Source organism: Citrobacter sp. LUTT5, assembly GCF_009905315.1.
Lineage (GTDB): Bacteria > Pseudomonadota > Gammaproteobacteria > Enterobacterales > Enterobacteriaceae > Citrobacter > Citrobacter freundii.
This window is the reverse complement of record NZ_CP047606.1, coordinates 4822538-5034577: the sequence shown is the minus strand read 5'-3', so window position 1 is coordinate 5034577 and position 212040 is coordinate 4822538. Positions and strand designations below refer to the sequence as shown.

The following is a 212040-nucleotide window of genomic DNA, read 5'->3' as shown; positions in this document are numbered from 1 at the left end:
GGCGGACTCCACTCGAACAAAAGTCGATAAATGACAAAGGCTGAAACATTCATGATTGTTGACGCACATCGACAAGACCCTATGCAAAGGGTGACGTGCGAATTGCTATCTGCAATTTTTACCCGATCAGGATCCATTGAAACGATCAGGACCGCGGATCATAGCGTAAACTGAGAAAGAGATCTTCTGTTTCTCACAGATTCTTCCCGATTTATCCACAGGATGATCCAGAATCGGCTAAGTGTAAACGATCCTGGAGAAGTGCTGCAGGTTTTAGCGCGCATATTGAAAAAATTAATGAGTAAAGATGCTTTACTGCTTAAACGATCTAATAAAGATCCCGAGCGATCCTTGCGCTTTATCCACCAGCCCGTATAATTCTTACCCCCAGCGAGTAACGGTCGCCTTACGGCGTCAACGCTGCCTGTTTTTTACGCGAAACCATGCGGAAAAAAGCGGGAAATAAGGAAAGAGAATTGACTCTGGAGTGTACAATTATTACAATCCGGCCTCTTTAATCACCCACACTGTGGCGTAAGTCGTTCGAAATTCGTTCGGGTATACGCAAAAGTCAGTGAATTTATTCAAGTTTAGGTAGAAATCGCCATGAAACGCACTTTTCAACCGTCTGTACTGAAGCGCAACCGTTCTCACGGCTTCCGTGCTCGTATGGCTAATAAAAATGGTCGTCAGGTTCTGGCACGTCGTCGTGCTAAAGGCCGTTCTCGTCTGACCGTTTCTAAGTAATAAAAGCTAGCCCCTGAGTGGTTAAGCTCGCATTTCCCAGGGAGTTACGTTTGTTAACTCCCACTCATTTCACATTCGTCTTCCAGCAGCCACAACGGGCTGGCACGCCGCAAATCACCATCCTCGGCCGCCTGAATTCGCTGGGGCATCCCCGTATCGGTCTTACAGTCGCCAAGAAAAATGTTAAACGTGCGCATGAACGCAATCGGATTAAACGTCTGACGCGTGAAAGCTTCCGTTTACGTCAGCACGAGCTTCCAGCAATGGATTTCGTGGTGGTGGCGAAAAAAGGGGTTGCTGACCTCGATAACCGTGCTCTCTCGGAAGCGTTGGAAAAATTATGGCGTCGCCATTGTCGCCTGGCTCGCGGGTCCTGATAGCCCTCATTCGGGTCTATCAACGCCTGATCAGTCCGCTGCTTGGGCCGCATTGCCGTTTCACTCCAACCTGTTCGAGCTACGGAATTGAGGCATTGCGCAGGTTTGGAGTGATAAAAGGCAGTTGGTTGACGGTGAAACGCGTATTAAAATGCCACCCTTTACACCCTGGTGGTGACGATCCCGTCCCGCCCGGACCATTTGATACCAGAGAACACTAACGATGGATTCGCAACGCAATCTTTTAGTCATCGCTTTGCTGTTCGTGTCTTTCATGATCTGGCAAGCCTGGGAGCAGGATAAAAACCCGCAACCTCAGGCCCAACAGACCACGCAGACAACGACCACCGCAGCGGGTAGCGCCGCAGACCAGGGCGTACCGGCCAGTGGCCAGGGGAAACTGATTACGGTTAAAACTGACGTGCTTGATCTGACCATCAACACCCGTGGTGGTGATGTGGAACAGGCTTCACTGCCAGCTTACCCGAAAGAACTCGGTTCTACCGAACCGTTCCAGTTACTGGAAACCACGCCACAGTTCATCTACCAGGCACAGAGTGGCCTGACAGGTCGTGACGGCCCGGATAACCCGGCTAACGGCCCGCGTCCGCTGTACAACGTCGAAAAAGACGCGTTTGTACTGGCTGACGGTCAGAACGAACTGCAGATCCCGATGACCTATACTGACGCAGCGGGTAACACATTCACTAAAACGTTTGTACTCAAGCGTGGTGAATATGCTGTCAACGTTAACTACAGCGTGCAGAACGCCGGCGAAAAACCGCTGGAAGTCTCCACCTTTGGTCAGCTGAAGCAATCCATCAATCTGCCATCTCATCGCGATACCGGAAGCAGCAACTTTGCGCTGCACACCTTCCGCGGCGCGGCGTACTCCACGCCGGATGAGAAGTATGAGAAATACAAATTCGACACCATTGCTGAAAACGAAAACCTGAACGTCAATGCTAAAGACGGCTGGGTCGCAATGCTGCAACAGTATTTCGCAACGGCATGGGTTCCGCGTAACGACGGCACCAACAACTTCTATACCGCTAACCTGGGTAACGGCATTGCCGCTATCGGCTATAAGTCACAGCCGGTACTGGTACAGCCTGGCCAGACTGGTGCGATGACCAGTACCCTGTGGGTCGGCCCGGAAATTCAGGATAAAATGGCGGCCGTTGCACCGCACCTGGATCTGACCGTGGATTACGGCTGGTTGTGGTTCATTTCTCAGCCGCTGTTTAAACTGCTGAAGTGGATCCATAGCTTCCTGGGTAACTGGGGCTTCTCCATCATCGTTATCACCTTTATCGTTCGTGGCATCATGTACCCGCTGACCAAAGCGCAGTACACCTCCATGGCGAAGATGCGTATGCTGCAGCCGAAGATTCAGGCAATGCGTGAGCGTCTGGGCGATGACAAACAGCGTCAGAGCCAGGAAATGATGGCCCTGTACAAAGCTGAGAAGGTTAACCCGCTGGGCGGCTGCTTCCCGCTGATCATCCAGATGCCAATCTTCCTGGCGTTGTACTACATGCTGATGGGCTCCATTGAACTGCGTCATGCGCCGTTCGCTCTGTGGATCCATGACCTGTCTGCACAGGACCCGTACTACATTCTGCCGATTCTGATGGGCGTGACGATGTTCTTCATTCAGAAGATGTCTCCGACCACTGTAACCGACCCGATGCAGCAGAAGATCATGACCTTTATGCCGGTCATCTTCACCGTGTTCTTCCTGTGGTTCCCGTCAGGTCTGGTGCTGTACTATATCGTCAGCAACCTGGTAACCATTATTCAGCAGCAGCTGATTTACCGTGGTCTGGAGAAGCGTGGCCTGCATAGCCGCGAGAAGAAAAACTCCTGATTCGGTGTAGGCCGGATTAGGCGAAGCCGCCATCCGGCAAACGGAACATAAAGTAAAGGGCGGTCATTAGACCGCCTTTTTTATTGCATTAAGAAGAGACAAACCATGAGCCATAACGACACCATCGTCGCTCAGGCCACCCCACCGGGACGTGGTGGCGTGGGTATCCTGCGTATCTCCGGCCTGAAGGCGCGTGAGGTCGCCGAAACCGTACTGGGGAAACTACCCAAACCGCGTTACGCCGATTATCTGCCGTTTAAAGACGCGGATGGCAGCACGCTGGATCAGGGGATTGCCCTGTGGTTCCCCGGCCCGAACTCCTTTACCGGCGAAGACGTTTTAGAGCTTCAGGGCCACGGAGGTCCGGTGATTCTTGACCTGCTGCTCAAACGTATTTTGACGATTCCCGGGCTGCGCATTGCCAGACCCGGTGAATTCTCCGAGCGCGCGTTTCTCAATGATAAGCTCGATTTAGCCCAGGCAGAGGCGATTGCCGACCTGATCGATGCCAGCTCGGAGCAAGCCGCTCGCTCGGCGCTGAACTCGTTGCAGGGCGCATTTTCCGCACGGGTAAATCATCTTGTGGAAGCACTCACTCACCTGCGCATCTATGTCGAAGCGGCGATCGACTTCCCGGATGAAGAAATTGACTTCCTGTCTGACGGCAAGATTGAAGCGCAGCTCAATAGCGTTATCAGCGATCTTGATGCCGTACGTGCCGAAGCGCGTCAGGGTAGCCTGCTGCGCGAAGGGATGAAGGTAGTCATTGCCGGTCGCCCTAACGCCGGGAAATCGAGCCTGCTGAACGCGCTGGCAGGCCATGAGGCGGCTATTGTGACCGACATTGCGGGGACGACTCGCGACGTACTGCGTGAGCATATTCATATCGACGGTATGCCGCTGCACATCATCGATACTGCCGGTTTGCGCGATGCCAGCGATGAAGTTGAACGCATTGGTATCGAACGTGCCTGGCAGGAAATCGAACAAGCCGACCGTGTGCTGTTTATGGTGGATGGCACCACCACCGACGCCGTGGACCCAGCTGACATCTGGCCAGACTTTATTGCCCGTCTGCCAGCCAAACTGCCGATTACCGTGGTGCGTAACAAAGCGGATATTACCGGTGAGACGCTGGGCCTTAGCGAAGTAAATGGCCACTCACTGGTTCGTCTCTCCGCACGTACCGGTGAAGGTGTTGACGTACTGCGTAACCATCTCAAACAGAGCATGGGCTTTGAAACCAATATGGAAGGTGGCTTCCTGGCGCGTCGTCGTCACCTGCAGGCACTGGCAGAAGCGGCGGAGCATCTTGAGCAGGGTAAAGCCCAACTTCTCGGCGCTTGGGCCGGAGAATTGCTGGCAGAGGAGCTACGTCTGGCGCAGCAGAACCTCAGTGAGATCACCGGGGAATTTACCTCCGACGACCTGCTAGGACGAATTTTCTCCAGTTTCTGTATTGGTAAGTAACGTTGTGTTGCCCGGTGGCGCGATGCTTGCCGGGCCTACAGGCCCTATAGGCCGGATAAGGCGTTTACACCGCCATCCGGCAACAACAATTTCCCATGCGGAAATCACTGTTGTCCAAATGGCAACTCGTGCAGTTGACTCTCTGACCGTATGCTTAGCGCCACATTTCTCATGAGGTCGCTATGACACGCTTTCTAATCTGCAGTTTCGCCCTGGTTCTTCTTTATCCTGCCGGTATTGATATGTATCTGGTGGGGCTGCCCCGTATTGCGGCCGATCTACAGGCCAGCGAGGCGCAACTGCATATCGCGTTTTCGGTTTATCTGGCGGGAATGGCGACGGCGATGCTTTTCGCCGGAAAAGTTGCCGACCAGTCAGGACGTAAACCAGTCGCTATTGTCGGTGCACTCATCTTTATTTTCGCCTCTGCGCTGTGTTCATTTGCCGAGAGCGGTACGCCGTTCCTGGTAGGCCGCTTTATTCAGGGTGTGGGCGCCGGCTGCTGCTATGTGGTGGCTTTCGCTATTCTGCGCGATACGCTCGACGATCGTCGCCGGGCGAAGGTACTGTCGTTGTTGAACGGTATTACCTGTATCGTGCCGGTGCTGGCTCCGGTGATGGGGCATCTGATCATGCTCAAATACCCGTGGCAGAGCCTGTTCTACACGATGATGGGAATGGGTGTGGCTGTTTGCCTGCTGTCGGTATTTGTCCTGCGAGAATCGCGCCCAGCAACGTTTATGGCGACGATGGAAAAGAACCACACTACCGAATCACTGGTAAACCGCTTTTTCTTAAGCCGTCTGGCCATTACTACCCTTAGCGTGTCGGTGATCCTGACCTTCGTGAATACGTCTCCGGTGCTGCTGATGGAAGTGATGGGCTTCGACCGCGGCGAGTACGCCACTACCATGGCCATGACCGCTGGCATCAGTATGGCGGTCTCTTTCTCTACGCCATTCGCCCTGAGCGTGTTTAAGCCTCGCGTTATGATGCTAACCTCGCAGGTGCTGTTTCTGTGTGCTGGCGTGGTGTTAACCCTTGCTACTTCACACGCGGTAACGTTGTTCGGGCTAACCTTAATCTGCGCCGGATTCTCGGTCGGTTTCGGTGTTGCGATGAGCCAGGCGCTGGGACCGTTCTCGCTGCGCGCGGGCGTCGCCAGCTCGGCATTAGGTATTGCACAGGTTTGCGGTTCCTCGCTGTGGATTTGGCTGGCGGCTGTTCTTGGCCTTGATGCGCTGAATATGCTGATCGGGATTCTGATTGGCTGTAGCATAGTGAGTATCATGCTGATTATCACTGTTGCACCTAACCGGTCCGCGCCAACTCATGAAGAAATCCCTCAGCAGTCTCGATCTTAATTTATTGCTCTGCCTGCAGCTGTTGATGCAGGAACGCAGCGTCACTAAAACCGCTAAACGGATGAACGTCACTCCGTCGGCGGTCAGTAAGTCGCTGTCGAAGCTGCGGGCCTGGTTTGACGATCCCTTGTTTGTGAACACCCCGCTGGGGCTATCGCCGACGCCGCTGATGGTCAGCATGGAGCAGAGCCTGGCTGAATGGATGCAGATGGGCAATCAGCTGCTCGATAAGCCGCACCATGAATCGCCGCGCGGGCTGAAGTTTGATCTGGTGGCCGAAACGCCGCTGGTGATGATCATGTTCAACGCGCTCTCCCGGCAGATTTACCAGCGCTATCCTCAGGCGACGATCAAAATACGCAACTGGGACTATGATTCGCTGGATGCCATTATTCGCGGTGAAGTGGATATTGGCTTTACCGGACGCGAAAGTCATCCGCGTTCGCGAGAACTGCTGAGTTTGTTGCCATTGTCGATCGACCATGAAGTGCTGTTTTCCGATCTGCCCTGCGTCTGGCTACGTGAAGATCATCCCGCACTGCAGGAAGAGTGGAATCTGGACACCTTTCTGCGTTATCCGCACATCAGCATTAGCTGGGAGCAAAGCGATACCTGGGCGCTGGATGAAGTCCTGCAAGAAATGGGGCGCGCACGCAATATCGCGTTATGTCTGCCTGGTTTTGAACAATCGCTGTTTATGGCTGCGCAGCCGGATCACGCGCTGATTGCCACCGCACCGGTTTATTGCCAGCGTTATAACCAACTCCACCAGCTTCCACTCGTTGCGCGGCCGATGCCATTTGATACGGCGCAACTGGAAAAAATGCGCGTACCGTTTACTCTTCTTTGGCATAAACGCAACAGCCACAATCCTAAGATCGTCTGGCTAAAAGACACGATCAAGGCGCTTTATCGCGATATATCCTGACGATCCGTCATTTTGGTGTTTCAAAATCGACCATTCTGGCAACAGAAATGTAAATATCGCGTAATGTATCCCATTTCCGCTTACTTTTTGGGCAGCAAAGCCTGCCCGGAAGCCGTGTAAATGTTACTCTGGTGATAATCACGGACCATTAATCACGGAGCGAAAAATGGCGACACATTTTGCCAGAGGGATTCTTACGGAGGGACACCTGGTATCAGCTCGCCTCCCTTCTCCATGCCATATCGAAGCAAGAGATCTGCCCGCTCATCGCCGAACACGCTTCCTGGCCTCCCGAAGTCTTCTCGCCGAACTGATGTTCATGCTTTACGGCACCAGCACGTTGCCTGAGATTGTTACTGAGGCGAAAGGTAAGCCCGTTTTTCGCGATAAGAATCTGCCGGGATTTTCGATCTCTTATGCCGGGAATATCGTCGGCGTTGTGCTAACGACTGAAGGAACGTGCGGCCTGGATATGGAACTTCAGCGGGCAACCCGCGGGTTTAACAATCCAAATTCAGCGGAAACGTGGCGCTTCTCCAGTAACGAAAACCTGTGGATCAATAATCAAAACGACCCCAATGAAGCACGCGCGCAGCTCATTACATTGCGCCAGAGCGTACTCAAACTCACTGGCGATGTATGCAATGACGATCCGCGCGAGCTCCAGCTTTTACCCGGCGCAGGACGTCTGAAATGTGCCCATGTGGCGCAGGTTGAAGCCATTTGCGATGCGGAAGATGTACTGGTGTGGTCAGTTGCGGTTACGCCAACCATTGAAAAACTCAAGGTTTGGGAGTTTGATGGTAAACAGGACTGGAAAAGTTTGCCTGATATCCAGACTCGCGCCAATGAGCCAACGGGTCGTCTGATCCGGTTCTCTCAATTATGCGCAGCGAAAAGCCATACGCTTTGATTTAACCTTCATGATGAAACAGGAGTCACCATGTCTGAAACATTGAATGTTGTTACGTTACTGGGAAGTCTGCGCAAAGGTTCGTTTAATGGAATGGTTGCCCGTACACTGCCCAAGATTGCTCCCGCAGGGATGGAAGTGAGCGCGTTACCGTCGATTGGTGATATCCCACTGTACGATGCCGATCTCCAGCAGGAAGAAGGTTTTCCGGCCAGCGTAGAAGCACTGGCTGAGCAAATCAGAAAGGCTGACGGTGTCGTCATCGTCACACCTGAATATAACTATTCTGTTCCGGGCGGACTGAAGAACGCCATCGACTGGCTGTCTCGCCTGCCCGATCAGCCATTATCCGGCAAACCGGTGCTGATCCAGACCAGCTCCATGGGTGCCATTGGCGGCGCGCGCTGCCAGTACCATCTGCGTCAAATCCTGGTGTTCCTCGACGCCATGGTAATGAACAAGCCGGAATTTATGGGCGGGGTCATTCAAAACAAGGTGGATCCGCAGACGGGTGAAGTGATTGACCAAAGCACGCTGGACCATCTGACCGGCCAGTTGACCGCATTTGGCGACTACATCCAACGCGTGAAAGCCTAAAAGAAAAAGCCCGCCAGCAACGATGCCTGGCGGGCAGTTGTCCAGACCGATATTTTAGTGCGCGTCGATAAACACAATCTTCAGCACAAACAGCAGCGCGACAACGATGACGCACGGGCTGAGATCGCGGAAACGTCCAGTACCGATTTTCATCACGCAGTAAGAGATAAAGCCCAGCGCAATACCTTCGGTAATTGAGAAGCTAAACGGCATCATCACGGCGGTAATAAACGCCGGAACCGCTTCAGTCAGGTCTTCCCACTTCACGCGCGACAGGCTTGATGTCATCAGGACACCAACGTAAATCAGCGCACCTGCAGCTGCATAGCCCGGTACCATTCCCGCCAGCGGCGACAGGAAGATAACCAGCAGGAACAGCAGGCCAACGACGACTGCAGTCAGGCCGGTACGGCCACCAACCGACACCCCGGAAGAGGATTCAATATAGGCGGTAACGGAAGAAGTCCCGATAAACGCCCCGGTAACCGACGACACGCTATCCACATACAGCGCCTGCTTCATGCGTGGGAACTTGCCCTTCGCGTCCGCCAGACCGGCTTTATCCGTCACGCCAATCAGCGTACCGGAGGAGTCAAACAGGTTGACCAGCATGAACGAGAAAATCACACCCGCCAGGCCAATGTTAAACGAACCGGCCAGATCGACATGTCCGATAACTGACATCACGCTCGGCGGCGCAGAAACGATACCGTTGTAATGGACATCGCCCAGCATCCAGCCCAGCAGCGTGGTTACAATGATGGAAATCAGCACCGCCGCATGAATATTACGTGACGCCAGAATCGCGATGATAAAGAAGCCCAGAATACCGAGAAGAACGCTGTGGGACGTCAGGTTACCGATAGACACCAGCGTGTCTTTGTTGGCGACGATAACACCTGCGTTTTTCAGCCCCATCATGCCGATGAACAGACCGATACCACTGGTGATCCCCACTCGCAGGCTCACCGGGATATTGGCAATCATCCAGTAACGTACGCGGAAAATGGTCAGCAGCAGCAGACCTACCGCGCCCCAGAAGATAGCCCCCATACCGATCTGCCATGACAGGCCCATCGCGCCGACGACCACGAAAGCGAAAAATGCATTCAGGCCCATAGCAGGCGCAAGTGCGACCGGCAGGTTAGCAAATAGCCCCATCAGGATGCTACCAAAGGCAGCAATAAGGCAGGTGGTAACAAAGACGGCGCTGGTATCCATGCCAGCCACGCCAAGAATTTGCGGGTTAACAAAAACGATATACACCATCGTCAGGAAGGTGGTTAAACCGGCGATCACTTCGGTCCGTGCCGTCGTGCCATGTTCGCGCAGTTTGAACACGCGTTCCAGCATCCCCTGGCCAGAAGCCTGGGTTGTGTGTTGTTGACTCATTATCAATTTCCGAACAAGGAGGGAAAATTCGTCGCTATCCTATACCAAAATGCGACAATAGGGTTGGGTTATGAGCAACTTTTTTCATTGATTTTGCTTATACGGCAACGATTGCGTCGCCCAATAATGCATTACGAAAACGTTAAACTTGTTAAAACGGAAATGACATGTCCCAGATAGAAGCCGTATTTTTTGACTGTGACGGTACCCTTGTCGACAGTGAAGTGATTTGTTCTCGCGCGTATGTCAGCATGTTCCAGGCGTTTGGCATTACGCTCGATCTTGAAGAAATTTTCAAACGCTTCAAGGGGGTAAAGCTGTACGAGATCATCGACATTATCAACGAAGAGCACGGTGTCGAACTGGCAAAAGCCGATTTAGAACCGGTTTACCGCGCTGAGGTCGCACGTCTGTTCGATACCGAGCTGGAAGTCATTGCTGGTGCGAACACGCTGCTGGACAGCATGGCTGTGCCAATGTGCGTGGTGTCTAACGGTCCGGTCAGCAAAATGCAGCATTCGCTGGGTAAGCTGGGCATGCTGCACCATTTTCCTGATTTACTGTTCAGCGGCTACGATATCCAACGCTGGAAGCCCGATCCGGCCCTAATGTTCCATGCGGCAAAAGCAATGGACGTTAATGTTGAGAACTGCATTCTGGTTGATGATTCCAGCGCAGGCGCGCAGGCGGGGATTGCGGCGGGGATGGAAGTGTTCTACTTCTGCGCCGATCCGCATAACAAACCGATCGATCATCCAAAAGTCACGACCTTTACCGATCTGACACAGTTGCCGGAATTGTGGAAGGCACGGGGTTGGGATATTACTCGGTAATTTTTTGTAGGCCCGGTAAGCTTGCGCCACCGGGCAATTGCCGGATGGCGCTAACGCTTATCCGGCCTACTTTCTACGTTTTTATCACTCTTTAGGATCTTTGCCCGCCAGCAGCTTATCCAGCTCATCGCCGCCCACGTGACGGAAGTCTTGTCCCTTCACGAAATAGAAGATGTATTCGCAGATATTCTGGCAGCGGTCACCGATACGTTCGATGGAACGTGCGCAGAACAGCGCGGTCAGCACGCTTGGAATGGTACGTGGGTCTTCCATCATATAAGTCATCAGCTGACGCACGATGCCTTCATACTCCTGGTCGACTTTCTTATCTTCGCGATAAATACGTACCGCTTCGTCGAGATCCATACGCGCAAACGCATCCAACACGTCGTGCAGCATCTGCACGGTGTGACGACCCAGCGACTCCAGACTTACCAGCAGCGGCTGGTGTTGTTGCGAGAACTTCTCCAGCGCGGTGCGGCAAATTTTATCTGCCACGTCGCCAATACGTTCCAGCTCAGCGATGGTTTTGATAATCGCCATCACCAGACGCAGGTCGCTCGCTGTCGGTTGACGCTTGGCGATGATGCGTACGCAGGCTTCGTCGATCGCCACCTCCATCATGTTGACGTTCTTATCGCCTTCAATGACGCGCTTCGCCAGCTCGCTGTCCTGGTTGTGCATCGCCGTGATTGCATCAGAAAGCTGCTGCTCGACCATGCCGCCCATGGTCATCACCTGGGTACGGATGCTTTCCAGCTCTGCATTGAACTGGCCGGAAATATGTTTATTAAGGTTAAGGTTATCCACAACAAGCTCCTGAATCAGCCGTAACGACCGGTGATGTAATCTTCAGTTTGTTTCTTCGCGGGCTTGGTGAACAGATCGTCCGTGTTACTGAACTCAATCAACTCGCCCAGGTACATAAATGCCGTGTGATCGGAACAACGCGCAGCCTGCTGCATGTTGTGGGTAACGATAACGACGGTGTAATCCTCTTTCAGCTCAGTGATCAGCTCTTCGATACGCCCGGTAGAAATAGGGTCGAGCGCTGAACATGGCTCATCAAGCAGAAGCACTTCCGGGCGAATGGCGATGCCACGCGCAATACACAGTCGCTGCTGCTGACCACCCGAGAGAGAGTACCCGCTCTGGTGTAATTTATCTTTGGTTTCATTCCACAATGCGGCCTTGGTCAATGCCCACTGCACGCGTTCGTCCATATCCGCACGCGAGAGTTTCTCAAACAGACGTACGCCAAAAGCGATGTTGTCGTAGATGGACATCGGGAACGGCGTGGGCTTCTGGAATACCATGCCCACTTTGGCACGCAGCAGAGCGATATCCTGGGTATTGGTGAGAATATTGTCGCCATCCAGCAGAATTTCACCTTCCGCACGTTGCTCCGGGTACAGTTCAAACATTTTGTTGAACGTACGCAGCAGCGTCGATTTACCACAGCCAGAAGGCCCGATAAACGCCGTTACCTGGTTTTTAGCAATATCCAGGTTGATGTTCTTCAGGGCATGGAATTTGCCATAGTAGAAGTTCAAATCACGAACCTGAATTTTACCTGGGGCAGTATCAACCATACTCATTTCAATCTTTTCCTCATCCGGCGCCGCATCAGCCACGCCGTAAAAATTAACCGTGTTTCTTCTTCGCGAAAATGACGCGCGCCAGAATGTTCAGCAGCAGTACGCACAGAGTAATAATCAGTACCCCGGCCCAGGCCAGTTGCTGCCACTCAGCAAACGGGCTCATCGCAAACTTAAAGATAGTGACCGGCAGGTTGGCGATAGGCTGCATCATGTCAGTGCTCCAGAACTGGTTGGAGAGCGACGTAAACAGCAGCGGAGCCGTTTCACCTGCGATACGAGCAATTGCTAACAGAACACCTGTAATGATCCCCGAGACAGATGCCTTCAGGGTGATCGCAGAAATCATCTTCCATTTCGGCGTACCCAGTGCATAGGCGGCTTCACGCAGGCTATCTGGCACCAGCTTGAGCATGTTCTCTGTGGTACGAATAACAATGGGCACCTGCAGCAGCGCCAGCGCGATCACGCCCGCCCAGCCGGAGAAATGCTCCATTTTTGCTACCACGATGGTGTAAACGAACAGACCGACCACGATGGATGGCGCAGAAAGCAGAATGTCATTGATAAAGCGGATGACCTCAGCCAGCCAGGACTTACGCCCATACTCCGCCAGGTAGATACCCGCCATAATGCCGAGCGGGGTACCAAACACGGTCGCCCACAGAATCAACAGACCGCTACCGGCCAGGGCGTTCGCCAGACCACCCCCCGCCGTATTCGGCGGCGGCGTCATTTCGGTGAACAGCGCCAGCGACATACCGTCAATACCGCGGGTGATCGTGGACATCAGGATCCAAATGAGCCAGAACAGACCGAACGCCATGGTCGCCATAGAGAGCGTCAGCGCGATGCGGTTTTTCAGACGACGACGCGCCTGCATTTTACGGCGGGATTCCGCAAGCTGAGCGGTGTTTTGCATTTCAAGCGTAGCCATTAGCGTGCCCCCTCGTTCTTCGCAAGGCGCATGATCATGAACTTAGACGCAGCCAGCACGATGAAGGTGATCACAAACAGAATCAGACCCAGCTCCATCAACGCGGCAACGTGCAGCCCAGATTCCGCTTCGGCAAATTCATTCGCCAGCGCAGAGGTAATACTGTTGCCCGGCATGTACAGCGAGGCACTGTCGAGCTGGTAGGTGTTACCGATGATAAAGGTCACCGCCATGGTTTCACCCAGTGCGCGGCCCAGCCCCAACATCACGCCGCCGATCACGCCATTTTTGGTGAACGGCAGGACGATGCGCCAGATAACTTCCCAGGTGGTACAGCCGATGCCGTAGGCTGACTCTTTCATCAGTACCGGCGTTTGTTCGAACACATCACGCATAACCGCCGCAATGTACGGGATGATCATGATGGCGAGGATCACGCCAGCCGCCAGAATACCGATACCAAAAGCCGGGCCGGAGAACAGTGCGCCAACAAACGGAATGTTGGAAAGGATGTTTCCGACCGGCTCCTGGAAATAAGTCGCAAACAGCGGGGCAAAGATAAACAGCCCCCACATGCCGTACACGATACTCGGAATTGCCGCCAGCAGTTCAATAGCGATGCCCAGCGGGCGACGCAGCCAGCCAGGTGCAAGTTCAGTCAGGAACAGCGCAATGCCGAAACTCACCGGAACGGCAATCAGTAGTGCAATAAGTGAGGTAACCAGCGTACCGTAAATCGGTACTAAAGCACCGTAGATATCGTTCGGCGCATCCCAGTCTTTGGTCCACAGAAAGGAGAAACCAAATTTCTGAATGCTTGGCCAGGAGGAGATAACCAGAGAGACAATAATGCCACCCAACATCAATAGCACAATCAGCGCAGCCAGTCTTACCAGCGCGCTGAAGATCATGTCACCCTTTTTACCCGGTGGGTTAAAAGCAGGCTTGGTTGCAGCCATAAATCACTCTTTAAGTTAAACGCGTTTACGAAGTTGCCCATGCCGGATGGCGCTACGCTTATCCGGCCTACAAAGCGGGCCTACAGTCGAAACCGTAGGGCGGATAAGCGTAGCGCCATCCGCCAACTCGTTAAAGATATTCTATTAGTACAGCGCTTTACCGCTGCTGTCTTTCACGTTGGTCTTCCATGCAGCACGAACCTGCTCAACCACGCTGTCCGGCAGGCTGGCGTAATCCAGGTCGTTAGCCTGTTTGCCGCCATTTTTGTACGCCCAGTCGAAGAACTTCAGCACTTCTGCGCTCTGCTCTGGTTTCTTCGACTCTTTATGGACCAGGATGAAGGTGGTGGAGGTGATTGGCCACGCGTCGTCACCTTTCTGGTTAGTCAGATCCTGAGCGAAAGTTTTGCTCCAGTCAGCGCCTTTTGCGGCGTTAGCAAAGCTCTCTTCTGTCGGGCTTACCGGTTTGCCATCAGCAGAGACCAGCTTGGTGTACGCCAGGTTGTTCTGCTTAGCGTAAGCGTACTCAACGTAACCGATAGAACCCGGCAGACGCTGTACGAACGCAGCGATACCGTCGTTACCTTTACCGCCCAGACCGGTCGGCCAGTTCACAGTAGAGCCGGAGCCAATTTTAGATTTCCACTCTTCGTTTACTTTTGCCAGGTAGCTGGTGAAAACGAAGGAAGTACCGGAACCGTCAGCGCGACGCACAACGGCGATATTCTGTGAAGGCAGCTTCAGACCCGGGTTCAGTTTGGTGATGGCTTCATCATCCCACTTCTTAATTTTACCGAGGTAGATGTCACCCAGCGTTTTACCGTCCAGCACCAGCTCGCCGGATTTCAGGCCCGGGATATTCACAGCCAGCACTACGCCACCGATCACGGTCGGGAACTGGAACAGACCTTCTTGCGCCAGTTTTTCGTCAGACAGCGGTGCATCAGAAGCGCCGAAATCAACGGTATTGGCCGTAATTTGTTTTACACCACCGGAGGAGCCGATACCCTGGTAGTTTACTTTGCTACCGGTCTCTTTCTGATAGGTATCTGCCCATTTGGCATACACTGGCGCAGGGAAGGTTGCACCTGCACCTGTCAGGCTCGCTGCTGCAAACGCAGAGAACGCGCTCATGGATAAGGTCGCGGCGACAACAGTTGCGACAGTGGTACGCATAACTTTCATAATGTCTCCTGCACGGTTTTCGTAAATCGTTGTTTGAGTTGCTACTGTGAGCAAAATAGGACAAACAGGTGACAGTTAAATGTACGAAATATGACAGTTTTATGACAGCAACAACATAAAATATAACGCATTGAAAAATAACAAAAATAAATCAATTAGCTTTCATTTTTTTGTCATAAAATTTTTGATGCGTTGGGATTCGGATGGTAAATATGACAACGGCTGTCATAAACAGCCGTTGCCTGAGGAGGATTAGTTTTTAATTTCCATGATGATCGTAGCATTGGCGCTAAAGGTACCGGGCTTTGGCCTGGCACCGGTGGCGCTACCGGGTGCGGCAGAGAAATTGAACTCGCCATCTTCTTCACCCAAACGCGAACGTTTTCCCATATCTGTTTCCATGCGCCCGCCGTTCACATCAACTTCTTTATCGTATTCATCATAAATCTTGATTCCAACATCGTCGTTTGATGTCTGTAACATTGTGGGCGATGTCGCCGTCTGCGTCGCATGTAGCGAAACTTCAACATCTTGCCCAGCCGCCATTCCCGTACATTTAACCGATGCCTTTATCGGAATTTTACGGCTGGTAATCGCCGCACCCGGCGTCGATGAAAATTCGGAGGCGGGTATTTTTTCAAAATTGACTTCAATCACTTGCCCTCCATTAACTTCACACTCCTGTGGAGCGGTAATATCCCCCTGGATATAGACATCGGCTAACGGAGTGGGACTATCTGCACCAGTGGCGTTCGTTTTACCATACAAAGAAGCCATCAACATAGTTGGAATAATCATTTTGCCAATAAATGGTTCCTTGACATAAAAATAAACAATCGCATCTGATCCACTATCAAAATTCGCTATTTTTTTATTATTGGTACATGTATTTTTACCATCAGGATTGTTAGGTTGATTGGAAAAAGGAACATTAATATAACCTCTACCAAGAATAGCTATGGAGATCCCTACATCCAAATACTCATTAAGATTATAATATTGTATATTACTCCGAACCCCTGATTTATCTAACGAGGGATTTTCCACTGCAGTATAATAAACATAGTTGAAATTGTTGGTACAGTAGCAAAACCCATGATATTTATCATCATTATCAACATGCTGCTCAAATGTTTGCCCACTTTTATTTTGAGTTGCACTAATTGTTTTATTTGGGAATGTTAATATACTATGATGCGTCCCACCATCAGCCTCACAATAAAAATCGGCGGCTAATAGATTTTTGCAAAAAATAGCGGACGTTATAAATATAAAACAGATAACCAGTCTCAAATTAATATCCTTTTTATTTGCAGCCAACTTTAACCTGAATCAGTTCATTATTTTTCGGTTCAGGAAAATGGTAATGTGCAGAACAGGTGCCCAGATTACCCGTAATCGTAAAATGACCTTCTGCCGGCATTCCGGATAAATAAAGCTCACCATTATCACCCACAATCCCAGTTACCGTGCCGGACTCCAAATCCGCCGAGGCCATAGCGCCAAATGGCGCGGGTTTACCATCTGGCATCGCTACCGTAAACAGCACACGATAGCCGACATGGGTGACAAACGTCGCCTTCACCACTGCGCCGCGCGTCGGTACCAGGTTAACCACGGTATTTTCCAGTTCGACATTAGCGCGCGAGAAATAATTACTGTTGATCGCCACCCTGTTTTCATCATACGGATTCATTTGCGTTTTTACCGTATAGCCTCGCCAGTCGGTGGATACGCCGGTGGCGTTCTCCACAGAGAGGCCATCTGCCCCCGGCGCTTCAACCAGCGCCACCGTTTCTCCTAGCTCTTGCGAAAAAGTAATGCCGCCGCTGTGAACCAAAATACCGCCCCTAACTCCGTAGTTAAGGCGCTGTGAATCCTGACTATAGGCATAGCTGCCGTTGACAGATCCATAAGTACCGTCGTAATTCAGGCTGGCATTACTGCTATAGCTGTCTTCTGGATTGCTAACCCATGACTCCTGGACGTTATAGGCAAGGTTATGTCCTTCCAGTGCGGTACCGCCCAATCCAACCTGCATCGTGCTGTCATTATGGTTATTTTGCGTCAGCGAATAGTTGACGTAGCTGTTTTCCAGCCAACCAGAGAGCGGAACCGAAACCGACAGCATAAAAATATGCTCATGATCGTTCTCATCATCATAAGACTGACTGCTTCCATAACGATTGACAGAATCGGTGTAGTTCCAGGAAACGTTCCACGAAATACGCCGCCAGGTGTTGGCATAACCAAACTGAACCAATTTCTCGACGTCATCCGTTTTCCAGTACTGCTGTCGACTCAACGTCAGATAAATATTACCGTAGCCCCGGGCAAAAGATTGCGACCACGTCCCTTCAATACGGCTACGTCGGTTACCAGTCATCCAGAAATCTTCATCATTATTCTGCCGGGATGCCCATTCATTGAGCGTGTAGTACCCCTCAGTGGAATAACGGTATCCAACCAGACGGAAATTCGTATCGGTTTCATCGAACCGCTTAGAATAGAGAAAGCGATAAGATTGCCCGGTTTCATCGTCACCATCGTCAAAGTTGGCATGCGCGTGAGTCACATCCAATGACAGCGCGCCGAGCGAGCCCATATCCTTACCCATCCCCATCGCCGCAGATGCATAATCATCCGTGACCTGTGTACCGCCATACAGCGTCAGCCCCCACGGCAAACCATGGAGAACCTGAGCCTGTAGCACATTGGGCGTAAAGCCGCTCTCATCGCGTATTTCACCGACGCTAATGTCCACATCGGTTTGCCCTTCACGTTTCAGAATGGCAAGCGAGGCATACGGCTGGGTAAAGCGCTGCTCGCTGCCATCCTCCTCTTTGATGATCACATCCAGATCGCCGCCGCCGCTGGTGGTGTTAAGATCGGTGATCTCAAAAGCCCCTTGCGGTACAGCAGACTGATAAATAACGTAATTATTCTGCCGGATAATCACCGTCGCGTTGCTTTTAGCGATACCACGAACTATTGGCGCAAAGCCATTCTGGCTGGATGGCAACATATCGTCGTCGGTATACAACCGTGCCCCACGGATTTGCGTGCTGTCAAAAACATCACTCGCCGTCCAGGTATCACCCAGCATAATCTGGCTACGAAGCGCAGCAATATCTCGCTGAACGTAGCTACTGATAGAGTGATATTCAGTACTAGTTTCCGTCGAGTTTAGCGTACTGTAGTTACGCAACCGCCAGGCACCTATGTTCAGGCCATTACGTAAATTCAGGTAATAACTGTCCTCATCAGAGGAATCATAATTGGATTTTAGCGTGTGCGAACCAGAGAAATCATAGTTGATCATCAGCGCATTAATCCCCTGATCCCAACGGGACGGACTAATATAATCATACGCCGAACTATCCAGATAAATTTGTGGTATGGATATATTTAACGCCAATTTATTAGCATCGAAAAACCAGGAAGATCCCTCAATTAATGGAACAGGATTTATGCAAGCACTATCATCAATATTATTAAGTGCCTTAACCGCATCAACTTTTATGCCATAGGAAGACAAAACATCTTTTACGGTAATAAAGCAAGGATGAAGTTCACCCTCTGGTGAATCCTGAATAAATTTAATATCCTGCCGTTCAAAAAAACGACCGTTAATCACCACATCAACTTTATAATTACCAGGAGGAAGAGTATTGGAACGGTTAAACTGGCGGATATCAATATTGACAGGATGATCGATTTCCAGAAGGTTCGGGTTAAATAAAGTATCCTGTGCCCTGCTCTGAAAAGCAGCGCTCAGGAATACACCAGAAACCAATACGATACAGTAACGCGAATCAATCATCGTGACATCCTTATCGGGTAACTAAAGCGCCTGTTTGATAGGATCGCTGATCGCACCGTAATCGTTAATGAATTTCCATACCAACGAACGCCCAGCAGCCCCTTCAGGAATGTCCAGGGCTATCGTTTCAAACGGCTTAATCATATTTAAGGTGATATCTTTTCCGTCAACAATTACGCTCATCACATTGATATGAATAGGCGTTGGATTATTCACCATCAGTTTATTTCCCTGACGCTGCCAGGATACTTTGGCTACTGCCTTTTCCGGCGTAATGGTTATCGACGCGGGACGCCAGAAAAGCTTAATTCGTGTTTTAATAGCAATTTCAAGAGAGCTCCCCTCTTTTTTATTCGTTGACGGGGGAATATTTTTAACATTAAACCAAAAAACAGATTCACGATCGGTAGGAAGATTACCCTCTGTTTTAATAATACGTAATATTTTTTCTTGCCCAGCCTCGAGTCGCGACACAGGAGGAATCGTCGTAAAGGGCGGTTTGCTCTTATCATTTTTGTCAAATGGGTCGACCCACGACTGAATTAAATAAGGGAGTTTAGATTCTTTATTATAAATAGATATCGTTGCATCGGGTGCATTACCTGGAAAAATAACTCGTGTGCCTCCAACAACGATACCTGAAAAAGACACCGATGAATAAAATGAAAAGACCATAAACAGAACCATTTTAAAATAATGACCAGGCATACATGTATCCAGAAATAAAAAGACGCTCGCTATAACAAAGAAAAAGGAATAGCACAATAACGAGCGCCATTTAATTAGCAATGAATATTCAATTGAAACGAATGACTCTTTGTATTACTTCACATATTCAACGGTGAACTGGGAATCGGCGTTAGCGGTACCGGCAGTCACTGTCGCAGAAGTGGCAATATAACGAGCAACAAACTGCATAGACGCTTTAGTCGCAACAATCGGGGTTTCAGCTGATTTTGTATACAGCTTAACCTGAGAGTTATCAGCTTTGTTATAGATACGGATCGCAACACCTGTTGCGGTAATCGGTGCAGGTTCAGTTCCTGTATAATCACCCGGAGTCGTCGTATTCAGCGGATCGCCAATAGCCAGGTCGCCATTACCGTCGGCAGCTTCTGTGCCATCGAAGCGAACGCCCGCTTTGGTATATGTATCCGGGCATTTCTCCAGGTCAATATGGAAAGCCGTCGGCGCGGCGGTAGAACCTGCACCGGTGAATGCAGTACGGTTTACTTTACCTAAGTCGACACTCTGATCTTTGGTATCTGCGGTCACTTCACACGTACTGTCAATCACTTCACCACGAAAGTGGACGGTACCATCAGAAGCAAATACCTGGCTTGCCATAATCGTAGAAGAAAGCACCAACGCACCCGTAATTAAATTTAGTTTCATTTTATCCCTTTATATATTAAATTATCTTAACGTTTTATTTTCACAGATAAAAAATAAAACAAATATCCTTTACATCGGGATAGATAATACTCCTTAAAATATATAAACAGCAAATTACAAAATCTGTAAAACAGAAATAACCGGGTTTACAGATTTCATTAACTAATAATACAAGCATATACATTAATTATTAATATAACAATTACCTCACATTTTATATATCAGAATTTAAATTTTCAGAATTCACCCATAAAAAAGTGCAAAAAAAACACAATCAGCTCAATCTACAAGCTAACATCATTATTATTTATATGATTTAAATATAATTACAAACAGGTGATTAATCTATAATTAAAATACTATTTAGAATATTTGTAAATGCAAATAAAAAAGGTTGCTGTATTGCTACAGCAACCCTTAATAGCTTTGTACTAAGTATTACTCTACGGTAACTGACTTCGCCAGGTTACGCGGCTGATCGACGTCGGTGCCTTTAATCAGTGCCACATGATACGCCAGCAGCTGCAGCGGAACGGTGTAGAAGATCGGTGCAATCACCTCTTCCACATGCGGCATCTCAATGATGTGCATGTTTTCGCTGCTGGTAAAGCCAGCATCCTGGTCAGCAAAGACGTACAGCTGACCGCCACGGGCGCGAACTTCTTCAATGTTGGATTTCAGTTTTTCCAACAATTCGTTGTTCGGCGCAACCACGATAACTGGCATATCGGCATCAATCAGCGCCAGCGGACCGTGTTTCAGTTCACCTGCGGCATAAGCTTCAGCGTGAATATAAGAGATCTCTTTCAGCTTCAGCGCGCCTTCCAGCGCAATTGGATACTGATCGCCACGGCCAAGGAACAGCGCATGATGTTTGTCAGAGAAACCTTCTGCCAGAGCGGCAATGCGTTTGTCCTGAGACAACATCTGCTCAATACGACTCGGCAGCGCCTGCAGACCGTGAACGATCTCCTGCTCAATAGACGCATCAAGGCCTTTCAGACGGGACAGTTTCGCCACCAGCATCAGCAGAACGGTCAGCTGAGTGGTAAATGCCTTCGTGGAGGCCACACCGATTTCGGTACCGGCATTGGTCATCATCGCCAGGTCAGATTCACGCACCAGAGAGGAGCCAGGAACGTTACAGATAGCCAGCGATCCCAGATAGCCCAGCTCTTTAGATAAGCGCAGGCCCGCCAGGGTATCCGCCGTTTCACCAGACTGAGAAAGGGTAATCATCAGGCTGTTACGACGCACGGCGGATTTGCGATAGCGGAATTCGGAAGCGATTTCGACATCACAAGGAATACCCGCCAGCGATTCAAACCAGTAGCGGGACACCATACCGGAGTTGTAAGACGTACCGCAGGCGATAATCTGGATATGCTCAACCTGAGACAGCAGCTCGTTGGCACGCGACCCCAGCTCGCTTAAATCCACTTCACCGTGGCTAATGCGCCCGGTCAGCGTATTTTTAATCGCGTTCGGCTGTTCGTAGATCTCTTTCTGCATGTAGTGGCGATAAATACCTTTTTCGCCCGCGTCATACTGCAGATTCGATTCGATATCCTGACGTTTCACTTCTGCGCCAGACTTGTCGAAAATAGAGACAGAACGACGAGTCACTTCCGCGATGTCACCCTCTTCCAGGAAGATGAAGCGACGGGTTACCGGCAGCAGCGCCAGCTGATCGGAAGCGATGAAGTTTTCGCCCATACCCAGACCAATCACCAGCGGGCTACCAGAACGGGCCGCCAGCAGGGTTTCCGGATTACGGGTATCCATGATCACCGTGCCGTAGGCACCACGTAGTTGGGGAATAGTACGCAGCACGGCTTCACGCAGCGTACCACCCTGTTCCAGTTCCCAGTGCACCAGGTGAGCAATCACTTCGGTGTCGGTTTCAGAAACAAAGGTATAGCCACGCGTTTTCAACAGCTCACGCAGTGGTTCATGGTTTTCAATGATGCCGTTATGCACCACAACAATGTGTTCAGAAACATGAGGATGCGCGTTCGCTTCTGAAGGTTCACCGTGTGTCGCCCAACGGGTATGAGCGATACCTGTACCACCATGCAACGGATGTTCTTCCGCAGCAGCAGTCAGCATCTGCACTTTACCCAGACGACGCAGACGGGTCATGTTACCTTCAGCATCGACGACGGCCAGACCAGCAGAGTCATAACCACGATATTCCAGACGACGTAAACCTTCGAGAAGGATTTCAGCTACATCACGCTGCGCGATAGCGCCAACAATTCCACACATATTTTTTGATTCCGAATTTAGGCATTATGCCTGTCGTTGTCGCTGACCTGTATTTGCCCATTTCGGGCGCCCCGAGCCTTGTAGAGAGTGGGGTTATTTTTATGGTACTGCTTGTTGAGCGGAGGATTATGTTATCCCCTCATCTCTTGTGTGCCTGATGGCGCTTACGCTTGTAAGGCCTACAGAACGTCACCGCACGTAGGCCGCCATCCGGCAAAAATCACTTACTTCTTCTTCACCGGACGCTGCCAGCCCTGTTTATGGACCTGAGGTACACGGCTTAATACCAGTTCGTTATCGGCGACATTACGCGTTACGGTGGTTCCGGCGGCAATCGTCGCACCTTTACCCACGGTGACAGGCGCCACCAGCTGAGTATCAGACCCCACAAACACATCATCACCAATAATGGTTTTAAACTTATTGGCGCCATCGTAGTTGCAGGTAATCGTACCCGCGCCGATATTCACGTTATCGCCAATTTCCGCATCACCCAGGTAGGTCAAATGACCGGCTTTGGAGCCTTTACCCAGACGCGCTTTTTTCATTTCGACAAAGTTACCCACGTGCGCGCCTTCCTGCAGCTCAGCACCCGGGCGCAGACGTGCGAATGGACCAATGGTGCAAGCGGCTTCCAGATGCGCATCTTCCACCACACTGTATGGGCTAAGCTCGCAACCCTCACCAATCACGCTGTTTTTGATGATGCAACCGGCGCCAATCTTGACGCGATCCTCAACGGTTACGTTACCTTCAATGATAACGTTAGTATCAATTTCAACATCGCGCCCGTGAATAAGCGTACCGCGAAGATCAAAACGTGCCGGATCGCGCAGCATCACGCCTGCCAGCAGCAGTTTTTCTGCCTGCTCGGACTGATAAACACGTTCCAGACGGGATAGCTGAAGACGGTTATTCACCCCTTCAGTTTCGCTAATGCGTGCCGGATGTACTGCAGCAATTTCACGTCCTTCCTTATACGCCATCGCGATGATATCGGTGATGTAGTATTCACCCTGCACGTTGTTGTTGGTCAGTTTAGACAGCCAACGCTTCATGTCAGCGCCGTTGGCAATCAGGATACCAGTGTTTATTTCCTGGATTTGACGCTGCTCGTCGGTGGCATCTTTATGCTCAACGATACCCGTGACATTGCCGTTATCGCGGGTAATTCGGCCATAACCGGTTGGGTCATCAAGTTTTACCGTTAGCAAGCCAATGCCGCCCTGCGGTTTGGCTTCACGCAGGCGACGTAAGGTATCGGTAGAGATCAGCGGCACATCGCCATAGAGCATTAAAATGTCTTCATCATCACCAAAGAATGGCGCCGCCTGCTGCATTGCATGGCCGGTACCCAACTGTTCCGCCTGCAGAACCCAGTTAAGATTGCCATCTTTCAGCGTCTGCTTGAGCAAATCACCACCGTGCCCGTAGACCAGATGTACGTGAGTCGCACCTAATTCATTAGCAGCATCAATGACATGCTGAACCATCGGTTTTCCTGCGAGGGTATGCAGCACTTTAGGGAGATCGGAATACATACGCGTGCCTTTGCCTGCGGCAAGGATCACGACGCTCATAGCATTATTCAACATACACATCCTGACTGTAATTTGAGAACGAATTTATACCGTTTCACATTGAAAATACTACATTTTTTTCAGCGTGAAATGGACCGAAGATAAAACGTTCAACAGGGGTAATTCCCCATCTGATAACTCACTATTTTCGTCTAAATCAGTATCTTTTGTCTGCCAAAAACCTGGGGACTGCTCTTATTAAAGCCTTAGGTTAATGTTTTTGCTATTTTTTTACCGCATGAATAAAGAGTTACACATGCAAAGCCCGATTTTTTTTATGTGATTCAGTGAGAAACCGAACATGTGTACGCGAAATAAAAAGTTGAGGGAGAAGAGTAGGGGGAGGGGATTTATAACAACAAGTGGCGCTGACTGATAAACCATATCAAGCATCGCGCCACAGGACAGGCAGGTAAAGTCTAAAAGCTCATATTGCTGAACATGGCGATGATTTTATTGAGTAATTTCATGTTGGCATCTCTTTTATCTGATTTTATTATGTGACACACATCACATAAAAAGAGTCTACGCCGCATTTTTTAGCCAATCAATATTTTTATGATCTAAATCACAAAACAGCTTTCAATTTAAATGTTCTTGCAGCAAAAGCAAAAAAAAGCCAGCCTGGAAACCAGACTGGCCTTTATGCTTTTCAAGCCGGTGTTACATCGCTTTTTTGGTCAACTCGATAACGCGCAGTTTCGCGATCGCTTTGGCCAGTTCCGCAGATGCCTGAGCGTAATCCACGTCACCATGAGAGCTCTTGATGTGCTCTTCAGCCTTACGCTTCGCTTCCAGGGCTCTCGCTTCATCGAGATCCTGTCCGCGAATCGCGGTATCAGCCAGAACGGTCACGCTGCCAGGCTGCACTTCGAGAATGCCGCCGGACAGGTAGATAAACTCTTCATGACCGAACTGTTTAACGATGCGGATCATACCAGGCTTAATGGCGGTGAGCAGCGGTGCGTGACCCGGGAAAATACCCAGTTCACCTTCACTACCCGTTACCTGGATTTTCTCGACCAGACCAGAGAACATTTGTTGCTCTGCGCTGACGACGTCCAGGTGGTAAGTCATTGCCATATCACCCTCCGATTAAGGCGTTAAAGTTTTTTGGCTTTTTCCACGGCTTCGTCGATAGAACCAACCATGTAGAACGCCTGCTCTGGCAGGTGGTCGTATTCGCCTTCCATGATGCCTTTAAAGCCACGGATGGTGTCTTTCAGGGAAACGTATTTGCCCGGAGAACCGGTGAATACTTCCGCAACGAAGAACGGCTGGGACAGGAAGCGCTGAATCTTACGTGCGCGAGCTACCACCAGTTTATCTTCTTCAGACAGTTCATCCATACCCAGGATGGCGATGATGTCTTTCAGTTCCTGATAACGCTGCAGCAGGGACTGTACGCCACGCGCGGTGTCGTAGTGTTCCTGACCAACAACCAGCGGATCCAGCTGACGGCTGGTGGAGTCCAGCGGGTCAACTGCCGGGTAGATACCCAGAGATGCGATCTGACGGCTCAGTACCACGGTTGCATCCAAGTGAGCAAAGGTGGTTGCTGGGGATGGGTCAGTCAAGTCATCCGCTGGTACGTATACCGCCTGAACGGAGGTGATAGAACCGGTTTTGGTGGAGGTGATACGTTCCTGCAGAACACCCATCTCTTCCGCCAGGGTCGGCTGGTAGCCTACCGCTGATGGCATACGACCCAGCAGTGCAGATACTTCTGTACCGGCCAGGGTGTAACGATAGATGTTATCAACGAACAGCAGAACGTCACGACCTTCGTCACGGAACTTCTCAGCCATGGTCAGACCGGTCAGCGCAACACGCAGACGGTTTCCCGGCGGCTCGTTCATCTGGCCATATACCAGGGATACTTTGTCCAGAACGTTGGAGTCGGTCATTTCGTGATAGAAGTCGTTACCCTCACGAGTACGTTCACCTACGCCCGCAAACACGGAGTAACCGGAGTGTTCGATCGCGATGTTACGGATCAGCTCCATCATGTTTACGGTTTTACCTACACCCGCACCACCGAACAGACCAACTTTACCGCCCTTAGCGAACGGACACATCAGGTCGATAACTTTGATACCGGTTTCCAGCAGTTCCTGAGAGCTTGACAGCTCTTCGTAGGAAGGTGCTGCACGGTGGATAGCCCAACGCTCTTCTTCACCGATATCACCTTTCATGTCGATCGGGTGACCCAGAACGTTCATGATACGACCCAGCGTTGCTTTACCTACCGGGACTTCGATCGGGTGCTCGAGGTCTTTAACTTCCAGACCACGACGCAGACCGTCAGAAGAACCCATGGCGATGGTACGTACGATACCGCCGCCGAGCTGCTGCTGAACTTCCAGCACCAGACTCTCTTTACCATTCATAACCTCAAGAGCATCGTACACGCGCGGTACGGCATCCTGAGGGAATTCGACGTCAACCACGGCGCCGATTACCTGGACAATTTTTCCAGTAGCCATCTTGAATCCTCTACGAATTAACCTGGTTATACCGCGGATGCACCACCGACGATTTCGGTGAGTTCCTGAGTAATGCTGGCCTGACGAGCTTTGTTGTATACCAACTGCAGCTCTTTAATCAGGCTGCCGCCATTGTCGGTCGCGGCTTTCATCGCCACCATACGTGCGGCCTGCTCGCTGGCCAGGTTTTCTACCACGCCCTGATAAACCTGAGACTCGACATAACGACGCAGCAGGGTATCCAGCAGCGCTTTCGGGTCTGGCTCATACAGGTAATCCCAGGATTTACGCTTCAATTCATCATCATCTGATGCCGGCAGAGGCAGCAGTTGGGTGATGGTTGGCGTCTGAGACATGGTGTTAATAAATTTGTTGCTGACAACGTACAGTCTGTCCAGGCGACCTTCATCGTAGGCCTGCAGCATCACTTTAACCGGACCGATCAGTTCGGACAGGGAAGGGTTATCCCCCATACCGGTTACCTGAGCAATCACATTACCGCCAACGGAGTTAAAGAAAGACACGCCCTTAGAGCCGATCATTGCGATATCGCACTGAACGCCTTTATCGGACCATGTTTTCATATCCGCCAGCAGCTTTTTGAACAGGTTAATGTTCAAGCCACCGCACAGACCACGGTCGGTCGACACCACCAGGTAGCCCACGCGTTTAACGTCGCGTTCTTCCAGGTAAGGGTGCTTATATTCCAGATTACCATTCGCAAGGTGACCAATCACTTTGCGCATGGTCTCTGCATAAGGACGGCTGGCCGCCATGCGATCCTGCGATTTACGCATTTTGGAAGCGGCGACCATCTCCATCGCTTTAGTGATCTTCTGCGTGTTCTGGACGCTTGCGATCTTACTACGTATCTCTTTTGCGCCGGCCATGAGCTTCTCCTCAATGCCTTGCGGTCCACCCTAAAGCAGACCGCCAGACGTTACCAGGACTGGGTTGCCTTGAAGGAATCGAGGATAGCTTTCAGCTTGCCTTCGATTTCATCGTTATAGCCACCGGACTGGTTGATCTCTTGCATCAGCGGAGCGTGGTCACGGTCAACGTAAGCCAGCAGAGCGGCTTCGAAGCTACCGATTTTCGCCAGTTCCACATCTTCGAGGTAACCGCGTTCAGCCGCGAACAGCACCACACCCTGCTGTGCAACAGACATTGGCGCATACTGTTTCTGCTTCAGCAGTTCAGTTACTTTCTGACCGTGGCTCAGCTGCTTACGAGTAGCTTCATCCAGGTCGGAAGCGAACTGAGAAAACGCTGCCAGTTCACGATACTGCGCCAGCGCGGTACGAATACCACCGGACAGTTTCTTGATGATCTTGGTCTGCGCTGCACCACCAACACGAGATACGGAGATACCCGGGTTAACTGCCGGACGAATACCGGAGTTAAACAGGTTGGTTTCCAGGAAGATCTGACCATCGGTAATAGAAATTACGTTGGTCGGAACGAACGCAGAAACGTCACCCGCCTGGGTTTCGATAATCGGCAGAGCGGTCAGGGAGCCGGTTTTACCTTTAACTTCACCATTGGTGAACTTCTCAACGTATTCCGCGTTTACGCGGGATGCGCGTTCCAGCAGACGGGAGTGGAGGTAAAATACGTCGCCCGGGAATGCTTCACGTCCTGGTGGACGACGCAGCAGCAGGGAAACCTGACGGTAAGCAACAGCCTGTTTAGACAGGTCATCGTAAACGATCAGTGCATCTTCACCGCGGTCACGGAAGTATTCGCCCATTGCGCAACCGGCATATGGTGCCAGGTATTGCAGTGCAGCAGATTCAGACGCGGTCGCCACAACAACGATGGTGTTGGACAGTGCGCCGTGTTCTTCCAGTTTACGAACCACGTTAGAAATGGTGGACGCTTTCTGGCCGATAGCCACGTACACACATTTGATGCCGGAATCACGCTGGTTGATGATGGCATCGATTGCCATCGCGGTTTTACCTGTCTGACGGTCACCGATGATCAGCTCACGCTGGCCACGACCGATTGGGATCATGGCATCAACAGATTTATAACCGGTCTGTACTGGCTGGTCGACGGACTGACGTTCGATTACGCCCGGTGCGATAACTTCGATTGGCGAGAAGCCATCGTTATCAACCGGACCTTTACCGTCAATCGGGGAACCCAGAGTGTTCACCACACGACCCAGCAGGCCACGGCCAACCGGAACTTCCAGAATACGACCCGTACACTTAACCTTCATGCCTTCGGCGAGGTCAGCGTATGGACCCATCACAACTGCACCTACGGAGTCGCGCTCCAGGTTCAGTGCGATAGCGTAACGGTTACCCGGCAGGGAAATCATCTCACCCTGCATACAATCGGCCAGGCCGTGAATGCGGATAACACCGTCACTTACAGAAACAATAGTACCTTCGTTGTGAGCTTCGCTCACAACATTGAACTGAGCAATGCGCTGCTTGATCAGTTCGCTGATTTCGGTGGAATTCAGTTGCATGCTCCAGTCCCCTTAAGACTGCAAGACGTCTGCAAGGCGTTCAAGACGGCCGCGTACGCTGCCATCAATGACCATATCACCCGCTCGGATGATTACGCCTGCCATTACAGACTTATCGATTTTGCAATTCAGCTTAACTTTGCGTGACAGACGTTTTTCCATCGCTGCGCTAATCTTCTTAAGCTGTTCATCACTCAGTGCATTGGCAGAAGTAACTTCTACCTCAGAGATAGCCTCACTGGCTGCACGCAGGTGAATAAACTGCTCAAGAACATCCGGGAGCGCATTCAGACGGTTATTTTCAGCCATTACCCGAATCAGGTTTTGGCCACTTTCGTCCAGTTGCTCACCGCATACGGCGATAAACGACTCAGCGAGCGTTTCCGGCGCCAGCGCGCCAGAGAGAAGCTCTGCCATTTGTTCGTTTTTTGTCACCTCAGCGGCAAACATCAGCATATCCTGCCAACGGTCAACGCTTTGGTGCTCAACGGCAAAGTCAAAAGCTGCTTTGGCGTAGGGGCGAGCTACCGTAACAAATTCAGACATCAGCCCCTCCCTCCTTACAGTTCAGCGACAAGTTTGTCCACGATGTCGCTATTAGCAGCTTCATCCACGGAACGTTCGATGATCTTCTCGGCGCCAGCAACAGCCAGGATAGCAACTTGCTTACGCAGCTCTTCGCGAGCACGTTTACGCTCGGCTTCAATTTCCGCCTGCGCCTGTGCCACGATTTTAGTACGTTCCTGCTCTGCTTCAGTTTTAGCTTCGTCCAGGATCTGAGCACGGCGTTTGTTCGCCTGCTCGATGATTACCTGAGCTTCCGCCTTCGCTTTTTTCAGCTGGTCGGTCGCGCTGGCCTTTGCAAGGTCAAGATCCTTATGTGCTCGTTCTGCAGAAGCAAGGCCGTCAGCAATTTCTTTTTGACGTTTTTCGATGGCAGCCATTAAAGGCGGCCATACGTACTTCATGCAGAACAGAACGAACAGGACAAACGCGATGGCCTGGCCGAGGATTGTTGCGTTAAGATTCACAGCACAATGCCTCTATCTAGTTAACGTTCTGATATTGCTCTTAATTCAAGCAACGCTTACTACGCGACAGCAAACATCACGTACAGACCCAGACCTACAGCGATCATTGGGATTGCATCCACCAGACCCATAACGATAAAGAACTGAGTACGCAGCAGAGGAATCAGATCCGGTTGACGCGCTGCGCCTTCCAGGAATTTACCCCCGAGGATGCCGATACCGATCGCAGCACCGATTGCCGCCAGACCCATCATCACAGCGGCAGCAATGTACAGCAGATCCATATTCAGGTTTTCCATGACAGTCTCCAGTTTGTTTCAGTTAAAACGTAGTAGTGTTGGTAAATTAATGCTCTTCAGATGCCATCGACAGATAGACAATCGTCAGAACCATAAATATGAAGGCTTGCAGCGTGATAATCAGTATGTGGAAAATGGCCCACGGCACATTCAGGATCCACTGTGACCACCACGGCAACAGACCAGCAATCAGAATGAAAATCAGCTCACCAGCGTACATGTTACCGAACAGTCGCAGACCAAGTGAGATTGGTTTGGACAGCAGGCTTACCCCTTCAAGGATTAAGTTGACAGGGATGAACGCCCAGTGATTGAACGGCTGCAGCGTCAACTCTTTCGCGAAGCCACCGATGCCTTTCATTTTGATGCTGTAGAACAGAATGAGGATAAATACGCCCAGCGCCATCGACAGGGTGATGTTCACGTCAGCAGACGGAACCACACGCAGAGCCGGTAGGCCAAAGATATGCTCACCGATGTACGGCAGCAGGTCGATAGGCAGCAAATCCATCAAGTTCATCAGGAATACCCAGACGAAAATCGTCAGGGCCAGCGGAGCAATCAGCTTGCTTTTGCCATGGTACATGTCTTTCACGCTACCATGCACAAAGCCGATTACCAGCTCAATCGCAGTCTGAAATTTACCTGGTACGCCGCTGGTCGCCTTTTTGGCTACGCTACGGAACATAAGCAGGAACAACAGACCCAGAACCACCGAGAAGAAAATGGAGTCAATATTGAGCGTCCAGAAGGTGGCTGGGGGGTTGTGCGGATCCACCAGCGAGAATGTACGTAGGTCCAACTGAAGGTTATTCAGATGGTGTCCTATGTAATCCTGCGGCGTCATATTTTCTGAAGCCATGATGCCTTTACCCTTTGTTGTTAATTACAGCCGGCGCCAGTATCTGAACCACCAGCACCAAAACCCACGTAACGATCAGCGGCATGAATACCGCTTTCAAAACAGCCAACGCCACCACCAACAACACCAGCATAGCTAATACCTTGAAGGCTTCGCCGAAAGCGAACGTCCAGGCTACTCGGCCTTTAGCTGGTGTATGTGCCTGGTGACGCCAGGCAAATATCATAAACAACACATTAGGCAGTAACACTGCCAATCCACCGCACAATGCGGAGATGCCCCAGAAAGGGTCTTTGAGGCTAAATAGCAGTCCACTTGCTATTACCGCCAGAAACTGTGTGAGCAAAAGCTTACGAGCAACGTTTCGACTCAAGAGCGACATAGACATCACGTTTTTACTCCTGCTCCCTTCGAGGTATGCCGCGTGTCGTATAAAACGTTCTTTATGGCTTAGAGTCAAGCATCAAAAAGCGGTCAAATTATACGGTGCGCCTTCTCGATTTCAAACAATAAGTAGCTAAAAAGTGAATAAATGTTTAAATATTTTTCGCTACGCCACATTTATCACTTTTATGCAAACTGTGAACGATCATGCAAAACTGCAAAAGCCGCGTAAACACTGGCTGCAAAGCGTGCACCAGATCACATATTAAGCATATTCGCCCCGGCACTATTTATTTACTTGGCAAATGATGCCATTTCAACTTTTTGATATTTAAGCCTAAAATTCGTTACTGTTTTAAAAATAGCGAATAACAACAAAAAAACCACCCATTGACATTTATAATAAAAAATTAACACGGGCGGTGATTCTTTGATTCTATTTTTAGCAGGCTGATATTTTCACAGCTGACTTGTTTCACTTTTAACAAAAAACGGTACGTTATAGTTATGATGCAAAACCGTAAGGCATTAGTGAAATGTAACGACATTTAACCACACTATTCCTTATGACTTTTAACACCCGAAGAACCGTTTTTTTTCTATTTTTTTTGATAAAAATTAAATTTTGTTTGGCTTAATAACCACCAGATGACGTTCACCATCCAGTTGCGGAACGCGTAATTTTTCGACCGACTCGACGCTGAATTCTGCAGGCAACGAGGCAATTTCATCTTCAGGCAACTGCCCTTTTAGCGCATAAAAACGCCCTTCCTGACCAGGCAAATGATGGCACCAGCTCACCATATCATTGAGTGACGCGAAAGCACGGCTAATCACCCCATCAAACGGCGGCTCCGAAGGGAATTCTTCAACGCGACTTTGCACTGGAGTGATGTTAGTAAGCGCAAGCTCATGCTGCACCTGGCGCAAGAAACGAACGCGTTTTCCCAGGCTATCCAGCAGTGTGAAATGCGCTTCAGGACGTACGATGGAGAGAGGGATTCCCGGTAGGCCCGGACCAGTGCCGACATCGATAAAACGCTCGCCCTTCAGGTACGGCGCGACGACAATGCTGTCCAAAATATGGCGCACCAGCATTTCGTTGGGATCACGCACCGACGTCAGGTTGTACGCTTTGTTCCATTTATGCAGCATATCGACATACGCAATCAGCTGATTTTTCTGGTGATCGGTAAGAGAAATACCGGCATCAGCCAGCAGACGAGAGAGTTTGTTGAGCACGGTCGTTACCTGTAAATAATCTATTGCCCGACGCGCTGTCGCTTATCGGGCCGACAAATTTGTAGGGCGGGCAAACGAAGCGCTCCCGCCAAAAAGTGATATCAAGCGCTGCGACGCAGCATACCTTGTTTTTTCAGCCATACCAGCAGAATGGAGATGGCGGCAGGTGTTACGCCGGAAATACGCGATGCCTGACCGATCGATACCGGTTTGTGATCGTTCAGTTTGGCAATGACCTCATTCGACAAGCCGGAGACCTGACGATAATCCAGCGTTGCAGGCAACAGGGTGTTCTCATTACGCTGTTGTCTCTCGATCTCTTCCTGCTGACGGGCGATATATCCTTCGTATTTCACCTGAATTTCAACCTGTTCTGCGGCCTGAGCATCATCAAGCGCAGGTGCAAACGCAGATAAAGAGGTCAACTGAGCATAGGTCATATCCGGGCGACGCAGCAGATCTTCACCGCTCGCTTCACGTGACAGAGGTGTCGCCAGGTGAGCATTCACTTCTGCAGCGGACTCCGCTAACGGATTCACCCAGGTTGATTTGAGACGCTGGCGTTCTTGTTCAATACGCTCCAGCTTCTCGTTGAAGCGAGCCCAACGCTCATCGTCCACCAGTCCCAGCTCACGGCCAATTTCGGTCAGACGCAGGTCGGCGTTATCTTCGCGCAGCATCAAACGGTATTCCGCGCGTGAGGTGAACATGCGGTACGGTTCTTTGGTGCCCAGCGTACACAGATCGTCCACCAGCACACCAAGATAAGCCTGATCGCGGCGCGGCGCCCAGCCGTCTTTGTCAGCAGACAAGCGTGCGGCGTTCAGACCAGCCAGCATCCCTTGCGCGGCAGCTTCTTCATAACCGGTCGTACCGTTGATCTGACCAGCAAAGAACAGACCCTGGATGAATTTGCTTTCCAGAGTAGGTTTCAGGTCGCGCGGATCGAAGAAATCATACTCAATCGCGTAGCCAGGACGGACGATTCTGGCATTTTCCATCCCCTGCATGGAACGGACAATTTGCATCTGCACATCGAACGGCAGGCTGGTGGAGATGCCGTTCGGGTAAATTTCGTTAGACGTCAGTCCTTCCGGTTCGAGGAAGATCTGATGTTTGTTACGATCGGCAAAGCGCATCACTTTGTCTTCGATCGACGGGCAATAGCGTGGGCCGATACCTTCGATCACGCCTGCGTACATCGGGCTACGATCGAGGTTATTACGGATCACATCATGGGTTTTTTCATTGGTATGCGTGATGTAACACGGCATCTGGCGCGGATGTTGAGATGCATCGCCCAGGAATGAGAAGACCGGCATCGGGTTATCGCTGTTTTGCTGGCCGAGCACGCTGAAATCAATCGTGCGCGCATCGATTCGCGGCGGTGTACCTGTTTTCAGGCGACTGACGCGCAGCGGCAGTTCACGCAGACGACGTGACAGCGGAATAGACGGCGGATCGCCAGCGCGGCCACCGCTGTAGTTGTCCAGACCAATATGAATTTTGCCGTCGAGGAAAGTCCCCACGGTTAACACGACCGCTTTGGCACGGAACTTCAGTCCCATTTGGGTTACCGCGCCCACGACACGATCGTTTTCAACAATCAGATCTTCAACCGCCTGTTGGAAGATCATCAGGTTGGGTTGATTCTCCAGTGCGGTACGTACCGCCTGGCGATAGAGCACACGATCGGCCTGAGCGCGAGTAGCACGAACGGCAGGCCCTTTGCTGGCGTTTAGTATCCTAAACTGGATACCCGCATGGTCGATCGCTTTTGCCATCAACCCACCAAGCGCATCCACTTCTTTTACCAGGTGTCCCTTCCCAATACCGCCGATCGCCGGGTTGCAGCTCATCTGCCCCAGAGTGTCGATATTGTGTGTCAAAAGCAGAGTCTGTTGACCCATTCGCGCCGCGGCCATTGCGGCCTCGGTGCCTGCATGACCCCCGCCAATGATGATGACGTCAAAAGGATCCTGATAAAACATGGTGATTGCCTCGCATAACGCGGTGTGAAAATGGATTGAAGCCCGGGCCGTGGATTCTACTCAACTTTAGTCGATGGAGAAAGACCTGGGATCCTGGGTATTAAAAAGAAGATCTTTTTATTTAGAGATCTGTTTTATTGTGATCTCTTATTAGGATCGCACCTTTCTGTGGATAAGGGCGATCCTTTAAGTAAGATCAACAGGTTGCTGAGGATCATTAGCTGTGAATGATCGGTGATCCTGGTCCGTATAAGCTGGGATCAGAATGAAGGGTTATACACAACTCAAAAACTGAACAACAGTTGTTCTTGGGATAACTACCGGTTAATCCAAGCTTTTAACCAGAGTTATCCACATAAAAAAGTACGATATTTACAAATCTCTGAGCAACGGATGCCACGATCCCAGCCAAATTTCAGCCGGATCTTCCGGAATTTCATGCTCCAGTACGTTGATCCTGAGCGTTTCGCCGATCTGTTTTGCCCCACAGGCCTTCAATTCGGCTTCCAGCTTGTCGATTGCGCCGCAAAAGGTGTCATATTCACGACTGCCGATCCCGATTGCACCAAAGTGCACTTGTGACAGGTTCGGTTTCTGCTCGCGTAAGGCATCATATAAAGGCTGCAGGTTGTCAGGAATGTCTCCTGCTCCGTGTGTGGAGCTGATAATCAGCCAGATCCCGTCAGTCGGAACCTCTTCAAGCATTGGCCCATGCAGTATTTCGCTGGAAAAACCGGCGTCGTCCAGCTTTTCAGCCAGATGCTCTGCTACATATTCCGCACTGCCAAGCGTACTACCGCTGATAAGAGTGATGTCTACCATGATCGCCCACCTTTATAAAGAGGGCGTATTGTACGCTGTGTGCGAGCTGGGATCTACCTGTGGAAAAATAGGGGATTAAAAAACCCGATCACGGCTTGATGGTACGCATAATCGGGTTCTGCAAGACGATCAGGGTTTCAGTGGACTGAATTTCGTCAATTGTTTGGATCTTGTTGATAAGTACCTGCTGCAACGCGTCGATCGATTTGCACATTACTTTAATAAAGATGCTGTAGTGCCCGGTGGTGTAATACGCTTCGGTCACTTCATCGAGGCTTTCCAGTCTTGCAAGTGCTGACGGATAGTCTTTCGCACTTTTCAGAATGATGCCGATAAAGCAGCCGACGTCGTAACCCAATTGTTTGGGACTAACATCAATCCGCGCGCCGGTAATGATCCCGGCCTGCTTCATCTTTTCTACGCGAACGTGAATTGTTCCTGGGCTGACGCCGAACTGTTTGGCTAATTCTGCGTAGGCTGTACGGGCATTTTCCATCAGGGCATCAAGAATGCCGCGGTCCAGATTGTCGATCTGATAATTTTCCATAGGTTTTTCTTATGTAGATTAATGATTCCCTCTATTTTAGACGTTAATTTTAACGAATCAAAATCGAAGTCGGCTTTTTGTTTGTTGATTATTGAATATTACCTCCATTCTGTTGCTTAATCATAGGCAACAGGACACAGGAGTACACATAATGAAAACCGCTTACATTGCCAAACAACGTCAAATTAGCTTCGTAAAATCTCATTTTTCTCGCCAGCTGGAAGAGCGTTTAGGTCTGATCGAAGTTCAGGCTCCGATCCTCAGCCGCGTTGGAGATGGTACGCAGGATAACTTGTCGGGCTGTGAAAAAGCGGTGCAGGTGAAGGTTAAAGCATTGCCAGACGCTCAATTCGAAGTGGTTCATTCACTGGCGAAGTGGAAGCGTCAAACGTTAGGACAACACGACTTTAGCGCAGGCGAGGGGCTGTACACGCATATGAAAGCCCTGCGTCCCGATGAAGATCGCCTCTCCCCGCTGCACTCAGTGTACGTTGACCAGTGGGACTGGGAGCGCGTGATGGGCGACGGTGAGCGTCAATTCTCAACTCTGAAAAGCACGGTAGAGGCTATCTGGGCGGGAATTAAGGCCACCGAAGCTGCGGTTAGCAAAGAGTTTGGTCTGGCACCGTTCCTGCCAGAGCAGATCCACTTTGTTCATAGCCAGGAGCTGTTATCTCGTTATCCGGATCTTGACGCAAAAGGTCGTGAACGTGCGATCGCTAAAGAGCTGGGCGCGGTATTCCTGGTGGGGATCGGCGGTAAACTCAGTGACGGTCACCGTCATGATGTACGCGCGCCGGATTATGATGACTGGAGTTCAGCGTCTGAGCTGGGTCATGCCGGTCTGAACGGTGATATTCTGGTCTGGAACCCGGTTCTGGAAGATGCGTTTGAGCTGTCTTCTATGGGGATCCGTGTGGATGCTGACGCTCTGAAACACCAGCTGTCTTTGACCGGTGATGAAGATCGCCTGAGTCTGGAATGGCACCAGGCGCTGCTGCGTGGTGAAATGCCGCAGACGATTGGTGGGGGGATTGGGCAGTCGCGTCTGACCATGCTGTTGCTGCAATTACCGCACATTGGCCAGGTTCAGTGTGGCGTATGGCCGGCCCAGGTACGTGAAAGCGTCGCTTCTCTGCTGTAACAATCAACGCCGCCAGCGTCTGAGCAGGCGGCTTCGCATCCCGGTATCAAAGCGCCAGATATGATCGAAAATGCGCATGATGCCGGGTTTGCCATGTGCTGACATCGCTACCGCATGAAAACGGTGCTGGTGCACCCGCTGTAATTCCCCCACTTTGCTGACGACTTCATCGGGTAATCGCTGAGCGATAAAATCTGAGATAACCACCGCATCGGCATCAAACCATTCCCGACCCTGCATGCGTTCAATAATGGCGCGAAAACAGCTGGCAATATCAGTACCGCCACGAAAGCGCTGACTTAAAAAGCGGATAGCCTGTTCGATGCCCTCCGGACCGGAAAGCTCATAGCGCACCACTTCTGTTGAAAACAGCATAATGAAACAGCGCCGGTTATCGGCAAGGGCGACGCGCATTAGCGCCAGGCAAAAGGCTTTCGCACACTGCTCATTAAACCCGCCCATCGATCCTGATGTATCAACGCAGACAATAAAAGGTCCGCGCGGTTGCTCGTCAAAATCCTGATGAACCACCGGACGTTCTGTTACCTTCTCACGCCATGCTTCGCCGTGCAGGCGGTAGGTCAGCAGTTGCTTTTCCACCAACCGTCGGTAGAACTCGTATTCCAGTTCGGTTATGCCCAACGTGGCCAGTTCTGGCGGTAGCAGGCGCAGGATATCGTCACTTTGCTGGATACCATCCACCTGCTCCGGGACGGTTGCCGGTTCGCGCACCAGGGTACGGAAGGTTTCCATTGGCGCATCTTTACGCGGCACGGATTTCGCCTCTCTGGAACGACCTAACTGCTCGGCCAGACGCTGGAGTTCGGGTTGTTGCGTCAGAAATTCGCCGTATTTCACCATCAACTGATAATCACCGCGCTTGATTTGGCCCGCGCTCATATCCCACAACCGGCCTGCAGCGTTGTCATTTTCCGCCAGAACGGGTTCCAGTTGTCCGCTAAGGGTCATCCGTTCCTGTACTTCACTGAGCAAATGCTCGCGCTCTTCTTCCAGCAGTTGCTGATTCAGCGTTGTGGTTTGCACCACCAGGCTCAGGCGCCAGCGCTGGAGAAAAAGCGTATGTAGGGCGGGCGTAAAGGTGCTGTTGTCATTGACCAGTTGCTGCGCTTGCCCAGCCCAGGGCGAATGGAGTCGGTGCAATAGCGATAATATTTGCGGTAGTTGAACGATAAACTGCGCATGAGAGAGGAGCTGGCTTTGTTGATAACAAATGACCTCTTCTGCCAACTCCGGCGGCACATGGGTATCTTTGAGGCGGCTACGCAAAGATTCGCGCCAGCGGGGAATATCGTCAGTGATCGCTTTTTTAAGGCGAGGAAATTTTTTAAAAAATACCACCATCTTTGGGGAAGCCAACAGGGCGACGATCATCTCTTCGATCATCGCCTCTTCGCTGACTGCCAGCATTATGTTGAGTGTATCAAGGGTCAGCATTGTTGCGCCTGGCGGATTTGCGCCCCGACATCCTGCAGGCTGGCCTCAATGCGGCCTAACCAGTCGCTATGAATAAACAGGCATTTTTGCTGTTCGCTGAATGCGCTGTGCTGCTGATGCCACTCGTTATCGAGCGCTTCAAGCTCCTGCTTTATCTCTGCGGGCATACTCTCTTGCGAAGCCCCCGGCAGCGCCAGGCGAGAACCCTGTAAACTGACATCGCGCACAACCAGATGCTGTGCACTATCGACTTCCATATTCAGCGTTTGGGCAAAGCCGATCCCGTTTAATTTTCCGCGGATTTCACCGCCTTTTGTTAGCCACAGTTCCAGCGCACTGCGTTCGAAAGCAATATGGATAACTTCCATATCATGCAGCTTTAATGGCTTTTGTAGCAGTAATGTCACGACTGAGGACGTAGCTTCCGGTGGTAAATCATAATGAGGACGACGACTGAACATGCCACCCTGACGGATTACCGTGAACGCCGTTTTGTCGCTTTGTTGCTGCTGGAGTTGAATGCGGCGCTGCACAATACTGCCCAGGCGCGTCAGCATGGCTTGCTGCTGCCAGGCGTGTCCGGTCATCAATATTTCAAGCTGCTGTTGCATCAGATTCAGGCTTTGCGCGTCGTACCACAGACAATCTTTCAGCAGGATCAGGTCGATAGGTACTACCGCATCACGTCCGCTAAAGAAAGCGCTGGCCTGGAGTAAGCGGATCGCTTTTTTCCAGCGACGATCGGACACGTAGGGGGCATTCGGTAGCGTGTCCAACTGCTGGCGTAGGGTGAAAATAAGCTCAAACACGCGATCGGGAAGCTTGATGGCGCCAATGTCTTTTTGCCACTGGTGATACTCTTCATCCGTCACCTGCAATGATGCCGGGACCGGGTTGTCGCTTTCATCCTGCTGACTTAGCAGCATGGAGCGGAAATTGGCCTTGTCCTGAACTTTATCCAGCCACAGACGAATCAGCATACGGTCGTACAGCGCTTCCAGGCTGCTGTCGGCTTCAGGCAGTTCGTTGGATGCGGCCACCAGCAGACGCATCGGAATTTTTTCTTCATACGCGCCGTTGCGAAAGTGACGTTCGTTAATGGCGGTCAGCAGGGTGTTAAGAATTGCCGGGCCTGCTTTCCAGATTTCATCGAGAAAAACGATTTCAGCTTCAGGAAGATAGCCCGCCGTTAAGCGTTCATAGCGACCTTCGTCTTTAAGGGCCTGAATGGACAGCGGGCCGAAAACTTCTTCCGGCGTAGAGAAGCGCGTCATCAGGTATTCAAAAGCGCGTGCATTTTGGAAGGCAAACTTCAGTCGGCGGGCAATTAAGCTCTTTGCGATCCCCGGGGGCCCTAATAAGAAAACGCTCTCGCCGCTGAGTGCTGCCAGCAGACACAGACGAATGGCGTGGCTACGTTCAAAAAGTCCCTTTTCCAGCGCATTGCTCAGACGGGAAATTCTTTCCGCTAATAAATGTGGGTGAGCCATAATGAAGTGGCGTCCTTTCGCCAAATGTACTGCATAAACTGCGAGTATAGATGCTTCACACCATTGCAGTAATAGACTGAAGGTGCGCTTATTTTTCTTTGAGCCAGATTAATCTGGTCTCATTTAGGGGTACGATTTTGTGATTAATCGTGCATACTGTGCGCCTTTTTGTGGGCCAAGGGACGACGCACACATTTCTTATATATACACCAAATCAATCAAGCTGCACCAAGGCGGCAATGGAGTTTTCTCCTGGGATGGGGGGAATAACGAATGCAGCCCACACGGAGTGGCTTGAAAGATGATGTGTATAAACGAAAGACGAGTCTATGAGCACTGATAATAAACAATCATTGTCTGCGATTACCCTTGCAGCCATTGGGGTTGTCTACGGTGATATTGGTACCAGCCCACTTTATACGCTTCGTGAATGTTTGTCCGGCCAGTTTGGTTTTGGCGTTGAACGTGATGCCGTATTTGGTTTTCTCTCGCTGATTTTCTGGCTGCTGATCTTTGTTGTCTCCATTAAATACCTGACGTTTGTCATGCGCGCAGATAACGCCGGAGAAGGCGGGATCCTGACGCTGATGTCATTGGCCGGGCGCAATACCTCGGCGCGAACAACCTCCATGCTGGTCATTATGGGATTGATAGGCGGCAGCTTCTTCTATGGTGAAGTGGTGATTACGCCAGCCATTTCGGTGATGTCTGCGATTGAAGGTCTGGAGATTATTGCCCCGCAACTGGATACCTGGATTGTTCCGCTCTCGATAATCGTACTGACCCTGCTGTTTTTGATTCAAAAACACGGTACCGGCATGGTCGGTAAGCTGTTTGCGCCGATTATGCTGCTGTGGTTCCTGACGCTGGCGGTTTTAGGCGTACGCAGTATTATTGGCAATCCGGAAGTACTGCAGGCGCTAAATCCGTATTGGGCGGTGCATTTCTTCCTCGAATTCAAAACGTTGTCTTTTATTGCGCTGGGTGCGGTGGTGTTGTCGATTACCGGTGTTGAAGCGCTGTATGCGGATATGGGCCACTTCGGTAAGTTGCCGATTCGCCTGGCATGGTTCTCTGTGGTGTTGCCTTCACTGGTACTGAACTATTTTGGTCAGGGGGCGCTACTGTTAAAGCATCCTGAAGCGATCAAAAACCCGTTCTTCCTGTTGGCACCAGACTGGGCGTTGATCCCGCTACTGATCCTCGCTGCGCTGGCGACGGTAATCGCTTCGCAGGCGGTTATCTCCGGTGTGTTCTCGCTGACGCGTCAGGCCGTGCGTTTGGGATATTTATCGCCAATGCGCATTATCCATACCTCGGAAATGGAGTCGGGCCAGATCTACATTCCTTTCGTTAACTGGATGCTCTATTTTGCGGTGGTTATTGTGATTGTGAGTTTTGAACACTCCAGTAATCTGGCCGCGGCGTACGGGATTGCGGTAACGGGGACGATGGTGCTGACCTCTATTTTGTCGACCACCGTGGCGCGCAAAAACTGGCACTGGAATAAATACTTCGTCTTCCTGATCCTGGTGGCATTCTTGTGCGTCGATGTTCCGCTGTTCTCCGCGAACCTCGATAAACTGATTTCCGGCGGTTGGCTGCCTCTGACGCTGGGTCTGGTGATGTTCACCATCATGACCACCTGGAAAAGTGAACGCTTCCGTCTGCTGCGTCGTATGCATGAGCACGGTAACTCTCTGGAGGCGATGATTGCTTCTCTGGAGAAATCGCCACCGGTACGCGTGCCGGGAACGGCTGTATATATGTCCCGCGCACTGAACGTCATCCCGTTTGCGCTTCTGCATAACCTCAAACATAACAAGGTGCTGCATGAGCGCGTTATTCTGCTGACGCTGCGCACGGAAGATGCGCCCTATGTTCACAACGTGCGTAGGGTGCAGATTGAGCAGTTATCGCCCACCTTCTGGCGCGTGGTTGCCAGCTACGGTTGGCGCGAAACGCCGAACGTGGAGGAAGTGTTCCATCGCTGCGGTCTGGAAGGCTTAAGCTGCCGGATGATGGAAACCTCCTTCTTCATGTCGCACGAGTCGCTGATTGTCGGCAAACGACCATGGTACTTGCGTCTGCGCGGTAAGCTGTATCTGCTGTTACAGCGCAATGCGCTGCGTGCGCCGGACCAGTTTGAAATCCCACCGAACCGGGTTATTGAGCTCGGTACTCAGGTCGAGATTTAATCTCATCAACGCCCTCTTTCATCGTGAAAGGGGGCGTTTTGTTTTGCCCCTCCCAGTTTTCATTTCATCTAATGATAATCCTTGCGAAACGTTTCGATGGCGATCACATTTTCGTAACGTCGCGGTGGTTTTCTGTCCACTCTTCGCACTACACTTATCTCCAGCGAAACGTTTCGCTAGTGGGGAAAGAAAATGAAGAAAGGCACGGTACTCAACTCTGAAATTTCATCGGTGATCTCCCGTCTGGGGCATACCGATACGCTGGTGGTGTGTGATGCAGGTTTACCCATCCCGAACAGCACAACGCGTATCGATATGGCATTAACCCAGGGCGTACCTTCTTTTATGCAGGTACTGGATGTGGTCACACGTGAAATGCAGGTCGAGGCAGCCATTCTCGCGTCGGAAATTAAACAACATAATCCGCAACTCCACGAAACGTTGCTCAGCCACATTGAGCAACTGCAACAACACCAGGGAAACACCATAGAAATTCGTTACACCACGCATGAACAATTCAAAAAACAAACCGCAGACAGTCAGGCGGTAATTCGCAGCGGAGAGTGTTCTCCGTATGCGAATATCATTCTCTGTGCTGGCGTCACGTTCTGAGGCCATCATGAACGCATTACTGCAACTCAAAGGGATCGATAAAGCGTTCCCGGGCGTAAAAGCGCTATCCGGCGCCGCGCTGAATGTCTACCCAGGCCGCGTAATGGCGCTGGTGGGCGAAAACGGCGCGGGTAAATCCACCATGATGAAGGTGCTGACCGGAATCTACACCCGTGATGCCGGTTCCTTATTGTGGCTGGGGAAAGAGACCACCTTTAACGGCCCGAAATCCTCCCAGGAAGCCGGAATCGGTATCATCCACCAGGAGCTGAACCTGATCCCGCAACTCACTATCGCTGAAAACATTTTTCTCGGTCGTGAGTTTGTGAATCGCTTTGGCAAAATTGACTGGAAGAAGATGTACGCCGAAGCCGATCTGCTGCTCGCCAAACTCAATCTGCGCTTTAAAAGCGACAGGCTGGTCGGTGAGCTGTCGATTGGCGATCAGCAGATGGTCGAAATTGCTAAAGTGCTGAGCTTTGAATCGAAGGTCATCATTATGGATGAACCGACGGATGCCCTCACCGACACCGAAACCGAATCCCTGTTCCGCGTCATTCGCGAACTGAAATCCCAGGGACGCGGCATTGTCTATATTTCTCACCGCATGAAAGAGATCTTCGAGATTTGCGACGACGTAACCGTCTTCCGCGATGGGCAGTTTATTGCCGAGCGTGAAGTCGCATCGCTTACCGAAGACTCGCTGATTGAAATGATGGTGGGACGTAAGCTGGAAGATCAGTACCCGCGCCTGGAAAAAGCGCCGGGTGATATTCGCCTGAAGGTCGATAATCTGTGCGGTCCTGGCGTAAACGATGTGTCATTCACGCTGCGTAAAGGCGAGATCCTTGGCGTATCGGGGCTGATGGGGGCCGGACGTACCGAGCTGATGAAAGTGTTGTACGGCGCATTGCCACGCACCAGCGGCTACGTCACGCTTGATGGCCATGAAGTGGTTACCCGTTCGCCGCAGGATGGACTGGCTAACGGCATCGTCTATATTTCTGAAGACCGTAAACGCGATGGTTTAGTGCTCGGCATGTCGGTGAAAGAGAATATGTCACTGACCGCGCTGCGTTATTTCAGCCGTGCAGGCGGAAGCCTTAAACATAAAGATGAGCAGCAGGCGGTGGGTGATTTTATTCGCCTGTTCAATGTTAAAACGCCATCGATGGAACAGGCTATCGGCCTTCTTTCCGGCGGTAACCAGCAGAAAGTGGCGATTGCGCGCGGTCTGATGACCCGGCCAAAAGTGCTGATCCTTGATGAACCAACGCGCGGCGTTGACGTTGGGGCGAAAAAAGAAATCTATCAGCTTATCAACCAGTTTAAGGCTGATGGGCTGAGTATCATTCTGGTCTCTTCTGAGATGCCAGAAGTATTGGGCATGAGCGATCGAATTATCGTTATGCATGAAGGGCATCTCGGCGGTGAGTTCACTCGCGAGCAGGCCACTCAGGAAGTATTAATGGCTGCCGCTGTGGGCAAGCTTAATCGCGTGAATCAGGAGTAAAAAAGATGACTACCCAGGCTGTTTCTGGTCGCCGTTATTTCACTAAAGCATGGCTTCTGGAGCAAAAGTCGCTCATCGCTCTGTTAGTGCTGATCGCGATTGTTTCCACCATGAGCCCTAACTTTTTTACCGTTAATAACCTGTTCAACATTCTTCAGCAAACGTCGGTGAACGCCATCATGGCGGTTGGCATGACGCTGGTTATCCTGACGTCGGGTATCGATCTGTCCGTCGGTTCCTTGCTGGCGCTGACCGGTGCGGTTGCGGCTTCGATTGTAGGGATTGAAGTCAATGCGCTGGTGGCTGTTGCTGCGGCCCTGGCGCTCGGCGCTGCCATTGGCGCGGTAACCGGGGTGATTGTCGCGAAAGGTCGCGTGCAGGCGTTTATCGCGACTCTGGTTATGATGCTGCTGCTGCGCGGTGTGACCATGGTCTACACCAACGGCAGTCCGGTAAACACCGGGTTTACTGACAATGCCGATCTGTTTGGCTGGTTCGGGATTGGTCGTCCGTTAGGCGTCCCTACGCCGGTGTGGATCATGGGGATTGTCTTCCTCGCGGCGTGGTACATGCTGCACCACACGCGTCTGGGGCGTTATATCTATGCGCTGGGCGGTAACGAAGCGGCAACGCGTCTGTCCGGTATCAGCGTCAGTAAAATCAAAATTATCGTTTACTCACTGTGCGGTCTGCTGGCATCGCTGGCGGGCATCATTGAAGTAGCACGCCTCTCCTCTGCGCAACCGACGGCAGGTACTGGCTATGAGTTAGATGCTATCGCTGCGGTGGTATTAGGCGGTACTAGCCTGGCGGGTGGTAAAGGACGAATTGTTGGGACGCTGATCGGCGCATTGATTCTTGGTTTCCTCAATAATGGGTTGAATTTGTTAGGTGTATCCTCCTATTACCAGATGATCGTCAAAGCGGTGGTGATTTTGCTGGCGGTACTGGTAGACAACAAAAAGCAGTAACAACGATTACAGGACATCTTAAATATGAACATGAAAAAACTGGCTACCCTGGTTTCTGCTGTTGCGCTGAGCGCCACCGTGAGCGCGAATGCGATGGCTAAAGATACTATTGCGCTGGTGGTCTCCACCCTCAATAACCCGTTCTTTGTTTCTCTGAAGGATGGGGCGCAAAAAGAGGCGGATAAGCTGGGTTATAACCTGGTGATTCTGGACTCGCAGAACAACCCGGCGAAAGAGCTGGCTAACGTTCAGGACTTAACGGTTCGTGGAACTAAAATTCTGCTGATCAACCCAACCGACTCTGATGCCGTTGGTAATGCTGTGAAGATGGCTAACCAGGCAAAAATTCCGGTTATTACCCTTGACCGTGTTGCCTCCAAAGGCGAAGTGGTAAGCCACATTGCGTCTGATAACGTGTTGGGCGGCAAAATTGCGGGTGATTACATCGCGAAGAAAGCAGGTGAAGGCGCGAAAGTTATCGAACTGCAGGGGATTGCCGGAACTTCAGCGGCGCGTGAGCGTGGCGAAGGTTTCCAGCAGGCCGTTGCGGCACACAAATTTAACGTACTGGCCAGCCAGCCGGCAGACTTCGACCGCACTAAAGGTTTGAACGTCATGCAGAACCTGCTGACCGCGCATCCTGATGTGCAGGCCGTATTTGCTCAGAACGATGAAATGGCGCTGGGTGCGCTGCGCGCACTGCAAACCGCGGGTAAATCTGATGTGATGGTGGTTGGATTTGACGGCACTCCAGATGGCGAAAAAGCAGTAAATGATGGCAAACTGGCTGCGACCATTGCTCAGTTGCCGGATCAGATCGGCGCGAAAGGCGTTGAGACTGCGGATAAAGTCCTGAAAGGCGAGAAGGTTCAGGCTAAATATCCGGTTGACCTGAAGCTGGTCATCAAGCAGTAATACCGATTCAGGTCGCTCGCGGCCTGATGGAGACATAAATACGCCATCCCCGTATCTGGTTTTGGGGATGAAAGCGTAAAAAGAAAAGCAGGGCACGCGCCACCCTAACCCGGTGGCGCACTTTGACTTGGAACACCAAATATGAAAACCGCAGGCAACCTCGTTGTTCTTGGCAGTATCAATGCCGATCACATCCTTAACCTTAACTCTTTCCCGACACCTGGTGAAACCGTAACCGGTAGTCATTATCAGGTCGCATTTGGCGGTAAAGGCGCGAATCAGGCTGTTGCTGCGGGTCGTAGTGGCGCGAATATCGCATTCATTGCCTGTACGGGCGATGATGATATTGGCGAAAGTGTGCGTAAACAGTTAGCCAAAGACAACATTGATATTGCGCCGATTAGCGTAATTTCGGGGGAATCGACCGGTGTTGCGTTGATTTTTGTGAATGGTGAAGGTGAGAACGTTATCGGCATTCATGCTGGAGCTAACGCAGCTCTTTCGCCAGCGCTGGTGGAAGCACAGCATGAGCGTATCGCGCAGGCGTCTGCTTTACTGATGCAGTTAGAGTCGCCGATCGAAAGCGTTCTGGCTGCGGCAAAGATTGCACATCAAAATAAGACCATGGTCGCCCTAAACCCGGCTCCGGCACGTGAACTTTCTGACGAGCTGTTGGCGCTGGTAGATATTATTACCCCGAATGAAACCGAGGCTGAAAAGCTGACGGGGATCCGGGTTGAAAATGATGAAGACGCGGCCAAAGCGGCGCAGGCATTGCATGCTAAAGGAATCCATACTGTACTGATTACCTTAGGGAGTCGCGGTGTGTGGGCCAGCGTGAATGGCGAAGGTCAGCGAGTACCCGGTTTTAAAGTGGAAGCCGTTGATACTATTGCCGCCGGAGACACCTTTAATGGCGCGTTAATTACAGCGTTACTGGAAGAGACTCCACTGCCTGAAGCGATCCGTTTTGCGCATGCCGCTGCGGCGATTGCGGTTACCCGTAAAGGCGCACAGCCTTCCGTTCCGTGGCGCGAAGAAATAGAAGCGTTTTTAAGTCAACAGAGGTAACGCTTGGCTACAATGAAGGACGTCGCCCGCCTGGCGGGTGTTTCCACGTCGACGGTTTCTCACGTCATTAATAAAGATCGCTTTGTCAGTGAGTCTGTCACTGACAAAGTAGAAGCTGCGATTAAAGCGCTTAACTACGCTCCCTCCGCGCTGGCGCGTAGCCTCAAGTTAAACCAGACCCGCACAATTGGCATGTTAATCACTGCCAGTACCAATCCCTTCTATTCTGAGCTGGTGCGCGGCGTTGAACGTAGCTGTTTTGAGCGCGGCTACAGCCTGGTGCTGTGCAATACCGAAGGCGATGAACAGCGCATGAACCGTAATCTGGAAACGCTAATGCAAAAACGTGTGGATGGCTTGCTGCTGCTCTGTACGGAAACACATCAGCCTTCCAGAGAGATAATGCAGCGTTATCCTTCTATACCGACCGTGATGATGGACTGGTCGCCCTTTGATGGTGAAAGCGATCTGATTCAGGATAACTCCCTGCTGGGCGGGGATTTAGCCACGCAACATCTTATCGAAAAAGGTTTTACGCGCATTGCCTGCATCACCGGGCCGCTGGATAAAACCCCGGCGCGTTTGCGTCTGGAAGGATATCGGGCGGCAATGAAGCGGGCGGGCTTGCCTGTCCCGGAAGGCTACGAGATTACCGGTGACTTTGAGTTTGGTGGCGGCTTTGAAGCTATGCAAACGTTGCTGTCGCATAAACAGCGACCGCAGGCCGTTTTTACCGGCAATGATGCAATGGCGGTTGGCGCGTATCAGGCTCTGTACCAGTCGGGATTGCGCATTCCGCAGGATATGGCGGTGGTGGGTTATGATGATATCGAGCTGGCGCGCTATATGACGCCTCCGCTGACGACCATACATCAACCAAAAGATGAATTGGGCGAACTGGCCATCGATGTATTAATCCATCGGATGGCCCAGCCCGCATTACAACAACAGCGTTTGCAGCTTACTCCTGTTTTGATGGAGCGGGGGTCGGTTTAGGTTTGTGCCGATCTTTGATCAGGTTACGTCCATCTTTGGCTTTTAGCAGCATGAACATCAGCGCGGATATTACCGTGATAGCGCCCATCGTCATAAAGGTGTAATGGAACTGCTCTACCGTATTGGTTCCTTCCATACCTTCATAGATACGCAGAACGGCGGCGCTGATGGCAACCCCTAAACTGATTGATAACTGCTGAGTAACGGCCAATACGCTGTTGCCGCTGCTGGCGTTTTCATCAGTCAGATCCGCCAGAGTGATAGTATTCATTGAGGTAAACTGGGTGGACATCGCCATACCTAAAATGAACAGCGGCAGGATCAGCATCCAGACCGGCATGGCAGGAGATTGCAAAGCGAACTGCGCAATCATCAGGCCGATAAAAACCGTAACACCCACCAATGTGGTCCTGTAGCCGAGTTTGCGCAGAACCTGCGTCACCATGGATTTTGCCAGAATTGAACCCAACGCCGTTGGCGCCATCATACAACCGGCTATCAGAGCCGGATATCCAAAGCCTACCTGCAACATCAGCGGCATTAAGAAGGGCACGCAGCCTGTGCCCAGGCGAGTGGCGAGGTTGCCGGCGATCCCAACAGAAAAGGTTCGAGTCTTAAATATCGGAAGAGATATAAGTGGCGTTGGGTGACGACGAGCATGGCGAATATAGGCGAGTAGTAACAACACACTGGCAAGAATAATACCGAGTGCGACCCAGGTAGCGACAAGCTTCTCACCGAACAATTCAACGCCGCTAGAAAACAACACCAGGCTCAAACCAAACAGAAAGAAACCGGTCATATCAAAACCGCGGCGTGGGGTGGTGAAGTTCGGCATATATTTGCGAGCGTAGAAGATACCGGCAATGCCAATTGGAATATTAATCAGGAAGATCCAGTGCCAACTGGCCCATGTAACCAGTACACCGCCCAATACCGGACCTAAAATAGGCCCCACAAGTCCAGGCATGGTGACGAAGTTAAGCACGGGAAGCAGTTCACTGCGAGGGTAGGCACGCAATAACGCCAGACGGGCAACGGGCATCATCATGGCGCCACCGATCCCCTGAATGACACGGAAAATCACCAGCTCGCTTAGGGAGCTGGACAGCGCACAGGCCAGCGATCCCAACGTAAACAGGCTAACAGCAATCATAAAGACGCGTCGGGTACCAAATCGGTCTGCCAACCAACCACTTACCGGGATCAGCATCGCGACCGTCAGGGTATAGCTGATAATGGCCGACTGCATGGCGAGCGGAGAGCGGTTAAGACTATGTGCTATTGCGGGTAGGGCGGTATTGAGGATAGTGGCGTCTAGTGCCTGCATAAAAAAGGCCATGGCTGCTATCCACGGTAGCCCGGCCATACTACGTGATTTCTTTTCTGACATATTATTTATCCGGTAGCACGTTCGGTGCTATCAGCAATGCCTGACAAGCAGCAAAGGCGCGATCGCCATCGTTATCATCTATTGCATCGACAATGGCCTGGTGCAAATCCAGTTTCACCACATCGTTATAGGTAATAGAGGTAAAGTAGGTCTGGTAAACCGAATGGAACAGAGATGCAAAGGAAATAAGGAACGGATTCGCACTCATTTCATAGATGTGTTCATGCCAGGCGATATCAACCTCAATCCAGCGTTCGCGTCTGAAGTTTCTTTTTAGCTCGACCATCTCTTCCATCAGCGTGTTGAGGTGCGCTTTCTGTTCAGCCGTACCAATGGTCGCCGCCAGTAAACACGCCTGAGGCTCCAGGCTGATACGCATCACCAGAAAATGTTTAATGACCTGCGGGAAATTATCTTCCGTCATCCACCAGGTGAGCAGCTCCTGGTCGAGGAAGTTCCAGTTTGCTTGCGGCATGACGCGTGTGCCGATACGTGGGCGTGGTAATACCATACCTTTTGCCGTTAACGTTTTTACCGCCTCTCTTACCGCGGTGCGACTCACACCAAACTGATCGCCCAGCTCTATTTCGCCAGGCAATATAGCGCCCGGCGCGTATTCACCTTTTAATATTCGCTGAGCCAGCTTTTCGGCCAGAACGTAGGACAAGTTTTTCTGTGCGGCTAGCTGTTGGGCATTTAACGGCATGAATGTTCTTCCTTACTCTTTTTCTTATTCATTAGTATGCCACCTGGAAGTGTGATTGCGGCTGCAAAAACGGCAATTTGCTTATTTTATGGCATGTTAATGGTTGTTTTGGTGAAAAAACACGCACTCAGAAAGTTATTTTAAATTTCCCCTTGTCAGCCTGAAATAACTCCCTATAATGCGCCTCCACTGACACGGAACAACGGATTACAAGCCGCCGGGTCAGCGGGGTTCCACTGAGAACTCCGGCGAAGAAAGCGAAATTAAATGCTTGACTTCGCAGCGGGATGGCGTAATATGCACACCCCGCGCCGCTGAGAAAAAGCGAAGCGGCACTGCTCTTTAACAATTTATCAGACAATCTGTGTGGGCACTCGAAGATACGGATTCTTAACGTCGCAAGACGAAAAATGAATACCAAGTCTCTGAGTGAACATACGTAATTCATTACGAAGTTTAATTCACGAGCATCAAACTTAAATTGAAGAGTTTGATCATGGCTCAGATTGAACGCTGGCGGCAGGCCTAACACATGCAAGTCGAACGGTAGCACAGAGGAGCTTGCTCCTTGGGTGACGAGTGGCGGACGGGTGAGTAATGTCTGGGAAACTGCCCGATGGAGGGGGATAACTACTGGAAACGGTAGCTAATACCGCATAACGTCGCAAGACCAAAGAGGGGGACCTTCGGGCCTCTTGCCATCGGATGTGCCCAGATGGGATTAGCTAGTAGGTGGGGTAACGGCTCACCTAGGCGACGATCCCTAGCTGGTCTGAGAGGATGACCAGCCACACTGGAACTGAGACACGGTCCAGACTCCTACGGGAGGCAGCAGTGGGGAATATTGCACAATGGGCGCAAGCCTGATGCAGCCATGCCGCGTGTATGAAGAAGGCCTTCGGGTTGTAAAGTACTTTCAGCGAGGAGGAAGGCGTTGTGGTTAATAACCGCAACGATTGACGTTACTCGCAGAAGAAGCACCGGCTAACTCCGTGCCAGCAGCCGCGGTAATACGGAGGGTGCAAGCGTTAATCGGAATTACTGGGCGTAAAGCGCACGCAGGCGGTCTGTCAAGTCGGATGTGAAATCCCCGGGCTCAACCTGGGAACTGCATCCGAAACTGGCAGGCTAGAGTCTTGTAGAGGGGGGTAGAATTCCAGGTGTAGCGGTGAAATGCGTAGAGATCTGGAGGAATACCGGTGGCGAAGGCGGCCCCCTGGACAAAGACTGACGCTCAGGTGCGAAAGCGTGGGGAGCAAACAGGATTAGATACCCTGGTAGTCCACGCCGTAAACGATGTCGACTTGGAGGTTGTGCCCTTGAGGCGTGGCTTCCGGAGCTAACGCGTTAAGTCGACCGCCTGGGGAGTACGGCCGCAAGGTTAAAACTCAAATGAATTGACGGGGGCCCGCACAAGCGGTGGAGCATGTGGTTTAATTCGATGCAACGCGAAGAACCTTACCTACTCTTGACATCCAGAGAACTTAGCAGAGATGCTTTGGTGCCTTCGGGAACTCTGAGACAGGTGCTGCATGGCTGTCGTCAGCTCGTGTTGTGAAATGTTGGGTTAAGTCCCGCAACGAGCGCAACCCTTATCCTTTGTTGCCAGCGATTCGGTCGGGAACTCAAAGGAGACTGCCAGTGATAAACTGGAGGAAGGTGGGGATGACGTCAAGTCATCATGGCCCTTACGAGTAGGGCTACACACGTGCTACAATGGCATATACAAAGAGAAGCGACCTCGCGAGAGCAAGCGGACCTCATAAAGTATGTCGTAGTCCGGATTGGAGTCTGCAACTCGACTCCATGAAGTCGGAATCGCTAGTAATCGTGGATCAGAATGCCACGGTGAATACGTTCCCGGGCCTTGTACACACCGCCCGTCACACCATGGGAGTGGGTTGCAAAAGAAGTAGGTAGCTTAACCTTCGGGAGGGCGCTTACCACTTTGTGATTCATGACTGGGGTGAAGTCGTAACAAGGTAACCGTAGGGGAACCTGCGGTTGGATCACCTCCTTACCTTAAAGAACCTGCCTTTGTAGTGCTCACACAGATTGTCTGATGAAAAGTAAATAGCAAGGCGTCTTGCGATTGAGACTTCAGTGTCCCCTTCGTCTAGAGGCCCAGGACACCGCCCTTTCACGGCGGTAACAGGGGTTCGAATCCCCTAGGGGACGCCACTTGCTGGTATGTGTGAGTGAAAGTCGCCGACCTTAATATCTCAAAACTTACCTTCGGGTGACGTTTGAGATATTTGCTCTTTAAAAATCTGGATCAAGCTGAAAATTGAAACGACACACTGTTTCATTTCTCCGTAATAAGAAATGAAAAGCGGTGTGTTCGAGTCTCTCAAATTTTTGCAAGTCGATGATGAATCGAAAGAAACATCTTCGGGTTGTGAGGTTAAGCGACTAAGCGTACACGGTGGATGCCCTGGCAGTCAGAGGCGATGAAGGACGTGCTAATCTGCGATAAGCGTCGGTAAGGTGATATGAACCGTTATAACCGGCGATTTCCGAATGGGGAAACCCAGTGTGATTCGTCACACTATCATTACGTGAATACATAGCGTAATGAAGCGAACCGGGGGAACTGAAACATCTAAGTACCCCGAGGAAAAGAAATCAACCGAGATTCCCCCAGTAGCGGCGAGCGAACGGGGAGCAGCCCAGAGTCTGAATCAGCTTGTGTGTTAGTGGAACGGTCTGGAAAGTCCGACGGTACAGGGTGATAGTCCCGTACACCAAAATGCACAGGTTGTGAACTCGAAGAGTAGGGCGGGACACGTGGTATCCTGTCTGAATATGGGGGGACCATCCTCCAAGGCTAAATACTCCTGACTGACCGATAGTGAACCAGTACCGTGAGGGAAAGGCGAAAAGAACCCCGGCGAGGGGAGTGAAAAAGAACCTGAAACCGTGTACGTACAAGCAGTGGGAGCCTCTTTATGGGGTGACTGCGTACCTTTTGTATAATGGGTCAGCGACTTATATTCTGTAGCAAGGTTAACCGTATAGGGGAGCCGAAGGGAAACCGAGTCTTAACTGGGCGTTAAGTTGCAGGGTATAGACCCGAAACCCGGTGATCTAGCCATGGGCAGGTTGAAGGTTGGGTAACACTAACTGGAGGACCGAACCGACTAATGTTGAAAAATTAGCGGATGACTTGTGGCTGGGGGTGAAAGGCCAATCAAACCGGGAGATAGCTGGTTCTCCCCGAAAGCTATTTAGGTAGCGCCTCGTGAATTCATCTTCGGGGGTAGAGCACTGTTTCGGCTAGGGGGTCATCCCGACTTACCAACCCGATGCAAACTGCGAATACCGAAGAATGTTATCACGGGAGACACACGGCGGGTGCTAACGTCCGTCGTGAAGAGGGAAACAACCCAGACCGCCAGCTAAGGTCCCAAAGTCATGGTTAAGTGGGAAACGATGTGGGAAGGCACAGACAGCCAGGATGTTGGCTTAGAAGCAGCCATCATTTAAAGAAAGCGTAATAGCTCACTGGTCGAGTCGGCCTGCGCGGAAGATGTAACGGGGCTAAACCATGCACCGAAGCTGCGGCAGCGACACTATGTGTTGTTGGGTAGGGGAGCGTTCTGTAAGCCGTTGAAGGTGTGCTGTGAGGCATGCTGGAGGTATCAGAAGTGCGAATGCTGACATAAGTAACGATAATGCGGGTGAAAAACCCGCACGCCGGAAGACCAAGGGTTCCTGTCCAACGTTAATCGGGGCAGGGTGAGTCGACCCCTAAGGCGAGGCCGAAAGGCGTAGTCGATGGGAAACAGGTTAATATTCCTGTACTTGGTGTTACTGCGAAGGGGGGACGGAGAAGGCTATGTTAGCCGGGCGACGGTTGTCCCGGTTTAAGCATGTAGGCGGAGGTTCCAGGTAAATCCGGTACCTTTTTAACGCTGAGGTGTGATGACGAGGCACTACGGTGCTGAAGTAACAAATGCCCTGCTTCCAGGAAAAGCCTCTAAGCATCAGGTAACACGAAATCGTACCCCAAACCGACACAGGTGGTCAGGTAGAGAATACCAAGGCGCTTGAGAGAACTCGGGTGAAGGAACTAGGCAAAATGGTGCCGTAACTTCGGGAGAAGGCACGCTGATATGTAGGTGAAGCGGTTTACCCGTGGAGCTGAAATCAGTCGAAGATACCAGCTGGCTGCAACTGTTTATTAAAAACACAGCACTGTGCAAACACGAAAGTGGACGTATACGGTGTGACGCCTGCCCGGTGCCGGAAGGTTAATTGATGGGGTTATCCGTAAGGAGAAGCTCTTGATCGAAGCCCCGGTAAACGGCGGCCGTAACTATAACGGTCCTAAGGTAGCGAAATTCCTTGTCGGGTAAGTTCCGACCTGCACGAATGGCGTAATGATGGCCAGGCTGTCTCCACCCGAGACTCAGTGAAATTGAACTCGCTGTGAAGATGCAGTGTACCCGCGGCAAGACGGAAAGACCCCGTGAACCTTTACTATAGCTTGACACTGAACACTGGTCCTTGATGTGTAGGATAGGTGGGAGGCTTTGAAGTGTGGACGCCAGTCTGCATGGAGCCATCCTTGAAATACCACCCTTTAATGGCTGGTGTTCTAACGTGGACCCGTGATCCGGGTTGCGGACAGTGTCTGGTGGGTAGTTTGACTGGGGCGGTCTCCTCCTAAAGAGTAACGGAGGAGCACGAAGGTTAGCTAATCCTGGTCGGACATCAGGAGGTTAGTGCAAAGGCATAAGCTAGCTTGACTGCGAGAGTGACGGCTCGAGCAGGTGCGAAAGCAGGTCTTAGTGATCCGGTGGTTCTGAATGGAAGGGCCATCGCTCAACGGATAAAAGGTACTCCGGGGATAACAGGCTGATACCGCCCAAGAGTTCATATCGACGGCGGTGTTTGGCACCTCGATGTCGGCTCATCACATCCTGGGGCTGAAGTAGGTCCCAAGGGTATGGCTGTTCGCCATTTAAAGTGGTACGCGAGCTGGGTTTAGAACGTCGTGAGACAGTTCGGTCCCTATCTGCCGTGGGCGCTGGAGAATTGAGGGGGGCTGCTCCTAGTACGAGAGGACCGGAGTGGACGCATCACTGGTGTTCGGGTTGTCATGCCAATGGCATTGCCCGGTAGCTAAATGCGGAAGAGATAAGTGCTGAAAGCATCTAAGCACGAAACTTGCCCCGAGATGAGTTCTCCCTGAGACTATAAGTCTCCTGAAGGAACGTTAAAGACGATGACGTTGATAGGTCGGGTGTGTAAGTGTAGCGATACATTGAGCTAACCGATACTAATGAACCGTGAGGCTTAACCTTACAACGCCGAAGATGTTTTGGCGAAGAGACGACATTCAGCTTGATACAGATAACATTAACCGGCGAAAAGCGGGTTAATAACAGAATTTGCCTGGCGGCTGTAGCGCGGTGGTCCCACCTGACCCCATGCCGAACTCAGAAGTGAAACGCCGTAGCGCCGATGGTAGTGTGGGGTCTCCCCATGCGAGAGTAGGGAACTGCCAGGCATCAAATTGCAGTAAACCGGGATGAAGAATCCGGGTAGTGACAAAGAAATTCGGTGGAGCGGTAGTTCAGTTGGTTAGAATACCTGCCTGTCACGCAGGGGGTCGCGGGTTCGAGTCCCGTCCGTTCCGCCACTTATTAGAAAATTAAGCCTGCTACTAAGCAGGCTTAATGATAAAAAAATTTAGGGGCGTAGCTCAGTTGGTAGAGCACCGGTCTCCAAAACCGGGTGTCGCGAGTTCGAGTCTCTCCGCCCCTGCCAGAAACAATCCTTAGCATTCTTGCTAAGGATTTTTTTTATCTGCAATTTGCGCTGTGCCTTCCAATTGTTTTATTCCCGGCATCCTTGCCCGTATTTTCTTTAATCTTCCAGAATATTCGTTCTCAGCAAGTCGCAAATCAGCGCATGTTTATCGCTGTTTTGCAGCCAAACTGCATATAACGGGCGCGAAAGGGTTGTACTGTCAGTAACCGTATGGAGATCGCTTTTACCTTTAGCCCAACTGACCGGAAGCCAGCTAAAGCCTCTAAGGACTGAAAGTTGCTGCCTGGCCAATTCTGCCGAACTGGTGGTGAGTACCGGCACTTCATCTCCCGCAATCAATCCCGCTTCGTGTTGCTGAAAGTCAGGTCCCCATTCCAGACGCAGATAATTCAGTTCATCCTTGGTTTGCGAAGGAGAACTGCAATAGAGCGCCAGCGTGAAATATCCCAACAGTTGGCTGCTAAATTCGTCCATTTTGGGCGTTTCGGTAGTAATCAGTAGATCAAGCTGTCGTTCATGGAGCTGTTTTACTAATGACTGTCGCTGAGCGATCCTCGCTTCAAACTGCAGGCTGGATTGCGGCTCCTGGGATTGGTACAAACGCCCCAGCCAGCCATTAAGCATGCATTCCCAGAGGGATGCGCTGGCACCAATAGAAAACTCGTTATGCCGCGAGGTATTCGCAACCTCCTTACGTGCGGCTTGCCACGTATTCATCAGCGTTTCAGCGTAAGGCAGTAATTTTTCACCTGCAGCGGTTAAACGGATATTGTTTCTGTGTCGGGTGAACAGGTTTACACCCAATTGATTTTCCAGTTGTCTGATCCGGAAACTAACCGCTGATTGGGTCAGATAGAGCGCTTCAGCAGCTCTGCCAAAGTGGCGTGTCCGGCTAACTTCCAGGAAAGTTTTTAACAATTCCGTATCCACAACTCGCTCCATAAAATTATTTGTCGTTATGATTTAAATCTTTTGTTTGACGCTCTGTCAAGCGTAACTAATACTCCGCGCCATAAATAGCTCGGCCAAAGAATTAGGAGCGTGCAGGATGGCGGAAAGCTTTACGACGACTAATCGATATTTCGATAATAAATATTATCCCCGCGGATTCTCCCGTCATGGTGATTTCACCATTAAAGAAGCACAACTGCTTGAGCGTCACGGTTATGCTTTCAACGAGCTGGATCTGGGCAAGCGTGAGCCGGTAACGGAAGAAGAAAAACTGTTTGTTGCGGTATGCCGTGGTGAGCGCGAACCGGTTACCGAAGCTGAACGTGTGTGGTCCAAATACATGACGCGCATTAAGCGTCCAAAACGCTTCCACACGCTGTCTGGCGGGAAACCTCAGGTGGAAGGTGCGGAAGACTACACCGAATCTGATGATTAATAAAAAAGGGCGAAAGCCCTTTTTTTATGCCAGTAGTTTTTGCAAATGAATGAGTAATCTGTCTATCGCCCGATACCCAACAGCCTCCTGTAAGTGCTGGCGAGAGATATGGTCAGATTGTTCTATATCCGCGATCGTTCGAGCAACCTTTATCAGGCGTAACCAGGCGCGGATGGATAATCCGAGATGCGCGAGCGTTTCTTCAAGCCACTGTGCATCATCACTGCGCAGTGGACAGTATTTATGGATATCCTGACTGTCCAGATGCGCGTTTAACTTATTTTGTCGTCGATACTGACGATCTCGCGCTGCCATAACACGTTGCTTCACCATTGCGCTATCTTCCCCTTTTACCTGGTTCTGACTGAGTATCCCGGGCGGTGGCAAAGGGATTTCGAGAGAGAGATCGAAGCGGTCAAGAAATGGACCTGATAATCGATTGAGGTAGCGTAGCGTCTGCTCTGGGGTGCAGCGGTTATGGTTCCCCTGATAATGGCCTGTTGGGCTGGGATTCATGGCGGCTATGAGTTGAAAGCGAGCGGGATAGGTGATTTTTGCTCTGGTGCGGGATAGATGTATCTGTCCGGACTCAATGGGTTCGCGCAGTGCATCCAGTGTGCGCCGCTCAAACTCGGGTAGTTCATCCAGAAATAGTATGCCGTTATGCGCCAGAGAGATCTCGCCTGGCGCAGGAATAGAGCCTCCACCGACCATGGCGGTTAATGAAGCACTATGATGCGGAGAGCGAAAAGGGCGTTGTTTCCACTGTTTCTGTAGCGTGTCGGAATTGACCAGACTAAGAATCGCGGCGCTTTCCAGTGCCTCATCGTTACTCAGTGGCGGAAGCAATCCTCTCAGGCGACTGGCCAGCATAGTCTTACCCGTACCCGGAGGGCCGATGAGTATGAGGTTATGACCGCCAGCTGCGGTAAGCTCCAGCCCGCGTTTACCCTGTTCCTGGCCGATAACATCGCTCAGATCATCTGCTAATGCGCAGGGGATAAAATCTGCTGATGATGGTTTGTCTAAATCATGCTTACCTTCGAGGAATGCGCATACTGCCTGTAGATGATCGGCTATCAGGCACCCTTCACCCTGTATTAGTCCAACTTCAGCTGCATTCTCTTTTGCGACAATAATTTTCCTGCCTGCGCGAATGGCTTCGGTTGCACTTGATATCGCACCGGGAACGCCGCGTAACGCGCCTGTAAGCGCTAATTCACCTACCAGCTCATATGTATCGAGATTATGGGTAGTAAGCTGCTCAGAAGCGGCCAGAAGCGCAACTGCGATAGGTAAATCATATCGTCCCCCTTCTTTTGGGAGATCGGCCGGAGCGAGGTTTATGGTTATCTTCTTTGCCGGGAATTCATAACCGCTATTAATTACCGCACTGCGAACCCGATCGCGGGCCTCTTTTACCGTTGTTTCGGGTAATCCCACCATGGTTAAACCAGGCAAACCATTGCTGATATGTACCTCGATGGTAATGGCTGGCGCATTCACGCCCAGCGCAGCGCGTGTGTGAACAATCGATAGTGACATAAGCCCTCCTGATGAAAGTATTATGTCGCAATACATCGCTGCAAGATTTCACATAATTACGGTTTTTAGAGGCTTATTCCCGTGTTTTTATGTAGCTCAACACTGATTACATTAAGTCTGGAATAGCGCTCGCAAACGCTTTTGCATGGCGTTTTTAGTAGGGAATGGGTAGCCGAGAATCACCTGAAACGTGAAATATTTTCACCTTTGATTTTTTGTTTAAAAAACAACGATATTTATCTAAACCGTTAACGTCGTCAGAAAAACGAATAAAAAAATATCTTGTGTCATTTGCAAATTCTATGGTAACTCTTTAGGTATTCCTTCGAACAAGATGCAAGAAAATACAAAAATGACAGCCCTTCTACGAGTGATTAGCCTGGTCGTGATTAGCGTGGTGGTGATTATTATCCCACCGTGCGGGGCTGCACTTGGACGAGGAAAGGCTTAGAAAACAAGCCTTAACGAACTAAGACCCCCGCACCGAAAGGTCCGGGGGTTTTTTTTGACCTTAAAAACATACACGAGGAGCAGAAAGTGAACGGTAGCATAAAATTCTGTTTCTCAAGATTTACGGCGGGGATGTAACTATGAATGGGGCACAGTGGGTGGTACATGCGTTGCGTGCACAAGGGGTTCAAACCGTCTTTGGTTATCCTGGTGGCGCAATTATGCCGGTTTACGATGCGTTATATGACGGCGGCGTAGAACACCTGTTGTGCCGACACGAGCAGGGCGCGGCAATGGCAGCAATTGGCTATGCCCGTGCGACCGGTAAAACCGGCGTGTGTATCGCCACTTCCGGGCCTGGTGCTACCAACCTGATCACGGGCCTTGCCGATGCGCTGTTAGATTCAGTTCCTGTGGTGGCGATCACCGGCCAGGTGGCATCATCTTTCATCGGAACGGATGCGTTCCAGGAAGTGGACGTTCTGGGTATGTCTCTGTCCTGCACCAAACACAGTTTCCTGGTGCAGTCACTGGAAGAGCTGCCGCGCATCATGGCTGAAGCTTTTGCTGTGGCGAATTCCGGTCGTCCGGGGCCGGTTCTGGTTGATATCCCGAAAGACATCCAATTGGCCAGCGGTACGCTGGAGCCGTATTTTACGACAGTCAAAAACGTAGAGGTTTTCCCGCACGCTGACGTTGAGCAGGCGCGTAAAATGCTGGCACAAGCGCAGAAACCTATCCTGTACGTAGGTGGCGGCGTTGGTATGGCGCAGGCGGTCCCGGCCCTGCGTGAATTTATCGCGGTAACCCAAATGCCGGTCGCCTGCACGTTGAAGGGGCTGGGCGCAGTAGAGGCTGACTACCCATACTATTTGGGTATGTTGGGAATGCACGGCACTAAAGCGGCAAATTTCGCGGTGCAAGAATGTGATTTACTGATTGCAGTGGGCGCGCGTTTTGATGACCGGGTAACCGGCAAGCTGAATACCTTCGCACCAAACGCCAGCGTGATCCACATGGATATCGACCCTGCGGAAATGAACAAGCTGCGCCAGGCGCACGTAGCATTGCAGGGTGATTTAAATTCTCTGCTGCCGGCATTGCAGCAATCGCTGAAGATTGACGCATGGCGTCAGCATAGTGCTGAACTGCGCACAGAGCATACCTGGCGCTATGATCATCCCGGTGAGGCTATCTACGCGCCACTGTTGTTGAAGCAGTTGTCCGATCGCAAACCCGCGGACAGCGTAGTGACAACGGATGTTGGCCAGCATCAGATGTGGTCGGCGCAGCATATGACCTACACCCGCCCGGAAAATTTTATCACCTCGAGCGGCCTGGGCACGATGGGCTTTGGCTTGCCAGCAGCGGTTGGCGCGCAGGTTGCTCGCCCGAACGATACGGTAATCTGTATCTCCGGTGACGGTTCCTTCATGATGAATGTACAGGAGCTCGGCACCGTAAAACGCAAGCAGTTGCCGCTGAAGATAGTTTTACTCGACAACCAGCGGTTAGGCATGGTGCGACAATGGCAGCAGCTGTTTTTCCAGGAACGTTATAGCGAAACCACCCTTACCGATAACCCCGATTTCCTCATGTTGGCCAGTGCCTTCGGCATCCCAGGTCAACACATCACCCGTAAAGACCAGGTTGAAGCGGCACTCGACACCATGCTGAACAGCGAGGGGCCATACCTGCTTCATGTCTCAATCGACGAACTTGAGAATGTCTGGCCTCTGGTACCGCCAGGTGCCAGTAACTCAGAAATGCTGGAGAAATTATCATGATGCAACATCAGGTCGCCGTTGAGGCTCGGTTCAATCCGGAAACGTTAGAACGTGTTTTACGCGTGGTACGCCATCGCGGTTTTCAGGTGTGCTCCATGAATATGGAAGCCGCCAGCGACGCGCAGAATATAAATATCGAATTGACCGTTGCCAGCCCCCGGTCGGTCGACTTACTGTTTAGTCAGTTAAGTAAACTGGTAGACGTTGCACATGTTGCTATCTGCCAGAGCACAACCACATCACAACAAATCCGCGCCTGAGCGCAAAAGGAAGAAAAATGACGACGAAAAAAGCTGATTACATTTGGTCTAATGGCGAGATGATTCGTTGGGAAGACGCTAAGGTTCACGTGATGTCCCACGCGCTGCACTACGGTACTTCTGTATTTGAAGGCATCCGTTGCTACGATTCTCACAAAGGGCCGGTGGTGTTCCGTCATCGCGAACATATGCAGCGTCTGCGTGATTCAGCCAAGATCTATCGTTTTCCGGTTTCTCAGAGCGTTGATGAGCTGATGGAAGCTTGCCGTGAGGTGATTCGTAAAAACAATCTGACCAGCGCCTATATCCGTCCGCTGGTGTTTGTTGGCGACGTGGGGATGGGCGTTAACCCGCCAGCGGGATACACCACTGACGTGATCATCGCTGCGTTCCCGTGGGGCGCTTACCTTGGTGCTGAAGCGCTGGAACAGGGGATCGACGCGATGGTTTCTTCCTGGAACCGCGTTGCGCCGAACACCATCCCTACAGCGGCCAAAGCGGGCGGTAACTATCTGTCTTCGCTGCTGGTGGGTAGTGAAGCGCGTCGTCATGGCTATCAGGAAGGCATTGCCCTGGATGTGAATGGTTACATCTCTGAAGGCGCGGGTGAAAACCTGTTTGAAGTAAAAGACGGCATTCTGTTTACCCCGCCGTTTACCTCTTCTGCACTGCCGGGTATCACCCGTGACGCGATCATTAAGCTGGCGAAAGATCTCGATATCGAAGTGCGTGAGCAGGTGCTGTCCCGTGAATCGCTGTACCTGGCCGACGAAGTGTTCATGTCCGGTACCGCGGCCGAAATCACCCCAGTACGCAGCGTCGATGGTATCCAGGTGGGCGAAGGCCGCTGCGGTCCGGTCACCAAACGCATCCAGCAGGCCTTCTTTGGCCTCTTCACTGGTGAAACGGAAGATAAATACGGCTGGTTGGATCAGGTTAATCAATAAACATAAATTTGGGACGGCACGCACCGTCCCAATTATTAGACAGACGGGAGTTAATCAAGCATGCCTAAGTATCGTTCTGCTACCACCACCCACGGCCGCAATATGGCGGGTGCTCGCGCACTGTGGCGCGCCACCGGGATGACCGATGATGATTTCGGTAAACCGATTATCGCTGTGGTGAACTCTTTTACCCAGTTTGTTCCGGGTCACGTCCACCTGCGCGATCTCGGTAAACTGGTTGCCGAACAAATCGAAGCCTCAGGCGGCGTGGCGAAAGAGTTCAACACCATTGCTGTGGATGATGGTATCGCCATGGGGCACGGTGGCATGCTGTATTCACTGCCGTCCCGCGAGCTGATTGCTGACTCCGTTGAGTACATGGTTAACGCCCACTGCGCCGATGCGATGGTCTGTATCTCTAACTGCGACAAAATCACCCCTGGGATGTTAATGGCCTCTTTGCGCCTGAATATTCCGGTGATCTTTGTTTCCGGCGGTCCGATGGAAGCCGGGAAAACCAAGCTCTCTGACCAAATCATCAAGCTCGACCTGGTTGATGCGATGATTCAGGGCGCTGACCCGAAAGTCTCCGACTCACAAAGCGAGCAGGTTGAACGTTCCGCCTGTCCAACCTGCGGCTCCTGCTCCGGCATGTTCACCGCCAACTCGATGAACTGCCTGACCGAAGCGCTGGGCCTGTCGCAGCCGGGTAACGGTTCGCTGTTGGCCACTCACGCCGACCGTAAAACGCTGTTCCTTAACGCGGGTAAACGCATCGTTGAGCTGACTAAACGCTACTATGAGCAGGATGATGCTTCTGCGCTGCCGCGCAACATTGCCAGCAAGGCGGCGTTTGAGAATGCCATGACGTTGGATATCGCCATGGGCGGCTCCACCAACACTGTTCTGCACCTGCTGGCGGCGGCGCAGGAAGCGGAAATTGACTTCACCATGAGTGATATCGACAAGCTGTCCCGCAAAGTCCCACAGCTGTGTAAAGTGGCGCCGAGCACGCAGAAATACCATATGGAAGACGTGCACCGCGCAGGCGGCGTACTGGGTATTTTAGGCGAACTGGATCGTGCCGGACTGCTGAACCGCGACGTGAAAAACGTGCTGGGTCTGACTCTGCCGCAAACGCTTGATCGGTATGACGTGATGTTGACCAAAGACGACGCGGTGAAAAAAATGTTCCGCGCCGGACCGGCGGGCATCCGTACCACCCAGGCGTTCTCGCAGGACTGCCGTTGGGATACGCTGGATGACGACCGCGCTGAAGGCTGCATCCGCTCGCTGGAACATGCTTACAGCAAAGACGGCGGTCTGGCAGTCCTGTACGGTAACTTTGCGGAAAACGGCTGTATCGTAAAAACTGCAGGCGTGGATGACAGTATCCTGAAATTCACCGGCCCGGCAAAAGTGTATGAAAGCCAGGACGATGCGGTTGAAGCAATCCTCGGCGGTAAAGTGGTGGCTGGCGACGTGGTTGTCATTCGCTACGAAGGGCCGAAAGGCGGGCCAGGCATGCAGGAAATGCTCTACCCAACCACCTTCCTGAAATCGATGGGCCTCGGCAAGGCTTGTGCGCTGATTACCGATGGTCGTTTCTCCGGCGGTACTTCGGGGCTTTCAATCGGTCACGTTTCTCCGGAAGCGGCCAGCGGCGGTAATATCGCGATTATCGAAGATGGTGACATGATTGCCATTGATATCCCGAATCGTGGCATTCAACTGCAACTGAGTGATGCGGAAATCGCTGCGCGCCGTGAAGCGCAGGAAGCTCGCGGTGACAAAGCCTGGACGCCAAAAGATCGTCAACGTCAGGTCTCCTTTGCACTGCGCGCCTATGCCAGCCTGGCAACCAGTGCCGACAAAGGTGCGGTGCGCGATAAGTCGAAGCTCGGGGGATAATGACCATGGCGGATTCACAACCTCTATCCGGTGCTCCTGAGGGCGCTGAGTATCTCAGAGCGGTACTGCGTGCGCCGGTATACGAAGCGGCACAGGTAACGCCGCTACAGAAAATGGAAAAGCTCTCTTCGCGCCTCGATAACGTCATTCTGGTGAAGCGCGAAGACCGTCAACCCGTTCACAGCTTCAAGCTACGCGGTGCCTATGCCATGATGGCGGGCTTGACCGAAGAGCAAAAAGCGCATGGGGTCATCACCGCATCGGCGGGTAATCATGCTCAGGGTGTCGCGTTCTCTTCTGCGCGATTAGGCGTGAAGGCGCTGATTGTCATGCCAACGGCTACCGCCGATATCAAAGTCGATGCCGTTCGCGGCTTCGGCGGAGAAGTGCTGCTGCACGGCGCGAATTTTGATGAAGCCAAAGCCAAAGCGATTGAGCTGTCGCAGCAGCAGGGTTTTACCTGGGTTCCACCGTTTGATCATCCGATGGTGATTGCCGGGCAGGGCACGCTGGCGCTGGAGCTGCTCCAGCAGGACGCTCATCTCGATCGCGTATTCGTGCCTGTTGGTGGTGGCGGATTAGCGGCAGGTGTTGCGGTGCTGATTAAACAGCTGATGCCGCAAATCAAAGTGATTGCCGTGGAAGCGGAAGATTCGGCCTGCCTGAAAGCAGCGTTGGATGCTGGTCATCCGGTGGATCTGCCGCGTGTGGGTCTCTTTGCCGAAGGTGTAGCGGTGAAACGTATTGGCGATGAAACCTTCCGTCTGTGCCAGGAATATCTCGACGATATTATCACTGTCGATAGCGATGCTATTTGTGCGGCAATGAAAGACCTGTTCGAGGATGTACGTGCGGTGGCTGAGCCTTCCGGGGCGCTGGCGCTGGCGGGGATGAAAAAATACATCGCCCAGCACAATATTCGCGGTGAACGTCTGGCGCATGTTCTTTCCGGCGCTAACGTTAACTTCCACGGCCTGCGCTACGTTTCCGAACGTTGCGAGCTGGGCGAACAGCGTGAAGCGTTGCTGGCGGTGACGATTCCGGAAGAGAAGGGCAGCTTCCTGAAGTTCTGCCAGCTGCTGGGCGGGCGTTCGGTGACCGAGTTCAATTATCGCTTTGCTGACGCCAAAGATGCCTGCATCTTCGTGGGCGTGCGGCTGAGCCGCGGCGTTGAGGAGCGTAAGGAAATCCTTAGCCTACTCAAAGATGGCGGTTACAGCGTGGTGGATCTGTCAGACGATGAAATGGCCAAGTTGCATGTGCGCTATATGGTCGGTGGCCGTCCTTCTAAGCCGTTGCAAGAGCGCCTTTATAGCTTTGAGTTCCCGGAATCGCCGGGCGCGCTGCTGAAGTTCCTCTACACCCTGGGAACGCACTGGAATATCTCGCTATTCCACTACCGTAGCCACGGTACCGACTACGGCCGTGTACTGGCGGCGTTTGAGCTGGGCGATAACGAACCGGACTTCGAAACCCGGCTCAATGAACTGGGCTATGAGTGCCACGACGAGACCCATAACCCGGCGTTCAGGTTCTTCCTGGCGGGTTAACAACAGCCATTAAAAAAGGGTTCATGTAAAAACATGAACCCTTTTTGCTACTGTATCAGCAGATTACAGCGTGATAACGTCGAATTCGACTTCGGTATTCACGTCAGCGTCGTAGTCCACGCCGTCGAGACCAAAACCGAACAGGTTCAGGAATTCCTGCTTGTAGCCTGCATAATCGGTTTCTTGCGCCAGGTTTTCGGTTGTGATCAGCGGCCACAGGTCGCGACATGCTTGCTGAATGTCATCACGCAGTTCCCAGTCATCCATACGGATACGCTGGTTGTCATCAAGCGCCACTTTGTCACCGTACAGGCTGGTGGTCATCAGACGGTTGATTTGCTCGATACAACCTTCATGAATCCCCTGTGCTTTCATCAGCTTGAAGACCATGGAGATGTACAACGGCATCACTGGAATGGCGGAAGACGCCTGAGTGATAACGGACTTCAGTACGGCAACGTTCGCGGAACCGTTCAGCGGAGCCAGCTGGTTACGCAGTTCGCCCGCGGCGCGATCGAGATCTTCTTTCGCTTTGCCCAGCGCGCCGTGCCAGTAGATTGGCCAGGTCAGGTCGGTACCGATGTAGGAGTAGGCTACGGTTTTCACGCCGTCAGCCAGCACGCCCGCTTCGCTCAGCGCGCCCATCCACAGTTCCCAGTCTTCGCCGCCCATGACGGTGACGGTGTTCTGAACTTCTTCTTCGGTTGCCGGCTCAATGCTGGCGGTGATGATCTGATCTTTGTTGGTATCGATCGCTTTAGAGGTGTAAACCTCACCGATTGGCTTCAGCGCAGAACGGACGATTTCACCGGTTTTCGGCATTTTACGCACTGGGGAAGCCAGTGAGTAAACCACCAGGTCAATCTGACCCAGGTCTTCTTTTATCAGTTTGATCACTTCATCACGGCATTCGTCAGAGAACGCATCGCCGTTGATGCTTTTGGAGTACAGACCTTCACGCTTAGCTGCTTCATCGAAGGCGGCAGAGTTATACCAGCCTGCGGAACCCGGTTTGGTATCCGTGCCCGGTTTTTCGAAAAATACGCCGATAGTGGCGGCTCCGCTGCCAAAGGCGGCAGAAATTCTGGAAGCCAGACCGTAACCGGTGGAAGCACCGATCACCAGCACGCGGGACGGGCCGTTCTCGATTTTCCCGTTCTGCTTAACATACTCGATCTGCTTTTCCACGTTGACTTTGCAGCCAGTCGGATGGGTCGTTGTACAGATGAATCCACGAATTTTTGGTTTGATTATCATAATGATGGCTAATTAAGTTTGTATTTTCGCTGTCAAGTGCGCAATGACACCGTCTGTTCTGGCCTGCTTAACGCGATGGTTAACAAGCCCCCCACTACAATGGATCACGACATTATACAGAAAAGGAGCGCCAATACTGAATCTACCACTGATTTTAGGCCTGACGCTGGCGCTACTCGGCAGATTTACGTTCCAGAACAATCTTCCAGAACGCGTCGATCAGCGGTTCATGCAGCCGCTTTTTCGGCGCGCAGACGCCGAGCTCGAACGGCGTTTTCTCGTCGCTGCGTTCTAAAATCATCACGCGGTTACGTACCGGCTCTGGGCTGTTTTCCAGCACCACTTCCGGCAGCAGCGCCACGCCGCAGCCCAGCGCCACCATTGAGACCATCGCTTCATGACCGCCTACCGTAGCGTAAATCGATGGGTTGCTGATTTTGTGACGGCGGAACCACAGCTCAATGCGGCGGCGGACCGGCCCCTGGTCGGCCATGATAAACGGCACCGTCGACCAGTCGGGTTTCTCGACGGAAACCTGATTACGCACCGGGCAGGGCAGCGCCGGGGCGATCAGCACCACCGTCAGATTCTCCAGCATCGAGAACGCTACCGCGCCGGGCAGTGTCTCGGGCTTACCGGCAATCGCCAGATCGGCTTCACCAGTGACCACTTTGTCCATCGCATCGGCGGCATCGCCGGTGGTGAGCTTGATTTCAACCGACGGGTGTTCAGCGCGGAAGCGATCAAGTATCGGTGGCAGGTGGCTGTACGCGGCGGTGACGGAGCAGAAGATATGTAACTCGCCTGACAGTGACGGTCCTTGCTGATCGAGGGTGTGGCGCAACTGCTGGTATTGCAGCAGCGTCTGCTGGGCGAATACGCGCAGCTCTTCGCCCGCTTCGGTCAGCGTGACCGTACGGTTATCGCGCACAAACAGCGGCTGGCCGAGATCTTCTTCCAGGCGCTGAATCTGGCGCGAAAGCGTGGAGGGGCTGACGTGCATTGCCCGTGCGCTGCGGCCAAAGTGGCGACTTTCAGCCAAATGCAGGAACATTTTCAGATCGCGTAAATCCACAGACGAGCCTCCGATTTTCTACGTTGCATAAATTGCAACGTGATGTTGTGAATATATCAATTTCCGCAATAAATTTCCTGTTGTAATGTGGATTCAATCTCGCAAATACAAATCTGCGAACCGAATAATAAGCACCACAACACAACATCACGGAGTACACCATCATGGCTAACTACTTTAATACACTGAACCTGCGCCAGCAGCTGGCACAGCTGGGTAAATGTCGCTTTATGGGCCGCGACGAATTCGCCGATGGTGCGAGCTACCTTCAGGGTAAAAAAGTGGTCATCGTCGGCTGTGGCGCTCAGGGTCTGAACCAGGGCCTGAACATGCGTGACTCCGGTCTGGATATCTCCTACGCACTGCGTAAAGAAGCCATTGCTGAGAAGCGTGCTTCCTGGCGTAAAGCGACCGAAAACGGCTTCAAAGTGGGTACCTACGAAGAGCTGATCCCGCAGGCTGACCTGGTGGTTAACCTGACGCCAGACAAGCAGCACTCCGACGTTGTACGTTCGGTACAACCGCTGATGAAAGATGGCGCGGCGCTGGGCTATTCACACGGCTTCAACATCGTCGAAGTGGGCGAGCAGATCCGTAAAGACATCACCGTTGTGATGGTGGCACCGAAGTGCCCGGGTACTGAAGTTCGTGAAGAGTACAAACGTGGCTTCGGTGTACCGACCCTGATCGCCGTTCACCCGGAAAACGATCCGAAAGGCGAAGGTATGGCGATTGCTAAAGCCTGGGCTGCGGCCACCGGTGGTCACCGTGCGGGCGTGCTGGAGTCCTCCTTCGTTGCGGAAGTGAAATCTGATCTGATGGGTGAGCAGACTATCCTGTGCGGTATGCTGCAGGCAGGTTCTCTGCTGTGCTTCGATAAGCTGGTGGAAGAAGGTACTGACCCGGCATATGCTGAAAAACTGATTCAGTTCGGCTGGGAAACCATCACCGAAGCGCTGAAGCAGGGCGGCATCACCCTGATGATGGACCGTCTGTCTAACCCGGCGAAACTGCGTGCTTACGCGCTGTCCGAACAGCTGAAAGAGATTATGGCGCCGCTGTTCCAGAAACACATGGACGACATCATTTCCGGCGAATTCTCTTCCGGCATGATGGCTGACTGGGCTAACGACGATAAGAAACTGCTGACCTGGCGTGAAGAGACCGGTAAAACCGCGTTCGAAACCGCCCCGCAGTTTGAAGGTAAAATCGGTGAGCAGGAGTACTTCGATAAAGGCGTTCTGATGATTGCGATGGTGAAAGCGGGCGTTGAGTTGGCGTTCGAAACCATGGTTGATTCCGGCATCATCGAAGAATCTGCGTACTACGAATCACTGCACGAACTGCCGCTGATCGCGAATACCATCGCCCGTAAACGTCTGTACGAAATGAACGTGGTTATCTCCGATACCGCAGAATACGGCAACTACCTGTTCTCTTACGCTTGCGTACCGCTGCTGAAAGAGTTCATGACCACCCTGCAGACCGGCGACCTGGGCAAAGCGATTGCCGAAGGTGCGGTAGACAACGCGCAGCTGCGCGACGTGAACGATGCGATTCGCAGCCACGCTATCGAGAAAGTGGGCCAGAAACTGCGTGGCTATATGACCGATATGAAACGCATTGCCGTTGCTGGCTAAATAGGATGTCGGGTGGCGCTTGCGCTTACCCGACCTACGCACAGCAGATGTAGGCCGGATAAGGCGTAGCCGCCATCCGGCAAAAAAAGCCCGGTGTTTAACACCGGGCTTTCTATTAGTTACGGTACAGCACTTTAATGATGTGGTAACCAAACTGAGTGTGCAGCGGGCCGGTTGGCTCCAGCACAGGGCAGGAAAAGACCACTTTGTCGAACGCCGGAACCATCTGGCCCTGACGGAATTCACCTAAATCACCGCCGCGTTTGCCTGATGGACAGATAGAGTGTTTCTTCGCCAATTTGCCGAAGTCGGCGCCGTTTTTAATCTGTTCCAGAAGATCCAGTGCCAGTTTCTCTTCTTTAACAAGGATATGCACTGCTGCTGCTGTTTTTGCCATGATCGTGCCTTGAGTGGGGTGGTTAAGGCTGGCTATACTACCACGCTGTTATTCTCCCCTCCCGACTTTCATGAGTGACCCTTTATGCGTTTGAACCCCGGACAACAACAAGCCGTCGAATTCGTCACCGGACCTTGCCTGGTGCTGGCGGGAGCGGGTTCCGGCAAGACGCGTGTTATCACCAATAAAATCGCCCATCTGATCCGTGAATGTGGTTATCAGGCACGCCATATTGCGGCCGTGACCTTTACCAATAAGGCTGCGCGCGAGATGAAAGAGCGCGTGGCGCAAACGCTGGGTCGTAAAGAGGCGCGTGGGTTGATGATCTCCACCTTCCACACCCTGGGACTGGATATCATTAAGCGTGAATATGCGGCGCTGGGGATGAAGTCGAACTTCTCGTTGTTTGACGATACTGACCAGGTGGCCTTGCTCAAGGAACTGACCGAAGGGCTAATCGAAGACGATAAGCTTATCCTCCAGCAGTTGATCTCGACGATCTCCAACTGGAAAAACGATCTGATGACTCCGGCACAGGCGGCAGCCAGCGCCAAGGGCGAGCGCGATCGTATTTTTGCCCACTGCTATGGTCTGTATGACGCGCATATGAAGGCGTGTAACGTCCTCGATTTTGACGATCTGATCCTGCTTCCCACGCTGCTGCTACAGCGCAATGAAGAAGTGCGTGAGCGCTGGCAAAACAGAATCCGCTACCTGCTGGTGGATGAATATCAGGATACCAACACCAGTCAGTACGAGCTGGTGAAGTTGCTGGTAGGTAAACGCGCGCGCTTTACCGTCGTGGGCGATGACGATCAGTCGATCTACTCCTGGCGCGGCGCCCGTCCACAGAACCTGGTACTGTTAAGCAAAGATTTTCCGGCTTTGCAGGTGGTGAAGCTGGAGCAAAACTACCGTTCATCAGGTCGCATCCTGAAGGCGGCGAACATCCTTATTGCGAACAATCCACACGTCTTTGAAAAGCGACTCTTTTCCGAGTTGGGTTACGGTGCTGAACTGAAGGTGCTGAGTGCCAATAATGAAGAGCACGAAGCGGAACGCGTGACCGGGGAATTAATAGCCCATCATTTTGTGAACAAGACGCAATATAAAGACTACGCCATCCTGTATCGCGGTAATCATCAGTCGCGCGTGTTCGAAAAGTTTCTAATGCAGAACCGTATCCCGTACAAAATTTCCGGCGGAACGTCGTTCTTCTCGCGTCCGGAGATTAAAGATCTGCTGGCTTATCTGCGCGTGCTGAGCAACCCGGATGACGATAGCGCATTTTTGCGGATCGTAAACACGCCAAAACGTGAAATCGGCCCGGCCACGCTGCAAAAGTTGGGGGAATGGGCGATGACACGTAATAAAAGCCTGTTTACCGCCAGCTTTGATATGGGGCTTAGCCAGACACTGACCGGGCGCGGGTATGATTCTCTGACTCGCTTTACGCACTGGCTGGGGGAAATTCAGCGTCTGGCGGAGCGTGAGCCGGTTGCCGCTGTGCGCGATCTTATCCACGGTATTGATTACGAATCCTGGCTGTATGAAACCTCGCCGAGCCCGAAAGCGGCTGAAATGCGTATGAAAAACGTCAATACGCTGTTCAGTTGGATGACGGAGATGCTGGAAGGCAGTGAGCTGGAAGAGCCAATGACCCTGACCCAGGTTGTTACCCGCTTTACCCTACGCGACATGATGGAACGTGGAGAGAGTGAAGAAGAGCTGGATCAGGTGCAATTGATGACACTGCATGCCTCAAAAGGGCTGGAGTTCCCATACGTGTTTATGGTGGGAATGGAAGAAGGATTTTTGCCGCACCAGAGCAGTATCGATGAAGACAATATCGATGAAGAACGTCGTCTGGCTTATGTAGGGATTACGCGTGCACAAAAAGAGCTCATCTTCACGCTATGTAAAGAGCGTCGTCAGTACGGTGAGCTGGTGCGTCCGGAACCGAGTCGTTTCCTTCTGGAGCTGCCACAGGATGACGTTATCTGGGAGCAAGAGCGAAAAGTGGTGAGCGCAGAGGAGCGGATGCAAAAAGGGCAGGCCAGCATCGCTAATATTCGGGCAATGATGGCGAAAGCTAAAGCGAAGTAGGTATTTTATGGGCCGGATATGTGTAAGCACTATCCGGCAACCAGCATCTAACGCACTTCCAGCGGCCAGTGGACATAGCTTTGCCACTGGCTTTCCTGATCGATTAACTCTTTACCCAGCGGATGATGTTCCAGCCAGCCTTCTGGTAGAGTGACCGTCAGGTGCTCGTTTCTTGCATCCAGTTGAATTTCCGGCACAAGATCGTCACGGCGACGACTGGCGAAAATGATCGCCAGGCGTAGCAAACGACAAAGATGCTCCGCGATGCGCGGCGGCACTGCGTTTTGCTGGTGGAGCGAAGAGAGATCGACGGGATTGGTCTGGTTGAGTAACAGCGTCGCTAGCAGTTTCTTTTGCGCAGGTGTAAAACCCGGAAGATCGAGATTGCGCACCAGATAAGCGGCATGCTGTGGTGCCTGTTTAAAATCAACGCTTAGGCCAATTTCATGCAACTGACAGGCACTAATCAGTAGTTCGCGGCTAATCGGTTCAAGATGCCACTTTTTTTCTACCTGATCGAGAAATTTAGTCGCTAAATTGGCAACACGATGTGCTTGCTCTGTATCGACCATAAAGCGGCGCTGGATATTGCGTAATGTGCGGCTACGAATATCCTGATCCACCGCCAGATGCAGCATACCGTAGACCAGACCTTCACGTAATGCGCCTCCGGCCAGGGTCATGCATTGAATGTTCAGTTCGGTGAAAATAGCAATCAGAATGGCCAGCCCGCTGGGGAAAACCAGCGCACGTTCCAGCGTTAACCCTTCGATCTCCAGCTCTTCCAGACGACCGCAGTGAATGGCACGCTGCTTAAGCTGCTGAAGTTTGGCCAGCGTAATGCGCTCATCCATGCCCTGCGCCATCATGATTTCCTGCAACGCCTGGACGGTGCCAGAGGCACCAACGCAAACTTTCCAGCCATGAAAACGCAGTTTGTCGGCGACCGGGCGCAGAACTTCACGAGCGGCTTTCTCGGCCTCGTCAAAGTTTTCCTGTGCCAGATTACGATCGGTAAAATAGCGTTCGAGCCAGGTGACGCAGCCCATTGACAGGCTGAACAGGGAAGTGGTTTGCGCGCCAGAACCGGTAACCAGTTCAGTGCTGGCCCCGCCAATGTCGACGACCAGACGCTGATCTGCACCGCCGGTAGTGTGGGCCACACCTTGATAAATCAGGCGCGCTTCTTCTTCACCGCTAATCACCTGGACAGGGCAGCCGAGGATCTCTTGCGCTTTAGCAATAAACACATCGGCATTTACGGCGATGCGTAATGTTGCCGTGGCGACCACGCGGATTTGTGGATGCGGGATATCCTGCAGACGTTCTGCAAACAGGCGCAAACATTGCCAGCCGCGCTCCATTGCTTCAACAGAGAGCTCGTTGTCACCGTTGAGTCCAGCAGCCAGACGCACTTTGCGTTTGATACGAGTGAGCGTCTGGATGCTTCCTGCCACCTCGCGTACAACCAGCATATGAAAACTATTTGATCCGAGATCGATTGCCGCATACAGCGAAGTAGAATTCATACACTTCATCCTTCAACCTGTATCTGTGTTGGCTGCGTTCTCTCACCCGAATCACTTACTAAAGTAGGTTCATCAGGATTCGTTTTCTTGCCGCCTTGATACAGGCTGAATGATTTTGTGTATGGCATAACTTTTCTTAACCTGAACGACGACGATTACGCGGAGCACCACCGGTACGGCGTGGGCCATTGCCTGTGCGCGGGCGCGTTAAGCGCAAAGGCTTCGGCAGATCGGTCATTAGCGCATCCGGGTTATATTTGCTGACCGGAATCGAGTGGCCGATATAGGTCTCGATTGCGGGTAAATTTAGCGCGTACTCTTCACAAGCGAGGCTGATAGAGTGACCGCTTGCGCCAGCACGACCGGTACGACCGATACGGTGAACGTAATCTTCACAGTCATCCGGCAGGTCATAGTTAAATACGTGCGTTACGGCTGGGATATGCAGACCACGAGCAGCAACATCCGTCGCAACGAGAATGTCGATATCGCCACGGGTGAATTCATCAAGGATTCGCAGACGTTTTTTCTGCGCCACGTCACCGGTCAGCAGACCGACACGATGGCCGTCTGCAGCAAGGCTGCCCCAGATATCTTCACAACGATGCTTGGTGTTAGCAAAAACAATGGCGCGATCTGGCCACTCTTCTTCAATCAGCGTTTGCAGCAAACGCATTTTCTCTTCGTTGGAGGGGTAGAAGAGCTCTTCTTTAATGCGATGGCCAGTTTTCTGTTCCGGTTCGACTTCAACGTACTCAGCGTTATTCATTTGTTCGAACGCCAGTTCGCGAACGCGGTAAGAGAGGGTTGCAGAAAACAGCATATTCAGACGTTGGGTGGTTGGCGGCATACGACGGAACAGCCAACGGATATCTTTAATAAAGCCCAGATCGTACATACGATCGGCTTCATCCAGCACCACGACCTGAATCGCGCCCAGATTAATGTGGTTCTGTTTTGCATAGTCGATGAGACGACCGGTCGTGCCGATAAGAATATCGACGCCGCTTTCCAGCACTTTCAGCTGTTTATCGTAACCGTCGCCGCCATACGCCAGGCCTAATTTCAGACCAGTGGTCTGTGCCAGCGGCTCGGCATCGGCGTGGATCTGCACGGCTAACTCACGCGTTGGCGCCATAATTAACGCACGCGGTTGGTTCACCTTGCGATCGGCAATCGCGGGATGAGAGAGAAGATAATGAAACGTTGACGTCAGGAACGCCATCGTTTTTCCGGTACCGGTTTGCGCCTGCCCGGCAACATCACGACCAGCCAGCGTTAGCGGCAGCGCGAGGGCCTGAATGGGCGTGCAGTTATGAAAGCCTTTGTTTTCAAGGGCTTCTATCACCTTTGGGTGCAGGGCGAAGTCGGAAAACTTCTGTTCTGTTAAATGTGTTTTGCTCATAGTGTGGTAGAATATCAGCTTACTATTGCTTTACGAAAGCGTATCCGGTGAAATAAAGTCAACCTTTAGTTGGTTAATGCTACATCAACACGTCGTTGATTAATGCTACACCAATGCACCAGGCTTATTCCTGTGGAGTTATTATGAGCGATAAAATTATTCACCTGACTGACGACAGTTTTGACACGGATGTACTCAAAGCGGACGGAGCAATCCTCGTTGATTTCTGGGCAGAGTGGTGCGGTCCGTGCAAAATGATCGCTCCGATTCTGGATGAAATCGCTGACGAATATCAGGGCAAACTGACGGTTGCTAAATTGAACATTGACCAAAACCCAGGCACCGCGCCGAAGTATGGTATCCGTGGCATTCCGACCCTGTTGCTGTTTAAAAACGGCGAAGTTGCGGCGACAAAAGTCGGCGCGCTGTCCAAAGGTCAGTTGAAAGAATTCCTCGACGCTAATTTAGCGTAAGGAAGTCTCATGATCGGGCGACCATACTTCGAAATGATTCGGATGACTGGACGCCCGACTTGAGTCGTGCTAAGTTAGTGTTGACTTCGTATTAAACATACCTTATTAAGTTTGAATCTAGTTATATCCAATACTTCCCGTTGTTTCTCGCGCGAGAAGTGGACAGATTCCTGGCTTGTCACTCAATCCGTCTTGTCGTTTCAGTTCTGCGTACTTTCCTGTGACCAGACAGCGAACAGACATGAGTTGATGGCCGTAAACAGGCATGGATGACCCTGCCATACCATTCACAACATTAAGTTCGAGATTTACCCCAAGTTTAAGAACTCACACCATTATGAATCTTACCGAATTAAAGAATACGCCGGTTTCTGAGCTGATCACTCTCGGCGAAAATATGGGCCTTGAAAACCTGGCTCGTATGCGCAAGCAGGACATTATTTTTGCCATCCTGAAGCAGCACGCAAAGAGTGGCGAAGATATCTTTGGTGACGGTGTGCTGGAGATATTGCAGGATGGATTTGGTTTCCTCCGCTCTGCAGACAGCTCCTACCTCGCCGGTCCTGATGACATCTACGTTTCTCCCAGCCAAATCCGCCGTTTCAACCTCCGCACTGGTGATACCATTTCTGGTAAGATTCGCCCGCCGAAAGAAGGTGAACGCTACTTTGCGCTGTTGAAAGTTAACGAAGTTAACTACGACAAACCAGAAAACGCCCGTAACAAAATCCTCTTTGAGAACTTAACGCCGCTGCACGCAAACTCTCGTCTGCGTATGGAGCGTGGTAACGGTTCTACTGAAGATTTAACGGCTCGTGTACTGGATTTGGCATCGCCGATCGGTCGTGGCCAACGTGGTCTGATTGTTGCTCCGCCGAAAGCGGGTAAAACCATGCTGCTGCAGAACATCGCGCAGAGCATTGCATACAATCATCCTGACTGCGTGTTGATGGTGCTGCTGATTGACGAACGTCCGGAAGAAGTTACCGAGATGCAGCGTCTGGTGAAAGGTGAAGTGGTTGCGTCTACCTTTGACGAACCTGCCTCCCGCCACGTTCAGGTTGCGGAAATGGTTATCGAGAAGGCGAAACGTCTGGTTGAACACAAGAAAGACGTTATCATTCTGCTTGACTCCATCACTCGTCTGGCACGTGCATATAACACCGTGGTTCCTGCTTCCGGAAAAGTACTGACCGGTGGTGTGGACGCCAACGCCCTGCATCGTCCGAAGCGTTTCTTTGGTGCTGCACGTAACGTGGAAGAGGGCGGTAGCCTGACCATCATCGCGACTGCGCTGATTGATACCGGCTCTAAAATGGATGAAGTTATCTACGAAGAGTTTAAAGGTACCGGCAACATGGAGCTGCATCTCTCCCGTAAGATTGCTGAAAAACGCGTCTTCCCGGCTATCGACTACAACCGTTCTGGTACCCGTAAAGAAGAGCTGCTCACTACCCAGGAAGAGCTGCAGAAAATGTGGATCCTGCGCAAAATCATCCATCCTATGGGTGAAATCGACGCAATGGAATTCCTCATTAACAAACTGGCGATGACCAAGACCAATGACGACTTCTTCGATATGATGAAGCGTTCCTGATTCGGGCATCATCTGAAAACGCCACGTTTTTACGTGGCGTTTTGCTTTTGTGGATGTAATCTTAACGACACAATAATAATAATCCGGTATGACATACCGCCTGGTGACGAAGGGTTGTAATTCGTATTTTGTGGTTAATAATCATACAGAACCACCTGATATGGAATCGGGTTTCTCTTCTGAATAATCGCCTGGATGGTTATACTTCATATATTGATATTCTCTGAGAGTATGTATAGTGAATTTACTGACAGCAAGTACTGATCTCATCAGTATTTTTTTATTCACAACGCTGTTTCTTTTCTTTGCCCGCAAGGTCGCGAAAAAGATTGGATTGGTGGATAAACCCAACTTCCGCAAACGTCATCAGGGACTGATTCCGCTGGTTGGGGGGATTTCGGTTTACGCAGGCATTTGCTTTACCTTCCTCATCGCCGATTATTATATCCCGCATGCGACTCTCTACCTGGCTTGTGCCGGTGTACTGGTGTTTATTGGTGCGCTGGACGACCGCTTTGATATCAGTGTAAAAATCCGCGCGACCATCCAGGCCCTTATTGGCATCATTATGATGTCAGTGGGCAAACTCTATCTGCTAAGCCTTGGCTATATTTTTGGCCCCTGGGAGATGGTGCTCGGTCCTTTTGGTTATTTCCTGACCCTGTTTGCCGTTTGGGCGGCGATTAACGCCTTCAATATGGTCGATGGGATCGATGGTCTGCTCGGTGGGCTATCCAGCGTCTCATTCGCAGCGATGGGGCTTATTCTGTGGTTCGATGGCCAGACAAGCCTGGCAATCTGGTGTTTTGCCATGATCGCCGCCATTCTGCCTTACATCCTACTGAACCTGGGGATTCTCGGACGCCGCTATAAAGTCTTTATGGGGGATGCGGGAAGTACGTTGATTGGCTTCACGGTGATTTGGATTCTGCTGGAGACTACCCAGGGGCCAACGCATCCTATTAGCCCGGTCACGGCTCTGTGGATTATTGCCATTCCGTTAATGGATATGGTGGCAATTATGTATCGCCGTTTACGTAAAGGCATGAGCCCTTTCTCCCCGGATCGCCAACATATTCACCATTTAATCATGCGCGCCGGGTTTACTTCCCGACAGGCTTTTGTCCTGATTACGCTGGCTGCTGCGATCCTGGCTTCTATCGGCGTGTTGGCTGAATATTCTCGTATTGTCCCGGAATGGGTGATGTTGGTGCTCTTTTTACTGGCGTTTGTCCTGTACGACATCTGTATAAAACGCGCCTGGAAGGTGGCGAGATTTATCAAACGCTGGAAGCGCAAGTTGCGTAGAAACCGTGACAGTAAACCAAACTTAACCAAATAAATTGAGGGTACGATGACACAACCATTACCGGGGGAACATGCCATGAGCGCTGAAAATGAACTGGACATCCGTGGGTTGTTTCGTACTTTGTGGACAGGGAAGGTGTGGATCGTCGGTATGGCTCTCGCCTTCGCGTTAGTCGCTCTCGCCTATACGTTTTTTGCTCGTCAGGAGTGGAGCGCAACGGCGATTTCAGACAGGCCAACGGTTAATATGTTGGGCGGCTATTACTCTCAGCAGCAGTTCTTACGTAACCTGGACATCAAGGCCAGTCTTGCATCAGCGGATCAGCCGTCAGTGATGGATGAAGCCTATAAAGAATTCATCATGCAACTTGCTTCCTGGGATACGCGTCGTGAATTCTGGCAGCAGACTGATTATTACAAGCAACGTATGGTGGGTAACAGCAAAGCCGATGCGGCGATGCTGGATGAACTGATCAATAACATTCAGTTTATGCCTGGCGATGCGGTTCGTAATACCAATGACAGCGTGAAGCTGATTGCCGAGACGGCACCTGATGCCAACAATCTATTGCGTCAGTACGTGGCGTTTGCCAGTCAGCGTGCTGCGCGTCATCTGAATGATGAGTTGAAGGGCGCCTGGGCTGCACGCACCGTGCAGATGAAGGCGCAGGTTAAACGCCAGGAAGAAGTGGCGAAATCGATTTTCTCTCGCCGAGTCCACAACATTGAGCAGGCACTCAAAATTGCTGAACAGCATAATATTTCGCGTACTTCCACTGACGTTCCGGCTGAAGAATTACCGGATTCTGAACTGTTTTTGCTTGGACGCCCTATGCTGCAGGCACGACTCGAAAACCTGCAATCTGTTGGTCCCGATTTCGATCTGGACTACTTCCAAAACCGAGCCATGCTTAACACACTGAACGTTGGGCCAACTCTGGATCCGCGTTTTCAGACCTATCGTTATTTGCGTACGCCGGAAGAACCGGTAAAACGTGACAGCCCTCGTCGTGCTTTCCTGATGATTATGTGGGGCATCGTTGGGGCCCTGATCGGTGCTGGTGTCGCGTTAACCCGCCGCCGCACGATTTAGCAATATCGTTGCAGTGAGGGGCTGGGCCCTCACTGCCAATCCGAAGAGAATCGATGTGAAAGTACTGACTGTATTTGGCACGCGACCAGAGGCCATAAAAATGGCACCTCTGGTTCATGCGTTGGCAAAAGATCCTGATTTTGAGGCAAAAGTTTGCGTCACGGCGCAGCATCGCGAGATGCTCGATCAGGTGTTGAACCTCTTTTCCATTGTACCTGACTACGATCTCAACATTATGCAGCCAGGTCAGGGACTAACAGAAATTACCTGCCGAATACTGGAAGGATTAAAGCCAATTCTGGCTGATTTTAAACCTGATGTGGTGTTGGTTCATGGTGATACCACAACCACCATTGCCACGAGTCTGGCTGCGTTCTATCAGCGTATTCCGGTAGGGCATGTGGAGGCGGGTTTACGTACTGGTGATCTCTACTCTCCCTGGCCGGAAGAGGCGAACCGTACGCTGACCGGGCGTCTGGCTATGTATCATTTTGCGCCAACAGAAAACTCGCGCCAAAATTTGTTACGGGAAGCTATTCCCGAAAATCGTATTTTCGTCACAGGCAATACGGTGATTGATGCGTTGATCTGGGTTCGCGACCGTGTACTGGCGAACGATGAATTGCGTGCTGAATTAGCAGAGCATTATCCTTTCCTGAGCTCAGATAAAAAGATGATACTGGTGACCGGTCATCGTCGGGAAAGCTTCGGTCGCGGTTTTGAACGCATTTGCCATGCGCTGGCGGAAATTGCTGCGGCCAATCAGAACGTGCAGATTGTTTATCCGGTGCACCTGAATCCTAACGTCAGCGAACCGGTGAATCGCATTCTGGGTCACGTTGAAAACGTCATCCTGATTGAACCGCAGGATTACATGCCGTTTGTCTGGCTGATGAATCATGCCTGGCTGATCCTGACCGACTCCGGTGGGATTCAGGAAGAAGCCCCATCTCTGGGGAAACCAGTACTGGTGATGCGCGAAACGACGGAACGTCCGGAAGCGATTACTGCAGGTACAGTACGTCTGGTAGGGACAGACCCGCAGCGTATTGTCGAAGAAGTCACGCGTTTGCTGCATGACGATAATGAATATCAGACCATGAGCCGCGCCCATAATCCGTATGGTGACGGGCAGGCATGTGGCCGCATTTTACACGCGTTAAAAAATAATCGGATATCGCTATGAGTTTTACGACCATTTCTGTCATTGGGCTGGGTTATATCGGACTGCCGACGGCGGCTGCCTTTGCTTCCCGTCAAAAGCATGTGATTGGCGTAGATGTAAATCAACACGCGGTGGATACCATTAATCGCGGTGAAATTCATATCGTTGAGCCAGATTTGGGCGCCGTGGTGAAAACGGCGGTCGAAAATGGATTTCTGCGTGCGACCACAACCCCTGTAGATGCGGATGCCTTTCTGATTGCTGTGCCTACTCCGTTTAAGGGGGAGCACGAACCCGATATGGTCTACGTTGAAGCCGCAGCCAAGTCTCTTGCACCGGTGTTGAAAAAAGGCGCGTTGGTGATCCTTGAATCGACGTCGCCTGTCGGGGCTACCGAACAGATGGCCACATGGCTGGCTGAAATGCGTCCTGATTTGACTTTCCCGCAGCAGGTCGGTGAACAGGCTGACGTCAATATTGCCTATTGCCCTGAACGCGTGCTGCCAGGTCAGGTGATGGTTGAGCTGATTAAAAACGACCGCGTGATTGGGGGCATGACCCCAGTCTGTTCCGCACGTGCCAGTGAGCTGTACAACATCTTCCTTGAAGGGGAATGTGTCGTGACCAACGCCCGCACTGCGGAAATGTGCAAGCTGACTGAAAATAGCTTCCGCGACGTCAATATCGCCTTCGCTAATGAGTTGTCGCTGATTTGCGCCGATCAGGGGATCAACGTCTGGGAGCTGATTCGCCTGGCAAATCGCCATCCGCGCGTGAATATTTTGCAGCCGGGTCCGGGTGTTGGCGGGCACTGTATCGCGGTTGATCCGTGGTTTATCGTGGCGCAGAACCCGCAGCAGGCGAAATTGATTCGCACCGCGCGTGAGGTAAACGACGGTAAGCCTCATTGGGTGGTCGATCGGGTAAAAGCTGCCGTGGCCGACTGTCTGGCGGATACCAATAAACGGGCCAGCGAAGTGAAAATTGCCTGTTTTGGTCTGGCATTTAAACCGAATATTGATGATTTACGTGAAAGCCCGGCGATGGGAATTGCGCAAAGTATCGCGCATTGGCACAAAGGCGAAACATTGGTGGTGGAACCGAATATCCATCAACTGCCGAAAAAACTGGACGGTCTGTGCCAACTGGCAACGCTGGACGATGCCCTGGAAAGCGCCGATGTACTGGTCTTGCTGGTCGACCACAATGAATTTAAAGCCATTAAAGGCGATGCGGTTCACCAGCAATATGTCGTTGATACCAAAGGGGTCTGGCGCTAATGAAACGAATTCTGGTTACCGGTGGAGCTGGATTCATCGGATCTGCGGTTGTTCGGCATATCATTCAGGAGACTCAGGATGCGGTAGTTGTGGTCGATAAGCTGACCTATGCTGGAAACCTGATGTCGCTGGAGTCGGTTGCACAGAATCCTCGTTTTGCTTTTGAGAAAGTCGATATCTGCGATCGAGCTTCGCTTGACAGGGTGTTTCAACACTATCAACCGGACTGCGTGATGCATCTGGCGGCAGAAAGCCACGTCGATCGCTCCATTGATGGTCCGGCCGCCTTTATCGAAACTAACATTGTGGGAACCTACACGCTGTTGGAAGCGGCGCGTGCTTACTGGAGTTATTTAACCAGCGAGAAAAAATCAGCGTTTCGTTTCCACCATATCTCGACTGACGAGGTGTATGGCGACCTGGAGTCTACGGATGATTTCTTCACCGAAACCACACCGTATGCGCCGAGCAGCCCTTATTCCGCGTCGAAAGCCAGCAGCGATCATCTTGTCCGTGCCTGGCTACGTACCTACGGTCTGCCAACACTGATAACCAACTGTTCTAACAACTATGGTCCGTACCATTTCCCGGAAAAACTGATTCCGCTGATGATCCTTAATGCATTGGCGGGAAAAGCGTTACCGGTATACGGCAATGGACAACAGATCCGTGACTGGTTGTATGTAGAAGATCACGCAAGGGCGCTCTATTGTGTGGTGAAAGCGGGCGCGGTGGGAGAAACTTATAATATTGGTGGCCATAACGAGCGTAAAAACCTGGAGGTTGTCGAAACAGTTTGCAGCCTGTTGGAAGAGCTGGCACCGCAAAAGCCGCAGGGTATCGCGCAGTACCGCGACTTGATCGCTTTTGTGGACGATCGCCCGGGTCATGACTTGCGTTATGCCATTGACGCGTCGAAAATTGCGCGTGAACTAGGCTGGATGCCGAAAGAAACGTTTGAAAGCGGAATGCGCAAAACCGTGCAGTGGTATCTGGCTAATCAGGCATGGTGGAAACCCGTGCAGGACGGCAGTTACCAGGGCGAACGTTTAGGTCTGAAGGGCTAACAGCCTGGTTTTGGCTCCCGGAGGAGACAACGCATGAAAGGTATCATTCTGGCGGGGGGCTCAGGTACTCGCCTGTATCCCATTACGCGTGGCGTATCAAAGCAGCTATTGCCTATTTACGATAAGCCGATGATTTACTACCCGTTATCAGTATTGATGCTGGCGGGAATTCGCGAAATCCTGATTATCACTACACCGGAAGATAAAGGCTATTTCCAGCGCTTACTGGGCGATGGATCTGAGTTCGGCATTGAATTGCACTATGCTGAGCAACCCAGTCCGGATGGATTAGCACAGGCGTTTATCATTGGTGAAACGTTCCTTAACGGTGAACCATCATGTCTGGTGTTAGGAGACAATATCTTCTTTGGTCAGGGATTTAGTCCAAAACTGCGTCATGTGGCTGCCCGAACGCAAGGCGCGACGGTGTTTGGCTATCAGGTGATGGATCCTGAACGTTTTGGTGTTGTTGAGTTTGACGAAAATTTTCGCGCAGTCTCACTGGAAGAGAAACCGAAAGAACCGAAGTCTAACTGGGCGGTGACAGGACTCTATTTCTATGACAGTAAAGTGGTGGAATATGCAAAACGCGTAAAACCGTCTGAGCGTGGAGAACTGGAGATTACGTCCATTAATCAGATGTATCTTGATGACGGACACCTGACGGTAGAGTTGCTTGGGCGTGGTTTTGCCTGGCTTGATACCGGTACGCATGACAGTTTGATCGAAGCGAGTACTTTTGTGCAGACGGTAGAGAAACGCCAGGGCTTTAAAATAGCCTGTCTGGAAGAAATCGCCTGGCGTAACGGTTGGCTGGATGACGAAGGCGTGAAGCGTGCCGCCAGTTCACTGGCCAAAACGGGATATGGCCAATATTTGTTGGAGCTGCTCCGTGCTCGTCCGCGCCAGTATTGAGCCGCTTAGCTGGGAAAATACGTTCTTTGGCGTGCATAGCGCTATTGTGCGTTTTGACCAACACGCGTCGGTTCTGACTGCGGATGCGTTGCAGCCCTGGTCGCGGGTACAGGCAAAAATACCTGCCGCCAATACCCAAGCATTAGATGCCCTGCAACAAATGGGCTTCTCACTGGTTGAAGGTGAAGTGGATTTTGTGCTGCCAGTGACGTGTGCGCATGGTGACCCCGGTGCGCAGGTCGCACAAACTACGGATATCCCTGCATTACGCCATCTGGCAGGACAGGCGTTCGCGCAAAGTCGTTTTCGCGCCCCGTGGTATGCCGCAGATGCCAGCGCGCGTTTTTATGCGCAGTGGATTGAAAACGCGGTGCTGGGGACGTTCGATCATCAATGCCTCGTTTTTCGTACACCAACAGGTGAGATTCGTGGCTATGTCTCGCTGCGTGAACTGAATGCGACCGAGGCGCGAATTGGCCTGCTAGCCGGGCGTGGGGCGGGAGCAGAACTGATGCAGGCCGCGCTTTGCTGGGCGCAGGCTCACGGTAAAACAGCACTGCGTGTGGCGACCCAAATGGGCAATACCGCCGCGCTTAAACGTTATATACACAGTGGTGCGAATGTGGAAAGCACCGCGTATTGGTTATACAGGTGACACGATGATTCCATTTAACGCACCGCCGGTGGTGGGCACTGAACTCGATTACATGCAGACTGCGATGAACAGCGGCAAACTGTGTGGCGACGGCGGTTTTACCCGTCGCTGCCAGCAGTGGCTGGAACAGCATTTTGGCAGCGAGAAAGTATTGCTGACGCCTTCCTGCACCGCATCGCTTGAGATGGCGGCATTGCTGCTGGATATCCAGCCTGGCGACGAAGTCATTATGCCAAGCTATACGTTTGTATCCACGGCCAATGCTTTCGTGCTGCGAGGCGCGAAAATTGTCTTTGTTGATATCCGCCCGGATACCATGAACATTGACGAAACGCTGATTGAAGCGGCGATCACCGACAAAACCCGCGCGATTGTGCCGGTGCATTACGCAGGCGTGGCCTGCGAAATGGATACTATTATGGCGCTGGCGACCAAACATAACCTGTTTGTGGTGGAAGATGCGGCCCAGGGCGTTATGTCGACTTACAAAGGTCGGGCGCTGGGGACGATTGGTCACATCGGTTGCTTTAGCTTTCATGAGACCAAAAACTATACCGCAGGTGGTGAAGGCGGTGCGACGCTGATTAATGATAAAAAATTAGTCGAACGTGCAGAGATCATCCGTGAAAAAGGGACAAACCGCAGCCAGTTTTTCCGTGGCCAGGTAGATAAATATACCTGGCGTGATATCGGCTCCAGCTATTTGATGTCCGATCTACAGGCCGCCTATCTGTGGGCGCAGCTGGAAGCAGCGGACCGCATTAACCAGCAGCGTCTGACGCTGTGGCAGAACTACTATGATGCTCTTGAACCGCTGGCGCGTGCTGGACGTATCGAGCTGCCTTCTGTACCAGACGGCTGCGTGCAAAACGCCCATATGTTTTACATCAAGCTGCGCGATATCGACGATCGCACGGCGTTGATTAACTTCCTGAAAGAAGCTGAAATTATGGCGGTGTTCCACTACATCCCGCTGCATGATTGCCCGGCTGGCGACAAATTCGGCGTATTTGCCGGTGTTGATCGTTACACCACCAAAGAGAGCGAGCGTTTGCTGCGTTTACCGCTGTTCTACAACCTGTCGCCGGTCAACCAGCGAACGGTAATTTCGACCTTACTCAACTACTTCGCCTGAAATGTCGCTTGCTAAAGCGTCCTTATGGACGGCAGCCAGTACGCTGGTAAAAATTGGTGCGGGTTTGCTGGTCGTGAAGCTGCTGGCGGTGTCGTTTGGCCCGGCAGGCGTGGGGCAGGCGGGTAACTTCCGCCAGATGGTCACCGTGCTTGGTGTCCTGGCGGGGGCCGGCATTTTCAACGGTGTCACGAAATATGTTGCGCAGCACCATGACGATCCGAACCAGCTCCACAAGGTCGTCGGTACATCTTCCGCGATGGTGCTGGGATTCTCTACGCTGATGGCGGTGATTTTTCTGCTGGCGGCCGCACCAATCAGTCAGGGATTGTTTGGTCATACTCATTATCAGGGGCTGGTAAGACTGGTTGCGCTGGTGCAGATGGGCATTGCCTGGGCGAATCTGCTGCTGGCGTTGATGAAGGGGTTTCGCGATGCGGCGGGTAACGCGCTGTCGCTGATTGTGGGTAGTCTGGTGGGCGTAGTGGCTTATTATGGCTGTTATCGCCTGGGAGGGTATGAAGGCGCTTTGCTGGGTCTGGCGTTAGTGCCCGCGTTGGTCGTTATCCCCGCCGCTATTATGCTGATTAAGCGTGGGGCGATTCCGCTGCATTACCTGAAACCCTCGTGGGATAACGGTCTGGCTGGACAGCTAAGCAAGTTTACGCTGATGGCGCTGATTACCTCCGTAACGTTGCCTGTGGCATACGTAATGATGCGAAACCTGTTGGCGGCGCAGTACAGTTGGGATGATGTGGGGATTTGGCAGGGGGTAAGCAGTATCTCTGATGCTTATCTGCAATTCATTACCGCTTCATTCAGCGTTTACTTGCTGCCGACGTTGTCGCGACTCACTGAAAAGCGCGACATTACGCGCGAGGTGGTTAAGTCGCTGAAGTTCGTGCTACCAGCAGTTGCCGCCGCGAGCTTTACCGTTTGGCTATTGCGTGACTTTGCAATCTGGCTGCTTTTCTCCGCAAAATTCACCGCCATGCGCGACCTGTTTGCCTGGCAACTGGTCGGCGATGTGCTGAAAGTGGGGGCGTATGTCTTTGGGTATCTGGTGATCGCGAAAGCGTCGCTGCGGTTTTATATTTTGGCTGAAATTAGCCAGTTCATGTTATTGACGATGTTTGCTCACTGGCTGATCCCTGCACATGGTGCGCTGGGAGCGGCACAGGCTTATATGGCAACGTACATCGTCTATTTTTCACTTTGTTGTGGCGTGTTTTTACTCTGGCGTAGGCGGGCATGACTGTACTGATTCACGTTCTGGGATCGGATATCCCTCACCATAACCAAACCGTGTTGCGGTTTTTCAACGACTCGCTTGCCGCGACGAGCGAGCACGCGCGCACGTTTATGGTTGCCGGTCAGGATGCGGGATTCAGTGAGAGCTGCCCGGCGTTATCGCTGAGTTTTTACAGCGGGAAAAAAGCGTTAGCCGAAGCAGTTATCGCGAAAGCAAAAGCGAATCGCCAACAGCGATTCTTCTTCCACGGTCAGTTCAACACCAGCCTGTGGTTGGCGCTGCTGGGCGGGGGAATTAAACCGACGCAGTTTTACTGGCATATCTGGGGTGCTGATTTATACGAAGTCTCCAGTGGGCTGAAATTCCGCCTGTTTTACCCGATTCGCCGCATGGCGCAGAATCGCGTGGGCTGCGTGTTTGCCACACGGGGCGATTTACGTTATTTCGCCGAGCAACATCCGCATGTACGGGGTGAGTTGCTCTATTTCCCAACGCGAATGGATCCTTCACTCAATAACATGAGCAATGATTGTCAGCGCAGCGGCAAGATGACGGTGCTGGTTGGCAACTCTGGCGATCGCAGCAATGAGCATGTTGCCGCGCTGCGTGCTGTCCATCAGCAGTTCGGCGACACGGTGAACGTGATTGTGCCGATGGGTTATCCCGCCAATAATGAGGCCTATATCGACGAGGTTCGCCAGGCCGGTATGGCATTATTTAGCGCTGATAATCTGCAAATTTTAAGTGAAAAGCTGGAATTTGATGCCTATCTAACATTATTGCGGCAATGCGATTTGGGTTACTTTATTTTTGCCCGACAGCAGGGGATCGGTACCCTGTGTTTGCTGATCCAGGCGGGTATCCCGTGCGTGCTCAACCGTGAAAATCCCTTCTGGCAGGATATGGTGGAACAGAATCTTCCAGTGTTATTTACCACGGATGATCTCAATGAAGGCGTCGTACGTGAAGCGCAGCGCCAGTTGGCATCGGTAGATAAAAACACGATTACCTTCTTTAGCCCGAATTATCTGCAGCCGTGGTATAACGCGCTGCGCATTGCTTCAGGAGAAACCGTATGAGCCTGATGCAATTCAGCGGTCTGCTGGTAGTCTGGCTGCTCTCTACCTTATTTATCGCCACGCTGACCTGGTTTGAGTTCCGCCGCGTACGTTTTAACTTCAATGTTTTCTTCTCATTGTTGTTCTTGCTGACGTTCTTCTTCGGATTCCCGTTAACCAGCATCCTGGTGTTCCGCTTTGATGTGGCAGTGGCTCCGCCGGAGATCCTGCTGCAGGCCTTGCTGTCAGCAGCCTGTTTCTATGCCGTCTACTACGTGACGTATAAAACGCGATTGCGTAAGCGAGTAGAGGGTAAGCCGCGCAGGCCGCTGTTTACCATCAATCGCGTTGAAGCCCATTTGACCTGGGTTATCCTGATGGCGATTGCGCTGGTGAGCGTGGGCGTCTTCTTTATGCACAACGGATTCCTGCTGTTCAGACTGCAATCCTATAGCCAGATTTTTTCCAGCGAAGTCTCTGGGGTCGCTCTGAAGCGTTTCTTCTACTTCTTCATTCCGGCCATGCTGGTGGTTTATTTCCTGCGTCAGGACAGCAAAGCGTGGTTGTTCTTCCTGGTGAGTACCGTCGCGTTTGGTTTGCTGACCTATATGATTGTGGGTGGGACGCGCGCCAATATCATTATCGCGTTTGCCATCTTCTTGTTTATCGGCATTATTCGCGGCTGGATTTCGCTGTGGATGTTGGTCGCAGCAGGCGTGCTGGGTATTGTCGGGATGTTCTGGCTGGCGTTGAAGCGCTACGGAATGAGCGTTAGCGGCGATGAGGCGTTCTATACGTTCCTGTACCTTACGCGCGACACCTTCTCGCCGTGGGAGAACCTGGCGCTGTTGCTGCAGAATTACCACAATATTGAGTTCCAGGGGCTGGCGCCGATCGTCCGTGACTTCTACGTCTTTATTCCTTCCTGGCTGTGGCCTGGGCGGCCGAGTATTGTACTCAACTCAGCGAACTACTTTACCTGGGAAGTGTTGAACAACCACTCAGGACTGGCGATTTCGCCGACGTTAATTGGTTCACTGGTGGTGATGGGCGGGGCGCTTTTTATACCATTAGGCGCGATTGTCGTTGGACTCATTATCAAGTGGTTCGACTGGCTGTATGAGCTAGGTAACCAAGAAACCAATCGCTATAAGGCGGCGATTTTGCACAGTTTCTGTTTTGGCGCCATTTTCAATATGATCGTGTTGGCACGTGAAGGGCTGGATTCGTTTGTCTCGCGAGTGGTCTTTTTCCTCGTGATTTTTGGCGTTTGCCTACTGATGGCAAAACTGCTGTTTTGGCTATTCGATAGCGCAGGACTCATCCATAAACGAATCAAGTCGCTGCCCCGGACACAAATTGAAGGATCGTAATGACAGATAACATAACTGCGCCGCTGTATTCGCTGCGCGGATTACAACTGATTGGCTGGCGCGATATGCAACATGCGCTGAATTACCTGTTTGCCGAAGGACACCTCAGGTCAGGAACGCTGGTGGCTATCAACGCTGAGAAAATGCTGACAGCAGAAGATAATCCTGAAGTGAGGGAGCTGATCAACGCCGCGGAGTTCAAATATGCGGATGGGATTAGCGTGGTGCGTTCGGTGCGCAAAAAATTCCCACAGGCGCAGGTTTCACGTGTGGCCGGTGCTGACCTTTGGGAAGCGCTGATGGCGCGAGCTGGGCAAAACGGAACGCCTGTTTTCCTGGTTGGTGGCAAGCCTGAAGTTCTGGCGCAAACAGAAGCAAAACTACGTGCACAGTGGCGTGTGAACATTGTGGGTAGCCAGGATGGTTATTTTACCCCAGAGCAGCGTCAGGCGTTATTTGAGCGTATTCACGCCAGCGGCGCGCAAATTGTGACGGTGGCGATGGGTTCGCCGAAACAAGAGATCTTTATGCGTGATTGCCGCAAGACTCACCCTGACGCGCTGTATATGGGCGTGGGTGGCACCTACGACGTCTTTACCGGTCACGTTAAGCGTGCGCCTAAAATCTGGCAAAATCTGGGGCTGGAGTGGCTGTATCGCTTATTGTCGCAACCGAGCCGTATTACTCGACAACTTCGCTTATTACGCTATCTCCGCTGGCACTATACCGGCAACCTCTGACGCCCTCTCTCCTCTGATAAGTAGCGTGATCTGCTAATTACGCTACTTATTTACAACATAATCGCTGCTTTCTCGCACAATGTATTCATTTTTTGAATGCTTTAATTGCCATTTAAGCGATTTTAGGAAACCATTCGCAACAATCATTTCAGTGCCGTGGAGTTTTGACGCCAATCGCTAAGCGGTCGGTGTCGTATGGCCTGTTATGACATAACAAGATGTACCCATAACGAGAACCGGTAATACCGGACAGTATGCAAACACAACAAGAGGATTTATGGCCGAGAACAAACCTGAGCTACAGCGTGGGCTGGAGGCTCGTCACATCGAATTAATTGCCCTCGGGGGCACTATTGGCGTCGGGCTGTTTATGGGGGCCGCCAGTACCCTGAAATGGGCGGGACCTTCGGTTCTGCTGGCGTATATCGTCGCTGGGCTGTTCGTATTTTTCATTATGCGTTCTATGGGGGAGATGTTATTCCTCGAGCCGGTTGCCGGTTCATTCGCTGTTTACGCTCACCGTTATATGAGCCCCTTCTTTGGCTATCTCACCGCCTGGTCATACTGGTTTATGTGGATGGCGGTGGGGATCTCAGAGATTACCGCCATCGGGGTGTACGTCCAGTTCTGGTTCCCGGAAATGGCGCAATGGATACCCGCACTGATCGCGGTCGGATTGGTTGCATTGGCGAACCTCGCCGCAGTTCGCTTGTATGGTGAAATTGAGTTCTGGTTTGCCATGATCAAAGTGACCACCATCATTGTGATGATCGTCATTGGGTTAGGGGTGATTTTCTTCGGTTTTGGTAATGGCGGTCAGGCGATCGGCTTTGGCAACCTGACCGAACACGGCGGTTTCTTTGCTGGTGGTTGGAAGGGCTTCCTGACGGCATTGTGTATTGTCGTGGCTTCTTACCAGGGCGTGGAGCTGATCGGCATTACTGCAGGTGAAGCGAAGAACCCACAGGTCACGCTGCGTAGCGCGGTAGGTAAAGTGCTGTGGCGTATCCTGATTTTCTACGTTGGCGCAATTTTTGTTATCGTCACTATTTTCCCGTGGAATGAGATTGGCAGCAACGGCAGTCCGTTTGTTCTCACCTTTGCCAAGATTGGTATTACCGCCGCGGCGGGGATTATTAACTTTGTGGTCCTGACGGCGGCGCTGTCTGGCTGTAACAGCGGTATGTACAGCTGTGGGCGTATGCTCTACGCGCTGGCCAAGAATCGCCAACTCCCCGCCGCTGTTGGGAAAGTTTCTCGCCATGGCGTACCGGTTGCCGGCGTGGCCATTTCTATCGCGATCCTGCTGATTGGTTCGTGCCTGAACTACATCATTCCCAATCCGCAGCGCGTGTTTGTTTATGTCTATAGCGCCAGCGTGTTGCCGGGGATGGTGCCGTGGTTTGTGATCCTGATAAGCCAGCTGCGTTTCCGTCAGGCGCATAAAGCGGCGATTGCCAGTCATCCATTCCGCTCCATTCTGTTCCCGTGGGCGAATTATTTGACGATGGCGTTCCTGATTTGCGTATTAATTGGCATGTACTTTAATGAAGATACCCGAATGTCGCTTTTTGTTGGCATGGGTTTCTTGTTGGCCGTGACGTTCATTTATAAGGTTTTTGGTCTGAATCGTCATGGCACAGCCCATAAATTGCGGGAATAAGCGACAAAACGCACAAACCATGACCAAACGATAATTTATTTTAAAAAAGCACTAGACAGAAGACCGAGACCTCCGTAATATCCAGCCCCGCAACGGCGCTAAGCGCCCGTAGCTCAGCTGGATAGAGCGCTGCCCTCCGGAGGCAGAGGTCTCAGGTTCGAATCCTGTCGGGCGCACCATTTAGTAGGGTGCCAGAGCTGCGGTGGTTTTAATACCGCGTAAAAGATTTGCAGTGGTGGCTATAGCTCAGTTGGTAGAGCCCTGGATTGTGATTCCAGTTGTCGTGGGTTCGAATCCCATTAGCCACCCCATTAATTTAAAGTTGTGAAATGCGAAGGTGGCGGAATTGGTAGACGCGCTAGCTTCAGGTGTTAGTGTCCTTAGGATGTGGGGGTTCGAGTCCCCCCCCTCGCACCACGACTTAAAGAATTGAACTAAAAATTCAAAAAGCAGTAAAACGGCGAGTAGCGCAGCTTGGTAGCGCAACTGGTTTGGGACCAGTGGGTCGGAGGTTCGAATCCTCTCTCGCCGACCAATTTTGAACCCCGCTTCGGCGGGGTTTTTTGTTTTCTGATTTTCCCTTCTCTGCCTTTATTCCCGCGAATTACCTGATGTCTTAAAAAGTCCGAATACCTGGTTTTTGCAGTGCAATCGTGGCATGCCTTGTGCAATAATATGCAGGTAGATGCTCATTCCATCTCTTATGTTCGCCCTCTGGCCTCATAAACTCAGGAATGATGCAGAGCCGTTTACGGTGCTTATCGTCCACAGACAGATGTCGCGTAGCCTCATCAAACACCATGGACATAACGTTGAGTGAAGCACCCATTTATGTTGTCATACAGACCTGTTTAACGCCTGCTCCTTACCGAGCGGGCGTTTTTTTATGCATACACAAAATCCTTCGAGCTGCTTCTCGAATGATTTTGTGTATACGAGATGAAAAATATGTAGGCCCGGTAAGCGAAAGCGCCACCGGGCATTCAGGAGTTACTGCGGGGGATTGTTGTTCTGCAACGTCAACATCAGGCCATCACGACGCATGGTGGCGGCTTCTTCCGGTTGATGCAGTCTGTCCAGCGCGTCAGCAAGCCAGGCGTAGTCATAGGCATCCGGGCGCTGTTTGAGAGCGGCACGGAAGGCGAGCGTGGCTTCCTGCCATTCCCCATGCTTCATTAACGACTGACCCAGCGTACTCCACAGCAACGGGCGATCGCCCACGGCTTTAATCTGCTGGCGCAACACTTTCTCTATCTGCTCCGGATTATTGGTTTTCAGACGCGGGATCGGTAGCACCAGGCGGTCATCGTACTGACGTTTCAAACCATCAATGATGACCTGCTGCGCCGTATCGTGATCGTCACACTCAATCAGATGTTCAGCCATTGCTACCTGCAAAGCAACCTGATGACGGGTTTTACGGTTCTGGTTTTTCCACCATGCACGCAGCCCCTCGCTGCCCTGATCGGCACGGACCTGATCCATCAAGCCAACCCATGCCTGTTGTTCCAGCATGGCGCGGTGCTCGTCATCACCCACTTGCGCTTTTGCCATGGATGGGATGATATCCAGCAAGGAACTCCATGCGCCGGTGCGAATGTAGGCCTGCTCAGCCAGACGCAGCACTTCCGGATGACGTGGCGTTACTTCCAGCAGTTTGTCTATGCTGTGGCGTGCGGCGTGATTTTCATTACGCGCCAGTTGCAGGCGAACGCGAGCGATTTCTACCGGGATCGTATCATTTCCCGCCAGTTCGGCAGCACGCTCAAGGTGTTGGTTGGCGCGAGCTTCGTCACCGCGCTGCTGAGCCGCTTCTGCCGCCAGCAGGTAATTCACTACTGGCTGTTCTGCATGATCGGCATTTTTCGACATCAGCTTCTCAACCTGCTGATAGTCACCTTCTGCCAGTTTGAGCAGCGCCTGTTCGGTCTGCTTACGGGCGCGACGACGTTTACGACCCACAAACCACCCACGGGTATGTGCGCCGGTGCGGAAAATTCGGCGCAACAGCCATTCAATCGCAAACAGGACGACCATGGCGACGATCAGGATGATCACCAGGCCCGTCACGCTGGTTTCGATATTGTAGTTATCCGTCTGGATCAGCACATAGCCCTGATGACCGGCTATCATCGGACCGACGACGATCCCGGCGATCAACAGCACAAAGAGCAACAATACTTTTAGCATCATTATTCTCCTTGCGGCGCGGTTGCCGGAGCGTCTGTCGAAGGCGCTGGCGCTGCTGCTACCGGTGCTGTGGCAGGTTGCGCCAGTAAATTACGTACGCGGGTCTGCATTAACTTGTCGAGAATAGCCTGACTCTGCAGCGTTTCCGGGACATCCATACTGATGCTTTGCTGGCTCAGTTGGTCTACTTCTTCAAGGAACGCTTTGGTCGCTGCATCGTCGGTGTCGTAGTAAGCACGCACCCATGTGGAGACATTTTCCAGCGCCTGGCGGTATGTCTCTTCCTGATGACGCGGCACGGCCTGTGCAGCTACTAACAGGCGGGAACGGATATTTTCACGTAAGTAAACGTCCTGGTTCGGTGCCAGCAGCGGTACGGCAGTTTCATCACGACGGCGCACGGTGATAAAGCTGTCCATAAAGTTCTGCCAGCTTTTTTGCAGATTGACGCGCCATTCGCTAATCGAGCTGGAAAGCTCGCTGCTGTCCGAGTCCATCGGTGAATCGTCGGTGTCGTTGTCGGCCAAACGCAGGTTATCGATCTGATTAGAGAGTTGATTCACTTTCAGGATAATGCCGTCATAGTCGACCTGAGTCACCGCGGAGAGGCTCGCGATATCGTCAGTAATCGCACGTCGCGCGGTAATTAAGCTCGGGTCGTTCATATCTGCCAGACTGGCATCGGCGCTTTTCAGCAGCGCCGCGGCGGTAGTGACGTCCTGATCGCTCCATAATTTGCGACCAGCCAGTTTCACCAGGAAATCAGCCTGCGCCAGCAGCCATGTTCCAGCATCGCTGCCGGAGATGGTGGCGACTTTTTGCTGGACTTCATCAAGCTGTTTGACCAGCGCGGCCTGCTGGCGAGTGGCTTCATCCAGCTGCGTTGCCTGCTGTTTAATAATACCTTCCAGCTCAGCTTTCTGGCTTTCCTGCGCTTTTTGCAGTGCCGTCAGCTGGTTCGCCAGCGCATCGCTGGTTGCCGTTTGTGTTGTTGCCTGTTGTTTCCCCCAGCCGTACAGCCCAACGCCTGCTGCCAGCGCAATAGCAATCGCCACAGCGCTCAGAATCAGCGCCGTGCTGTTCTTACTCTTTTTTTCAGTATTAACTGGCTGTGACGTGGTTTCCACGGCCTCCCTGGTCTCTTCAACCACGGCGGAGGATTTTTCTTGTTCCGTCATTATGGCATCCCATTATGAGAGTTATTGTAATGCGCGTAGTAGCGCATCGTTGTCGGCGTTATCAGCGACCTTAATATCTTGCCAGCCCAGTTCCCGGGCGAGGTGCGCCAGACGCTCACTGACGACCAGCAGCCGACAGCGTAGTAACCAGTGCTCACGATACCACTGTGGAATAAGCGTCCAGAGCTGTTGTAGCATCTCTCCGCTAGTGACGACCACCGTGGTTACGCCACGGGATTGCCAGCGCATCGCTTCTTCTGCACCATCGTAATATTTTGCACTGCGTTGATAACATTCACAAAAATCGACATCGGCTCCGCGTGCCGTCAGGGTTTCACCTATCAGCTCACGGCCACCGTTGCCGCGTAATATAAGCGCGCGTTTTCCCGCAATATTTTGTAATTCAGGTAATTGTAGCAAGACTTCGCTAATTTCCCGATCCAGAGGGTAGTGAATATTGAAGCCGCTAACAGTATGCAGCGCCAGCGCCGTTGTACGGCCAATGGCAAAATACTGCGGAAGGGATGGCCAGCTTTTCTCTTGCTGCTGAAGCTCGGCATCTGCAAAGGTAACGGCGTGCTGCGAGAGGGCGAAGACCAGATCGTTCTCCGTCAGCGCCGACAGTCGGGAAGCAAGCGTTGCCAGTTCCCGACCAGGTGAAAACTCGATGAGCGGAAAACTCCAGGCCACCTGCCCCAGTGTGCGCAGACGGCTCACTAACTCTTCCCCAGCGGGAGACGGGCGGGTGACCAGAATACTCATGCGGGTGCTTCTCCGTTATAAACTTCAGCCAGAATGGCGCGCGCACCGTTCTCCAGCAGTTCTTCTGCCAGAGAGATGCCCATCTGTTCGGCATCCTGTGTGGCGCCGCGACGTTCTCCGCATACCATCTGTGAACCGTCTGGCGCGCCGACCAGCGCACGTAGCCAAATCTCACCGTCGATGATTTCGGCATAGCTACCAATAGGTACCTGACATCCCCCTTCCAGGCGGGTGTTCATGGCGCGTTCTGCTTTGACGCGTAGCGCGGTTTCTTCATGGTTGAGCGGCGCTAACAGCGCCTGAGTGCGCATATCATCCAGTCGACATTCTATGCCTACTGCGCCTTGTCCGACAGCGGGCAGGGAGACTTCCGGCGGCAGAGCGGTACGGACTCGCGACTCAAGACCTAAACGTTTTAATCCAGCGACCGCCAGAATAATGGCGTCATAATCGCCGTTATCCAGTTTGCTGAGGCGCGTGCCTACGTTGCCGCGCAGCGAACGGATGACGAGATCCGGGCGACGCTTCGCCAACTGGCACTGGCGACGCAAACTGGATGTCCCAACGATGCTGCCTGCGGGGAGTTCATCCAACGTGTTGTACTTATTTGAGACGAAAGCATCACGCGGATCCTCTCGCTCGCAAATGGTGACCAGTCCAAGACCGTCAGGGAATTCAACCGGCACATCCTTCATGGAATGCACGGCGATATCGGCGCGTTTTTCCAGCAGCGCGACTTCCAGCTCTTTAACAAACAACCCTTTCCCTCCGACTTTCGCCAGCGGGGTATCAAGGATCACATCGCCACGGGTTACCATAGGAACCAGTTCCACGATCAGACCTGGGTGGTTTGCCATTAAGGCGTCTTTGACATAATGTGCCTGCCAGAGCGCAAGGGGGCTTTGGCGTGTGGCAATTCTCAAAACATTGTCTAACATGCTTGTTACCGTCATTATCAATCATTGACCATCCTAACATCCTTATCAAAGGGATGTCAGCGTTACGCTCAAACGTAAGTGAGAGGAAAGGCGCTGCATCATCACTGTCAGTGAATAATGACGAGAAAAACCTCCCGACCGTATGAAGGAATTTACACGTAACGAACGGTGCTACACTGGTATGTAGCGCATCTTTCTTTACGGTCAATGAGCAAGGTGTTAAATTGATCACGTTTTAGACCATTTTTTCATCTGTAACTAATAAAAGTGCAGGGGAAAAAGGTAACGGTTATTTTTGACATACGGTTTATCCGGACTGATGACGAGGGTGGTGAGCGTTTGCGCCGCTGCTATCGACGCCATGACGGATGCAACATCAGGCGATACGTCTTGTACCTCTATATTGAGACTCTGAAACAGAGACTGGATGCCATAAATCAACTGCGTGTGGATCGCGCGCTTGCTGCCATGGGACCTGCTTTCCAGCAGGTATACAGTCTGCTGCCGACATTATTGCACTACCACCATCCGCTGATGCCGGGTTACCTTGATGGTAACGTTCCCAAGGGCATATGCCTTTACACGCCTGATGAAACCCAACGCCACTACCTGAACGAGCTGGAACTGTACCGCGGTATGTCGCCGCAGGACCCGCCGAAGGGCGAACTGCCGATCACCGGCGTTTACTCAATGGGCAGTACCTCTTCGGTAGGGCAAAGCTGTTCGTCTGACCTTGATATCTGGGTCTGCCATCAATCCTGGCTGGATAGCGAAGAGCGCCAGCTGCTGCAGCGAAAATGTAGCCTGCTGGAAAGCTGGGCGGCCTCGCTGGGTGTGGAAGTCAGTTTCTTCCTGATTGATGAAAACCGTTTCCGTCACAATGAAAGCGGCAGTCTGGGTGGTGAAGACTGTGGTTCGACGCAGCATATCCTGTTGCTGGATGAATTCTATCGCACCGCTGTGCGCCTCGCGGGTAAACGTATTCTGTGGAATATGGTGCCGGGCGACGAAGAAGAGCACTACGACGATTACGTCATGACGCTCTACGCACAGGGGGTGTTAACGCCAAACGAATGGCTGGATCTCGGCGGACTCAGTTCGCTTTCCGCCGAAGAGTACTTTGGCGCCAGCCTCTGGCAGTTGTACAAGAGTATCGACTCCCCGTATAAAGCGGTGCTGAAAACGCTGTTGCTGGAAGCCTATTCCTGGGAATATCCCAACCCACGCCTGTTGGCGAAAGACATTAAACAGCGCTTGCATGATGGCGAGATCGTCTCTTTTGGTCTTGACCCTTACTGCATGATGCTGGAGCGCGTTACCGAATACCTCACGGCGATCGAAGATCCGACTCGCCTGGATTTAGTACGTCGATGTTTCTACTTAAAAGTGTGCGAGAAACTGAGCCGCGAGCGCGCCTGCGTGGGCTGGCGTCGTGAAGTATTAAGTCAGTTAGTGAAAGAGTGGGGCTGGGATGACACCCGTCTGACCATGCTGGATAACCGCGCTAACTGGAAGATTGACCAGGTACGTGAAGCGCATAACGAACTGCTCGATGCGATGATGCAGAGCTATCGTAACCTGATCCGCTTTGCGCGGCGCAATAACCTCAGCGTCAGCGCCAGTCCGCAGGATATCGGCGTGCTGACCCGTAAGCTGTATGCTGCGTTTGAAGCGTTGCCGGGTAAGGTCACGCTGGTGAACCCGCAGATATCTCCGGATCTCTCGGAACCGAATCTGACCTTTATCCATGTACCGCCGGGTCGTGCCAACCGTTCGGGTTGGTATCTCTACAACCGCGCGCCTAACATGGACTCGATCATCAGCCATCAGCCGCTGGAATATAACCGCTATCTCAACAAGCTGGTGGCGTGGGCCTGGTTCAATGGCTTGCTGACCTCGCGTACGCATTTGTTTATTAAGGGCAACGGCATTGTTGATTTGCCGAAGCTGCAGGAAATGGTCGCCGACGTGTCGCACCACTTCCCACTGCGACTACCTGCGCCAACGCCGAAAGCGCTCTATAGCCCATGCGAAATTCGCCATCTGGCGATTATCGTTAACCTCGAATATGACCCGACGGCAGCGTTTCGCAATCAGGTGGTGCATTTTGATTTCCGTAAGCTGGACGTCTTCAGTTTTGGTGAAGAGCAAAAATGCCTGGTGGGTAGCGTAGACCTGCTGTACCGCAACTCGTGGAATGAGGTGCGTACGCTGCACTTCAACGGCGAGCAGGCGATGATTGAAGCGTTAAAAACGATTCTGGGCAAAATGCACCAGGATGCCGCGCCGCCAGATAGCGTCGAGGTCTTCTGCTATAGCCAGCATCTGCGCGGTTTAATTCGCACCCGCGTTCAGCAACTGGTGTCTGAGTGCATCGAATTACGTCTGTCCAGCACCCGTCAGGAAACCGGACGCTTCAAAGCGCTGCGTGTTTCCGGCCAGACGTGGGGGCTGTTCTTCGAACGTCTGAACGTCTCGGTGCAGAAGCTGGAAAACGCGATTGAATTCTATGGCGCGATTTCACATAACAAACTGCACGGACTTTCCGTCCAGGTTGAGACCAACCATGTGAAACTGCCGTCGGTGGTAGACGGTTTTGCCAGTGAAGGGATTATTCAGTTCTTTTTCGAAGAAACGGGTGATGAGCAGGGCTTTAATATCTACATTCTGGACGAAAGCAATCGGGCTGAGGTGTATCACCACTGCGAAGGTAGTAAAGAGGAACTGGTACGCGACGTCAGCCGTTTCTACTCATCGTCGCACGATCGTTTTACCTACGGCTCCAGTTTCATCAACTTTAACCTGCCGCAGTTCTATCAGATTGTGAAAACCGACGGGCGCGCGCAGGTGATTCCGTTCCGCACCCAGCCGATTAGCGCTGTTCCGCCCGTTAATCAGGACAACGACGCGCCTCAGTTGCAGCAGTATTTCTCTTAAGCATAGTGCCGGATGGCGGTGTAAACACCTTATCCGGCCTCCAAATGCGCGAGATACCCAGGCCGGATAAGCGAAGCGCATCCGGCAATCACACTTAGCGGAAGCTCACCTCTTCACCCGCCTGCTGCGTTGCCGCCTGTTCCAGCAGATCCCAGAACGTTTCGCCGCTTCGGTCGCAGATCCACTCGTCGCCTTTCAGGTCAAAGTGGTAGCCGCCCTGTTTGGTCGCCAGCCATACCTGGTGCAGCGGCTCCTGACGGTTAATGATAATTTTGCTGCCGTTTTCGAAACTGATGGTCAGAACGCCGCCGTTGATCTCACAATCAATATCGCTGTCGCCATCCCAGTCATCCAGACGTTCTTCAATGGTCATCCACAGGGTGTCAGCAAGGCGATGAAATTCACTGTCGTTCATTTTCTTATCCTATTTTTCGTGATGCCCGCAGTATAACGTGGAATAAATCGCGATGCAGTTTTTAGCCAAACTCTTGCTTTTACGCCTTCTCCTGCGATGATAGAAAACAGAAAGCATGAACTTTACAGGCAATCGATAATGAAAAACGTGTTAAAGCCACTCGCTGTCATTTTTACTCTGTTCAGCCTGACGGGCTGTGGGCTCAAAGGCCCGCTCTATTTCCCACCAGCTGATAAAACCGCGCCGCCTCCGACCAAGAGCGTTCAGCCGCAATCGCAATCCACCACGCCTGAGAAAAACGATCGTGGGATTAGTGATGGGCCTTCTCAGGTGAATTACTAACGGCAGGAATAGATTTTACATTTCTGTACCCGCGTGAACGGAGTGAATGATGCAATTCTCTAAAATGCATGGCCTTGGCAACGATTTTATGGTCGTCGACGCGGTAACGCAGAATGTCTTTTTCTCACCAGAGCTGATCCGCCGCCTGGCCGACAGACATCTCGGCGTTGGATTTGATCAACTGCTGGTGGTTGAACCTCCGTATGATCCGGAGCTGGATTTCCACTACCGTATTTTTAATGCCGACGGCAGTGAAGTGTCACAGTGCGGCAATGGCGCCCGCTGTTTTGCCCGTTTTGTTCGCCTGAAAGGGCTGACCAATAAGCGCGATATTCGCGTCAGTACCGCGAATGGTCGTATGGTATTAACCGTAACCGACGACGAGCTGGTGCGGGTGAATATGGGCGAACCCAATTTTGAACCCTCGCAGGTTCCTTTTCGCGCTAATAAAGCAGAGAAGACCTATATTATGCGCGTGGCCGAACAGACAGTATTGTGCGGCGTGGTTTCAATGGGGAACCCGCACTGCGTGATTCAGGTTGATGATGTTGATACGGCCACGGTAGAAACACTGGGACCGGTTCTGGAAAGCCATGAACGCTTCCCTGAACGCGCCAACATCGGATTTATGCAGGTGGTAAAACGCGAGCACATCCGACTGCGCGTCTATGAGCGCGGCGCGGGTGAAACGCAGGCCTGCGGCAGCGGTGCATGCGCCGCCGTTGCAGTCGGTATCCAGCAGGGGCTGCTGGCAGAAGAAGTGAGGGTGGAATTACCGGGCGGTCGACTTGATATCGCCTGGAAAGGTCCGGGTCATCCGCTGTATATGACTGGCCCGGCGGCACATGTCTACGACGGATTTATTCACTTATGAAGCAACCAGGGGAAGAACTACAGGAAACGCTCATGGAGCTCGACGATCGGGCGGTCGTCGATTATCTGCAACGTAATCCTGAGTTTTTTATCCGTAATGCCCAGGCTGTTGAAGCGATGCGAGTTCCGCACCCAGTGCGGGGCACGGTCTCTTTAGTGGAATGGCATATGGCGCGGGCGCGTAATCATATTAACGTGCTGGAAGAGAACATGGCGCTGTTGATGGAACAGGCCAACGCCAATGAAAGCCTGTTCTATCGTCTGTTAAATCTGCAAGGACGTCTGGTGGCGGCCAGCAGCCTTGACGATATGCTGATGCGATTTCATCGCTGGGCGCGTGAGTTAGGGCTGGCAGGAGCGACGGTTCGTCTGTTCCCGGATCGCTGGCGACTAGGCGCGCCCTCAAAATTCACCCATCTGGCATTAAGCCGTCAGGCTTTTGAACCGTTGCGTATCCAGCGTTTGGGCCAGTCGCAGCACTATCTTGGGCCGCTCAATGGTCCTGAATTGCTGGTGATGATGCCGGAGGCGAAAGCCATAGGCTCAGTCGCGATGTCGATGCTCGGGCAGGATGGATCCCTTGGCGTGATGCTGTTTAGCAGTCGTGATGTTAATCATTACCAGCAGGGGCAAGGCACGCAATTGCTGCAGGAAATCTCGCTGATGTTGCCGGAGCTGCTGGAGCGCTGGATTGAACGCGTATGACCGATTCACCCCTTTCTCAGGATGTGGCGCGCTTTTTGCGCTATCTGGGCGTTGAGCGTCAGCTTAGCCCGATCACCTTGCTTAATTATCAGCGTCAGCTTGATGCCATCATTGCGTTAGCTGGAGAGACCGGTCTGCAAAGCTGGCAACAATGTGATGTGCTCATGGTCCGCAGTTTTGCTGTTCGCAGCCGTCGTAAAGGATTGGGGCCGGCGAGTCTGGCGCTGCGTCTCTCCGCGTTACGCAGTTTCTTCGACTGGCTGGTTAATCAGGGCGAACTGAAAGCCAATCCGGCAAAAAGCGTTTCCGCGCCGAAAGCACCGCGTCATCTGCCTAAAAATATCGATGTCGACGACGTTAATCGTCTGCTGGATATCGATCTCAACGACCCCCTTGCCGTGCGTGATAGAGCAATGCTGGAAGTGATGTACGGCGCGGGTCTGCGTTTATCTGAACTGGTTGGGCTGGATATTAAACATCTCGATCTCGACACCGGCGAAGTGTGGGTGATGGGTAAGGGCAGTAAAGAGCGTCGCCTGCCGATTGGCCGCAATGCGGTGGCGTGGATTGAGCACTGGCTGGATCTGCGCGGACTCTTTGGCTGCGATGACGATGCGCTATTTCTGTCCAAACTGGGCAAACGCATCTCGGCGCGTAACGTGCAGAAACGCTTTGCTGAATGGGGTATCAAGCAGGGGCTGAACAGCCACGTACATCCCCACAAATTACGCCACTCCTTTGCGACGCATATGCTGGAGTCGAGCGGCGATCTGCGCGGAGTGCAGGAGTTATTGGGTCATGCCAATCTCTCCACAACTCAAATCTATACCCATCTTGATTTTCAACACCTGGCTTCAGTGTACGATGCGGCGCATCCGCGCGCCAAACGGGGGAAATAATGCGTTTTTACCGGCCTTTGGGGCGCATTTCTGCGCTCACCTTTGACCTTGATGACACCCTTTACGATAACCGTCCCGTTATCACACGCACCGAGCAGGAAGCGCTCGCGTTTGTACAGAATTACCATCCGGCGTTGAATTCGCTGCAAAATAGCGACCTACAGCGCTTGCGTCAGGCCGTTCGTGACGCCGAGCCGGAAATCTATCACGATGTTACCCAATGGCGTCACCGGGCCGTAGAACGCGCTATGCTGGAGGCGGGTTTGTCAGCGGCAGAAGCCAGAATGGGGGCGAATGCGGCGATGATGAATTTTGCCAAATGGCGTAGCCGCATTGAAGTCCCACAGACGACGCATGACACGCTGAAAGCGCTGGCTCGCAAATGGCCGCTGGTGGCGATCACCAACGGTAACGCGCAGCCGGAACTGTTTGGCCTGGGTGATTACTTTGAGTTTGTGCTGCGCGCCGGTCCCGACGGACGATCAAAACCGTTCAGCGACATGTACACGCTGGCGGCGGAAAAACTGAAAATGCCTGTAGGTGAGATCCTGCATGTGGGTGATGACCTGACGACAGATGTCGCGGGCGCTATCCGTTGTGGTATGCAGGCCTGCTGGATCAAACCGGAAAATGCCGACCTGATGCACACCGCTGACAGCCGTTTGCTGCCGCATATCGAAATTTCACAGTTGGCATCTCTGACCTCGCTGATATAATCACCAACAACTCTGTATAAATTCCCAGGGGTCCGGCTGGGCCCTGTTGATTCCGGCGGTGCCAATGGACGTTTCTTACCTGCTCGATAGCCTCAATGACGAACAGCGCCAGGCTGTGGCCGCGCCACGCAGCAACATGTTGGTTCTGGCAGGTGCGGGGAGTGGTAAAACGCGCGTGCTGGTGCACCGTATCGCCTGGTTACTGACGGTAGAGAACAACTCGCCGTATTCGATTATGGCGGTAACCTTTACCAACAAAGCGGCGGCGGAAATGCGCCACCGTATTGGTCAGATCATGGGAACCAGCCAGGGTGGTATGTGGGTGGGGACGTTCCACGGTCTGGCGCACCGTCTGCTGCGCGCGCACCATATGGATGCCAACCTGCCGCAGGATTTCCAGATCCTCGACAGCGAAGACCAATTGCGTCTGCTTAAGCGCCTGATCAAGGCGATGAACCTGGATGAGAAGCAGTGGCCGCCGCGTCAGGCGATGTGGTTTATCAATAGTCAGAAAGACGAAGGGCTGCGCCCGCACCATCTACAGAGCTATGGCAACCCGGTTGAGCAAACCTGGCAGAAAGTGTATCAGGCTTACCAGGAAGCGTGTGACCGCGCCGGGCTGGTGGATTTCGCCGAGCTGCTGCTGCGCGCCCATGAACTGTGGCTCAACAAGCCGCATATCCTGCAGCACTATCGCGAACGCTTTACCAATATCCTGGTGGACGAATTTCAGGATACCAACAACATTCAATACGCTTGGATCCGCCTGCTGGCGGGCGATACCGGTAAAGTGATGATCGTGGGTGATGACGACCAGTCGATCTACGGCTGGCGCGGGGCGCAGGTGGAAAACATCCAGCGCTTCCTCACCGATTTCCCGGGCGCAGAAACCATTCGTCTGGAGCAGAATTACCGCTCGACCAACAATATCCTCAGCGCGGCGAACGCCCTGATTGAGAACAACAACGGGCGTCTGGGTAAAAAGCTGTGGACCGACGGTGTCGACGGTGAACCGATCTCGCTTTACTGCGCGTTCAACGAACTTGATGAAGCGCGTTTTGTGGTTAACCGCATCAAGACCTGGCAGGACAACGGCGGCGCGCTTGAACAATGCGCTATTCTGTACCGCAGCAACGCCCAGTCGCGCGTACTGGAAGAGGCGTTGTTACAGGCCAGCATGCCGTATCGGATTTATGGCGGGATGCGCTTCTTCGAACGCCAGGAAATCAAAGATGCGCTCTCTTACCTGCGCCTGATCGCTAATCGCAATGACGACGCCGCATTTGAGCGCGTGGTGAATACACCGACCCGCGGGATTGGCGATCGTACTTTAGATGTGGTGCGTCAGACCTCCCGTGACCGCCAGCTAACGTTGTGGCAGGCTTGTCGTGAGCTGTTGCAGGAAAAAGCCCTCGCGGGGCGCGCTGCCAGCGCCTTACAGCGTTTTATGGAGCTGATTGACGCACTGGCCCAGGAGACCGCCGATATGCCGCTGCACGTGCAAACTGACCGGGTGATTAAAGACTCCGGCCTGCGCATGATGTACGAGCAGGAAAAAGGCGAGAAGGGCCAGACGCGTATCGAAAACTTAGACGAACTGGTGACGGCAACGCGCCAGTTTAGCTACAACGAGGAAGATGAAGACTTAATGCCGTTGCAGGCGTTCCTGTCTCACGCCGCGCTGGAGGCGGGCGAAGGGCAGGCGGATACCTGGCAGGATGCGGTTCAGCTGATGACCCTGCACTCGGCGAAAGGTCTGGAGTTCCCGCAGGTGTTTATCGTCGGCATGGAAGAAGGCATGTTCCCCAGCCAGATGTCGCTGGACGAAGGCGGACGTCTCGAAGAGGAACGCCGCCTGGCCTACGTCGGCGTGACCCGCGCGATGCAAAAGCTGACGCTGACCTACGCCGAAACGCGTCGTCTGTACGGCAAAGAGGTTTACCATCGCCCGTCGCGCTTTATTGGTGAACTGCCGGAAGCGTGTGTTGAAGAGGTACGTCTGCGCGCCACGGTCAGCCGCCCGGTAAGCCATCAGCGAATGGGCACGCCAATGGCGGAAAACGATACCGGCTATAAGCTTGGCCAGCGCGTACGCCATGCCAAGTTTGGCGAGGGCACCATTGTCAATCTGGAAGGCAGCGGCGAGCACAGTCGTTTGCAGGTCGCGTTCCAGGGGCAGGGGATCAAATGGCTGGTGGCGGCCTATGCCCGACTGGAAACGGTATAACTTTCAGAAAAATATCATTATTTTGTAACGATCTGCTAGCCTTACTGATGAGCAGGTAATTTATCCAGGCTAGCGTTTCGTTGCGTGTTGACGTCAAAATTTTGCTGGCGTAACATGCGCGCACGATTACGCTAAGAGGACATTCGCCTTGGACACACCCAGTAGATACTGGCTCATTATCCTGTCATCCAGGATCAACTCCTAAGGCTATCCCTTTTTGCTGATAGCCTTCGCGGTTGTCAGCGACCTTCTGTTTTTCCCGTCGCGCTGAGTCAGGCTGTTTAATGGTCTGAAACCCAATTTGTTTCTGTGTGCCCTCCGAACTGTCCGATAATTTTTTGCATTGGGAGTCCCGGTCATGCTGAGCGCATTTCAACTGGAAAACAATCGTTTAACTCGCCTTGAGGCAGACGAGATCGAGCACCTGGCCAGTTCGGTTTGGGTCGATTTAGTCGAGCCGGATGACGAAGAACGAAACCGTGTGCAAAAGGACTTGGGCCAGAATCTGGCTACGCGCCCTGAGCTGGAAGACATCGAAGCATCCGCGCGTTTTTTTGAAGACGAAGACGGTCTGCACATTCACTCCTTCTTCTTTTATGAAGATGCCGACGATCACGCGGGTAACTCAACCGTCGCATTTACTATTCGCGAAGGCCGTCTGTTTACCCTGCGTGAGCGCGAATTGCCGGCCTTTCGCCTGTACCGCATGCGTGCGCGTAACCAGGCTATGGTGGATGGCAATGCCTACGAGCTGTTGCTCGACCTGTTCGAAACCAAAATTGAACAGCTGGCGGATGAGATCGAAAATATCTACAGCGACCTGGAAAAACTCAGCCGTGTGATCATGGAAGGGCGCCAGGGCGATGAATATGACGAAGCGCTGTCGACGCTGGCGGAACTGGAAGATATCGGCTGGAAGGTACGCTTGTGTCTGATGGATACCCAACGTGCACTGAACTTCCTGGTGCGTAAAGCGCGGTTGCCGGGCAGTCAGCTGGAACAGGCGCGTGAGATCCTGCGCGATATCGAATCTCTGCTGCCGCACAATGAATCGCTGTTCCAGAAGGTTAACTTCCTGATGCAGGCGGCGATGGGTTTTATCAACATCGAGCAGAACCGCATCATCAAGATCTTCTCGGTGGTTTCTGTGGTGTTCCTGCCGCCGACGCTGGTGGCGTCCAGCTATGGGATGAACTTTGAGTTCATGCCGGAACTGCACTGGAGCTTTGGTTATCCTGGGGCGATTGTCTTTATGATGCTCGCCGGTCTGGCGCCGTATCTGTACTTTAAGCGCAAGAACTGGCTGTAATGGCGGTGACTTATCCGGCCTACGGTGATGTGCTTTTGTAGGCCGGATAAGCGAAGCGCCATCCGGCAATCCCCTAGCTCCGACGAACCCGTCGTTGCGTATAAATCGCATCCATCACGAAAATCGCCAGCGCGACCCAGATAAACGCGAAAGTGACCATCTTGTCCGCACCCGGTACTTCACCGTAGAACGTTACCGCCAGCAGGAACATCAGCGTAGGGCCAATGTACTGGAAAAAACCCAGCGTCGACAGACGCAGGCGGGTTGCCGCGCCGGTAAAGCACAGCAGCGGAATGGTGGTCACGACACCCGCAGCAATCAGCAGCAGATTGAGCGACATCGGGTTTTGCCCCATATGGCTGGTTGGGCTGTCGGCAATGCCAAACAGATAGATGGCTGCAACGGGTAAAAGCCACAGGGTTTCGATCAGCATGCCGGTTTGCGCTTCGACCGCAATCTTCTTGCGCACTAGGCCATAGAACGCAAAGCTGAACGCCAGTCCCAGCGCGATGATTGGCAGCGATCCGAAGGTCCACAGCTGTACCAGCACGCCGCAGGCGGCTAACAGTACCGCCAGCCACTGCATGCGACGAAAGCGTTCGCCGAGGAAAAGCATTCCCAGCACAATATTCACCAGCGGGTTAATAAAATAGCCGAGGCTGGCTTCCAGCATATGGTGATTATTGACCGCCCAAATGAACAGCAGCCAGTTTCCGCCGATGAGCACCGCCGAGAGCGCCAGCAGGAAGATCTTCTTTGGCGTTTGGAGCAGCGTTTTGACACCCGACCATTGGCGGCTGATGCTCATCAGCACCACCATGAAGAAAAATGACCAGATGACACGGTGCGTCAAGATCTCATCCGCCGGGACATAGTAAATCAGCTTGAAGTAGGCAGGTGCGATACCCCAAATAAAATAAGCAGCAAGAGCGAGTAACACGCCCTGCCGCGTTTGTTTAGCATCCATCGGGAAAACTCATTGCAGAAATGTAACAGCAGTTTACCTTTTTTTGGCTGCTTACCCCACCATATAAGTGGCGGTTGCGCTGGCAATATAAAGCTGTTCTTCGTTATGCAGTTCCACGCGTGCCACGGCGACTTTATTACCCGCCCGCAGCAGGCTGCTGGTGGCGGTAAAGCGATTCCCTCTCCCTGGACGCAGGTAATCAACGCGCAAATCGATGGTTCCCATGCGTGACATCCGCTGACGCAGTTCGTCCTCACTGATCGTCTCATGGCGGGTTAGCGTACTGCCAACGCACACCAGTCCGGCGGCGACGTCCAGCGCCGAGGCGATCACGCCGCCATGCAAAATGCTTTGCGCCCAGTTGCCGACCATCATCGGTTGATTATTAAAGGCTAATTGAGCAAATTCTTTCTCATAGCGTTCAAGCTCCAGTCCCAGCGCCCGGTTAAACGGCATATGATAGACAAACATTTCACCCACTAACTTCAGCGCTTCCTCAGCAGTAAGTACGGCAGACATATGATCCCTACATCTTAATAGTTAATGAAATGTTGATATTATGCTTATTATTTGTTGTTTTCTACTTTAGGACGGGATAACTAACGAGGAACTCGCTAAGTATGTAGAATACTTGCCAGATAATTATACAATTCATCAATATTTTGGTTCAGGAGAACAGTACCGATGCGGGCGATTTTGGGATGGTTACTACCAGCAGTCATGCTGCCGTTGACCGCGTATGCGCAGGAAGCGACAGTGAAAGAGATTCATGATGCACCGGCGGTTCGTGGCAGTATTATCGCCAACATGCTGCAGGAACATGACAACCCTTTCACGCTTTATCCTTATGACACTAACTATCTTATCTACACCAATACCAGCGACATGAACAAAGAGGCGATCAGCAGCTATAGCTGGTCCGAAAATGCGCGCAAAGATGAGGTTAAGTTTCAGCTAAGCCTGGCGTTTCCGCTGTGGCGCGGGATATTAGGCCCAAATTCGGTACTCGGCGGCTCCTATACCCAGAAATCCTGGTGGCAGCTTTCTAACAGTGAAGAGTCTTCACCGTTTCGCGAAACCAACTACGAACCGCAATTGTTCCTCGGTTTCGCCACCGACTACCGTTTTGCCGGTTGGACGCTTCGTGATGTCGAAATGGGTTATAACCATGATTCCAACGGCCGCTCCGATCCCACTTCACGTAGCTGGAACCGTCTTTATACTCGCCTGATGGCTGAAAACGGTAACTGGCTGGTGGAAGTTAAGCCGTGGTACGTCATCGGCAGCACTGATGATAACCCGGATATCACAAAATATATGGGCTACTATCAGCTCAAACTGGGTTATCACCTCGGTGACGCCGTCTTAAGTGCGAAAGGTCAGTACAACTGGAATACCGGTTACGGCGGCGCTGAGTTGGGTGTCAGTTACCCCATTACGAAGCATGTGCGTCTTTACACCCAGGTTTACAGCGGTTACGGCGAATCGCTGATTGACTATAACTTCAATCAGACCCGTGTTGGTGTGGGCGTGATGCTCAACGATATCTTCTGATAAGTATTGAGAGTATTTTAATCATTGCAGTTTCTCTCTCAGGCGCTGAAAATAGCGCCTGTTTTTATTTCAGGCTAATGGGGTTAATGTGGCGCAGGCGGAAGTGTTGAATCTGGAAATGGGCGCTAAACAGGTTTTGCAAGAAACCTTTGGCTACCAACAGTTTCGCCCTGGTCAGGAAGAAATCATTGATACCGTGCTCTCTGGTCGCGACTGCCTGGTCGTTATGCCGACCGGCGGCGGTAAATCCCTGTGCTATCAAATTCCCGCATTATTGCTAAACGGACTCACCGTTGTTGTTTCTCCGCTGATTTCCTTGATGAAGGATCAGGTCGATCAACTGCTGGCCAACGGCGTGGCTGCGGCGTGCCTCAACTCCACTCAAAGTCGTGAGCAGCAGCTTGAGGTGATGGCAGCCTGTCGTACAGGACAGATTCGCTTACTGTACATTGCGCCCGAACGCCTGATGCTGGATAACTTCCTTGAGCATCTGGCGCACTGGAATCCGATGCTGCTGGCGGTTGATGAAGCGCACTGTATTTCGCAGTGGGGGCATGATTTCCGCCCCGAATACGCGGCGCTGGGACAGTTGCGCCAACGTTTCCCAACCCTGCCGTTTGTGGCGCTGACCGCGACCGCGGATGAGACAACCCGGCTGGATATTGTGCGTCTGCTGGGACTCAACGACCCGTTAATTCAGATCAGCAGCTTTGACCGCCCGAACATTCGCTACATGTTGATGGAGAAGTTTAAGCCGCTCGATCAGCTGATGCGCTACGTGCAAGAGCAGCGCGGTAAGTCTGGCATTATCTACTGTAACAGTCGCGCTAAAGTCGAGGACACCGCCGCGCGTCTGCAAAGCCGTGGCATCAGCGCCGGGGCTTATCATGCCGGGCTGGAAAATGCCGTACGCGCCGAGGTGCAGGAGAAATTCCAGCGCGACGACCTGCAAATCGTGGTGGCGACCGTGGCGTTCGGTATGGGGATCAACAAACCTAACGTACGCTTCGTGGTGCATTTCGACATTCCGCGCAATATCGAATCCTATTACCAGGAAACCGGCCGCGCCGGGCGTGATGGTCTACCGGCGGAAGCGATGCTGTTTTACGATCCGGCTGATATGGCATGGCTACGCCGTTGCCTCGAAGAGAAACCCGCTGGGCAACTGCTGGATATCGAACGGCATAAACTCAATGCGATGGGGGCGTTTGCCGAGGCACAAACCTGTCGTCGCCTGGTGCTGCTGAATTATTTTGGCGAAGGGCGTCAGGAGCCGTGTGGTAACTGCGACATCTGCCTCGATCCACCAAAGCAGTACGACGGACTCATGGATGCGCGTAAAGCGCTGTCGACGATTTACCGTGTTAACCAACGCTTCGGCATGGGGTACGTCGTGGAAGTGCTGCGCGGAGCGAATAACCAGCGTATTCGCGAGCTGGCCCATGACAAACTGCCGGTCTATGGCATTGGACGTGAGCAAAGCCACGAACACTGGGTGAGCGTTATTCGCCAGCTTATTCACCTGGGCCTGGTGACGCAGAATATTGCTCATCACTCCGCGTTACAGTTAACCGAAGCCGCGCGTCCGGTGCTGCGCGGTGAAGTTCCACTACAGCTTGCGGTACCGCGTATTGTGGCGCTGAAACCGCGCGCGATGCAGAAATCCTTCGGCGGCAACTATGACCGCAAACTGTTCGCCAAATTGCGTAAGCTGCGTAAAGCCATTGCTGATGAAGAGAACATCCCGCCGTACGTGGTGTTCAACGATGCTACGTTGATTGAAATGGCCGAACAAATGCCGGTTTCACCGAGTGAAATGCTGAGCGTCAACGGCGTGGGAATGCGTAAACTTGAGCGTTTCGGTAAAGAGTTTATGGCGCTTATTCGCGCACATGTTGATGGTGACGACGAAGAGTAGTCAGCCGGGCAAAAAAGTGCCAGGATGGTGACTCACTGAACTATTCCCCCGCGAGTCATTTTTATGTTAACGCTATTTTTCACCGTTGCGTTGGTGCACATCGTTGCGCTGATGAGTCCCGGTCCCGATTTCTTTTTTGTTTCTCAAACTGCGGTTAGCCGTTCGCGCAAAGAAGCGATGATGGGCGTGCTGGGTATTACCTGCGGCGTCATGGTCTGGGCTGGCGTGGCACTGCTCGGCCTGCATCTGATTATCGAAAAAATGGCCTGGCTGCACACCATTATTATGGTCGGTGGGGGTCTGTATCTGTGCTGGATGGGCTACCAGATGCTGCGCGGCGCGTTTAAAAAACAGGATGTTGCAGCTCCCACTCCGCAGGTGGAGCTGGCGCAGAGCGGACGCAGCTTCTTGAAAGGTCTGCTGACCAATCTGGCGAACCCTAAAGCCATTATCTATTTTGGCTCCGTCTTCTCGTTATTTGTTGGCGACAACGTCGGAACGGGCGCGCGTTGGGGGATTTTTGCCCTGATTATTGTGGAAACGCTGGCGTGGTTTACCGTGGTCGCCAGCCTGTTTGCGCTACCGAAGATGCGTCGTGGCTATCAGCGCCTGGCGAAGTGGATTGATGGTTTTGCCGGGGCGCTGTTCGCGGGCTTCGGTATCCACCTGATTATTTCGCGCTAAGTTTGTTACCCGCCTGGGAGTCCCGGGCGGAGTACGGTTTATTGCACAAGCTTCTGTAATTCATCCTTCGAAAGGCCGGTCATTTCCATAATCGCATCGGTATCAAGACCTCGCTTGAGCATTGCTTTTGCTATGTCCAGTATGGCAATACGTTTGCCCTCTTCGCGGCCTATCTGCTTTAGTTGATCCGCCATTGTCATCAGTTTGTCTCCATGCTGCGGCACACGCTGTGCCAGCTTATACAATAATGTCTGAACATCTTGTGTATTCCCTGCTTGCACCATGTAGTTTACCAGCACGATTATTTGTTGTCCGCTCATCTTCTCCAGCATAAACAGGCGGGTAAGCTTATCCAGCAGCTGTGCCATGTCGCGCTGGCGAATGTGTTTTTGTACTAATGTCAGCGCCGCCATACTGCGATGCTGCATGATTTCATCATCTGGAATAACCGTCACATCCACCAACGGAAACGGTGTGCTGTAAAGTTGAAGGGCGGTTCCCGAATCCTCAAAGTGATCCAGCCAGTTCATTGAGCCTTGCCATGGGCTTTGCTTACCATGGTAAAAGAGCACTGGAATCACCAGCGGTAGAGTGTCGTTTCCAGCCTCAAGATGACGCTGCATCGCTGCGATAGCGTAGCGCATCAGGCGAAATGACATATGCTTGTCAGGTGAGCTTTGATGCTCGATGAGCACATGTACATAGCCATGCCCGCTGGTGGTTTCCAGTGAGTAGAGAATATCGCTGAAATAGGGGCGCAGATCGTCCTCCACAAAACTGCCTGATTCCAGACGGAGCGTTTCCAGTTTGCAGATTTTGATTAACGAGGGAGGAAGATGAAGTTCGATAAAGTCCCGCGCGGTTTCCACGCGGGAGAGGAAGGTCTTAAATACTGCGTCATGGGGTGTCGTTGCTTCCGCCATCGTCCATCATCCGTGAGAAGTGAGAGTGGCGGCATTCTTACTCTGGTATTCAACACCTAACAGCACAGAATAAAAGACTTTTCCTCCTTTGCGGCTAAGTACGGAAAGTCATATTCAGACGCTCATACTGTTAGCATTTCTTTGCGAGTGCCGTTCCATTGGCTAGGCATGCCTTGCCGATGCCAGCAGGGCGCCTATCAGCATAAACAGCGAGCCGAACACTTTGTTCAGCGCCTTCATTTGCTTTGGCCCTTTAATCCAGCCCGCAATGCGCGTAGCCAGCGTCGCGTAACCGATCATCACAATGATATCGACTACAATGGTCGTAACGCCAAGCACCACATACTGCATCAGTTGCGGTTCCTGCGGCAGGATAAACTGCGGGAACAGGGCGGCAAGAAAAACAATGCTCTTGGGGTTGGTCAGATTCACAAAGACCGCGCGTTTGAACAGGCGGCTGCGTGATTGTGTATTCGCCATGGTGTTCAGATCGATAGCGCCCGCAGCCCGCCATTGTTGAATACCCAGCCAAATCAGATAGGCCGCTCCCGCCCACTTCAGCACCTCAAATGCGATCACCGAACGTGAAAATAGCGTTCCCAGCCCCACGCCTACCAAAACGATATGAATGCCCAGCCCGGTCTGTAAACCCGCAATCGACGCGCTGGCACCGCGATAACCATGGCTGATGGCGGTGGTCATAGTGTTGATTGCGCCAGAGCCTGGAGACAAGCTCAAAATAATAGAGGTCAGCAGGTAGGCGAACCACCATTCAAAGGTCATGAGAAACTCCCGGATTGTCTATTTTTATGCCACAATACGCTACTGCCGTTAGGTTGTATCAGCGACGGCGAAAAAAACGATTTTACTTGGTCAGCGAGGCTGGATACCCGATGTTTCAGCAGCAAAAGGACTGGGAAACAAGAGAAAACGCGTTTGCTGCTTTTTCCATGGGGCCACTGACAGATTTCTGGCGTCAGCGGGAAGAAGCGGAATTTACGGGTGTGGATGATATCCCCGTACATTTTGTGCGTTTTCATGCAGAAAAAAACGATCGCGTCATCGTCGTCTGTCCTGGACGCATTGAAAGCTATGTGAAATACGCTGAACTGGCGTATGACCTGTTTCATTCTGGTTTTGACGTGCTCATTATCGATCACCGTGGTCAGGGGCGTTCCGGGCGAATGCTTTCGGATCCACATCGCGGTCATGTCGATAACTTTAATGACTATGTCGACGATCTAACCGCCTTCTGGCAGCAGGAGGTGCAACCCGGCCCGTGGAGAAAACGCTATATCCTGGCGCATTCAATGGGCGGGGCGATTGCCACGTTATTCCTGCAGCGCCACCCGAATCAGTGTGATGCCATCGCGCTTTGTGCACCGATGTTTGGTATTGTGATGCGCTTTCCCGACTGGATGGTGCGCCACATTCTGGACTGGGCTGAAGGGCACCCGCGGATCCGCGAAGGCTATGCGATGGGAACCGGGCGCTGGCGGGCGCTGCCGTTCGGTATGAATGCGTTAACCCATAGTCGACAGCGCTATCGGCGCAATCTACGCTTCTATGCTGATGAGCCGCGGTTGCGCGTTGGCGGTCCCACCTATCACTGGGTACGCGAAGGGATTCTGGCTGGTGAACAGGTTTTGGCTGGCGCTGGGGATGATGCGACGCCGACGCTGCTGATTCAGGCTGAAGAAGAACGTGTAGTGGATAACCGCATGCACGATCGTTTTTGTGAACTCCGCGCCGCAGCGGGCCATCCTGTAGAAGGAGGTCAGCCGCTTGTCATAAAAGGCGCGTACCATGAGATCCTTTTTGAAAAGGACGCCATGCGCTCAGTCGCGCTTAACGCTATTGTCGAATTTTTCGACAAGCATAACTCATCCAGCGGAACCCGCTTTGCCTAGAGGTTGAATTTTCTTATGTATCAGGTTGTTGCGTCTGATTTAGACGGTACGCTGCTTTCCCCCGACCATACTCTGTCCCCTTATGCCAAAGAGACGCTGAAGTTATTGACCGCTCGCGGCGTTAACTTCGTGTTTGCGACTGGCCGTCATCATGTTGATGTGGGGCAAATTCGCGATAACCTCGGCATTAAAACCTACATGATCACGTCCAACGGCGCGCGGGTGCATGATTCTGACGGGAATCTGGTTTTTTCCCATAACCTGGATCGCGACATTGCCAGCGATCTGTTTGGCGTAGTGAATGCAAATCCGGACATCGTGACCAACGTTTATCGCGATGATGAATGGTTTATGAATCGCCATCGTCCGGACGAAATGCGCTTTTTCAAAGAAGCAGTGTTTAACTATTCCCTGTTTGAACCTGCATTACTGGAGCCTGAAGGTGTCAGCAAAGTGTTCTTCACCACCGACTCTCACGAAAGACTGCTACCGCTGGAGCAGGCGATTAACGCCCGCTGGGGCGATCGCGTCAACGTCAGCTTCTCTACGCTTACCTGTCTGGAAGTCATGGCGGGCGGCGTGTCGAAAGGTCATGCGCTGGAAGCGGTAGCGAAAGCGATGGGCTACAGCCTGAAAGACTGCATCGCTTTTGGCGATGGGATGAATGATGCGGAAATGCTCTCTATGGCGGGCAAAGGCTGCATCATGGGCAACGCCCACCAGCGCCTGAAGGATCTGCACCCAGAACTGGAAGTCATTGGTCTTAATGCCGACGATGCCGTACCGCACTACCTGCGCGATCTCTTTTTAAAGTGATTGTTCTTTAGTTGACCAGTTGTCAACTAAACTCTCCGCTACAATGGATGTTCCCTGTTCTAAGAGACATCCATTGTGGCGCTACTCATCATTACCACTATTTTGTGGGCCTTTTCCTTCAGCCTGTTTGGCGAGTACCTTGCCGGTCATGTCGATAGCTATTTTGCGGTGCTGGTGCGCGTTGGACTCGCGGCGTTGGTGTTCCTGCCGTTTTTACGTACCCGCGGGCACAGCGTAAAAACGATCGCGCTGTATATGCTGGTGGGGGCCATGCAGCTTGGCATTATGTATATGCTGAGTTTTCACGCCTACCTGTATCTGACGGTTTCAGAGCTGTTGCTTTTCACCGTGCTGACGCCGCTCTACATCACGCTGATTTATGACCTGATGAGCGGACGTCGTCTGCGCTGGAGTTATGCCTTTAGTGCGTTACTGGCGGTGATTGGCGCGGGGATTATTCGTTACGATCAGGTAACCAGCCACTTCTGGACTGGCCTGCTGCTGGTGCAGCTTTCCAACATTAGTTTTGCCATCGGTATGGTGGGCTACAAGCGTCTGATGGAAACCCGCCCAATGCCACAGCATAACGCTTTTGCCTGGTTTTATATGGGGGCCTTTATGGTGGCTGTCGTGGCCTGGTTCATGCTGGGCAATGCGCAGAAAATGCCTACCACTACGCTACAGTGGGGTATCCTGGTCTTTCTTGGCGTGGCAGCGTCCGGCATTGGTTACTTTATGTGGAACTACGGCGCGACCCAGGTGGATGCCGGTACGCTGGGCATCATGAACAATATGCATGTGCCGGCCGGGCTGTTGGTCAACATGGCTATCTGGCATCAACAGCCTCACTGGCCAAGCTTCATCATTGGCGCGGCTGTGATAGTGGCCTCACTGTGGGTACATCGAAAGTGGGTCGTTCCGCACTCCGCACAAACGGCAGATGATCGCAGGCGTGATTCCGCGCTGAGCGAATAAACGCTTCAGTGACCGGCTGTCGCTGCTCGCCATCACGCACGGCGGCGTACAGTCGGCTCCACAACCCATCACCCAGGGTTTTAGTCACTACTAAACCCTGGCGTTCAAAACTCTCCACCACCCAGTGCGGTAACGCCGCGATACCCATTCTGGCTGCAACCATCTGAATCAGCAGCAGGGTGTTATCCACGCTCTTCAGCGACGGACTAACACCCGCAGGCTGCAGGAAATGCCGCCATACATCCAGTCGACTCCGTTGCACTGGGTAAATGAGCAGCGTCTCGCTGGCCAAATCTTCCGGCGTGATTTGCGTTTTGCTGGCCAACGGATGGTCCGGCGCCAGTACCAGGCGGACTTCAAAATCAAACATCGGTGAGTAGTGCAATCCGCTGCGCGGCAGGATGTCGGAGGTTAATACCAGATCCAGCTCATCCTGCTGTAGCGCTGGTTGCGGATCGAACGTCACGCCGGATTTAAAGTCCATCTCCACCTGTGGCCAGTTGGCACGAAAATTCTCCAGCGCGGGCGTCAGCCATTGAATACAACTGTGACATTCAATTGCGATTCGCAGCCGGGTTTGCTGCGGTTCGTTGCAAGCCTGCAGCGCGCGACCAATTTGCGGCAACACCTGATTGGCTAACTGCAGCAGGATTTCTCCCTGCGGCGTAAAGCGCAGAGGCTGGCTTTTACGGATAAAAAGTCGAAAGCCAAGGCGCTGCTCCAGATCGCTGAACTGGTGAGAAAGAGCGGATTGGGTCTGATGCAACGTCGCCGCGGCGGCTGCCAGCGAACCACTATTCCGCAACGCCTGGAGCGTTTTCAGGTGTTTAATCTCGATCATGAAAGTCCTTCACTTCGGCATGAACAAATTGCGCTTGAGGAATATACAGTAACTGCCAAATATAGATGTGTAAACATCTGGACGGCTAAAATCCTTCGTCTTTTAAATTTATGGTGCGTTGGCTTCGTTTCCCCACCCCAGTCACTTACTTCAGTAAGCTCCTGGGGATGAGTAAACTTGCCGCCTTCCCTAAATTCAAAATCCATAGGATTTACATATAATTAGAGGAAGAAAAATGACAATATTGAATCACACCCTCGGTTTCCCTCGCGTTGGCCTGCGTCGCGAGTTGAAGAAAGCGCAAGAAAGTTACTGGGCGGGAAATTCTTCCCGTGAAGATTTGCTGACCGTTGGCCGCGAGCTGCGCGCCCGCCACTGGGATCAGCAGAAGCAGGCGGGTGTTGACCTGCTGCCGGTAGGTGATTTTGCCTGGTACGATCACGTGCTGACTACCAGCCTGCTGCTCGGCAACGTTCCGGCTCGTCATCAGAATAAAGACGGCTCGGTCGATATCGATACCTTATTCCGTATTGGCCGTGGCCGCGCACCGACCGGTGAGCCAGCGGCGGCGGCAGAAATGACCAAATGGTTTAATACCAACTATCACTACATGGTGCCAGAGTTCACCAAAGGTCAGCAGTTCAAACTGACCTGGACGCAACTGCTGGATGAAGTAGACGAAGCGCTGGCGCTCGGGCACAAGGTGAAACCTGTGCTGCTGGGGCCGGTAACTTACCTGTGGCTGGGGAAAGTGAAGGGCGAACAGTTTGACCGCCTGAGTCTGTTGAACGACATTCTGCCGGTTTACCAGCAGGTGTTGTCTGAGCTGGCAAAACGGGGTATTGAGTGGGTGCAGATTGACGAACCTGCTCTGGTGCTGGAATTACCGCAAGCGTGGCTGGACGCTTTCAAACCAGCTTATGATGCCTTGCGGGGCCAGGTGAAGCTGTTACTGACCACCTACTTCGAAGGCGTAACGCCAAACCTGGATACCATTACCGCGCTGCCGGTGCAGGGACTGCACGTTGACTTCGTGCACGGTAAAGATGATGTCGCCGAGCTGCACAAACGTCTGCCTGCCGACTGGCTGCTGTCAGCGGGCCTGGTGAACGGGCGCAACGTCTGGCGCGCCGATCTCAGCGAAAAATACGCGCAAATTAAAGATATCGTCGGGAAACGTGACCTGTGGGTGGCTTCTTCCTGCTCCCTGCTGCACAGCCCCATCGATCTCAGCGTGGAAACCCGCCTTGATGCAGAGGTGAAGAGCTGGTTTGCCTTCGCCCTGCAAAAATGCGGCGAGCTGGCGCTGCTGCGTGATGCGTTGAACAGCGGTGATACGGCGGCAATTGTCGAATGGAGCGCACCGATTCAGGCTCGTCGTCACTCTACTCGTGTCCACAACGCCGCAGTGGAAAAACGTCTGGCGGCAATCACCGCCCAGGACAGCCAGCGCGCCAACGCTTATCCGGTTCGTGCCGAGGCGCAACGTGCCCGCTTTAATCTGCCGGCATGGCCGACCACGACTATCGGCTCATTCCCGCAAACCACCGAAATTCGCGGTCTGCGTCTGGACTTCAAAAAGGGCAACCTGGATGCCGGTAACTACCGCACCGGTATCGCGGAACATATCAAACAGGCGATCGCCGAACAGGAGCGTCTGGGGCTCGACGTGCTGGTACACGGTGAAGCCGAGCGTAACGACATGGTGGAATACTTTGGTGAGCATCTGGACGGGTTCGTCTTTACCCAGAACGGTTGGGTACAGAGCTATGGCTCCCGTTGCGTGAAGCCACCGGTAGTCATTGGCGACGTCAGCCGCCCGGAAGCGATCACCGTGGAGTGGGCGAAGTATGCCCAGTCGCTGACCGACAAACCGGTAAAAGGTATGCTGACCGGTCCGGTGACCATTCTTTGCTGGTCATTCCCGCGTGAAGACGTGACGCGTGAAACCATCGCGAAGCAGATTGCGCTGGCGTTGCGTGATGAAGTTGCGGATCTGGAAGCAGCGGGGATCGGCATCATCCAGATTGATGAGCCGGCACTGCGTGAAGGTTTACCGCTGCGTCGCAGCGACTGGGCGGCGTATCTGGAATGGGGCGTGGAGGCTTTCCGCATTAACGCGGCAGTGGCGAAGGATGAAACCCAGATCCACACCCACATGTGTTACTGCGAGTTCAACGACATCATGGACTCCATTGCGGCGCTGGACGCGGACGTGATCACTATTGAGACTTCACGTTCTGATATGGAGCTGCTGGAGTCGTTCGAAGAGTTCGACTATCCGAACGAAATCGGGCCGGGCGTCTACGACATTCACTCGCCGAACGTCCCGAGCGTGGAGTGGATTGAAGCTTTGCTGAAGAAAGCCAAGCAGCGTATTCCGGCAGAGCGTCTGTGGGTGAACCCGGACTGCGGTCTGAAAACGCGCGGTTGGCCGGAAACCCGCGCCGCGCTGGCAAACATGGTTAAAGCGGCGCAGAATCTGCGTCAGGCGTAAAAACAAAACGGAGGCTGATGCCTCCGTTTTGTTTATTGGTTTGCCTGGCGGGAATTATTTCTTCCCACCGTATTGCGCGAACCACTCCAGCATTCTCTGCCAGCCGTCTTTCGCGGACTCTTCGTGATAGCTCGGGCGATAATCGGCGTTGAACGCATGTCCGGCATCGGGATAGACCACGATTTCCGCTTTCGCATTGGCGGCGCGTAGCGCCTGACGCATTGTTTCAACGGTATCTTGCGGAATGCTGGTATCCTGGCCGCCATAAAGTCCCAAAACGGGGGCGTTAAGATCGGTTGCGATATCAACGGGATGTTTCGGCGAGTTGAGGGTTTTATCACCCACCAGTTTGCCGTACCACGCTACCGCCGCTTTTAATTGCGGATTATGTGCGGCATACAGCCAGGTAATGCGTCCACCCCAGCAAAATCCGGTGATCATCAGTTGGTGCGCATCTCCCCCGTTACGGGAGGCCCAACTGGCGACGTGGTCCAGATCGGCCAGTACCTGAGAGTCAGGCACTTTGGCGACAAGGCCGCTGAGCAACGTGGGGATATCGGCAAAGTCATTGGGATCGCCTTCGCGAAAATAGAGTTCTGGTGCGATAGCCAGATACCCTTCCAGAGCCAGACGGCGGCAAACGTCACGAATGTGCTCATGAATACCAAAAATCTCCTGCACGACAATGACCACGGGAAGCAGTCCATCGGTTTGTTTTGGTCGTGCGTGATACGCTGGCATATCATCGCCTTGTGAAGGTATGGACGTTACACCGGCGATAATTTCGTTATCCGGAGTGTGAACCGTGGTAGACGTCGGTGGAGATACAGCAGGTGCAAAGCCAGATTGTCGTGTTGTCATGGTATTCTCCGTACCCTTAAATATTCAGCCAAAAAGCGCATTGTTAACTATAGACACATGCAACGAACCACATTGCCTTAAACGGGCTATCTTTTGTGCAGGGCTTCCTTACATCGCATCATTTATGTGATACGCATCACTTTTTGATGGTAATTGAATGCAATTGATTTACATCATAGTGATGACTGTCACGAAAATATGTTCATGCCTTCGGTAAAGTGTGTTTTTGCTTCTTCTGACAAAACCGATTCACAGAGGAGTTTTTATGTCTAAGTCTGATGTTTTTCATCTCGGCCTCACTAAGAGCGACTTACAAGGGGCTACGCTTGCTATCGTCCCTGGCGACCCGGAGCGTGTGGAAAAGATCGCCGCGCTGATGGATAAGCCGGTTAAGCTGGCATCTCATCGCGAGTTCACTACCTGGCGTGCTGAGCTGGATGGTAAAGCCGTGATCGTTTGCTCTACCGGTATCGGTGGCCCGTCAACCTCTATTGCCGTAGAAGAACTGGCACAGCTGGGCATTCGTACCTTCCTGCGTATTGGTACGACTGGCGCTATCCAGCCGCATATCAATGTGGGTGATGTCCTGGTCACCACGGCGTCTGTCCGTCTGGACGGCGCAAGCCTGCACTTCGCGCCAATGGAGTTCCCGGCTGTTGCGGACTTCGAGTGCACCACCGCGCTGGTGGAAGCGGCGAAATCTATCGGCGCCACTACCCACGTGGGCGTTACCGCATCTTCTGACACCTTCTACCCGGGCCAGGAACGTTACGACACCTTCTCTGGTCGCGTCGTGAGCCGTTTCAAAGGCTCGATGGAAGAGTGGCAGTCTATGGGCGTTATGAACTACGAAATGGAATCTGCCACGTTGCTGACCATGTGCGCTAGCCAGGGTCTGCGTGCCGGTATGGTCGCGGGTGTTATCGTGAACCGTACTCAGCAAGAGATCCCTAATGCGGAAACGATGAAACAAACAGAAAGCCATGCAGTAAAAATCGTGGTGGAAGCTGCGCGTCGTTTACTGTAATTCTCCCGTCTATTCAAAAAGGCCGACGCGTTCGGCCTTTTTATTTTGCGTAGTACCTCGCAGGAAATTCCTTTTAAACTGGACGTTTATACAGCACAATTCTATTTTGTGCGGGTAAGTCGTTGCTGTAAGGGGGCGTTGTGGATATTTCAATTATGATGAGTGCCGTGTTGGCGTTAGCCGCAGGGCTGCTGGTTGGGTGGCTGGCAACAAAAGCGCACGCCGACAGAATCCGTGCCGATCTCATCGAAGAACGACGTGAACTGGATATCGCGCTAAGTGCCGCCCGGCAACAACTCTCACAGGAAGCCCACTGGCGTGATGAGTGCGAACTGCTTAATAACGAATTGCGCAGCCTGCACAGTATCAACACCTCTCTGGAAGCTGATCTCCGTGAAGTCACTACCCGGCTGGAAGCAACGCAACAGCATGCGGAAGATAAAATTCGCCAGATGATCAACAGCGAACAGCGCCTGAGCGAGCAGTTTGAAAATCTGGCGAACCGTATATTCGAGCACAGCAATCGCCGCGTAGATGAGCAAAATCGCCAAAGCCTGAACAGCCTGCTGGCACCGCTTCGCGAACAATTGGACGGATTTCGACGCCAGGTTCAGGACAGCTTTGGTAAAGAGGCACAGGAACGTCATACTCTGGCGCACGAAATTCGTAATCTCCAGCAACTGAATGCGCAGATGGCACAGGAAGCGGTAAACCTGACGCGGGCATTAAAAGGCGATAACAAAACGCAGGGTAACTGGGGCGAGGTGGTACTCACGCGGGTGCTTGAGGCTTCCGGTCTGCGCGAAGGCTATGAATACGAAACCCAGGTCAGCATCGAAAACGACGCCCGTTCGCGGATGCAGCCGGATGTTATTGTCCGATTACCGCAGGGCAAAGATGTGGTGATTGATGCGAAAATGACGCTGGTCGCCTATGAACGCTATTTTAACGCTGAAGATGAATTCACCCGCGAGAGCGCGTTGCAGGAGCACATCGCCTCGGTGCGCAACCACATTCGTCTGCTGGGCCGCAAAGACTATCAGCAGCTTCCGGGGCTGCGTACGCTTGACTATGTGCTGATGTTTATCCCCGTTGAGCCCGCTTTTTTGCTGGCGCTCGACAGACAGCCCGAACTGATTACCGAAGCGCTTAGAAATAACATTATGCTGGTGAGCCCTACCACGCTGTTGGTGGCATTGCGCACGATTGCCAACCTGTGGCGCTACGAGCATCAGAGTCGTAATGCGCAACAAATTGCCGATCGGGCCAGCAAACTTTATGACAAGATGCGGTTGTTTGTGGATGATATGTCGGCAATAGGTCAAAGCCTGGACAAAGCCCAGGATAATTACCGACAGGCGATGAAAAAACTCTCTTCCGGTCGTGGAAACGTCCTGTCGCAGGCAGAAGCGTTTCGCAGTTTAGGTGTAGAAATTAAGCGCGAGATTAATCCTGAGCTGGCTGAGCAAGCCACTACGCAGGATGAAGAATACCGCTTGCGCTCGGTCCCTGAGACGCAACAAGATGCGTCTTACCCCGATGGTGAAGCGGTAAATCAGCAATCAAACTAGTCCATTTGGGGTAGTTGAACCCGGCAGAAGGGTAGGGCAAATTGGCCCAATCTGTTACACTTCTCGAACATTTTTTGGATGAGCAGGCACTGAGATGGTGGATAATTCACAAGAAACGACGCACTTTGGCTTTCAGACCGTCGCTAAAGAGCAGAAAGCTGACATGGTGGCCCACGTTTTTCATTCTGTGGCCTCTAAATATGACGTTATGAATGACTTAATGTCATTTGGCATTCATCGTTTGTGGAAGCGCTTCACCATTGACTGCAGTGGCGTGCGTCGCGGGCAAACCGTTCTCGATTTAGCAGGCGGTACCGGCGATCTGACGGCGAAATTCTCTCGCATGGTAGGCGAAACCGGCAAAGTTGTGCTGGCGGATATCAATGACTCAATGCTCAAAATGGGTCGCGAAAAGCTGCGCAATATTGGTGTGGTGGGTAACGTTGAGTACGTTCAGGCGAATGCTGAAGCACTACCTTTCCCTGACAACACGTTTGACTGCATCACCATCTCTTTCGGTCTGCGCAACGTTACGGATAAAGACAAAGCATTACGCTCCATGTACCGCGTATTGAAGCCGGGCGGACGTTTACTGGTGCTGGAATTCTCCAAGCCGATTATCGAACCGTTGAGCAAAGCCTACGACGCGTACTCTTTCCATGTTCTGCCGCGTATAGGTTCAATGGTAGCAAGCGATGCGGACAGCTATCGCTATCTGGCGGAATCCATCCGCATGCATCCCGATCAGGACACCTTAAAAGCAATGATGCAAGATGCCGGGTTCGAAAGCGTTGATTACTACAACCTGACAGCAGGTGTCGTTGCGCTGCATCGTGGATACAAGTTCTGACAGGAGAGTGGGGATGCCTTTAAAACCCTTAGTGACCGCAGGCGTTGAAAATCTGCTCAACACCTTTCTGTACCGCTCTCCTGCGCTCAAGTCAGCCAGAACGCGTTTACAGGGCAAAGTGCTACGTGTTGATCTCAAAGGATTTTCAACATCGTTAGTCCTGGTGTTTAGTGAGCGCCAGGTCGATGTGCTGGGGGCGTGGGAAGGCGAAGCCGATTGCACCGTAATCACATATGCCAGTGTGTTACCGAAATTGCGTGACAGACAGCAACTCACCACGCTTATCCGCAGCGGTGAACTGGAAGTCCAGGGTGATATCCAGGTAGTACAGAACTTTGTTGCGCTGGCCGATCTGGCCGAGTTGGATCCTGCAGAACTGTTAGCACCCTATACCGGCGATATCGTCGCGGAAGGGGTCAGCAAAGTCTTGCGTGGTGGAGCGAAGTTCCTGTGCCATAACTTTCAGCGCCAGCAGCGCTATGTCGCCGAAGCGATCACCGAAGAGTGGCGCATGGCTCCTGGCCCACTAGAGGTTGCATGGTTTGCTGAAGAAACGGCAGCCGTTGAGCGCGCGGTTGAATCTCTGGCCAAACGGCTGGAAAAACTGGAGGCCAAATGACGCCAGGTGAAGTACGGCGCCTTTATTTCATCATTCGCACTTTTTTAAGCTACGGTCTTGATGAACTCATCCCCAAAATGCGAATCACGCTGCCGCTTAGGTTGTGGCGATACTCGTTGTTCTGGATGCCCAACCGACATAAAGACAAACCGCTGGGAGAAAGGCTGAGACTGGCTTTACAGGAACTCGGCCCGGTGTGGATCAAGTTTGGGCAGATGCTCTCCACCCGTCGTGACCTTTTCCCTCCGCACATCGCCGATCAGCTTGCGCTATTGCAGGATCGTGTTGCCCCGTTTGATGGGCTTAGAGCGAAAAAACAAATCGAAGAGGCCATGGGCGGGCTGCCCGTCGAGGAATGGTTTGATGATTTTGAAATCACGCCGCTGGCATCTGCGTCTGTTGCTCAGGTTCACACTGCGCGATTGAAATCGAATGGCAAAGAGGTGGTGATCAAAGTTATTCGCCCGGACATACTGCCGGTCATCAAAGCGGATTTAAAACTGATCTACCGCCTGGCTCGTTGGGTTCCTCGTCTGCTGCCAGATGGGCGTCGCCTGCGACCAACAGAAGTCGTCCGTGAATATGAAAAAACGTTGATTGATGAGCTAAATCTGCTGCGCGAATCGGCGAACGCCATTCAGCTACGACGTAATTTTGAAGATAGCCCGATGCTGTACATCCCGGAAGTGTATTCCGACTATTGCAGTCAGAACATGATGGTGATGGAGCGCATTTACGGTATCCCGGTTTCAGATGTCACCACGCTTGAGAAGAACGGCACCAATATGAAGTTGCTGGCTGAACGTGGTGTTCAGGTCTTCTTTACTCAGGTTTTCCGCGACAGCTTTTTCCATGCGGACATGCACCCCGGGAACATTTTCGTCAGTTACGAGCACCCTGAAAACCCTAAATACATTGGTATTGATTGTGGGATTGTGGGCTCTTTAAACAAAGAAGATAAGCGTTACCTGGCTGAAAACTTCATTGCGTTCTTTAACCGCGATTACCGCAAAGTTGCTGAACTGCACGTGGATTCTGGTTGGGTTCCACCGGATACCAACGTAGAAGAGTTTGAATTTGCTATTCGTACCGTGTGCGAGCCGATTTTTGAAAAACCGCTGGCGGAGATTTCCTTTGGTCATGTGCTGTTGAATTTGTTCAACACTGCGCGCCGCTTCAATATGGAAGTCCAGCCTCAACTGGTATTGCTACAGAAGACGCTGCTGTACGTTGAGGGTGTCGGACGACAGCTCTACCCGCAGTTAGATTTGTGGAAAACGGCTAAGCCATTCCTCGAATCCTGGATTAAAGATCAGGTCGGTATTCCGGCGCTCGTTAGGGCATTTAAAGAAAAAGCACCGTTCTGGGTCGAAAAAATGCCAGAAATACCTGAACTGGTGTATGACAGTTTGCGCCAGGGCAAATATTTACAGCACAGTGTTGATAAGATTGCCCGCGAGCTTCACGCGAATCATGTACGCCAGGGACAATCCCGTTATTTATTGGGCATTGGCGCAACATTGTTGCTAAGTGGAACATTCCTGCTGGTAAGCCGCCCTGAGTGGGGGCTTATGCCGGGCTGGTTGATGGTAGGCGGTGTTTTAGCCTGGTTAATCGGCTGGCGCAAAATGCGCTGAATTTTTCATCGCCCAAGGCAGGCCGTGTAACGTATACTACGGCCTTATTAATTCATCATCTATGACAGAGGAACATGTATGGGTGGTATCAGTATTTGGCAGTTGTTGATCATTGCCGTCATCGTTGTACTGCTATTTGGCACCAAGAAACTCGGCTCCATCGGTTCCGATCTTGGTGCATCGATTAAAGGCTTCAAAAAAGCGATGGGTGATGATGAGCCTAAGCAAGATAAAACCAGCCAGGACGCTGATTTTACAGCTAAATCCATCACCGATAAGCAGGGCGAAGTGAAAAAGGAAGACGCCAAAAGCCAAGATAAAGAGCAGGTATAATCCGTGTTTGATATCGGTTTTAGCGAACTGTTATTGGTGTTCGTGATCGGCCTCATCGTCCTGGGGCCGCAACGATTACCCGTAGCGGTAAAAACGGTTGCTGGCTGGGTTCGCGCTTTGCGTTCCCTTGCAACTACTGTTCAGAATGAACTGACCCAGGAGCTTAAGCTTCAGGAGTTTCAGGACAGCCTGAAGAAAGTAGAGAAAGCGAGCCTGACAAATCTAACCCCGGAGCTGAAAGCGTCAATGGATGAGCTGCGTGAAGCGGCGGAATCGATGAAGCGTTCTTACAGCGTGCACGATCCTGAGAAAGCGAGCGATGAAGCGCACACTATCCATAATCCGGTGGTGAAAGAAGTTGAAGCGCAGCGAGAAGGGGTCACCCCTGCCGCCGCTGAAAATCAGGCCAGTTCGCCGGAGCAAAAACCGGAATCCACGGGTGCTAAAACGCCAGAGCCGACGGAAAACACTTCCGCTACGTTGATGGATGCAGAAAAGAAAGCTGCCGCACCTGTTGTCGAATCCTCACCCTCGTCGAGTGATAAACCGTAAACATGTCTGTAGAAGATACCCAACCGCTCATCACGCATCTTATTGAGCTGCGTAAGCGACTCCTGAACTGCATTATTGCGGTAATCGTGATCTTTCTGGCGTTGGTTTATTTTGCCAACGACATTTACCATATGGTTGCGGCACCGCTGATTAAACAGATGCCGCAGGGTGCAACGATGATCGCCACCGATGTGGCTTCGCCGTTCTTTACGCCAATCAAGTTGACCTTCATGGTGTCGCTGATCCTGTCAGCGCCAGTGATCCTCTACCAGGTATGGGCATTCATTGCGCCTGCTTTGTACAAACATGAACGTCGCCTGGTTGTGCCGCTGCTGGTCTCCAGTTCGTTGCTGTTCTACATCGGCATGGCATTCGCCTATTTTGTTGTCTTCCCGTTGGCGTTTGGTTTTCTGGCCAACACGGCTCCGCAAGGCGTACAGGTATCAACGGACATTGCCAGCTATCTCAGTTTCGTCATGGCGCTGTTTATGGCTTTCGGGGTCTCTTTTGAGGTCCCTGTCGCCATTGTGCTGCTATGCTGGATGGGCATTACGACGCCAGACGATTTACGCAAGAAGCGTCCTTACGTTGTGGTTGGGGCATTTGTCGTCGGGATGTTACTGACCCCGCCAGATGTCTTCTCGCAAACGTTGTTGGCGATACCGATGTACTGCCTGTTTGAAGTGGGCGTTTTCTTCTCTCGTTTCTATGTCGGCAAGCGACGTACGAGAGATGAGGACAACGAGGCTGAAGAAGCAAAAGAAGCCGAAGCCACCGAGAAAACAGAAGAGTAAATTCAACCGCCCGTCAGGGCGGTTGTCATATGGGAGGTAGCATGTTTGACATTGGCGTTAATTTAACCAGTTCACAATTTGCAAAAGACAGGGATGATGTTGTGGCGCGCGCCTTTGCTGCGGGCGTAAACGGTATGCTTCTGACCGGAACAAACCTGCACGAAAGCCAGCAGGCGCTAAAGTTGGCACAGCATTATCCGCATTGCTGGTCCACGGCTGGCGTGCACCCGCATGACAGCAGCCAATGGCAGTCCTCAACGGAAGACGAGATTATCGCGCTGGCAAACCAGTCTGAGGTGGTCGCTATTGGCGAGTGCGGTCTGGATTTCAATCGCAATTTCTCCACGCCGCAGGAGCAGGAACGTGCTTTTGAGGCGCAACTGCGCATTGCTGCTGAACTGCAGATGCCGATTTTCATGCATTGTCGGGATGCCCATGAGCGTTTTCTGACGTTGCTGGAGCCGTGGCTGGATAGCCTCCCAGGCGCGGTGCTGCACTGTTTTACCGGAACGCGGCAGGAGATGCAGGACTGCGTGGACCGGGGACTCTATATCGGTATCACCGGCTGGGTCTGTGATGAGCGCCGGGGGATGGAACTGCGGGAACTGCTGCCGTTTATTCCGGTGGAAAGGCTGCTGATTGAAACCGATGCGCCTTACCTACTCCCTCGCGACTTAACGCCTAAACCGACGTCACGGCGCAATGAACCGGCGCACCTGCCACATATTCTTGAGCGTATTGCCCACTGGCGCGGGGAAAATCCTCAATGGCTGTCAGCAACCATTGATGCTAACGTCCGAACACTGTTCGAAGTGACCTTCTAAACGGCTTAAATTTTACGAAAGCCGGTATTTTTCACGCTCTGCTTAACCTCTTTATTCAACAGGTTAAGCAGTAGCATGGAACGTGCTTCGCCATCCGGTTCGGTGAAGATCGCTTTTAGCCCCTCAAACGCCCCTTCAGTAATAATCACGCTGTCCCCTGGCTGAGGAGTTTGCGGGTCAACAATTCCTTCAGGCTTGTAGATAGAAAGCTGGTGAATAACGGGGGAAGGAACTGTCGCAGGCGTCGCGCCAAAACGGACGAAATGGCTGACACCACGCGTGGCATTGATAGTGGTGGTGTGGATCACTTCCGGGTCGAACTCGACAAACATGTAATTAGGGAATAGTGGTTCACTGACTGTGGTACGTTTACCGCGCACTATTTTTTCCAGGGTGATCATAGGCGTCAGGCAGTTCACCGCCTGCCTTTCCAGGTGTTCCTGGGCTCGCTGAAGTTGCCCACGTTTGCAGTACAGTAAATACCAGGATTGCATAATAACTCTTATCCGCTTGTTCTGAGCGCCAGCATAGCAAAAGCCATGCGTTAAGTTAATTATACCCGCCTCAACGCAGGCTGAAACCCAATGGGTATATACTCCCAAGGCTTATATGTATCGCCAGAGTTCACGCTAATTTAACAAAAATACAGCATCACAATGATGAACGCCGTATAATGAAGCGCTTACGAAGAGGCCACAATGGACGCCATGAAATATCACGATTTACGCGACTTCCTGACGCTGCTTGAACAGCAGGGCGAACTCAAACGCATTTCGCTTGAGGTGGATCCCCACCTGGAAATTACTGAAATTGCCGATCGCACTCTGCGTGCCGGTGGGCCTGCGTTACTGTTTGAGAATCCGAAAGGCTATTCAATGCCGGTGCTGTGTAACCTGTTTGGCACACCAAAGCGTGTTGCGATGGGAATGGGACAAGAAGATGTCTCGGCGCTACGAGAAGTCGGTAAACTGTTGGCGTTTTTGAAAGAGCCAGAGCCACCGAAAGGATTCCGCGATCTGTTTGATAAGCTGCCGCAGTTTAAGCAGGTGTTGAACATGCCGACTAAGCGGTTGCGCGGTGCGCCTTGTCAGCAAAAAATCTACTCCGGCGATGACGTTGATTTAAACCGCATTCCGATTATGACCTGCTGGCCGGAAGATGCCGCGCCGCTGATTACCTGGGGACTCACCGTCACGCGTGGTCCGCATAAAGAGCGGCAGAATCTGGGCATCTATCGCCAGCAGCTGATTGGTAAAAACAAACTTATTATGCGCTGGTTGTCCCATCGCGGCGGCGCGCTTGATTATCAGGAGTGGTGCGCGGCGCATCCTGGTGAACGTTTCCCGGTTTCAGTGGCGTTGGGGGCCGATCCTGCGACCATTCTGGGGGCTGTGACACCCGTTCCTGATACATTATCCGAGTACGCATTTGCCGGGCTGTTGCGCGGTACCAAGACCGAAGTGGTCAAATGTATTTCCAACGACCTGGAAGTGCCTGCCAGCGCAGAAATCGTACTGGAAGGGTACATCGAACCGGGCGAGCTGGCTCCAGAAGGGCCCTATGGCGATCATACCGGCTACTACAACGAAGTAGATAATTTCCCGGTCTTTACCGTCACCCACATTACCCAGCGTGAAGATGCTATTTATCACTCTACCTATACCGGACGTCCGCCTGATGAGCCAGCAGTGCTCGGCGTGGCGCTGAACGAAGTATTCGTTCCTATTCTGCAAAAGCAGTTCCCGGAAATCGTCGATTTTTACCTGCCTCCGGAAGGCTGTTCATATCGTCTGGCCGTGGTGACGATGAAAAAACAGTACGCAGGCCATGCCAAACGCGTCATGATGGGTGTTTGGTCGTTTTTGCGCCAGTTCATGTACACCAAATTTGTTATTGTCTGCGATGATGACGTTAACGCGCGCGACTGGAATGATGTAATTTGGGCTATTACTACCCGTATGGACCCCGCCCGGGATACGGTACTGGTAGAGAATACGCCAATTGATTACCTGGACTTTGCCTCGCCGGTTTCCGGCCTTGGTTCAAAAATGGGGCTGGATGCCACAAATAAATGGCCGGGCGAAACCCAACGCGAATGGGGACGTCCGATTAAAAAAGATCCTGAAGTGATTGCGCGTATTGACGCAATTTGGGATGAACTGGCCATCTTTAATGACGGCAAAAGCGCCTGAGGCGCGATCGTTTTGCCTATTGATCCGACAGAGAGAGCGCATGACAACCTTAAGCTGTAAAGTGACCTCGGTAGAAGCTATAACTGACACCGTATATCGCGTTCGTTTAGTGCCAGACGCGGCGTTTTCCTTTCGTGCTGGCCAGTATTTAATGGTCGTGATGGACGAAAGGGATAAGCGTCCGTTCTCCATGGCATCAACGCCGGACGAGCAAGGATTCATTGAGCTGCACGTTGGCGCCTCTGAGCTAAATCTTTACGCCATGGCCGTGATGGACCGTATTCTGAAAGACCGGGAAATCAAGGTCGATATTCCGCATGGCGAAGCCTGGCTGCGTGATGAAGACGAGCGCCCGCTGATCCTGATTGCCGGAGGTACAGGGTTCTCTTACGTGCGTTCTATTCTGCTTACCGCGCTGGCACGCAATCCCAACCGCGATATCACTATTTACTGGGGCGGGCGCGAAGAGAAGCATCTCTACGATCTCTCAGAGCTGGAAGCATTGTCGGTGAATCACCCGAACCTGCGTGTTGAGCCGGTGGTAGAGCAGCCTGAAGACGGCTGGCGTGGTCGTACGGGAACCGTGTTAACGGCAGTATTGCAGGATTACGGTACTCTGGCGGAACACGATATCTACATTGCCGGTCGTTTTGAGATGGCAAAAATCGCGCGCGACCTGTTCTGTAATGAGCGTCAGGCACGTGAAGATCGCCTGTTTGGCGACGCGTTCGCGTTCATTTAAGCGCTGTGCGCCGGAGTCCTTCCGGCGCATCCATCACCAACCTTACTTCTTCTAACAGGGTGCAAGCCCGGTCTCACTGCTCCTCTTTTCAGCACATTTTTAGTAAACATGCTTTTCCTGTCTATTAACCATAAAACTGATTTTTTGTGACGGGTCTCATTTTGTTTAGTAAACAAAATGGGCAAGCTGTATCGCATCACATTGCTGGACATCAACGAGGGAAAACCATGAGGCTCGGACTGGATATCGGCGGGACTAAAATTGAAGCGGTGGTGATTGATAACGCGGGTGAAATTGTTTACCGCGAGCGATGTGCGACACCAAAGCAGAGTTACGGTGATTTTTTCCAGGCCGTGACGGAGATGATTTCTAAGGCCAGACTGGCCGTTAATCAGTCTTTATCGGTTGGTGTTGGAGTGCCTGGCGCGGTGGATAGCGAAGGTTTGATTAAGAATTCGAACATCCTGGTGTTGAATCAGCAGGCTTTTGCTCAAGACCTTGAGCGAGCGTTAGGAATACCTGTGCCTGTTACTAATGATGCCAACTGCTTTACCCTGTCGGAAGCGATGGACGGTAGCGGACACGGGCATAGCGTGGTATTTGGCGTGATCCTCGGTACCGGTTGCGGCGGTGGACTATGCATCGATAACCGTTTGATCTCTGGGCCTAACGCCTGTGCAGGAGAGTGGGGACATAATGCATTGCCGCGCTACCACGAATCTCGGGATGGGGCTGAAGTGACATGCTATTGCGGACAGGTGAACTGTATTGAGAGCTTTATTTCCGGCAGCGGCCTGGAGCGTCAGTATATGAATCACACCGCGCAACATGCAGGTGTGCCACATATTATGCAGCGGGTAGAATCGGGTGATGTAGATGCCTGTTTGTTATGGGAACGCTATTGCGATCAGCTGGCGCGCGCGTTGGCGGGGGTGGTGAATACGCTCGATCCCGATGTTATCGTGCTGGGCGGTGGGGTATCCAATATCACTTTACTGTACTCAGGCTTGCAGGCGCGAGTGGCGCAGTACGTATTTGGTAAACAGTGCCGTACGCCGATCGTTCAGGCCCGACACGGTGACAGCAGCGGCGTACGCGGCGCGGCCTGGCTGGGGGCACAAAAGGCCAGCGTAAATCAATGAGAGTGACATGACGAAACCTGTACGTATCAGGGACATTGCCGAAGCTTGTGGTGTCTCGGTTGGCGCGGTTTCCCGCGCCCTGAAAGGGCAGCCAGGGCTACGTGAAGATACCCGGCTGCGCATTATTTCTGTGGCGCAGCAGCAGGGTTATGATTTTTCTCGCCTGCGCGCAGACAAGATCAAACGCATCCTGTTTTTGCTGCACCGCCAGCACAATATCAGCCGGGCATTGCCGTTTTATTCTCAACTGCTGCTGGGGATAGAAGATAACTGTCGTGACCATGGTATTGCGCTGAGCTTTCTCTCCATTGGTCCAGGCGATGCAGTGAGTGAGCAGGTGATGTTGCACCAGCCTGATGCGCTGATCTGCGCGGGATTTTTTGAGCCTGAATTACTTGGCTTGCTGCAACAGATGAAACTTCCGTTGGTGCTGGTGGATCTCTGGGCGCCGGGCCTGCCTTGCGTGAACCCGGACAATACCCAGGGCGGTTATCTGGCCACGCAACATCTGATTGCGCAAGGGCGCAGCCGTATCGCTTTTCTTGCCAGTTCGCTTGCGCACTACAGCATCCGTCAGCGCGAGAAGGGCTACCGTCAGGCATTGTATGAAGCCCGTTTGCTGATGCCGCCAGAGTATGAAGCCATTGCGCCGCCACTGCTGGATACCGAGCAATCTTTGGTGGAGGCGGTTAATGAATTGCTCAGTCTGCCAGAGCCGCCCGACGCCATTTTTGCCTATAACGACGCGGCAGCGCTGGTTGTTCAACGGGTGTGTACGCAGCAGGGTATACGTATCCCGGAAGATCTTGCGTTGGTGGGGTTTGATGATATTGATGCTGCGGCCTGGTCACATCCACCACTCACCACCATTGCGGTTGATAAACAACAATTGGGGCGTGAAGCGCTGCGTTTATTGCTGGAAGAAAATCAGGAAGAGAATCTGCTGTTGCCGGTGCAGTTAGTGGTGCGTGGTAGTTCAGGGAAATAAAAAACCCGCCCCTGACAGGCGGGAAGAACGGCAACTAAACCTTTCCCCGTCATAATTCACTCTGCCTCTTTGTTGGCTGCCTTTGCTCACCCCGGTCACATAGTTATCTATGCTCCCGGGGATTCGCTCAGTTGCCGCCGCGATGCAGCGCGAATTATTTAGGGGAATTTATCTTTGATTAAACTCGCTCAAATACCGTTGCGATGCCCTGGCCTAACCCGATACACATCGTCGCCAGGCCAAACTGTACGTCTTTGCGTTCCATCAGATTGAGCAGGGTGGTGCTGATACGCGCCCCGGAGCATCCCAGTGGGTGGCCCAGAGCGATCGCGCCGCCGTTGAGGTTGATCTTCTCGTCTATCTGCTCCATCAGTCCCAGATCTTTAATGCACGGCAGGATCTGAGCGGCAAAGGCTTCGTTCATTTCAAACAAGCCGATGTCGCTGGTGGAGAGTCCCGCTTTTTTCAGCGCCAGCTTTGAGGCCGGAACCGGACCGTAACCCATGATGGAAGGGTCGCAGCCGACTACCGCCATCGAACGAATACGGGCACGCGGCGTCAGACCCAGTTCACGGGCGCGACTTTCACTCATGACCAGCATCGCCGCTGCGCCGTCGGAGAGCGCGGAGGAGGTACCGGCAGTGACCGTTCCACTAACCGGATCGAACGCTGGGCGCAGGGTGGAGAGCGCTTCAACGGTTGTCTCCGGGCGGATAACCTCATCGTAGTTAAACTGCTTCAGCACGCCGTCGGCATCATGACCGCCGGTCGGGATGATTTCGTTTTTAAATGCGCCAGACTGTGTTGCAGCCCAGGCGCGAGCATGTGAACGCGCGGCGAAAGCATCCTGCATTTCACGGCTGATGCCGTGCATGCGGGAGAGCATTTCTGCGGTCAGACCCATCATCCCCGCCGCTTTTGCTACGTTGCGGCTCATGCCCGGATGGAAATCAACGCCGTGGCTCATTGGTACATGGCCCATATGCTCCACGCCACCAATCAGGCACGCCTGAGCATCGCCGGTCATGATCATACGTGCCGCGTCGTGCAGCGCCTGCATTGATGAACCGCACAGGCGGTTCACGGTGACCGCCGGAACGGAGTGCGGGATTTCCGCCAGCAGCGCGGCGTTACGGGCGATGTTGAAACCCTGCTCCAGCGTTTGCTGCACACAGCCCCAGTAAATGTCATCCAGCGCGGTTGGATCCAGCGCCGGATTACGCGCCAGCAGGCTACGCATTAAGTGTGCGGAGAGATCTTCTGCCCGCACGTTACGAAACGCCCCCCCTTTTGAACGGCCCATCGGGGTACGGATCGCATCAACAATTACAACCTGTTCCATTGTGACTCCTTAAGCCGTTTTCAGGCTGCCAACCGGGCGGGCAGGCTCAACCTGGGGATAATACGGTTCGTTATGGCGCGCCTTATCACGCAGACCAGCCGGAACTTCATACAGCGCTCCGAGGTGCTGATACTGCTGGGCCATATCGAGATACTTTGCGCTGCCGAGCGTATCCAGCCAGCGGAACGCGCCGCCGTGGAACGGAGGGAAGCCCAGGCCATACACCAGCGCCATATCGGCTTCTGCCGGGCTGGCGATAATGCCTTCTTCCAGGCACCGTACCACTTCGTTGACCATCGGGATCATCATGCGAGCGATAATCTCTTCATCACTGAATTCGCGTTTCGGCTGGCTGACTTCTGCCAGCAGATCATCAACGGTGGCATCCTCTTCTTTTTTCGGCTTGCCCTTGTTGTCTTCTTTATAACGCCAGAATCCAAGACCGTTTTTCTGTCCGAAACGGTTTGCATCAAACAGGGCGTCTATCGCGTCGCGATAATCTTTCTGCATACGCTGAGGGAAGCCTGCGGACATCACTGCCTGCGCGTGATGTGCGGTATCAATTCCCACCACGTCCAGCAGATAAGCCGGGCCCATCGGCCAGCCAAACTGTTTTTCCATGACTTTATCGACTTTGCGGAAATCCGCCCCATCGCGCAGCAGCTGGCTAAAACCGGCAAAATACGGGAACAGCACGCGGTTCACGAAGAAACCGGGGCAGTCGTTGACCACAATTGGCGTTTTGCCCATCTGGCTTGCCCATGCGACAACTTTGGCGATGGTTTCATCCGAGCTTTTCTCGCCGCGAATGATCTCAACCAGTGGCATGCGGTGTACTGGGTTAAAGAAGTGCATCCCACAGAAGTTTTCCGGGCGCTTGAGCGCGCTAGCCAGCTCGTTGATTGGGATGGTAGAGGTATTCGACGCCAGTACGGTGTCCGGGCGAACCTGATCTTCGGTTTCCGCCAGTACCGCTTTTTTCACTTTCGGGTTTTCCACGACCGCTTCAACCACCACGTCCACACGCTCAAAACCGCTATAGTCGAGGGTTGGATGAATAGTGGAAATCACGCCCGCCATTTTCAGACCGTCAATTTTGCCGCGCTCAAGCTGTTTGTTCAGCAGTTTGGCCGCTTCGGTCATGCCCAGCGTTAATGATTTGTCGTTGATATCTTTCATGACAACCGGCACGCCTTTCCAGGCTGACTGGTAAGCGATGCCGCCGCCCATAATGCCTGCACCCAGCACTGCCGCTTGCTTTGGTGCTTCAATATTTTTGGTGAGCTTTTTGGCTTTGGCTTTCACGAACTGATCGTTAAGGAAGATCCCAACCAGCGCGCGAGCTTCACTGGTGTGCGCCAGTGGCACAAAGCTTTTATTTTCCAGATTCAGCGCTTCTTCACGGCCAAAACGAGCCGCTGCTTCAATGGTTTTTACCGCGGTAATCGGTGCGGGATAATGCTTACCTGCCGTCTGCGCCACCATGCCTTTGGCGATGGTAAAGCTCATAGCAGCTTCAATTTTGCTGAGTTTCAACGGCTCCAGCTTAGGCTGACGTTTGGCTTTCCAGTCGAGGTCGCCGTTAATCGCCTGACGTAATACCGCGATCGCGCCATCAAGCAGTTTGTCTTGCTTCACTACGCCATCGACCAGACCGATTTTTAGCGCCTGCTCAGCACCAACGTCTTTACCTGCCGCAATAATTTCCAGCGCGCTGTCCGCACCCAGCATACGTGGCATACGCACAGAGCCGCCAAAGCCCGGCATAATGCCCAGCTTGGTTTCTGGCAGGCCAATGCGCAGGTCCGGCGTTGCCAGACGATAATCGGTTGCCAGGACACACTCGCAGCCACCGCCCAACGCATAGCCATTTACCGCTGAGAGGGTCGGAACAGGTAGATCTTCGAGGCGGTTAAAGACGCTGTTGGCAAAATGCAGCCACTGGCTCAGTTGCTCTTCAGGCACGAGGAACAGTGAAAGGAATTCGGTGATATCGGCACCAACAATAAAGGCTGCTTTGTTAGAGCGCAGCAGCAGCCCTTTTAAATTCGGTTGTTTTTCCAGCACATCAAGCGCATGGCCCAGGCTGGCAACGGTGGCCGTGTCGAGTTTATTGACCGAACCAGGGGCATCGAACACCAGTTCGGCGATGCCATCTTCCAGCCAGTCGAGGTACAGGGTGTCGCCTTTGTAAAGCATGTCAGTCTCCTGAATCCGCAAGGTGATCTGGTCATACCAGATGAATCGAAGTGTGTGTTTTATGTTAATAAAATGCAAATGAATGATTAAAGAAATGACGATTCGATCACGCTCGGCAGAAATCACGCACTCACAAAGCGATGTGCTAAGATGCGGAGACTTGAGGTCAAAAAAACAGAAGGATAGAAAATGGAATCACTGGCCGCACTCTATAAAAATCATATCGTTACCTTACAAGAACGGACGCGCGACGCGCTGGAGCGCTTCAAGCTGGATGCGTTACTTATTCACTCAGGCGAACTTGTTAACGTCTTTCTCGACGATCATCCGTACCCGTTTAAGGTCAATCCGCAATTCAAAGCCTGGGTGCCTGTCACGCAGGTTCCTAACTGCTGGTTGCTGGTGGATGGCGTAAACAAGCCGAAACTGTGGTTCTACCTGCCGGTCGATTACTGGCACAACGTTGAGCCGCTGCCGACCTCTTTCTGGACGGAAGAAATCGAGATCATCGCGCTGCCGAAAGCGGATGGTATCGGTAGCCAACTGCCTGCTGCTCGCGGCAATATCGGTTACATTGGCCCGGTTCCGGAACGTGCCCTGCAACTGGACATCGCGGCCAGCAACATCAACCCGAAAGGGGTGATTGACTACCTGCATTATTACCGTGCCTATAAAACGGACTACGAACTGGCCTGTATGCGCGAAGCGCAGAAAATGGCGGTAAATGGACACCGTGCAGCAGAAGAAGCGTTCCGTTCCGGAATGAGCGAGTTTGACATCAACCTCGCTTACCTGACTGCCACCGGTCACCGCGACACCGACGTGCCATACAGCAACATCGTGGCGCTTAACGAGCATGCTTCGGTTCTTCATTACACCAAGCTGGATCATCAGGCGCCGTCTGAAATCCGCAGCTTCTTGCTCGACGCTGGCGCGGAATACAACGGCTATGCGGCAGACCTGACGCGTACCTGGTCGGCGAAAAGCGACAACGACTATGCGCATCTGGTGAAAGACGTTAACGACGAAGAGCTGGCGCTGATTGCCACCATGAAAGCAGGTGCCAGCTACGTGGATTACCACATTCAGTTCCATCAGCGCATCGCGAAGCTGCTGCGTAAGCATCAAATCATCACCGATATGAGTGAAGAGGCGATGGTAGAAAATGATCTTACTGGGCCGTTTATGCCACACGGCATTGGTCACCAGTTGGGCCTGCAGGTACATGATGTCGCTGGCTTTATGCAGGATGACAGTGGTACCCATCTGGCCGCGCCGTCGAAGTATCCTTACCTGCGTTGCACCCGCGTATTGCAACCGGGCATGGTTCTGACCATCGAACCGGGCATTTACTTCATTGAATCTCTGCTGGCGCCGTGGCGTGAAGGGCAGTTCAGCAAACACTTCAACTGGCAGAAAATTGAAGCCCTGAAACCGTTCGGCGGTATTCGTATTGAAGACAACGTGGTGGTCCACGAAAACAATATCGAAAACATGACTCGGGATTTGAAACTGGCGTAATGGACAGTTGGTTAATCCCTGCGGGGCCGGTTAGCGTCGTTGAAGAGATCAAAAAAAGCCGCTTCATTACGCTGCTCGCCCATACGGACGGCGTAGAAGCGGCAAAAGCGTTTGTTGAATCAGTCAAAGCGGAACACCCGGACGCCCGCCACCATTGCGTGGCGTGGGTGGCGGGTGCGCCCAATGACTCGCAGCAGCTAGGATTTTCAGACGATGGCGAACCGGCGGGTACGGCAGGTAAACCGATGCTCGCACAGCTGATGGGGAGCGGTGTCGGTGAGATTACCGCTGTAGTCGTGCGCTACTACGGCGGTATCCTTCTCGGTACTGGAGGATTGGTAAAAGCCTACGGCGGCGGTGTGAATCAGGCGTTGCGCCAGTTAACGACACAGCGCAAGACGCCATTAACCGAATATACTTTGCAGTGTGAGTACGGTCAGCTGGCAGGCATTGAAGCTTTGCTGGGGCAGTTTGACGGTAAAGTCGTTGCCAGTGATTACCAGGCTTTTGTTCGACTCAGGGTGGCGCTTCCTTTTGCCAAAGTGGATGAGTTTTCGGCAAAACTGGCGGATTTTAGTCGTGGTTCATTGCAATTGTTAGCGATTGAAGAATAATCCCCACCTCATTTTAAAGAACTAAGGAAGCGGCAGAGATGCATTTTCGCGCCATCACCCGAATCGTTGGACTACTGGTCATCTTATTCTCGGGGACAATGATTATCCCTGGACTGGTAGCGCTCATATACCGTGACGGGGCAGGGCGTGCATTCACCCAAACTTTCTTCGTTGCTTTGGCGATCGGCTCCATGCTGTGGTGGCCAAACCGTAAAGAGAAGGGCGAGCTGAAATCGCGCGAAGGATTTCTGATTGTCGTTTTGTTCTGGACCGTTCTGGGCAGCGTGGGTGCGCTACCGTTCATCTTTGCGGAAAGCCCCAACCTGACGATAACCGACGCTTTTTTTGAATCCTTTTCCGGATTGACCACCACCGGTGCAACGACGCTGGTGGGGCTGGATTCATTGCCACACGCGATTCTCTTTTATCGCCAGATGCTGCAATGGTTCGGCGGGATGGGGATCATCGTGCTGGCGGTGGCTATTCTGCCTATTCTTGGCGTGGGTGGGATGCAGCTCTATCGGGCAGAAATGCCGGGGCCGCTGAAAGATAATAAGATGCGCCCGCGTATTGCCGAAACGGCGAAAACGCTGTGGCTTATCTATGTATTACTGACGGTGGCGTGCGCGCTGGCGCTATGGTTTGCCGGGATGCCCGCGTTTGACGCCATTGGGCACAGTTTTGCCACGATTGCCATCGGTGGTTTTTCCACACACGATGCCAGCGTGGGGTATTTCGACAGTCCCACGATTAATACGATTATTGCTATCTTCTTGCTGATCTCCGGTTGTAACTACGGTCTGCACTTCTCTTTATTAAGCGGGCGTAGTCTGAAGGTTTACTGGCGCGATCCGGAATTCCGCATGTTCATCGGCGTGCAGTTGACGCTGGTGGCTGTCTGTACGTTGGTGCTGTGGATACACAATACCTATGGCTCGGCGCTCACGACGATTAACCAGGCCTTTTTCCAGGTGGTATCGATGGCGACGACTGCCGGATTTACCACGGACAGTATTGCCCGCTGGCCGCTGTTCCTGCCGGTGCTGCTGCTGTGTTCTGCTTTTATCGGCGGCTGTGCCGGGTCGACGGGGGGGGGCTTGAAGGTGATTCGTATCCTGCTGCTGTTTAAGCAAGGCAACCGCGAATTGAAACGACTGGTTCATCCGAATGCGGTTTACAGTATCAAACTGGGTAACCGTGCGTTGCCGGAGCGAATTCTTGAAGCCGTATGGGGATTCTTCTCTGCCTATGCGTTGGTCTTTATTATCAGTATGCTGGCGATTATTGCGACCGGCGTTGATGACTTCTCCGCGTTTGCCTCTGTTGTGGCAACGTTGAATAACCTGGGGCCTGGACTGGGGGTTGTTGCCGACAACTTTGCCAGTATGAACCCTGTGGCGAAGTGGATCCTGATTGCCAATATGCTGTTTGGTCGTCTGGAGGTCTTTACTCTGCTGGTGCTCTTTACCCCTACCTTCTGGCGTGAATAATGGAGTAACACGTGAAAACACTGATTCTTTTTTCTTCCCGGGACGGACAAACGCGTGAAATCGCTGAATATCTGGCTTCTGAACTCAAAGAGCTGGGCGTTTGGGCAGATGTTGTTAATTTGCATCGTACCGCGGAGCCGGACTGGCAAAATTATGACAGCGTGGTGATTGGCGCCTCGATTCGCTATGGTCATTACCATGCTGCTTTTCAGGAGTTTGTGAAAAAGCATGCCACACGGCTGAATTCGATGCCGAGTGCGTTCTACTCCGTAAACCTCGTTGCCCGTAAACCGGAGAAACGTACGCCGCAAACCAACAGCTATGCGCGTAAGTTCCTGATGAGTTCGCCGTGGCGACCAGATCACAGTGCAGTCATTGCGGGTGCTTTGCTGTATCCCCGCTATCGCTGGTATGACCGAGTTATGATCCAACTGATAATGAAGATGTCAGGCGGTGAAACGGATACGAATAAAGAAGTGGTGTATACCGATTGGGAACAGGTTGCGAGATTCGCGCGGGAAATAGCCCAATTAACCAACAAAACGTCGTTAAAATAAACGTAAAGAATAAAAAATACGCATTCGGAAGATTATTTTAAATTTCCCCTTGTCAGCCTGAAATAACTCCCTATAATGCGCCTCCACTGACACGGAACAACGGATTACAAGCCGCCGGGTCAGCGGGGTTCCACTGAGAACTCCGGCGAAGAAAGCGAAATTAAATGCTTGACTTCGCAGCGGGATGGCGTAATATGCACACCCCGCGCCGCTGAGAAAAAGCGAAGCGGCACTGCTCTTTAACAATTTATCAGACAATCTGTGTGGGCACTCGAAGATACGGATTCTTAACGTCGCAAGACGAAAAATGAATACCAAGTCTCTGAGTGAACATACGTAATTCATTACGAAGTTTAATTCACGAGCATCAAACTTAAATTGAAGAGTTTGATCATGGCTCAGATTGAACGCTGGCGGCAGGCCTAACACATGCAAGTCGAACGGTAGCACAGAGGAGCTTGCTCCTTGGGTGACGAGTGGCGGACGGGTGAGTAATGTCTGGGAAACTGCCCGATGGAGGGGGATAACTACTGGAAACGGTAGCTAATACCGCATAACGTCGCAAGACCAAAGAGGGGGACCTTCGGGCCTCTTGCCATCGGATGTGCCCAGATGGGATTAGCTAGTAGGTGGGGTAACGGCTCACCTAGGCGACGATCCCTAGCTGGTCTGAGAGGATGACCAGCCACACTGGAACTGAGACACGGTCCAGACTCCTACGGGAGGCAGCAGTGGGGAATATTGCACAATGGGCGCAAGCCTGATGCAGCCATGCCGCGTGTATGAAGAAGGCCTTCGGGTTGTAAAGTACTTTCAGCGAGGAGGAAGGCGTTGTGGTTAATAACCGCAACGATTGACGTTACTCGCAGAAGAAGCACCGGCTAACTCCGTGCCAGCAGCCGCGGTAATACGGAGGGTGCAAGCGTTAATCGGAATTACTGGGCGTAAAGCGCACGCAGGCGGTCTGTCAAGTCGGATGTGAAATCCCCGGGCTCAACCTGGGAACTGCATCCGAAACTGGCAGGCTAGAGTCTTGTAGAGGGGGGTAGAATTCCAGGTGTAGCGGTGAAATGCGTAGAGATCTGGAGGAATACCGGTGGCGAAGGCGGCCCCCTGGACAAAGACTGACGCTCAGGTGCGAAAGCGTGGGGAGCAAACAGGATTAGATACCCTGGTAGTCCACGCCGTAAACGATGTCGACTTGGAGGTTGTGCCCTTGAGGCGTGGCTTCCGGAGCTAACGCGTTAAGTCGACCGCCTGGGGAGTACGGCCGCAAGGTTAAAACTCAAATGAATTGACGGGGGCCCGCACAAGCGGTGGAGCATGTGGTTTAATTCGATGCAACGCGAAGAACCTTACCTACTCTTGACATCCAGAGAACTTAGCAGAGATGCTTTGGTGCCTTCGGGAACTCTGAGACAGGTGCTGCATGGCTGTCGTCAGCTCGTGTTGTGAAATGTTGGGTTAAGTCCCGCAACGAGCGCAACCCTTATCCTTTGTTGCCAGCGATTCGGTCGGGAACTCAAAGGAGACTGCCAGTGATAAACTGGAGGAAGGTGGGGATGACGTCAAGTCATCATGGCCCTTACGAGTAGGGCTACACACGTGCTACAATGGCATATACAAAGAGAAGCGACCTCGCGAGAGCAAGCGGACCTCATAAAGTATGTCGTAGTCCGGATTGGAGTCTGCAACTCGACTCCATGAAGTCGGAATCGCTAGTAATCGTGGATCAGAATGCCACGGTGAATACGTTCCCGGGCCTTGTACACACCGCCCGTCACACCATGGGAGTGGGTTGCAAAAGAAGTAGGTAGCTTAACCTTCGGGAGGGCGCTTACCACTTTGTGATTCATGACTGGGGTGAAGTCGTAACAAGGTAACCGTAGGGGAACCTGCGGTTGGATCACCTCCTTACCTTAAAGAAACGTTCTTTGTAGTGCTCACACAGATTGTCTGATGAAAATTAGCAGTAAGAAAATCTCTGCAGGCTTGTAGCTCAGGTGGTTAGAGCGCACCCCTGATAAGGGTGAGGTCGGTGGTTCAAGTCCACTCAGGCCTACCAAATTCTTTCTGATACCGCGTTGTGAAACGACTCGCATACTTCAGTATGCTTCGCCGCTCCACGCCTTGTCTCAGCAGGAATTAAGGTGAATGAGATAACTACGATGGGGCTATAGCTCAGCTGGGAGAGCGCCTGCCTTGCACGCAGGAGGTCTGCGGTTCGATCCCGCATAGCTCCACCATCTTTACTGCAAAAACACAAGAAAACTTCAGAGTGTACCTGAAAAGGTTCACTGCGAAGTTTTGCTCTTTAAAAATCTGGATCAAGCTGAAAATTGAAACGACACACTGTTTCATTTCTCCGTAATAAGAAATGAAAAGCGGTGTGTTCGAGTCTCTCAAATTTTTGCAAGTCGATGATGAATCGAAAGAAACATCTTCGGGTTGTGAGGTTAAGCGACTAAGCGTACACGGTGGATGCCCTGGCAGTCAGAGGCGATGAAGGACGTGCTAATCTGCGATAAGCGTCGGTAAGGTGATATGAACCGTTATAACCGGCGATTTCCGAATGGGGAAACCCAGTGTGTTTCGACACACTATCATTACGTGAATACATAGCGTAATGAAGCGAACCGGGGGAACTGAAACATCTAAGTACCCCGAGGAAAAGAAATCAACCGAGATTCCCCCAGTAGCGGCGAGCGAACGGGGAGCAGCCCAGAGTCTGAATCAGCTTGTGTGTTAGTGGAACGGTCTGGAAAGTCCGACGGTACAGGGTGATAGTCCCGTACACCAAAATGCACAGGTTGTGAACTCGAAGAGTAGGGCGGGACACGTGGTATCCTGTCTGAATATGGGGGGACCATCCTCCAAGGCTAAATACTCCTGACTGACCGATAGTGAACCAGTACCGTGAGGGAAAGGCGAAAAGAACCCCGGCGAGGGGAGTGAAAAAGAACCTGAAACCGTGTACGTACAAGCAGTGGGAGCCTCTTTATGGGGTGACTGCGTACCTTTTGTATAATGGGTCAGCGACTTATATTCTGTAGCAAGGTTAACCGTATAGGGGAGCCGAAGGGAAACCGAGTCTTAACTGGGCGTTAAGTTGCAGGGTATAGACCCGAAACCCGGTGATCTAGCCATGGGCAGGTTGAAGGTTGGGTAACACTAACTGGAGGACCGAACCGACTAATGTTGAAAAATTAGCGGATGACTTGTGGCTGGGGGTGAAAGGCCAATCAAACCGGGAGATAGCTGGTTCTCCCCGAAAGCTATTTAGGTAGCGCCTCGTGAATTCATCTTCGGGGGTAGAGCACTGTTTCGGCTAGGGGGTCATCCCGACTTACCAACCCGATGCAAACTGCGAATACCGAAGAATGTTATCACGGGAGACACACGGCGGGTGCTAACGTCCGTCGTGAAGAGGGAAACAACCCAGACCGCCAGCTAAGGTCCCAAAGTCATGGTTAAGTGGGAAACGATGTGGGAAGGCACAGACAGCCAGGATGTTGGCTTAGAAGCAGCCATCATTTAAAGAAAGCGTAATAGCTCACTGGTCGAGTCGGCCTGCGCGGAAGATGTAACGGGGCTAAACCATGCACCGAAGCTGCGGCAGCGACACTATGTGTTGTTGGGTAGGGGAGCGTTCTGTAAGCCGTTGAAGGTGTGCTGTGAGGCATGCTGGAGGTATCAGAAGTGCGAATGCTGACATAAGTAACGATAATGCGGGTGAAAAACCCGCACGCCGGAAGACCAAGGGTTCCTGTCCAACGTTAATCGGGGCAGGGTGAGTCGACCCCTAAGGCGAGGCCGAAAGGCGTAGTCGATGGGAAACAGGTTAATATTCCTGTACTTGGTGTTACTGCGAAGGGGGGACGGAGAAGGCTATGTTAGCCGGGCGACGGTTGTCCCGGTTTAAGCATGTAGGCGGAGGTTCCAGGTAAATCCGGTACCTTTTTAACGCTGAGGTGTGATGACGAGGCACTACGGTGCTGAAGTAACAAATGCCCTGCTTCCAGGAAAAGCCTCTAAGCATCAGGTAACACGAAATCGTACCCCAAACCGACACAGGTGGTCAGGTAGAGAATACCAAGGCGCTTGAGAGAACTCGGGTGAAGGAACTAGGCAAAATGGTGCCGTAACTTCGGGAGAAGGCACGCTGATATGTAGGTGAAGCGGTTTACCCGTGGAGCTGAAATCAGTCGAAGATACCAGCTGGCTGCAACTGTTTATTAAAAACACAGCACTGTGCAAACACGAAAGTGGACGTATACGGTGTGACGCCTGCCCGGTGCCGGAAGGTTAATTGATGGGGTTATCCGTAAGGAGAAGCTCTTGATCGAAGCCCCGGTAAACGGCGGCCGTAACTATAACGGTCCTAAGGTAGCGAAATTCCTTGTCGGGTAAGTTCCGACCTGCACGAATGGCGTAATGATGGCCAGGCTGTCTCCACCCGAGACTCAGTGAAATTGAACTCGCTGTGAAGATGCAGTGTACCCGCGGCAAGACGGAAAGACCCCGTGAACCTTTACTATAGCTTGACACTGAACACTGGTCCTTGATGTGTAGGATAGGTGGGAGGCTTTGAAGTGTGGACGCCAGTCTGCATGGAGCCATCCTTGAAATACCACCCTTTAATGGCTGGTGTTCTAACGTGGACCCGTGATCCGGGTTGCGGACAGTGTCTGGTGGGTAGTTTGACTGGGGCGGTCTCCTCCTAAAGAGTAACGGAGGAGCACGAAGGTTAGCTAATCCTGGTCGGACATCAGGAGGTTAGTGCAAAGGCATAAGCTAGCTTGACTGCGAGAGTGACGGCTCGAGCAGGTGCGAAAGCAGGTCTTAGTGATCCGGTGGTTCTGAATGGAAGGGCCATCGCTCAACGGATAAAAGGTACTCCGGGGATAACAGGCTGATACCGCCCAAGAGTTCATATCGACGGCGGTGTTTGGCACCTCGATGTCGGCTCATCACATCCTGGGGCTGAAGTAGGTCCCAAGGGTATGGCTGTTCGCCATTTAAAGTGGTACGCGAGCTGGGTTTAGAACGTCGTGAGACAGTTCGGTCCCTATCTGCCGTGGGCGCTGGAGAATTGAGGGGGGCTGCTCCTAGTACGAGAGGACCGGAGTGGACGCATCACTGGTGTTCGGGTTGTCATGCCAATGGCATTGCCCGGTAGCTAAATGCGGAAGAGATAAGTGCTGAAAGCATCTAAGCACGAAACTTGCCCCGAGATGAGTTCTCCCTGAGACTATAAGTCTCCTGAAGGAACGTTAAAGACGATGACGTTGATAGGTCGGGTGTGTAAGTGTAGCGATACATTGAGCTAACCGATACTAATGAACCGTGAGGCTTAACCTTACAACGCCGAAGATGTTTTGGCGAAGAGACGACATTCAGCTTGATACAGATAACATTAACCGGCGAAAAGCGGGTTAATAACAGAATTTGCCTGGCGGCTGTAGCGCGGTGGTCCCACCTGACCCCATGCCGAACTCAGAAGTGAAACGCCGTAGCGCCGATGGTAGTGTGGGGTCTCCCCATGCGAGAGTAGGGAACTGCCAGGCATCAAATAAAGTGAAGAAGCCCATCCTGACGGATGGGCTTTTTTGCGTATGTGCGGGGTAAAACCGCCGGGCTGGACGTATTGTGCAGGCCTGATAAGCGCAGCGCATCAGGCAGATCACGACACCGCAGTTATCTTCTGGCCCATTGCGTAACAAAATCAGCTACTTGCTGTATGTTGTTGATATCTAACAATGGAACATCCACCGCCAGCGGAACGTCACTGGCAACCGCTATAACATAGTCGTCCATCACCAATTCCTCAGGACTATGCCCGCAGCCTTCGCGGAAAAGTAGGATCTTAGCGACAGGTTCATGCTTAAATCCCTCGACCAACACCATATCCAACGTTGAAGCGTCCATCCGGCTTACCAGATACGCTAAATCCAGTTCGGGCTCTTCCGGTGTTTCTACCATTAATGCCCAACGTTGCTGGCTGGCGACCAGCGTTTGTGCTGCACCGGCTTTGCGTAACTCATAGCTATCTTTACCGGGCTTGTCGACATCCATCTTGTGATGAGTATGCTTAATCAATCCGGGACGTATACCTCTGGCACGTAGTTCCGGGATCAACTTTTTGAGCAGCGTGGTTTTTCCCGTGCCGCTCCATGCCGCAATGGCGAGTAATGGGATCATGATTTTTCCTGCCATTTTGCGAGCTCTTCGGGGGTGTTCACGTTTACGAACGCATCTTTATGATCGCTGAAATCGACAGCATGACCGCCAGCCAGACGCATAAAGACCATAACGCGTCGTTCACCGGACTGAAGATAATCCTGCAGTAAAGGCTGTATAGAGCGGTGCATCAGCGCAATGGTTGGGTGATCTCTTTCACCATCATGCACCCAGACAACCGGTGCTGCTTTGCGCTGCTCTTTTAAACGAGCGACCAGATCGTGAGGAATATAGGGCATATCGCACGGGCAGAACAAAAACCATTCCCCCGTTTGCTGCAGGAATACCGATAGCATCCCGGCCAGTGGGCCAGGGAAATCGGCCAATGAATCGGGAATAACTTTCAGGCCGCTTTGCTGGTATATATCCCTGTGGCGATTGGCATTAACCACCACGGTTTCGACCTGCAAAGCGAGAATGTCGGCCACATGTCGCCAAAGAGGTTTACCGTCCAGCTCAAGCAGACCTTTATCGGTTCCGCCCATCCGTCTGGCCTTACCGCCAGCCAGCACAACCCCTGTTATTGCACTATCCAGAATCACTGATATCGCCTCTTTTAATGTGGGATTGACCCTGCTAACGTATCTGTATTGAGCCTAAGGAGCACAACCATGAAATGTAAACGTCTGAATGAAGTTATTGAACTCCTCCAGCCTGCCTGGCAGAAGGAACCCGATCTTAACCTGATGCAATTTTTACAGAAACTGGCGCAAGAGTCAGGTTTTGACGGCGAACTGGCGGATTTAACTGATGACATTCTGATCTATCACCTGAAAATGCGTGACTCGGCGAAAGATGCGGTCATTCCAGGTATTCAGAAAGATTATGAAGAAGATTTTAAAACTGCACTACTCCGCGCACGTGGCGTAATTAAAGAGTAAAAGCTTGTAATCGCCGCCACCGAAAGCGCTGCGAAATGATATCCTGAATCATTCGTAGTATTTTCCGGATGATGGGATGAACGACAACGCTTTTAATTTCCAGACGCTACACCCGGATACCATCATGGATGCACTGTTTGAGCAGGGGATCCGGGTGGACTCCGGGCTTACCCCGCTTAACAGCTATGAAAACCGTGTCTATCAATTCCAGGACGAAGACCGTCGACGCTTTGTCGTTAAGTTTTATCGCCCTGAACGTTGGTCTGTCGATCAGATCCAGGAAGAGCACCAGTTTGCTCTGGAACTGGTAAACGATGAAGTCCCGGTAGCTGCTCCGCTGGTATTCAGCGGTCAAACGCTATTAAGCCATCAGGGTTTCCATTATGCGATCTTTCCCAGCGTCGGTGGACGTCAGTTTGAAGCCGACAACATCGATCAGATGGAGGCGGTGGGGCGCTATCTCGGGCGTATGCACCAGACCGGATGCAAGCGTACTTTTGCCTTCCGCCCAACGATCGGCCTTGAAGAATACCTGACTGAGCCGCGTAAAGTTTTTGAACACGCACAGCTAATCCCATCAGGGCAAAAAGCGGCCTTCCTGAAGGCAACGGATGCGCTTATCGCGATCGTTACTGAACGCTGGCATACGCGTTTAACCACGTTACGCCTGCACGGTGATTGTCATGCCGGTAATATTCTGTGGCGCGATGGCCCGATGTTTGTCGATTTAGATGATGCCCGCAACGGTCCGGCTATTCAGGATTTATGGATGCTCCTCAATGGCGATAAAGCTGAACAACGTATGCAGCTTGAAACCATTATCGAGGCTTATGAAGAGTTTAGTGAGTTCGACATCTCTGAAATCGGACTGATAGAACCTTTACGCGCTATGCGTTTAGTTTATTATCTTGCCTGGCTAATTCGACGTTGGGCTGACCCTGCATTTCCAAAAAACTTCCCGTGGTTAACCGGGGAAGATTACTGGCATCGTCAGACCGCGACCTTTATTGAGCAGGCAAAAATTCTGCAAGAGCCCCCCTTACAATTAACGCCAATGTATTAATCGGAGAAACTTGAACATGAAAAAAATATGGCTGGCGCTGGCTGGTATGGTCTTAGCTTTTAGCGCATCTGCAGCGCAGTTCCAGGATGGCAAACAATACATCACTCTGGAAAAGCCAGTTGCGGGTGAACCGCAAGTGTTGGAGTTCTTCTCCTTCTACTGCCCGCACTGCTACCAGTTTGAAGAAGTGCTTCACGTATCTGATAATGTGAAGAAAAAGCTGCCGGAAGGCACCAAGATGACCAAATACCACGTCGAGTTTCTCGGGCCTTTGGGTAAAGATCTGACGCAGGCATGGGCGGTTGCAATGGCGCTGGGTGTTGAAGATCAGGTCACCGTTCCGCTGTTTGAAGGCGTTCAGAAAACCCAGACCGTTCAGTCTGTTGCTGATATCCGTAAAGTGTTTGTCGACGCAGGTATTAAAGGCGAAGATTATGATGCGGCATGGAACAGCTTCGTGGTGAAATCACTTGTGGCACAGCAGGAAAAAGCGGCGGCTGATTTACAGCTGCAGGGCGTTCCGGCGATGTTCGTGAATGGCAAATATCAGGTCAACCCGCAGGGCATGGATACCAGCAGCATGGATATCTTCGTGCAACAGTATGCGGATACCGTGAAGTACCTGGTTGGTCAGAAATAAAAGCAAAAGCCGGTCACTGACCGGCTTTTTTATTTGAGGCTTTAATCGCGTCGAGCTGCGCGTCTTTCTCACTCCATAGCGTATTTAGCCAGAGCTGAAACCGACGCTTGAATCCCTTATCGTTCACGTAGTCACCGTGCAACTCTTCATGAATTGGCTCCAGATTCACCCGCACGACAATCCGCGTTAACTTACCGCTCAGCATGTCGTAGAACGGTCGACTGCTGTTTTCCGGATAGCACAACGTGACGTTCAACATTTTATCGAACTGTGAACCCAGTACATTCAATGCCATTGCAATACCGGCCGCCTTAGGAGGGAGCAGGTTTTGATAGGGCGAGCGGGTTTGCTCACGTTTATCTTTGGTAAAGCGCGAACCTTCGACAAAATTCACAATGGTTGTCGGGTGTACGCGAAATTTCTCGCAGGAACGACGCGTTGTTTCGACATCTTTACCACGGCGTTCCGGATGGCGAAGCAGATAGCCACGTGAATAGCGTTTCATAAACGGCATATCCAGCGCCCAGCAGGCCAGGCCAATAAAGGGTACCCAGGCCAACTGCTGCTTGAGGAAATATTTATTCATCGGGATGTGCTTACGGAACAGAACGCAAAGCACAACGATATCGGCCCAGCTGTAATGATTACAAATGAGCAGATACCAGTTTTTCTTGCTAAGACCTTCCAGTCCTTCAACATCCCACTTTAGCCGTGGATTAAGGTGCAGCAGTAGCGCCAGACCTTCACACCAGCAGTACATCATGAAATTACAGAAGACAGAAACCTTGCGCCAGACGACAGGAATAGGCAAAAGGAGTTTCACAACTCCCGCAAGGATGATCGGCACAGAACAAAAAATCGTGACCAATATGGTCAATACGATACTCAGCAACAGCGTTATCGCAGCGAGTATTCTCGTCATAATTAAATTATTCAAAAGGTTAGCCATAGACAGTGCGCGAAAGAGGCGCAAGGGGCTGATTTTATCAGAAAACGAACCAAATGATGGATCTTCCCTCAATAGAAAAAAGAGGAATATCTATCCACATCAGGATATAAGCTGTAAAAATGGAATAAAATGCTGTGTATTTATTTAATTCATTGAAATACATATAAAAATATTATGAGGCAATAATTGCCTTGTTATATTTAAAGAGCTGTAAATTATTTATTCACAAAGTTATCCACAGCTGTCTTTGCGAGCAAAGCAGAAGATCTACAAAAGTTTTTCGACAAATGCGGCGAAAAACTCATGTTTTCATCCTGTCTGTGGCATCCTTTACCCATAATCTGATAAACAGGCACGGACATTATGGTTCAGATCCCAGAAAACCCACTTATCCTTGTAGATGGCTCATCTTACCTGTATCGCGCATACCACGCGTTCCCACCGCTGACTAACAGTGCAGGAGAACCTACGGGTGCGATGTACGGTGTCCTCAACATGCTGCGTAGCTTGATTTTGCAATATCAGCCGACCCACGCGGCGGTGGTATTCGACGCCAAGGGTAAAACCTTCCGTGATGAGTTATTCGAACACTATAAGTCGCACCGCCCACCCATGCCGGACGATCTGCGTGCGCAGATTGAACCTCTGCATGCGATGGTAAAAGCGATGGGGCTGCCACTGTTGGCGGTTTCTGGCGTGGAGGCGGATGATGTCATCGGTACGCTGGCGCGGGAAGCAGAGAAGGTGGGTCGTCCGGTGCTGATTAGCACTGGTGATAAAGATATGGCTCAGTTGGTGACGCCGAATATCACCCTTATCAACACCATGACCAATACGATCCTCGGCCCGGATGAGGTGGTAAATAAATACGGTGTCCCGCCGGAACTGATCATCGATTTCCTGGCGCTGATGGGGGATTCCTCAGATAACATCCCTGGCGTTCCAGGCGTAGGTGAAAAAACTGCGCAGGCTCTGCTGCAGGGGCTGGGTGGGCTGGATACTCTCTATGCTGAATCAGACAAAATTGCAGGGCTGACATTCCGTGGTGCGAAAACCATGGCGGGCAAACTTGAGCAGAATAAAGAGGTGGCGTACCTCTCTTATCAATTGGCTACTATCAAAACGGATGTTGAGCTGGAGTTGACCTGCGAGCAGCTGGAAGTCCGTCAACCGGCAGCGGAAGAACTGCTTGGCCTGTTTAAACAGTATGAATTCAAACGTTGGGTTACTGACGTTGAAGCGGGTAAATGGCTACAGGCGAAAGGGACGAAGCCGGCGGCAAAACCGCAAGAAACTATTGTCGTCGATGAAACGCCTGAGGAGCCGGCTACGGTTCTTTCGTATGATAACTATGTGACGATTCTGGACGAAGCGACGCTGGAAGAGTGGATCGCGAAGCTGAAAAAAGCACCTGTCTTTGCCTTCGATACTGAAACTGACAGCCTGGACAATATTTCCGCGAATCTGGTTGGCCTGTCTTTTGCCATTGAACCGGGTGTGGCGGCATATGTTCCTGTTGCCCACGATTACCTGGATGCCCCCGATCAAATAGCTCGCGATCGCGCGCTGGAGCTGCTGAAGCCGCTGCTGGAAGATGAGAACGCGCACAAAGTCGGGCAGAACCTGAAGTACGATCGTGGTATCCTGGCGAACTATGGCATCGAGCTGCGCGGCATCACCTTTGACACCATGCTTGAATCCTACATTCTTAACAGCGTCGCTGGCCGACACGATATGGACAGCCTGTCGGACCGCTGGCTTAAACATAAAACTATCACCTTTGAAGAGATCGCTGGAAAAGGCAAAAACCAGCTGACCTTTAACCAGATAGCATTGGAAGAAGCCGGGCGTTACGCTGCGGAAGACGCCGACGTTACGCTACAGCTGCATCTGAAAATGTGGCCAGAATTACAGCAACATAAAGGGCCACTGAACGTCTTTGAAAATATCGATATGCCGCTGGTGCCAGTTTTGTCTCGTGTTGAGCGCAACGGTGTGAAAATCGATCCGGCTGTTCTGCACAAGCATTCAGAAGAACTGACGCTGCGTTTGAACGAGCTGGAGCAAAAAGCGCACGAGATCGCCGGAGAAGCGTTTAACCTCTCTTCCACCAAGCAACTGCAAACCATCCTGTTTGAAAAGCAGGGTATTAAGCCGCTGAAGAAAACCCCTGGCGGCGCACCATCAACGTCAGAAGAAGTGCTGGAAGAGCTCGCGCTGGATTATCCGTTGCCGAAAGTTATCCTGGAATATCGTGGTTTAGCAAAACTGAAGTCGACCTATACGGATAAGCTTCCGTTGATGATTAACAAGAAGACCGGGCGCGTGCACACTTCCTATCATCAGGCAGTTACCGCAACGGGTCGCTTGTCTTCAACGGATCCGAACCTGCAAAACATCCCGGTACGTAATGACGAAGGTCGTCGTATTCGTCAGGCGTTCATTGCGCCAGAAGACTACGTGATTGTCTCTGCGGACTACTCACAGATTGAACTGCGTATCATGGCGCACCTTTCACGTGATAAAGGTCTGCTTACCGCGTTTGCCGAAGGGAAAGATATCCACCGCGCAACGGCGGCAGAAGTCTTTGGTTTACCGCTTGATTCTGTGACCAGCGAGCAGCGCCGCAGCGCGAAAGCCATCAACTTCGGTTTGATCTACGGGATGAGCGCTTTTGGTCTGGCGCGCCAGTTGAATATTCCGCGTAAAGAAGCACAGAAGTACATGGATCTCTACTTCGAACGCTACCCTGGCGTGTTGGAATATATGGAACGCACCCGCGCGCAGGCGAAAGAGCAGGGTTATGTAGAAACGCTGGAAGGTCGCCGTCTCTATTTACCGGATATTAAATCCAGTAATGGTGCTCGTCGTGCAGGTGCAGAACGCGCGGCAATTAACGCCCCGATGCAGGGTACTGCCGCAGACATTATCAAACGAGCGATGATTGCGGTGGACAGATGGCTGCAAACCGAGCAACCGCGTGTGCGTATGATCATGCAGGTACACGATGAACTGGTGTTTGAAGTGCATAAAGATGACCTCGAAAGCGTCTCTAAAAAGATCCACCAACTGATGGAAAACGAGACCCAGATTGACGTGCCGTTGCTGGTGGAAGTCGGTAGTGGCGAAAACTGGGATCAGGCGCACTAAGGGTTTACTGAATAACGGCTCTTTTTCGTAACTAAGCAACATAAGAGAGAGCTTTTTGTGATGTCCATTAGAATTCCCTATGTAAGGAATGAAAAAAAATTACAAAAAGTGCTTTCTGAGCTGCTCAAAAAAGAGTAAAGTTATTCTCGTAGGGTACAGAGGTAAGATGTTCTATCTTTCAGACCTTTTACTTCACGTAATCGGATTTGGCTGAATATTTTAGCCGCCCCAGTCAGTAATGACTGGGGCGTTTTTTATTGTGCGAAAGAAAAGTTTTGTACATGCTGTAGGCCGGATAAGACGCGCAGCGGCGCCATCCGGCAATACGGTGGGTTATTCCCCGTCCTGCATCTCTTCAACCGGTGCCAGTTCACTAAACCAGCTATCCAGTTTTTGCCGCAGTTTGTCCACACCCAGCTTTTTCAGCGATGAAAATGCTTCTACCTGCACATCACCGTTAAATGCCAGTACGGCTTCGCGTACCATATTCAACTGCGCTTTGCGTGCACCGCTGGCCAGCTTATCTGCTTTAGTCAGCAGTACCAGAACCTGAACGTTGCTCTCAACCGCCCACAGGATCATCTGTTGATCGAGATCTTTTAACGGGTGACGAATATCCATCAGTACCACCAGACCTTGCAGGCTCTGACGTTTTTCCAGATATTCAGCCAGCGCGCGCTGCCATTTGCGCTTCATCTCTTCTGGAACTTCGGCATAACCGTATCCTGGCAAATCGACCAGGCGTTTGCCGTCAACGACTTCAAACAGGTTGATGAGCTGAGTACGACCTGGCGTTTTAGATGTACGCGCCAGACCCTTTTGATTCGTCAGGGTATTTAGCGCACTGGATTTGCCTGCGTTGGAACGGCCAGCAAAAGCCACTTCTATACCCGTGTCGGAAGGTAAGTGGCGAATATCAGGCGCACTCATCACAAAGTGCGTCTGTTGATAATTCAAATTAGTCAAAGCAGTCCTCTCCATCAATCAGGGCTTTGCAGCGATTATACCTGAACCCCAGCAAAAGGCTGGTTTTTCGACGAGTGGGCAGTGTGAGTAAAAACCACGCGCTTTGTGAGACATTGCCGACAGTTTCTATACGAGATGACAGAGTAAAAAATGACAGAACTAAAATAAATCATGGAGTTACATTTGGGCGCTATTCTTAAAATCAGAAATTGTTACCCAGGTTACTTGTACGTTTAAACCAAAACGGTAAAGTAGCATCCATAGCGAGGAAGCTGACAGGATAGACGACTCAGGATGAGGGTCAGGAGCGCCAGGAGGCGAAGACACAGGATTGTCAGGAAGACAAACGTCCGGAGACGTTAGTAAAAGGAAATGGAAACAACACGGAATGTTAGAGGCTAAGGGAAAAACAGGGTGTGTTGATAGCCAACAGGGATTGTAGAGCCCGTAAGGGTTGAGAGTCAGGAAAAAAGGCGACAGATTACTCTGTCGCCTTTTTTCTTTATTTCTGCTAGATTCCGGCGCAATTATATACTGAATAAAACAGCCAAAGACGAATCATGATGAAACCAACTTCTACACCACGCGGTAAAGGTCCTGCAAAAGCGCGTCGTAAAACACGCGAAGAAATTAACCAGGAAGCTCGCGACCGTAAGCGCCAGAAAAAACACCGTGGTCATGCGGCAGGTAGCCGTGCGTCCGGTAGCGAAGGCGCATCTGGTGGCGGAAACCAAAATAAGCAAAAAGATCCTCGTATTGGCAGCAAAACCCCCATTCCATTGGGCGTGACCGAAAAAGTCACCAAACAGCACAAACCGAAGAGTGAGAAACCTATGCTTTCACCACAGGCTGAGTTGGATTTACTGGAAACGGATGAGCGCCTGGATGCGCTGCTGGAGCGTCTTGAAGCAGGAGAGACCCTGAGCGCGGAAGATCAGTCCTGGGTTGATGCTAAGCTGGACCGCATTGATGAGCTGATGCAAAAGCTGGGTCTTTCTTACGATGACGAGGAAGAAGAGGAAGAAGAAGAAAAGCAGGAAGACATGATGCGCCTGCTGAAAGGCGGCAACTAACGGTTTTACACCGTGGGTCTTCCCGTCCTGCTTATAACCCTTCCGGTTATATGTTATCTGGTGTGGTTATTCGTTAAACTACAGCGGTTGTCGCGGCGACAGAAGTGGCTGCGCAACCGACTTATCACCCGTACTGGGGTTAAGTCGGTACGCCGTACCCGCCAGAGACGCCATCGGAAGGAGTGAGCATGTCAGAGCAGTTAATAGACTGGGACCTGGCCCTGATCCAGAAATATAACTATTCCGGGCCACGATATACCTCGTACCCGACCGCGCTGGAGTTTTCTGAAGACTACGGCACTGAAGCATTTCTAAAGGCCGTGGCGCGTTATCCTGAGCGTCCTCTCTCGCTGTACGTTCACATCCCGTTCTGCCACAAGCTGTGTTATTTCTGTGGCTGTAACAAGGTCGTGACTCGCCAGCAGCATAAAGCCGATCAATACCTCGATGTCTTAGAACAAGAAATTATTCATCGCGCACCGCTGTTTGCCGGACGTCATGTCAGTCAGCTGCACTGGGGCGGCGGCACGCCAACGTATCTGAATAAAGCGCAAATCAGCCGTTTGATGTCGCTGCTGCGTGGCAACTTTAACTTTAACGACGACGCCGAAATCTCGATCGAAGTGGATCCGCGTGAAATTGAGCTGGATGTGCTCGATCATTTACGCGCTGAAGGTTTTAACCGCCTGAGCATGGGGGTGCAGGACTTCAATAAAGAAGTTCAGCGCCTGGTGAACCGTGAGCAGGATGAGGAGTTTATCTTTGCGCTGCTGAATCATGCGCGTGAGATTGGCTTTACCTCAACGAATATCGATCTGATTTATGGTTTGCCAAAACAGACGCCGGAAAGTTTCGCCTTTACCCTGAAACGCGTTGCTGAGCTGAATCCAGACCGACTGAGCGTCTTCAACTACGCGCACCTGCCGACGCTGTTTGCCGCTCAGCGCAAGATTAAAGACGCCGACCTGCCCAGCGCGCAGCAGAAGCTGGATATCCTGCAGGAAACCATTTCTTCACTGACCGAAACCGGTTATCAGTTCATTGGTATGGATCACTTTGCTCGGCCGGATGATGAGCTGGCGATTGCTCAACGCAAGGGTGTGCTGCATCGTAATTTCCAGGGTTATACCACCCAGGGTGATACCGATCTGCTGGGAATGGGCGTGTCAGCCATTAGTATGATTGGTGACAACTACGCGCAGAACCAGAAAGAGCTGAAGCGCTATTATCAGCAGGTTGACGAGCAGGGGAACGCACTGTGGCGCGGAATTGCCCTGACCCGCGATGACTGCATTCGTCGTGATGTTATTAAGCTCCTGATCTGTAACTTCCGCCTCGACTATGCCGCTGTGGAACAGCAATGGGATCTGAACTTCGCTGACTATTTTGCCGAAGACCTGAAACTGCTGGCACCACTGGCGAAAGATGGGCTGGTGGATGTGGATGAGAAGGGGATTCAGGTTACGCCGAAGGGGCGCCTGTTGATCCGTAATATTTGCATGTGCTTTGATGCCTATCTGCGGCAGAAAGCACGCATGCAGCAGTTCTCCCGCGTCATTTAACCGGGTTACCCGGTGGCGCTACGCTTACCGGGCCTACACGTCGCAATAATCTGTAGGCCGGATAAGCGTTAGCGCCATCCGGCGCGCCTTCAGCTGAACAGCCCAACCAGCGCCGCACACAGCACTGCGGCAACCGCAGTTTGTGGCGTATGGCTTTCGACCGCACCGCTCGACAGTAGATTAATCATTGATTCCAGCATGATGACTTCCCCCGTTTGCCGGGCACGATCATACTTAACTCATCGGAACAGTAAAGCGCAAAATAGCAGCAATTTGCGCTCAATTATCAATCTTTACACAGTGACGAATCGTCACTCCATTCCGAGTTCTTTTAACTTACGCGTCAAGGTATTACGGCCCCAGCCAAGCAGGCGTGCGGCTTCCTGTTTGTGCCCCTGGGTATGACGTAGCGCGGTGGTCAACAGCGTGCGCTCCATTTCAGGTTGAGCCTCAGAAAGCAGGTTTTGATGACCGGAACGCAAGGCCCGGTCTGCCCACTGTGCCAACAGGGTTGCCCAGCTGTCTGGCTGCATATGGGACGGTGCGTCAGGCACGGTGGTTTCAAACAGCTCGGCTGGTAAGTCCTGAATCAGTACTTCCTGCCCGGCGGCCATGACGGTTAACCAGCGGCAGGTGTTCTCAAGCTGACGCACGTTACCCGGCCAGGCCAGACGGGTCAGCGCCGCCTCGGTCTCCGGGTGTAATTGTTTGGCTTCAACCCCCAGTTCGTGCGCGGCCTCCTGCAGGAAATGGCGCGCCAGACGTGGGATATCTTCCCGACGTTCACGCAGCGGCGGCAAATGCACGCGGATGACGTTCAGACGATGGAATAAGTCTTCGCGGAATTTGCCTTCCTGTACGCGTAGTTCCAGATTCTGGTGCGTGGCGGCGATAATACGTACGTCCACCTTCACGGGCGCATAGCCGCCAACGCGATAAAACTGTCCATCGGCTAATACGCGCAATAAACGCGTTTGCACGTCCAGCGGCATATCGCCAATTTCATCGAGGAACAGCGTACCGCCGTCAGCCTGTTCAAAGCGCCCCTGACGAATGGTATTCGCCCCGGTAAACGCGCCTTTCTCGTGACCAAACAGCTCAGATTCGATCAAATCTTTTGGGATTGCCGCCATGTTCAGGGCGATAAACGGCGCTTTGACGCGCGGGCTATGACGGTGCAACGCATGGGCGACCAACTCTTTACCGGTCCCGGACTCCCCGTTAATCAATACGCTGATTGACGATCGGGACAGGCGGCCAATAATGCGAAAGACGTCCTGCATTGCCGGCGCTTCGCCGATGATGTCGGTTGTTGGGCCGTTGATCTGAACATTGCGCGGCTGCTGCTGTTCCTGATAATGGCTGATGGCACGTTCGACCAGCGCCACGGCTTCATCAATATCAAAAGGTTTGGGCAGATAATCAAACGCCCCTTGCTGATAGGCGCTGACGGCAGCATCCAGATCGGAGTGCGCGGTCATTATGATGACCGGAAGCATCGGATGCCGCTGTTTAATCTGTTTTAACAGCGTCAGACCGTCCATGCCCGGCATGCGAATATCCGACAACAGTACGTCAGGCGTTTTGCTGGCCAGCGCGTCCAGCACCTCTTTACCACTTTCAAATGTGGTACAGCTTAGCCCTGCCCCTGCGAGCGCACGTTCAAGCACCCAACGGATGGAACTATCGTCATCAACGACCCAGACTATTCCTCGTTGCATAAACGTCACCTTATTTCCTGATAGGCAGGTAAACCGAGAACTCGGTATGACCCGGCCAACTGGTAAATTCAATTTTGCCGGAATGTTGATCAATTAAATTGCGGGCGATGGATAATCCAAGCCCAGTACCGCCTTCGCGACCGCTGACCATTGGGTAGAACAGCGTGTCCTGCAAATGCGAGGGAATACCCGGACCGTTGTCCTCAACATCAATCCGTGCCGCCAGGCGATAACGTACGCCGTGCAGCGTGAGCTGAAACGCGGTGCGGGTACGTAGAATGATCTCACCGCCTTCCGCTCCCAGCGCCTGCAAAGCATTGCGCACGATGTTTAATAGAACCTGCTCGATCTGGTCCGGATCGTGCAGTAGTTCGGGCAGACTCGGGTCGTAATCACGAATCAGCGTGACGTTTTCCGGGAGCTCCATTGAGACCAGCGCCACCACGCGCTCCGCCACCTTGTGAATACTTTCCGTGACATGCATGCCAGGCTGTTGTGGTCCCAGCAGACGGTCGACCAGATTACGCAGGCGGTCGGCCTGCTCAATAATGACTTTGGTATATTCGGTCAGCGCCGGGTCCGGAAGCGCTTTGCTGAGTAGCTGCGCTGCGCCGCGTAATCCACCTAAAGGGTTCTTGATTTCGTGCGCCAGACCGCGCACCAGATCGCGGGCGGCAATCTGCTGGGCGTGCTGAAGCTGCTCCTGACTCAGACGGCGCTGGTTATCCATTGGCGCCATCTCCAGCAGGATAAGGCCATCAGGCAGCCTCTGAGCGGTCACTGAGAGGATATGTGAGTGGCTGTCTATCACCAGCGTCACTTCGTTATCCGTAAAGCCCTGGCCTGCTTCCAGGCTCTCTCGCATCAGTCCGATGTTTAAGGAGAAATAACTCAACAGATCGGGAAGCGGTGTACCAAACAGTTTGCGGGAGCTTTGGGCGAGCAGCTGTTGTGCCGCCGGGTTGGCGTAATGTACCGCCAGCTCATCGTCGACGAGTAAGATGCTGTTGATTAAAGAATTGAGGATCTGCCCAGCATCGGGCAGCGTGCCGGTTGCCATTCAGCAGTCTCCTGAAAAGTGTTGCACCAATTTAGTGCATTATAGCTTTTTACATCAAAAAAGCGCGAGAAAGCAGGTTGTTAGTGGAGAAAAAAGCCCATCCTGGGATGGGCTACAGATGACTGGCAAACGCAGATGCCGGATGGCGGCTTTGCTTTATCCGGCCTACAAGGTGATGTTACCGGTAGGCCTGATAAGCTTGCGCCATCAGGCGTCTTATCATTCGCCATCGATCTCAAGCCTGCCTGAGCAGGCTAAAATTTCCACGGCAACTCAAACGATTAAACGCTGTAGTACAGCTCAAACTCTACCGGGTGCGGAGTCATACGCACACGGTCATCTTCTTCGCGACGCAGCGTAATATACGCATCGATCGCTTCATTGGTGAACACGCCGCCTGCAGTCAGGAACTCACGGTCCAGATCCAGTTCTTTCAGTGCTTCTTCCAGAGAACCAGCAACCTGTGGGATCTCTTTCGCTTCTTCCGGCGGCAGGTCGTACAGGTTTTTGTCCATGGCTTCGCCCGGGTGGATCTTGTTCTTGATACCGTCAAGACCAGCCATCAGCAGTGCTGCGAAGCACAGGTACGGGTTAGCAGCCGGGTCCGGGAAACGCACTTCAATACGACGCGCTTTCGGAGAAGCAACAACCGGAATACGGATAGAAGCAGAACGGTTACGGGCAGAGTAAGCCAGCATTACCGGCGCTTCGTAGCCTGGGACCAGACGCTTATAGGAGTTAGTGGTCGGGTTAGCCAGGGCGTTGATCGCTTTAGCGTGCTTGATTACACCGCCGATGTAGAACAGCGCCTGCTCAGACAGACCCGCATATTTGTCGCCAGAGAACAGGTTTACGCCGTTCTTGGACAGGGACATGTGGCAGTGCATACCGGAACCGTTATCACCGAACATCGGTTTTGGCATAAAGGTCGCGGTTTTACCGAAACGGTGCGCAACGTTGTGCACGACGTATTTGTAGATCTGAATTTCGTCCGCTTTTTTGGTCATGGTGTTAAAGCGGGTCGCGATTTCGTTCTGGCCAGCGGTCGCCACTTCGTGGTGATGCGCTTCAACAACCAGGCCCATCTCTTCCATGATCAGACACATGGTAGAACGGATGTCCTGAGAAGAATCTACCGGAGGAACCGGGAAGTAACCGCCTTTCACACCAGGACGGTGACCTTTGTTACCACCTTCGTATTTGGTGGAGGAGTTCCATGCGCCTTCGATGTCATCGATTGCCACGTGGGAACCGGAAATAGACGCGCCGAAACGGATGTCGTCAAACAGGAAGAATTCTGGCTCTGGCCCGAACAGAACGGTGTCTGCGATGCCGGTAGAACGCAGATACTCTTCAGCGCGTTTTGCGATGGAGCGCGGGTCGCGGTCATAGCCCTGCAGTGTACCGGGTTCCAGGATATCGCAACGGATGATCAGGGTAGACTCTTCATAGAACGGGTCGATGAGTGCAGTCGACGCATCTGGCATCAGAACCATGTCTGATTCGTTAATGCCTTTCCAGCCACCGATTGAGGAGCCGTCAAACATTTTGCCTTCTTCAAAGAATTCGGCATTTACCTGATGAGCAGGAATAGTGACGTGCTGTTCTTTACCTTTGGTATCAGTGAAGCGCAAATCAACAAACTTCACTTCGTGTTCGTTCAGCATCGTCAAAACGTGTTCAGCGGACATACTTACTCTCCCGGATTGGTCATGGTCGTCGTGGTAACGAAGTCTTCAATTCTGCAAAAAATTGGCCGTGTCGCCGTAAAAAATATAAAGCGAAATCTGTGCCAACTTTTAAATTGCCCCTAAAAGGCGTTATCATGCGCACTATCGTGCAAAGGGGCTGCACCATGAAGGTTGTATTGCACCATTATAGTGCTTTAATGTGAACATTAAGCACCATATTGGTGCAAAGCATGTCAGATTACCCCTTTTAACGCTCCGTGAATGTGATCACAAAGAAACTCTGCAATACTTGTTTGCGGAGGATGTTTGTGATCCTGTTTTGTACTGCGATTAATCCGTGTACAATAACGCGCTATTTCTAAAATGCCTGAGGCAAAGTTGTGATCGAAAATTTGCGTAACATCGCCATCATCGCGCACGTAGACCATGGTAAAACGACCCTGGTAGACAAGCTGCTCCAACAATCCGGTACGTTCGATGCACGTGCTGAAACCCAAGAGCGCGTGATGGACTCCAACGATTTGGAGAAAGAGCGTGGGATTACCATCCTCGCTAAAAACACCGCTATCAAATGGAATGACTACCGCATCAACATCGTTGATACCCCGGGGCACGCCGACTTCGGTGGTGAAGTTGAACGTGTAATGTCCATGGTCGACTCCGTGCTGCTGGTGGTGGATGCAATGGATGGTCCGATGCCGCAGACGCGCTTCGTGACCAAAAAAGCCTTTGCCCATGGCCTGAAGCCAATTGTTGTTATCAACAAAGTTGACCGTCCTGGCGCTCGTCCTGACTGGGTTGTTGATCAGGTATTCGACCTGTTCGTTAACCTCGACGCTACCGACGAACAGCTGGACTTCCCGATCGTTTACGCTTCCGCGCTGAACGGTATCGCAGGTCTGGATCACGAAGATATGGCTGAAGACATGACTCCGCTGTATCAGACCATCGTTGATCGTGTACCGGCTCCGAACGTAGACCTTGATGGCCCGCTGCAGATGCAAATCTCTCAGCTGGACTACAACAACTACGTTGGCGTAATCGGCATCGGCCGTATTAAACGCGGTAAAGTTAAACCGAACCAGCAGATCACTATCATTGATAGCGAAGGCAAAACCCGTAACGGTAAAGTCGGTAAAGTTCTGACTCATCTGGGTCTGGAACGTATCGAGAGCGATATTGCCGAAGCCGGCGATATCATCGCGATCACCGGTCTGGGCGAACTGAACATCTCCGACACCATCTGCGATCCGCAGAACGTCGAAGCGCTGCCGGCTCTGTCCGTTGATGAACCGACCGTAACCATGTTCTTCTGCGTAAACACCTCTCCGTTCTGTGGTAAAGAAGGTAAATATGTTACCTCTCGTCAGATCCTTGACCGCCTGAACAAAGAGCTGGTGCACAACGTTGCGCTGCGCGTTGAAGAAACCGAAGATGCGGATGCGTTCCGCGTATCCGGTCGTGGTGAGCTGCACCTGTCTGTTCTGATTGAAAACATGCGTCGTGAAGGTTTCGAAATGGCGGTTTCCCGTCCGAAAGTTATCTTCCGCGAAATCGATGGCCGTAAACAAGAGCCGTTCGAAAACGTAACGCTGGACGTCGAAGAGCAGCATCAGGGTTCTGTCATGCAGGCTCTGGGTGAGCGTAAAGGCGACCTGAAAAACATGAATCCAGATGGCAAAGGCCGCGTACGTCTTGACTACGTGATCCCAAGCCGTGGTCTGATCGGTTTCCGTTCAGAATTCATGACCATGACTTCCGGTACCGGTCTGCTGTACTCCACCTTCAGCCACTACGACGATGTTCGTGCGGGTGATGTGGGTCAGCGTCAGAACGGCGTACTGATCTCTAACGGCCAGGGTAAAGCAGTTGCGTTCGCACTGTTCAGCCTGCAGGACCGCGGTAAGCTGTTCCTGGGTCACGGTGCTGAAGTTTACGAAGGCCAGATCATCGGTATTCACAGCCGCTCTAACGACCTGACTGTAAACTGCCTGACCGGTAAGAAACTGACCAACATGCGTGCGTCCGGTACTGACGAAGCAACGGTTCTGGTTCCGCCGGTTAAGATGACTCTGGAGCAGGCTCTGGAATTCATCGATGACGACGAACTGGTAGAAGTTACCCCAACCTCTATCCGTATCCGTAAGCGTCACCTGACTGAAAACGATCGTCGCCGTGCAATGCGTGGCGCGAAAGAAGAGTAATTAACGCTCTTTCTCAGGTAAGCATAAAAAAGCCGCTGATTATCAGCGGCTTTTTTTATCTAAAAGATCAGGTCGTTTCCTGTTCTGCAATGACTAGCTCAATATTTTCTAAATCAAGCAATTGCTTGAATGAATTTGGTGGTTGGGAATCGGTAAAAAATGCCCGAATTTTACGCATATTACCGATGGATACAGCGGCTGAGGCAGTAAACTTAGTATGATCAGCAACTAACAGCGTATTACGTGCATGCTTAATCATCGTTTTGGCGACAAGCGCTTCGTTAACGTCAAATTCCAATAGGGTGCCGTCTTCCTCAATGGCACCAATACTAGTAATCAAATAGTCGGCTCTGAATCCTTCAATAAAGTTCACTGCTCCTGGACCAACAATACCGCCATTATGAGCACGTAGCGTTCCACCGGGCACCATGACCTCAAGATCTTGATTCTTATATAAGATCTGTGCAACACGAAGACTGTTAGTAATGATGCGGAGATCCCGGCGGTTCAGCAAAGCTCGTGCGACGGCTTCCACCGTTGTACCAATGGTAATAAATACCGTACAGCGTTCAGGAAGATAATCAGCAACCGCTTCCGCAATCGCTTCTTTTTCCTGGGTAAGGGACAACTCTCGCTGTTCAAAGGCGGTATTCATGACGCTGGATACACGTCCGGCTCCACCATGATGTCTAGTGATCAAGCCCTGTTCGCTTAATTTACGAATATCCCGGCGCACGGTTTGCGTGGACACGTCCAGCAATTGTGCGAGCTCTTCGATATTCATATAGCCGCGTTCTGTAATGTAATGAACAAGTTGATCGTGTCGCGGATTACCGGTGACTTCAATGATGCTCATGAATACTCCTGGACTTCTTCCCCGTAATTGTTGGCTATTTTACGCATAAAGTGACAAAAATGATTCGGTTTGCGCACGATTAGGAATTCCGGCTCGTCCACCCGCCTGAGTGCATTTCATCGCCGCCACCGCACTTGCGAAGCGAATCGCCTGGTCAGTCGGCATTTGCTCTGCAAGAGCTGCTGCCATTGCACCATGGAAAACATCGCCTGCACCGGTTGTATCCACAACATTGACAGAAAATGCAGTCTGTTGACACATATGCCCATTTTCGATCCATAGTGACCCTTCGCCACCAAGCGTAACGTACACTTTACCATTGGTTTGCTCAGCGGCCAGTTTAAGTGCCTGTTGTGCATCATCTTGCCCGGTCATTCTCTTCAGACCTGGAGTTGAAAAAACGGCATGATCGGCCAGCGCCACCAATGGGGTTATATCTTGTGGTGTCATATCGGCATCCAACAGCGTTGGAACTCCAGCAGCACGTGCCAGTTCGAAGGATTTCAACGTTCCTTCATGCCAACGTACATCGGCCAGAACGATGTCATAACGGGAAAAATCAATCGACTCCAGCCACCCTGCATCCATATCGAGATCTGGGCTTGGATAGTTCACGATGATGCGTTCGCCATGCTGGTCGACCAAAATTGCGGACTGGGATGAACGGGAGTTCGGGTATTGCCGGCAGAACGCCGTATTGACCCCCCAGCTCTGAAGCTCGTTAAGCAAGGTATTCCCACAACTGTCATCGCCTACACGGCCTATAAAATCAACGTCAATACCAAGCCGGGCAATGGCGACAGCTGCCGTTGCTGCCGGGCCGCCACCTGTCTCCAGATATTGATTTGACTGATATTTCCCCCCGCCATCGGGCAGGCTGTTCAGAGAATAAATACGGTCCTGAACGGTGATTCCAACACATGCAATTCTGGTCATATTTGGTTAGTCCTGTGTGATCTTGTCTTCTTTTGTTCATTTTAATGACATAAATGATCAAATTAGTGACGCGTGTCTTGTTTTTAGTCATAAATTACAAATATGCTCAAAAACAGACGAAAACGAGTTTTTAATTGTAATTATTTTGTCAACCTGAGACAGGAGAGCATTCATGACAACCGTTGCATTTTTGGGCTTGGGCCAGATGGGCAGCCCAATGGCTAATAATCTGTTGCAAAAGGGACATGCTTTGCGTGTGTTCGACGTAAACCAACAGGCAGTCAATGAATTAGTACAAAAAGGTGCGACTGCTGCTCAAACACCTGCTGAAGCCGCTAAAGGTGCCGAATTCATTATCACTATGCTGCCAAATGGCGACATCGTTCGGCAAGTTCTGCTGGGTAAAGATGGCGTAAGCGAAGGCCTGTCCCCCAAGGCATTGGTTATTGACATGTCCACGATTCATCCATTGCAGACCGATGCATTGATCCATGAGATGAAAGAGAAAGGCATCAGCATGATGGATGCCCCTGTGGGCAGGACGTCAGTTAACGCGATTGACGGCACGCTGCTGATTCTTGCTGGCGGAACGCCTGAACAGGTTGAACGTGCTCGCCCTGTGCTGATGAGTATGGGGAATGAGCTGGTGGAAGCTGGCGGTCCCGGTATGGGGATCCGCGTAAAGCTCATCAATAACTATATGAGTATTGCGCTGAACGCCTTGTCAGCGGAAGCCGCTGTTCTTTGTGAATCATTGGGTTTGAGCCTTGATGTGGCCATTAAAGTCATGAGCGGCACTGCCGCAGGCAAGGGGCACTTTACGACAACCTGGCCTGGCAAGGTACTTAAAGGAGACCTTTCTCCGGCATTCATGGTGGACCTCGCGTTGAAAGACCTGCGCATTGCCGTCGATGTCGCTAGTCAGACCGGCGCGCCGCTCAATATGGGCATTGCAGCAGAAACCTATTACACCCGTGCCAGCGAGAACGGTCGAGGCCGTCAGGACTGGAGTGCACTGTTATCTCAGGTTCGTCAGCAGGCTGGCCGACCAGATTCACTCTAAATTTTAAACAGTTACAGGAGTTATTATGTCTTCCCACAATACCCCATACACGCTGAAAGATATTTCTCGCCCTGGTGGTGGATTTGCCATGCTGGCCGTTGATCAGCGTGAAGCAATGCGCCTGATGTTTGCAGCGTCTGGACACCCTAAACCGGTTGCCGACAGTGTATTGACTGATTTTAAAGTTGCAGCAACACAAATTCTGTCTCCTTACGCTTCAGCGGTTCTGGCAGATAAACAATTTTGTCTCGATCAGATTGTCTCTCAAGGTGCAGTGGCTGATTCATGTGGACTGATTGTGGCGGCTGACCATTTTGTTCCGGGTAATGGTATTCCAGTTGATAGTGTCGAAATTGACAGAGCGATTGATCCGCATAAAGCCCGCGAAATGGGTGCGAAAGCCATGAAGTTGTTGGTGCTGTGGCGTGAAGATGAACCTGCAGAAGAACGTTTGGCTATGGTGGCTGAGTTTGTTCAACGCTGCCGTAGCGCAGGGTTGGTCAGCATCATTGAACCGGTCGTCCGACCTCCTCGTCGTGGTTGGGAATTTGACCGGGAAAGCGCCATCGTTGCCGCAGCGGCTGAACTCGGTTGCACCGATGCTGACCTCTATAAAGCTGAAATGCCATTAGGCGGCAAAGGTGATGAACAGACCCTACTTGCTGCGTGTCAAAAGTTGCATGAACAAATGAAAATGCCGTGGGTCATTCTCTCTTCTGGTGTTGATGCGGATATTTTTGGCCGCGCGGTCCGTATCGCCATGAAGGGTGGAGCTTCCGGATTCCTGGCAGGGCGTGCCGTTTGGGCATCGGTTGTTGGTGCTCAAGATCCGCAAACAATGTTGCGTGATGTGTCGGTTCCACGCTTACAACGTCTGGCAGAAATCGTCGATGAGGGGATTTCTCAGCGTTAATCACCCATTTTAATGAATCTGGAGAAGAACCATGGATAAGATTACCCAAGTTCTATTTTCTGATATTGGGAAGGTGACCACCCAATATGTTGAGCTGCCGCACCAGGAACTTAAACCGCAAGAAGTCCGTATTGCTCCGGTGTTTTACGGAATATGTGGCTCTGATCTGCATGTACTGAAAGGAGGACACCCATTTGCAAAACCTCCGGTTGTGCCTGGACATGAAATTGCGGCACGCGTAACTGAAGTGGGCTGTGAAGTAACGAATGTTAAGCCGGGCGATCATGTCGTAGTCGACCCGATAATGGCCTGCATGGAGTGCCGTGCTTGTGAAGCGGGCCGCTTTAATCTGTGTGAGCCGCCACAGGTTGCAGGCTTCCGGGCACCGGGTTTTGCCCGCTCGCAGCACATTGTACCTGCACGAAATTGCCATGTCGCACCTGCTTCGTTACCACTAAAAGCACTGGCTTTCGCTGAGCCCGCAGCCTGCGCGCGTCATTGCGTGAGCCGTATGCCGAAAGCGTCATTGGAAAGTGTACTAGTGATAGGTGCAGGGACAATAGGCTTATCCATCGTTCAAGCATTGCGCATCATGGGCGCGGGAAAGATCACCGTCATCGAACCTGATGCCGCCAAGCGCGCGTTGTCGTTAAAGCTAGGTGCCACGGAAGTCTGGGCTCCGGGGGAATTGGATGCACAGGTCCGTTTTACGGGGGCAATTGATGTTGTTGCTGCCCAGACCACGCTGAATGATGCATTTACCCACGTTTATGCTGGCGGAACGGTAGTGTGCATGGGGGTACCGAGTGGCCCACGTGAAATTCCTCTTCCGATGATGCAGCGCTTCGAACGCGATTTGTTGAATTCCGGCATGTATATCCCGGAAGACTTCGATGCCGTGATTGAATGGCTTGCGGATGGGCGGTTTGACACCAGCGAACTGGTGACCGATCTCTTCCCTGTCGAAGATGCGGATAAGGCGTTTGAACGTGCGCAGCAAAATGACTCTATAAAAGTCATGCTGCAATTTGCTGAGGTTTGATGCTGTAACCCTCTGTCTGGCGCTGCTTAAGGGTAGCGCCATCCTACAACAATGAAAAAGGATGCTGCGATGAGTCACATCACCAGTCCTACACCTTACTCGATCGGCCGTCCCCAGGACGTGATTGATATTGTTAACAAACATTCAGCAGTAAACACCAGTGTCGGCGTCATTTTTATCGCTCTTGGCGGCATTCTAATTGATGCCTATCAGGCGGCGATGGTGGGGTTTGGTAATAAATATATTGCATTGCAATTTGGTATTTCACCGGGGCTGGCGGCGACGGTTAACGCCTCTGTTTTAGTCGCCGCCCTGATTGGTGGATTACTGGCGAACCGTGTGATTAACCGCTTTGGTCAAAAGCGTGCTTTTATCATCGGAATGGGCCTGTGCACAATAGGTGCCGCAGCTGTCGCGATAGCCCCGAACATCTGGTGGGTGCTGGTGTGTCGCGTAATCATGGGATTTGGCTTGGGTATTGATTTCCCGCTGGCAACAAATGCGGTGGCAGAACTACGCGGCTCAACATCTAAGAAAACCGGTTCGTCAGTTAATCTCTGGCAAATGGCCTGGTATGTATCAACTACGGTCGTCTATCTTGTGCTGCTTCCACTGTTGTTGTCGGGTATCGCAGAAGAGCAATTATGGCGCTATGGTATTTTCATTGGTGCTATTTTTGCCGTCATTATCATGATCCTGCGTTATTTCGTCATCGGTGAGTCTGCAATGTGGGCCGCACGAGTCGGACGTTATGATAAAGCCTGCGATATTCTGGCTAAACGCTATGGTGTTCATGCTCGCGTTGCTGCCAAACCAAAAAGCGATGATTTTTCTGCTGAAAAAACAGAAAGTAAGTTTCATGGTGGTTATGGGATTTTATTTAACTCACGTTATCGCAAACGTACTATTCTCGGCTGCGTTGTGGCGACGATGCAAGCCTGGCAATATAACGCCGTGGGTGTTTATTTACCTCTGACTTTGGCGGGAATACTGAGCGGTGGATTAACTGGGGCTCTTAGCGGTTCTGCGGTAGTGAATGCCCTGTGTGGCATTACAGGTGGATTGATTGGTTCACTTATCCTCCAGCGTTTGGGTACTCGCCTTCAGTCGATGTATGGTTTCGCCGTCGTAACGATTGCATTACTTGCTTTAGGTGCATTAGCAACCACCAACCCATGGCTTTCTTTAGGTTTGTTGGGCGCAATCATTTTCTTCCATTCAGCGGGCCCGGGCGGCCTGGGAATGACCATTGCCACACTTTCTTATCCGCCATCTATTCGCCCGACCGGCGTAGGATTTGCTCGTGCCATTATGCGTACAGGGGCAATTGCCGGACTTATTTTCTGGCCTATGTTATGGGGAGCGCTAAAGACAGATGCATTCTATTGGCTGGCAGTTGTTCCTTTCCTTGGTTTCCTGACATGCGTATTGATCAAGTGGGAACCACTTGGTGCAAACGTTGACGCTGAAGACGCTGAGGTACTGGCTGAGCTGGATAAATAACAAGCAAGCGCGTCGCAAAATGTCGACGCGCTTTTTCGTATAAATCCGCCGCTTTTTTAGTGATTTTATTGCGCAGATTTCTCGCCGACCCGGAGAGGAAAATTATGGCTGAAATAGTACAGGCACAAGGGAAAGAACTATCCGGCAAAGCCATGAGGCGCGTTGTCATGGGAAGTTTCGCTGGCGCGCTGATGGAATGGTACGATTTTTTCATTTTCGGAACGGCAGCGGGGCTTATCTTCGCTCCTCTATTTTTCCCTGATAGCGATCCTTTTATTGGTCTGATCGCCGCATTCGCGACTTTTGGTGTTGGTTTCTTATCACGTCCGTTAGGGGGCATTGTTTTTGGCCACTTTGGCGATAAAGTTGGTCGCAAAATAACGTTGATTTGGACATTAGCGATTGTTGGTTCATCAACGTTTTTAATCGGCTTCATACCAACATATAAGGACATTGGTATCTGGGCTCCGATTATTTTGATGGTTTTGCGTCTGGTGCAGGGATTCGGTCTGGGTGGGGAATATGGCGGAGCCGCATTAATGACTATTGAATCTGCGCCTGAAGCAAAACGAGGATTTTTAGGTTCGCTTCCACAAACGGCAGCCTCGGTTGGGATTATGCTGGCGACAGGGGTGTTTGCAATATGTAATCACTTTCTAACCCAAGAAGAGTTTCTGGATTGGGGTTGGCGTATCCCTTTTTGGCTGTCTGCCATCATGTTAATTGTTGGGATGTTCATACGACTGCATACTGAAGAGACTCTGGACTTTAAGAAACAAAAAACGGCGGTATCGAAGAAAAAATCAGCGCCGCCGTTGATTGAACTTTTCCGTAAACATCCACGTAATATTTTATTGGCGCTTGGCGCGAGACTGGCAGAGAGCGTTTCGTCGAATATTATTAATGCGTTTGGGATTGTCTATATTTCTAGTCAGCTGGCGTTATCCAGGGATATTCCACTCAACGGTATGTTGATCGCTTCGGCAATTGGCATTGTATGTTGTCCATTAATTGGTTGGATTTCCGACCGCGTTGGGCAACGGCGGATGTATTTGTTTGGCGCTGGTTTTTGCATCCTTTTCGCATTTCCATTCTTCATGCTCCTGGATACAAAAAGCACACTCATTATTTGGTGCTGCATGATTCTTGGCTATAACCTGGGGCCAACGATGATGTTTGCAGTGCAGCCCACCTTATTTACCCGTATGTTCGGAACACGAGTGCGTTATACGGGTCTTTCATTTGCCTATCAGTTCTCAGCAATTCTGGGTGGGTTAAGCCCGCTAATTGCTTCCAGCTTGTTGGCACTGGGAGGCGGGAAACCGTGGTATGTAGCACTGTTTCTGTTTGTTATCTCAATACTTTCATTCATTTGCGTCTGGCTTATAGAGCCACATTCAGACAATAAAAATGACGCTAATAACATTTAACTTCTTACCGAAATATCAGAGAGCAATAACATGAACAATGAATTGAATACTAAGCATTATCAAGCATTACGGCGTGCTTTTGATACCGCCTGGCCGGGACCGATCGGCCAACCTATTTTGCTGGAAAAAGGACATTTACGTCTGCAAGTTTTTCCGCGTGATGGTGCCAGAATCACCTCGCTACAGGCATTTGGTTTTGAAGTGTTACGTCAATGGGAGCCACAGCGTAAAGCATTTCAGTATGGCTGCTTTCCTATGGTTCCTTGGGCAGGCCGCCTTGGCGATGCAACGTTAACAGTGGGGGAGAAACAGTACGCATTACCTGCTAACAAACCGCCCCATGCTCTACATGGTATGGCCTGTTATTCATCATGGGAAAGTGTCGAACATAAAGCGGATACCTTGAAACTGCGCATGCCACTTGGCGCTCCTTGGCCCTGGCAAGGAGAGGTCCTGCAGACGTTGACTCTTGAAGACGATGCGTTAATTCTGCGACTTGAAATTCACACCATGTCTGAAACTTTTCCGGCATCTGCTGGATGGCACCCCTGGTTTGTAAAACAACTGGGCCAGCAGAATGAAGAAGATGAATTACTGGTATGTTTTAAGGCCAACTGGCAGGAAGAAGCCGGGAATAATGAGTTACCAACAGGTAATAAAATCCCTCCGCAATCAGGTCCGTGGGATGACTGCTTTGGTTTTAATGACGGTCTCAATGTCAGATTACAGTGGCCAGGTAAGCTGAGTATGACGATGACATCGAGTGCGCAAAGTCTGGTTATCTTTGACAAACAGCCCGACGCAACATGTGTCAATCCGCTTACTCAGGCGCCAAATGCGATAAATAGGACACCGCAGTTTGTCAGTGCAGGTCTTCCGTTGGTGATTGAGTCGCGCTGGCAATTTACACAGGAATTCTGATGGCTTAGCCAATAATCCCGACAGGGACGCATAGTCAAACTTCTCCTTTCCCGCTACAGTTATTCATCCACGGCGAATAAGGAGAAGGGCATGCTCTATATCTTTGATTTGGGTAATGTGATTGTCGATATCGACTTCAACCGCGTGTTGGGCACATGGAGCGATCTAAGTCGTGTACCGTTGGCTTCGCTAAAGCAAAGTTTCACCATGGGGGAGGCTTTTCACCAGCACGAGCGAGGTGAAATAACGGATGAAGCCTTTGCCGAGGCGCTATGTCATGAGATGGCGCTGCCGCTAAGTTACGAGCAGTTCTCTCACGGCTGGCAGGCCGTTTTTGTCGCCTTGCGCCCTGAGGTCATCGACATCATGCAAAAGCTGCGTGAGCAGGGGCATCGGGTGGTCGTCTTGTCGAATACTAACCGCCTGCACACCACGTTTTGGCCGGATGAATATCCCGAGATCCGTCAGGCTGCTGACCATATTTACCTTTCCCAGGACCTGGGCATGCGTAAACCGGAAGCGCGGATTTACCAGCACGTCCTGCAGTCTGAAGGTTTTTCTGCGCACGATGCGGTCTTTTTTGACGATAACGCCGATAATATTGAAGGGGCTAACCGGTTAGGGATCACCAGTATCCAGGTCGTCGATAAAAAGACCATTCCTGACTATTTCGCGACGTTGTTATGCTAAAAAATGTTCAGCAGCAAGCCAGGCATCATACGCGTCCCGTACGAGACTGGCTGAAGCTATTATGGCAGCGGATTGATGAGGACAACATGACGACGCTGGCAGGGAATCTTGCCTACGTTTCATTGCTCTCATTAGTGCCGCTTATTGCCGTCGTATTTGCGCTTTTCGCCGCATTTCCGATGTTTTCCGACGTCAGTGTCCAGTTACGTCATTTTATTTTCGCAAACTTTATCCCGGCGACGGGAGACGTCATTCAACGTTATATCGAACAGTTTGTCGCCAACTCGAACAAAATGACGGCAGTCGGGGCATGCGGGCTGATTGTCACAGCGTTATTGTTGATGTACGCCATTGATAATGCGTTGAATACTATCTGGCGCAGTAAGCGTACTCGCCCTAAAGTTTACTCTTTCGCCGTCTACTGGATGATTTTAACGCTGGGGCCGCTGTTGGCGGGGGCCAGTCTGGCGATCAGCTCTTATCTGTTGTCATTGCGCTGGGCCAGCGATCTCAACACGGTGATTGATAACGTCCTGCGTATTTTCCCGCTGGTACTTTCCTGGCTCTCGTTCTGGCTGCTTTACAGCATTGTACCGACTACGCGTGTACCCAACCGTGATGCGGTTATTGGTGCCTTTGTGGCTGCTGTGTTGTTCGAAGCCGGAAAGAAAGGATTTGCGCTCTATATCACGATGTTCCCGTCTTATCAGCTCATTTACGGTGTTCTGGCGGTGATCCCCATTTTATTTGTCTGGGTATACTGGACCTGGTGTATCGTCTTGCTAGGCGCGGAAATAACTGTCACTCTCGGGGAATACCGCAAACTTAAACAAGCCGCAAAAGAAGAAGAAGCAGAGCAACCATGATTGCATTAATTCAGCGCGTAACCCGTGCCAGCGTCACCGTGGAGGGCGAGGTGACGGGTGAAATTGGCCCAGGACTTTTGGTCCTGTTAGGTGTCGAAAGGGATGATGACGAACAGAAAGCGAATCGCCTGTGCGAGCGTGTACTCGGTTATCGAATCTTTAGCGATACCGAAGGCAAAATGAACCTTAATGTGCAGCAATCAGGGGGGAGTGTACTGGTGGTTTCACAGTTTACGCTGGCGGCAGATACCGAGCGTGGCATGCGCCCGGGGTTTTCGAAAGGCGCAGCGCCCGAGCGTGCAGAAGCGCTATATGAGTACTTTGTTGAGCGTTGCCGCCAACAGGAAATGAATACGCAAACTGGTCGATTCGCTGCGGATATGCAGGTTTCACTGGTTAATGATGGCCCGGTGACGTTCTGGTTACAAGTATGAACCAGCTACCGGTATGGCCGCGGACAACAAGAGAGAATACGACTATGTATCACCTTCGAGTACCGCAAACAGAAGAAGAATTGGAGCGCTACTACCAGTTTCGCTGGGAGATGCTGCGTAAACCATTGCACCAGCCAAAAGGCTCCGAACGGGATGCCTGGGACGCGATGGCGCATCACCAGATGGTGGTGGACGAAGAGGGGAATCTGGTTGCGGTAGGGCGTCTGTATATCAATGCGGATAACGAAGCTTCCATACGCTTTATGGCAGTAGACCCTTCCGTGCAAGAGAAAGGGTTGGGCACGCTGATGGCGATGACTCTGGAGTCTGTGGCGCGTCAGGAAGGGGTCAAACGCGTAACCTGTAGTGCCCGTGAAGATGCGGTCGAATTTTTCGCCAAGCTCGGTTTTGTGAGTCAGGGGGAAATCACCACACCGCAAACCACGCCGGTGCGCCACTTTTTGATGATTAAGCCCATTGCGACGCTGGACGATATTCTCCATCGCGGGGACTGGTGCGGACAGCTACAACAAGCCTGGTACGAACATATTCCATTGAGTGAGAAAATGGGCGTACGCATTCAGCAGTACACTGGGCAGAAATTTATCACCACGATGCCCGAGACAGGCAATCAGAATCCGCACCATACCCTGTTTGCCGGTAGCCTGTTTTCACTGGCTACGCTAACGGGCTGGGGACTTATCTGGCTGATGCTGCGCGAGCGTCATCTGGGTGGGACAATAATCCTGGCCGACGCGCATATCCGATACAGCAGGCCGATCACCGGGAAACCAACTGCTATTGCCGATCTGGGGTCGTTGAGCGGTGACCTTGACCGCCTGGCAAGAGGTCGCAAGGCGCGCGTTCAGATGCAGGTCGGGGTGTTTGGCGATGACACACCGGGCGTCGTGTTTGAAGGTACTTACATTGTGCTACCTGCGAAACCGTTTGGCGCATATGAAGAAGGCGGTAACGAGGAAGAGTAGGTCCTCTGGCTAAAATGTAATGTTGGGTTCATTTGCTGATGTAAAATGCGGATTATGAAAATGCCATAATCCGTATTTTGATAAAAATCGCATGCTGTCGATGATTGTATTGACGGGTACCTTCCTTAATTTCAGAACTCATGAACATCCTTATTGGCCAAGCCGCCAGGCCACATCTCGCATCACATTTCGTGCCGCCGGGCTCACCCCTGCCAACTGGAAAAAACCGTGGATAACGCCGAGATAGCGTTGGCAAGAGCACTCCACGCCTTGCTCCAGGAACCGTTGATACAGGGCTTCACCCTCATCTCGCAGTGGGTCGAATTCGGCAGTAATGATGTGCGTGGGCGGTAAACCGTTGAAGTCTTTGCGCCAGAGTGGGCTGACTTCGGGATGTAATGGATCGGTTTTCGGCATATACATTTCGTAGCCCGAAAGCAGTGTATCGCGGGTGATAATGTAATCCCGTCCATTATGGTCATAGCTCGCAAAGCTGGCAGTTGCGTCCAGCATCGGGTAGATCAGCATAAGCTGTGCAGGTTGCCATTGCCTGGCAGCTTTCAGGCGTAGTGCGGTGACCAGCGCCAGGTGTCCACCTGCGCTGTCGCCAGCAAGCGTAATGTTGTCCCGGTCTACTCCCAGTTTCTGGGCATACTTCCAGATGATATTGGCCCCGGTTTCAGCATCGTTATGTGCTGCCGGGAAGGTATGCTCTGGTGCGAGGCGATACTGCACCGCAATGACCCGACAGCCGCTGTACCAGGCGAGTTGCCTTAGCTGGTTATCATGTGTGGCAAATCCACCGCTGACAAAGCAACCGCCGTGATAATAGATAACGCAGGGGAGATTTCCCGTGCTGCCCCGCGGCGAAATAACGCGAAATGCTATGGCGTCGAGTTCAATATCTTCAACCTGTACGCGGGTTTCAGTTTCTCCGGCCAGCGCCGTACTGGCAATATAGGCCGCTCTCCGGTCATCAATATTCTGCTCACGGGAAGAAGGGCGTCCCGCCGCGATAAATGCCTCAACTAACTGCGCAATCCCGCTTTCCAGTGCCATTTTTAAATACTCTTATCTGTATGGATATACAGGTTTATAACCTGGATTACTAAGAATGAAAATGGGAAAAATAGGGATGGGTATGATTTTGGAAAGCGGCTCGCAAAAGTAAAAATCGTTCGCGTGGAGGCTATTTTCTTGCTTTTTTCAGGTGTATGTTGTGTGGAAATTAATCGCTGATGATATACTGGAGGTATATATGAGTATGATGGCTGAGATGGATATGGGCAGAATTTTACTCGATTTATCAGATGAAGTGATTAAACGTCTTGATGATCTCAAGGTGCAGCGCAACCTGCCGCGAGCAGAACTTTTACGGGAGGCCGTTGAACAGTATCTTGAGAGGCAGGATCAGGCTGAAACCACAATTTCACGTGCTCTTGGGCTGTGGCAAGGCTGTGAGGAAGATGGTGTTGAATACCAGCGTAAACTCCGTGAGGAATGGTAATGGTCAAAGGATCCGCGCTTTTTGATACCAACATCCTCATCGATCTGTTTAGTGGGAGAAATGAAGCAAAACTAGCGATAGAAACATGGCCGCCGCAGAATGCAATCAGCCTCATTACATGGATGGAGGTGATGGTGGGTGCAAAAAAATACCATCAGGAAGCCCGTACTCGTGTTGCGCTAGGTGCTTTTAACGTGATCGGCGTTTCACAGGATATTGCTGAACGAAGCGTGAGTATCAGACAGGAATATGGGATGAAATTGCCGGATGCCATTATTTTGGCAACAGCACAGATTCATCGTCTTACGCTGGTTACGCGAAATACTAAGGATTTTGCAGGCCTATCCGGTGTGGTCACACCGTATACATTATAACCCGGGCGACTTACGCCGCCCGGTAGTGCGAAGAACTTACTCCCCTTCACCCGGGAACAGGAACGGGTTGATGGAGCTGCGGGCAAAGCCCTCTTGCTCCATATGCGCGTCCAGCATCAGTGAGGCGAGATCGTCGGCCACGGCTTCGACTTTCGGGTCTTTTTCCTGATAGAGAATCTTCAGGTAAGTCCCGCAGTCGCCGCAGCTTTCAGCTTTGATTGCCGCCTGTTCGTTATCCAGTGACCAGTAGTTCAAATCACGGCTCTGTTCGCAGTTGCTGCACTTCACGCGCACCACGTGCCACTCGGTTTCGCACAGGTTGCAGTGCAGATAACGCAGACCCTGGGTGGTACCGATTTGCACCATGCTGGAGACCGGCATTGAACCACACACCGGGCAGTACTGACGCTGTTCACCGTATTCCGCACGGGCTTTGCCGGGGATCAGGCTTGCCATCTGCGCCCAGTAGAGCGACAGGGCAGCCCAAATGAACGGTGCTTTGTCGCTGCTGACGGAGGCAAAATCAGAGGCAAACAGCGCGCTGGCCATTAGCTCCAGTTCTTGCTCTGAGGCTTTTTCCAGATTCTCGATCACCGCTAACGCGGGACCGCTCATCTCTGGCTTCAGCTCAGCAATCAACGACTGCAGCAGCTTTTGCCAGTGCTTGTCGCGTGGCAGGACGTGGATATCCAGCGGCGGTTTGCCCTGATCGTTCGCTTCTTTGATGCGCGCGGTCAGATCCATCTGCAGCGGATGGTCGTACAGCACCACTTCCTGCGCGTGGGCGATCAGCGCGGCAAAGCGCAGGTAGTCGCCCAGCGGGTTGTTCTCGGCCAGCTCGCGCAGGCGCTCAGCGCGGCGGTTATACAAATTTTTGAGTCTGGGGAATAATAACGGCGGAATCATATCCGCCGTGCGTTTCTCGCTCTTCTCCAGCTCATCTTGCGGGATTATGCGAATACTCATTCAGATGACTTTTCCTGTTTCTGGCGGACTTCACGGTACCAGCGCGGGTGATGTTTCTTCGCCCATGAGCTGGTAACCCATCCTTCCACCATCGCGGTAATGGTGCCTTTCACCCAAAGGGCGGCGTAAATGTGCACCATGATAACCACAATTAGCGCTACTGCGGCAAATGAATGCAGCATTAACGCGAATCGGATCACCGGGATTGAGAAAGCAGGTGCAAAATACGGACGCCAGATGACCACTCCGCTCACCAGCAACAGGACCAGGAAGATAATCGCCGCCCAGAATACGCATTTCTGGCCGAAGTTATAACGTCCCGTGTCACCTACTTCCTCGTTGACGACAATCTTACGAATATTCTTCGCCCAAAAGATATCATCCCGATTGATTAGATTGTGGTGCCAGTAACGGAAAAACATGATGATAAACGAGGCAAACATGATCACGCCGACAAACGGGTGCACAATTCGCGCCAGTTGCGGTGTGCCCATGATGTGCATCAGCCAGTTAAAAGACGGGAAGAGAAAGCCCATCCCGCTCACTGCCGCCAGAATGAAGCAGAAGGCGGTGATCCAGTGGTTGATGCGTTCCGGCGCCGTGTAGCGCACGATGGTGTCACGTCGTTTCATTTGCGCACCTCGTCTTTTTCTTCATGCAGGTTGTCTTCTTCCTCTTCCGCGCGGTTCGGGCCTACACCGACGTAGTGGAAGATACTGGCCGCAAATGTCGCTGCAAAGCCGACGGCTGCGAGAGGTTTCCAGATGCCTTTCCAGAATTTCACGGTGGCGCTGATTTCCGGGTTCTCCGGCAGGCCGTGATACAGATTCGGCTTGTCAGCATGGTGCAATACGTACATGACGTGCGTACCGCCAACGCCTGCCGGATCGTACAGACCCGCGTTTTCGTAACCACGCGTTTTCAGCTCCGCCACACGCTCGCCTGCCAGCGTTTTCATCGACTCTTTAGTACCGAAATGAATCGCGCCGGTTGGGCAGGTTTTCACGCAGGCCGGTTCTTGCCCGACCACGACACGGTCAACGCACAGCGTACATTTGTAGACGCGGTTGTCTTCCGGGTTGAGGCGCGGCACGTCGAACGGACAGCCTGCGATACAGTAGCCACAGCCGATACACTGCTCGGACTGGAAGTCGACGATACCGTTGGCATACTGAATGATTGCACCTTCAGCCGGACACGCCTTCAGGCAGCCCGGATCGGCACAGTGCATACAGCCATCCTTGCGGATAAGCCACTCCAGTTTGTCGTTCTGTTCCACTTCCGAGAAGCGCATTACCGTCCAGGATTTAGCAGTCAAATCAGCTGGGTTGTCGTACACCCCAACGTTGTTGCCCACTTCATCACGGATGTCGTTCCATTCAGAACACGCCACCTGACACGCTTTACAGCCGATACAGGTGGTGACGTCGATAAGCTTCGCCACCTCTTCCTGATGGTCCCGCGCCTGAGGCGCGGGGGTGAAACCGTTAGTGGCGGAACGACGAATGATGTCTTGCGATTGATAAGCCATAGGTCGTCTCCGTTACACCTTTTCCACGTTCACGAGGAAGGACTTAAATTCCGGCGTCTGCGTGTTCGCATCACCGACGAATGGCGTTAACGTGTTAGCGATAAAGCCTTTTTTCGCCACACCTTCGTAGCCCCAGTGAATCGGAATACCGATGGTGTCGATATCCTGACCGTTGGCCTTCAGCGTGCGAATACGTTTAGTCACCACTGCTTTGGCTTTAATGTAGCCGCGGTTAGAGGAGACTTTGACGGTATCGCCATGAGAGATACCGAGCTTATTCGCCAGCTTCTCGCCAATTTCCACAAACTGTTCCGGCTGTGCGATGGCATTGAGCAGCGCATGCTTGGTCCAGTAGTGGAAGTGCTCGGTCAGACGATAGGTCGTGCCGACGTACGGGAATTTATCTGCTTTACCCAGTGCTTCCGCGTCACCTTTAAAGATGCGCGCGGCAGGGTTAGAGATAACGTTCGGGTGCAGCGGGTTAGTCCCCAGCGGCGTTTCAAACGGCTCGTAGTGTTCCGGGAACGGACCTTCCGCCATCTTATCGATAGCAAACAGGCGTCCCATCCCTTCAGGCTGCATGATGAAAGGCCCAACGTTGCTGCCAGGTGCGGCGGCGCTGTAGTCCGGAATATCCATCCCGCTCCATTTCGCTCCATCCCATTTCAGGATCTGACGTTTTGGATCCCACGGATTCCCCTGCGGATCAGCGGAAGCGCGGTTATACAGAATGCGTCGGTTGAGCGGCCACGCCCATGCCCAGCCCAGCGTGTTGCCAAGGCCTGATGGGTCGGCGTTATCACGACGTGCCATCTGGTTGCCTTCCGGCGTCCAGCTACCGGCAAAAATCCAGCAGCCGCTGGAAGTGGTGCCATCGTCACGCAGTTGGGCGAACGAGCTAAGCTGTTGGCCTTTCTTGACGATGACTGCACCTGTTGCCGGGTCGGTAATGTCGGCCAGCGCTTTACCGTTGCTCTCCATCGCCACTTCTTCCGAAGCCGGTTCGTGTGGTGTGGAGTAGTTCCAGGTCATGCTCAGCACCTGTTCCGGGTTCGCGCCACCCTGCTCGGCATACATCTTGCGCATGCGCAGGAAGATACCGGCGAGGATTTCACCATCGGTAACGGCAATCCCCGGGGCATCCGCGCCTTTCCAGTGCCACTGCAGCCAGCGACCGGAGTTAACGATAGAACCGTTCTCTTCGGCGAAGCAGGTGGACGGCAGACGGAATACTTCGGTCTGGATTTTCGACGGATCCACATCGTTCGACTCACCGTGGTTCTGCCAGAAGGTAGACGTTTCGGTGTTGAGCGGGTCGATGGTGACCAGGAATTTCAGTTTGGACAGTGAAGCCACGACTTTGTTTTTATTCGGGAATGACGCGACCGGGTTAAAGCCCTGGCAGATATAGCCATTCACTTTGCCCTGGTTCATCATCTCGAAGTACTGCAGCACGTCGTACCCTTTATCCCACTTCGGCAGCAAGTCGAAGCCCCAGCTGTTTTCCGCTGTCGCTTTATCGCCAAAGAAGGCTTTCATCATCGAAACGAAGAATTTCGGGTAGTTACCCCAGTAGTTCACCTGACCTTCCAGCAACGGTTTTGGCGTGTTGGCGGCAAGGTAGGTTTGCAGGTCAGTCTGTTTTTCGCTCGGCAGCGTCATATAGCCAGGCAGGCTTTGTGACAGCAGGCCTAAGTCGGTCAGACCCTGAATGTTGGAGTGACCGCGCAGGGCGTTAACACCGCCGCCGGCCATCCCCATGTTGCCAAGCAGCAACTGGATCATCGCCATGGTACGGATGTTCTGCGCACCTACGGAGTGTTGTGTCCAGCCAAGGGCGTACAGGAACGACGCGGTTTTATCTTTGGCACTGGTTTCTGCGATGTACTCACAGACCTTCAGGAAGTCAGCCTTTGGCGTACCGCAGATATTTTCTACAACGTCCGGCGTATAGCGGGAGACGTGCTGTTTCAGCAGGTTCCACACGCAGCGCGGGTGTTGCAGGGTGACATCGCGTTTGGCGAAGCCTTTTTCATCCAGCTCGTAGTTCCAGCTGGTTTTGTCATACTTGCGTTTGTCCGCGTCGTAGCCAGTGAACAGGCCATCTTCGAAACCGTAATCTTCACGCACGATCAGGCTGGCGTTGGTATAGGCTTCAGTGTATTCGCGGTTGAATTTTTCGTTGTTCAGCAGGTACAGCAAGACGCCTGACAGGAAAGCAATGTCAGTACCGGAACGAATCGGCGCATAGAAATCAGCCACCGCTGCGGTTCGCGTAAAGCGCGGATCGATCACAATCAGCTTCGCGCCGTTGTGAATTTTAGCTTCCATCGCCCAGCGGAATCCGACCGGGTGGGCTTCAGCGGCGTTACCGCCCATCACCACAACGAGGTTGGCGTTTTTAATGTCGACCCAGTGGTTGGTCATCGCACCGCGACCAAATGTTGGAGCAAGACTTGCTACCGTTGGTCCGTGTCAGACGCGTGCCTGGTTGTCGACCGCGAGCATACCGAGCGCGCGGGAGAATTTTTGCGTTAAATAGCCGGTTTCGTTACTGGAAGCGGAAGCACACAGCATCCCAGTGGAAAGCCAGCGGTTAACGGTTACGCCTTCGGCGTTTTGTGCAACGTAGTTTGCGTCGCGATCTTCTTTCATCAGTTTAGCGATGCGGTCAAATGCCTCATCCCAGCTAATCTGTTGCCACTTATCAGAGCCTGGTGCGCGGTATTCCGGGAATTTCAGGCGACTTTCGGAGTGGATGAAGTCCACAAGTCCTGCCCCTTTCGGGCACAGCGCGCCACGGTTTACCGGGTGATCCGGGTCCCCTTCGATATGGAAGATGGATGCTTTGGCGTTTTTTGCTCCGTCACCGAGACTGTACATTAACAGTCCACAGCCAACGGAACAGTAAGTGCAGGTGTTACGGGTTTCGCGGGTACGCAGCAGTTTATATTGCCGTGTTTCCGCGAGCGCTACGCCGGGTGCAAAACCCAGTGCCGCTGCCGTGGTGCCTGCCATACCGCCAGCGCAGATCTTAAAGAACTGCCTTCTGCTGACCTGCATGGTTTGCTCCTTTTTCGACATTGTCACGTTCCCTTCACTTTTCCGTTACTCGAGCGTGAGGGAAGTGGTTGTTATTTTTCTTTGCGGACGGGACCGCAAAGGTCCAGAATTGGGTGAATTTCCCTCCCTCCAGGAGGGGTTTGTAAAGAATACCACAATGTTGGTATGCGTGTTCCAATATGGTTAAAAGAAAGTGAATAAGATTATTCGAGAAAACATCAAAAATGTGACGACTTTGACAGGATCGCGCCAGTTGACCCTCTGGAAACGCGAGGATTTGCAACATCCTCAGCCGGATGTCGTCGCTGAAGAAGTACCGGTTGCGCTGGTTTACAACGGGATTTCGCACGTGGTAATGATGGCGTCACCGAAAGATCTTGAGCACTTTGCGATGGGCTTTTCACTTTCTGAAGGCATTATTGAGCGCCCACAGGATATCTACGCAATGGAAGTGGTTCCTTCCTGTAACGGATTAGAAGTGCAGGTTGAGCTGTCCAGTCGTCGATTTATGGGGCTGAAGGAGCGTCGTCGCGCGCTGGCCGGTCGCACCGGTTGCGGCGTTTGTGGCGTGGAGCAGCTCAATGACATTGGCAAGCCAGTCCAGCCGCTGCCGTTTACCCAGACATTCGATCTGGCGAATCTCGATCACGCTTTACGACATCTCAATGATTTTCAACCCGTGGGGCAACTGACAGGCTGCACGCACGCGGCTGCCTGGGTACAGCCGTCAGGTCATCTGGCGGGCGGGCATGAAGATGTTGGGCGTCATGTTGCGCTGGATAAACTGCTGGGGCGACGCGCAATCGAAGGCGAAACCTGGCAACAGGGTGCGGTATTAGTCTCCAGCCGCGCCAGCTACGAGATGGTGCAGAAGTCGGCGATGTGCGGCGTGGAGATTCTGTTTGCTGTGTCTGCCGCGACAACGCTGGCGGTAGAAGTTGCCGAGCGCTGTAACCTGACGCTGGTGGGTTTTTGCAAACCGGGCAGGGCGACGATTTATACACACCCCGAGCGTCTGATAGCTGAATAACAAGCATTCAATTATTTTGAATAAGACTGGCAAATCCTTCCGCTTTTAGTTGTGCGATGTGAGGGCTATTATTTATCACATCAAGGCACGGTGCCTTACTCAAACAACTAAGTTAAAGGGTTTATATCATGAAAAGCATCAAAACTTTTGTCGCAGTTATCGCTCTGGCTACTTCTTTCGGTTCTTTCGCTGCTCAGACAGTTACCGCAACCGGTTCTACGCTGGAAAGTGCTGAAGCAAAAATTGCCGCCCAGGCTGAACGTGCAGGCGCCAGCGATTATAAAATCACTCAGGCTTACACCGGCAACCGCGTGCACATGACTGCTGAACTGCTGAAATAAGATACCTCAGTACTGTCGAAAGAGCGCCCTTGGGGCGCTTTTTTAGTTTATGCCCGCTATTCTCAGCAATGCGGTCACCACCGCGGCGGCAACGATCACCACGATTAGCGGCAGCTTGCGCCAGGCGAGAAATACCGCGAAGCCAACCCCAAGAACCCGCGCCATACCGGCAAAGTGTTCGCCTTCGTAAAAGGTGGTCGCCAGCGCAACGGAGAACAGTAATACCGTTGCGGCGTCGGAAAGCAGCGCCTGCGAGCGTTCCGAGAACGCTAAACGACCCCCAAGCTTCGCTCCGCCTAAACGCATTAAATAGGTTCCCAGAGATAAGATGGCGATACCGACGATAAACAGCGTCATGTTGCCCATTATTTTTTCCTCGTCAGTAAGCCAAACAGTGAGAGCAAAACCGGTAAACCGACCGGCGCAAAGGGGATGGCGGCAAGCGACAACCCGGCACCGCTACAGGCGCGAATCAGCGTGGTGCGGTTTTTAAAGGCCGGGACCACTAAGGCCAATAAAATAGCAGGGAAGACGGCATCCAGACCGATGGTTTCCGGGGCGGGGAGCAGTTTGCCGACGCCCGCGCCGATCAGTGTGCCAACAGGCCAGAAAATAGCGACGCCCAGACCGCACAGCCAATAGGCTGCTTTACGTTGTTCGGGTGTTTTTTGCGACAGGCCGAATACTACGCTTTCGTCGTTCATGATATGACAGCCGAGGAAACTCGCAGCCCGGGAGCCCACAAGATCGCGCACCGTGACGCCAAACGGGATGTGTCGGGCGTTGACCAGTAAACCGGCAGCCGCAGCCGCCAGTGGGTTACCGCCGCTGGCGACGATGCCGATAAACATAAACTCGGATGCACCCGCCAGCACGGTAATTGAGAGCACAAACGGTACCCACAGCGGGAAGCCGTAGGCCATTGCCAGCGAGCCGTATGACATGCCGACTACGCCGACGGCCAGACAGACTAAAAATATTGCTTTTATTGTGTCGCCTTTGAGACTGGAAAAATAATGTTTCATACCATTTTAGCCATATCGAACGAATTTCCATTATAATGAACGCGACCAGTTAATATTACAAGTCGAACGATTCGTTCGATATAAAGAACATGGAGTCGTGAATGACCCAGCCCATCAGTATGATCGCGAAAAGCCTGGTGCGTGAACGTCAGCGCACCGGTTTGTCATTGGCAGAGATTGCCCGTCGCGCAGGGATTGCAAAATCGACACTCTCGCAATTGGAAGCGGGCAATGGCAATCCTAGCCTGGAAACGCTCTGGTCGCTGTGTGTGGCGTTGGATATTCCCTTTGCGCGCCTGCTGGAGCCGCAGGAACAAAAAACGCAGGTGATTCGCCGCGGCGAAGGAACAAAAGTCGTGGCTGAGCAGGCCCACTATCAGGCCATTTTACTGGCCGCCTGCCCACCGGGGGCACGGCGGGATATCTATCTGCTGCTGACGCAGCCGGGCGCGGATCGGATTTCACAGCCGCATCCGCCGGGATCGGTTGAACACATCATCGTGACGCAGGGTAAGGCGATAGTGGGATTGACGGAAGCACCGGAGGAGTTAGGCGAGGGCGACTATATTTGTTACCCCGCTGACCAGGCGCATATCTTTAAAGCGCTGGAGCCTGACACCCAGGCGATTCTGGTTTCTGAGCAGAACTAACTGTTATGTTGCGTTGTGCCGGATGCGGCGCGTTAGCGCCTTATCCGGCCTACAAGACTACTGCAAATAAAACACTTCTTTTAGCTCTGCGCTGACCGGACTGTTGTCTGGGTTGGCCAGCATTACGTCGCGCATATGCTTCCACCAACGTTGGCAAACGTCGGTGCTGGCAATGGCATTCCAGCGTTCTTCGGACTCAATCTCAACGGTGGCGAACAGCAGATTGCGCGCCTGATCGAGATAAATCGCGTAGTGATGGGCGCCGTGTTCTTTCAGCACTGTTTCCAGTTCTGGCCAGATGGGGTTATGACGACGCTGGTACTCAACGTGCGCGTCGGCATTCACCTGCATTATAAAGGCCTTGCGAATCATAACGCCTCCAGATACAGCTCGCGGACCTCGTCGCGGCTGGCGGTGCGCGGGTTGCACGGCGCACACGGATCGGCCAACGCTTTATCCAGCCAGCCCTCAATATCCTCTTTCGTCACGCCAAGTGAACTAAAGCCCGCAGGAATACCGACACGCTTGCTGAGTGCACGAATCGCGTTGATGGCCTCCATACTTGCCGCTTCATCGCTCATGTCACGGGTATCGACGCCCATCGCCTGCGCTACGCGGGCAAAGCGCGCCACGGCGTTTGGACGGTTAAAGTTTTCGATTACCGGCAGCAGGATGGCGTTGCAGACGCCGTGTGGCAGATTATGGGTTGCGCCCGGCTGGTGCGCCAGCGCATGCACCAGACCGAGACCAGCGCTGTTAAAGGCCATCCCCGCCAGATACTGACCAAACGCCATTTGCTCACGAGCGTCGAGATTATGACCGTCGTCGACCGCTTTTGGTAGCCACAGGTTGATCAGGCGAATCGCTTCCAGCGCGTTAGCGTCGGTGAGCGGATGCGCACCAACGGAAACATAGGCTTCCACCGCGTGGGTTAAGGCGTCCATACCGGTTGCGGCGGTGACGGATGCCGGGATGTCCAGCATGACGCTGGCGTCATCCACGGCGATATCCGGGATGATATTCGGGTCGATGATCACCTCTTTGACCTTACGGGCAGAGTCGATAATGACAGCGTTGCTGGTCATCTCTGCTGCCGTACCGGCGGTGGTATTGATGGCGACCAGCGGTACACCCGCATTTTTCACTTTGCCTACGCCGGAGTAAGCAGTAGAAGGGCCGGGGTTGGCGGTCAGGATCTTCACCGCTTTAGCCGTATCGATCGGGCTACCGCCACCGAAGGCAATAATGTAGTCACATTTGGCGTCCTGATACGCCGCGAAACCTTTCTGCACCAGCTCTTCCGTCGGGTTTGGAAACACCTCATCAAACAGCTGGTAAGACATCTGATGTTCATCCAGCGCGGCAAACAGGCTATCCAGCAGGCCCAGCTTTACCAGTTGACCATCGGTGACGATCAGCGCTTTGCCCCATTGTTTATTCGCCACGAGGTTCGCCATATCGGCAATCGCGCCGGCGCCATGCAGGCTAATTTTTGGCAGTGCCAACATAAAGCTCATCACTATTCTCCTTAAAAAAATTCCCTGGTGCCCGATGGCGCTACGCTTATCGGGCCTACGGTGAAATGCGCACCGTCATGTAGGCCGAATAAGGCGAAGCTGCATCCGGCGTTGAGTGGGGAGGTATCAGTACAGCTCTATGGCGCTGGCCAGCGGCGTCACGCCGAAGCGTTTGCCAAGTGCGATCAGCTCTTCACGCGTAATGGTCTGCTTCATACCGCCCATCGAATAGATTTTGACTAAAACTTCAGCGGATTTCTCTGCGGTATCGATCAAACCGAACGCTTCGTCGAGGGTGGGTCCACTGCCGAACACGCCGTGGAATGGCCACAGTACCAGCGAGTGTTTCTGCATTTCCTCGGCGGTCGCCTGACCAATTTCATCTGTACCTGGCACCATCCACGGCAGAATGCCAACGCCATCCGGGAACACCACCAGGCACTCGGTGCTGCCTTCCCACAGCTTGCGGGTAATCAGCGCGGTGTTGTTTTCCAGTACGTAGGTCAGAGCGATCAGGTTGGTGGCATGGCAGTGCATGATCACGCGGTCTTTACCGTTCGTCGCTTTAATGCGTTCGCAGTGAGAGAGGAAGTGAGCCGGCAGTTCAGAGGTCGGTACGGCCTCGTGAGTCAGGCCCCAGAGGATGTGGTAGCCCGCACCGTCGCTGTCGATTTTCACCACGCCTAAATTGGCTGCTGGATCGAGCTGGACGTTGCGGAAAAATTTCCCCGAACCGGTGACGATAAACGGCGTATTCGCCAGCAGCGGCATCGGCTGACTCAGCGCGATATAGCGTGGTTTTTCGTGGAAATTGGCGCTAAATGGCGCGATATCTGCTTCATCAAGACGCAGCGTCAGGTTACCGCCGTTACGCTCGTCCCAGCCTTTCAGCCACGCATCAGAAGTGGCTTTGATCATCCCCTGGACGAACCAGGAAGTAGTAATGTTTTGCATGTTCGGTGTTCCTGTTTATTGCCCGAACGTTATCGGGTCTTACGTAGGCCGGATAAGCGAAGCACCATCCGGCAATCGTGTTTCATTCATTGCCGGATGGCGACGCGGGGCGTCTTATCCGGCCTACAAGCCTGGTGTCACGGTTAGCTACGTTTGCTCAAAATCTCTTTTTCATAAGTGCGCACGCTGTCTAGCCACTGGCTGCCCGCTGGCGTGTCGTGACGCTGGCAATACATCTCCCAGACGGCCTGCCACGGCAGCGATTTTTGCTCTTCCAGCAGGGCCAGGCGTGCGGTGTAGTCGCCGCTGGCTTCGAGCTGGCGCAGTTGCTCGGTCGGTTCTAACAGCGCGCGCAGCAGGGCTTTTTTCATATTGCGGGTACCGATCACCCACGCGGCGATGCGGTTAATGGAGGCGTCGAAGAAGTCGAGGCCGATGTGTACGCGGTCAAACAGGTTGTGGCGCACGATCTCGCTGGCAATCGCCTGCGTTTCATCATCCAGCAGCACCACGTGATCGCTGTCCCAACGCACTGGGCGGCTGACATGCAGCAGCAGGCGCGGCACGTACAGCATGGCGGCGGAGATTTTGTCGGAAATCACTTCGGTCGGATGGAAGTGACCCGCATCCAGACACAGCGCCGTCTGGCGACTGGTGGCGTAACCCATGTAGAACTCGTTAGAGCCCACGGTGTAGCTTTCCGCACCGATGCCAAACAGCTTGCTTTCGACGGCATCGATATGGTGCGCCGGGTCGAGTTTCTCGCTGATCACTTCGTCCAGCGCGTCCAGCAGACGCTGGCGCGGCGCTAAACGATCAACGGTGATATCTTTCATGCCATCCGGGATCCAGATGTTCATCACTGATGGCGTACCCAACTGCTCGCCAAAATACGCTGAGACGCGACGGCTGGCTTTGCAGTGATCGATCCAGAACTGGCGAATGGTGTCGTCGGCGTGGGCCAGCGTGAAACCGTCGGCGCTCAGCGGGTGTGAGAAGCAGGATGGGTTGAAATCCAGTCCTAACTGGTTCGTTTTCGCCCACTCCACCCAGTTTTTAAAGTGCTCAGGTTTGATTTGATCGCGGGCAACCGGCGTATCAGATTCCAGATAGATCGCGTGCAAATTCAGACGTTTTGGACCCGGAATCAGGCTCAGCGCCTGCTCCAGATCGGCCCGCAGTTCGGTGGCGTTACGCGCTTTACCCGGATAGTTACCGGTAGCCTGAATACCGCCAGTGAGCGAACCTTCCGGATTTTCGAAACCGGCGACATCATCGCCCTGCCAGCAGTGCATGGAGACCGGCAGACGATCGAGCTGGCGTAAGGCCGCCTCGACATCAATGCCTACCGCGGCGAAACGCAGTTTTGCCAGTTCCCAGGCTTGTTCAAGTTGAGTGGTCATGCGCAAAGCTCCTTTGTCTGTCGTAGTGATTGAAACTGCGCCTGGTAGCGGGCAATTTCACTTTCAGGATTGGGAATGAAGGTGGTCAATTCGTAGTTGGCGCGCACCACCTGACGGAAATCATCAACGTTGTTCAGCTCGTCCAGCGTCATCAGCTGGATGCCAATATTGCCGAGCGTGGAGGCCTCAATTGGCCCGGACATCACGCGAATACCGCAGGCATCCGCGCACAGCTGGTTCAGCAAGGCGTTCTGGCAACCGCCACCGACAATGTGCAGTTGGCTAAATGCTGCACCACGCAGTTGTGCCAGCTCTTGCAGGATGTCGGCGTACAGCAACGCCAGGCTGTCGAAGATACAGCGCGCCAGTTCGGCGTTTTGCAGGGGTACGGGTTGGCCTGATTCACGGCATGCTGCCTGAATTTCTGCACTCATATCGTCGGGGTTGATAAAGCGATCGTCGTTCGGGTTAATCAGGAATTGACAGGCCGGCAGCGCTTGCGTTTGGCTGATAAGCGTTGGCAGGTCGGAAATCTGGCGCTCTTTTAATACGCGCTGGAGCAGCCACAGCCCCATAATATTTTTCAGGACACGGTAGCGCCCTTCCGCGCCGCCTTCGTTGGTGATATTCGCCGCCAGTGCCGCATCGTTGGTATACGGCGTTCTGCTCTCAAAGCCCATCAGCGACCAGGTCCCGGAAGAGAGATAGGCGCTGTTTTTGTCGGCCAGCGGAGAAGCTATGACCGCGCTGGCCGTGTCGTGACTGGCGACGGCTACGACCGGAATTTGATTTTTCTGCGGGCAAATCCAGTGACCAATTACGTTCCCCGGATGTGTCGGACGACCAAACCAGGCTTTGTCTGCTCCGGTCCACGCCAGCAGAGTGTCATCCCAGTCGTCGGTATTGATATTGACTAACTGGGTGGTGGTGGCATTGGTGTATTCCCAGTTCATTTTGCCGGTCAGGCGAAAGCTGAAGTAGTCGGGGATCAGTAGGGCATGGGCCACCTGCGGGAGCAGTTCTGGCTGTTGTTCAACCAGCGCACGCAACTGATACAGGGTATTAAAGGGCAGAAACTGAATGCCGCTACGGCGGTAAATTTCACCTTTACCCGGTTGCGCCATTGCTTGCGCCATAATGCCGGTCGTGCGGCTGTCACGGTAAGAGACCGGCAGACCGACACGTTGACCGACGTTATCGATCAGAACGTAATCCACGCCCCAGGTATCAATGCCGATGCTGTCTATCCGAATGCCTTCATCGCAGACTTTTTTCAGGCCAAGACGAATATCGTTTTCCAGGCTGTCGATGTCCCAGGTGTCAAAACCGTCTGTTTTTTGCAGGCAGTTCACGAAGCGGTGGATTTCACGCAGCGTCAGGGTGCGGTGTTCACTGTCGTAACGCGCCAGCATTACGCGCCCACTGGATGCGCCGAGATCGACTGCGACACAATGGCGAAAAGTCATAGCGAGGTCCTTCTGAGTTTTATTGCACTCAGTCTAAGAACCCCAGATAACGCGTACCTTCTTGACAGTGACAGCCACAATTAGCGGCTGGCAACATGGCAAAGGTGAACGTGATGCTGTTCACAATTTCTATTAATAGGGTCGGTTTTAGCGGATGTGACGTCTTCCGCAATTCCCGATCTTTCCCGCCATTTCTTGAAGAATTGACCGTGTTTACGCACTTTGGCGTCAAAAATTTAAGGTGAGGGTGATAACCCTTAATTACTATTCAGCCATGTTCATTTGATCGGGAAGGATGTCATCATGACGATATTGCATTGCGTGGATTTTTTTCCGACAGGTAAAGCGCCAGTGGCTATTGAACCGCGGCTTCCTCAACCTGCGTTTCCAGAACATCATCATGATTTTCATGAAATTGTGGTGGTCGAACATGGAACGGGGATCCATGTGTTCAACGGACAGCCTTACACCATCAGCGGCGGTACGGTGTGTTTCGTTCGCGATCATGACCGGCATTTATATGAACATACTGACAATCTGTGCCTGACCAATGTGTTGTATCGCTCCCCGGATGCGTTTCAATTTCTGGCTGGGCTGAATCAGCTTTTACCTCAGGAACAGAATGGGCAGTATCCTTCGCACTGGCGGGTGAATCAGGGTGTGTTGCAGCAGGTTCGACAACTGGTGGGGCAGATGGAGGCGCTCGGTGAGGGGATGGATACACCAACGGCGGCAAATCGCGAGATCCTGTTTATGCAGCTGCTGGTGCTGCTGCGTAAAAGCAGCCTGATGGAAGCAGCGACCGATAACGACGCGCGGCTTAACCTCCTGATGGCGTGGCTGGAAGATAACTTTGCCGACGAGGTATGTTGGGAGGCGCTGGCCGAGAAGTTTTCCCTCTCTTTGCGTACTCTGCATCGCCAGCTCAAACAGCAAACGGGATTGACGCCGCAGCGCTACCTTAACCGCTTGCGGCTGATCAAGGCTCGGCATCTGCTTCGTCACAGTGATGATAGCGTGACAGACATCGCTTATCTCTGTGGATTCGGCGACAGTAACCACTTTTCGACGCTTTTTCGCCGTGAGTTCAAGTGGTCGCCACGCGATATTCGTCAGGGGCGCGATCTCGTTGTGGCAAGCAGCCTCCAGTAACGCGAAAGCTATCAACGTTTTTTATCGCCGAATCTCAGATAATCATGTCCCTTAACGCCGGATGGCGGCTACGCCTTATCCGGCCTACAGATTACGTGACACGTAGCCGCCACCAGGCAGGGAATATTGTGATGGCGAACCATCTGGTCCTTCTGAAATCAGACTTTTTTGCGCATGAGCAGCAGGCTGTCGCCGTAGCCGATCGTTATCCGCAGGATGTCTTTGCTGAGCATACCCATGAGTTTTGCGAGCTGGTTCTGGTCTGGCGCGGTAATGGCCTGCATGTCCTTAACGATCGCCCGTACCGGATAACCCGTGGCGATCTGTTTTACATTCGCGCCGAAGATAAACACTCCTACACTTCCGTTAACGACCTTGTGCTGCAAAATATCATCTACTGTCCGGAGCGGTTGACGCTGAATGTTGACTGGCAAGGGGCGATCCCCGGATTTGATGGTGCGCCAAGGCACCCGCACTGGCGACTCGGTAGCGTTGGCATGAGCCAGGTCAGACAGGTGATAAGCCAGCTTGAGCATGAAAGTAATCAACGTGATGCGCAGGCTTTTACCATGGCTGAGCTGCTGTTCGGGCAACTGGTGACCCACCTTAAGCGGCATCGTTATGCCACGGATACGCTCCCGGCGACGTCGAGCGAAACGCTGCTGGATAAACTGATCACCGCGTTAGCCGGTAGTCATGAGCATGCGTTCGAACTGAATAAGTTTTGCGAGCGCGAACGGTGCAGCGAGCGCGTTTTGCGCCAGCAGTTTCGCAGCCAGACCGGCATGACCATCAACCAGTATCTCCGCCAGGTGCGGGTTTGCCATGCGCAGTATCTGCTCAAACATAGTCGGTTGATGATTAGTGAGATTTCCATGCGCTGCGGCTTTGAGGACAGTAACTACTTTTCGGTGGTGTTCACGCGCGAAACCGGGATGACGCCCAGCCAGTGGCGTCATCTCAGCAACCAACATGATTAACTGGCCATTCCCAGACCAACAATGTTTGCCGCGACAATGATCACCACGCAGCCAAGGCTTAGCACACTTACCGGACGGCGACCCGCGTTTTTCCACTCTTTCAGTACCAGCCCGACAATCCCGCCGCACAGGACATAGAAGCTCATGTGCAGCATCCAGCTTACATAATCATATTGAGCCGGAATACGCGCGTGGCCCCAGGCGTAGAAGAAGAATTGCAAATACCACATCAGGCCACCAAGCGCAGACAGCAGCACGTTGGTGATAATCAGTGGCTTGGCTAACGAGAAGTCGGCTTTTATCGACAAGTTTTTCACTTTTGCCAGACGAATGAAGCAAAAGCCCAGGTTGACTAACGCGCCGCCGCCCATGATAACCACGTAGCTGGGCAGGGCGACATACAATGGATCGACACCCAGCGCGGCGGCGGCATCGTGCATTGGTTTAGCGGCGTTCATCGCAAATGACATCCCGGCGGAGAAAATGCCGCACATGACCGCCAGAACCAGCCCTTTTTTCAGGTTGAACTCTTCCGCTTTGATGCCCATTTTGCGTTCTTTTAACTGACCGGCCCGAGTCACAATACCGACGCCAATCAGCGCGACCAGTACGCCAAGCAGCGTCATGCGTCCGCCGGAAGTATTGATCAGCACATCAAAGTTGCCGTTGATAATTGGGGTCATCAGCGTGCCGACAATCAACGTAATCCCAATTGCAATGCCGATCCCCATCGACATACCGAGATAGCGCATGGTCAGACCATAGTTGATATTGCCAATCCCCCACATCGCGCCGAACAGAAACACCGGCGCCAGCGTAGAGAGGCTGAAAGAACTGAAGTAGGCCCAGAAATTGGGAAGCAACATGGCGCTAATGGTCCATGGCAGGATAAGCCAAGAGACGATCCCGCCAACCGACCACATCGTTTCCCATGACCAATGTTTGACTTGTTTGAACGGGGCATAGAAACAGGCGGCACTGGCTGCGCCTATCAAATGCCAAAAGATACCCATCGTAATCGCGTTACTCATGACTTAATCCTCGTTATTTTTTATCGTCGGTAATGACCCCTCCGACCAAACGAGTTTAAAAATTACGCAGGGTGTTAACCTTTTAACGATTGCCGCCATTTTGCGCATGTTGGCAATCATCACGTTAACTGGGTGATTCGGTTCACATCTTTAGCAATCAACATGCGCTATTAAAACCTTGTAAAAAGTACGGCATTGATAATCATTTTCAATATCATTTAATTAACTATAATGACCCAACTGCTTACGCGGCGTTAACACAGGCCGCCCGACAATACTGGAGATGATTATGAGTTATACACTGCCATCCCTGCCGTACGCTTATGATGCCCTTGAACCGCACTTCGATAAGCAGACGATGGAAATCCACCATACCAAACACCACCAGGCTTACGTAAACAACGCGAACGCTGCGCTGGAAAGCCTGCCAGAATTCGCCAGCCTGTCCGCTGAAGAGCTGATCACCAAACTGGATCAACTGCCAGCAGACAAGAAAACCGTACTGCGTAACAACGCGGGCGGTCACGCTAACCACAGCCTGTTCTGGAAAGGCCTGAAAACCGGTACTACGCTGCAGGGTGACCTGAAAGCGGCTATCGAACGTGACTTTGGCTCCGTTGACAACTTCAAAGCTGAATTTGAAAAAGCAGCGGCAACCCGCTTTGGCTCCGGCTGGGCGTGGCTGGTGCTGAAAGGTGACAAACTGGCTGTTGTTTCCACCGCCAACCAGGATTCCCCGCTGATGGGTGAAGCTATCTCTGGCGCTTCCGGTTTCCCAATCGTGGGCCTGGATGTTTGGGAACACGCTTACTACCTGAAATTCCAGAACCGTCGCCCGGACTACATCAAAGAGTTCTGGAACGTCGTGAACTGGGACGAAGCTGCCGCGCGTTTCGCAGCAAAAAAATAAGTTCTATGCTTTAACGAAGCCCTGCAAGCGATGCTTGTGGGGTTTTTTTGTGATCAAACTCAATATAAAAACAATGATCCATTTAAATTGAAACAAGGTTTTATTATGCGAGTGGGATCACTTTTATAGTCTCTATGAATGTCTATCTTCTTTTCATCAAGACGGGCGCATCTCAAAGCAAGATGCAATCGCCCATAAAAATTGCCCCATTTTTATGTCTACAGGTGATGGAAATGCAGATCAAACGTACGATAGAGAAAATCCCAGGCGGTATGATGCTGGTGCCGCTTTTCCTGGGCGCGTTGTGTCACACCTTTTCCCCCGGCGCCGGGAAATACTTCGGCTCCTTTACCAACGGTATGATCACCGGTACGGTACCTATCCTGGCGGTCTGGTTCTTTTGCATGGGGGCGTCGATCAAGCTAAGCGCCACAGGCACCGTGCTGCGTAAATCAGGTACGTTAGTCATAACCAAGATTCTGGTGGCGTGGGTGGTTGCAGCGATTGCCTCACGCATTCTGCCGGAACATGGCGTAGAGGTCGGATTCTTCGCTGGGTTGTCTACGCTGGCGCTGGTGGCCGCGATGGATATGACCAACGGCGGGTTGTATGCCTCGATTATGCAGCAGTACGGCACCAAAGAAGAGGCTGGGGCGTTTGTCCTGATGTCGCTGGAGTCTGGCCCGCTGATGACCATGGTGATTCTGGGAACTGCCGGGATCGCGTCGTTTGAACCGCACGTATTTGTTGGCGCAGTATTGCCGTTCCTGATTGGTTTTGCGCTGGGTAATCTGGATCCTGAGCTGCGGGAATTCTTCAGTAAGGCCGTGCAGACGCTGATCCCGTTCTTTGCCTTCGCATTAGGTAACACCATTGATTTGAGCGTGATTGCTCAGACCGGCGTGCTGGGTATTCTGCTGGGCGTGGCAGTGATTATCATCACTGGTATTCCATTGATTATCGCCGATAAACTGATTGGTGGTGGCGATGGTACGGCGGGGATTGCGGCTTCCAGTTCTGCGGGGGCGGCGGTTGCTACGCCTGTGCTGATTGCTGAAATGGTTCCGGCATTTAAACCGATGGCACCGGCAGCAACTTCCCTGGTCGCCACGTCGGTGATTGTGACCTCCATTCTGGTGCCGATTATCACGTCTATCTGGTCGAAAAGGGCCAAAGCAAGGGCGGCAGAAATTGATCTTCGTGGCACCGTGAAGTAAGTCTCTTAAGCCGGATGGTCTGCACCATCCGGCTTAATTATTTACCCTTTGACGACAAACACCTCATCGATTGTTCTACACTCACTCTCGTTCAACTCTCCACCGGCATTACGTGACACGCCGGAGCAATAGCCAAACTTACGCGATACCACGGTTTTGATGGTGGTGACAAAATCTTCGCCGATGGCATAGATGGACATGTAGGTGCCAATCTGGTCCTGAATATCGCGAAGCGCTGCCAGGTCGCCCTGTTTAAACGCTTCCCGCGCGCTGACAAACAGTTCCGGCATGACGTTGTTCAACCCTGAAATAATCCCTGCGCCACCTGCCAACAGGTTGGGTATATAGTATTCGTCGTAGCCGGACAGCACGGCAAAATCCTCCCGCACGGCGCGGGTGGTCTGAATCATACTGCGGGTATGAGACTGGCAGTCGACGGTGTCTTTGATACCAGCGAAATTCGGGAACTCAGCGGCGAGGGAGGCAACCAGCTCTGGGGTTAAATCGCAGCCGGTGCGTGCCGGGAAGTTATAGGCAAACCATTTGCCGCTGAGTTTCTGCCCCAACTGGCGGAAGTAACTCAGCAGCTGTTTCGCCGTTTGTCCGTAGTAGTAGGGCGGCAGGATCATCACGGCATCGTAACCTGAGCGATACGCTTCCTGCGCCATCAACAATACATCATTCTGGCAGGTGGATGAGACGTTGGCGACCATCTTCAGCGAGCTCATGGCGCGGGCCTCGCGGATCAGCAATAGCCTTTCTTCGAGCGTAAAGGAAGCAAATTCCCCGATGCTACCCATCAGCAAAATCACATCGATTTTGGCCTCGGTAAGGCGTTTGAGATGCTGGCTTAGACCGTTGAGATCGATCTTACCGTCATTGTCCATTGGCGTAATGGAAGGACACCAGACGCCAGCAAATTGCGATTGACCAGTCACGTTGTCGACTCCTTATTTGAAATGATGTTTCAAAACCAGCTTACATTGATAGCATGTGTCCCTAAGTTTCATGTGAACCGTGCTCTCATTTTGAGCGACTGGGGTAAAATAAATGTGGTGTAATGGGGGAAATTTATCGGGAGAGGGAACAGATGCGATATCCGGTCGATGTTTTTACGGGCAAAGTTCGGGACTACACGGGAAGCCGTCCCAGCGCGATTGCTAAAGTCCAGATTGACGGTGAGCTGATGCTGACCGAACTGGGGCTGACGGGAGATGAACAGGCGGAAGCGAAAATTCATGGCGGGCCGGATCGCGCGCTGTGTCACTATCCGCGTGAACACTATCAGCACTGGAGACAAGCGTTTCCGGAGCAGGCGGAGCTATTTGTCGCGCCCGCGTTTGGTGAGAACCTCTCTACTGAGGGGCTGACTGAAGAGAATGTGTATATTGGTGACATTTTCCAGTGGGGAGAGGCGTTGATTCAGGTCACGCAGCCGCGCTCGCCGTGCTTTAAGTTGAATTTCCATTTTGGCATCAGCGATATGGCCTGCCAGATGCAGGATGCAGGTAAGACGGGCTGGCTGTGCAGCGTCGTCGCGGCAGGGCTGGTATCTGCAGACGCGCCGTTGATCCTGGCGTCACGCGTGAGCGACGTCAGCGTGCGGGAGGCAATTGCTATCGCCTGGCATATGCCGTTTGATGATTCGCAATATCACCGTTTACTGTCGGCTGCCGGGTTATCAAAAAGTTGGACCAGAACGATGCAAAAGCGTCGTTTAAGCGGCAAGATCGAAGACAATTCCCGCCGTTTGTGGGGGAAATAATTCCCCCTGTCCGTGGAGGCCGGATGAGGCATTACGCCGCCATCCGGCAACACAGAGAGACTCAGGAACGCTTATACAACGGTAACCAAATTACCAGCCGTAAACCACCCAGCGGGCTGTCTTCGGCCTTCACCCAGCCACGATGCTGCTGGATTGCGGTTTCAACAATCGCCAGACCCAGACCTGTTCCGCCAGACTCGCGATCGCGCGCCTCATCGGTACGATAAAACGGACGGAAAATCTGTTCTCTGTCTTCAGGGCTTACACCTGGGCCATCGTCGTCCACGGTGATGGTAATCCCGTCGATATCCACCGCGAAGCCAACTTCAATCTTCGTATGTGAATAGCGCAGGGCATTGCGCACAATGTTTTCCAGCGCACTTTCCAACGCATTTGGGTTACCGTACAGCGGCCACGGACCCGGCGGGAAATTCACCGTGAGCGATTTACCCATCTGCTCAGCTTCAAAGGCGGCGTTATCCAGCACTTCGCCCCACAGCTGATTAGCTTTCACCGTTTCACTGACCAGCGCGTTTTTCTGCTGATTACGTGACATCACCAGCAGGTCGTTGATCATGCTGTCTAGTCGGTGTGCTTCTGTTTCAATGCGCTCCAGCTCTTTGCTCTCACCGCTACGACGGCGCAGCAGAGCGGTGCCCAGTTGCAGACGCGTTAGCGGTGTTCTCAGCTCGTGAGAGATGTCCGACAGCAGACGTTGCTGCGTGGTCATCATCCGTTCCAGCGCCGTCACCATCTGGTTAAAGCTGGCACCTGCCGCCAGAAACTCCTGCGGACCGGCTTCCAGCTCCGGATGTTGACGCAGGTTGCCCTGGGCCACTTCATCCGCCGCGTTTTTCAACTTACGCGCTGGTTTCGCAAGACTCCAGGCAAGCCAGAGCAATAGCGGAGAGCTGACTAACATGGTGACGATCAGCAACAACAGCGGTCGGTCAAACAGCAGGTTGATAAAGTCAGATTGTGAGCTGCTGGCTGGTCGAATGAGATACAGCTGGTAGTTATCTTCACCGTCTCTGACGGAGAAAGGCCCGACCATCTCAACGCGACCGTATTTTTTCTTTTGCGGATGGTCGGCGTTATCGGCCTGACCAATAAAGTTACGAATGATCTGCATTTCATTGCGTTCTGCGCCGATCACGCGTCCTTCCGTCGTAACAAGTAATAACCGCTGTCCTGGCGGCGCCCACTTGTCTATCGCCCGAAACAAGCGACGCCACCACATCAAATCGTTGGGTGGATCGTTCGCCAGTTCAGCTTCAACGTGTTGCTCAATCATTAACCCCTGGCGCTGCTCGCTGTCCAGTAGCTCGGTCATCTGGCGTGAGTCGAGCTTGGGTAACATCAGTACCAACATCAACACCAGTGCCAGCGTCAACCAGAAGATGGCAAAGATGCGCGCGGTTAAGCTCCCTATCATGAAGCGGAAACCATCAGGTAGCCGCGACCACGCAGGGTTTTAAACCACGGGTGTCCGTCTTTACGCTCTGGCAGCTTACGACGCAGGTTCGAGATATGCATATCGATAGCGCGATCGAAAGGTGTCAGGCGTTTACCCAGCACTTCCTGGCTCAGGTGCTCACGCGAAACCACCTGACCGAGATGCTGTGCCAGCAAATAAAGCAGGGTGAATTCGGTGCCGGTTAACTCCAGGATTTGCCCGTCAAAGCTGGCTTCCTGGCGACCCGGATTAAGGCTTAACGCATCTACTACCAGAGTCGGCGAGCCGTTATCGCTGTTCTGCTGCTGTTCGCTCCAGTGTGAGCGACGCAGAATAGCGCGGATGCGCGCGACCAGTTCACGGTCGTTAAACGGTTTGGGTAAATAGTCGTCCGCGCCCAGCTCAAGGCCAAGTACGCGATCCAATTCGCTGCCGCGAGCGGTCAGCATGATTACGGGTGTCTGGTGTGTCTGACGAAGTGCTTTCAGCGTATCAATGCCGTTTTTCTTCGGCATCATGACGTCGAGCAAAAGTAAATCGATGCTGTCATCCAGAAGCTCAAGCGCCTGTTCCCCATCATAGGCAACCAGCACATCGAAACCTTCCATTTCGAGCAACTCCTTTAACAGGGAAGTCAGCTCTCGGTCATCATCAACTAACAGGATTTTATTCATTGTTTACGTACCTCCGAGGCAGAAATTACGTCATCAGGCGTCGCTAATCTATGACTTTACGTTGTTTTACACCCCCTGACGCATGTTTGCAGCCCGAATCGTAAACTGTCTCTCGTTGAATCGCGACAGAAAAGATTTTGGGAGCAAGTGATGGGCAAAGTTAGCGCTGCCGTCATGGCCTCAACGCTGGCACTCAGTACATTTAGCCATGCAGCTGAAGTCGTCACAGGCGATCACTGGCACCTGGGTGAAGGCTCATCGCAACGCAGCGTTCAGAGCCACATGTTTGACGGTATCAGTTTAACCGAACATCAACGTCAACAGATGCGAGATTTAATGCAGCAGGCAAGACACGAACAGCCTCCTGTTAATGTTAGCGAAATGGAGACAATGCATCGCCTTGTCACCGCAGAGAAATTTGATGAAAGCGCAGTGCGCGCTCAGGCAGAAAGAATGGCGCAAGAACAGGTTGCCCGCCAGGTTGAAATAGCCAGGATCCGCAACCAGATGTATCGCCTGTTAACGCCCGAGCAGCAAGCGGTTTTAAATGAGAAACATGAACAACGAATGGAGCAACTGCGCGACGTAGCGCACTGGAAAAAAAGCTCATCGTTGAATTTATTGAGTAGTAGCAACTCACGTTCCCAGTAGTAACCCTGTTTTCCTTGCCATAGACACCATCCCTGTCTTCCCCCACATGATGTGGGGGTTTTTTTTGCCCAAAATTTGTCACTCGGTTATTGCCTGACTGTTTTACTTCATCCGTTATACTAGCGGCATATTCTGGCTGGAGTGTTTATGAATCATACCTATGGGCGGCTAGTGAGCCGGGCGGCAATCGCGGCGACCGTGATGGCATCGCTGTTACTTTTGATCAAAATTTTCGCGTGGTGGTACACCGGATCGGTCAGTATTCTGGCTGCACTGGTGGATTCTCTGGTGGACATCGCGGCGTCGTTAACCAACCTGTTGGTGGTGCGCTATTCGCTGCAACCGGCCGATGATGAACATACGTTCGGACACGGAAAAGCGGAATCACTGGCGGCGCTGGCGCAAAGCATGTTTATTTCCGGTTCGGCGCTGTTTTTATTCCTGACCGGGATTCAGCATCTCATCCAACCGACGCCGATGAAAGATCCCGGCGTTGGGGTGGTTGTCACCATCATTGCGTTAGTGTGTACAATCATTCTGGTCTCGTTTCAGCGCTGGGTAGTGAAGCGTACGCAAAGTCAGGCCGTTCGGGCAGATATGCTTCATTATCAGTCTGATGTTATGATGAACGGTGCGATTCTCATTGCGCTCGGGCTGGCATGGTACGGCTGGCATCGTGCGGATGCCTTGTTTGCGCTCGGGATTGGCATCTATATTTTATATAGCGCATTACGCATGGGGTATGAGGCAGTGCAATCTTTGCTGGATCGCGCTTTACCCGATGAGGAACGTCAGGAAATTATTGATATCGTGACATCATGGCCTGGGGTCAGCGGCGCTCACGATCTTCGCACGCGGCAGTCAGGGCCGACCCGTTTTATTCAGATTCATTTGGAAATGGAAGATAATCTGCCGCTCGTTCAGGCGCATTTAGTGGCTGAACAGGTTGAGCAGGCAATTTTACGGCGTTTCCCGGGATCGGATGTCATCATTCATCAGGATCCCTGTTCAGTCGTACCCAAGGAAGGCAAGGTGTTTGAGCTTTCATAATTCGTTGTAAAAAGTGAACCGGGCCAGCATTTTGTGTATAAATTACCACCATTTGGCCTGACCTGAATCAATTCAGCAGGAAGTGATTGTTATACTATCTGCATATTCGTTGGATCGTTTCGATATGCGGAATCGACTTCCGGCAGCAGATTTCATTTTGCATTCCAAAGTTCAGAGGTAGTCATGATTAAGAAAATCGGTGTGTTGACAAGCGGCGGTGATGCGCCGGGCATGAACGCAGCAATCCGTGGTGTTGTACGTGCAGCGTTGACGGAAGGGCTGGAAGTCATGGGGATCCATGATGGCTACCTGGGTTTGTATGAAGACCGTATGGTCCAGCTTGACCGCTACAGCGTGTCCGACATGATCAACCGTGGCGGTACTTTCCTCGGTTCAGCTCGCTTCCCGGAATTCCGCGACGAAAACGTGCGTGCGGTGGCTATCGAAAACCTGAAAAAGCGTGGCATTGATGCGCTGGTTGTTATCGGCGGTGACGGTTCTTACATGGGTGCGAAACGCCTGACTGAAATGGGCTTCCCATGCATCGGTCTGCCGGGCACTATCGACAACGATATCAAGGGCACCGACTACACCATCGGTTACTTCACCGCTCTGGGTACTGTAGTAGAAGCGATTGACCGTCTGCGTGATACCTCTTCTTCTCACCAGCGTATTTCCATCGTTGAAGTGATGGGCCGCTACTGTGGCGATCTGACCCTGGCGGCTGCAATTGCCGGTGGTTGTGAGTTCGTAGTGGTTCCGGAAGTGGAATTCAGTCGCGACGATTTGGTTGCTGAAATCAAAGCGGGCATCGCGAAAGGTAAAAAACACGCAATTGTAGCGATCACTGAACACATGTGTGACGTTGACGAACTGGCGCATTACATCGAGAAGGAAACGGGCCGCGAAACGCGTTCGACCGTGCTGGGTCACATTCAGCGTGGTGGTTCCCCGGTTCCTTACGATCGTATTCTGGCATCCCGTATGGGCGCATATGCTATTGAACTGCTGCTGGCAGGTCATGGCGGCCGCTGTGTCGGTATTCAGAACGAGCAACTGGTTCACCACGATATCATCGATGCTATCGAGAACATGAAGCGTCCGTTCAAAGGTGACTGGCTGGACTGCGCGAAAAAACTGTACTGATTGTTTTTTGTTGCCCGGTGGCGCTTCGCTTACCGGGCCTACAGCGTGTACTCTTGTAGGCCGGATAAGGCGTAAGTCGTCATCCGGCACAACCTTCCTCATTTATTCCCCGAAGTTATAGCAAATCTTTTTTTATTCTTTAATGTTTGGATGCCTTTCTGGCACGCTTTGCTCATCACAACATCACATAAGAGAGCTGGGCGATGAACAAATGGGGCGTAGGGTTAACATTATTGCTGGCATCAACCAGCGTTCTGGCAAAGGATATTCAGTTACTTAACGTATCGTACGATCCAACACGTGAACTGTACGAGCAGTACAATAAAGCCTTCAGCGCGCACTGGAAGCAGGAAACGGGCGATAACGTCGTGATCCGCCAGTCGCACGGCGGCTCTGGTAAACAGGCGACCTCTGTCATCAACGGTATTGAAGCCGATGTGGTGACGTTGGCACTGGCATATGACGTGGATGCCATTGCTGAACGTGGTCGAATTGATAAAAACTGGATTAAGCGCTTGCCGGATAACTCTGCGCCTTACACCTCCACCATCGTGTTCCTGGTCCGCAAAGGCAACCCCAAACAAATTCATGACTGGAACGATTTGATCAAACCCGGCGTGTCAGTGATTACACCAAACCCGAAAAGCTCAGGCGGCGCACGCTGGAACTATCTGGCGGCATGGGGCTATGCCCTGCACCACAACAACAACGATCAGGCCAAAGCGCAGGACTTCGTCAAGGCCCTGTATAAAAACGTTGAAGTGCTGGATTCCGGTGCACGTGGCTCAACCAATACTTTCGTTGAGCGTGGTATCGGTGATGTGCTGATCGCCTGGGAAAACGAAGCGCTGCTGGCAACGAACGAGCTGGGTAAAGACAAATTCGAGATAGTGACGCCGAGTGAATCTATTCTCGCGGAGCCGACCGTTTCCGTGGTCGATAAAGTGGTGGAAAAGAAAGACACCAAAGCGGTGGCGGAAGCTTATCTGAAGTATCTCTACTCTCCGGAAGGCCAGGAAATTGCAGCGAAAAACTACTATCGTCCACGTGATACAGACGTTGCGAAGAAATACGAAAATGCATTTCCGAAGCTGAAGCTGTTCACCATCGACGAAGAGTTTGGCGGCTGGACAAAAGCGCAGAAAGAGCACTTCTCTAATGGCGGTACGTTCGACCAGATCAGCAAACGCTAAATAAGTCTGTGATTTACCGACCCGGTGGCCTAACGCGACCGGGTTTTTTATTTGTCATGGTTTTGCGTTACTCTTGCCCTTCAATGGGATACAGGAAACGCGTAATGAAAAAAGCAGGCTATCTTTTACTGGCGGTGATTGTGGTCGCCGCCGCTGCAGGCATCGGGTACTGGAAATTCACCGGCAACCCGGACGCATTACGCCAGATCGTCCTTCAACAATGCTTACCGCACCAGTTGCAGCAGCAGGATCCTGCACCATGCGCAGAAGTGAAGACGGATGCCGGATATGTGGTGTTCAAAGACCGTAACGGCCCTTTGCAATATTTGTTGATGCCCACTTATCGCATTAACGGTACGGAAAGCCCACTGCTGTTGAAATCAGGCACGCCGAACTTTTTCTGGCTGGCCTGGCAGGCGCGTAGCTTTATGAGCCAAAAATACGGCCAGGAAATCCCTGACAAAGCAGTCTCTCTGACCATTAACTCACGTAGCGGGCGTACTCAAAATCACCTGCATATTCATATCTCCTGCCTGCGAACCGATGTCAGAAAACAGCTGGATGACAACCTGGCGAAAATCAGCACCCGCTGGCTACCTCTACCAGGTGGGCTGCGCGGTCATGAATATCTGGCGCGTCGCGTCACGGAAAATGAACTGGCACAACGCAGCCCATTTATGATGCTGGCAGAAGAGGTGCCGGATGCACGTGAGCATATGGGCAGCTATGCGTTGGCGATGGTGCGTCAGAGCGATGAATCCTTTGTTCTGCTGGCTACTCAGCGCAATCTGCTGGCGCTGAATCTCGCCTCCGCTGAGGAAATTCAGGATCATCAATGTGATATTCTGCGTTAACCCCACCTAATCTGGCGTTTACTCCGCATGCCTGTCCCCGTATTCTTGTTGAAAAAAACAACAGGAGACAGGCATGTCGCTCTGGCTTACACACCCTCTGTTTATCCCCTCTCTGGTGGTTGGCATCACCATTCTGCTCTGGGCTACGTCGCTGCTGCCGGAGTTTATAACGGCGCTGCTGTTCTTTGCCGTGGCGATGGTCGCCAAAATCGCGCCACCGGATGTGATCTTTGGCGGCTTTGCGTCCTCCGCATTCTGGTTGGTGTTTAGCGGCTTTGTGCTGGGTATCGCGATTCGTAAAACGGGGCTGGCGGACAGGGCGGCGAGGGCGCTGTCATCACGGTTGACCGACTCCTGGCCGTTAATGGTGGCGAGTGTGGTGCTGTTGAGTTACGCGCTGGCGTTTGTAATGCCATCCAACATGGGCCGCATTGCGCTGCTGATGCCGATTGTCGCAGCGATGGCGAAACGAGCTGGAATTAACGATGGTACGCGCGCCTGGTATGGTCTGGCACTGGCCGTTGGGTTTGGGACATTCCAGCTTTCTGCGACGATTTTACCCGCAAACGTACCGAATCTGGTGATGAGCGGCGCGGCGGAAGGCTCTTACGGCATCCACCTCAATTATCTTCCCTATTTGCTGCTGCATACGCCGGTTCTGGGTTGGCTTAAAGGCGCGGTTCTCATCGTGCTTATCTGCTGGCTGTTCCCTGGCAAGCCCCATGCGCCACGCGATCTCACGCCGTCGGAACCGATGAGTGGAGATGAAAAACGTCTGGCCTGGATGTTAGCGGTGGTGTTGCTTCTTTGGGTAAGCGAAAGCTGGCACGGCATTGGCCCCGCGTGGACCGGGCTGGCGGCGGCAGTTATCACATTGCTCCCACGGGTTGGCTTTATCAATGGCGACGAGTTTTCCACTGGGGTCAACATTCGTACTTGTATTTATGTGGCGGGTATTCTGGGACTGGCGATCACCGTCACGCAGACAGGTATTGGTAGCGCCGTTGGCGAAGCGCTGTTACAGGTGATGCCGCTGGATGCGGAAAAGCCGTTTACCAGTTTCCTCGCGCTGACCGGTATTACCACGGCGCTTAATTTTATTATGACGGCGAACGGTGTTCCGGCGCTGTATACCACGTTGGCGCAAAGCTTTGCCGATGCGACGGGATTCCCGCTGCTGTCGGTGATTATGATCCAGGTGCTGGGTTATTCCACACCACTGTTGCCGTATCAGGCTTCACCGATCGTGGTGGCGATGGCGCTCGGGAAAGTACCTGCAAGGGCAGGGATGCTGTTGTGTATCGCACTGGCGGCGGCAACGTATTTGATTCTTCTGCCGCTGGATTACGCCTGGTTTACGGTGTTGGGAAAACTGTAGCTGTATCAAAATGTTAATTTTATGTTTTGTGAGTGAGTGAATTGTATTATGCGCGGCAATATCGGTTAATGCCTGAGCGCAGATTTGCGCACTGGAAACTCAAGGATTGATTCATGGACAGTTTGACCCCCATCCGCCGCTGGCCTGCCATCATCTCGCTTGTGATTACGCTGACCATCTGGTTTGTTATCCCGTGTCCTCCTGACGTAACCCCGCAAGCATGGCACCTGCTGGCACTGTTTATTGGTACGATCGCCGCGATTATCGGTAAAGCTATGCCCATTGGTGCAATTGCGATTGTGGCGATTATGCTGGTGGCGATGACAGGCGTTACTAACCCAGGCAAACCCTCGGCGGCATTGAACGATGCATTGAGTGGTTTTTCTAACCAGCTAATCTGGCTGATTGGTTTATCCATTATGCTGTCGCAAAGTCTGTTAAAGACCGGCCTGGGCGCGCGTATTGGCTACGGGTTTATTGCGCTATTTGGTAAAAGAACGCTGGGTATTGCGTGGGCATTAACCCTTGCGGAAACGCTAATTGCACCCGTAACGCCAAGCAATACCGCGCGTGGTGGTGGCATTATCCACCCGGTAATGCGGGCGATTGCGGAGAGCCTCGGCTCGCAGCCAGGCCATGCCGAGAATGGCTCAACGGGCCGTTATCTCGCGCTGGTGAACTACAACATTAACCCGATCAGCTCGGCAATGTTCATCACCGCGACCGCACCTAATCCGTTAATCGTCAGTTTTTTGACAAAGGGGACGGATGGCGTGCTGAACATGACCTGGGGAATGTGGGCTATTGCGGCGCTTCTTCCCGCACTGGTGTCATTGGTTGTCATGCCAATTGTAATCTGGTGGCTCTATCCGCCAGCTATCACGCGCACGCCAAATGCGCCGCAGTTTGCGCGGCAAAAACTGGATGCGCTGGGTCCACTTTCTTTGGCAGAGAAAATCACCCTGGGGGTGTTCATTTTGCTGCTCTGTCTATGGGCGGGTGTTCCAGCAATGCTGATGGGCAGTGCCTGGAGCGTAAACCCCACTAGCGCCGCGTTAATTGGATTGTCGATTCTATTGATGGCGGGTGTATTGAGCTGGGATGACATTCTTAAATGCCGCGGGGCATGGGATACGATAGTCTGGTTTGCCGCGCTGGTGATGATGGCGGATTTTCTCAGCAAACTGGGATTGGTGGGATGGCTGGCAACCAGCGTGGGTAGCGCAATCGACCATCTTGGCGTGCACTGGAGTGTTGCGACGCTGCTGTTAATCCTGCTTTACGTCTACTCGCACTACTTTTTCGCCAGCACAACTGCGCATATTACGGCTATGTTCGCTGCGTTCTTCGCCGCAGGCTTAGGCCTCGGCGCGCCGCCAGCGCTGCTTGGTTTAATGCTCGGTTTCTCCTCCTCCTTGATGATGTCGCTCACGCACTATGGCACGGGTACTGCGCCTATTATCTTTGGTTCGGGCTATGTCACGTTGGCGGAGTGGTGGAAAACGGGGCTGGTGATGAGTGTGGTCAACCTGACCATTTGGGGTGTGACCGGCGCCTTCTGGTGGCACTGGTTGGGATACTGGTAGTTAATACAGCGGGAGGAGGGCTCCTCCCGCCTTAACAACTTAAGCCTGTTTAGCGGCTTCTGCTGCTTTAACGATGACTGCGAAGGCGTCTGCTTTCAGAGAAGCACCACCAACCAGCGCACCGTCGATGTCCGGCTGAGCGAACAGTTCTGCCGCGTTAGCTGCGTTTACAGAACCGCCGTACTGGATGATAACTTGCTCAGCGATTTTCGCGTCAGCTTTAGCAATGTGGTCACGAATAAATTTGTGAACAGCCTGAGCCTGAGCAGGAGTTGCAGATTTGCCGGTACCGATAGCCCATACTGGTTCGTAAGCGATAACGACGCCTTCGAATGCTGCTGCGCCCTGAGTTTTCAGAACCGCGTCGATCTGACGTGCACAAACTTCTTCAGTTTTGCCCGCTTCGTTTTCTGCTTCGGTTTCACCGATGCACAGAACTGGAGTCAGACCCTGCTCTTTCAGCACGGCGAATTTTTTAGCGATCAGCTCGTCAGATTCTTTGTGGTAAGTACGACGCTCAGAGTGACCGATAATGATGTACTGCGCGCCGATGTCTTTCAGCATTTCAGCACTTGTTTCACCAGTGAATGCGCCAGACAGGTTCAGGTCAACGTTCTGCGCGCCCAGAATGATGTGGCTACCGGCAGCGGCGTGTTTCGCCAGGTCGATATACATTTCCGGTGGAGCAATCGCTACTGCACAGCCAGCAACGCCAGCCAGTTCTTTACGCAGATTAGCAACCAGTTCGTTTACCATGTGGCGGCTGCCGTTCAGTTTCCAGTTACCCATCACTAAAGGATGTCGCATTTCATTTCTCCACGCTTGTCAGCGAATTAAGGAATATGGCCGCCCGTGAGGGCAGCATGGTCTGTGAAACAGTATAGAGATTCATCCCCTGAAAGGCTTTGCTTTTTGTCATCAATTCGCCTTCTCAAGACTTTCTGATAGTGCCAGCTTAATCGGTTCAACAGCGAAGGTCAGTCCTTTTTCACCGTTGTCAGCAACAACATAGCGAATTGCGCCTTCTGTTTCAGCGTAATAGCGCTTACCTTTGCCTGCGGCGAGCAGTTTTTGCAGCTTTTTCTGGCTCTGTTCCTTCGTCAGTAGCGGTGCGACGGTGCGGATGACGGCGGTCATGTATTCCAGCGCTTTCACTTTGGCTGCCTTTTGTTCTGGCCCCTGAATGGGTAACCAGGTTATCTGCATGCTTTTGATTTTAAGGGTGCCGCGTTCAAGAGCGGAAGACGCATACAGGTTT

At 52.3% G+C, this 212040-nt stretch carries 188 protein-coding genes, 9 tRNA genes, 6 rRNA genes and 1 pseudogene (1 of these 204 running past the window's edge); 126 read left to right on the top strand and 78 right to left on the bottom strand.

Features of this window, described 5'->3' with window-relative positions:
• Positions 1-606 precede the first annotated feature (606 nt).
• From rpmH to GUC46_RS23875, 9 genes are all read left to right on the top strand, one after another.
• Positions 607-747 carry a 50S ribosomal protein L34 gene (gene rpmH / locus GUC46_RS23915; protein ID WP_003023858.1) on the top strand — a complete coding sequence of 47 codons (141 nt, stop codon included), beginning with the start codon at positions 607-609 and terminating at the stop codon, positions 745-747.
• A gap of 17 nt (positions 748-764) precedes the next feature.
• Entirely contained in the window at positions 765-1124 is a 360-nt protein-coding gene (rnpA, locus tag GUC46_RS23910; protein WP_003844432.1) for a ribonuclease P protein component, read from the top strand.
• A complete protein-coding gene (yidD, locus tag GUC46_RS23905; RefSeq protein WP_003023846.1) occupies positions 1088-1345 on the top strand; it encodes a membrane protein insertion efficiency factor YidD in 258 nt (85 codons plus the stop codon). The genes rnpA and yidD overlap by 37 nt, the downstream gene beginning before the upstream one ends.
• A 2-nt stretch (positions 1346-1347) precedes the next feature.
• On the top strand, positions 1348-2994 hold the full coding sequence (gene yidC, locus GUC46_RS23900) for a membrane protein insertase YidC (RefSeq protein WP_003023844.1): 1647 nt from the start codon (positions 1348-1350) through the stop codon (positions 2992-2994).
• A gap of 105 nt (positions 2995-3099) precedes the next feature.
• Positions 3100-4464 (top strand): tRNA uridine-5-carboxymethylaminomethyl(34) synthesis GTPase MnmE, encoded by a 1365-nt coding sequence (gene mnmE, locus GUC46_RS23895; protein ID WP_160180763.1) that lies wholly within the window; start codon positions 3100-3102, stop codon positions 4462-4464.
• A gap of 182 nt (positions 4465-4646) precedes the next feature.
• The gene (locus GUC46_RS23890) at positions 4647-5828 is read left to right on the top strand and encodes an MFS transporter (RefSeq protein WP_003844430.1); all 1182 of its coding nucleotides are present in this window, start codon (positions 4647-4649) and stop codon (positions 5826-5828) included.
• Positions 5797-6756 (top strand): HTH-type transcriptional regulator YidZ, encoded by a 960-nt coding sequence (gene yidZ, locus GUC46_RS23885; protein WP_003023837.1) that lies wholly within the window; start codon positions 5797-5799, stop codon positions 6754-6756. Before GUC46_RS23890 ends, yidZ begins: the two co-directional genes overlap by 32 nt.
• Positions 6757-6922: 166 nt before the next feature.
• The gene (locus GUC46_RS23880; protein WP_049015864.1) at positions 6923-7669 is read left to right on the top strand and encodes a 4'-phosphopantetheinyl transferase superfamily protein; all 747 of its coding nucleotides are present in this window, start codon (positions 6923-6925) and stop codon (positions 7667-7669) included.
• A 30-nt stretch (positions 7670-7699) separates the two neighbouring features.
• Positions 7700-8266 carry an NADPH-dependent FMN reductase gene (locus tag GUC46_RS23875; RefSeq protein ID WP_003023832.1) on the top strand — a complete coding sequence of 189 codons (567 nt, stop codon included), beginning with the start codon at positions 7700-7702 and terminating at the stop codon, positions 8264-8266.
• 54 nt (positions 8267-8320) lie between these two features.
• On the opposite strand, the gene adeP is transcribed toward GUC46_RS23875, so the two are convergent.
• Positions 8321-9658 carry an adenine permease AdeP gene (gene adeP / locus GUC46_RS23870; protein ID WP_003840586.1) on the bottom strand — a complete coding sequence of 446 codons (1338 nt, stop codon included), beginning with the start codon at positions 9656-9658 and terminating at the stop codon, positions 8321-8323.
• A 167-nt stretch (positions 9659-9825) separates the two neighbouring features.
• Between adeP and yieH the strand changes: the two genes are divergently transcribed.
• Positions 9826-10491 (top strand): 6-phosphogluconate phosphatase, encoded by a 666-nt coding sequence (gene yieH / locus GUC46_RS23865; protein ID WP_016151219.1) that lies wholly within the window; start codon positions 9826-9828, stop codon positions 10489-10491.
• 84 nt (positions 10492-10575) lie between these two features.
• Here the strand turns inward: yieH and phoU are convergent, their stop codons facing one another.
• The 24 genes from phoU to asnC all read right to left on the bottom strand — a co-directional run bounded on the left by phoU (position 10576) and on the right by asnC (position 36382).
• The gene (phoU, locus tag GUC46_RS23860) at positions 10576-11301 is read right to left on the bottom strand and encodes a phosphate signaling complex protein PhoU (protein WP_003023824.1); all 726 of its coding nucleotides are present in this window, start codon (positions 11299-11301) and stop codon (positions 10576-10578) included.
• Positions 11302-11315: 14 nt separating this feature from the next.
• On the bottom strand, positions 11316-12089 hold the full coding sequence (gene pstB / locus GUC46_RS23855) for a phosphate ABC transporter ATP-binding protein PstB (RefSeq protein ID WP_003023821.1): 774 nt from the start codon (positions 12087-12089) through the stop codon (positions 11316-11318).
• Between the two features lie 46 nt (positions 12090-12135).
• Positions 12136-13026 (bottom strand): phosphate ABC transporter permease PstA, encoded by an 891-nt coding sequence (pstA, locus tag GUC46_RS23850; RefSeq protein WP_003023819.1) that lies wholly within the window; start codon positions 13024-13026, stop codon positions 12136-12138.
• Complete coding sequence (gene pstC, locus GUC46_RS23845; protein ID WP_003023817.1) at positions 13026-13985, bottom strand: phosphate ABC transporter permease PstC; 960 nt, start codon at positions 13983-13985, stop codon at positions 13026-13028. Before pstC ends, pstA begins: the two co-directional genes overlap by 1 nt.
• 144 nt (positions 13986-14129) lie before the next feature.
• On the bottom strand, positions 14130-15170 hold the full coding sequence (pstS, locus tag GUC46_RS23840) for a phosphate ABC transporter substrate-binding protein PstS (protein ID WP_003023814.1): 1041 nt from the start codon (positions 15168-15170) through the stop codon (positions 14130-14132).
• A 252-nt stretch (positions 15171-15422) separates the two neighbouring features.
• A complete protein-coding gene (locus GUC46_RS23835; RefSeq protein ID WP_138828053.1) occupies positions 15423-16490 on the bottom strand; it encodes a fimbrial protein in 1068 nt (355 codons plus the stop codon).
• Complete coding sequence (locus GUC46_RS23830; RefSeq protein WP_130715322.1) at positions 16477-18993, bottom strand: fimbria/pilus outer membrane usher protein; 2517 nt, start codon at positions 18991-18993, stop codon at positions 16477-16479. The genes GUC46_RS23835 and GUC46_RS23830 overlap by 14 nt, the downstream gene beginning before the upstream one ends.
• A 21-nt stretch (positions 18994-19014) precedes the next feature.
• Positions 19015-19680 carry a fimbrial chaperone gene (locus GUC46_RS23825; RefSeq protein WP_371729206.1) on the bottom strand — a complete coding sequence of 222 codons (666 nt, stop codon included), beginning with the start codon at positions 19678-19680 and terminating at the stop codon, positions 19015-19017.
• 135 nt (positions 19681-19815) lie between these two features.
• Positions 19816-20388 (bottom strand): chaperone-usher fimbrial major subunit, encoded by a 573-nt coding sequence (locus GUC46_RS23820; protein ID WP_044714273.1) that lies wholly within the window; start codon positions 20386-20388, stop codon positions 19816-19818.
• Between the two features lie 438 nt (positions 20389-20826).
• A complete protein-coding gene (glmS, locus tag GUC46_RS23815; protein WP_003023813.1) occupies positions 20827-22656 on the bottom strand; it encodes a glutamine--fructose-6-phosphate transaminase (isomerizing) in 1830 nt (609 codons plus the stop codon).
• 224 nt (positions 22657-22880) lie between these two features.
• The gene (gene glmU / locus GUC46_RS23810; RefSeq protein WP_130715324.1) at positions 22881-24251 is read right to left on the bottom strand and encodes a bifunctional UDP-N-acetylglucosamine diphosphorylase/glucosamine-1-phosphate N-acetyltransferase GlmU; all 1371 of its coding nucleotides are present in this window, start codon (positions 24249-24251) and stop codon (positions 22881-22883) included.
• 648 nt (positions 24252-24899) lie between these two features.
• Positions 24900-25319 carry a F0F1 ATP synthase subunit epsilon gene (locus tag GUC46_RS23805; RefSeq protein ID WP_003023809.1) on the bottom strand — a complete coding sequence of 140 codons (420 nt, stop codon included), beginning with the start codon at positions 25317-25319 and terminating at the stop codon, positions 24900-24902.
• A gap of 20 nt (positions 25320-25339) precedes the next feature.
• Positions 25340-26722: a F0F1 ATP synthase subunit beta gene (gene atpD, locus GUC46_RS23800; protein WP_003023806.1), complete on the bottom strand. Its 1383-nt coding sequence runs from the start codon at positions 26720-26722 to the stop codon at positions 25340-25342.
• A 26-nt stretch (positions 26723-26748) separates the two neighbouring features.
• Positions 26749-27612, bottom strand: coding sequence for a F0F1 ATP synthase subunit gamma (gene atpG, locus GUC46_RS23795; RefSeq protein WP_003023804.1), 864 nt, complete (start codon positions 27610-27612; stop codon positions 26749-26751).
• A 50-nt stretch (positions 27613-27662) separates the two neighbouring features.
• Positions 27663-29204, bottom strand: a complete 1542-nt coding sequence (gene atpA / locus GUC46_RS23790) for a F0F1 ATP synthase subunit alpha (RefSeq protein ID WP_003023802.1) — start codon at positions 29202-29204, stop codon at positions 27663-27665.
• Positions 29205-29216: 12 nt separating this feature from the next.
• Positions 29217-29750, bottom strand: a complete 534-nt coding sequence (gene atpH, locus GUC46_RS23785) for a F0F1 ATP synthase subunit delta (RefSeq protein ID WP_003023799.1) — start codon at positions 29748-29750, stop codon at positions 29217-29219.
• 14 nt (positions 29751-29764) lie between these two features.
• A complete protein-coding gene (gene atpF / locus GUC46_RS23780) occupies positions 29765-30235 on the bottom strand; it encodes a F0F1 ATP synthase subunit B (RefSeq protein WP_003023796.1) in 471 nt (156 codons plus the stop codon).
• Between the two features lie 59 nt (positions 30236-30294).
• A complete protein-coding gene (atpE, locus tag GUC46_RS23775; RefSeq protein ID WP_003023794.1) occupies positions 30295-30534 on the bottom strand; it encodes a F0F1 ATP synthase subunit C in 240 nt (79 codons plus the stop codon).
• A 46-nt stretch (positions 30535-30580) separates the two neighbouring features.
• Positions 30581-31396 (bottom strand): F0F1 ATP synthase subunit A, encoded by an 816-nt coding sequence (gene atpB, locus GUC46_RS23770; protein ID WP_003023792.1) that lies wholly within the window; start codon positions 31394-31396, stop codon positions 30581-30583.
• A gap of 7 nt (positions 31397-31403) precedes the next feature.
• Positions 31404-31784 (bottom strand): F0F1 ATP synthase subunit I, encoded by a 381-nt coding sequence (gene atpI / locus GUC46_RS23765; RefSeq protein WP_003023790.1) that lies wholly within the window; start codon positions 31782-31784, stop codon positions 31404-31406.
• Between the two features lie 614 nt (positions 31785-32398).
• Complete coding sequence (gene rsmG, locus GUC46_RS23760; protein ID WP_003023788.1) at positions 32399-33022, bottom strand: 16S rRNA (guanine(527)-N(7))-methyltransferase RsmG; 624 nt, start codon at positions 33020-33022, stop codon at positions 32399-32401.
• A gap of 101 nt (positions 33023-33123) precedes the next feature.
• Complete coding sequence (gene mnmG / locus GUC46_RS23755; RefSeq protein ID WP_130715325.1) at positions 33124-35013, bottom strand: tRNA uridine-5-carboxymethylaminomethyl(34) synthesis enzyme MnmG; 1890 nt, start codon at positions 35011-35013, stop codon at positions 33124-33126.
• 372 nt (positions 35014-35385) lie between these two features.
• Positions 35386-35835, bottom strand: coding sequence for an FMN-binding protein MioC (mioC, locus tag GUC46_RS23750; protein ID WP_130715326.1), 450 nt, complete (start codon positions 35833-35835; stop codon positions 35386-35388).
• Between the two features lie 88 nt (positions 35836-35923).
• Complete coding sequence (gene asnC, locus GUC46_RS23745; protein ID WP_003023780.1) at positions 35924-36382, bottom strand: transcriptional regulator AsnC; 459 nt, start codon at positions 36380-36382, stop codon at positions 35924-35926.
• 151 nt (positions 36383-36533) lie between these two features.
• Between asnC and asnA the strand changes: the two genes are divergently transcribed.
• Positions 36534-37526: an aspartate--ammonia ligase gene (gene asnA, locus GUC46_RS23740; RefSeq protein WP_003827009.1), complete on the top strand. Its 993-nt coding sequence runs from the start codon at positions 36534-36536 to the stop codon at positions 37524-37526.
• 3 nt (positions 37527-37529) lie between these two features.
• Here the strand turns inward: asnA and viaA are convergent, their stop codons facing one another.
• Both viaA and ravA read right to left on the bottom strand, forming a co-directional pair.
• Positions 37530-38981 carry an ATPase RavA stimulator ViaA gene (viaA, locus tag GUC46_RS23735; RefSeq protein ID WP_003023773.1) on the bottom strand — a complete coding sequence of 484 codons (1452 nt, stop codon included), beginning with the start codon at positions 38979-38981 and terminating at the stop codon, positions 37530-37532.
• The gene (ravA, locus tag GUC46_RS23730) at positions 38975-40471 is read right to left on the bottom strand and encodes an ATPase RavA (RefSeq protein WP_044700493.1); all 1497 of its coding nucleotides are present in this window, start codon (positions 40469-40471) and stop codon (positions 38975-38977) included. Before ravA ends, viaA begins: the two co-directional genes overlap by 7 nt.
• Positions 40472-40800: 329 nt before the next feature.
• Here ravA and kup point away from each other — a divergent pair, with 329 nt between their 5' ends.
• The 7 genes from kup to rbsR all read left to right on the top strand — a co-directional run bounded on the left by kup (position 40801) and on the right by rbsR (position 48747).
• On the top strand, positions 40801-42669 hold the full coding sequence (kup, locus tag GUC46_RS23725; RefSeq protein ID WP_003023768.1) for a low affinity potassium transporter Kup: 1869 nt from the start codon (positions 40801-40803) through the stop codon (positions 42667-42669).
• Between the two features lie 192 nt (positions 42670-42861).
• The gene (rbsD, locus tag GUC46_RS23720) at positions 42862-43281 is read left to right on the top strand and encodes a D-ribose pyranase (protein ID WP_003023766.1); all 420 of its coding nucleotides are present in this window, start codon (positions 42862-42864) and stop codon (positions 43279-43281) included.
• A 7-nt stretch (positions 43282-43288) separates the two neighbouring features.
• On the top strand, positions 43289-44794 hold the full coding sequence (gene rbsA, locus GUC46_RS23715; protein ID WP_003023764.1) for a ribose ABC transporter ATP-binding protein RbsA: 1506 nt from the start codon (positions 43289-43291) through the stop codon (positions 44792-44794).
• A 5-nt stretch (positions 44795-44799) separates the two neighbouring features.
• Positions 44800-45765, top strand: a complete 966-nt coding sequence (gene rbsC, locus GUC46_RS23710) for a ribose ABC transporter permease (RefSeq protein WP_003023762.1) — start codon at positions 44800-44802, stop codon at positions 45763-45765.
• A 24-nt stretch (positions 45766-45789) separates the two neighbouring features.
• Positions 45790-46680, top strand: a complete 891-nt coding sequence (gene rbsB, locus GUC46_RS23705) for a ribose ABC transporter substrate-binding protein RbsB (protein ID WP_003023760.1) — start codon at positions 45790-45792, stop codon at positions 46678-46680.
• A 141-nt stretch (positions 46681-46821) separates the two neighbouring features.
• Entirely contained in the window at positions 46822-47751 is a 930-nt protein-coding gene (gene rbsK / locus GUC46_RS23700; protein ID WP_003023758.1) for a ribokinase, read from the top strand.
• A gap of 3 nt (positions 47752-47754) precedes the next feature.
• Positions 47755-48747: a ribose operon transcriptional repressor RbsR gene (gene rbsR, locus GUC46_RS23695; protein WP_003023757.1), complete on the top strand. Its 993-nt coding sequence runs from the start codon at positions 47755-47757 to the stop codon at positions 48745-48747.
• On the opposite strand, the gene mdtD is transcribed toward rbsR, so the two are convergent.
• On the bottom strand, positions 48713-50140 hold the full coding sequence (gene mdtD, locus GUC46_RS23690; RefSeq protein WP_003840564.1) for a multidrug transporter subunit MdtD: 1428 nt from the start codon (positions 50138-50140) through the stop codon (positions 48713-48715). The genes rbsR and mdtD overlap by 35 nt on opposite strands.
• Before the next feature lies 1 nt (position 50141).
• Complete coding sequence (locus GUC46_RS23685; RefSeq protein ID WP_003023753.1) at positions 50142-50846, bottom strand: FadR/GntR family transcriptional regulator; 705 nt, start codon at positions 50844-50846, stop codon at positions 50142-50144.
• A gap of 478 nt (positions 50847-51324) precedes the next feature.
• Between GUC46_RS23685 and GUC46_RS23680 the strand changes: the two genes are divergently transcribed.
• From GUC46_RS23680 to GUC46_RS23655, 6 genes are all read left to right on the top strand, one after another.
• Positions 51325-52866 (top strand): 16S ribosomal RNA (locus GUC46_RS23680).
• Positions 52867-52951: 85 nt separating this feature from the next.
• Positions 52952-53027: transfer RNA gene (locus GUC46_RS23675), tRNA-Glu, on the top strand.
• 221 nt (positions 53028-53248) lie between these two features.
• Positions 53249-56155, top strand: a 23S ribosomal RNA gene (locus GUC46_RS23670).
• A gap of 90 nt (positions 56156-56245) precedes the next feature.
• Positions 56246-56361, top strand: a 5S ribosomal RNA gene (rrf, locus tag GUC46_RS23665).
• Together the 16S, 23S and 5S rRNA genes with 3 tRNA genes alongside form the textbook arrangement of a ribosomal RNA operon.
• A gap of 55 nt (positions 56362-56416) precedes the next feature.
• A tRNA-Asp gene (locus GUC46_RS23660) sits at positions 56417-56493 on the top strand.
• Positions 56494-56545: 52 nt separating this feature from the next.
• A tRNA-Trp gene (locus tag GUC46_RS23655) sits at positions 56546-56621 on the top strand.
• Between the two features lie 99 nt (positions 56622-56720).
• Here GUC46_RS23655 and hdfR read toward each other — a convergent pair.
• Complete coding sequence (gene hdfR, locus GUC46_RS23650) at positions 56721-57566, bottom strand: HTH-type transcriptional regulator HdfR (RefSeq protein WP_085952510.1); 846 nt, start codon at positions 57564-57566, stop codon at positions 56721-56723.
• A gap of 106 nt (positions 57567-57672) precedes the next feature.
• Between hdfR and maoP the strand changes: the two genes are divergently transcribed.
• Positions 57673-58011, top strand: a complete 339-nt coding sequence (maoP, locus tag GUC46_RS23645) for a macrodomain Ori organization protein MaoP (RefSeq protein WP_003018025.1) — start codon at positions 57673-57675, stop codon at positions 58009-58011.
• Positions 58012-58035: 24 nt separating this feature from the next.
• On the opposite strand, the gene GUC46_RS23640 is transcribed toward maoP, so the two are convergent.
• Positions 58036-59556, bottom strand: a complete 1521-nt coding sequence (locus GUC46_RS23640) for a YifB family Mg chelatase-like AAA ATPase (RefSeq protein WP_160180761.1) — start codon at positions 59554-59556, stop codon at positions 58036-58038.
• A gap of 352 nt (positions 59557-59908) precedes the next feature.
• On the opposite strand from GUC46_RS23640, the gene ilvL reads away from it, so the two are divergent.
• The 6 genes from ilvL (at position 59909) to ilvA (ending at position 66461) form a co-directional block, all read left to right on the top strand.
• Positions 59909-60007: an ilv operon leader peptide gene (gene ilvL, locus GUC46_RS23635; protein ID WP_001311244.1), complete on the top strand. Its 99-nt coding sequence runs from the start codon at positions 59909-59911 to the stop codon at positions 60005-60007.
• A gap of 139 nt (positions 60008-60146) precedes the next feature.
• Positions 60147-61793 carry an acetolactate synthase 2 catalytic subunit gene (gene ilvG, locus GUC46_RS23630; protein ID WP_003841174.1) on the top strand — a complete coding sequence of 549 codons (1647 nt, stop codon included), beginning with the start codon at positions 60147-60149 and terminating at the stop codon, positions 61791-61793.
• Positions 61790-62053 carry an acetolactate synthase 2 small subunit gene (gene ilvM, locus GUC46_RS23625; RefSeq protein WP_003018017.1) on the top strand — a complete coding sequence of 88 codons (264 nt, stop codon included), beginning with the start codon at positions 61790-61792 and terminating at the stop codon, positions 62051-62053. The genes ilvG and ilvM overlap by 4 nt, the downstream gene beginning before the upstream one ends.
• Before the next feature lie 17 nt (positions 62054-62070).
• Positions 62071-63000 (top strand): branched-chain amino acid transaminase, encoded by a 930-nt coding sequence (locus tag GUC46_RS23620; RefSeq protein ID WP_003018014.1) that lies wholly within the window; start codon positions 62071-62073, stop codon positions 62998-63000.
• Between the two features lie 60 nt (positions 63001-63060).
• Positions 63061-64911, top strand: a complete 1851-nt coding sequence (gene ilvD / locus GUC46_RS23615) for a dihydroxy-acid dehydratase (protein ID WP_003844609.1) — start codon at positions 63061-63063, stop codon at positions 64909-64911.
• A 5-nt stretch (positions 64912-64916) separates the two neighbouring features.
• Positions 64917-66461 carry a threonine ammonia-lyase, biosynthetic gene (gene ilvA / locus GUC46_RS23610; protein WP_003844611.1) on the top strand — a complete coding sequence of 515 codons (1545 nt, stop codon included), beginning with the start codon at positions 64917-64919 and terminating at the stop codon, positions 66459-66461.
• Positions 66462-66524: 63 nt separating this feature from the next.
• Here the strand turns inward: ilvA and fabV are convergent, their stop codons facing one another.
• Together fabV and ilvY are read right to left on the bottom strand one after the other, a co-directional pair.
• Entirely contained in the window at positions 66525-67718 is a 1194-nt protein-coding gene (gene fabV, locus GUC46_RS23605; protein ID WP_003844612.1) for an enoyl-ACP reductase FabV, read from the bottom strand.
• A 172-nt stretch (positions 67719-67890) separates the two neighbouring features.
• The gene (gene ilvY, locus GUC46_RS23600) at positions 67891-68793 is read right to left on the bottom strand and encodes an HTH-type transcriptional activator IlvY (protein ID WP_032938443.1); all 903 of its coding nucleotides are present in this window, start codon (positions 68791-68793) and stop codon (positions 67891-67893) included.
• A gap of 164 nt (positions 68794-68957) precedes the next feature.
• On the opposite strand from ilvY, the gene ilvC reads away from it, so the two are divergent.
• Positions 68958-70433, top strand: coding sequence for a ketol-acid reductoisomerase (gene ilvC / locus GUC46_RS23595; protein WP_003844614.1), 1476 nt, complete (start codon positions 68958-68960; stop codon positions 70431-70433).
• Positions 70434-70548: 115 nt separating this feature from the next.
• Here the strand turns inward: ilvC and ppiC are convergent, their stop codons facing one another.
• Positions 70549-70830, bottom strand: coding sequence for a peptidylprolyl isomerase PpiC (gene ppiC / locus GUC46_RS23590; RefSeq protein WP_003017999.1), 282 nt, complete (start codon positions 70828-70830; stop codon positions 70549-70551).
• A gap of 84 nt (positions 70831-70914) precedes the next feature.
• On the opposite strand from ppiC, the gene rep reads away from it, so the two are divergent.
• A complete protein-coding gene (gene rep, locus GUC46_RS23585; protein ID WP_003829018.1) occupies positions 70915-72936 on the top strand; it encodes a DNA helicase Rep in 2022 nt (673 codons plus the stop codon).
• Positions 72937-72983: 47 nt separating this feature from the next.
• Here rep and gppA read toward each other — a convergent pair whose 3' ends face one another.
• Together gppA and rhlB are read right to left on the bottom strand one after the other, a co-directional pair.
• Positions 72984-74465: a guanosine-5'-triphosphate,3'-diphosphate diphosphatase gene (gene gppA, locus GUC46_RS23580; RefSeq protein ID WP_003844615.1), complete on the bottom strand. Its 1482-nt coding sequence runs from the start codon at positions 74463-74465 to the stop codon at positions 72984-72986.
• A gap of 136 nt (positions 74466-74601) precedes the next feature.
• A complete protein-coding gene (rhlB, locus tag GUC46_RS23575) occupies positions 74602-75870 on the bottom strand; it encodes an ATP-dependent RNA helicase RhlB (RefSeq protein ID WP_003017994.1) in 1269 nt (422 codons plus the stop codon).
• A 143-nt stretch (positions 75871-76013) separates the two neighbouring features.
• Between rhlB and trxA the strand changes: the two genes are divergently transcribed.
• The 20 genes from trxA to GUC46_RS23475 all read left to right on the top strand — a co-directional run bounded on the left by trxA (position 76014) and on the right by GUC46_RS23475 (position 93176).
• Entirely contained in the window at positions 76014-76343 is a 330-nt protein-coding gene (gene trxA, locus GUC46_RS23570) for a thioredoxin TrxA (RefSeq protein WP_001280776.1), read from the top strand.
• Positions 76344-76473: 130 nt separating this feature from the next.
• Positions 76474-76593: a rho operon leader peptide gene (locus GUC46_RS23565; RefSeq protein WP_049259789.1), complete on the top strand. Its 120-nt coding sequence runs from the start codon at positions 76474-76476 to the stop codon at positions 76591-76593.
• Positions 76594-76680: 87 nt separating this feature from the next.
• Positions 76681-77940, top strand: coding sequence for a transcription termination factor Rho (gene rho, locus GUC46_RS23560; RefSeq protein WP_002437993.1), 1260 nt, complete (start codon positions 76681-76683; stop codon positions 77938-77940).
• A gap of 238 nt (positions 77941-78178) precedes the next feature.
• A complete protein-coding gene (gene wecA / locus GUC46_RS23555; protein ID WP_003017991.1) occupies positions 78179-79282 on the top strand; it encodes a UDP-N-acetylglucosamine--undecaprenyl-phosphate N-acetylglucosaminephosphotransferase in 1104 nt (367 codons plus the stop codon).
• 12 nt (positions 79283-79294) lie between these two features.
• Complete coding sequence (wzzE, locus tag GUC46_RS23550; protein ID WP_003829003.1) at positions 79295-80341, top strand: ECA polysaccharide chain length modulation protein; 1047 nt, start codon at positions 79295-79297, stop codon at positions 80339-80341.
• Between the two features lie 55 nt (positions 80342-80396).
• Positions 80397-81527, top strand: a complete 1131-nt coding sequence (gene wecB / locus GUC46_RS23545) for a non-hydrolyzing UDP-N-acetylglucosamine 2-epimerase (protein ID WP_032950621.1) — start codon at positions 80397-80399, stop codon at positions 81525-81527.
• A complete protein-coding gene (gene wecC / locus GUC46_RS23540; protein ID WP_130714423.1) occupies positions 81524-82786 on the top strand; it encodes a UDP-N-acetyl-D-mannosamine dehydrogenase in 1263 nt (420 codons plus the stop codon). Before wecB ends, wecC begins: the two co-directional genes overlap by 4 nt.
• Positions 82786-83853 carry a dTDP-glucose 4,6-dehydratase gene (gene rffG / locus GUC46_RS23535; RefSeq protein WP_057064541.1) on the top strand — a complete coding sequence of 356 codons (1068 nt, stop codon included), beginning with the start codon at positions 82786-82788 and terminating at the stop codon, positions 83851-83853. Before wecC ends, rffG begins: the two co-directional genes overlap by 1 nt.
• A 33-nt stretch (positions 83854-83886) precedes the next feature.
• The gene (gene rfbA, locus GUC46_RS23530) at positions 83887-84768 is read left to right on the top strand and encodes a glucose-1-phosphate thymidylyltransferase RfbA (protein WP_003017976.1); all 882 of its coding nucleotides are present in this window, start codon (positions 83887-83889) and stop codon (positions 84766-84768) included.
• Positions 84746-85423, top strand: a complete 678-nt coding sequence (gene rffC, locus GUC46_RS23525; RefSeq protein ID WP_048234256.1) for a dTDP-4-amino-4,6-dideoxy-D-galactose acyltransferase — start codon at positions 84746-84748, stop codon at positions 85421-85423. Before rfbA ends, rffC begins: the two co-directional genes overlap by 23 nt.
• Before the next feature lie 4 nt (positions 85424-85427).
• Positions 85428-86558: a dTDP-4-amino-4,6-dideoxygalactose transaminase gene (gene rffA / locus GUC46_RS23520; protein WP_130714424.1), complete on the top strand. Its 1131-nt coding sequence runs from the start codon at positions 85428-85430 to the stop codon at positions 86556-86558.
• Position 86559: 1 nt separating this feature from the next.
• Complete coding sequence (gene wzxE / locus GUC46_RS23515; RefSeq protein ID WP_160180759.1) at positions 86560-87810, top strand: lipid III flippase WzxE; 1251 nt, start codon at positions 86560-86562, stop codon at positions 87808-87810.
• Complete coding sequence (locus tag GUC46_RS23510) at positions 87807-88886, top strand: TDP-N-acetylfucosamine:lipid II N-acetylfucosaminyltransferase (protein ID WP_044714762.1); 1080 nt, start codon at positions 87807-87809, stop codon at positions 88884-88886. The genes wzxE and GUC46_RS23510 overlap by 4 nt, the downstream gene beginning before the upstream one ends.
• Positions 88883-90238, top strand: coding sequence for an ECA oligosaccharide polymerase (gene wzyE, locus GUC46_RS23505; protein ID WP_003017967.1), 1356 nt, complete (start codon positions 88883-88885; stop codon positions 90236-90238). Before GUC46_RS23510 ends, wzyE begins: the two co-directional genes overlap by 4 nt.
• Positions 90238-90978, top strand: coding sequence for a lipopolysaccharide N-acetylmannosaminouronosyltransferase (gene wecG, locus GUC46_RS23500; RefSeq protein ID WP_044702228.1), 741 nt, complete (start codon positions 90238-90240; stop codon positions 90976-90978). Before wzyE ends, wecG begins: the two co-directional genes overlap by 1 nt.
• Before the next feature lie 277 nt (positions 90979-91255).
• The gene (locus tag GUC46_RS23495) at positions 91256-92641 is read left to right on the top strand and encodes an amino acid permease (RefSeq protein WP_003017961.1); all 1386 of its coding nucleotides are present in this window, start codon (positions 91256-91258) and stop codon (positions 92639-92641) included.
• A gap of 102 nt (positions 92642-92743) precedes the next feature.
• Positions 92744-92820: transfer RNA gene (locus GUC46_RS23490), tRNA-Arg, on the top strand.
• 56 nt (positions 92821-92876) lie between these two features.
• Positions 92877-92952 (top strand) — tRNA-His (locus GUC46_RS23485).
• Between the two features lie 20 nt (positions 92953-92972).
• Positions 92973-93058: transfer RNA gene (locus GUC46_RS23480), tRNA-Leu, on the top strand.
• 41 nt (positions 93059-93099) lie between these two features.
• A tRNA-Pro gene (locus tag GUC46_RS23475) sits at positions 93100-93176 on the top strand.
• A 455-nt stretch (positions 93177-93631) separates the two neighbouring features.
• Here GUC46_RS23475 and hemY read toward each other — a convergent pair.
• From hemY to hemC, 4 genes are read right to left on the bottom strand one after another with little or no spacing between them, the layout of a single operon-like run.
• Positions 93632-94831: a protoheme IX biogenesis protein HemY gene (gene hemY, locus GUC46_RS23470; RefSeq protein WP_130714430.1), complete on the bottom strand. Its 1200-nt coding sequence runs from the start codon at positions 94829-94831 to the stop codon at positions 93632-93634.
• Between the two features lie 2 nt (positions 94832-94833).
• Positions 94834-96009, bottom strand: coding sequence for a uroporphyrinogen-III C-methyltransferase (hemX, locus tag GUC46_RS23465; protein ID WP_003017955.1), 1176 nt, complete (start codon positions 96007-96009; stop codon positions 94834-94836).
• 21 nt (positions 96010-96030) lie between these two features.
• On the bottom strand, positions 96031-96771 hold the full coding sequence (gene hemD, locus GUC46_RS23460) for a uroporphyrinogen-III synthase (protein WP_003017952.1): 741 nt from the start codon (positions 96769-96771) through the stop codon (positions 96031-96033).
• Positions 96768-97709 carry a hydroxymethylbilane synthase gene (gene hemC, locus GUC46_RS23455; protein ID WP_003841203.1) on the bottom strand — a complete coding sequence of 314 codons (942 nt, stop codon included), beginning with the start codon at positions 97707-97709 and terminating at the stop codon, positions 96768-96770. Before hemC ends, hemD begins: the two co-directional genes overlap by 4 nt.
• A 390-nt stretch (positions 97710-98099) precedes the next feature.
• On the opposite strand from hemC, the gene cyaA reads away from it, so the two are divergent.
• Positions 98100-100646: a class I adenylate cyclase gene (gene cyaA, locus GUC46_RS23450; RefSeq protein ID WP_003017946.1), complete on the top strand. Its 2547-nt coding sequence runs from the start codon at positions 98100-98102 to the stop codon at positions 100644-100646.
• Positions 100647-100740: 94 nt separating this feature from the next.
• Here the strand turns inward: cyaA and cyaY are convergent, their stop codons facing one another.
• Positions 100741-101061, bottom strand: a complete 321-nt coding sequence (cyaY, locus tag GUC46_RS23445; protein ID WP_003828967.1) for an iron donor protein CyaY — start codon at positions 101059-101061, stop codon at positions 100741-100743.
• 138 nt (positions 101062-101199) lie between these two features.
• Here cyaY and GUC46_RS23440 point away from each other — a divergent pair, with 138 nt between their 5' ends.
• From GUC46_RS23440 to corA, 8 genes are all read left to right on the top strand, one after another.
• The gene (locus GUC46_RS23440; RefSeq protein WP_003017937.1) at positions 101200-101403 is read left to right on the top strand and encodes a lipoprotein; all 204 of its coding nucleotides are present in this window, start codon (positions 101200-101202) and stop codon (positions 101401-101403) included.
• A gap of 49 nt (positions 101404-101452) precedes the next feature.
• Entirely contained in the window at positions 101453-102277 is an 825-nt protein-coding gene (dapF, locus tag GUC46_RS23435) for a diaminopimelate epimerase (protein WP_003841207.1), read from the top strand.
• Positions 102274-102981, top strand: a complete 708-nt coding sequence (locus GUC46_RS23430) for a DUF484 domain-containing protein (protein ID WP_003841208.1) — start codon at positions 102274-102276, stop codon at positions 102979-102981. Before dapF ends, GUC46_RS23430 begins: the two co-directional genes overlap by 4 nt.
• Positions 102978-103880 carry a tyrosine recombinase XerC gene (gene xerC, locus GUC46_RS23425; protein WP_049002224.1) on the top strand — a complete coding sequence of 301 codons (903 nt, stop codon included), beginning with the start codon at positions 102978-102980 and terminating at the stop codon, positions 103878-103880. Before GUC46_RS23430 ends, xerC begins: the two co-directional genes overlap by 4 nt.
• Positions 103880-104596 (top strand): 5-amino-6-(5-phospho-D-ribitylamino)uracil phosphatase YigB, encoded by a 717-nt coding sequence (yigB, locus tag GUC46_RS23420; protein WP_003017925.1) that lies wholly within the window; start codon positions 103880-103882, stop codon positions 104594-104596. Before xerC ends, yigB begins: the two co-directional genes overlap by 1 nt.
• 64 nt (positions 104597-104660) lie before the next feature.
• The gene (gene uvrD / locus GUC46_RS23415) at positions 104661-106823 is read left to right on the top strand and encodes a DNA helicase II (protein WP_003017922.1); all 2163 of its coding nucleotides are present in this window, start codon (positions 104661-104663) and stop codon (positions 106821-106823) included.
• Between the two features lie 148 nt (positions 106824-106971).
• Positions 106972-107028: a YsgD/CorL family protein gene (ysgD, locus tag GUC46_RS24175; protein ID WP_212723238.1), complete on the top strand. Its 57-nt coding sequence runs from the start codon at positions 106972-106974 to the stop codon at positions 107026-107028.
• 153 nt (positions 107029-107181) lie between these two features.
• On the top strand, positions 107182-108132 hold the full coding sequence (gene corA, locus GUC46_RS23410; RefSeq protein WP_003017920.1) for a magnesium/cobalt transporter CorA: 951 nt from the start codon (positions 107182-107184) through the stop codon (positions 108130-108132).
• A gap of 73 nt (positions 108133-108205) precedes the next feature.
• Here the strand turns inward: corA and rarD are convergent, their stop codons facing one another.
• Positions 108206-109099, bottom strand: coding sequence for an EamA family transporter RarD (gene rarD / locus GUC46_RS23405; protein WP_003841213.1), 894 nt, complete (start codon positions 109097-109099; stop codon positions 108206-108208).
• A 51-nt stretch (positions 109100-109150) separates the two neighbouring features.
• Complete coding sequence (yigI, locus tag GUC46_RS23400; RefSeq protein ID WP_003017917.1) at positions 109151-109618, bottom strand: acyl-CoA thioesterase YigI; 468 nt, start codon at positions 109616-109618, stop codon at positions 109151-109153.
• 165 nt (positions 109619-109783) lie between these two features.
• Here yigI and pldA point away from each other — a divergent pair, with 165 nt between their 5' ends.
• From pldA to rhtC, 3 genes are all read left to right on the top strand, one after another.
• On the top strand, positions 109784-110653 hold the full coding sequence (gene pldA / locus GUC46_RS23395; protein WP_003017916.1) for a phospholipase A: 870 nt from the start codon (positions 109784-109786) through the stop codon (positions 110651-110653).
• A gap of 88 nt (positions 110654-110741) precedes the next feature.
• Complete coding sequence (gene recQ, locus GUC46_RS23390) at positions 110742-112571, top strand: ATP-dependent DNA helicase RecQ (RefSeq protein WP_061549309.1); 1830 nt, start codon at positions 110742-110744, stop codon at positions 112569-112571.
• Between the two features lie 63 nt (positions 112572-112634).
• Positions 112635-113255, top strand: a complete 621-nt coding sequence (gene rhtC / locus GUC46_RS23385; RefSeq protein WP_003828942.1) for a threonine export protein RhtC — start codon at positions 112635-112637, stop codon at positions 113253-113255.
• Between the two features lie 38 nt (positions 113256-113293).
• On the opposite strand, the gene GUC46_RS23380 is transcribed toward rhtC, so the two are convergent.
• Together GUC46_RS23380 and rhtB are read right to left on the bottom strand one after the other, a co-directional pair.
• The gene (locus GUC46_RS23380) at positions 113294-114178 is read right to left on the bottom strand and encodes an Rpn family recombination-promoting nuclease/putative transposase (protein ID WP_160180756.1); all 885 of its coding nucleotides are present in this window, start codon (positions 114176-114178) and stop codon (positions 113294-113296) included.
• 162 nt (positions 114179-114340) lie between these two features.
• Positions 114341-114961, bottom strand: coding sequence for a homoserine/homoserine lactone efflux protein (gene rhtB, locus GUC46_RS23375; protein ID WP_003828938.1), 621 nt, complete (start codon positions 114959-114961; stop codon positions 114341-114343).
• A 110-nt stretch (positions 114962-115071) separates the two neighbouring features.
• Between rhtB and pldB the strand changes: the two genes are divergently transcribed.
• The 3 genes from pldB (at position 115072) to GUC46_RS23360 (ending at position 117879) form a co-directional block, all read left to right on the top strand.
• Positions 115072-116088 carry a lysophospholipase L2 gene (gene pldB / locus GUC46_RS23370; protein WP_160180754.1) on the top strand — a complete coding sequence of 339 codons (1017 nt, stop codon included), beginning with the start codon at positions 115072-115074 and terminating at the stop codon, positions 116086-116088.
• 15 nt (positions 116089-116103) lie between these two features.
• A complete protein-coding gene (gene yigL / locus GUC46_RS23365; protein ID WP_003017910.1) occupies positions 116104-116904 on the top strand; it encodes a sugar/pyridoxal phosphate phosphatase YigL in 801 nt (266 codons plus the stop codon).
• Positions 116905-116979: 75 nt separating this feature from the next.
• Positions 116980-117879 (top strand): carboxylate/amino acid/amine transporter, encoded by a 900-nt coding sequence (locus tag GUC46_RS23360; RefSeq protein WP_130714427.1) that lies wholly within the window; start codon positions 116980-116982, stop codon positions 117877-117879.
• Here the strand turns inward: GUC46_RS23360 and metR are convergent.
• Complete coding sequence (gene metR / locus GUC46_RS23355; RefSeq protein WP_003841224.1) at positions 117767-118720, bottom strand: HTH-type transcriptional regulator MetR; 954 nt, start codon at positions 118718-118720, stop codon at positions 117767-117769. The genes GUC46_RS23360 and metR overlap by 113 nt on opposite strands.
• A 235-nt stretch (positions 118721-118955) precedes the next feature.
• Here metR and metE point away from each other — a divergent pair, with 235 nt between their 5' ends.
• Positions 118956-121217, top strand: coding sequence for a 5-methyltetrahydropteroyltriglutamate--homocysteine S-methyltransferase (gene metE, locus GUC46_RS23350; protein ID WP_160180751.1), 2262 nt, complete (start codon positions 118956-118958; stop codon positions 121215-121217).
• Positions 121218-121271: 54 nt separating this feature from the next.
• Here metE and GUC46_RS23345 read toward each other — a convergent pair whose 3' ends face one another.
• Positions 121272-122078 (bottom strand): dienelactone hydrolase family protein, encoded by an 807-nt coding sequence (locus GUC46_RS23345; protein ID WP_016151242.1) that lies wholly within the window; start codon positions 122076-122078, stop codon positions 121272-121274.
• A 265-nt stretch (positions 122079-122343) separates the two neighbouring features.
• Here GUC46_RS23345 and udp point away from each other — a divergent pair, with 265 nt between their 5' ends.
• The 9 genes from udp (at position 122344) to tatD (ending at position 130285) form a co-directional block, all read left to right on the top strand.
• Complete coding sequence (gene udp / locus GUC46_RS23340; RefSeq protein WP_003017903.1) at positions 122344-123105, top strand: uridine phosphorylase; 762 nt, start codon at positions 122344-122346, stop codon at positions 123103-123105.
• Between the two features lie 140 nt (positions 123106-123245).
• Positions 123246-124676: a DNA recombination protein RmuC gene (rmuC, locus tag GUC46_RS23335; RefSeq protein WP_003017901.1), complete on the top strand. Its 1431-nt coding sequence runs from the start codon at positions 123246-123248 to the stop codon at positions 124674-124676.
• A 94-nt stretch (positions 124677-124770) separates the two neighbouring features.
• A complete protein-coding gene (gene ubiE / locus GUC46_RS23330) occupies positions 124771-125526 on the top strand; it encodes a bifunctional demethylmenaquinone methyltransferase/2-methoxy-6-polyprenyl-1,4-benzoquinol methylase UbiE (RefSeq protein ID WP_003017897.1) in 756 nt (251 codons plus the stop codon).
• 13 nt (positions 125527-125539) lie between these two features.
• Entirely contained in the window at positions 125540-126145 is a 606-nt protein-coding gene (ubiJ, locus tag GUC46_RS23325) for a ubiquinone biosynthesis protein UbiJ (RefSeq protein WP_003017894.1), read from the top strand.
• Positions 126142-127782 (top strand): ubiquinone biosynthesis regulatory protein kinase UbiB, encoded by a 1641-nt coding sequence (gene ubiB, locus GUC46_RS23320; RefSeq protein ID WP_003017891.1) that lies wholly within the window; start codon positions 126142-126144, stop codon positions 127780-127782. Before ubiJ ends, ubiB begins: the two co-directional genes overlap by 4 nt.
• 78 nt (positions 127783-127860) lie before the next feature.
• A complete protein-coding gene (tatA, locus tag GUC46_RS23315) occupies positions 127861-128115 on the top strand; it encodes a Sec-independent protein translocase subunit TatA (RefSeq protein WP_003017888.1) in 255 nt (84 codons plus the stop codon).
• 3 nt (positions 128116-128118) lie between these two features.
• The gene (gene tatB / locus GUC46_RS23310) at positions 128119-128667 is read left to right on the top strand and encodes a Sec-independent protein translocase protein TatB (RefSeq protein ID WP_044714745.1); all 549 of its coding nucleotides are present in this window, start codon (positions 128119-128121) and stop codon (positions 128665-128667) included.
• Between the two features lie 2 nt (positions 128668-128669).
• Positions 128670-129461 carry a Sec-independent protein translocase subunit TatC gene (gene tatC / locus GUC46_RS23305; protein ID WP_003017884.1) on the top strand — a complete coding sequence of 264 codons (792 nt, stop codon included), beginning with the start codon at positions 128670-128672 and terminating at the stop codon, positions 129459-129461.
• A 41-nt stretch (positions 129462-129502) separates the two neighbouring features.
• Positions 129503-130285, top strand: coding sequence for a 3'-5' ssDNA/RNA exonuclease TatD (tatD, locus tag GUC46_RS23300; RefSeq protein WP_003017882.1), 783 nt, complete (start codon positions 129503-129505; stop codon positions 130283-130285).
• 5 nt (positions 130286-130290) lie between these two features.
• On the opposite strand, the gene rfaH is transcribed toward tatD, so the two are convergent.
• Positions 130291-130779: a transcription/translation regulatory transformer protein RfaH gene (gene rfaH / locus GUC46_RS23295; protein WP_003017881.1), complete on the bottom strand. Its 489-nt coding sequence runs from the start codon at positions 130777-130779 to the stop codon at positions 130291-130293.
• A gap of 204 nt (positions 130780-130983) precedes the next feature.
• Here rfaH and ubiD point away from each other — a divergent pair, with 204 nt between their 5' ends.
• From ubiD to GUC46_RS23275, 4 genes are all read left to right on the top strand, one after another.
• Complete coding sequence (gene ubiD / locus GUC46_RS23290; RefSeq protein WP_003841240.1) at positions 130984-132477, top strand: 4-hydroxy-3-polyprenylbenzoate decarboxylase; 1494 nt, start codon at positions 130984-130986, stop codon at positions 132475-132477.
• A 40-nt stretch (positions 132478-132517) separates the two neighbouring features.
• Positions 132518-133219 carry an NAD(P)H-flavin reductase gene (fre, locus tag GUC46_RS23285; RefSeq protein ID WP_003017873.1) on the top strand — a complete coding sequence of 234 codons (702 nt, stop codon included), beginning with the start codon at positions 132518-132520 and terminating at the stop codon, positions 133217-133219.
• A 227-nt stretch (positions 133220-133446) separates the two neighbouring features.
• Positions 133447-134361, top strand: a complete 915-nt coding sequence (locus GUC46_RS23280; RefSeq protein WP_049012680.1) for an ROK family protein — start codon at positions 133447-133449, stop codon at positions 134359-134361.
• Positions 134362-134368: 7 nt separating this feature from the next.
• Positions 134369-135349: a LacI family DNA-binding transcriptional regulator gene (locus GUC46_RS23275; RefSeq protein ID WP_049001677.1), complete on the top strand. Its 981-nt coding sequence runs from the start codon at positions 134369-134371 to the stop codon at positions 135347-135349.
• Positions 135350-135527: 178 nt separating this feature from the next.
• On the opposite strand, the gene fadA is transcribed toward GUC46_RS23275, so the two are convergent.
• Positions 135528-136691 carry an acetyl-CoA C-acyltransferase FadA gene (gene fadA / locus GUC46_RS23270; protein WP_003017858.1) on the bottom strand — a complete coding sequence of 388 codons (1164 nt, stop codon included), beginning with the start codon at positions 136689-136691 and terminating at the stop codon, positions 135528-135530.
• 9 nt (positions 136692-136700) lie between these two features.
• Complete coding sequence (gene fadB, locus GUC46_RS23265) at positions 136701-138890, bottom strand: fatty acid oxidation complex subunit alpha FadB (protein ID WP_003017855.1); 2190 nt, start codon at positions 138888-138890, stop codon at positions 136701-136703.
• A gap of 189 nt (positions 138891-139079) precedes the next feature.
• Here fadB and pepQ point away from each other — a divergent pair, with 189 nt between their 5' ends.
• The 9 genes from pepQ (at position 139080) to rrf (GUC46_RS23220) (ending at position 148639) form a co-directional block, all read left to right on the top strand.
• The gene (gene pepQ / locus GUC46_RS23260) at positions 139080-140411 is read left to right on the top strand and encodes a Xaa-Pro dipeptidase (RefSeq protein WP_003844657.1); all 1332 of its coding nucleotides are present in this window, start codon (positions 139080-139082) and stop codon (positions 140409-140411) included.
• Positions 140411-141025 (top strand): IMPACT family protein, encoded by a 615-nt coding sequence (locus GUC46_RS23255; protein ID WP_003841252.1) that lies wholly within the window; start codon positions 140411-140413, stop codon positions 141023-141025. The genes pepQ and GUC46_RS23255 overlap by 1 nt, the downstream gene beginning before the upstream one ends.
• Positions 141026-141063: 38 nt before the next feature.
• Positions 141064-142515: a Trk system potassium transporter TrkH gene (gene trkH, locus GUC46_RS23250; protein WP_003017848.1), complete on the top strand. Its 1452-nt coding sequence runs from the start codon at positions 141064-141066 to the stop codon at positions 142513-142515.
• An 11-nt stretch (positions 142516-142526) separates the two neighbouring features.
• On the top strand, positions 142527-143072 hold the full coding sequence (hemG, locus tag GUC46_RS23245; protein ID WP_003017846.1) for a menaquinone-dependent protoporphyrinogen IX dehydrogenase: 546 nt from the start codon (positions 142527-142529) through the stop codon (positions 143070-143072).
• A gap of 375 nt (positions 143073-143447) precedes the next feature.
• A 16S ribosomal RNA gene (locus GUC46_RS23240) occupies positions 143448-144989 on the top strand.
• 71 nt (positions 144990-145060) lie between these two features.
• Positions 145061-145137: transfer RNA gene (locus GUC46_RS23235), tRNA-Ile, on the top strand.
• A gap of 105 nt (positions 145138-145242) precedes the next feature.
• Positions 145243-145318 (top strand) — tRNA-Ala (locus GUC46_RS23230).
• Positions 145319-145526: 208 nt separating this feature from the next.
• Positions 145527-148433, top strand: a 23S ribosomal RNA gene (locus tag GUC46_RS23225).
• 90 nt (positions 148434-148523) lie between these two features.
• Positions 148524-148639 (top strand): 5S ribosomal RNA (rrf, locus tag GUC46_RS23220).
• A gap of 130 nt (positions 148640-148769) precedes the next feature.
• On the opposite strand, the gene mobB is transcribed toward rrf (GUC46_RS23220), so the two are convergent.
• Both mobB and mobA read right to left on the bottom strand, forming a co-directional pair.
• The gene (mobB, locus tag GUC46_RS23215) at positions 148770-149273 is read right to left on the bottom strand and encodes a molybdopterin-guanine dinucleotide biosynthesis protein MobB (RefSeq protein ID WP_003028613.1); all 504 of its coding nucleotides are present in this window, start codon (positions 149271-149273) and stop codon (positions 148770-148772) included.
• Complete coding sequence (gene mobA, locus GUC46_RS23210) at positions 149270-149797, bottom strand: molybdenum cofactor guanylyltransferase MobA (protein ID WP_233591931.1); 528 nt, start codon at positions 149795-149797, stop codon at positions 149270-149272. Before mobA ends, mobB begins: the two co-directional genes overlap by 4 nt.
• Before the next feature lie 126 nt (positions 149798-149923).
• Between mobA and GUC46_RS23205 the strand changes: the two genes are divergently transcribed.
• From GUC46_RS23205 to dsbA, 3 genes are all read left to right on the top strand, one after another.
• The gene (locus GUC46_RS23205; protein WP_003028616.1) at positions 149924-150193 is read left to right on the top strand and encodes a YihD family protein; all 270 of its coding nucleotides are present in this window, start codon (positions 149924-149926) and stop codon (positions 150191-150193) included.
• Between the two features lie 76 nt (positions 150194-150269).
• Positions 150270-151256, top strand: coding sequence for a serine/threonine protein kinase (locus tag GUC46_RS23200; RefSeq protein WP_134216438.1), 987 nt, complete (start codon positions 150270-150272; stop codon positions 151254-151256).
• 16 nt (positions 151257-151272) lie between these two features.
• A complete protein-coding gene (gene dsbA / locus GUC46_RS23195) occupies positions 151273-151896 on the top strand; it encodes a thiol:disulfide interchange protein DsbA (RefSeq protein ID WP_003028621.1) in 624 nt (207 codons plus the stop codon).
• A 13-nt stretch (positions 151897-151909) separates the two neighbouring features.
• Here dsbA and GUC46_RS23190 read toward each other — a convergent pair whose 3' ends face one another.
• Positions 151910-152845 (bottom strand): acyltransferase, encoded by a 936-nt coding sequence (locus GUC46_RS23190; protein ID WP_003028622.1) that lies wholly within the window; start codon positions 152843-152845, stop codon positions 151910-151912.
• Positions 152846-153208: 363 nt separating this feature from the next.
• Here GUC46_RS23190 and polA point away from each other — a divergent pair, with 363 nt between their 5' ends.
• Positions 153209-155995 (top strand): DNA polymerase I, encoded by a 2787-nt coding sequence (gene polA, locus GUC46_RS23185; protein ID WP_003028623.1) that lies wholly within the window; start codon positions 153209-153211, stop codon positions 155993-155995.
• Between the two features lie 333 nt (positions 155996-156328).
• Here polA and yihA read toward each other — a convergent pair whose 3' ends face one another.
• Positions 156329-156961: a ribosome biogenesis GTP-binding protein YihA/YsxC gene (gene yihA, locus GUC46_RS23180; protein WP_003847926.1), complete on the bottom strand. Its 633-nt coding sequence runs from the start codon at positions 156959-156961 to the stop codon at positions 156329-156331.
• A gap of 209 nt (positions 156962-157170) precedes the next feature.
• On the opposite strand from yihA, the pseudogene GUC46_RS24170 reads away from it, so the two are divergent.
• The 3 genes and pseudogenes from GUC46_RS24170 to hemN all read left to right on the top strand — a co-directional run bounded on the left by GUC46_RS24170 (position 157171) and on the right by hemN (position 159596).
• Positions 157171-157356, top strand: a pseudogene (locus GUC46_RS24170) (hypothetical protein).
• Between the two features lie 168 nt (positions 157357-157524).
• Positions 157525-158034 (top strand): Der GTPase-activating protein YihI, encoded by a 510-nt coding sequence (gene yihI / locus GUC46_RS23175; protein WP_003028627.1) that lies wholly within the window; start codon positions 157525-157527, stop codon positions 158032-158034.
• 188 nt (positions 158035-158222) lie between these two features.
• Positions 158223-159596 (top strand): oxygen-independent coproporphyrinogen III oxidase, encoded by a 1374-nt coding sequence (gene hemN / locus GUC46_RS23170; RefSeq protein WP_071667077.1) that lies wholly within the window; start codon positions 158223-158225, stop codon positions 159594-159596.
• Positions 159597-159685: 89 nt separating this feature from the next.
• Here the strand turns inward: hemN and GUC46_RS23165 are convergent, their stop codons facing one another.
• The 4 genes from GUC46_RS23165 to glnA all read right to left on the bottom strand — a co-directional run bounded on the left by GUC46_RS23165 (position 159686) and on the right by glnA (position 164068).
• Positions 159686-159796: a YshB family small membrane protein gene (locus tag GUC46_RS23165; RefSeq protein ID WP_003028631.1), complete on the bottom strand. Its 111-nt coding sequence runs from the start codon at positions 159794-159796 to the stop codon at positions 159686-159688.
• A gap of 111 nt (positions 159797-159907) precedes the next feature.
• Entirely contained in the window at positions 159908-161317 is a 1410-nt protein-coding gene (gene glnG / locus GUC46_RS23160; RefSeq protein ID WP_003028633.1) for a nitrogen regulation protein NR(I), read from the bottom strand.
• A gap of 10 nt (positions 161318-161327) precedes the next feature.
• Entirely contained in the window at positions 161328-162377 is a 1050-nt protein-coding gene (glnL, locus tag GUC46_RS23155; protein ID WP_003028636.1) for a nitrogen regulation protein NR(II), read from the bottom strand.
• Positions 162378-162658: 281 nt separating this feature from the next.
• The gene (gene glnA / locus GUC46_RS23150) at positions 162659-164068 is read right to left on the bottom strand and encodes a glutamate--ammonia ligase (protein WP_003028638.1); all 1410 of its coding nucleotides are present in this window, start codon (positions 164066-164068) and stop codon (positions 162659-162661) included.
• A 380-nt stretch (positions 164069-164448) separates the two neighbouring features.
• Here glnA and typA point away from each other — a divergent pair, with 380 nt between their 5' ends.
• Positions 164449-166272, top strand: coding sequence for a ribosome-dependent GTPase TypA (gene typA / locus GUC46_RS23145; protein WP_003028641.1), 1824 nt, complete (start codon positions 164449-164451; stop codon positions 166270-166272).
• A gap of 67 nt (positions 166273-166339) precedes the next feature.
• On the opposite strand, the gene GUC46_RS23140 is transcribed toward typA, so the two are convergent.
• Positions 166340-167128, bottom strand: a complete 789-nt coding sequence (locus GUC46_RS23140) for a DeoR/GlpR family DNA-binding transcription regulator (protein WP_008786989.1) — start codon at positions 167126-167128, stop codon at positions 166340-166342.
• A gap of 39 nt (positions 167129-167167) precedes the next feature.
• Positions 167168-168064 carry a sugar kinase gene (locus GUC46_RS23135; protein ID WP_044714722.1) on the bottom strand — a complete coding sequence of 299 codons (897 nt, stop codon included), beginning with the start codon at positions 168062-168064 and terminating at the stop codon, positions 167168-167170.
• A gap of 172 nt (positions 168065-168236) precedes the next feature.
• On the opposite strand from GUC46_RS23135, the gene yihU reads away from it, so the two are divergent.
• From yihU to fabY, 10 genes are all read left to right on the top strand, one after another.
• On the top strand, positions 168237-169127 hold the full coding sequence (yihU, locus tag GUC46_RS23130; RefSeq protein WP_044714720.1) for a sulfolactaldehyde 3-reductase: 891 nt from the start codon (positions 168237-168239) through the stop codon (positions 169125-169127).
• A 25-nt stretch (positions 169128-169152) separates the two neighbouring features.
• Positions 169153-170040: an aldolase gene (locus GUC46_RS23125; protein ID WP_008786992.1), complete on the top strand. Its 888-nt coding sequence runs from the start codon at positions 169153-169155 to the stop codon at positions 170038-170040.
• A 31-nt stretch (positions 170041-170071) separates the two neighbouring features.
• Entirely contained in the window at positions 170072-171082 is a 1011-nt protein-coding gene (locus GUC46_RS23120) for an L-threonine dehydrogenase (RefSeq protein WP_044714715.1), read from the top strand.
• Between the two features lie 69 nt (positions 171083-171151).
• The gene (locus GUC46_RS23115) at positions 171152-172585 is read left to right on the top strand and encodes an MFS transporter (protein ID WP_102191200.1); all 1434 of its coding nucleotides are present in this window, start codon (positions 171152-171154) and stop codon (positions 172583-172585) included.
• A gap of 104 nt (positions 172586-172689) precedes the next feature.
• Complete coding sequence (locus tag GUC46_RS23110; protein WP_003840433.1) at positions 172690-174015, top strand: MFS transporter; 1326 nt, start codon at positions 172690-172692, stop codon at positions 174013-174015.
• 30 nt (positions 174016-174045) lie between these two features.
• Positions 174046-174936, top strand: a complete 891-nt coding sequence (locus GUC46_RS23105) for an aldose epimerase (protein ID WP_049003224.1) — start codon at positions 174046-174048, stop codon at positions 174934-174936.
• A gap of 90 nt (positions 174937-175026) precedes the next feature.
• Positions 175027-175626: a glucose-1-phosphatase gene (gene yihX / locus GUC46_RS23100; RefSeq protein WP_016151258.1), complete on the top strand. Its 600-nt coding sequence runs from the start codon at positions 175027-175029 to the stop codon at positions 175624-175626.
• Positions 175620-176492, top strand: a complete 873-nt coding sequence (locus GUC46_RS23095; protein WP_003028669.1) for a virulence factor BrkB family protein — start codon at positions 175620-175622, stop codon at positions 176490-176492. Before yihX ends, GUC46_RS23095 begins: the two co-directional genes overlap by 7 nt.
• Positions 176489-176926, top strand: coding sequence for a D-aminoacyl-tRNA deacylase (gene dtd / locus GUC46_RS23090; RefSeq protein WP_044714708.1), 438 nt, complete (start codon positions 176489-176491; stop codon positions 176924-176926). Before GUC46_RS23095 ends, dtd begins: the two co-directional genes overlap by 4 nt.
• 44 nt (positions 176927-176970) lie before the next feature.
• Positions 176971-177912 carry a fatty acid biosynthesis protein FabY gene (gene fabY, locus GUC46_RS23085; RefSeq protein ID WP_003825286.1) on the top strand — a complete coding sequence of 314 codons (942 nt, stop codon included), beginning with the start codon at positions 176971-176973 and terminating at the stop codon, positions 177910-177912.
• Positions 177913-178062: 150 nt separating this feature from the next.
• Here fabY and GUC46_RS23080 read toward each other — a convergent pair whose 3' ends face one another.
• Complete coding sequence (locus GUC46_RS23080; RefSeq protein ID WP_003840443.1) at positions 178063-178971, bottom strand: alpha/beta hydrolase; 909 nt, start codon at positions 178969-178971, stop codon at positions 178063-178065.
• Between the two features lie 205 nt (positions 178972-179176).
• Here GUC46_RS23080 and GUC46_RS23075 point away from each other — a divergent pair, with 205 nt between their 5' ends.
• Positions 179177-179419: a CopG family transcriptional regulator gene (locus tag GUC46_RS23075; protein ID WP_161805918.1), complete on the top strand. Its 243-nt coding sequence runs from the start codon at positions 179177-179179 to the stop codon at positions 179417-179419.
• Complete coding sequence (locus GUC46_RS23070; RefSeq protein WP_003028682.1) at positions 179419-179793, top strand: type II toxin-antitoxin system VapC family toxin; 375 nt, start codon at positions 179419-179421, stop codon at positions 179791-179793. The genes GUC46_RS23075 and GUC46_RS23070 overlap by 1 nt, the downstream gene beginning before the upstream one ends.
• 36 nt (positions 179794-179829) lie before the next feature.
• Here GUC46_RS23070 and fdhE read toward each other — a convergent pair whose 3' ends face one another.
• From fdhE to fdnG, 4 genes are read right to left on the bottom strand one after another with little or no spacing between them, the layout of a single operon-like run.
• The gene (fdhE, locus tag GUC46_RS23065) at positions 179830-180759 is read right to left on the bottom strand and encodes a formate dehydrogenase accessory protein FdhE (RefSeq protein ID WP_003028685.1); all 930 of its coding nucleotides are present in this window, start codon (positions 180757-180759) and stop codon (positions 179830-179832) included.
• Entirely contained in the window at positions 180756-181391 is a 636-nt protein-coding gene (gene fdoI, locus GUC46_RS23060; protein ID WP_003028686.1) for a formate dehydrogenase cytochrome b556 subunit, read from the bottom strand. The genes fdhE and fdoI overlap by 4 nt, the downstream gene beginning before the upstream one ends.
• Entirely contained in the window at positions 181388-182290 is a 903-nt protein-coding gene (fdoH, locus tag GUC46_RS23055; protein ID WP_003028691.1) for a formate dehydrogenase O subunit beta, read from the bottom strand. The genes fdoI and fdoH overlap by 4 nt, the downstream gene beginning before the upstream one ends.
• 12 nt (positions 182291-182302) lie before the next feature.
• Positions 182303-185353 carry a formate dehydrogenase-N subunit alpha gene (gene fdnG, locus GUC46_RS23050; RefSeq protein ID WP_085951592.1) on the bottom strand — a complete coding sequence of 1017 codons (3051 nt, stop codon included), beginning with the start codon at positions 185351-185353 and terminating at the stop codon, positions 182303-182305.
• A gap of 193 nt (positions 185354-185546) precedes the next feature.
• Between fdnG and fdhD the strand changes: the two genes are divergently transcribed.
• Together fdhD and GUC46_RS23040 are read left to right on the top strand one after the other, a co-directional pair.
• Positions 185547-186383 (top strand): formate dehydrogenase accessory sulfurtransferase FdhD, encoded by an 837-nt coding sequence (fdhD, locus tag GUC46_RS23045; protein WP_160180747.1) that lies wholly within the window; start codon positions 185547-185549, stop codon positions 186381-186383.
• Positions 186384-186511: 128 nt separating this feature from the next.
• On the top strand, positions 186512-186724 hold the full coding sequence (locus GUC46_RS23040; protein ID WP_003825262.1) for a DUF1471 domain-containing protein: 213 nt from the start codon (positions 186512-186514) through the stop codon (positions 186722-186724).
• A gap of 42 nt (positions 186725-186766) precedes the next feature.
• Here the strand turns inward: GUC46_RS23040 and GUC46_RS23035 are convergent, their stop codons facing one another.
• Together GUC46_RS23035 and GUC46_RS23030 are read right to left on the bottom strand one after the other, a co-directional pair.
• On the bottom strand, positions 186767-187090 hold the full coding sequence (locus tag GUC46_RS23035) for an AzlD domain-containing protein (protein WP_160180745.1): 324 nt from the start codon (positions 187088-187090) through the stop codon (positions 186767-186769).
• Positions 187090-187749: an AzlC family ABC transporter permease gene (locus tag GUC46_RS23030; RefSeq protein WP_003028720.1), complete on the bottom strand. Its 660-nt coding sequence runs from the start codon at positions 187747-187749 to the stop codon at positions 187090-187092. The genes GUC46_RS23035 and GUC46_RS23030 overlap by 1 nt, the downstream gene beginning before the upstream one ends.
• A 101-nt stretch (positions 187750-187850) precedes the next feature.
• Between GUC46_RS23030 and GUC46_RS23025 the strand changes: the two genes are divergently transcribed.
• Complete coding sequence (locus GUC46_RS23025) at positions 187851-188399, top strand: helix-turn-helix domain-containing protein (protein ID WP_049002113.1); 549 nt, start codon at positions 187851-187853, stop codon at positions 188397-188399.
• 57 nt (positions 188400-188456) lie between these two features.
• Here GUC46_RS23025 and rhaM read toward each other — a convergent pair whose 3' ends face one another.
• From rhaM to rhaB, 5 genes are all read right to left on the bottom strand, one after another.
• Positions 188457-188771, bottom strand: a complete 315-nt coding sequence (gene rhaM / locus GUC46_RS23020) for an L-rhamnose mutarotase (RefSeq protein WP_016151263.1) — start codon at positions 188769-188771, stop codon at positions 188457-188459.
• The gene (gene fucO / locus GUC46_RS23015; RefSeq protein WP_044701831.1) at positions 188768-189916 is read right to left on the bottom strand and encodes a lactaldehyde reductase; all 1149 of its coding nucleotides are present in this window, start codon (positions 189914-189916) and stop codon (positions 188768-188770) included. The genes rhaM and fucO overlap by 4 nt, the downstream gene beginning before the upstream one ends.
• A 126-nt stretch (positions 189917-190042) precedes the next feature.
• Positions 190043-190870, bottom strand: coding sequence for a rhamnulose-1-phosphate aldolase (gene rhaD, locus GUC46_RS23010; RefSeq protein ID WP_121572148.1), 828 nt, complete (start codon positions 190868-190870; stop codon positions 190043-190045).
• A gap of 143 nt (positions 190871-191013) precedes the next feature.
• A complete protein-coding gene (rhaA, locus tag GUC46_RS23005) occupies positions 191014-192273 on the bottom strand; it encodes an L-rhamnose isomerase (protein ID WP_049002116.1) in 1260 nt (419 codons plus the stop codon).
• Positions 192270-193739 carry a rhamnulokinase gene (gene rhaB, locus GUC46_RS23000; RefSeq protein WP_121540597.1) on the bottom strand — a complete coding sequence of 490 codons (1470 nt, stop codon included), beginning with the start codon at positions 193737-193739 and terminating at the stop codon, positions 192270-192272. Before rhaB ends, rhaA begins: the two co-directional genes overlap by 4 nt.
• A 303-nt stretch (positions 193740-194042) precedes the next feature.
• Between rhaB and rhaS the strand changes: the two genes are divergently transcribed.
• The gene (rhaS, locus tag GUC46_RS22995; protein WP_003840473.1) at positions 194043-194891 is read left to right on the top strand and encodes an HTH-type transcriptional activator RhaS; all 849 of its coding nucleotides are present in this window, start codon (positions 194043-194045) and stop codon (positions 194889-194891) included.
• A gap of 131 nt (positions 194892-195022) precedes the next feature.
• A complete protein-coding gene (rhaR, locus tag GUC46_RS22990) occupies positions 195023-195871 on the top strand; it encodes an HTH-type transcriptional activator RhaR (RefSeq protein WP_003847872.1) in 849 nt (282 codons plus the stop codon).
• On the opposite strand, the gene rhaT is transcribed toward rhaR, so the two are convergent.
• Positions 195868-196902: an L-rhamnose/proton symporter RhaT gene (rhaT, locus tag GUC46_RS22985; protein WP_003840477.1), complete on the bottom strand. Its 1035-nt coding sequence runs from the start codon at positions 196900-196902 to the stop codon at positions 195868-195870. The genes rhaR and rhaT overlap by 4 nt on opposite strands.
• A 289-nt stretch (positions 196903-197191) precedes the next feature.
• Here rhaT and sodA point away from each other — a divergent pair, with 289 nt between their 5' ends.
• Both sodA and kdgT read left to right on the top strand, forming a co-directional pair.
• Complete coding sequence (gene sodA / locus GUC46_RS22980; RefSeq protein WP_003840480.1) at positions 197192-197812, top strand: superoxide dismutase [Mn]; 621 nt, start codon at positions 197192-197194, stop codon at positions 197810-197812.
• 233 nt (positions 197813-198045) lie between these two features.
• Positions 198046-199029 (top strand): 2-keto-3-deoxygluconate transporter, encoded by a 984-nt coding sequence (kdgT, locus tag GUC46_RS22975; protein WP_003028743.1) that lies wholly within the window; start codon positions 198046-198048, stop codon positions 199027-199029.
• A gap of 41 nt (positions 199030-199070) precedes the next feature.
• Here the strand turns inward: kdgT and GUC46_RS22970 are convergent, their stop codons facing one another.
• Positions 199071-199967: a dihydrodipicolinate synthase family protein gene (locus GUC46_RS22970; RefSeq protein WP_048234205.1), complete on the bottom strand. Its 897-nt coding sequence runs from the start codon at positions 199965-199967 to the stop codon at positions 199071-199073.
• A gap of 152 nt (positions 199968-200119) precedes the next feature.
• Here GUC46_RS22970 and yiiM point away from each other — a divergent pair, with 152 nt between their 5' ends.
• Positions 200120-200794, top strand: coding sequence for a 6-hydroxyaminopurine reductase (yiiM, locus tag GUC46_RS22965; RefSeq protein ID WP_003028749.1), 675 nt, complete (start codon positions 200120-200122; stop codon positions 200792-200794).
• Between the two features lie 61 nt (positions 200795-200855).
• Here yiiM and cpxA read toward each other — a convergent pair whose 3' ends face one another.
• Both cpxA and cpxR read right to left on the bottom strand, forming a co-directional pair.
• The gene (gene cpxA / locus GUC46_RS22960) at positions 200856-202229 is read right to left on the bottom strand and encodes an envelope stress sensor histidine kinase CpxA (RefSeq protein WP_003840485.1); all 1374 of its coding nucleotides are present in this window, start codon (positions 202227-202229) and stop codon (positions 200856-200858) included.
• Positions 202226-202924 (bottom strand): envelope stress response regulator transcription factor CpxR, encoded by a 699-nt coding sequence (gene cpxR, locus GUC46_RS22955; RefSeq protein WP_130715380.1) that lies wholly within the window; start codon positions 202922-202924, stop codon positions 202226-202228. The genes cpxA and cpxR overlap by 4 nt, the downstream gene beginning before the upstream one ends.
• A 150-nt stretch (positions 202925-203074) precedes the next feature.
• On the opposite strand from cpxR, the gene cpxP reads away from it, so the two are divergent.
• The 7 genes from cpxP (at position 203075) to GUC46_RS22920 (ending at position 210782) form a co-directional block, all read left to right on the top strand.
• Positions 203075-203575, top strand: a complete 501-nt coding sequence (cpxP, locus tag GUC46_RS22950) for a cell-envelope stress modulator CpxP (protein ID WP_003028767.1) — start codon at positions 203075-203077, stop codon at positions 203573-203575.
• 147 nt (positions 203576-203722) lie between these two features.
• Complete coding sequence (fieF, locus tag GUC46_RS22945; protein WP_003028775.1) at positions 203723-204625, top strand: CDF family cation-efflux transporter FieF; 903 nt, start codon at positions 203723-203725, stop codon at positions 204623-204625.
• Positions 204626-204808: 183 nt separating this feature from the next.
• Entirely contained in the window at positions 204809-205771 is a 963-nt protein-coding gene (pfkA, locus tag GUC46_RS22940) for a 6-phosphofructokinase (RefSeq protein WP_003028778.1), read from the top strand.
• A 203-nt stretch (positions 205772-205974) separates the two neighbouring features.
• Positions 205975-206964 carry a sulfate/thiosulfate ABC transporter substrate-binding protein Sbp gene (gene sbp, locus GUC46_RS22935; RefSeq protein ID WP_003840489.1) on the top strand — a complete coding sequence of 330 codons (990 nt, stop codon included), beginning with the start codon at positions 205975-205977 and terminating at the stop codon, positions 206962-206964.
• Positions 206965-207068: 104 nt separating this feature from the next.
• On the top strand, positions 207069-207818 hold the full coding sequence (locus tag GUC46_RS22930; protein ID WP_016151272.1) for a CDP-diacylglycerol diphosphatase: 750 nt from the start codon (positions 207069-207071) through the stop codon (positions 207816-207818).
• A 73-nt stretch (positions 207819-207891) separates the two neighbouring features.
• The gene (locus tag GUC46_RS22925; protein WP_003840496.1) at positions 207892-209196 is read left to right on the top strand and encodes an SLC13 family permease; all 1305 of its coding nucleotides are present in this window, start codon (positions 207892-207894) and stop codon (positions 209194-209196) included.
• A 113-nt stretch (positions 209197-209309) separates the two neighbouring features.
• A complete protein-coding gene (locus GUC46_RS22920) occupies positions 209310-210782 on the top strand; it encodes a DASS family sodium-coupled anion symporter (protein ID WP_016151273.1) in 1473 nt (490 codons plus the stop codon).
• Between the two features lie 39 nt (positions 210783-210821).
• Here GUC46_RS22920 and tpiA read toward each other — a convergent pair whose 3' ends face one another.
• Both tpiA and GUC46_RS22910 read right to left on the bottom strand, forming a co-directional pair.
• Positions 210822-211589 (bottom strand): triose-phosphate isomerase, encoded by a 768-nt coding sequence (gene tpiA, locus GUC46_RS22915; protein WP_003028783.1) that lies wholly within the window; start codon positions 211587-211589, stop codon positions 210822-210824.
• Positions 211590-211700: 111 nt separating this feature from the next.
• A protein-coding gene (locus GUC46_RS22910; RefSeq protein ID WP_149911781.1) for a YiiQ family protein crosses the window boundary here: on the bottom strand, positions 211701-212040 show its 3' portion. 257 nt of this gene lie beyond the right edge of the window; 340 of the gene's 597 nt are visible here — the last part of the coding sequence; the start codon falls outside the window, past its right edge; its stop codon occupies positions 211701-211703.

Bases quoted from the DNA above. Each gene is read 5' to 3' on its own strand.
- rpmH (WP_003023858.1), top strand. From the start codon at position 607: ATGAAACGCACTTTTCAACCGTCTGTACTGAAGCGCAACCGTTCTCAC.
- yidD (WP_003023846.1), top strand. From the start codon at position 1,088: ATGGCGTCGCCATTGTCGCCTGGCTCGCGGGTCCTGATAGCCCTCATT.
- yidC (WP_003023844.1), top strand. From the start codon at position 1,348: ATGGATTCGCAACGCAATCTTTTAGTCATCGCTTTGCTGTTCGTGTCT.
- mnmE (WP_160180763.1), top strand. From the start codon at position 3,100: ATGAGCCATAACGACACCATCGTCGCTCAGGCCACCCCACCGGGACGT.
- GUC46_RS23890 (WP_003844430.1), top strand. From the start codon at position 4,647: ATGACACGCTTTCTAATCTGCAGTTTCGCCCTGGTTCTTCTTTATCCT.
- yidZ (WP_003023837.1), top strand. From the start codon at position 5,797: ATGAAGAAATCCCTCAGCAGTCTCGATCTTAATTTATTGCTCTGCCTG.
- GUC46_RS23880 (WP_049015864.1), top strand. From the start codon at position 6,923: ATGGCGACACATTTTGCCAGAGGGATTCTTACGGAGGGACACCTGGTA.
- GUC46_RS23875 (WP_003023832.1), top strand. From the start codon at position 7,700: ATGTCTGAAACATTGAATGTTGTTACGTTACTGGGAAGTCTGCGCAAA.
- adeP (WP_003840586.1), bottom strand. From the start codon at position 9,658: ATGAGTCAACAACACACAACCCAGGCTTCTGGCCAGGGGATGCTGGAA.
- yieH (WP_016151219.1), top strand. From the start codon at position 9,826: ATGTCCCAGATAGAAGCCGTATTTTTTGACTGTGACGGTACCCTTGTC.
- pstB (WP_003023821.1), bottom strand. From the start codon at position 12,089: ATGAGTATGGTTGATACTGCCCCAGGTAAAATTCAGGTTCGTGATTTG.
- pstA (WP_003023819.1), bottom strand. From the start codon at position 13,026: ATGGCTACGCTTGAAATGCAAAACACCGCTCAGCTTGCGGAATCCCGC.
- pstC (WP_003023817.1), bottom strand. From the start codon at position 13,985: ATGGCTGCAACCAAGCCTGCTTTTAACCCACCGGGTAAAAAGGGTGAC.
- pstS (WP_003023814.1), bottom strand. From the start codon at position 15,170: ATGAAAGTTATGCGTACCACTGTCGCAACTGTTGTCGCCGCGACCTTA.
- GUC46_RS23830 (WP_130715322.1), bottom strand. From the start codon at position 18,993: ATGATTGATTCGCGTTACTGTATCGTATTGGTTTCTGGTGTATTCCTG.
- GUC46_RS23825 (WP_371729206.1), bottom strand. From the start codon at position 19,680: ATGGTTCTGTTTATGGTCTTTTCATTTTATTCATCGGTGTCTTTTTCA.
- GUC46_RS23820 (WP_044714273.1), bottom strand. From the start codon at position 20,388: ATGAAACTAAATTTAATTACGGGTGCGTTGGTGCTTTCTTCTACGATT.
- glmS (WP_003023813.1), bottom strand. From the start codon at position 22,656: ATGTGTGGAATTGTTGGCGCTATCGCGCAGCGTGATGTAGCTGAAATC.
- glmU (WP_130715324.1), bottom strand. From the start codon at position 24,251: ATGTTGAATAATGCTATGAGCGTCGTGATCCTTGCCGCAGGCAAAGGC.
- GUC46_RS23805 (WP_003023809.1), bottom strand. From the start codon at position 25,319: ATGGCAATGACTTACCACCTGGACGTCGTCAGCGCAGAGCAACAAATG.
- atpD (WP_003023806.1), bottom strand. From the start codon at position 26,722: ATGGCTACTGGAAAAATTGTCCAGGTAATCGGCGCCGTGGTTGACGTC.
- atpG (WP_003023804.1), bottom strand. From the start codon at position 27,612: ATGGCCGGCGCAAAAGAGATACGTAGTAAGATCGCAAGCGTCCAGAAC.
- atpA (WP_003023802.1), bottom strand. From the start codon at position 29,204: ATGCAACTGAATTCCACCGAAATCAGCGAACTGATCAAGCAGCGCATT.
- atpH (WP_003023799.1), bottom strand. From the start codon at position 29,750: ATGTCTGAATTTGTTACGGTAGCTCGCCCCTACGCCAAAGCAGCTTTT.
- atpE (WP_003023794.1), bottom strand. From the start codon at position 30,534: ATGGAAAACCTGAATATGGATCTGCTGTACATTGCTGCCGCTGTGATG.
- atpB (WP_003023792.1), bottom strand. From the start codon at position 31,396: ATGGCTTCAGAAAATATGACGCCGCAGGATTACATAGGACACCATCTG.
- atpI (WP_003023790.1), bottom strand. From the start codon at position 31,784: ATGTCTATGTCGCTCTTGAGTCGAAACGTTGCTCGTAAGCTTTTGCTC.
- mnmG (WP_130715325.1), bottom strand. From the start codon at position 35,013: ATGTTTTATCAGGATCCTTTTGACGTCATCATCATTGGCGGGGGTCAT.
- mioC (WP_130715326.1), bottom strand. From the start codon at position 35,835: ATGGTAGACATCACTCTTATCAGCGGTAGTACGCTTGGCAGTGCGGAA.
- asnC (WP_003023780.1), bottom strand. From the start codon at position 36,382: ATGGAAAATTATCAGATCGACAATCTGGACCGCGGCATTCTTGATGCC.
- asnA (WP_003827009.1), top strand. From the start codon at position 36,534: ATGAAAACCGCTTACATTGCCAAACAACGTCAAATTAGCTTCGTAAAA.
- viaA (WP_003023773.1), bottom strand. From the start codon at position 38,981: ATGCTGACCCTTGATACACTCAACATAATGCTGGCAGTCAGCGAAGAG.
- ravA (WP_044700493.1), bottom strand. From the start codon at position 40,471: ATGGCTCACCCACATTTATTAGCGGAAAGAATTTCCCGTCTGAGCAAT.
- kup (WP_003023768.1), top strand. From the start codon at position 40,801: ATGAGCACTGATAATAAACAATCATTGTCTGCGATTACCCTTGCAGCC.
- rbsD (WP_003023766.1), top strand. From the start codon at position 42,862: ATGAAGAAAGGCACGGTACTCAACTCTGAAATTTCATCGGTGATCTCC.
- rbsA (WP_003023764.1), top strand. From the start codon at position 43,289: ATGAACGCATTACTGCAACTCAAAGGGATCGATAAAGCGTTCCCGGGC.
- rbsC (WP_003023762.1), top strand. From the start codon at position 44,800: ATGACTACCCAGGCTGTTTCTGGTCGCCGTTATTTCACTAAAGCATGG.
- rbsB (WP_003023760.1), top strand. From the start codon at position 45,790: ATGAACATGAAAAAACTGGCTACCCTGGTTTCTGCTGTTGCGCTGAGC.
- rbsK (WP_003023758.1), top strand. From the start codon at position 46,822: ATGAAAACCGCAGGCAACCTCGTTGTTCTTGGCAGTATCAATGCCGAT.
- mdtD (WP_003840564.1), bottom strand. From the start codon at position 50,140: ATGTCAGAAAAGAAATCACGTAGTATGGCCGGGCTACCGTGGATAGCA.
- GUC46_RS23685 (WP_003023753.1), bottom strand. From the start codon at position 50,846: ATGCCGTTAAATGCCCAACAGCTAGCCGCACAGAAAAACTTGTCCTAC.
- hdfR (WP_085952510.1), bottom strand. From the start codon at position 57,566: ATGGAGCGAGTTGTGGATACGGAATTGTTAAAAACTTTCCTGGAAGTT.
- maoP (WP_003018025.1), top strand. From the start codon at position 57,673: ATGGCGGAAAGCTTTACGACGACTAATCGATATTTCGATAATAAATAT.
- GUC46_RS23640 (WP_160180761.1), bottom strand. From the start codon at position 59,556: ATGTCACTATCGATTGTTCACACACGCGCTGCGCTGGGCGTGAATGCG.
- ilvL (WP_001311244.1), top strand. From the start codon at position 59,909: ATGACAGCCCTTCTACGAGTGATTAGCCTGGTCGTGATTAGCGTGGTG.
- ilvG (WP_003841174.1), top strand. From the start codon at position 60,147: ATGAATGGGGCACAGTGGGTGGTACATGCGTTGCGTGCACAAGGGGTT.
- ilvM (WP_003018017.1), top strand. From the start codon at position 61,790: ATGATGCAACATCAGGTCGCCGTTGAGGCTCGGTTCAATCCGGAAACG.
- GUC46_RS23620 (WP_003018014.1), top strand. From the start codon at position 62,071: ATGACGACGAAAAAAGCTGATTACATTTGGTCTAATGGCGAGATGATT.
- ilvD (WP_003844609.1), top strand. From the start codon at position 63,061: ATGCCTAAGTATCGTTCTGCTACCACCACCCACGGCCGCAATATGGCG.
- ilvA (WP_003844611.1), top strand. From the start codon at position 64,917: ATGGCGGATTCACAACCTCTATCCGGTGCTCCTGAGGGCGCTGAGTAT.
- fabV (WP_003844612.1), bottom strand. From the start codon at position 67,718: ATGATAATCAAACCAAAAATTCGTGGATTCATCTGTACAACGACCCAT.
- ilvC (WP_003844614.1), top strand. From the start codon at position 68,958: ATGGCTAACTACTTTAATACACTGAACCTGCGCCAGCAGCTGGCACAG.
- ppiC (WP_003017999.1), bottom strand. From the start codon at position 70,830: ATGGCAAAAACAGCAGCAGCAGTGCATATCCTTGTTAAAGAAGAGAAA.
- rep (WP_003829018.1), top strand. From the start codon at position 70,915: ATGCGTTTGAACCCCGGACAACAACAAGCCGTCGAATTCGTCACCGGA.
- gppA (WP_003844615.1), bottom strand. From the start codon at position 74,465: ATGAATTCTACTTCGCTGTATGCGGCAATCGATCTCGGATCAAATAGT.
- rhlB (WP_003017994.1), bottom strand. From the start codon at position 75,870: ATGAGCAAAACACATTTAACAGAACAGAAGTTTTCCGACTTCGCCCTG.
- trxA (WP_001280776.1), top strand. From the start codon at position 76,014: ATGAGCGATAAAATTATTCACCTGACTGACGACAGTTTTGACACGGAT.
- rho (WP_002437993.1), top strand. From the start codon at position 76,681: ATGAATCTTACCGAATTAAAGAATACGCCGGTTTCTGAGCTGATCACT.
- wzzE (WP_003829003.1), top strand. From the start codon at position 79,295: ATGACACAACCATTACCGGGGGAACATGCCATGAGCGCTGAAAATGAA.
- wecC (WP_130714423.1), top strand. From the start codon at position 81,524: ATGAGTTTTACGACCATTTCTGTCATTGGGCTGGGTTATATCGGACTG.
- rffG (WP_057064541.1), top strand. From the start codon at position 82,786: ATGAAACGAATTCTGGTTACCGGTGGAGCTGGATTCATCGGATCTGCG.
- rfbA (WP_003017976.1), top strand. From the start codon at position 83,887: ATGAAAGGTATCATTCTGGCGGGGGGCTCAGGTACTCGCCTGTATCCC.
- rffA (WP_130714424.1), top strand. From the start codon at position 85,428: ATGATTCCATTTAACGCACCGCCGGTGGTGGGCACTGAACTCGATTAC.
- wzxE (WP_160180759.1), top strand. From the start codon at position 86,560: ATGTCGCTTGCTAAAGCGTCCTTATGGACGGCAGCCAGTACGCTGGTA.
- GUC46_RS23510 (WP_044714762.1), top strand. From the start codon at position 87,807: ATGACTGTACTGATTCACGTTCTGGGATCGGATATCCCTCACCATAAC.
- wzyE (WP_003017967.1), top strand. From the start codon at position 88,883: ATGAGCCTGATGCAATTCAGCGGTCTGCTGGTAGTCTGGCTGCTCTCT.
- wecG (WP_044702228.1), top strand. From the start codon at position 90,238: ATGACAGATAACATAACTGCGCCGCTGTATTCGCTGCGCGGATTACAA.
- GUC46_RS23495 (WP_003017961.1), top strand. From the start codon at position 91,256: ATGGCCGAGAACAAACCTGAGCTACAGCGTGGGCTGGAGGCTCGTCAC.
- hemY (WP_130714430.1), bottom strand. From the start codon at position 94,831: ATGCTAAAAGTATTGTTGCTCTTTGTGCTGTTGATCGCCGGGATCGTC.
- hemX (WP_003017955.1), bottom strand. From the start codon at position 96,009: ATGACGGAACAAGAAAAATCCTCCGCCGTGGTTGAAGAGACCAGGGAG.
- hemD (WP_003017952.1), bottom strand. From the start codon at position 96,771: ATGAGTATTCTGGTCACCCGCCCGTCTCCCGCTGGGGAAGAGTTAGTG.
- hemC (WP_003841203.1), bottom strand. From the start codon at position 97,709: ATGTTAGACAATGTTTTGAGAATTGCCACACGCCAAAGCCCCCTTGCG.
- cyaY (WP_003828967.1), bottom strand. From the start codon at position 101,061: ATGAACGACAGTGAATTTCATCGCCTTGCTGACACCCTGTGGATGACC.
- GUC46_RS23440 (WP_003017937.1), top strand. From the start codon at position 101,200: ATGAAAAACGTGTTAAAGCCACTCGCTGTCATTTTTACTCTGTTCAGC.
- dapF (WP_003841207.1), top strand. From the start codon at position 101,453: ATGCAATTCTCTAAAATGCATGGCCTTGGCAACGATTTTATGGTCGTC.
- GUC46_RS23430 (WP_003841208.1), top strand. From the start codon at position 102,274: ATGAAGCAACCAGGGGAAGAACTACAGGAAACGCTCATGGAGCTCGAC.
- xerC (WP_049002224.1), top strand. From the start codon at position 102,978: ATGACCGATTCACCCCTTTCTCAGGATGTGGCGCGCTTTTTGCGCTAT.
- yigB (WP_003017925.1), top strand. From the start codon at position 103,880: ATGCGTTTTTACCGGCCTTTGGGGCGCATTTCTGCGCTCACCTTTGAC.
- uvrD (WP_003017922.1), top strand. From the start codon at position 104,661: ATGGACGTTTCTTACCTGCTCGATAGCCTCAATGACGAACAGCGCCAG.
- corA (WP_003017920.1), top strand. From the start codon at position 107,182: ATGCTGAGCGCATTTCAACTGGAAAACAATCGTTTAACTCGCCTTGAG.
- rarD (WP_003841213.1), bottom strand. From the start codon at position 109,099: ATGGATGCTAAACAAACGCGGCAGGGCGTGTTACTCGCTCTTGCTGCT.
- yigI (WP_003017917.1), bottom strand. From the start codon at position 109,618: ATGTCTGCCGTACTTACTGCTGAGGAAGCGCTGAAGTTAGTGGGTGAA.
- pldA (WP_003017916.1), top strand. From the start codon at position 109,784: ATGCGGGCGATTTTGGGATGGTTACTACCAGCAGTCATGCTGCCGTTG.
- rhtC (WP_003828942.1), top strand. From the start codon at position 112,635: ATGTTAACGCTATTTTTCACCGTTGCGTTGGTGCACATCGTTGCGCTG.
- GUC46_RS23380 (WP_160180756.1), bottom strand. From the start codon at position 114,178: ATGGCGGAAGCAACGACACCCCATGACGCAGTATTTAAGACCTTCCTC.
- rhtB (WP_003828938.1), bottom strand. From the start codon at position 114,961: ATGACCTTTGAATGGTGGTTCGCCTACCTGCTGACCTCTATTATTTTG.
- pldB (WP_160180754.1), top strand. From the start codon at position 115,072: ATGTTTCAGCAGCAAAAGGACTGGGAAACAAGAGAAAACGCGTTTGCT.
- yigL (WP_003017910.1), top strand. From the start codon at position 116,104: ATGTATCAGGTTGTTGCGTCTGATTTAGACGGTACGCTGCTTTCCCCC.
- metR (WP_003841224.1), bottom strand. From the start codon at position 118,720: ATGATCGAGATTAAACACCTGAAAACGCTCCAGGCGTTGCGGAATAGT.
- metE (WP_160180751.1), top strand. From the start codon at position 118,956: ATGACAATATTGAATCACACCCTCGGTTTCCCTCGCGTTGGCCTGCGT.
- GUC46_RS23345 (WP_016151242.1), bottom strand. From the start codon at position 122,078: ATGACAACACGACAATCTGGCTTTGCACCTGCTGTATCTCCACCGACG.
- udp (WP_003017903.1), top strand. From the start codon at position 122,344: ATGTCTAAGTCTGATGTTTTTCATCTCGGCCTCACTAAGAGCGACTTA.
- ubiE (WP_003017897.1), top strand. From the start codon at position 124,771: ATGGTGGATAATTCACAAGAAACGACGCACTTTGGCTTTCAGACCGTC.
- ubiJ (WP_003017894.1), top strand. From the start codon at position 125,540: ATGCCTTTAAAACCCTTAGTGACCGCAGGCGTTGAAAATCTGCTCAAC.
- ubiB (WP_003017891.1), top strand. From the start codon at position 126,142: ATGACGCCAGGTGAAGTACGGCGCCTTTATTTCATCATTCGCACTTTT.
- tatA (WP_003017888.1), top strand. From the start codon at position 127,861: ATGGGTGGTATCAGTATTTGGCAGTTGTTGATCATTGCCGTCATCGTT.
- tatC (WP_003017884.1), top strand. From the start codon at position 128,670: ATGTCTGTAGAAGATACCCAACCGCTCATCACGCATCTTATTGAGCTG.
- tatD (WP_003017882.1), top strand. From the start codon at position 129,503: ATGTTTGACATTGGCGTTAATTTAACCAGTTCACAATTTGCAAAAGAC.
- rfaH (WP_003017881.1), bottom strand. From the start codon at position 130,779: ATGCAATCCTGGTATTTACTGTACTGCAAACGTGGGCAACTTCAGCGA.
- ubiD (WP_003841240.1), top strand. From the start codon at position 130,984: ATGGACGCCATGAAATATCACGATTTACGCGACTTCCTGACGCTGCTT.
- fre (WP_003017873.1), top strand. From the start codon at position 132,518: ATGACAACCTTAAGCTGTAAAGTGACCTCGGTAGAAGCTATAACTGAC.
- GUC46_RS23280 (WP_049012680.1), top strand. From the start codon at position 133,447: ATGAGGCTCGGACTGGATATCGGCGGGACTAAAATTGAAGCGGTGGTG.
- GUC46_RS23275 (WP_049001677.1), top strand. From the start codon at position 134,369: ATGACGAAACCTGTACGTATCAGGGACATTGCCGAAGCTTGTGGTGTC.
- fadA (WP_003017858.1), bottom strand. From the start codon at position 136,691: ATGGAACAGGTTGTAATTGTTGATGCGATCCGTACCCCGATGGGCCGT.
- fadB (WP_003017855.1), bottom strand. From the start codon at position 138,890: ATGCTTTACAAAGGCGACACCCTGTACCTCGACTGGCTGGAAGATGGC.
- pepQ (WP_003844657.1), top strand. From the start codon at position 139,080: ATGGAATCACTGGCCGCACTCTATAAAAATCATATCGTTACCTTACAA.
- GUC46_RS23255 (WP_003841252.1), top strand. From the start codon at position 140,411: ATGGACAGTTGGTTAATCCCTGCGGGGCCGGTTAGCGTCGTTGAAGAG.
- trkH (WP_003017848.1), top strand. From the start codon at position 141,064: ATGCATTTTCGCGCCATCACCCGAATCGTTGGACTACTGGTCATCTTA.
- mobB (WP_003028613.1), bottom strand. From the start codon at position 149,273: ATGATCCCATTACTCGCCATTGCGGCATGGAGCGGCACGGGAAAAACC.
- mobA (WP_233591931.1), bottom strand. From the start codon at position 149,797: ATGGGCGGAACCGATAAAGGTCTGCTTGAGCTGGACGGTAAACCTCTT.
- GUC46_RS23205 (WP_003028616.1), top strand. From the start codon at position 149,924: ATGAAATGTAAACGTCTGAATGAAGTTATTGAACTCCTCCAGCCTGCC.
- GUC46_RS23200 (WP_134216438.1), top strand. From the start codon at position 150,270: ATGAACGACAACGCTTTTAATTTCCAGACGCTACACCCGGATACCATC.
- dsbA (WP_003028621.1), top strand. From the start codon at position 151,273: ATGAAAAAAATATGGCTGGCGCTGGCTGGTATGGTCTTAGCTTTTAGC.
- GUC46_RS23190 (WP_003028622.1), bottom strand. From the start codon at position 152,845: ATGGCTAACCTTTTGAATAATTTAATTATGACGAGAATACTCGCTGCG.
- polA (WP_003028623.1), top strand. From the start codon at position 153,209: ATGGTTCAGATCCCAGAAAACCCACTTATCCTTGTAGATGGCTCATCT.
- yihI (WP_003028627.1), top strand. From the start codon at position 157,525: ATGAAACCAACTTCTACACCACGCGGTAAAGGTCCTGCAAAAGCGCGT.
- hemN (WP_071667077.1), top strand. From the start codon at position 158,223: ATGTCAGAGCAGTTAATAGACTGGGACCTGGCCCTGATCCAGAAATAT.
- GUC46_RS23165 (WP_003028631.1), bottom strand. From the start codon at position 159,796: ATGCTGGAATCAATGATTAATCTACTGTCGAGCGGTGCGGTCGAAAGC.
- glnG (WP_003028633.1), bottom strand. From the start codon at position 161,317: ATGCAACGAGGAATAGTCTGGGTCGTTGATGACGATAGTTCCATCCGT.
- glnL (WP_003028636.1), bottom strand. From the start codon at position 162,377: ATGGCAACCGGCACGCTGCCCGATGCTGGGCAGATCCTCAATTCTTTA.
- glnA (WP_003028638.1), bottom strand. From the start codon at position 164,068: ATGTCCGCTGAACACGTTTTGACGATGCTGAACGAACACGAAGTGAAG.
- GUC46_RS23140 (WP_008786989.1), bottom strand. From the start codon at position 167,128: ATGAGCATCATTGAAGTCACCGGTAATCCGCGACACGATCAACTTGTT.
- GUC46_RS23135 (WP_044714722.1), bottom strand. From the start codon at position 168,064: ATGACCAGAATTGCATGTGTTGGAATCACCGTTCAGGACCGTATTTAT.
- yihU (WP_044714720.1), top strand. From the start codon at position 168,237: ATGACAACCGTTGCATTTTTGGGCTTGGGCCAGATGGGCAGCCCAATG.
- GUC46_RS23125 (WP_008786992.1), top strand. From the start codon at position 169,153: ATGTCTTCCCACAATACCCCATACACGCTGAAAGATATTTCTCGCCCT.
- GUC46_RS23120 (WP_044714715.1), top strand. From the start codon at position 170,072: ATGGATAAGATTACCCAAGTTCTATTTTCTGATATTGGGAAGGTGACC.
- GUC46_RS23115 (WP_102191200.1), top strand. From the start codon at position 171,152: ATGAGTCACATCACCAGTCCTACACCTTACTCGATCGGCCGTCCCCAG.
- GUC46_RS23110 (WP_003840433.1), top strand. From the start codon at position 172,690: ATGGCTGAAATAGTACAGGCACAAGGGAAAGAACTATCCGGCAAAGCC.
- GUC46_RS23105 (WP_049003224.1), top strand. From the start codon at position 174,046: ATGAACAATGAATTGAATACTAAGCATTATCAAGCATTACGGCGTGCT.
- yihX (WP_016151258.1), top strand. From the start codon at position 175,027: ATGCTCTATATCTTTGATTTGGGTAATGTGATTGTCGATATCGACTTC.
- GUC46_RS23095 (WP_003028669.1), top strand. From the start codon at position 175,620: ATGCTAAAAAATGTTCAGCAGCAAGCCAGGCATCATACGCGTCCCGTA.
- dtd (WP_044714708.1), top strand. From the start codon at position 176,489: ATGATTGCATTAATTCAGCGCGTAACCCGTGCCAGCGTCACCGTGGAG.
- fabY (WP_003825286.1), top strand. From the start codon at position 176,971: ATGTATCACCTTCGAGTACCGCAAACAGAAGAAGAATTGGAGCGCTAC.
- GUC46_RS23080 (WP_003840443.1), bottom strand. From the start codon at position 178,971: ATGGCACTGGAAAGCGGGATTGCGCAGTTAGTTGAGGCATTTATCGCG.
- GUC46_RS23075 (WP_161805918.1), top strand. From the start codon at position 179,177: ATGATGGCTGAGATGGATATGGGCAGAATTTTACTCGATTTATCAGAT.
- GUC46_RS23070 (WP_003028682.1), top strand. From the start codon at position 179,419: ATGGTCAAAGGATCCGCGCTTTTTGATACCAACATCCTCATCGATCTG.
- fdhE (WP_003028685.1), bottom strand. From the start codon at position 180,759: ATGAGTATTCGCATAATCCCGCAAGATGAGCTGGAGAAGAGCGAGAAA.
- fdoI (WP_003028686.1), bottom strand. From the start codon at position 181,391: ATGAAACGACGTGACACCATCGTGCGCTACACGGCGCCGGAACGCATC.
- fdoH (WP_003028691.1), bottom strand. From the start codon at position 182,290: ATGGCTTATCAATCGCAAGACATCATTCGTCGTTCCGCCACTAACGGT.
- GUC46_RS23040 (WP_003825262.1), top strand. From the start codon at position 186,512: ATGAAAAGCATCAAAACTTTTGTCGCAGTTATCGCTCTGGCTACTTCT.
- GUC46_RS23035 (WP_160180745.1), bottom strand. From the start codon at position 187,090: ATGGGCAACATGACGCTGTTTATCGTCGGTATCGCCATCTTATCTCTG.
- GUC46_RS23030 (WP_003028720.1), bottom strand. From the start codon at position 187,749: ATGAAACATTATTTTTCCAGTCTCAAAGGCGACACAATAAAAGCAATA.
- GUC46_RS23025 (WP_049002113.1), top strand. From the start codon at position 187,851: ATGACCCAGCCCATCAGTATGATCGCGAAAAGCCTGGTGCGTGAACGT.
- rhaM (WP_016151263.1), bottom strand. From the start codon at position 188,771: ATGATTCGCAAGGCCTTTATAATGCAGGTGAATGCCGACGCGCACGTT.
- fucO (WP_044701831.1), bottom strand. From the start codon at position 189,916: ATGAGCTTTATGTTGGCACTGCCAAAAATTAGCCTGCATGGCGCCGGC.
- rhaD (WP_121572148.1), bottom strand. From the start codon at position 190,870: ATGCAAAACATTACTACTTCCTGGTTCGTCCAGGGGATGATCAAAGCC.
- rhaA (WP_049002116.1), bottom strand. From the start codon at position 192,273: ATGACCACTCAACTTGAACAAGCCTGGGAACTGGCAAAACTGCGTTTC.
- rhaB (WP_121540597.1), bottom strand. From the start codon at position 193,739: ATGACTTTTCGCCATTGTGTCGCAGTCGATCTCGGCGCATCCAGTGGG.
- rhaS (WP_003840473.1), top strand. From the start codon at position 194,043: ATGACGATATTGCATTGCGTGGATTTTTTTCCGACAGGTAAAGCGCCA.
- rhaR (WP_003847872.1), top strand. From the start codon at position 195,023: ATGGCGAACCATCTGGTCCTTCTGAAATCAGACTTTTTTGCGCATGAG.
- rhaT (WP_003840477.1), bottom strand. From the start codon at position 196,902: ATGAGTAACGCGATTACGATGGGTATCTTTTGGCATTTGATAGGCGCA.
- sodA (WP_003840480.1), top strand. From the start codon at position 197,192: ATGAGTTATACACTGCCATCCCTGCCGTACGCTTATGATGCCCTTGAA.
- kdgT (WP_003028743.1), top strand. From the start codon at position 198,046: ATGCAGATCAAACGTACGATAGAGAAAATCCCAGGCGGTATGATGCTG.
- yiiM (WP_003028749.1), top strand. From the start codon at position 200,120: ATGCGATATCCGGTCGATGTTTTTACGGGCAAAGTTCGGGACTACACG.
- cpxA (WP_003840485.1), bottom strand. From the start codon at position 202,229: ATGATAGGGAGCTTAACCGCGCGCATCTTTGCCATCTTCTGGTTGACG.
- cpxR (WP_130715380.1), bottom strand. From the start codon at position 202,924: ATGAATAAAATCCTGTTAGTTGATGATGACCGAGAGCTGACTTCCCTG.
- cpxP (WP_003028767.1), top strand. From the start codon at position 203,075: ATGGGCAAAGTTAGCGCTGCCGTCATGGCCTCAACGCTGGCACTCAGT.
- fieF (WP_003028775.1), top strand. From the start codon at position 203,723: ATGAATCATACCTATGGGCGGCTAGTGAGCCGGGCGGCAATCGCGGCG.
- pfkA (WP_003028778.1), top strand. From the start codon at position 204,809: ATGATTAAGAAAATCGGTGTGTTGACAAGCGGCGGTGATGCGCCGGGC.
- sbp (WP_003840489.1), top strand. From the start codon at position 205,975: ATGAACAAATGGGGCGTAGGGTTAACATTATTGCTGGCATCAACCAGC.
- GUC46_RS22930 (WP_016151272.1), top strand. From the start codon at position 207,069: ATGAAAAAAGCAGGCTATCTTTTACTGGCGGTGATTGTGGTCGCCGCC.
- GUC46_RS22925 (WP_003840496.1), top strand. From the start codon at position 207,892: ATGTCGCTCTGGCTTACACACCCTCTGTTTATCCCCTCTCTGGTGGTT.
- GUC46_RS22920 (WP_016151273.1), top strand. From the start codon at position 209,310: ATGGACAGTTTGACCCCCATCCGCCGCTGGCCTGCCATCATCTCGCTT.
- tpiA (WP_003028783.1), bottom strand. From the start codon at position 211,589: ATGCGACATCCTTTAGTGATGGGTAACTGGAAACTGAACGGCAGCCGC.